192 protein-coding genes and 7 tRNA genes (2 of these 199 cut by a window edge) are annotated in these 230686 nt (G+C 56.0%); 114 read left to right on the forward strand and 85 right to left on the reverse strand.

What is annotated here, in order from left to right:
- Nucleotides 1–573, forward strand: the 3' portion of a protein-coding gene (locus Poly21_RS01285) for an endonuclease/exonuclease/phosphatase family protein (protein ID WP_146405198.1). It extends 210 nt beyond the left edge of the window; 573 of the gene's 783 nt are visible here — the last part of the coding sequence; its start codon lies off the left edge, out of view; the stop codon is at nt 571–573.
- Between the two features lie 552 nt (nt 574–1125).
- On the opposite strand, the gene Poly21_RS01290 is transcribed toward Poly21_RS01285, so the two are convergent.
- The 4 genes from Poly21_RS01290 to thrC all read right to left on the reverse strand — a co-directional run bounded on the left by Poly21_RS01290 (nt 1126) and on the right by thrC (nt 5686).
- A complete protein-coding gene (locus Poly21_RS01290) occupies nt 1126–1611 on the reverse strand; it encodes a carboxypeptidase-like regulatory domain-containing protein (protein WP_146405200.1) in 486 nt (161 codons plus the stop codon).
- 105 nt (nt 1612–1716) lie between these two features.
- Complete coding sequence (locus Poly21_RS01295; protein WP_146405202.1) at nt 1717–2808, reverse strand: DUF1559 domain-containing protein; 1092 nt, start codon at nt 2806–2808, stop codon at nt 1717–1719.
- A gap of 64 nt (nt 2809–2872) precedes the next feature.
- Entirely contained in the window at nt 2873–3721 is an 849-nt protein-coding gene (locus Poly21_RS01300) for an HAD-IIA family hydrolase (RefSeq protein ID WP_146405204.1), read from the reverse strand.
- A 537-nt stretch (nt 3722–4258) separates the two neighbouring features.
- Nucleotides 4259–5686: a threonine synthase gene (gene thrC / locus Poly21_RS01305; RefSeq protein ID WP_146405206.1), complete on the reverse strand. Its 1428-nt coding sequence runs from the start codon at nt 5684–5686 to the stop codon at nt 4259–4261.
- Between the two features lie 260 nt (nt 5687–5946).
- On the opposite strand from thrC, the gene Poly21_RS01310 reads away from it, so the two are divergent.
- The 3 genes from Poly21_RS01310 (at nt 5947) to Poly21_RS01320 (ending at nt 9257) form a co-directional block, all read left to right on the forward strand.
- Nucleotides 5947–6519 carry a hypothetical protein gene (locus Poly21_RS01310; protein WP_146405208.1) on the forward strand — a complete coding sequence of 191 codons (573 nt, stop codon included), beginning with the start codon at nt 5947–5949 and terminating at the stop codon, nt 6517–6519.
- A 324-nt stretch (nt 6520–6843) separates the two neighbouring features.
- Nucleotides 6844–7881, forward strand: coding sequence for a DUF1559 family PulG-like putative transporter (locus Poly21_RS01315; protein ID WP_146405209.1), 1038 nt, complete (start codon nt 6844–6846; stop codon nt 7879–7881).
- Between the two features lie 44 nt (nt 7882–7925).
- Entirely contained in the window at nt 7926–9257 is a 1332-nt protein-coding gene (locus Poly21_RS01320; RefSeq protein ID WP_146405211.1) for an outer membrane protein assembly factor BamB family protein, read from the forward strand.
- Nucleotides 9258–9290: 33 nt separating this feature from the next.
- Here Poly21_RS01320 and Poly21_RS01325 read toward each other — a convergent pair whose 3' ends face one another.
- The 5 genes from Poly21_RS01325 to ppdK form a co-directional block, all read right to left on the reverse strand.
- Entirely contained in the window at nt 9291–11540 is a 2250-nt protein-coding gene (locus Poly21_RS01325; protein ID WP_146405213.1) for a WD40 repeat domain-containing serine/threonine protein kinase, read from the reverse strand.
- Between the two features lie 9 nt (nt 11541–11549).
- Nucleotides 11550–12155 carry an RNA polymerase sigma factor gene (locus Poly21_RS01330; RefSeq protein ID WP_146405215.1) on the reverse strand — a complete coding sequence of 202 codons (606 nt, stop codon included), beginning with the start codon at nt 12153–12155 and terminating at the stop codon, nt 11550–11552.
- A 74-nt stretch (nt 12156–12229) separates the two neighbouring features.
- On the reverse strand, nt 12230–12979 hold the full coding sequence (locus Poly21_RS01335) for an SDR family oxidoreductase (protein WP_146405217.1): 750 nt from the start codon (nt 12977–12979) through the stop codon (nt 12230–12232).
- 309 nt (nt 12980–13288) lie between these two features.
- The gene (locus Poly21_RS01340) at nt 13289–13624 is read right to left on the reverse strand and encodes a tetratricopeptide repeat protein (RefSeq protein ID WP_146405219.1); all 336 of its coding nucleotides are present in this window, start codon (nt 13622–13624) and stop codon (nt 13289–13291) included.
- 154 nt (nt 13625–13778) lie between these two features.
- Complete coding sequence (gene ppdK, locus Poly21_RS01345; RefSeq protein ID WP_146405221.1) at nt 13779–16469, reverse strand: pyruvate, phosphate dikinase; 2691 nt, start codon at nt 16467–16469, stop codon at nt 13779–13781.
- Between the two features lie 323 nt (nt 16470–16792).
- Here ppdK and Poly21_RS01350 point away from each other — a divergent pair, with 323 nt between their 5' ends.
- The 4 genes from Poly21_RS01350 (at nt 16793) to Poly21_RS01365 (ending at nt 22752) form a co-directional block, all read left to right on the forward strand.
- A complete protein-coding gene (locus Poly21_RS01350) occupies nt 16793–18844 on the forward strand; it encodes a sensor histidine kinase (RefSeq protein ID WP_146405223.1) in 2052 nt (683 codons plus the stop codon).
- A gap of 207 nt (nt 18845–19051) precedes the next feature.
- Entirely contained in the window at nt 19052–20398 is a 1347-nt protein-coding gene (locus Poly21_RS01355) for a sigma-54-dependent transcriptional regulator (RefSeq protein ID WP_146406754.1), read from the forward strand.
- A gap of 256 nt (nt 20399–20654) precedes the next feature.
- On the forward strand, nt 20655–21806 hold the full coding sequence (gene ribD, locus Poly21_RS01360) for a bifunctional diaminohydroxyphosphoribosylaminopyrimidine deaminase/5-amino-6-(5-phosphoribosylamino)uracil reductase RibD (protein WP_146405225.1): 1152 nt from the start codon (nt 20655–20657) through the stop codon (nt 21804–21806).
- Between the two features lie 79 nt (nt 21807–21885).
- Nucleotides 21886–22752, forward strand: coding sequence for a carboxylesterase family protein (locus tag Poly21_RS01365; RefSeq protein ID WP_146405227.1), 867 nt, complete (start codon nt 21886–21888; stop codon nt 22750–22752).
- 17 nt (nt 22753–22769) lie between these two features.
- On the opposite strand, the gene Poly21_RS01370 is transcribed toward Poly21_RS01365, so the two are convergent.
- Both Poly21_RS01370 and Poly21_RS01375 read right to left on the reverse strand, forming a co-directional pair.
- The gene (locus Poly21_RS01370; protein WP_146405229.1) at nt 22770–23645 is read right to left on the reverse strand and encodes a hypothetical protein; all 876 of its coding nucleotides are present in this window, start codon (nt 23643–23645) and stop codon (nt 22770–22772) included.
- 138 nt (nt 23646–23783) lie between these two features.
- Nucleotides 23784–25061: a hypothetical protein gene (locus tag Poly21_RS01375; RefSeq protein WP_302117156.1), complete on the reverse strand. Its 1278-nt coding sequence runs from the start codon at nt 25059–25061 to the stop codon at nt 23784–23786.
- A 381-nt stretch (nt 25062–25442) separates the two neighbouring features.
- Between Poly21_RS01375 and Poly21_RS01380 the strand changes: the two genes are divergently transcribed.
- The 7 genes from Poly21_RS01380 to Poly21_RS01410 all read left to right on the forward strand — a co-directional run bounded on the left by Poly21_RS01380 (nt 25443) and on the right by Poly21_RS01410 (nt 33772).
- Nucleotides 25443–26627 (forward strand): glycoside hydrolase family 76 protein, encoded by a 1185-nt coding sequence (locus Poly21_RS01380; protein WP_146405231.1) that lies wholly within the window; start codon nt 25443–25445, stop codon nt 26625–26627.
- A complete protein-coding gene (locus Poly21_RS01385) occupies nt 26624–27988 on the forward strand; it encodes a sigma-54-dependent transcriptional regulator (protein WP_146405233.1) in 1365 nt (454 codons plus the stop codon). Before Poly21_RS01380 ends, Poly21_RS01385 begins: the two co-directional genes overlap by 4 nt.
- Nucleotides 27989–28503: 515 nt before the next feature.
- Complete coding sequence (locus Poly21_RS01390; protein WP_146406756.1) at nt 28504–29910, forward strand: CmpA/NrtA family ABC transporter substrate-binding protein; 1407 nt, start codon at nt 28504–28506, stop codon at nt 29908–29910.
- On the forward strand, nt 29907–31022 hold the full coding sequence (locus tag Poly21_RS01395; RefSeq protein ID WP_146405235.1) for an ABC transporter permease: 1116 nt from the start codon (nt 29907–29909) through the stop codon (nt 31020–31022). The genes Poly21_RS01390 and Poly21_RS01395 overlap by 4 nt, the downstream gene beginning before the upstream one ends.
- A 205-nt stretch (nt 31023–31227) precedes the next feature.
- Nucleotides 31228–32160: an ABC transporter ATP-binding protein gene (locus tag Poly21_RS01400; protein WP_146405237.1), complete on the forward strand. Its 933-nt coding sequence runs from the start codon at nt 31228–31230 to the stop codon at nt 32158–32160.
- Nucleotides 32161–32198: 38 nt separating this feature from the next.
- The gene (locus tag Poly21_RS01405) at nt 32199–33050 is read left to right on the forward strand and encodes an ABC transporter ATP-binding protein (RefSeq protein ID WP_302117161.1); all 852 of its coding nucleotides are present in this window, start codon (nt 32199–32201) and stop codon (nt 33048–33050) included.
- Nucleotides 33051–33289: 239 nt separating this feature from the next.
- On the forward strand, nt 33290–33772 hold the full coding sequence (locus tag Poly21_RS01410) for a hypothetical protein (protein ID WP_146405239.1): 483 nt from the start codon (nt 33290–33292) through the stop codon (nt 33770–33772).
- On the opposite strand, the gene Poly21_RS26890 is transcribed toward Poly21_RS01410, so the two are convergent.
- Nucleotides 33769–34056, reverse strand: a complete 288-nt coding sequence (locus Poly21_RS26890) for a hypothetical protein (RefSeq protein WP_302117163.1) — start codon at nt 34054–34056, stop codon at nt 33769–33771. The two genes, Poly21_RS01410 and Poly21_RS26890, sit on opposite strands and share 4 nt — an antisense overlap.
- A 156-nt stretch (nt 34057–34212) precedes the next feature.
- Here Poly21_RS26890 and Poly21_RS01415 point away from each other — a divergent pair, with 156 nt between their 5' ends.
- The 4 genes from Poly21_RS01415 to Poly21_RS28185 all read left to right on the forward strand — a co-directional run bounded on the left by Poly21_RS01415 (nt 34213) and on the right by Poly21_RS28185 (nt 38883).
- Nucleotides 34213–35205 carry a DUF4261 domain-containing protein gene (locus Poly21_RS01415; protein ID WP_146405240.1) on the forward strand — a complete coding sequence of 331 codons (993 nt, stop codon included), beginning with the start codon at nt 34213–34215 and terminating at the stop codon, nt 35203–35205.
- Nucleotides 35202–35891: a DUF2461 domain-containing protein gene (locus Poly21_RS01420; RefSeq protein WP_146405242.1), complete on the forward strand. Its 690-nt coding sequence runs from the start codon at nt 35202–35204 to the stop codon at nt 35889–35891. The genes Poly21_RS01415 and Poly21_RS01420 overlap by 4 nt, the downstream gene beginning before the upstream one ends.
- A gap of 118 nt (nt 35892–36009) precedes the next feature.
- Nucleotides 36010–36996 (forward strand): SMP-30/gluconolactonase/LRE family protein, encoded by a 987-nt coding sequence (locus Poly21_RS01425; protein ID WP_146405244.1) that lies wholly within the window; start codon nt 36010–36012, stop codon nt 36994–36996.
- Between the two features lie 111 nt (nt 36997–37107).
- Complete coding sequence (locus Poly21_RS28185) at nt 37108–38883, forward strand: ThuA domain-containing protein (RefSeq protein WP_367302516.1); 1776 nt, start codon at nt 37108–37110, stop codon at nt 38881–38883.
- A gap of 247 nt (nt 38884–39130) precedes the next feature.
- On the opposite strand, the gene Poly21_RS01435 is transcribed toward Poly21_RS28185, so the two are convergent.
- The 3 genes from Poly21_RS01435 to Poly21_RS01445 are packed head-to-tail and all read right to left on the reverse strand — an operon-like array spanning nt 39131 to nt 43436.
- Nucleotides 39131–39838, reverse strand: a complete 708-nt coding sequence (locus Poly21_RS01435; protein ID WP_146405248.1) for a response regulator transcription factor — start codon at nt 39836–39838, stop codon at nt 39131–39133.
- Nucleotides 39835–41913 carry a sensor histidine kinase gene (locus Poly21_RS01440; RefSeq protein ID WP_146405250.1) on the reverse strand — a complete coding sequence of 693 codons (2079 nt, stop codon included), beginning with the start codon at nt 41911–41913 and terminating at the stop codon, nt 39835–39837. Before Poly21_RS01440 ends, Poly21_RS01435 begins: the two co-directional genes overlap by 4 nt.
- An 11-nt stretch (nt 41914–41924) precedes the next feature.
- Nucleotides 41925–43436 carry a DUF3108 domain-containing protein gene (locus Poly21_RS01445; protein ID WP_302117168.1) on the reverse strand — a complete coding sequence of 504 codons (1512 nt, stop codon included), beginning with the start codon at nt 43434–43436 and terminating at the stop codon, nt 41925–41927.
- 315 nt (nt 43437–43751) lie between these two features.
- On the opposite strand from Poly21_RS01445, the gene Poly21_RS01450 reads away from it, so the two are divergent.
- From Poly21_RS01450 to Poly21_RS01460, 3 genes are all read left to right on the forward strand, one after another.
- A complete protein-coding gene (locus Poly21_RS01450; RefSeq protein WP_302117169.1) occupies nt 43752–46079 on the forward strand; it encodes a peroxiredoxin family protein in 2328 nt (775 codons plus the stop codon).
- Nucleotides 46080–46137: 58 nt separating this feature from the next.
- Nucleotides 46138–48192: an alpha/beta hydrolase fold domain-containing protein gene (locus Poly21_RS01455; protein WP_146405256.1), complete on the forward strand. Its 2055-nt coding sequence runs from the start codon at nt 46138–46140 to the stop codon at nt 48190–48192.
- A 297-nt stretch (nt 48193–48489) separates the two neighbouring features.
- A complete protein-coding gene (locus tag Poly21_RS01460) occupies nt 48490–49725 on the forward strand; it encodes a pyridoxal phosphate-dependent aminotransferase (RefSeq protein ID WP_302117172.1) in 1236 nt (411 codons plus the stop codon).
- Between the two features lie 47 nt (nt 49726–49772).
- On the opposite strand, the gene Poly21_RS01465 is transcribed toward Poly21_RS01460, so the two are convergent.
- From Poly21_RS01465 to hemW, 4 genes are all read right to left on the reverse strand, one after another.
- Nucleotides 49773–50810 carry a galactitol-1-phosphate 5-dehydrogenase gene (locus Poly21_RS01465; protein ID WP_146405258.1) on the reverse strand — a complete coding sequence of 346 codons (1038 nt, stop codon included), beginning with the start codon at nt 50808–50810 and terminating at the stop codon, nt 49773–49775.
- A gap of 33 nt (nt 50811–50843) precedes the next feature.
- Nucleotides 50844–51581, reverse strand: coding sequence for a hypothetical protein (locus Poly21_RS01470; RefSeq protein WP_146405259.1), 738 nt, complete (start codon nt 51579–51581; stop codon nt 50844–50846).
- A 119-nt stretch (nt 51582–51700) separates the two neighbouring features.
- Nucleotides 51701–53746: a methionine--tRNA ligase gene (metG, locus tag Poly21_RS01475; protein WP_146405261.1), complete on the reverse strand. Its 2046-nt coding sequence runs from the start codon at nt 53744–53746 to the stop codon at nt 51701–51703.
- A 92-nt stretch (nt 53747–53838) separates the two neighbouring features.
- A complete protein-coding gene (hemW, locus tag Poly21_RS01480; protein ID WP_146405263.1) occupies nt 53839–55095 on the reverse strand; it encodes a radical SAM family heme chaperone HemW in 1257 nt (418 codons plus the stop codon).
- Between the two features lie 137 nt (nt 55096–55232).
- Here hemW and Poly21_RS01485 point away from each other — a divergent pair, with 137 nt between their 5' ends.
- The 4 genes from Poly21_RS01485 (at nt 55233) to Poly21_RS01500 (ending at nt 61346) form a co-directional block, all read left to right on the forward strand.
- A complete protein-coding gene (locus tag Poly21_RS01485) occupies nt 55233–55769 on the forward strand; it encodes a hypothetical protein (RefSeq protein WP_146405265.1) in 537 nt (178 codons plus the stop codon).
- Nucleotides 55770–55986: 217 nt separating this feature from the next.
- Nucleotides 55987–57486 (forward strand): efflux RND transporter periplasmic adaptor subunit, encoded by a 1500-nt coding sequence (locus Poly21_RS01490; RefSeq protein WP_146405267.1) that lies wholly within the window; start codon nt 55987–55989, stop codon nt 57484–57486.
- Complete coding sequence (locus Poly21_RS01495; RefSeq protein WP_146405269.1) at nt 57486–60689, forward strand: efflux RND transporter permease subunit; 3204 nt, start codon at nt 57486–57488, stop codon at nt 60687–60689. The genes Poly21_RS01490 and Poly21_RS01495 overlap by 1 nt, the downstream gene beginning before the upstream one ends.
- A gap of 138 nt (nt 60690–60827) precedes the next feature.
- Nucleotides 60828–61346, forward strand: a complete 519-nt coding sequence (locus tag Poly21_RS01500) for a hypothetical protein (RefSeq protein ID WP_146405271.1) — start codon at nt 60828–60830, stop codon at nt 61344–61346.
- Nucleotides 61347–61405: 59 nt separating this feature from the next.
- Here Poly21_RS01500 and Poly21_RS01505 read toward each other — a convergent pair whose 3' ends face one another.
- Together Poly21_RS01505 and Poly21_RS01510 are read right to left on the reverse strand one after the other, a co-directional pair.
- The gene (locus Poly21_RS01505; RefSeq protein ID WP_146405273.1) at nt 61406–62470 is read right to left on the reverse strand and encodes an agmatine deiminase family protein; all 1065 of its coding nucleotides are present in this window, start codon (nt 62468–62470) and stop codon (nt 61406–61408) included.
- Nucleotides 62467–62757, reverse strand: coding sequence for a hypothetical protein (locus Poly21_RS01510; RefSeq protein WP_146405275.1), 291 nt, complete (start codon nt 62755–62757; stop codon nt 62467–62469). The genes Poly21_RS01505 and Poly21_RS01510 overlap by 4 nt, the downstream gene beginning before the upstream one ends.
- Before the next feature lie 356 nt (nt 62758–63113).
- Here Poly21_RS01510 and hpf point away from each other — a divergent pair, with 356 nt between their 5' ends.
- From hpf to Poly21_RS01545, 7 genes are all read left to right on the forward strand, one after another.
- Nucleotides 63114–63461, forward strand: coding sequence for a ribosome hibernation-promoting factor, HPF/YfiA family (gene hpf, locus Poly21_RS01515; protein ID WP_146405277.1), 348 nt, complete (start codon nt 63114–63116; stop codon nt 63459–63461).
- A gap of 68 nt (nt 63462–63529) precedes the next feature.
- Nucleotides 63530–64009, forward strand: coding sequence for a PTS sugar transporter subunit IIA (locus Poly21_RS01520; RefSeq protein ID WP_146405279.1), 480 nt, complete (start codon nt 63530–63532; stop codon nt 64007–64009).
- A 73-nt stretch (nt 64010–64082) separates the two neighbouring features.
- Complete coding sequence (locus Poly21_RS01525) at nt 64083–64394, forward strand: HPr family phosphocarrier protein (RefSeq protein ID WP_146405281.1); 312 nt, start codon at nt 64083–64085, stop codon at nt 64392–64394.
- A 380-nt stretch (nt 64395–64774) separates the two neighbouring features.
- Nucleotides 64775–66520: a phosphoenolpyruvate--protein phosphotransferase gene (gene ptsP / locus Poly21_RS01530; RefSeq protein WP_146406757.1), complete on the forward strand. Its 1746-nt coding sequence runs from the start codon at nt 64775–64777 to the stop codon at nt 66518–66520.
- The gene (locus tag Poly21_RS01535) at nt 66517–67239 is read left to right on the forward strand and encodes a TIGR03936 family radical SAM-associated protein (protein ID WP_146405283.1); all 723 of its coding nucleotides are present in this window, start codon (nt 66517–66519) and stop codon (nt 67237–67239) included. Before ptsP ends, Poly21_RS01535 begins: the two co-directional genes overlap by 4 nt.
- A gap of 80 nt (nt 67240–67319) precedes the next feature.
- Nucleotides 67320–68924 (forward strand): Rne/Rng family ribonuclease, encoded by a 1605-nt coding sequence (locus Poly21_RS01540; RefSeq protein ID WP_146405285.1) that lies wholly within the window; start codon nt 67320–67322, stop codon nt 68922–68924.
- Nucleotides 68925–69279: 355 nt separating this feature from the next.
- Nucleotides 69280–69501 (forward strand): hypothetical protein, encoded by a 222-nt coding sequence (locus tag Poly21_RS01545; protein ID WP_302117183.1) that lies wholly within the window; start codon nt 69280–69282, stop codon nt 69499–69501.
- A 10-nt stretch (nt 69502–69511) separates the two neighbouring features.
- Here the strand turns inward: Poly21_RS01545 and Poly21_RS01550 are convergent, their stop codons facing one another.
- On the reverse strand, nt 69512–70693 hold the full coding sequence (locus Poly21_RS01550; RefSeq protein WP_302117185.1) for an AAA family ATPase: 1182 nt from the start codon (nt 70691–70693) through the stop codon (nt 69512–69514).
- Between the two features lie 73 nt (nt 70694–70766).
- Between Poly21_RS01550 and Poly21_RS01555 the strand changes: the two genes are divergently transcribed.
- Nucleotides 70767–72017: a linear amide C-N hydrolase gene (locus Poly21_RS01555; RefSeq protein WP_302117187.1), complete on the forward strand. Its 1251-nt coding sequence runs from the start codon at nt 70767–70769 to the stop codon at nt 72015–72017.
- On the opposite strand, the gene coaE is transcribed toward Poly21_RS01555, so the two are convergent.
- Together coaE and hrpA are read right to left on the reverse strand one after the other, a co-directional pair.
- Nucleotides 71977–72615 carry a dephospho-CoA kinase gene (gene coaE, locus Poly21_RS01560; RefSeq protein ID WP_146405291.1) on the reverse strand — a complete coding sequence of 213 codons (639 nt, stop codon included), beginning with the start codon at nt 72613–72615 and terminating at the stop codon, nt 71977–71979. The two genes, Poly21_RS01555 and coaE, sit on opposite strands and share 41 nt — an antisense overlap.
- Nucleotides 72612–76724: an ATP-dependent RNA helicase HrpA gene (gene hrpA, locus Poly21_RS01565; RefSeq protein ID WP_436967465.1), complete on the reverse strand. Its 4113-nt coding sequence runs from the start codon at nt 76722–76724 to the stop codon at nt 72612–72614. Before hrpA ends, coaE begins: the two co-directional genes overlap by 4 nt.
- A gap of 396 nt (nt 76725–77120) precedes the next feature.
- Between hrpA and Poly21_RS01570 the strand changes: the two genes are divergently transcribed.
- The 9 genes from Poly21_RS01570 (at nt 77121) to Poly21_RS01605 (ending at nt 85605) form a co-directional block, all read left to right on the forward strand.
- The gene (locus Poly21_RS01570; protein ID WP_146405294.1) at nt 77121–77816 is read left to right on the forward strand and encodes a hypothetical protein; all 696 of its coding nucleotides are present in this window, start codon (nt 77121–77123) and stop codon (nt 77814–77816) included.
- A gap of 189 nt (nt 77817–78005) precedes the next feature.
- Nucleotides 78006–78380, forward strand: a complete 375-nt coding sequence (locus Poly21_RS01575) for a hypothetical protein (RefSeq protein WP_146406759.1) — start codon at nt 78006–78008, stop codon at nt 78378–78380.
- Complete coding sequence (locus Poly21_RS01580) at nt 78373–79953, forward strand: HEAT repeat domain-containing protein (protein WP_146405296.1); 1581 nt, start codon at nt 78373–78375, stop codon at nt 79951–79953. The genes Poly21_RS01575 and Poly21_RS01580 overlap by 8 nt, the downstream gene beginning before the upstream one ends.
- Before the next feature lie 7 nt (nt 79954–79960).
- Entirely contained in the window at nt 79961–80215 is a 255-nt protein-coding gene (locus tag Poly21_RS01585; RefSeq protein ID WP_146406760.1) for a hypothetical protein, read from the forward strand.
- 208 nt (nt 80216–80423) lie between these two features.
- Nucleotides 80424–80600, forward strand: coding sequence for a hypothetical protein (locus tag Poly21_RS26905; RefSeq protein WP_302117188.1), 177 nt, complete (start codon nt 80424–80426; stop codon nt 80598–80600).
- Between the two features lie 3 nt (nt 80601–80603).
- Nucleotides 80604–81188, forward strand: coding sequence for a hypothetical protein (locus tag Poly21_RS01590; RefSeq protein ID WP_302117190.1), 585 nt, complete (start codon nt 80604–80606; stop codon nt 81186–81188).
- A gap of 104 nt (nt 81189–81292) precedes the next feature.
- On the forward strand, nt 81293–82369 hold the full coding sequence (locus Poly21_RS01595) for a BPSS1187 family protein (protein ID WP_302117191.1): 1077 nt from the start codon (nt 81293–81295) through the stop codon (nt 82367–82369).
- A gap of 177 nt (nt 82370–82546) precedes the next feature.
- The gene (glpK, locus tag Poly21_RS01600; RefSeq protein WP_146405298.1) at nt 82547–84037 is read left to right on the forward strand and encodes a glycerol kinase GlpK; all 1491 of its coding nucleotides are present in this window, start codon (nt 82547–82549) and stop codon (nt 84035–84037) included.
- Nucleotides 84034–85605, forward strand: a complete 1572-nt coding sequence (locus Poly21_RS01605; protein WP_146405299.1) for a glycerol-3-phosphate dehydrogenase/oxidase — start codon at nt 84034–84036, stop codon at nt 85603–85605. The genes glpK and Poly21_RS01605 overlap by 4 nt, the downstream gene beginning before the upstream one ends.
- A gap of 183 nt (nt 85606–85788) precedes the next feature.
- On the opposite strand, the gene Poly21_RS01610 is transcribed toward Poly21_RS01605, so the two are convergent.
- Nucleotides 85789–87333 carry a sulfatase-like hydrolase/transferase gene (locus Poly21_RS01610; RefSeq protein WP_302117193.1) on the reverse strand — a complete coding sequence of 515 codons (1545 nt, stop codon included), beginning with the start codon at nt 87331–87333 and terminating at the stop codon, nt 85789–85791.
- A 275-nt stretch (nt 87334–87608) separates the two neighbouring features.
- Nucleotides 87609–88394 carry an outer membrane protein gene (locus Poly21_RS01615; protein ID WP_146405301.1) on the reverse strand — a complete coding sequence of 262 codons (786 nt, stop codon included), beginning with the start codon at nt 88392–88394 and terminating at the stop codon, nt 87609–87611.
- A 377-nt stretch (nt 88395–88771) separates the two neighbouring features.
- On the opposite strand from Poly21_RS01615, the gene Poly21_RS01620 reads away from it, so the two are divergent.
- The 6 genes from Poly21_RS01620 (at nt 88772) to Poly21_RS01645 (ending at nt 96372) form a co-directional block, all read left to right on the forward strand.
- Nucleotides 88772–92275 carry an FtsX-like permease family protein gene (locus Poly21_RS01620; protein ID WP_146405303.1) on the forward strand — a complete coding sequence of 1168 codons (3504 nt, stop codon included), beginning with the start codon at nt 88772–88774 and terminating at the stop codon, nt 92273–92275.
- Complete coding sequence (locus Poly21_RS01625) at nt 92256–93017, forward strand: lipoate--protein ligase family protein (protein ID WP_146405305.1); 762 nt, start codon at nt 92256–92258, stop codon at nt 93015–93017. The genes Poly21_RS01620 and Poly21_RS01625 overlap by 20 nt, the downstream gene beginning before the upstream one ends.
- Nucleotides 93018–93151: 134 nt before the next feature.
- Nucleotides 93152–93433, forward strand: coding sequence for a DNA-directed RNA polymerase subunit alpha C-terminal domain-containing protein (locus tag Poly21_RS01630; protein ID WP_146405307.1), 282 nt, complete (start codon nt 93152–93154; stop codon nt 93431–93433).
- A gap of 14 nt (nt 93434–93447) precedes the next feature.
- Entirely contained in the window at nt 93448–94638 is a 1191-nt protein-coding gene (locus tag Poly21_RS01635; RefSeq protein WP_302117196.1) for a hypothetical protein, read from the forward strand.
- Nucleotides 94635–95138: a hypothetical protein gene (locus tag Poly21_RS01640; RefSeq protein WP_146405308.1), complete on the forward strand. Its 504-nt coding sequence runs from the start codon at nt 94635–94637 to the stop codon at nt 95136–95138. The genes Poly21_RS01635 and Poly21_RS01640 overlap by 4 nt, the downstream gene beginning before the upstream one ends.
- Before the next feature lie 130 nt (nt 95139–95268).
- Nucleotides 95269–96372: a redoxin domain-containing protein gene (locus tag Poly21_RS01645; protein ID WP_146405310.1), complete on the forward strand. Its 1104-nt coding sequence runs from the start codon at nt 95269–95271 to the stop codon at nt 96370–96372.
- A 33-nt stretch (nt 96373–96405) separates the two neighbouring features.
- Here Poly21_RS01645 and Poly21_RS01650 read toward each other — a convergent pair whose 3' ends face one another.
- On the reverse strand, nt 96406–97650 hold the full coding sequence (locus tag Poly21_RS01650; RefSeq protein WP_302117199.1) for a HEAT repeat domain-containing protein: 1245 nt from the start codon (nt 97648–97650) through the stop codon (nt 96406–96408).
- Between the two features lie 401 nt (nt 97651–98051).
- On the opposite strand from Poly21_RS01650, the gene Poly21_RS01655 reads away from it, so the two are divergent.
- Both Poly21_RS01655 and Poly21_RS01660 read left to right on the forward strand, forming a co-directional pair.
- The gene (locus Poly21_RS01655) at nt 98052–98810 is read left to right on the forward strand and encodes a phosphoadenylyl-sulfate reductase (RefSeq protein WP_302117201.1); all 759 of its coding nucleotides are present in this window, start codon (nt 98052–98054) and stop codon (nt 98808–98810) included.
- 9 nt (nt 98811–98819) lie between these two features.
- Complete coding sequence (locus Poly21_RS01660; protein ID WP_146405312.1) at nt 98820–100079, forward strand: CCA tRNA nucleotidyltransferase; 1260 nt, start codon at nt 98820–98822, stop codon at nt 100077–100079.
- Nucleotides 100080–100140: 61 nt separating this feature from the next.
- Here Poly21_RS01660 and Poly21_RS01665 read toward each other — a convergent pair whose 3' ends face one another.
- From Poly21_RS01665 to Poly21_RS01710, 10 genes are all read right to left on the reverse strand, one after another.
- Nucleotides 100141–103929, reverse strand: coding sequence for an FG-GAP-like repeat-containing protein (locus tag Poly21_RS01665; protein ID WP_146405313.1), 3789 nt, complete (start codon nt 103927–103929; stop codon nt 100141–100143).
- 147 nt (nt 103930–104076) lie between these two features.
- Nucleotides 104077–105081: an AAA family ATPase gene (locus tag Poly21_RS01670; RefSeq protein WP_146405315.1), complete on the reverse strand. Its 1005-nt coding sequence runs from the start codon at nt 105079–105081 to the stop codon at nt 104077–104079.
- Nucleotides 105082–105189: 108 nt separating this feature from the next.
- Entirely contained in the window at nt 105190–106140 is a 951-nt protein-coding gene (locus Poly21_RS01675; RefSeq protein ID WP_146405317.1) for a lipase family protein, read from the reverse strand.
- Nucleotides 106141–106302: 162 nt separating this feature from the next.
- On the reverse strand, nt 106303–106671 hold the full coding sequence (locus Poly21_RS01680) for a DUF971 domain-containing protein (RefSeq protein WP_146405319.1): 369 nt from the start codon (nt 106669–106671) through the stop codon (nt 106303–106305).
- A 5-nt stretch (nt 106672–106676) separates the two neighbouring features.
- A complete protein-coding gene (locus tag Poly21_RS01685) occupies nt 106677–108674 on the reverse strand; it encodes a YjhG/YagF family D-xylonate dehydratase (RefSeq protein WP_302117202.1) in 1998 nt (665 codons plus the stop codon).
- Complete coding sequence (locus tag Poly21_RS01690) at nt 108667–109335, reverse strand: zinc metallopeptidase (RefSeq protein WP_302117203.1); 669 nt, start codon at nt 109333–109335, stop codon at nt 108667–108669. Before Poly21_RS01690 ends, Poly21_RS01685 begins: the two co-directional genes overlap by 8 nt.
- Before the next feature lie 195 nt (nt 109336–109530).
- The gene (locus tag Poly21_RS01695; protein WP_302117204.1) at nt 109531–112131 is read right to left on the reverse strand and encodes an alpha/beta hydrolase; all 2601 of its coding nucleotides are present in this window, start codon (nt 112129–112131) and stop codon (nt 109531–109533) included.
- 5 nt (nt 112132–112136) lie between these two features.
- Nucleotides 112137–113339 carry an RNA polymerase sigma factor gene (locus Poly21_RS01700; protein ID WP_146405320.1) on the reverse strand — a complete coding sequence of 401 codons (1203 nt, stop codon included), beginning with the start codon at nt 113337–113339 and terminating at the stop codon, nt 112137–112139.
- 141 nt (nt 113340–113480) lie between these two features.
- Entirely contained in the window at nt 113481–114224 is a 744-nt protein-coding gene (locus tag Poly21_RS01705) for an FHA domain-containing protein (protein ID WP_146405321.1), read from the reverse strand.
- A gap of 574 nt (nt 114225–114798) precedes the next feature.
- Nucleotides 114799–115050 carry a hypothetical protein gene (locus Poly21_RS01710; RefSeq protein ID WP_146405322.1) on the reverse strand — a complete coding sequence of 84 codons (252 nt, stop codon included), beginning with the start codon at nt 115048–115050 and terminating at the stop codon, nt 114799–114801.
- Between the two features lie 279 nt (nt 115051–115329).
- Between Poly21_RS01710 and Poly21_RS01715 the strand changes: the two genes are divergently transcribed.
- Nucleotides 115330–117126 carry a 30S ribosomal protein S1 gene (locus tag Poly21_RS01715; protein ID WP_146405323.1) on the forward strand — a complete coding sequence of 599 codons (1797 nt, stop codon included), beginning with the start codon at nt 115330–115332 and terminating at the stop codon, nt 117124–117126.
- Nucleotides 117127–117386: 260 nt separating this feature from the next.
- Here Poly21_RS01715 and Poly21_RS01720 read toward each other — a convergent pair whose 3' ends face one another.
- Complete coding sequence (locus tag Poly21_RS01720) at nt 117387–118730, reverse strand: tetratricopeptide repeat protein (protein WP_302117205.1); 1344 nt, start codon at nt 118728–118730, stop codon at nt 117387–117389.
- Nucleotides 118731–119046: 316 nt separating this feature from the next.
- Between Poly21_RS01720 and Poly21_RS01725 the strand changes: the two genes are divergently transcribed.
- From Poly21_RS01725 to Poly21_RS01800, 16 genes are all read left to right on the forward strand, one after another.
- Entirely contained in the window at nt 119047–119886 is an 840-nt protein-coding gene (locus tag Poly21_RS01725) for an MBL fold metallo-hydrolase (protein WP_146405324.1), read from the forward strand.
- Nucleotides 119887–120083: 197 nt separating this feature from the next.
- A complete protein-coding gene (locus tag Poly21_RS01730; RefSeq protein ID WP_302117206.1) occupies nt 120084–121886 on the forward strand; it encodes a sensor histidine kinase in 1803 nt (600 codons plus the stop codon).
- Between the two features lie 127 nt (nt 121887–122013).
- On the forward strand, nt 122014–123126 hold the full coding sequence (locus Poly21_RS01735) for a PstS family phosphate ABC transporter substrate-binding protein (RefSeq protein WP_146405326.1): 1113 nt from the start codon (nt 122014–122016) through the stop codon (nt 123124–123126).
- A 9-nt stretch (nt 123127–123135) separates the two neighbouring features.
- On the forward strand, nt 123136–124083 hold the full coding sequence (gene pstC / locus Poly21_RS01740; protein WP_146406770.1) for a phosphate ABC transporter permease subunit PstC: 948 nt from the start codon (nt 123136–123138) through the stop codon (nt 124081–124083).
- On the forward strand, nt 124080–125324 hold the full coding sequence (locus Poly21_RS01745; RefSeq protein ID WP_146405327.1) for a PstA family ABC transporter permease: 1245 nt from the start codon (nt 124080–124082) through the stop codon (nt 125322–125324). Before pstC ends, Poly21_RS01745 begins: the two co-directional genes overlap by 4 nt.
- Nucleotides 125321–126214 (forward strand): phosphate ABC transporter ATP-binding protein PstB, encoded by an 894-nt coding sequence (gene pstB / locus Poly21_RS01750; protein WP_436967466.1) that lies wholly within the window; start codon nt 125321–125323, stop codon nt 126212–126214. Before Poly21_RS01745 ends, pstB begins: the two co-directional genes overlap by 4 nt.
- A gap of 6 nt (nt 126215–126220) precedes the next feature.
- Nucleotides 126221–126871 (forward strand): phosphate signaling complex protein PhoU, encoded by a 651-nt coding sequence (phoU, locus tag Poly21_RS01755; RefSeq protein ID WP_146405328.1) that lies wholly within the window; start codon nt 126221–126223, stop codon nt 126869–126871.
- Between the two features lie 72 nt (nt 126872–126943).
- Entirely contained in the window at nt 126944–127690 is a 747-nt protein-coding gene (locus tag Poly21_RS01760; RefSeq protein WP_146405329.1) for a response regulator, read from the forward strand.
- A 515-nt stretch (nt 127691–128205) separates the two neighbouring features.
- A complete protein-coding gene (locus tag Poly21_RS01765) occupies nt 128206–129333 on the forward strand; it encodes a DUF1559 family PulG-like putative transporter (RefSeq protein ID WP_146405330.1) in 1128 nt (375 codons plus the stop codon).
- Nucleotides 129334–129389: 56 nt separating this feature from the next.
- The gene (locus tag Poly21_RS01770) at nt 129390–129800 is read left to right on the forward strand and encodes a hypothetical protein (protein ID WP_146405331.1); all 411 of its coding nucleotides are present in this window, start codon (nt 129390–129392) and stop codon (nt 129798–129800) included.
- A complete protein-coding gene (locus Poly21_RS01775; protein ID WP_302117207.1) occupies nt 129770–131146 on the forward strand; it encodes a multiheme c-type cytochrome in 1377 nt (458 codons plus the stop codon). The genes Poly21_RS01770 and Poly21_RS01775 overlap by 31 nt, the downstream gene beginning before the upstream one ends.
- Complete coding sequence (locus Poly21_RS01780) at nt 131146–132303, forward strand: hypothetical protein (RefSeq protein WP_302117208.1); 1158 nt, start codon at nt 131146–131148, stop codon at nt 132301–132303. Before Poly21_RS01775 ends, Poly21_RS01780 begins: the two co-directional genes overlap by 1 nt.
- Nucleotides 132300–133490, forward strand: coding sequence for a tetratricopeptide repeat protein (locus Poly21_RS01785; protein WP_146405332.1), 1191 nt, complete (start codon nt 132300–132302; stop codon nt 133488–133490). The genes Poly21_RS01780 and Poly21_RS01785 overlap by 4 nt, the downstream gene beginning before the upstream one ends.
- Nucleotides 133491–133921: 431 nt before the next feature.
- Nucleotides 133922–135049 carry a DUF1559 domain-containing protein gene (locus Poly21_RS01790; protein ID WP_146405333.1) on the forward strand — a complete coding sequence of 376 codons (1128 nt, stop codon included), beginning with the start codon at nt 133922–133924 and terminating at the stop codon, nt 135047–135049.
- Between the two features lie 131 nt (nt 135050–135180).
- Nucleotides 135181–136560 carry a DUF5690 family protein gene (locus Poly21_RS01795; protein WP_302117209.1) on the forward strand — a complete coding sequence of 460 codons (1380 nt, stop codon included), beginning with the start codon at nt 135181–135183 and terminating at the stop codon, nt 136558–136560.
- A gap of 122 nt (nt 136561–136682) precedes the next feature.
- Complete coding sequence (locus tag Poly21_RS01800; RefSeq protein ID WP_302117210.1) at nt 136683–137921, forward strand: TIGR03364 family FAD-dependent oxidoreductase; 1239 nt, start codon at nt 136683–136685, stop codon at nt 137919–137921.
- A 21-nt stretch (nt 137922–137942) separates the two neighbouring features.
- Here Poly21_RS01800 and Poly21_RS01805 read toward each other — a convergent pair whose 3' ends face one another.
- The 6 genes from Poly21_RS01805 to Poly21_RS01830 form a co-directional block, all read right to left on the reverse strand.
- Nucleotides 137943–139511, reverse strand: a complete 1569-nt coding sequence (locus tag Poly21_RS01805) for a serine/threonine-protein kinase (protein WP_146405334.1) — start codon at nt 139509–139511, stop codon at nt 137943–137945.
- Complete coding sequence (gene larE, locus Poly21_RS01810) at nt 139508–140365, reverse strand: ATP-dependent sacrificial sulfur transferase LarE (protein WP_146405335.1); 858 nt, start codon at nt 140363–140365, stop codon at nt 139508–139510. The genes Poly21_RS01805 and larE overlap by 4 nt, the downstream gene beginning before the upstream one ends.
- A gap of 29 nt (nt 140366–140394) precedes the next feature.
- Nucleotides 140395–141399: a Gfo/Idh/MocA family protein gene (locus tag Poly21_RS01815; protein WP_146405336.1), complete on the reverse strand. Its 1005-nt coding sequence runs from the start codon at nt 141397–141399 to the stop codon at nt 140395–140397.
- Nucleotides 141399–142100: a class I SAM-dependent methyltransferase gene (locus tag Poly21_RS01820; RefSeq protein WP_146405337.1), complete on the reverse strand. Its 702-nt coding sequence runs from the start codon at nt 142098–142100 to the stop codon at nt 141399–141401. Before Poly21_RS01820 ends, Poly21_RS01815 begins: the two co-directional genes overlap by 1 nt.
- Nucleotides 142097–143059 carry a porphobilinogen synthase gene (gene hemB / locus Poly21_RS01825; protein WP_146406775.1) on the reverse strand — a complete coding sequence of 321 codons (963 nt, stop codon included), beginning with the start codon at nt 143057–143059 and terminating at the stop codon, nt 142097–142099. Before hemB ends, Poly21_RS01820 begins: the two co-directional genes overlap by 4 nt.
- Before the next feature lie 108 nt (nt 143060–143167).
- The gene (locus Poly21_RS01830; RefSeq protein ID WP_302117214.1) at nt 143168–143857 is read right to left on the reverse strand and encodes a hypothetical protein; all 690 of its coding nucleotides are present in this window, start codon (nt 143855–143857) and stop codon (nt 143168–143170) included.
- 111 nt (nt 143858–143968) lie between these two features.
- Here Poly21_RS01830 and Poly21_RS01835 point away from each other — a divergent pair, with 111 nt between their 5' ends.
- Nucleotides 143969–144334, forward strand: a complete 366-nt coding sequence (locus tag Poly21_RS01835; RefSeq protein ID WP_302117216.1) for a hypothetical protein — start codon at nt 143969–143971, stop codon at nt 144332–144334.
- A gap of 370 nt (nt 144335–144704) precedes the next feature.
- On the opposite strand, the gene Poly21_RS01840 is transcribed toward Poly21_RS01835, so the two are convergent.
- Nucleotides 144705–144905, reverse strand: coding sequence for a small basic protein (locus tag Poly21_RS01840; protein WP_146405338.1), 201 nt, complete (start codon nt 144903–144905; stop codon nt 144705–144707).
- 552 nt (nt 144906–145457) lie between these two features.
- On the opposite strand from Poly21_RS01840, the gene Poly21_RS01845 reads away from it, so the two are divergent.
- Nucleotides 145458–146771 carry a DcaP family trimeric outer membrane transporter gene (locus Poly21_RS01845; RefSeq protein WP_146405339.1) on the forward strand — a complete coding sequence of 438 codons (1314 nt, stop codon included), beginning with the start codon at nt 145458–145460 and terminating at the stop codon, nt 146769–146771.
- Nucleotides 146772–146982: 211 nt separating this feature from the next.
- Here Poly21_RS01845 and Poly21_RS01850 read toward each other — a convergent pair whose 3' ends face one another.
- From Poly21_RS01850 to Poly21_RS01870, 5 genes are all read right to left on the reverse strand, one after another.
- A complete protein-coding gene (locus Poly21_RS01850) occupies nt 146983–148194 on the reverse strand; it encodes a PhoPQ-activated pathogenicity-related family protein (RefSeq protein ID WP_302117221.1) in 1212 nt (403 codons plus the stop codon).
- A gap of 198 nt (nt 148195–148392) precedes the next feature.
- Entirely contained in the window at nt 148393–148632 is a 240-nt protein-coding gene (locus Poly21_RS01855; RefSeq protein WP_146405341.1) for a hypothetical protein, read from the reverse strand.
- A 297-nt stretch (nt 148633–148929) separates the two neighbouring features.
- Entirely contained in the window at nt 148930–150594 is a 1665-nt protein-coding gene (locus Poly21_RS01860; protein ID WP_436967483.1) for a DUF6798 domain-containing protein, read from the reverse strand.
- Nucleotides 150595–150665: 71 nt separating this feature from the next.
- On the reverse strand, nt 150666–151718 hold the full coding sequence (pdxA, locus tag Poly21_RS01865) for a 4-hydroxythreonine-4-phosphate dehydrogenase PdxA (RefSeq protein WP_146405342.1): 1053 nt from the start codon (nt 151716–151718) through the stop codon (nt 150666–150668).
- On the reverse strand, nt 151711–151968 hold the full coding sequence (locus Poly21_RS01870) for a putative signal transducing protein (RefSeq protein WP_146405343.1): 258 nt from the start codon (nt 151966–151968) through the stop codon (nt 151711–151713). The genes pdxA and Poly21_RS01870 overlap by 8 nt, the downstream gene beginning before the upstream one ends.
- 85 nt (nt 151969–152053) lie before the next feature.
- Here Poly21_RS01870 and Poly21_RS01875 point away from each other — a divergent pair, with 85 nt between their 5' ends.
- From Poly21_RS01875 to Poly21_RS26910, 7 genes are all read left to right on the forward strand, one after another.
- The gene (locus Poly21_RS01875) at nt 152054–153034 is read left to right on the forward strand and encodes a serine/threonine-protein kinase (RefSeq protein ID WP_146405344.1); all 981 of its coding nucleotides are present in this window, start codon (nt 152054–152056) and stop codon (nt 153032–153034) included.
- The gene (locus tag Poly21_RS01880; protein WP_146405345.1) at nt 153031–153768 is read left to right on the forward strand and encodes a toprim domain-containing protein; all 738 of its coding nucleotides are present in this window, start codon (nt 153031–153033) and stop codon (nt 153766–153768) included. Before Poly21_RS01875 ends, Poly21_RS01880 begins: the two co-directional genes overlap by 4 nt.
- Before the next feature lie 478 nt (nt 153769–154246).
- A complete protein-coding gene (locus tag Poly21_RS01885) occupies nt 154247–156163 on the forward strand; it encodes a Xaa-Pro dipeptidyl-peptidase (protein ID WP_146405346.1) in 1917 nt (638 codons plus the stop codon).
- A gap of 183 nt (nt 156164–156346) precedes the next feature.
- A complete protein-coding gene (locus Poly21_RS01890; RefSeq protein ID WP_146405347.1) occupies nt 156347–157039 on the forward strand; it encodes a hypothetical protein in 693 nt (230 codons plus the stop codon).
- A 606-nt stretch (nt 157040–157645) separates the two neighbouring features.
- Nucleotides 157646–158254 carry a hypothetical protein gene (locus tag Poly21_RS01895; protein WP_146405348.1) on the forward strand — a complete coding sequence of 203 codons (609 nt, stop codon included), beginning with the start codon at nt 157646–157648 and terminating at the stop codon, nt 158252–158254.
- A gap of 111 nt (nt 158255–158365) precedes the next feature.
- A complete protein-coding gene (locus Poly21_RS01900) occupies nt 158366–159502 on the forward strand; it encodes a hypothetical protein (RefSeq protein WP_146405349.1) in 1137 nt (378 codons plus the stop codon).
- A gap of 34 nt (nt 159503–159536) precedes the next feature.
- Nucleotides 159537–159665, forward strand: a complete 129-nt coding sequence (locus Poly21_RS26910; RefSeq protein WP_302117228.1) for a hypothetical protein — start codon at nt 159537–159539, stop codon at nt 159663–159665.
- 474 nt (nt 159666–160139) lie between these two features.
- Here Poly21_RS26910 and Poly21_RS01905 read toward each other — a convergent pair whose 3' ends face one another.
- From Poly21_RS01905 to Poly21_RS26915, 5 genes are all read right to left on the reverse strand, one after another.
- Nucleotides 160140–160499 (reverse strand): hypothetical protein, encoded by a 360-nt coding sequence (locus tag Poly21_RS01905; protein WP_302117230.1) that lies wholly within the window; start codon nt 160497–160499, stop codon nt 160140–160142.
- A 186-nt stretch (nt 160500–160685) separates the two neighbouring features.
- Nucleotides 160686–161792, reverse strand: coding sequence for a hypothetical protein (locus Poly21_RS01910; RefSeq protein ID WP_146406778.1), 1107 nt, complete (start codon nt 161790–161792; stop codon nt 160686–160688).
- 212 nt (nt 161793–162004) lie between these two features.
- Nucleotides 162005–162883 (reverse strand): IS3 family transposase, encoded by an 879-nt coding sequence (locus tag Poly21_RS01915; RefSeq protein ID WP_302117232.1) that lies wholly within the window; start codon nt 162881–162883, stop codon nt 162005–162007.
- The gene (locus tag Poly21_RS01920) at nt 162880–163179 is read right to left on the reverse strand and encodes a transposase (protein WP_302117234.1); all 300 of its coding nucleotides are present in this window, start codon (nt 163177–163179) and stop codon (nt 162880–162882) included. Before Poly21_RS01920 ends, Poly21_RS01915 begins: the two co-directional genes overlap by 4 nt.
- Before the next feature lie 54 nt (nt 163180–163233).
- Complete coding sequence (locus tag Poly21_RS26915) at nt 163234–163386, reverse strand: hypothetical protein (protein WP_302117236.1); 153 nt, start codon at nt 163384–163386, stop codon at nt 163234–163236.
- Nucleotides 163387–163565: 179 nt separating this feature from the next.
- Between Poly21_RS26915 and Poly21_RS01925 the strand changes: the two genes are divergently transcribed.
- A complete protein-coding gene (locus Poly21_RS01925) occupies nt 163566–165140 on the forward strand; it encodes a hypothetical protein (RefSeq protein ID WP_302117237.1) in 1575 nt (524 codons plus the stop codon).
- Here the strand turns inward: Poly21_RS01925 and Poly21_RS26920 are convergent.
- The 13 genes from Poly21_RS26920 to Poly21_RS01985 all read right to left on the reverse strand — a co-directional run bounded on the left by Poly21_RS26920 (nt 165042) and on the right by Poly21_RS01985 (nt 173765).
- Nucleotides 165042–165563 carry an L-histidine N(alpha)-methyltransferase gene (locus Poly21_RS26920; RefSeq protein WP_367302540.1) on the reverse strand — a complete coding sequence of 174 codons (522 nt, stop codon included), beginning with the start codon at nt 165561–165563 and terminating at the stop codon, nt 165042–165044. The genes Poly21_RS01925 and Poly21_RS26920 overlap by 99 nt on opposite strands.
- A gap of 52 nt (nt 165564–165615) precedes the next feature.
- Entirely contained in the window at nt 165616–166479 is an 864-nt protein-coding gene (locus Poly21_RS01930) for an SDR family oxidoreductase (protein WP_146405352.1), read from the reverse strand.
- A 177-nt stretch (nt 166480–166656) separates the two neighbouring features.
- Nucleotides 166657–166944 (reverse strand): hypothetical protein, encoded by a 288-nt coding sequence (locus Poly21_RS01935; protein ID WP_146405353.1) that lies wholly within the window; start codon nt 166942–166944, stop codon nt 166657–166659.
- The gene (locus Poly21_RS01940; RefSeq protein ID WP_011123288.1) at nt 166944–167489 is read right to left on the reverse strand and encodes a DUF4405 domain-containing protein; all 546 of its coding nucleotides are present in this window, start codon (nt 167487–167489) and stop codon (nt 166944–166946) included. Before Poly21_RS01940 ends, Poly21_RS01935 begins: the two co-directional genes overlap by 1 nt.
- 36 nt (nt 167490–167525) lie before the next feature.
- Nucleotides 167526–168278 carry a siderophore-interacting protein gene (locus Poly21_RS01945; protein WP_011123287.1) on the reverse strand — a complete coding sequence of 251 codons (753 nt, stop codon included), beginning with the start codon at nt 168276–168278 and terminating at the stop codon, nt 167526–167528.
- 78 nt (nt 168279–168356) lie between these two features.
- The gene (locus Poly21_RS01950) at nt 168357–169097 is read right to left on the reverse strand and encodes an SDR family oxidoreductase (protein ID WP_146405354.1); all 741 of its coding nucleotides are present in this window, start codon (nt 169095–169097) and stop codon (nt 168357–168359) included.
- A 60-nt stretch (nt 169098–169157) separates the two neighbouring features.
- Nucleotides 169158–169583, reverse strand: coding sequence for a DoxX family protein (locus Poly21_RS01955; protein ID WP_011123285.1), 426 nt, complete (start codon nt 169581–169583; stop codon nt 169158–169160).
- A 74-nt stretch (nt 169584–169657) separates the two neighbouring features.
- Entirely contained in the window at nt 169658–170326 is a 669-nt protein-coding gene (locus Poly21_RS26925; protein ID WP_302117243.1) for a YciI family protein, read from the reverse strand.
- Nucleotides 170327–170436: 110 nt separating this feature from the next.
- Nucleotides 170437–171813 (reverse strand): alkyl/aryl-sulfatase, encoded by a 1377-nt coding sequence (locus Poly21_RS01965; protein WP_146405355.1) that lies wholly within the window; start codon nt 171811–171813, stop codon nt 170437–170439.
- Nucleotides 171814–171817: 4 nt separating this feature from the next.
- Nucleotides 171818–172270 (reverse strand): MarR family winged helix-turn-helix transcriptional regulator, encoded by a 453-nt coding sequence (locus tag Poly21_RS01970; protein WP_146405356.1) that lies wholly within the window; start codon nt 172268–172270, stop codon nt 171818–171820.
- A complete protein-coding gene (locus Poly21_RS01975; RefSeq protein ID WP_146405357.1) occupies nt 172254–172721 on the reverse strand; it encodes a hypothetical protein in 468 nt (155 codons plus the stop codon). The genes Poly21_RS01970 and Poly21_RS01975 overlap by 17 nt, the downstream gene beginning before the upstream one ends.
- Before the next feature lie 94 nt (nt 172722–172815).
- A complete protein-coding gene (locus tag Poly21_RS01980) occupies nt 172816–173376 on the reverse strand; it encodes a GNAT family N-acetyltransferase (protein WP_146405358.1) in 561 nt (186 codons plus the stop codon).
- Entirely contained in the window at nt 173373–173765 is a 393-nt protein-coding gene (locus tag Poly21_RS01985) for a CoA-binding protein (protein ID WP_146405359.1), read from the reverse strand. Before Poly21_RS01985 ends, Poly21_RS01980 begins: the two co-directional genes overlap by 4 nt.
- 87 nt (nt 173766–173852) lie before the next feature.
- On the opposite strand from Poly21_RS01985, the gene Poly21_RS01990 reads away from it, so the two are divergent.
- The 16 genes from Poly21_RS01990 (at nt 173853) to Poly21_RS02045 (ending at nt 189811) form a co-directional block, all read left to right on the forward strand.
- Nucleotides 173853–174311, forward strand: a complete 459-nt coding sequence (locus Poly21_RS01990) for a DUF1569 domain-containing protein (RefSeq protein ID WP_146405360.1) — start codon at nt 173853–173855, stop codon at nt 174309–174311.
- A gap of 156 nt (nt 174312–174467) precedes the next feature.
- Complete coding sequence (locus tag Poly21_RS26930; protein ID WP_302117245.1) at nt 174468–174611, forward strand: hypothetical protein; 144 nt, start codon at nt 174468–174470, stop codon at nt 174609–174611.
- A 177-nt stretch (nt 174612–174788) separates the two neighbouring features.
- Nucleotides 174789–174859 (forward strand) — tRNA-Ala (locus tag Poly21_RS01995).
- Nucleotides 174860–174864: 5 nt separating this feature from the next.
- Nucleotides 174865–174938: transfer RNA gene (locus Poly21_RS02000), tRNA-Leu, on the forward strand.
- Between the two features lie 96 nt (nt 174939–175034).
- Nucleotides 175035–175106 (forward strand) — tRNA-Arg (locus Poly21_RS02005).
- Between the two features lie 138 nt (nt 175107–175244).
- Nucleotides 175245–175316: transfer RNA gene (locus Poly21_RS26935), tRNA-Arg, on the forward strand.
- Nucleotides 175317–175324: 8 nt separating this feature from the next.
- A tRNA-Arg gene (locus Poly21_RS26940) sits at nt 175325–175397 on the forward strand.
- Between the two features lie 137 nt (nt 175398–175534).
- A complete protein-coding gene (locus tag Poly21_RS02010; RefSeq protein WP_146405361.1) occupies nt 175535–175732 on the forward strand; it encodes an SEC-C metal-binding domain-containing protein in 198 nt (65 codons plus the stop codon).
- A gap of 75 nt (nt 175733–175807) precedes the next feature.
- Nucleotides 175808–175878: transfer RNA gene (locus Poly21_RS26945), tRNA-Cys, on the forward strand.
- Between the two features lie 539 nt (nt 175879–176417).
- Complete coding sequence (locus Poly21_RS02015) at nt 176418–176996, forward strand: hypothetical protein (RefSeq protein ID WP_146405362.1); 579 nt, start codon at nt 176418–176420, stop codon at nt 176994–176996.
- A gap of 195 nt (nt 176997–177191) precedes the next feature.
- Entirely contained in the window at nt 177192–178481 is a 1290-nt protein-coding gene (locus Poly21_RS02020) for a DUF2130 domain-containing protein (protein ID WP_302117250.1), read from the forward strand.
- A 194-nt stretch (nt 178482–178675) separates the two neighbouring features.
- The gene (gene proA / locus Poly21_RS02025) at nt 178676–184510 is read left to right on the forward strand and encodes an anti-phage protein ProA (protein WP_146405364.1); all 5835 of its coding nucleotides are present in this window, start codon (nt 178676–178678) and stop codon (nt 184508–184510) included.
- Between the two features lie 62 nt (nt 184511–184572).
- Nucleotides 184573–184944, forward strand: a complete 372-nt coding sequence (locus Poly21_RS02030; RefSeq protein ID WP_146405365.1) for a hypothetical protein — start codon at nt 184573–184575, stop codon at nt 184942–184944.
- Nucleotides 184945–184981: 37 nt separating this feature from the next.
- The gene (locus tag Poly21_RS02035; protein ID WP_146405366.1) at nt 184982–185614 is read left to right on the forward strand and encodes an SGNH/GDSL hydrolase family protein; all 633 of its coding nucleotides are present in this window, start codon (nt 184982–184984) and stop codon (nt 185612–185614) included.
- A 70-nt stretch (nt 185615–185684) separates the two neighbouring features.
- A complete protein-coding gene (locus Poly21_RS02040) occupies nt 185685–189134 on the forward strand; it encodes a TM0106 family RecB-like putative nuclease (protein ID WP_146405367.1) in 3450 nt (1149 codons plus the stop codon).
- A 125-nt stretch (nt 189135–189259) separates the two neighbouring features.
- Nucleotides 189260–189811 (forward strand): AlkZ-related protein, encoded by a 552-nt coding sequence (locus tag Poly21_RS02045; RefSeq protein WP_146405368.1) that lies wholly within the window; start codon nt 189260–189262, stop codon nt 189809–189811.
- Nucleotides 189812–189854: 43 nt separating this feature from the next.
- Here Poly21_RS02045 and Poly21_RS02050 read toward each other — a convergent pair whose 3' ends face one another.
- Together Poly21_RS02050 and Poly21_RS02055 are read right to left on the reverse strand one after the other, a co-directional pair.
- Entirely contained in the window at nt 189855–190682 is an 828-nt protein-coding gene (locus tag Poly21_RS02050; protein WP_436967484.1) for a nucleotidyltransferase domain-containing protein, read from the reverse strand.
- Nucleotides 190630–191574 (reverse strand): nucleotidyltransferase domain-containing protein, encoded by a 945-nt coding sequence (locus tag Poly21_RS02055; RefSeq protein WP_146405370.1) that lies wholly within the window; start codon nt 191572–191574, stop codon nt 190630–190632. The genes Poly21_RS02050 and Poly21_RS02055 overlap by 53 nt, the downstream gene beginning before the upstream one ends.
- A 119-nt stretch (nt 191575–191693) precedes the next feature.
- On the opposite strand from Poly21_RS02055, the gene Poly21_RS02060 reads away from it, so the two are divergent.
- The 8 genes from Poly21_RS02060 (at nt 191694) to Poly21_RS02090 (ending at nt 200292) form a co-directional block, all read left to right on the forward strand.
- On the forward strand, nt 191694–192674 hold the full coding sequence (locus Poly21_RS02060; RefSeq protein ID WP_146405371.1) for an epimerase: 981 nt from the start codon (nt 191694–191696) through the stop codon (nt 192672–192674).
- A gap of 211 nt (nt 192675–192885) precedes the next feature.
- The gene (locus tag Poly21_RS26950) at nt 192886–193062 is read left to right on the forward strand and encodes a hypothetical protein (RefSeq protein WP_302117256.1); all 177 of its coding nucleotides are present in this window, start codon (nt 192886–192888) and stop codon (nt 193060–193062) included.
- A gap of 73 nt (nt 193063–193135) precedes the next feature.
- Nucleotides 193136–193594: a hypothetical protein gene (locus tag Poly21_RS02065; RefSeq protein WP_302117257.1), complete on the forward strand. Its 459-nt coding sequence runs from the start codon at nt 193136–193138 to the stop codon at nt 193592–193594.
- Nucleotides 193595–193741: 147 nt separating this feature from the next.
- Nucleotides 193742–195295, forward strand: a complete 1554-nt coding sequence (locus tag Poly21_RS02070) for a recombinase family protein (RefSeq protein ID WP_146405372.1) — start codon at nt 193742–193744, stop codon at nt 195293–195295.
- Entirely contained in the window at nt 195292–196179 is an 888-nt protein-coding gene (locus Poly21_RS02075) for a plasmid partitioning protein RepB C-terminal domain-containing protein (protein WP_146405373.1), read from the forward strand. Before Poly21_RS02070 ends, Poly21_RS02075 begins: the two co-directional genes overlap by 4 nt.
- On the forward strand, nt 196176–197120 hold the full coding sequence (locus tag Poly21_RS02080) for a plasmid partitioning protein RepB C-terminal domain-containing protein (RefSeq protein ID WP_146405374.1): 945 nt from the start codon (nt 196176–196178) through the stop codon (nt 197118–197120). Before Poly21_RS02075 ends, Poly21_RS02080 begins: the two co-directional genes overlap by 4 nt.
- Before the next feature lie 355 nt (nt 197121–197475).
- Nucleotides 197476–198615, forward strand: coding sequence for a hypothetical protein (locus tag Poly21_RS02085; protein ID WP_146405375.1), 1140 nt, complete (start codon nt 197476–197478; stop codon nt 198613–198615).
- Between the two features lie 438 nt (nt 198616–199053).
- Entirely contained in the window at nt 199054–200292 is a 1239-nt protein-coding gene (locus tag Poly21_RS02090) for a tyrosine-type recombinase/integrase (RefSeq protein ID WP_146405376.1), read from the forward strand.
- Between the two features lie 135 nt (nt 200293–200427).
- Here the strand turns inward: Poly21_RS02090 and Poly21_RS02095 are convergent.
- Nucleotides 200428–200510: transfer RNA gene (locus Poly21_RS02095), tRNA-Ser, on the reverse strand.
- A gap of 74 nt (nt 200511–200584) precedes the next feature.
- Nucleotides 200585–201808, reverse strand: coding sequence for an ATP-binding cassette domain-containing protein (locus tag Poly21_RS02100; RefSeq protein ID WP_302117260.1), 1224 nt, complete (start codon nt 201806–201808; stop codon nt 200585–200587).
- Between the two features lie 275 nt (nt 201809–202083).
- Here Poly21_RS02100 and Poly21_RS02105 point away from each other — a divergent pair, with 275 nt between their 5' ends.
- Nucleotides 202084–203415 carry an HlyD family efflux transporter periplasmic adaptor subunit gene (locus tag Poly21_RS02105; protein WP_302117263.1) on the forward strand — a complete coding sequence of 444 codons (1332 nt, stop codon included), beginning with the start codon at nt 202084–202086 and terminating at the stop codon, nt 203413–203415.
- Nucleotides 203412–204683: an FtsX-like permease family protein gene (locus Poly21_RS02110; protein ID WP_146405377.1), complete on the forward strand. Its 1272-nt coding sequence runs from the start codon at nt 203412–203414 to the stop codon at nt 204681–204683. The genes Poly21_RS02105 and Poly21_RS02110 overlap by 4 nt, the downstream gene beginning before the upstream one ends.
- A 38-nt stretch (nt 204684–204721) precedes the next feature.
- Here Poly21_RS02110 and Poly21_RS02115 read toward each other — a convergent pair whose 3' ends face one another.
- From Poly21_RS02115 to epmB, 6 genes are all read right to left on the reverse strand, one after another.
- A complete protein-coding gene (locus Poly21_RS02115) occupies nt 204722–205234 on the reverse strand; it encodes a FixH family protein (RefSeq protein WP_146405378.1) in 513 nt (170 codons plus the stop codon).
- A 15-nt stretch (nt 205235–205249) separates the two neighbouring features.
- Nucleotides 205250–205735 carry an AAA-type ATPase lid domain-containing protein gene (locus Poly21_RS02120; protein WP_146405379.1) on the reverse strand — a complete coding sequence of 162 codons (486 nt, stop codon included), beginning with the start codon at nt 205733–205735 and terminating at the stop codon, nt 205250–205252.
- Between the two features lie 10 nt (nt 205736–205745).
- A complete protein-coding gene (locus Poly21_RS02125; RefSeq protein ID WP_302117266.1) occupies nt 205746–206459 on the reverse strand; it encodes a sigma-54 factor interaction domain-containing protein in 714 nt (237 codons plus the stop codon).
- A 124-nt stretch (nt 206460–206583) separates the two neighbouring features.
- The gene (locus Poly21_RS02130) at nt 206584–207396 is read right to left on the reverse strand and encodes a hypothetical protein (RefSeq protein WP_146405381.1); all 813 of its coding nucleotides are present in this window, start codon (nt 207394–207396) and stop codon (nt 206584–206586) included.
- Between the two features lie 26 nt (nt 207397–207422).
- On the reverse strand, nt 207423–209093 hold the full coding sequence (locus Poly21_RS02135; RefSeq protein ID WP_436967485.1) for an ABC transporter permease subunit: 1671 nt from the start codon (nt 209091–209093) through the stop codon (nt 207423–207425).
- A 46-nt stretch (nt 209094–209139) separates the two neighbouring features.
- Nucleotides 209140–210192, reverse strand: a complete 1053-nt coding sequence (gene epmB, locus Poly21_RS02140) for an EF-P beta-lysylation protein EpmB (RefSeq protein ID WP_146405383.1) — start codon at nt 210190–210192, stop codon at nt 209140–209142.
- 109 nt (nt 210193–210301) lie between these two features.
- Here epmB and efp point away from each other — a divergent pair, with 109 nt between their 5' ends.
- From efp to Poly21_RS02155, 3 genes are read left to right on the forward strand one after another with little or no spacing between them, the layout of a single operon-like run.
- Nucleotides 210302–210871: an elongation factor P gene (efp, locus tag Poly21_RS02145; RefSeq protein WP_302117270.1), complete on the forward strand. Its 570-nt coding sequence runs from the start codon at nt 210302–210304 to the stop codon at nt 210869–210871.
- Between the two features lie 15 nt (nt 210872–210886).
- Complete coding sequence (locus Poly21_RS02150) at nt 210887–212221, forward strand: B12-binding domain-containing radical SAM protein (RefSeq protein ID WP_302117272.1); 1335 nt, start codon at nt 210887–210889, stop codon at nt 212219–212221.
- Nucleotides 212218–213534 (forward strand): hypothetical protein, encoded by a 1317-nt coding sequence (locus Poly21_RS02155; RefSeq protein ID WP_146405385.1) that lies wholly within the window; start codon nt 212218–212220, stop codon nt 213532–213534. The genes Poly21_RS02150 and Poly21_RS02155 overlap by 4 nt, the downstream gene beginning before the upstream one ends.
- Before the next feature lie 38 nt (nt 213535–213572).
- Here Poly21_RS02155 and Poly21_RS02160 read toward each other — a convergent pair whose 3' ends face one another.
- Both Poly21_RS02160 and Poly21_RS02165 read right to left on the reverse strand, forming a co-directional pair.
- A complete protein-coding gene (locus tag Poly21_RS02160; protein WP_436967467.1) occupies nt 213573–214544 on the reverse strand; it encodes a sugar phosphate isomerase/epimerase family protein in 972 nt (323 codons plus the stop codon).
- Between the two features lie 70 nt (nt 214545–214614).
- Nucleotides 214615–215946, reverse strand: coding sequence for an Nramp family divalent metal transporter (locus Poly21_RS02165; RefSeq protein WP_146405387.1), 1332 nt, complete (start codon nt 215944–215946; stop codon nt 214615–214617).
- A 212-nt stretch (nt 215947–216158) separates the two neighbouring features.
- Here Poly21_RS02165 and Poly21_RS02170 point away from each other — a divergent pair, with 212 nt between their 5' ends.
- The 3 genes from Poly21_RS02170 (at nt 216159) to Poly21_RS02180 (ending at nt 220006) form a co-directional block, all read left to right on the forward strand.
- Nucleotides 216159–217184, forward strand: a complete 1026-nt coding sequence (locus tag Poly21_RS02170) for an NAD-dependent epimerase/dehydratase family protein (protein WP_302117275.1) — start codon at nt 216159–216161, stop codon at nt 217182–217184.
- Nucleotides 217168–218262: a dihydrodipicolinate synthase family protein gene (locus tag Poly21_RS02175; protein WP_302117277.1), complete on the forward strand. Its 1095-nt coding sequence runs from the start codon at nt 217168–217170 to the stop codon at nt 218260–218262. The genes Poly21_RS02170 and Poly21_RS02175 overlap by 17 nt, the downstream gene beginning before the upstream one ends.
- Nucleotides 218263–218674: 412 nt before the next feature.
- Complete coding sequence (locus tag Poly21_RS02180; RefSeq protein WP_146405389.1) at nt 218675–220006, forward strand: DUF2314 domain-containing protein; 1332 nt, start codon at nt 218675–218677, stop codon at nt 220004–220006.
- A gap of 49 nt (nt 220007–220055) precedes the next feature.
- On the opposite strand, the gene Poly21_RS02185 is transcribed toward Poly21_RS02180, so the two are convergent.
- From Poly21_RS02185 to Poly21_RS02195, 3 genes are all read right to left on the reverse strand, one after another.
- Entirely contained in the window at nt 220056–220973 is a 918-nt protein-coding gene (locus Poly21_RS02185; RefSeq protein WP_146405390.1) for a PIG-L deacetylase family protein, read from the reverse strand.
- Nucleotides 220974–221056: 83 nt separating this feature from the next.
- The gene (locus Poly21_RS02190) at nt 221057–221257 is read right to left on the reverse strand and encodes a Gfo/Idh/MocA family oxidoreductase (protein WP_146406787.1); all 201 of its coding nucleotides are present in this window, start codon (nt 221255–221257) and stop codon (nt 221057–221059) included.
- Between the two features lie 93 nt (nt 221258–221350).
- Complete coding sequence (locus tag Poly21_RS02195) at nt 221351–222823, reverse strand: right-handed parallel beta-helix repeat-containing protein (protein ID WP_146405391.1); 1473 nt, start codon at nt 222821–222823, stop codon at nt 221351–221353.
- 498 nt (nt 222824–223321) lie between these two features.
- Here Poly21_RS02195 and Poly21_RS02200 point away from each other — a divergent pair, with 498 nt between their 5' ends.
- The 3 genes from Poly21_RS02200 to Poly21_RS02210 all read left to right on the forward strand — a co-directional run bounded on the left by Poly21_RS02200 (nt 223322) and on the right by Poly21_RS02210 (nt 227256).
- Complete coding sequence (locus Poly21_RS02200; RefSeq protein WP_146405392.1) at nt 223322–224047, forward strand: ribonuclease H family protein; 726 nt, start codon at nt 223322–223324, stop codon at nt 224045–224047.
- A gap of 72 nt (nt 224048–224119) precedes the next feature.
- A complete protein-coding gene (gene glgB, locus Poly21_RS02205) occupies nt 224120–226324 on the forward strand; it encodes a 1,4-alpha-glucan branching protein GlgB (protein WP_146405393.1) in 2205 nt (734 codons plus the stop codon).
- Between the two features lie 5 nt (nt 226325–226329).
- Nucleotides 226330–227256, forward strand: a complete 927-nt coding sequence (locus Poly21_RS02210) for a hypothetical protein (protein WP_146405394.1) — start codon at nt 226330–226332, stop codon at nt 227254–227256.
- A gap of 145 nt (nt 227257–227401) precedes the next feature.
- Here Poly21_RS02210 and Poly21_RS02215 read toward each other — a convergent pair whose 3' ends face one another.
- Both Poly21_RS02215 and Poly21_RS02220 read right to left on the reverse strand, forming a co-directional pair.
- Nucleotides 227402–229732, reverse strand: coding sequence for an exo-beta-N-acetylmuramidase NamZ domain-containing protein (locus Poly21_RS02215; RefSeq protein ID WP_146405395.1), 2331 nt, complete (start codon nt 229730–229732; stop codon nt 227402–227404).
- Entirely contained in the window at nt 229729–230475 is a 747-nt protein-coding gene (locus Poly21_RS02220; protein WP_146405396.1) for a cysteine hydrolase family protein, read from the reverse strand. The genes Poly21_RS02215 and Poly21_RS02220 overlap by 4 nt, the downstream gene beginning before the upstream one ends.
- 72 nt (nt 230476–230547) lie before the next feature.
- On the opposite strand from Poly21_RS02220, the gene Poly21_RS26955 reads away from it, so the two are divergent.
- Nucleotides 230548–230686, forward strand: the 5' portion of a protein-coding gene (locus Poly21_RS26955; protein ID WP_302117281.1) for a hypothetical protein. The gene runs 92 nt beyond the window's last position; the window shows 139 of its 231 coding nt (coding positions 1–139); it begins with the start codon at nt 230548–230550; its stop codon lies off the right edge, out of view.

The raw sequence follows: 230686 nt of genomic DNA on the forward strand, positions 1-230686 counted from the left end.
CGATCCGGTGACGTCGACCAACCTGCCGAGCTAGCAAGATTGACTGACATGCATGTGGTGTTTGGCGGCAACATCGAACTGCAAGGCGGTCACTACGGCAACGCGATTCTTTCGAGATTCCCCATCACAAAATTCAGCAATCATCCCCTGCCGAACGTAGACGAGGGTGAGCCGCGAGGTGTGATGATGGCGACGATCTCGGCACCCAAACTCGACTCATCGCTGCGCCTCTTGGCGACTCATCTAGACCATCGGCGTAGTGATGTCGCCCGCGTGCAATCTGCCAAGTTTATCAATGGTTTGGTCAAGTCGGATTCATCCCCGGCGGTCTTGATGGGAGACATGAATGACGTCATTGGCAGCGCCACAATCTCTCGCTTCGATCAAGTTTGGAAACGAACGAACGAGAAACCAATGCCGACGATTCCAGTGGGGCAACCAACCCGGCAAATTGATTTCATTTTGTTTCATCCTGCAGAACGTTGGCAGGTGGTGGAAACCCAGGTGCTCGACGAAGCCGTCGCGTCCGACCACCGAGCCATTTTCAGCGTACTCGAACTCCGCAGCGAATGAAGGCAGCGAGCAAACGACGGCATGCTCCCCCGAAACGCGTTGCTTGGACTACCGACTCCATTGTCCTGGGAAATCCAGTACCGGTGACAGGATCTCTTGCCCAGCAGGGCCTCTTGTACAACAAGGCCTCGCGACCAGCAGGACCTCGCGACCAGCAGGACCTCGCGACCAGCAGGTCCTCGTGACCAGCAGGTCCTCGCGCCTAGCTGGCATTCTTGGCAGAGCGGTCAATGGGTGCGGATGCAACGAGCATGCGTTCCGAGTGCGGACCGCGGGGGCGATGGCAGACACGGGCACTCAGATCCTTCCGTGAGCGCATGATACGAATGTAGAAATGCCCGCCGAGACACTCATCAGGTGGCCCATGAATCGAGCCCCTCAACGAAAACGGCAGCCCAGGGCTGCCGTTTCGACCTCAAACTTGTTCGGTGCGTGATATGGAGTTCATCCTCTTTCGTTCTACCGCCCCGCCGCTCGTCGTTGACACTGACAACCGGAAGACGGCGACGACTCGTTAAACCGTTCGGATACACTCCCTTCCACGGCCGGTCATTATAACTTGGGCAACTGCTTTTTCACCGCTGCACCAACATCAACAATTTTGACCGAATCGTCTTCGGCGGTGACAGAGATGGTACTTGGAGTCTTTTGCTGAGACTGATAGGCCAGGTCGACCAATTGAAACGTTTTCCCTTCGACAGCACCGGATGGATCGTCGCTGGCGGTGGCCGGAGTATCGGATTGCAACTTGCTGACGGTAACCCTGTACTCGCCCAGCGGTGCTCCGCTGTATTTCCCATTGGTTTGAATGGCAGCCTCACCGTTGTCGTCAGTGGTACCACCTAGGGCCCAAGGATTCGTGGCGTCGTTCGGTATCAAGCGGACACTGGCGCCGGCCAACGGGCTTCCGGACTGCAACACTTTGACGACCAAGGGCTGCAGGTCGGGCAACCCTTCAGGACGGTCGTCTGTCGAACAGCCAGACGTTATGCATAGGAGCAGGGTGAGGTAAGAGAATAAACGAAACGAGACGGACATGTTCATGGATGTTAGGAGGATGTATTGAGAGTTTGAGTTTTAAGATGAGAGGCTTGATCGCGTTGGTCCAACCAACGCGACCAAGCCGAGCGACTGGCCGCAGGTCTACAAAGAAGACGTCGTCTCGCTGCCTTGCGGCGAGCCCATCGCGCCCCAAATACCATATGGGCTTGTACCCGATCTTACTTGAGCGGCATTCGCGTTCCCCGCGTCAATTGAATCAGTAATGAACTGCACAGACCCGTCGAGCATGAGAGCTTGAACACCGCCCTGATGGTAGCTCGTGGGGGCAAAAGTTCCCCAGGCATAATTGCTGTCAGAGTAGGCACACGACGGCGAGTTGGGTGAGAGTGTCGTTGTAAACCGATTATTAACGGCTCGTCCATCGCCAAGAATCAGCCCGCGCCAACAATCAATTCCAGTCTGGTACTGGATGCGGTCTTCGGTAAGTGCAACAGTGAGACATGCTGCCGGGATCGCGGTTGAACCGTTATAGAGCGCACTCGCACGACCAACATCACCCTTCACAAGTGCTTGTTCGCGGGGGGCCCCGGTAACCTCGCTCATCGCAATCGTATTGCTCAGACCGTCGGTACAATCCCGGAAGGCTCGCCGACTACTACGCATCGAGGCCTCCAATGCATTGACAAACATGCTGCGTGAGTCAATTTTTGAAGTCGAACCACCTTCCTGAGCGTCGGTGCGGTTGTTGTGCCACATTGCATCCCCAGTCGAGAATACATAGAGACATTTTGAAACGGTGCTGTACTCGCTGTTGGTAGCGTTGGGCGCCGAAGGACAGAGGAATGCACCCTGGGGGCCGGCATTTTGAAGGGTCGGTGAACTCCAGATCGACGATCCTGGCGCGGCATTCTTCGCATCCCGTTCAATCCCTTGATAGAGATTGCCCATTTCGAGGAAAGGCAGCAGGAAGATTGCAGCGCTGACATGCGGGTAGTCCGGGTAAGGACCACTGTAGCCTTGAAAATGAGTGGCCCCTACGGGCAATTGATCATAGGCGCTGTGGTAGTTGTGGATTGCCAGTCCGAGCTGCTTCATATTGTTGGAGCACTGCATCCGGCGTGCAGCCTCTCGCGCTGCCTGGACCGCGGGCAGCAGCAATCCCACCAACACACCGATAATGGCAATAACGACCAACAACTCAACTAAAGTGAAACCGGATCGAAAGTTCTTCATTGATAACTCTTACAGGATGTAAACGACTTGAAGTGAAGTGAAACGAGGTAAAACGAGGTGAGAACTAAGCGTTAGCTAACGCCCATTCCCTAAAATTGTGAATTGTGTCGTCGTCACGGTTGCCAACGGGAAGGCTACTCTGCACAAAACTATTGATATCGCAAAGTTCGGCAACCGATTCGACAATCACATCGGGACCATAGGCAAACTGCTCGAGATCTTCGCGGCGGGTCCCGCCCGTCAGGGTCAGCACCGTGCGATATCCCATTTGCACCCCGCCGAGGATATCGGTGTCCATGGTGTCGCCGATCATGACGGTTTGCGACGTAGCCAGATTCAATTCCTTTCTCGCCGCTCGCATCATGATTGGACTCGGTTTCCCAACGCTAAACGCTTTGCGGCCGGTGACGGCTTCGAGATAGGCGACCGTTGCCCCGCAGCCCGGACGGGTTCCCGATTGAGTAGGGCAACTTGGGTCCATATTGGTCGCGATCAGTTTGGCTCCACCCAGAATCATATTGACGGCCGATTCGAGTGCGTCCAGAGTGACTGTCCGCCCTTCTCCGACCACGACGAAATCGGGCGCATGATCGACGATCGAGAAACCGTTCTGATGCATTGCCTGTAGCAGGCCGCCCTCACCAATGATGTAAGCTGTGCCGTTGGGCTTCAGTTTGGCGAGGTAGCGAGCGGTGGCGATGGCGCAGGTGAATACGTGCGACTCCTCGACATGTATGCCCATCCGTTGCAGTTTTGTCTGAACATCCCGACGGGTGCGTTGGCTGTTGTTTGTCAAGAACAGAAACGGGATGTCGTTGCGGAGTAAGACGTCGATGAAGTGATCTGCTCCTGGGATCAATTGGCTGCCACGGTAGATCACACCGTCCATGTCGATCAGAAATCCGGTTCTCATTAATATTGCTCAAGTGTGGGTGACGATCGCCGTCTGTCTTATTGGACGCGCGAAAAAGTCTGATGGCATTGAGCAGAATGCACGTCCCATGCCGATTCTAAGAAGGGGACACGCGATGCCGTTACAGCAACCCAGTGTTCAGTCGCCAAATCTGGCGGGGGTCACGCTATCAATTTGCGCAGCGGCTCGCTGAGAAGCGCGGCAACGCTGCATGGGTTTTGCGCACCGGGATCGATCCCCCCGAACTGGCTCAACCAGCGGGGGCTCCTCATGCGCATCAACATCGTGCACTGGAGAAAATGGGTCATACACGCCCAACAGAAACAGCATCAATGACGCAATGTCATCGTGCCGCTCGGGACATTCGTGATCGCCACGAGTTGTGTTGATTCGTCCGTTCAGTCGAGTCCACATCCGCTCATCCCTTTGAGTGAGTTGCTAATTTTCATTTCCTGCGATGCGGAAAAGATTAGAGCGACTGCGCGTGGGATTCGCGTTTGCGGATTGTGAAGAATGCTTGAAGATGGATTAGGTGACTCAGCCGTGCTGCTGAATCGCTTCAATGATGGCGTGGAGGTCGTTAGCGACCGGTACGGCGCGGTTCGCAAATCCGGCTTCGGTAACACCACGGCTACCCAAAGTTTTGTCAAAGAGCTCTTTGTCAGAAGTATGATACGCGACCGTCGCGGTCGGATCTTTGAGCTCATGGCCCGTCAAGATGCAAACCACCCGGTCGCTCGGCGCGATGACACCTTCACTGCGAAGCAGCTTCGTGCCCGCGACGCTAGCCGCAGACGCCGGCTCACAGCCGAACCCCCCGGCACCAACCTGGGCTTTTGCGTCGAGTATCTGCTGGTCGTCGACTTCGCGAACGACCCCGTCCATGACTTCGAGAGCTCGCAAACATTTATTTAGGTTCACGGGTCGATTGATCTCGATAGCGCTCGCGATCGTATCAGCCCGCTTGCCATCGCGGTCCATGGCATCGTTGTACTGCGTAATCGATGTCATGCTCACATCGCCGCCGTTCCAGCGAACACCGTGGTTCTGCACGAGTTCATACAGCGTGTTGGCACCGCGGGCGTTGATCACAGCCAGTCGTGGGATGCGATCGATCAGTCCGTGCTGATACAGCTCACTGAACGCCTTTCCAAATGCGCTGCTGTTGCCCAGGTTTCCGCCCGGCACAACAATCCAGTCAGGAACTTCCCAGCGGAGGGCCTCGAGCACCCGGAACATGATGGTTTTTTGGCCTTCCAAACGAAATGGATTGACGCTGTTGACCAAGTAGATACCGAGCTCCTTGGCGATTTCTTTGACGCGGATCATGGCATCGTCAAAGTCGCCAGCGATCTGGATTGTCAAGGCGCCGTAGTCCAACGCTTGGCTGAGTTTACCGTAGCTGATTTTACCACTGCCGATGAAGATGACTGCCTTCATGGCACGGGTGGCGCTGCAGTAGAGTGCCAACGATGCGCTCGTGTTTCCAGTGCTCGCGCAGGCTGCACGCTTCGCTTCCATCATCCCTGCGTGCGTAACGGCAGCGCACATCCCATTGTCCTTAAAACTGCCCGAGGGGTTCATGCCTTCGTACTGCAGATGCAATTGGCCCGGGTTCACGCCGACGTATTTTGCCACTTCATCAGCCTGCTGCAGGAGTGTTTGTCCCTCCCCAACTGTCACGATCTTGTCGTGGGGGGCGAAGGGCAGCAATTCATGAAACCGCCACACCCCTGAAAAACGCATGGGAACGTTGCGTTGACTCCACATCGCTTCAAAGTCGCTTAAACGAGTGGGCACGCCTGCGCGGTCCCAATCGTAAGCGATATCCAGCAAATCGCCGCAGCGGTCGCACGACGTGCGAATGCTCATCGTCTCGTAGGTGGCGGCGCAGCTCGGATTGATGCAGCGCTGAAAGGCAATGTCAGTTTGAGCAGCGTTATGCTTGGCGGCAGTCGAGAGCATTCGTCAGCGGTCACAGAGGGGATGAAGGGTAGCTGGGTTCGTCGCCATCATACCCGTCCGGGCGGATGGAGGCGAGGACGTTAGCACCCTGCGAGAGAGTGGACTCAAGTCTCAACCTCGCTATCCTGCGACACGGCGGCACGGCGACACTGTGCCCCTTTATGGGCCCCGAGACTTGGAGTAGTGTAGGTAGGGTGAGGAGCGGACCTGTTGCGAGTGTTCGTCATTGTTTGGGTTCTCGATTGTTCGGTTTCAATCCATTGAGCCAATTCGCCAGCTCGGTTTGGCGACGCCTGATCTGTAGCGTCTTGCTACTGGTGTTGCTGCTTGGATTGACCGGAGTTCCGCTCACCCGCAAGGTACCCGCCAAGGAGGGGCGATTCCCCTGCGAGAATTGCCCCTGTGGCTGTGTGGATGCCGATTTCTGCTGGGATCGCTGCTGTTGCCACTCCGATGCCGATAAACTGCAGTGGGCCAGCGAAAACGATGTCACACCGCCCGCGTTTCTCGTCGCGAGAGTGACTCAGTCGGCGCGACTTGCCGGAACGCCATCATCTCGTCGGAGTAGTTGCTGCAGTCACTGCACGACTGCCACGCCGAGTCCAGCGAGTAAATCTCCTGCTGAGACCCCGCAAGTTCATCGCCTCGTGATTCTTGAGAGTGCAGCCAAGTGCCGAGGCATTGAGCTGGTTTGGTCACTGCTGTCGTGCGTGATCATCAACGCACGCCCCCCGATGCTAACCCGACCAGATCCCCCCTTCTTGTATCAGTTACCGATTATCAATGACCGGTCGCCATCGGTCTCGACCAGTCTCGATCCGCCGGTGCCCTAGTCAGGCCGATTGACTCCTCTGCTGGTTCTTCACTGGCCGTACCTGGTCACTTGGCGACGACTGCGCGCGCTCAATTATTCGCGGCCGCCCGCCAAGATTGAATTCTGCAACCAGCATCGAAACAGGTCAACGATCGGGCGTTGGAGCCCCATCCTGCCGCGCGAGGCTGCACGGACGGACGGGGAAACGCTGCGTGCTGATCTTACCGCTCCCCGTCTATATTCCGAGGTTCGCCCGTCACACCAGCGTGGTCTGCCGCGATCGGCACGGGTGTTTCCCTCGATAGCTACCATTCACTCATTCAAACCACCCAAACATACTCCCATGATCATTCACCGTTATGTCGCCCATGCTGTGCGGAATCGCTCCGCCTGGGGGCGGAATGGATTTACACTTGTCGAGCTGCTTGTCGTGATAGCCATTATCGGCGTTCTAGTAGGCTTGCTCTTGCCGGCCGTGCAAGCGGCCCGCGAAGCCGCACGGCGGATGTCGTGTAGCAATAATCTGAAACAGCTTGGCCTCGGGCTGCATATGCATCACGACGCACTTAACCATTTCCCATCACAACGACTACAAGCAATCGCACCTGTCCCAGCATCGCAACAATCGTTCTACCGCTGGGGGCCGCTGGCACTGCTCACCCCGTATCTTGAACAATCGGCGATCTATGGGGCCATTGACCTTCAGAAACCACTCTTCATTTTTTCGATGGGGCCACCCCCCGCAGTGGTGACGCATCCAGATCTCGGTGGCGCCGTCGCCACGCAGGTGCCCACGTTCCTGTGTCCAAGTGATGTCAATCAACGCGTCAGCGAAGAATGGGGCGCATGCAATTATCACGCGAACAACGGCACCGCGCAGGATGGTGGGGTTTACGAGAATTGCGATGGGTTGTTCTATATTGACTCCCGCAAGCGATTTCGAGACATCCTCGATGGCAGTTCCAATACTGCTGCATTCTGCGAAACGCTCGTGGGATCAGGCCTGCCCGACAGCACGCGTGGCGTCGCCAACTCAGGTGCCGAACGGGTAACAGCCTCGGTGTGGGACGCGGCGGCTCCAACTATCGAAGACTCCTGGTGTTTGAACGATGCCAGCCCAGTGATCTTTAGCCGTGGAGAAAAATGGGCAGATGGCTCAGTCAATGATTCAGCGTACCACCATCACCGCGGCCCCAACGCTCTTGAGAACGATTGCTACTCGCGCTACGCAGCGATCATGAGCGGTCGCAGTCGTCACGTGGGTGGCGTGATGGTAGTATTCGCGGATGGTTCAGTCCATTTCATCACCGATTCAATTGACCTGAAACCCTGGCGTTTGCTCGGTTCGATTGCCGACCAGGAAGTGATTCCAGCGTACTGACTCAAGCCCCTACTTTCATTCATTTTCAACATTGAGACATCAAGATGACTTCGATTTTCATGCTGTTCCTTGCAGCGATGACCAGCAATGGCAGCGTCTGGCCAGCCTTTCTAGGCGCCGGAGCAAAACATAAGTCCGCGCAGTCCGTGCCGCTGAACTGGTCGCCGACTGAGAATGTGGCGTGGCAGGTTGAGCTGCCAGGGTACGGTCAATCCAGCCCGGTGATCTGGGACAGTCACATCTTCGCCACCAGCGTGGAGGGGCCGAACAAGGACACTTATCACACCGTCTGCATAGACTCAGCAAGCGGCAAAGAAAAATGGCGGAAGAGCATTGCAAACTCGTTCCCGGTGAAAAACTCACACTACGTCAGCCGCGCCGCACCGACGCCGGTTGTCGATGCGAATCGCGTGGTTTCGTTCTTCGAGAGCGGCGACTGCATCGCATACTCTCACGATGGCGACGAACTATGGCGGCGAAACCTGGGCAAAGATGACGGCCCTTTGACAGCGGAATTTGGCCTGGGCGCCTCACCATGTCAAACAGAGTCACACGTATATGTCTTGCTTGAACACGATGGCCCGAGCTGCTTGCTGGCGATCGACAAGGCGACCGGCGCGACTAATTGGAAGGCTGAGCGAACACCTCGCCGTAGCTGGAGCTCGCCAGCGGTAATGGAGATTGATGGCACCACGCAAATCGTCGTCAGCTCAGCGGGCAGTGTCGATGGTTATGACGCCGCATCCGGTGATCTGCTGTGGACGTTCACGGACATTGGTGGCAATACGGGAACAACTCCGATCGAATCTGGAAATGGGCGTTTCTTGATTGGTGCCTCGGCAGGTCGCAACGGTGAGGACGCTGGCTCAGCGGCGGATTCCAACTGCCTGCTGCAAGTATCCCGAGAAAATGATGAATGGACAGTCAAACGCGAATGGATTGCTGAAAAAGCATCCCCGAGCTGGGCGTCGCCGATCATTCACGAGGGACTCGCTTATTGGATCAACCGGGCGGGGGTCGTGTATTGCTTCGACGCCGAAAGCGGCGAGCAAGTTTACGCCAACCGCATCAAACAATCTTCTTGGGCGACGCCTCTTGCTGTCGGAGGTCGAATTTATTTCTTTGGCCAGCAAGGGCTCGTAACGGTGCTCGCGGCAGGCCGCGATTTCGAGATTTTGGCCGAGAATGAATCCTGGACGGAAGACACACTCCCGGCCCAAACACCTCTTGCCGAAGAGACCACGGAGGAACGTCGCAGCGCCGCAGCGATGTTCAGCAAACCCACGCTCTACGGGGTGGCCGTCGCCGACGGATCATTGATCCTCCGTGTCGGGAACTGCTTAATCGCCATCGGCGAACCGTCGTCGGACAAATAGCTGTCGAGGCGATTTAACCGCCCGGCATCCGCGTTACTTTGGCACCACGCAGCTCATGTCCCACACACGGACAGTCCCGTCGCGACTGCTGGTGGCGATGCGGTGGGCGGTCGGGTCGAGGGAAACATTGTGGACAGCCGAGGCGTGGCCGCGGAGCGTTGTGATCGCGTCACCGTTGGAGAGATCCCAGACGCGAGCGGCGCCTCCCTGTTCACCGGTGACAAGATGCGTGCCGTCGCCGCAGAAGGAGACCCCCCAGATGTCTCCTTCACTGCCGACGAGATTCATCACTTCGGCGCCAGTCTCGGTATTCCAAACACGAACGTTCTTGTTCCATCCTACGGATGCCAATAGCGGGCCATCGGGAGCAAACTTGACGCTATAAATCGGGCCGTCGTGGCCCGCGAGCGTATTGCGCTCGTCGAGCGTCTCAGCATCGAACACTCTCACCACTTTATCGCTGCCGACACTCGCGATGAGTTTGCCATCACTGGAGTAATCGATACCAAGAATGGAGCCCGGTTGGTTTTTGCGGGCGAGCTGTTCGCCAGTATCGATGTCATACACATGGATGGTGCCTTCGACATCACCAGCGACGACACGATGGCCGTCCGGTGAGAATGCAACGCTACGGACCGCATTGTCTGCTTTCCATTCACTGACCAATTCGTAGTGATCGGAGTCCCATAGTTTGATCGATGAGTCATCCCCGCTGGTCATCAAGAGCGGGCGGGTAGGATGATAGGCAACCATCCACACAATCCCCCGGTGGGCGTTAAAACTCTTTAATAACTGTTGATTGCCAATATCCCAAATTCGGACGCTGCCATCTTCGATCGCCGCCGCCAACCGCTCTCCGTCAGGTGCGAAGTCGACCGACCAAACGGTACCGGGGTTATCGGGCAAGATGACCGAGGGGAAATCATCGCCAGTGTCGGTACGCGACATTACGAATCCGGCCGTTAGCAGGCAAACCAAGCCGAATGCAGCGGCCCCCCATGCCGCCATCACCCAGCGACGCTCCAAACGCCGGTAACTTCCCGAGAGTTTTTTAACTTCCTTCGCGGCGACGCTGGGTACTTGAAGAGGCGAAATCGGGCCGTATCCATTGACGATCGATGCCAAGGCCGTGGCCACCGCGCTAGCAGACTCAGGCCGGTCCTCGGGTTTCTTCGCTAGCAGCGACAGGATCAGATCGGAAAGCGGACGTGGGATTGCCGCATTTAACTTGTGAGGTGCTTCGGGCGTCAGATGCATGATGTTTTGCATTACTCCGAGCGCCGAGGGAGCTTGAAACGGAGCCACGCCGGTCGCCATCTCATACATCACCGCCCCCAGCGAAAAGAGATCGCTCTGTTCATTGGCCGTCTCGCCCAGTGTTTGCTCGGGCGACATGTACAGGGGCGTGCCGGTGACCATGCCGGTTTTGGTGAGCTTGACATCATCGGTGGCTCGAGCGAGCCCAAAGTCGGTTAGCTTGACTCGACCGGTCTCCGCTTCGATCATGATGTTCGCCGGTTTGATATCACGGTGAACCATTTCTCGCTTGTGCGCCGCCGACAGCCCCGCGGCAATTTGCATACTGATCCGCGCGACGTCATTGGGTGGCAACGGACTGCGATCACTTAATCGGCGTTCGAGCGTATCGCCCTCAATCAGTTGCATCACCAGATAAGCAACTTCACCCTCATGCGCCTTGGCCACGTGGTACATCGGCACGACATGCTCGTGCGAGATCGCCGCGGCAGCGCGACCTTCACGACAGAATCGTTGGCGGGCAACATCGTTGGCTTGATACTGCGGATTGAGCACCTTGATCGCCACGCTACGATGCAAATGAGGATCAAAAGCCTCCACGACAATCCCCATGCCGCCACGTCCGATCACGCGGGCGATCTGGAAGTGGTGCAACTTGCCGAGGTAGGCTGGGTCGTCCGACGGATCCAGGAAATCCAGCTCGCCGGCGGGATCCTTCGTTTGCGCCAACTCGCCATTGGCGCTAGGATCCGTGGTGCGGTTCTCATGAATGCCACTGGGATGTTCCTGCTCGATGCGAGCCATTGCATGCCAATAGTTCGATTCTTTGCCCGGATTCCATTTCTTCACACCCGACACAAGATCGTCAATCGGCAGTTCACCGGTCGCGTCAGCCTGCAGAGCTCCTTGACAGGTTACGCACGTTTCAATGTGGTCAGTGAAACGAATATTGTCGTCAACGGACAAGGAACCTCGAATCAGACCACTGAGTTGTTCAGGCGTCGGGCATGCGGATGTAACATTCATAATTCGTTGTTAAGCCTTTTCTTCGGCGAGCAGTCGTTCAATCTCAATCCGCAGCTTCGCCGTCACTCGACTCCGGGCGACGTAGACGGCGCCCTTCGACATTCCAATCTGGTCGCCAGCCTCCTCTGCAGATAGCCCCTTCATCGCAGTAAGTTCAAAGGCCATCCATGTCTTTGTTTCCGTTTTTAGCTTCACCGACTCCATGGCGATTGCCGCGAGTTGCCGTTGAAACTCAAGCTCCCACTGCTGCTCGAGATCACCGTCGTCGCCGCTCACTTGTCCGAGCAATTTGTACTGACCGGAATCATTACCGATCGGCCCGAGCCGATTGCGTTTCTCAAAATAGGTCGAGAGCTTATTTCGAGTGATGGTGAACAACCACGCCCGAAATCCACCCTTCTCTTTTTCGTATTCAAGTCGGTTGATCGCCATCGCAACACTTCGCATCACGTCCTGAACCAAATCGGAGGCGTCGGCGTCTTGCAAGCCACGACGACGCACGAAGCGATAGATCATGGGCCCATAGTCACGCAGAAACTCTCGCCAGGCATCGCCATCACCATGATTTCGCAACCGCAGCAATAACGTTGCTCGTGTTGGCGGCGATTCGGACATGCGGCGTCTCCAGCAGGGCGACAATGGTTTCAATTCATTGTATCGCCCGGTAGTTGCTGGAGAAGACGACGCGATCACGCTGGACTCTCCTCCATGTCCGCGTCGACGACATTCTCAGCAAAACTTTGATAGGCGGCACCGATCTGCTTCGCCATCGAATCGGGCCAAACGTGAAACCGGCCCTCCGCAAGGGCATCAAAGATTGCCATCGCGACCACCGACGGTGGCTCGGCATTCTCCTCCAGCCCAGCCGCTGTTGCCATATCGGTTTGAATCGGGCCGGGATGAACGCTAACCACCTGCGTGTTCTGATCTCGGAGCGAATCACGCAGCCCCTGCGTAATCGCATAACTGGCCGCTTTGGATGCTGAGTAGGTGGCCACATCTGCAAACGTCTTGACCGAAACAACACTGTTGAGCTGCACCAAGGCACCGCCACCACTGGACTTAAGCACAGGTGCGAACGCTTGGGCAACACGCATCAGCCCGTAAACATTCACGTTCATCTCATACTGAAGCGAATCAATCGCGTTGGGGTCTATCGCGCTAGCGGATTTCAAGACACCAGCGTTATTGACGACAACTTCGGTGTCCGCTGCTAATTTCGCCGCAGCAACAATTGACGCGGGATCCTCCAAATCAAATGCTATGGCAACCACTCGATCACCATGTTCGGCGATCAAGGGGCTCGCCGAGTCAACATCACGCACCGCGGCGTAGACTTTCGTCGCACCGCGCTGCAACGCTTCCTCGAGGATTGCTTTTCCGATACCGCGGTTCGCACCGGTCACCAATACGGTCTTATTCTTGACGTCGAATGCCATTTAATCACCCTTCAGTTGGACATGGTTCCGTGCACCACAATCGTGGCTCACAAGAGTGTCTACCGTTGGAATCGGGTGGCCTTACAGCAATTGCAAAATTTTTTTCCGACCTCCCGGAAGGAAGGCGGACTTTCTCCTCCTCCGCTCCGGAAGTTTTCCACCATCGAGAACACGAGCGAAACACTGAGCGAACATCCGCTGAGCGAACATCGCAAGCGTCGCACTGAGCCGATTTTTCTCGGCCCAAGTGACTGCATCAGGCGGGATTGCCGCGCTCCGCGAGTCGTACTCAACAGTCGAGACAGATTTTCAGCGAGCGTTGAGCTGCTGAGCGCGAGCCATCGCGTCTTCTGCTTTGCGAATGTACTCTTGATTCTGTGTACCGGCCCAGGCCCGCTGATAGGTGACACTCATTGCCGTGAAGTTGAATGCGTCCTCAGGTTCGAGCTCACAAACGCGTTCACCATGCTGAATCGCTAGGTCGTGCTGGTCGGTCTTCGTGTATGCCCGCGAGAGGGCGAGATGAGCCAATACGAAGGTGTCGTCTTCGGCCACGATTGCCTCCAGCGCAGGAATTGCTTCGTCGTACTTGTCTTCGTCGATCAGCTTTTCGACTTCGTTGTACTTAGCGTGAATATCGGACATGGTTCGGGGCTTTGAAAGTGGTTCGGGCAAGTATCCGTAGCTTGGGACCATTGTCCCGAGCGAGCACATCGATCTCGAGCGGGACCAGAGGTCCCATCCTACGAACGAAGCCTGGGGCTCACACCCCAGGCTTCGATCTATTGTCGGTTAGCGACTATTTCTGTTGCTCTAGAGCAGCTTGGGCTGCAGCCAGACGGGCGATTGGCACGCGGAATGGGCTGCACGAAACGTAGTCGAGACCGACCTTGTTGCAGAATCCAATCGAGGCCGGATCGCCACCGTGTTCGCCACAGATACCAATCTTCAGCTTGGTTTTCTCGCTGCGGCCCTTCGTGACACCCATCTCCACCAATTGCCCCACACCCGCTTGATCGAGCGATTGGAACGGGTCAACGGGCAGAATCTTTGAATCAAGATAATCGGGCAAGAATCCGCCGATATCATCGCGGCTGTAGCCGAATGTCATCTGAGTCAAGTCATTCGTACCAAAGCTGAAGAAGTCAGCGTACTGAGCAACTTCGTCGGCCGTCAAACATGCTCGTGGGATTTCGATCATGGTTCCGATCAGAATATGCAACTCGCCTTCGAACTTCTTGGCGGTCTTGGTTTTTTCGATCGTCGCCTCGACTTGTTCACGCAAGATGCGCAGCTCGGCAGCGGTGCCCACCAACGGGATCATAATTTCTGCAATCGCGTCGATATTCTTCTTGGAGCAATTGATCGCGGCTTCCACGATTGCTTGCACCTGCATCTCGAGAATTTCGGGATAGGTGATGCTGAGTCGGCAACCACGGTGGCCGAGCATCGGGTTGGCTTCGTGCAACGCTTCGCCACGTTTCTTGATGTCGGCTGGCTTGACGCCCAACTCGTCAGCCATTTGCTTTTGGCTGGCAGCATCGTGAGGCAGGAATTCGTGCAGTGGTGGATCGAGCAAGCGAACGGTGACGGGCAATCCGGCCATTGCTTTGAAAATGCCTTCGAAATCTTTCCGTTGGAACGGCAGCAACTTCTTCAACGCAGCCCGACGATCGTCGTCGGTATCAGCGAGAATCATGGCCCGCATGTGGATAATGCGATCGGCTTCAAAGAACATGTGCTCGGTGCGGCACAGCCCGATGCCTTCAGCACCGAAGTCACGAGCGCGTTTGCTATCCGCTGGAGAATCGGCATTGGTGCGAATCTTCAGTGTGCGATACTTGTCGGCCCATTCCATCAATTGTGCAAAGTCGCCCGAAAGCTTCGGTTCTTGCGTTTCGACTTCGCCGGCCATGACATCACCGGTCGCCCCGTCGAGGCTGATGGTGTCCTTAGCACCGAAGGTACGAGTTTGGCCTTCGGCGTTCACAACTGTGATCTTCTTGGCCTTCTCGTTGATCGTGACGTCGCTAGCACCAGCGACACAGCACTTGCCCCAACCGCGAGCAACCACCGCGGCGTGACTGGTCGCACCACCCGTGCTGGTCAAGATCCCGTCGGCAGCAGACATGCCTTCGACGTCTTCTGGACTGGTTTCGCGACGGACAAGGATGACCTTTTCGCCCGCTTCGTGGCGTTCACGAGCTTCTTGAGCGGTGAAGGCGAGCTTACCAACGGCGGCCCCTGGCGAGGCGTTGAGACCGCGGCAGAGCAAATCGGCGGCGTTGCGAGCAGTTGGCTTAAACGACGGCAACAGGCAGTGGGTCAAGTCCGAGGCGGGCACCCGCATGACGGCTTCCTTCTCAGTGATCAAGCCTTCCTTGACCATGTCACAAGCGATCTTGACGGCTGCGATGCCGTTTCGCTTGCCGGTCCGAGTCTGCAGCATGAACAGCTTGCCCTTCTCGATCGTGAACTCGATATCCTGCATTTCCGAGTAGTGATCTTCGAGCTTCTTCTTGATCTCCATCAATTCCTTGTGAGCCGCTTTATCCCACTTGCCCATTTCGGCAACCGGCTGTGGGGTACGGATACCAGCGACAACGTCTTCGCCTTGAGCGTTGATCAAGAACTCACCGTAGAACTTATTTTGTCCGGTGTTCGGGTCGCGAGTAAAACCAACACCCGTGCCGGAATCGTCGCCCATATTGCCGTATACCATCGCTTGTACGTTGACGGCCGTTCCGATCAGATTGGCGATCAGCGAGTTACCCTTGGCAGCTTCGATGCGGCGATAGGAGATCGCGCGGTCTGCGTTCCACGATCCGAACACGGCCTCGATGGCGAGCTGGAGCTGCTTGATGGGATCCTGCGGAAAATCTTCGCCTGCTTGTTTCTTGTAAACCGCTTTGTATGCGTCACAGAGTTCACGCAAGCCTTCGGCGGGGACATCGGTGTCCTCGGTGACCTTGTATTTCTTTTTGACCTTATCAAAGGCTTCTTCGAAGCTGTGGTGGGACAAACCCATCACAACGTCGCCGTACATATTGATCAAACGACGGTAGGCATCGTAAGCGAATCGTTCGTTCTTAGTGGACTTGGCAAGTCCCTCGGTGGCCGTGTCGTTGAGGCCGAGATTGAGGATGGTATTCATCATGCCCGGCATGGAGACGGCCGCACCGCTGCGGACGCTGACAAGCAGCGGGTTATCATTGTCGCCGAACTTCTTGCCGAGCTCATCTTCGAGTTCGCTGACCGCTTCATTGACTTCGTCCATCAACCCGGCGGGCAATTGCTTGCCGTGAGTGTAATAATCTCCGCAGACTTCCGTAGTAATGGTGAAGCCGGGAGGCACGGGCAACCCGATGGAGGTCATTTCAGCGAGATTGAGTCCTTTGCCGCCCAGGAGGGCTTTGGGGTGACCCTTGCCTTCGGTTTTCTTTTTGCCGAAGTAGTAAACCATTTTGGCTGCGTCAGATTTCTTTGCCATCGTCGCTAACTGTCCCTATGGGGGTTTTTGGATCCAAACCGGCCCAAACCATCAGATCAGAAGCATCTGGCCGCCTCATGGCGCGCGAATCGCGATTGGTTTAGTACCGTCAATGAGCGGGAAAGCGTATTTGCAGGATGGCATTTGGTCAATCGTGTGGCGGGGGTTTCAGCGTTAAAATGCGTGCATTTTAACGATTCTCACTCATACACCCGTGCCTTTTTGCCGCCATTTCGATCTTGATATCGCACCCGCTCCCCGATACGCTCGTCGAGCCGTTACATGGATGTTTCACGCGAGTCATGGGCCTGGGAGGCCGACCGATGCGCAATTCCCAAAGTTTTTGGCGTTTTCTGGAACGCCTGCTGTTCACAGACAACTCCAGGAAAGCCGCCCGAGCATCTCGATTTCGGCGTTCCCATACCAGTTCGGATAAGCAAGTAGCGGAAACGAATCTGGCCGTCGCGGGGGCAGACGCAGACTCGATGACGTCGCACGCGTCGCGAGAGAGCGAATGGGACTCGTTCGAAAACAGTACGGTCGACCTCGATTGCACCGACGGCCCAGCGGCCTCTGATTCCGGGATCTGGAAGCGAGGGACTCCAGTCACCGGGTTACTGCAACGCCACTCAATTCGCACCAAACTGCTCTTTGGCGTCATTACGCTGACGCTCACCATTGTGTCATTGACGATCGTTGGGCTGATTGGCTTCTATCGGTATCGGGCACTTGCCGATGCCATCAGCACGCGAGCTAGAGAACTGCCGATGGCGACCGACTTGAGCGAGCGGGCGACGGCCGCCCGCGACAGCAATACGCGAATTTGCCTGATGAAGTCGCATGAGGGAATGATCGATTCGTTCGGGTCGTCAGAGTCCTCCTTGTTCGCACAAAATGACCTGCAATTTGAGCGTGGCAATTTCAATCAAGTGATGTTCGACTTGACGATGGCGCTGGATCTATACGCCAATGCGATCGGGGTCGAGTGTCCGTCAGATGAGTGCGAGGTCTGCGATCAATCGCCGCCCGTCGAGGAGGGAGACTTGGCCGCCACCCTGATCGACACTCAAGAGCAGCGTGCATCGGTCAAGGCAATCGCCAGACGGATTCAAGAAATCGATCGCATGCGACAAGACCCTCGCTCGCTCGTGGTTTATTCTCAGAAAGGATGCAACGACCTCTCGGGAAAACTCGCCGCATTGGTTACCGAAACGCACGACCACCTCGCGTTGATCCACAGCCAAATGGCGAGTTTCAGCAACCATGTCAAAATGCAACATCGCGCGGGGATTGCGATTGCCTGGATCGCACTGGGGTGCGCCGCTCTGATCACGATGGCCATGGTATGGTTCTTTCAAATGATGGTCATCGGACCATTCAGCAACCTTGTGATGGGTGCCCGCTTAGTCGCGCGCGGCGAGTATCGCCACCGCATCGAAATGGGGAGCGATGACGAGATTGGCGAGCTCGGCGAAATCCTCAACGAAGTCACCGATCGCTTTCAAAAGAGCCTCCTGCACATCCAAAGCATCTGCCACGACAAAGATGAAGAAGTGAAAATCCGATCTCGCGAAGTGATCCGCAACGAACAACTCGCCGGCATCGGATTTCTCGCGGCGGGCTTCGCTCACGAAATCAACAACCCCATGGCCGCGATTGCCTGGAGTGCTGAATCCCTCGAGTCGCGGGTCAACGACCTCATCATGCTCCCCGAAGAAGACCGTTTGGTGGACGAAGAGTTGATGGAAACGCTCCAGGAGAACCTGCAGCGAATTCAAGGCGAAGCCTATCGCTGCAAGTCAATTACCGAACGGATGCTGAGCTTTAGCCGCGTCGGACACGTCGAACGTGAACACGTCGACGTCAGCCCGTTGGTCAATGATGTCGTCGAGATGATCGGCACACTCGGCCAGTACAAATGCAAGCACATTCATGTCGACGTCGTCGAACCGGTCGCCGCCTATGCCAACTCACAGGAAATTCGCCAAGTCATCCTGAACCTCGTTACCAACGCGATGGAAAGTGTTGATAGTGACGGCCGCGTCGATATCATCCTGCGCAACGAAGGCGACTTTGCCAGCATCCGAGTTCGCGATAGTGGATGCGGGATGACCGCAGAGGTGATGCAGCACCTATTTGAGCCATTTTACACACGTCGCCGTGACGGCAATGGCACAGGACTGGGACTGAGCATCTCGTATCGCATCGTGTCCCAACACGGTGGGCAGTTGATTCCTCGCAGCGAAGGTGAGGGATTCGGCTCGGAATTCGAATTACGGTTGCCCATTGATAAAGTCGCCAGTCGCAGCAATTCCTCCAAACCGCACCTCCATGCGGCGAGACATTGGCAGAATGCCGAACCTCAAGCCGCGTAAACCGTCGCTTGGGACTGGGTCTCAACCGAACCCTCGGGAGCAGGCTCACCAAATGGACGCCTCCGACGGGACGGTGCCGGTCTCCTGTCGCACTCGCCTCTTCAACATTCCCCTCGTTTCATCACCTCCTCCGATCAAACCATGACTGACAAGCGAAAAACGACCGCCAAAGCAAGCGCCGCTGCCGCTGAGAACGCTCAGTCAAGCATGCATATTTTGTTCGCCGACGATGAGAAACCACTTCAAGAATTAATGCGGAAGGAGCTTCCGCGGATGGGTTACCGCGTGACGGTTTGCCCGGATGGGGTGACGGCGGTGGAAACGATTAAGCGTGAACGCATCGACTGCTTACTGGTCGACCTCAACATGCCGGGTTTCAATGGCATCGAAGTGATTGCTCAGGCACGCGAGATTCGACCTGAGATCGAGGCGATCATCATGACAGCGAATCCGTCGACCGAGACGGCGATCGACGCGATCAAGCACGGCACGTTCGACTACCTCACCAAACCGACGCGCCTGGCGGATATCGCCACCTTGCTTGGCCGAGTCAGTGAACGGCGTGAAGGTAAACGCTTGCTTTCGGCTCTCATGCATCGGCTCCAACGCGCCGAGGGCCACAGCGACCTGATCGGCGGCCATGCGTCGATGGAAGCTGTCCGCAAATTAATTGGACGGGTCGCGCCCACTGACTCTACGGTATTGATCCGGGGAGAGACCGGCTGCGGGAAAGAACTGGTAGCTCGCGCGATCCACAGCCAAAGCCTACGTGCTGAAAAACCATTTGTCGCCGTCAACTGCGGTGCGCTGCCAGAGAACCTTATCGAGAGTGAACTCTTTGGGCACACAAAAGGCTCCTTCACCGGCGCCGATACGTCACGAGTTGGACTGTTTGAGGTCGCCAATGGCGGCACCCTGTTTCTCGATGAGATTGGAGAGCTACCGCTCGCGGTGCAAGCCAAGCTGTTGCGGGTGCTAGAGACCGGCGACATCCGTCGGCTCGGCGACAACGAGAGTCTGCATGTCGACGTGCGAATTGTCTGCGCCACACACCGCGACCTGGAGAAAATGGTGGGGGAACAGACATTCCGCGAAGACTTGATGTTCCGCATCAATACGTTCGAACTTCGCGTACCCCCACTGCGTGAGCGGATCGAAGATCTCGTTACGCTCGCGTCGCATCTACTGCGTCGCCATCGCCGGGATGGCGCTGACGATCAGCTCTTCACTCCCGAGGCGATCGCTGAACTTCAGGGTCACCAGTGGCCAGGCAACGTGCGTGAACTCGCCAATGTGATCGAGCACGCATCCGTCCTCTGTGATGCATTGCCGATCGGAGTAGAACACCTACCGGCTCATTTTTCGCAGCGAAAATTGCGGGATGATCTCGTCGGCACCGCTCCAATGTCCCTCAAAGAGCTGGAGCAACTTGCGATCGACCGCAGCATGAAGCGGCACGACGGAAACAAAAAGGCGGTGGCTGAGGAACTCGGCGTCAGCTTAAAAACACTCTACAATCGCCTCAACGTAACTGCGGAAGCGGAAGCCGCTTAAGTAACCGTTGGCGATCCGTAGCATCTTCCGATGTTTCGCTAACAATCCACCTGGAACGTGAGCATCCGAAGCATCATCGAGCGAACCTTCTGCTGGAGAGGCAAGTTTTAATAAATCTTGCGTGGGCGAGCTTCGCGATCACACTCCGAGCGATCACATTCCAAGCTACGGACGCTGCCCCCCTTCCCTCCGTGTCAACACCATCAAGCAACATCGCCCCGCGAGGCGATGTTGCGTTCCTCACCCAATGGACGCCATGGTTGATCCTGCCGTTGACGAAACGCACATGGCCGCGGCTGTCGAATTGGCGTGGGCTGGCCTCGGGTCAGTTGAGCCCAACCCCATGGTCGGCTGCGTGATCGTCCGCGCTGGCCAAGTGATCGGGCGTGGGTGCCACGAACGATTCGGCGAGGCGCATGCCGAAGTTAACGCGTTGCATGACTGTTTACAAAATGGGCATGACGCGAAGGGCGCGACCGCCTACGTCACTCTCGAACCGTGCTGCCACCACGGTAAGACCCCACCCTGCGCCGATGCCCTGATCGCTGCCGGGCTTGCCCGCGTCGTGATCGCGGTCGTCGACCCCTTTGAGCAAGTCTCCGGGGGCGGTGTCGCGAGATTGAAAGACGCCGGGATCGAAGTCGACACGGGGGTCGCAGTTGAACTCGCCACCAACCAACTCGCTGCATATCTGAAACGAGTGCGGACGGGTCGTCCGTGGGTGATTGCCAAATGGGCGATGAGCATGGACGGGCGGATTGCGACGGCCACCGGGCAAAGCCAGTGGATCACAGGCGAATCGGCCCGCCGCGAGGTACATGCCTTACGCGGCCGGATCGATGGGATCGCTGTCGGCATGGGCACCGTCCTGGCGGACGACCCGCTCCTGACCGCCCGGCCAAGTGGGCCCCGCACTCTCAATCGCACTCTCAATCGCATCGTCTTCGCACAAACGCGAGTGCCTCCTCTGGATCGTCAACTTGTAAAAACTGCAACTAAAACGCCGCTGTGGCTGATCGCTGGGCCGCTGGTTCGAGACGCAGATTTGGCCGCGCTGAGCGGCCATGGCGCCAGGGTGATCCGCTGTCAAAATCCAGATCCTATCGCCATGATTGATGAGGCGCTGCTGCGACTTGGCGGGCGTGATAATCCCGGCGGCACCCCCCTCACAAACCTGATGGTTGAAGGCGGCGGGCGGCTGCTGGGCAGCTTCGCTGCAGCTGAGCAAATTGACGAAGCGCATGTTTACATTGGCAGCAAATTGATCGGTGGCCAGGCGGCTCCCGGTCCGGTGGGCGATCCAGGAATTTCCCAGCTCAATCGATCCATCTCACTCCGCGTTGGCTCGGTCGACCGATTCGACGATGACGTGCGGATCATTTATCGAAAAGCCTCCCAGCACCGTTGAGCAGCTATAATAAGCGACAACCAAGTGCTTTCCAACTTCGGCAAACCGCTCGCACTCTCTCTCACTTTTGCTGCTCACCATGACTCGAAATCGTCTGCTTGCCTGCATCATTTTGATCGCATCGGCCTCGCTCCTAATGCTGACACCAACCATTGGCGAAGAAACAACTAATACTCAGGATATGTTCAAAAAAGAAACCTACGTCAGCTCAGGTGGCGGCGAACTGAAGTATCGCATCCACATTCCGCAATCCGCCAGCACCGATGCCAAACTACCGTTGGTATTGTTTCTGCACGGTGCGGGCGAGCGTGGCAACGATAACGAAGCGCAGCTCAAGCATGGCGCGACCGAGTTCCTCAAAAACGGGCGTGACGAGCAATTCCCGGCGATTATCGTTGCCCCGCAATGCCCTCGCGACATGAAATGGGTTGATGCCGATTGGTCTCAATCCGAGGGCGAGGGTACGTTCATGTCCACCCCCTCACCAACGATGAACCTCGTCTTTCAACTACTCGACGAGGTCATTGCCCAAGGCAACGTGGACACCTCGCGATTGTACGTCACCGGTCTCTCCATGGGCGGCTATGGAAGCTGGTACGCGGCAGCGGAGTACCGCACCATGGCGAGCCACGAGGTTGCCGACGCAGCAAGGGACTCAGGCCGTGCCGCGACCAGTGGCTTCGCCGCCATGATCGCTGTCTGCGGCGGTGGCGATTCCAGCTGGGCCGATCGCTACGACCCTGTTAGCGTTTGGGCCGTTCACGGCGACGCTGACACTGCTGTGCCCGTCATTCGCAGTCGTGCCATGATCGCCGCCTTGGTCAACGGAGGCCATCCAGGGGAAATTCGCTATACCGAACGCGCCGGTGTCGACCATGACAGTTGGACCCAGACGTACGCCGATGATGAAACCTACGATTGGCTATTCTCGCAATCGCGCCAGTAAAGCTGCGGGATTAACGTTTATCTGTCATCGGCGATAACCGACCATGGGATGTTAAAGTAAACCCCGTTGGGATCGCTGATCTTGGGGCCTTGAAAGGGTGGCGCGATCGACGGAGCGTCCCACACCCTGTCGTCGCCGCGAGAGAGCTGCAAGCGGCGGTGATTCTGTCGTACAGGCGCGCAATACCAAGACCGCCTCTCGCCTTCGACGCGTGCTTCCACCATCAGCAGTAGTTCTGGATCGGTGCCATCGACAAAAGCAAAAAGGGCTCCGTTTTCGACATGGTTCGGCTCGCTCTGATACTGATACAAAGGGGCTGTTAGCAATCGCAGTTCACGGAACCTATCTTCGTGAGCAACCTCCTGAATTCGACCGCGGAACTGCCGAGCGAGACGTAATATCTCCAGGCGTCGCACCGAGTTTTTTTGACTTGGCGACGGAACATCCGCCAGCTTAAAAAACTGAATGCCAGGCTCAGTCGGATGCCATACCGCCACATTGTTCAGAGTTGCAGTGAGCGGATCGGACGACAGCGATTGAAAGGTGAGCCGACGGGCAGCGACAGGTCCATCCACTCTGGCGTAGATACTCAGAAAGGCGGCCGGGCGCTCATGATCCGTCCACAGGTACGAGTCGCCGTATACGCTTCCGTCGATCGCGTTGGACCAGCGCAGCAACGAGTTTTCTTTCCGGGTCAGTTCTCGGCTGGACGCATCGTTGCTGATTTTTAGATCCCGAACGACACTCGCGGCCCACCCACTAATCTGTGCACTCACCGATGACTCGGCGGCGGGCGTGGGCTCCTGACCGCGAGCCTGATGCAGGCTAAATGAGAGGGGCAGAATGGCGGTCAAGCCCAGGAGGCTTACGCGCCAGAAAAACGATTGTGCCATGATTTGTCGTCGCCACGAAGTGAATGTGCTCGATCTTCGCAGTATATCCTCGTGCGACGGTCGCAGCATATCCTCGTGCGACGGTCGCTGCCCTAACGCTTATGATTCACCCTCGTTGTTTTTTGGCAACCCACCCGGTCATTCTGCCGTGTCAGCGGTGAAATCTGGGTGCGTCTCAGATAGGATACCGAGCACATTGGCGCGATCGGTTGCGGACAGGTGATCATGGCCGGTGCTAGGGTGATCCCCCGCGAGCACCGCTTTGATCTGGCGAACGATCTCGGCTTTTAAACTCGGTTCCAAAGTTGTGAATGCGTCGGAGTAAATGAGATAGCTACACGGATATTGGAACAAACGTGTTCGGAGATCGAAATCTCGTAACGAGCGGCCCTGAGAATCATGAGGGCCGCGCGACTGAAAGTCCTCGGCGAATACCACAGACCCCCTAATGTGCGCAGTTAACTTCGCCTCGTCACGAAACAGCATCCGATCGACAACTTCCTTCGCAATCATCCCCAGTTGTACTTGCATCTCGGCTTCATCGACTTGACCCACGTCAAGTGTGTCAGCATCGTAGCGGATTTGGCGGGTAAAAAAGTTCGCCCGTGACATCGCGTTGTGCATTTGCGTTTGATGCTCAAGCACCATCAAAGCTGTGATATCGCTATACGGCGACAGATAGTTTGAGGTGTCGAACTCATCACGCAAATTCATCCGATTGCCCGTACCGTTGGTGTCGAGCTGGCCACCTCGAATGAAAGCGTTGCCCATGTGCTGCATGTCACCATGGATTCCCGTGACGTACCAACCACCCCAACGTTGGGAAAGCGGGCTCGTGTCACTTGTGATGAACGATTCCAACTGCGGGTCCAGGCTGCCGTCGTAGGCTGGCATCACACTGCGAACGGTATGGCCGGGCATTCCTTGGGTCAACGACGTCGCATGGCAAGCTAAGCAGTCATAGTTTTGGCGTTCCACTTTCGCTCGCCACGGCGCCATGTCAACGGTATAGAACGCGGCGCCGAGCAGCGGATCTGCCGTTGAGATCCCGACCAATGAACTGCCATTTACCCACGCGAGATAGGTGTCGTCGTTGAAGTACACTGCGCGCGGATTGCGACGCGAGATGTAGCGGACCTGCATGCTCGTTTTCGAAAACACGAGGGTTTGCGAGGATGCGGGTATCTCCAGGGCTGCGAGCAGCGACTCCAGATAGCCCCGCTCACGAGTGTACTGAAGTTCGATCTCTTTGTTCTTGAGCCGGTTGAGCAACCGAGTCACACGATTCTCGCCAGCCGTCTCGCTGTACAAAAAGGGTGCCTCCTCGATGTCGATTTCAGCCGTGAACTGACCAGCGACAGGCGTCGTCGTGAAAGCGAAAAGCAGCAGCGACGCAAGAAATACGGGGCATTTCATGACGGAAACTCGGCGAATGTTAATACCAAACCAAATCTCGCGAGGAAGCGAGACATTTGTTGATTGGTGGGGTTAGACAGGCGGGGGATTCCGTAGAGGGGTCTTCGACTGGGTGTGAACGCGCCTCTACATCTCGCCTGAACCGCAATATATACACCTGAGTGTATAGCTTCGCGGTGAGGATGTCAATGTGTAGCGGGATCGCCGCTCGCAAGTCGCTCCCACGATCAAAACACGCGTCGTTGCAGGTGGTGTGCGTCCCCGCACCTGCCAGTTTTCCTCCATTGATAATCATTCTGCCGTCCCCGGGTTCCTGCGTTCGTGAACTACCGAACGCAGAAGCTCCTTCGCCGTGTGCCTTTCCTCGTGCCTGCCTCACTCATGAAATTGCTGAATGCATCGCGACGCTTTCGTTTCTGCACCATGCTAGTTTGCTGGGTCGTCTTGGCCGAGACATGCCACTCAGACACGTTCACTCCAGTCGCTACTACGGCGGAGACCGGCGAGGCTTGCTTTGATCAATGGGGAACTGAAACCCTCCGCCTGATTCGGGATCGATTTTGGTCGCAAAAATACGGCTTATACACCGAACACGCCTTGATGCCAGACGGTCGCCATTGGCGAGGCAGTCATCCATCGTTCATGTGGGGCGTAGGGGTGCAGTTAAGTGCCTTGAATGCCGCTGCACGCGTTGATCCTAAGCGGTATGTGAACCAAGCGATGGCGTATGCCGACGCGATTGAGGTGTACTGGCTGGACGCAAACGGCGTGGCTGGCTTTGATGTGCAGCCAGGCCCCAAGGAGGCCGATCGCTACTACGACGACAACGCATGGTTGGTATTGGCCCTGTTAGAGCTGTTCGAAATCAGCCATGAGCGGAAATACCTTGATCGTGCCGTCGCCACCTTTGATTTCGTGATGAGTGGTAAGGATGACAAACTCGGTGGTGGGTTATATTGGCGTGAACAGGAAAAAAAAACCAAGAACACATGCACCAACGCGCCGGCGATCGTGTCAGCCTTACGTCTGCATCAGCTCACCCATGAGAAAAGCTATCTCGATACAGCCAAGCAGCTCTACTTGTGGACGGGTCAGCACCTGCAGGACACCGACGGTCTCTTCTGGGACAACATCGACCTTGAGGGAAAGATTGACCGCCGCAAATACAGCTACAATTCCGCGTTAATGATCCGCGCCAATTTGCTGTTCCACGAACTCAGCGGTGCCGACAACTATCTCACTGAAGCCGAGCGAATCGCCAACTCGGCGCGGGCGGCATGGATCCGTGACGAGGGGGCGGTCGACGACAGCGGTCGCTTTGCTCACTTGCTACTCGAGGCGTTTTTAGCGCTCGACGAGCATCACCAAGACGGAAGTTGGGGACAAGTCGTCGTGCGAAGTGTGATCTACCTGCACGATCAAGTCCGCGATGCGGATGGGATCTATGGCAGTCACTGGATCGCGTCTCAGCGTCGGTCTCCCAGGAAAATTTCGCTCCTCGACCAGGCCAGCGCGGCGCGCATCTATTGGCTGGCGGCGGCACATTTCAGCTCGGAAGCTCCATGACCACCCCATCGTCTACTCGCCAGATCATGATCGTCGATGACGAACGCAATATGTGCGAGCTCATCGAAACCGACTTGCGGCTGCGCGGCATTGCCAGCCGCTGGTACACATCGGCGACAGAAGCCCTCGCAGCAATTCACAAACACGATTTCGACGTTGTTTTGACCGATGTGCGGATGCCAGGTACGACCGGACTGCAGCTCTGTCAGCAGTTATCGCGAACACGACCTGATATTCCAGTCGTAGTGATGACCGCATTTGGAACGCTCGAAACTGCAATCAGTGCCATGCGGTCAGGGGCTTACGACTTCATCACCAAGCCGATCGAGATGGATTTGCTTTCGATCACGCTGCAACGCGCAATTGAACACCGCCGGCTGACCGCACAGGTCAGTTTGCTCGAATCGACCTATGACGCAGCGATCCCATTCGGAGAACTTCTAGGCCAGAGTCCCACAATGCGAAATCTGTACGAACATCTGAAACAAGTTGCCGCATCCGACGCGGCAGTGCTCATCACCGGCGAGAGCGGTACCGGAAAGGAGCTTGTCGCTCGCTCGATTCACTCAGGCAGCCGGCGTGCGAACGCGCCATTCGTTGCTGTGAACTGCGCCGCCCTGACAGAAACCCTGTTAGAGAGCGAGCTTTTTGGTCACGTCAAAGGCGCTTTCACCGACGCGCGAGGAGAACGCAAAGGATTGTTCCTCGAAGCGAATGGTGGCACCCTGCTACTCGACGAGATGGGCGAGATGCCCATGTCAATGCAAGTTCGACTGCTACGTGCGCTCGAGGAACGTCGTGTCCGGCCGGTCGGCAGCGACAAAGAGTATTCGTTTGATGTGCGCGTATTAACCGCAACCAATCGAGACCTGGAAACTGCCGTTGCGGAAGGCCGTTTCCGCGAAGATCTCTATTACCGGATTAACGTCATCGGAATTGAACTGCCGCCCCTGCGGGCACGCGGTACCGACATTCTTCGACTCGCAGAGCATTTCCAAGAACAATTCGCCGCGAGCGAAGGCAAATCGGTATCGGGATTCGGTGAGGGCGTTGCCGAAAGATTGCTCAGTTATGCATGGCCTGGCAACGTCCGCGAACTGCGAAACGTGATGGAACGTGCTGTCGCACTGACGCGATACGACACTATCACCCTAGAAGACCTGCCTGACAAAATTCGCAGCTTCCATGAAGGAGAAATGTTCATCGGCGGTCTCGACCCGAGCGAATTGGTGCCGATGGAAGAGATCGAACGACGCTACATTCACCACGTTTTGGACGCTGTCGGTGGCAATCAGAGCCAAGCTGCACGCATCCTCGGTCTCGACCGCAAGACGATCTACCGCAAACTGAAATCCGTGTAGCGGATTTCAAATCTGGACGGTGCACCGATTCAATGGGCGACTATTTCTCGCACGGTACGGCATCCATCATCCCGCACAGTGCCGCTACCGACCGTACTGCTCTCACGTTGCTTGGAGCGTGGTAGGTGGCTCCCGTATCTCTGCCTCCATTCACAGCGTGCATGCGTAAAACACCAGCACATCCTGTTGAAACCCGCGACTCTCCCGCGACGAGTGCGGACGACACCCCCGCTGGCAACTGCACCGCCTAGGAGGCAATGCGCACCGCAACACAGCCGGTAAGACGCCTTATTCCTCGCGGCTCCCCACAACAGGTTCCCATCGCTGAATTGGCGCACTGAATGCAACGCTCTGACAAGCGTTACTCATTTCTAGCAGCGTTTGCCCATCGTTTGTGCACCGCCAAGCTAGTTTCGCTCAGTAAAGGCGTTGTTTCTGTGTCGAATCGTGTTCCCCCGGGGCGTTCTCAAAGCGTAGGTCGCTTTGCCGCGTGGTGGTTACTGCTGTTAGTGCCCATGGGCTTGATCGGTTGTTCGTCCGGCAAAGTGACGCTGGCGGATCTACAGGCTGCCGCTGCCAAGATTGATATTTCCGACATCGTCATTGACGAAACCGACGTCGCTCCAGCGGCAATGTTGAATTTGGAGTCAAGCGATCTCAAATTTGGTTTCATCAAACTCACAGACTGCGCCCCGCTGGTGATCGCTAAAGAAAAAGGCTTCTTTGACGACGAGGGTCTGAATGTCACACTCGAGCCTCAATCGAACTGGAAAATCCTGCTCGACAATGTGATCAATGGACAACTCGATGGTGCGCATATGTTGGCTGGGCAGCCCATTGGCGCGACCATTGGGATTGGCACACAGTCACCGATCGTGACCGCCTATAGCATGGACTACAACGGCAATGCGATCACGGTTAGCAACGACGTCTGGGCGCAGATGCAAGAGCATGAGCCTTCGCTCAAGAGTCCCACGCCACCGCACCCCATTTCTGCAGACAGTCTCAAACCGGTCGTACTCGAATACTTAGCCGATCAAGGCCAACCCTTCCCAATGGGCATGGTATTTCCTGTCAGCACACATAACTATGAAATTCGCTACTGGCTGGCCGCTGCTGGGATTCATCCCGGCATGTACACCACCAGTGACCTAAACGGATTTCAAGACGCGCAGGTCCAACTCTCAACAGTTGCGCCACCGCAAATGCCTCAGAATCTCGAAGCAGATATTGTCAAAGGATACTGCGTCGGCGAACCGTGGAATCAAAAAGCGGTGTCGACGGGCATTGGGGTTCCGGTCGCTACCAACAGCGAAATATGGAAAAACAATCCCGAGAAAGTATTCGGTGTTGCCAAGTCGTGGGCTGATGAGAATCCCAGCACGCATCTCGCAGTCATCAAGGCCTTGATCCGGGCTGGAAAATGGCTTGATGCCAAAGACGATACCGGCAAACTGGTTAACCGCCCCGAAGCCGCCAAGATCCTCAGCGGGAAAGACTATGTAGGGGCCGAAGAGGCGGTGATCGCACAGTCCATGACTGGCACGTTCACCTTTCAAGCAACCGATGTCCTGGACATGCCGGACTTTAATGTCTTCTTTCAAGGCTATGCCAGCTACCCACACTACAGTGATTGCATTTGGTTCCTGACGCAGATGCGCCGCTGGGGGCAGATTACAGAACCCAAGCCCGCTGCGTGGTACGCCGAGACGGCCCAGGAAATATACAAACCGGAAATCTATCGCCAAGCAGCTGAATTGCTGATCAGCGAAGGCAGGCTGGAGCCTGATGAATTACCAGCCATTGACTATGACGGTTATCGACCAGTCACGACCGAATTCATTGACGGAAAAGCTTACGACGGTCGCGATCCCATTGGTTACATCAACAGCTTTGAAATCGGAACGAAGGAAGAGTCATGAATTGGCGAGGAAATCTACTGCGTGCATGCGAGGTCGCCGGTTTACCGATTCTGGAACCGTTCGTGCGATTGGCGGCAGGGGAAGACAAGGGAGATCAATTGAAGGGGATCGCGAAGTACGTACTGCTACCGATGGTCGCCATCGCTCTATTTCTAGTGATGTGGAACGCTGCGGCAAAGACTGTCGTCACTGACAGCGCAAAGCTCCCCAGCCCTGCGGCAACATGGGATGCGGGTCGGCAATTGATTGCCATGCACTTTGAGCAAAAGCAGGTAGATCGACTGGCCAAGCAAGAAAAGCTCAGCGAGGCGGTGTATATGGTCGCCGAAGCAAATGCATACGACGCTGCCGCGGCGAGATCCACTGGCGCTAAGCAGGACGCACTCACAGCCAAAGCGGCGACATTGAAGACGCGAGCTTTGGCAGCGGCGAATTACCGAGCATCGAGTGCACCGACGTTTATCGACCAGATTTGGACGAGTGTCAGCACGGTGTTCTTTGGCTTTTTGCTAGCCACCATCGTGGCCGTGCCGTTGGGTGTTTTGTGTGGCATGAGCCCGTGGTGCAACGCCGCGCTGACTCCGTTCATTCAGATCTTTAAACCCGTCAGCCCGCTGGCGTGGTTGCCTTTAGCGTTCATTGTCATCATGTGGTACTACGCCGGCTACGCATCAGGCGAAACCTATTTTGATAAAGCCTTTCTGATTTCTGCCACAACCGTTTGCTTATGTTCGCTCTGGCCGACGCTCGTCAATACCACCCTCGGTGTCGCGAGTGTTGACAAAGACTTTATTAATGTTGCTGACGTGCTCCGTTTGTCCTGGATGCAGCGACTCTTCAAAATCATTTTGCCTGCAAGCCTTCCCTTGATGTTCGCGGGGATGCGAATCAGTCTGGGGGTTGGGTGGATGGTCCTGATCGCCGCCGACATGCTTGCCCAAAACCCTGGGTTGGGAAAATTTGTCTGGGACGAATTCCAGAACGGCAGCGAGTTGACTTACGCACGTATCGCCTTCAGCGTGATCGTGATCGGCATGATCGGGCTCGTGCTCGATCGCTTCATGATCTTTCTCCGCAATCTCGTCAGTTTCGGAAACCCTGCCACCGCGTGACGGTAAGGTTTCTTTTCGTTCCGCAGTCGGTGGTGTGTGGGGACACATACCGACTGCGGGACGTTCTCCTCATTCTAGCGACCGCGAATCATTCCACCGAATTATGACGTCCGCCTGGACATCGATCCCAAAGTCTCGCGTCGGCGTTTGCGAGTGATTCGAAAGCTAACGTTTTTCGCCTTCTCTTGATATTGAAGATTTGCACATGAGTGTTCTACTGCACCGCGAACCGAGCGTTCTCAAGCTGCCCAACGTTGCGGTCCCCTCGCCGATACTGCAAATGGAAAACGTCTGCAAAGGTTATGGGAGCGGTGTGACACGCAACGAGGTATTGAGCAACATCAATCTCGATATCCGCGAGGGTGAATTCCTTGCGGTAGTTGGTTTCAGTGGCAGTGGAAAAACGACCTTCACCCAATTGGCGGCTGGATTGATTCAGCCTGATCAAGGGACGATCACCATGGACGGACAGCTCATCACGGGGCCTTCGGCCGATCGGGGCTTGGTATTCCAGAACTACTCGCTGCTTCCATGGCTGACTGTCCGTGGCAATATTGCGCTGTCAGTCAACACGGTGTTTCGAAATTGGTCCCGGGCCGAACGACGTGATCACGTCGAACGATTCATTGAGATGGTGGGATTGAGTCACGCTGCACATCGCCGCCCCCACGAATTGTCCGGCGGTATGCGCCAACGCACGTCGTTGGCTCGGACGCTTGCGATGAAACCAAAAATGCTGCTGCTCGACGAGCCCCTTTCCGCTCTTGACGCGTTGACGCGGTCCCAGCTGGGTGACGAGATTCTGAAGATTTGGCAAGAGGAGCGTCAGACCTGTTTGATGATCACCAACGACGTTGACGAAGCGATCCTGGTGGCTGACCGGATCGTGCCGCTCACGCCCGGGCCCGAGGCGACGCTCGGCCCGATTTTCGACGTGGACATTGAGCGTCCCCGCAACCGCGCCGAACTCAATGACAGCGAGCATTTCAAAAGTCTTCGCAATGCGGTTACGAACTACCTAGTCGATGTGCGTCAACAGGCTCGCGACAAGGAAATGGCGGCCAGCAAGCATCTCTCGTTTCGCCTTCCTGATATCCGCCCTCAAGACCTAACGCGTAAGGGACGCATCATAGGTTAGGCCTTATTCCCCACACCTAACTCCTAGGACATCACGCCATGCGTGGCTACGTAGAACTTTTCCGACTCGGCAAAACATACGACACCCATAACGGGCCTCTCGTGATTGTCGAAGACTTTGATCTGAATCTTGCTCAAGGCGAATACGTTTCACTGCTGGGTCATTCAGGCTGCGGTAAGAGCACGGTGCTCACTATGATTGCTGGCTTGAACTCGATCACGACGGGTGGCGTTGTGATTGACGGTCGCGAGATCGATGGCCCCGGCCCCGATCGCGGAGTCGTGTTCCAATCGCCGTGCTTAATGCCTTGGATGACCGCATTAGATAACGTGATGCTGGGTGTTAATCAGGTCTATCGAAATGCCACCAAACGTGATCGGATTGATCTGGCCAGCTATTACCTCAATCTTGTTGGACTGGGAAGTATCTTGCATAAGCGTGCCAAGGATCTCAGCCAAGGGATGCAGCAACGCGTGGGCATTGCCAGAGCGTTCGCACTCAAACCCAAAATGCTGTTGCTTGATGAACCATTTGGGATGTTGGATTCGTTGACCCGCCTGGAGCTGCAAGAAATCTTGCTGGAGATTCTAGTGCGAGACAAGGTCACCACCGTCATGGTGACCCATGATGTGGATGAGGCGTTGTTCATGAGCGACCGGGTGGTAATGATGACCAACGGACCTCGCGCCCGCGTAGGGGCTATCTTCAGCCTGCCGTTCGACCGCCCCCGACAGCGTGCCGACGTGCTGGAGCATCCTGAGTACTACGAGTATCGTCGCAAGATGATTGAGTTTCTCGAAGGCCAAGATCACGCCAAAATAAAAAACACCCGTGAACGCGACGAGTCCAAGACATCTGAACCCGCTGATCTGTCACTGAGCAGTCCCTGACCCATCGGCATCTGTGATGCCTGCGTACATCCAATGGGAGCAGCCGGAGCTTCCTTCGGGAGAATGCGTCGCGGTGTGCCAAAATCATTCTGTAGCCAAAATCAAGAAAATACACAAAAAAGAGGGTTTGCTCAGAAATCTCCGTAAGACGCAGCGATTATCTCATCGAATGCCCTGCTCATTCCGATGTTCGAACTATGACGGCGCGATTCATCCTTTCCACTACAAAGTGCCCTATCATGAACGCAGGCTCCTCTGTCGATCAACCGAACACCGTGGCTTGGCGAGAGCGAGTTGCCTCTTATCTCTTAGAGGCGACTGACATTGCGAACTCGATCGATTTGATTCTAGACGAAACCCGAATGGGTGCCCCGAACCTCGGCGGCGACGATGCTGAAAGCACGGTCCCGCACCTGGCGACAGCGGTTGCTGAGTTGGAGCGGATTGTGGAAAAACGCGATGTACTACTGCGTGCCTCCGATGCACCTCCTTTCGGCCTGAGTCTCTCAGCAAAGTTGCTCTCGACCCGGAAAATCGATGACGCTCGACTAGCTAAGTGCTGCGGCGAGCTGGCCGATTTGGTTGCCCAGACTCATCAGCGGGCTACTGCGTTGTTTATCTGCCAACATTATTTGTCGGGGCTCCCCAGCGATCTCATCGCCCGTCTTTCCGCAGTCGGCCAGCCGCAATCTCACAGCGGTCGCTTCAACGAAGCCGCCTAGGCAAGCCCCCCGGCAGACTGGTTTTGCTGCGAAATGAGGTTCGGTATCCCATCCGCAGCCGCCCTCAGATGGCTGTCGCAGTAAGTCCAGGTAACAAACCGGCCCGGAAACCCCCACTGAAACGGCCATGAAGGAAACCTCAGCACCATCGCAGCGACAATGCTGAGGACGCTGATTGTCGTTAAAATCGCCAGGCAGGCAGACCAACCCACCTGAGGCGAAGGTAAGCTGACATCCCGGCGAACCTCTCTCTCCGACTGCAGCGGTGCGGGGGAGGCCAACATGGGCTACGAGCGAGCGGCGACCTGGATGGCGGCAGCAATCTAGACCGGTTTCTCTCGCATGAATCACCCCCTAAACTGCTCTGTTCTCGATCAAGCCCCGCAAAGCCCCCGTTTGTACTAAACGGACTTGTCAAATACCCCATCGAAAGATTTCCAATGGCTAAGGGACTTTTTACCCAAGGCATCGTAGTTCTACTGCGCCAAAGCGTGAGTATCGAAGAGGTCGCTGCTGCGATCGACGATTTCCATCCCTCCGACCCCATCGAAGCGTCCGAAGACTGGACATTTCTCGGCCCGGCCGTGCTGATGAATATGGACGAGGATGGCAGCGGCAAGGTGGTGGTCGACGTGGTCGATCATCCCTGGCCCGATGCGATGGGCGGAACGCAAGGTGACTCAGCCGCTTCGGAGGACAGCCAGATTGTCGACGCTTGGGCGTTGGGCAACTTCGGCCCCCACAACTACCCGGGGTCTCTGCAGCGTGCCCGCGAGCAATCATGGGTGTGGGAAGACGGACGCGAACTTGCGGAGCAACCCACCGCATTTATTCGAGTGCGCAGCTCGTACGTCCTGGGCGAAGAGGATGATGCCCCGGTCCTACCCGAAGGTTACGAGCCCTTCGACGAGCTCGCCCTGGTCACCGAGATCGCAGCGGCGATTACGGAGTTGCCCCAAGCCATCTGCTATTTCAATCCTAACGGCGAAGTCCTACGCGACCTTAAAACGCTCAACGAGAGCTTTGAGTACGCCGAAGAAAATGATTTCCCGCCGCTGGACCTGTGGTCGAACGTTCGCTTGTTCCGTCTGGAGAACGAATGGGCAGTGATGGATACGGTCGGGAATTCGCAGCTCGACTTGCTCGATATCGAAGCATGCTTTCATGCTGAATCATATGACTTTACCGAAGTCGAGAGTTTCCTCCGATTGGTGACCTGTTTTCTCGAAGAGGCGGAAGAGCCAATCGAAGATGGTGACTCCGTGGAAGGTCCGGGGGACGTGATTTGGAGAGTCTGGCGGATGGACGACGGCATCGCCGCGCCTCCGCGACCTGTGCTCCGCTGCTTGCCTCAAGATAACCGCGACGTGCCCGAGCAGTATCGGGTACCGGGAATGGAACAGCCATCGGATGAGCCGGAACCCGCTTCATGACGCAGGCGTCGCCCATCGGCCCCGAACTTTTTGAGTTCTTGGACGACCTAACACGTCACAACGATCGCGATTGGTTTCATGCCAACAAACAACGCTACGAGTGTGACGTGCGTGAGCCCGCACTCGCCCTGATCGAGCAACTCGGGCCGCCCCTGCGGCGGTCAGCCCCCATGCTGAGCGCTATCGTCAAACGCAGCGGCGGGTCACTGATGCGGATCCATCGTGACACGCGGTTTTCCAAGGACAAGACTCCTTACAAAACGAACGTAGGCATTTCCATTCGGCATCAAGCCGACGATAACATTCACGCTCCCGGCGTTTATATCCACCTCGCCTGCGACGAGTGCTTGGTCGCCGCCGGGTGCTGGCGACCGCACCGCGAAACACTCGCGGCAATCCGACGTGCGATCGACGACGACCCAACGGCATGGCGACGGGCGCGGGATCAAAAGAAATTTCGTCAGTCGTTCCATCTCTCGGGTGAATCGCTCAAGACCTCCCCGCGTGACTACTCGATCGATCATCCCCAGATTGAAGACCTCCGCCGGATTGATTTTATCGCTGTCGCGAACTTAACGCAGCAGGAGATTACCAGCGCCGGGGCGGCGGCAAAAATGGTAGGCCTGATTCGCGACGCCAAACCTCTCATGCAGTTTTTGTGCAGCGCCATCGATGTGCCTTACTAAATGTCGACCGACGCCTCCGCCCGTCGCGAGAGAGACGCTCGCATTCGCCGCGACAGATTGTTGAAGCCCTATTCGGCTCAGACCAGCGACGTGGTCTGGCTAACACTGAGGAAATCAAATGACTTTACCTTCAGCTCCGCTCGTGATTGATGCGACCGCCCTGCCGACTCCCCATACGGCACAGCTTCGCTTTTTACCCGAGGGGCCCATTCCCCTTGAGGCAGCGGGCTGCCTGTCGTGGGTGGGGATTCAACATGGACCGCAGGCGAGTTACGGCTCCATCAATTTGCTTAATCTAGCCACCGGTGAGAATCAGTCGTTCGATTTGCCGGGGCGTCCAGGATTCGCGTTCGCCTGCTCGGGGACCGAGACTCGTTTTGTGGCCGGCGTGGAACGGTCACTTGGCATTTTTGATATCAGCGATTCCTCGTGGACTCCGTTCTGCGAGGGTATCGATGCGGACGTCGACAACACGATCATCAATGATGGAGTCGCCTATGGCGATAACCTGATCTTTGGTACCAAAGATCTTGAGTTCTCCGAGCGAAAAGCTGGCCTGTATCTTTTTCGCGGACGTGACCGAGTCTTGATTCGCCTGCGAGATGACCAGATTTGCAGCAACGGCAAAATGATCCGGACGGATGATGCCGGGCAACTGAAATTAATCGACATTGATTCACCGACGAAGAAAATTGTGCAACACGACCTTGATATTGACGCCGGCACGATCGGTGCGGAGCACGTCTTGGTGGATTTAACCAACGACCCCGGTGTTCCCGATGGTGCTATTTTAACTCCCGATGGCAACGGCATCATTGTCTCGATCTATTTGCCCGACTTGGCGGACTATGGCGAAACACGCCAATATGATCGCGAGACGGGGCGATTACAGTGTGTCTGGCGAACGCCGGGATCCCCCCAAAACACCTGCCCAGCGTTGGTAGTCGATCAGGGCCGTGTGCGATTGGTAATCACGACTGCTGTCGAAAACATGAGTGATGAAAATCGTGAGAAATGCCCGAATGCTGGCCAGTTGTTCATTGCTGAGACCGATTTCCAAGACCCCGCAATGATCGTTCCGCCAGTTTTCTCATGGGGACAGTGAGCCGACTGCCGTGACGCACCGGGAAGCCCAGTTGAATAGGGGATGCCCGGTCGCGCACGGGAAGCCCGGTTGCATATGCGTCGCGGCTCACTCTCTGATATCATCAGACGCATGAAAACTCTCCTTTCCATTGCGTTATTGCTTTCGCTCGTCACGGCCGTACCTGCCGCCGAGCCCTCGATCCCCGTCATTTTTGATACCGACATTGATACCGATTGTGACGATATCGGTGCGGTGGCGTGCTTGCACGCGATGGCGGATACCGGGGAGATCGAGATCCTAGCGACGACGGTCAGTTCCAACTTCGCGTACTCAGCTCCTTGCCTGGATGCATTGAATCGCTATTACGGTCGTCCCACCCTGCCGCTGGGCGTTCCCAAACGCGAGGGTGCCAGCGTCGAGCGTGGCTCCAAGTACGCGAGACAACTCGCCGAACGTTTTCCGAGCCGTTTCACTACCAACGACGATGCGCCACCTGCGGTGACCGTGCTACGCACCGCACTTGCGGCAGCAGATGACAATTCGGTGCGATTGGTCACGGTCGGTTATTTGACTAACGTCGCTGACCTGCTGCGATCACCCGCCGACGAAGCCAGCCCACTGTCGGGAATGGACCTTGTCGAGCAGAAGATCTCGCACTTTGTCGTCATGGGTGGCCGCTATCCCGAACACCTCGATCCGGGCAAGTTCGGCAATTTCAAACCAGACCCCGAGTCGGCGGTTTACGTCGCGAACAACTGGCCGGGTACGATTCACTTCAGTGGTCTCGGTGAAGACGTCGGTACCGGACGCGATCGCAGCAAACTTGATGCAGGAAATCCACTGCGTGTCGGATATGACTTGTTCTTGGGTGACCAGCCGACGCGATCGAGCTGGGATCAGGTTGCCCTGCTATACACCGTTCGTCCAGACGCCCCGTACTGGATTGTAGAAACGAAAGGAGGCAATCACCTCTTTCCCAACGGCACCAACCGGTGGGTCGACGAAGACAAGCACGACCATCGTTTGATTTCATTTGCGGACGGCCAGCGAAGCGAGGTTCAAGCGGAGATTGAACGCTTGATGACGGCGGAAGCCCGGTCAAAGCATATTCTGATCGTGATCGGCCCAAGTACCCACCCGCCCGGCTCGCACGAAGTCGCTGCAGGCGGACGATTGATGGCTCATTGCCTTGAGCACGCCGACAACCTGAACGGAATCAAGGCGACCGTAGTCCAGGGCTGGCCCGACGATGATGAATTATTGGCCGGTGCCGACTCGATCGTTTTTATTGGTGATACGTTCCCTCCCCACCGTCTGCCGGAGACGCAACAGATCCTTGCCCGCATCGAGCGGATGATGCAGCGTGGCTGTGGAATCGTGTGTGTGCATTACGCGACGGCTCTGTTGGGGCACGACGTCGCTCCCGATGGTGCTCATCCGCTGCTGGAATGGATGGGCGGTTACTTTGCCAACAAGACCTGTCCTCACCACCCTGGCATCGCCCGCGTCTATCAAGCGGCTACGATTGAACGAGCGGCACCACAACACCCGATCTCTCGCGGTTGGTCGGAATTCACACTCCACGACGAACCGTATATCAACAACTACTTCGGTAAAAATAACAATCAACTCGCTGCCAATGTGACGGCGTTAGCAACGTCAATGCTACCACCGGAAGAACCCCAGGAAGAAATCGTCGCATGGTGTGTCCAACGCGAGCACGGCCGCGGGTTTGGAATCGTAATGCCGCACTTCTATCGAAACTGGAGCAACGACGATTTACGTCGTTTCATCCTCAACGGCATCGTCTGGACTGCCAACGGTGAAGTGCCTGCAGCAGGCGTTTCCACAACTCCTCCCGACCTAGCAACGTTCAAACCTGCCGCGGTGCAACCGCGCCAGTAATCACGGCGTCCGCGAACTCGATGCATCTTGTTCCCAGGCTATCCCTAACGCCGTAAACGATTTCTCTGAATGGAGGATGGGACCAATGTCTCGTCCGCGACCTTTCTGCTGCAGGAGTGGCCTGTACGGTCCGATGAGCCACATTCGTGAGACGATGTTGTAAATGTGCCCCCGTAAGCTGCTCCATTTTCGCGGCCAACGGAGCGTCGGATTCAAGTTCGATCAGGTCGCTTTTGGAACGGAGCCTTCACTGGATTGGCCCGATTTCAGGTGACCGTTCGTCGGTAAACCGGTACCCAATGTCGCGGACAGTCTGAATCCACGTTGGCCGCTGCGCGTCAGGTTCAATCTTATGCCTCAGCGTTGTGACACAGCGATCGACGCTGCGACCGCTGACGATGAATGGATCTCCCCAAACTCGCTCGAGGATCTGCTGCCGCGTTCTCGCCTGTCCGCGAAACTGCAGGAGATGTTTTAGCAGCCCAAATTCCTTGCTGGTCAGTGCGATCTCGCGATCGTCGCGAGTCAATTGGCAGGCGTCTAGATTCAAATTGAATCGCCCAAAACAAAACTGATCGACTTCCGCTGCCCGACGGCGTTGAATCAACCGATCGGCACGGGCCATCAACTCACGGATGCTGAACGGCTTGGTCATGTAATCATCTGCACCGATCTCCAATCCTCGCACGATGTCGTCTTCTTGCCCCTTGGCTGTCAACATAATCACATGGCAGTCCAAACCCTTGCGACGAATTTCTCGGCAGACATGGTAGCCATTCATCTCCGGCAACATGATGTCTAGCACAACAAGATCTGGCGCAGAGGCAACGGCCAATTGCAATCCAACCTCGCCGTCCAAGGCTGCCTGAACGCGGTAGCCGGCGTCGGTAAAATTGTCCTGCAACCCGCGTTGGAGAGCTCGGTCGTCTTCGATGATCAACACGGACAGGCTCATGGACGGATGATCTCCGAGAGAGAATCGGCGGCGGTCTGGCACTCATCTGACTCTGACGTTACCGATGGTTCCGGAGAGCATCCTGCGGTCTGTTCGGCAGGGAACCATACCGTGAACGTGGTTCCTTTGCCGAGTTCACTCTCCAAACAAACTCGGCCGCCATGATGGTCGACAATCGTGCGCACAATGCTCAAACCTAAACCGCATCCTCGATCGGAGCGATGCAATGTTTGATCTACTTGATAAAACCGATCGAACAGCTTTCGCTGATCAATTCGACTAATTCCGATGCCATGATCAGAAACAGACACAGAGACACCGTTGTCGCGTGCAACCGCACACACCAGTATCGCCTGCGAGCTATCGCCAGAGTATTTGATGGCATTGTCAATTAGATTAATCAGCACCGTGATTAAACCGCCCTCATCACCGCAAATGGCAGGGACGCCTGGGGCGATCTGCACCGTGAGCGACAACGGTTTGCTCTCGATTCTCGGACGACAAACGTCGACAGCGGCACAAATCAACCTCTCCACCGGCACCAGGGTGAAGTTCTCCGATTGAACAGTGGCCTCGTATCGAGAGAAGGTCAAGAAATTTTCGATCAATCGACTGAGACGTTCATTCTCGTTCCGGATCAAATGAAGATACTCCCAAGTTCTCTGCGGATCCAGCTTGGCCCCGTCGCTCAGTGATCCGCCAATCAAGGTGTCCACAAGCAGCCGGATCGAACTCAGCGGCGTGCGGAGTTCGTGGGAGACGGTCCCCAGTAAATCGTTTTTGAGACGAGTAAGTTTAACGCGATTGTGGAAATTCCGAACCACAAGGGAACCACCCACCACAGTCAATGCTACCACCAAACCACAGACGCCAATCATGACTAAATTACGGCGGCGGGCGACCTTCGAGAAGGAATTTGCATCGCGCAACCGGAGTGACAATTGCCAACCTGGCAGCAGCGAGGACGCCGCTACTTCGTAGTTCGTTACCGACTGTTGGTGTGGTCGACGACTGCGGTGCTGCACTGACACCACGACATCCCTGGGCAGTTCAACCGCCGCGATCGCGTCATCAATCAGCCGGGTTAGCGATTGCGTTGTCATCAATAACTCGATTCCGCTTGACTGAATCTCCCACCGCCACAAGTCATCGATTCCAGTCGGCTGCACCGAAGAACGAGCGGGCGTTTCACTCGTGGAATCGAACGCACTCGTTTCGAGCCGCCCGTGGGAATGAACCAAGTAAAGAGCTGCCAGTTCCTCGGCGCGAATTTGCTTCTGGTCAATCGTGCCTGGCGCGAGTATCTCTAGTTGTCGCATTAGGAACAGCCGCTGGTCAGACGACAGTGAATTGGAGTCATAGCGAACAATTCTGTCTGCCAACCTTTTTAGTGTCGTTTCACGTTGCATACCGTCGAAGATCGATTCGCAGGCGAGCAATTCCAAGTTGGCAAGTAATGATTCGTAGTATCCTCCATGAGATTCTCGACTGACTTGATGGTCAAAGAAATCCTCTAGAATGCGATGGACCGCTGCCCGATCACCATTTCTCAGTCGGCACCGAACCTCGGATTGGATTGCCGTGATGTGCTGTGTGGGGTTTTGCGCCGCCTCGGAGATGGCATGAAAGGCGCTCGCCGCCAGATCGCAATCGCCCACGTCTTCATGTGCGGTTGCTGCTTTCCAATCCGGGTCCTTTCGAAACGCCAGCAATTCTGCTCTGTCGTTATCATGCGTGTCTATCGTCCCCGGGTATCGGTCCGCGCGATCGATCCCCCTACACACCGCCGAATCGACACCATCGATGGCGGTGGCGGCAGCGAATCGTTCTGCGCCACCACTCAGGTCGAGGATCTCTTTGGTCCTCAAACGAATTCCGTTGAGTTGTCTTTCGACCTGGCCTTGCATGTTCGCCAAATGACTACGGTAGGCTTCACCGAGCAATTGCTGGGTCGCGAGCTGTTGATTCGTAATCGCCACGGCAACGAACCCGATTGCCGCGACGATGGGCAGCAGCACAACCCCGCACAGAGCCACGGTCGAAATCCATGGCGATGCAGATGCCAGCTTCTTCATAAGATCGACATTCAGAACTGAACCGAGGATGTGACCGCATGAAAGGTCGCGGCGGCTGCCTCGAACTCATCCGCGAGCGTCGTGTGGTGCACTTCGACGGCATTGTCGCCGATGAATGCGAAAGTCGTCGTTCGTTTCATCGTATACGGTCCCGACACAAACGTTGCTGATGCCGAAACCGCAGGAGCGTCCCCGATTGTAGCTGGAGCAATATCGCCGACGGGTGCAAAATCTTTGAGTGCTTTGGCAGCCTTCTGCAAACGCAGCTTCATCCATGCGTCTGCACTCGGCTGAGCATCCTCGGCGAGAGACGATTGTTTTTGTACGCGAATCATTGACGATGCCATTCCTGTTGACGCCATCAGAAATCCGTTGGACTCATCTTCCTGGTCGGTCGGCATTGGCATCGAGAACCAGCCCTGCGGCAATCGGCACTGAAAACCATAGTGTGCATTCTTGAGAACTTCCTCGGCACCATCTGCTCGCACGTCACTCAGTTTAGCGACGACGCCGCCACCGTCGAAGGCGACCAATAGTCGCTCTGGCGAATCGGCGATCCAGAAGACTTGGCCGATATTGGTGTCCACACGAAAACATTCGAACTTACCAACGGAGGTCTCGACGGTCTCTTTCTTTTCGACACTCACTTCTAACCCAATCTCATTACCGCCGGTGAAGGCAACACGAATCGGAAGTGTCGCTTTGTATCCAATCCGTAGCGGCAATTGGCGAAATCCGAAGAACCATTGATCGTTACAATAGGCGTCGGTGGTGAGCTCGATCGTTTTGGTTTGTGAATTGCCGCTCGCATCACGCATCTTGATATCAAGCTCGCCGTCCGTCCAAATGGCCGAGGAGTCGCCCAACAGCGTGTGTTGAAATGTCGTTTTGAGTGGTTTGAACGTGGCCGCATCGATTACCATCGTGCTGGCGCCTTCGTTCATTGTGGGATTGATCATGCGGCGAACAAACATTCGCCAGACGCTCTTGCCTTCAAACTCGCCCGAGTCAACGCCAACGCCGATGAAACCGATAACTTGACCACCAGCCAGGGTCATCGTCAGTGTCTGGCGTTGGCCTGACTGATACGGTGCGGGTAATAGCGTCAGAGCTTTGCCGACCATCTCATTGGCTTTCTTAACCCAGTCTGTTTGGTTTGGGAACTCCTTGATCAGAGCGTCGAATGCTGCCGTGGCAGCATCCTGGTCGCCTTCTTTCAGCAGGCACTGGCCCAACCGGTATTGGGCCTCGGCGGCCAACTTCGCTGACTCCTTCGCTTTCTCGACGACCCTGCGGTACATCTTCTTCGCAGTCGCGAGATCACCTGCGGTCTCTTCTTGATAGATACCGAGTTGCAACATTTCCGCAGCAGTCGCCGTCTCCGAATTCGACGAGGTGGTGCCGCTCTCAGGACCTTTGCCACCGACATCTGTCGATTGCGCGAACAGGTCTGATGTCAACAGCAATGACGCGGTGGCGACGACGATGCGAAAGCTTGCCGGGAAATTCAGAACAGAGAGCATGATTTGCCTCATCAAAAAGAGGAACGGCGAACGGTTCCCTCGTCCACGAACGAGAGCACGATTGGATTGCTTCCAAATGTAGAGGTGAAATGTGACGGTGGTGTGACGCATGGGTAATGACGGTCAAGAAAAGTCTGGAAGAAAAAATAGGGGCCGAAGAATGCCGATCTAGTATTGTTACCAAGTGCCCCAACTCCTAAGCGAGTAAACTGCTATATTTTCTCGTTCCCTCCTCCTTCCTCAACAGTTTTGTGACGGCGCGTCTCGATCGCGATGCCGGCCCAAACCCCACCGTACTCCCCCCGCGTCCCCACCATGCTGCACCGAATTTTCGTGTTGTTCGCTTTTGCGATAATTGCGCCTCTGCCGTCCAGCCTGCCGGCAATCGAACCGACGGCAGACGCTGCGATGGAAGAGAGTGCTCTCGACGAGGGGCACAGTTTCCACGGGGAAGCGTTTAATGAAGGCCCACGTCAAGCGGCGGTGCTCGTTCCCGGTCTCGCCAAGATCCAATTTCCCACCTCGACCAAGAGTGATCAGGCTCAGCAGTTTTTTGAGCAGGGTGTCGCGTTGCTACATGCATTTGCGTATCTCGAGGCCGAACGCTCGTTCCGTCAGTCACTCAAACACGACCCCGAACTTGCGATCGCGTACTGGGGCATGGCGATGGCCAACGCGAGCAATCCCAAACGGGCGCGCGGGATGATTGATAAAGCCAAGCCGCTTGTCAGCCAGCATGCCGACCAACGAGAAAAACTGTATATCGATGCTCTCGATCACTACTTGCCCACTTTCGATGAGAACGCCCCGAAGGACGATGCGGAGGCGAAATCGAAACGCGCCGCGCGTTTCATTTCAGATATGGAGAAAATTCTTTACGATTTCCCCGATGACATCGAAGCGAAGGCGTTTCTGGTGTTGCGCATTTGGCTCGGTGATCGCGAGGGAGTCAAGCTAACGAGCCGTTTTGCGGTAGACGCGTTGATGAGTGAAATCTTCGCGATCGATCCGATGCATCCAGCACATCACTATCGCATCCATTTGTGGGATCCGGCCCATGCAGAATTGGGGCTTGATTCAGCGGCCAAGTGCGGGCCGTCAATGCCGGGAGTGGCGCACATGTGGCACATGCCCGGACATATATACTCCAAACTAAACCGATATGCCGATGCAGCATGGCAACAGGAAGCATCGGCTCGAGTCGACCACGCTCACATGATGCGAGCACGGTTGATGCCCGACCAAATTCACAACTTTGCTCACAATAACGAGTGGCTGATTCGTAACTTATTGTTTGTTGGACGGGTCAACGACGCGATCGAACAAGGCCAAAACCTTGTTTCGCTTCCTCAGCATCCAAAGTACAACTCCATGGATAAGAAGGGGAGCTACAAGCACGGGCGGGAGCGATTGCTTCAAACCTACAGTGAGTATGGGTTATGGGGCAGGCTTATCAACGAGTCCAACGGCAACCTGCTGCCGCCGATCGCCAACATGGATGCTCATGAGGAATGGCTCGCATGGGTCGCGGTAGCCCATTTCCAAACCGGCAACGCGTCAGAGGGCGCCCGCACGTTACGTTCGCTTCAACGGCGACGACTGGCACTGGAGGGGACCCTGCTCGATCTCGCAGACGAAGCCGCCAAAGAGACGGATGCCAGTGCGAAGGACGCCGATGTTGCAACGCCAGAGGACGCGGCAGACGCCAAGCAGAAAAGGACGCCGGATGAAGTGCGTAAGCATCTCGAAAAACTACGCCGTTTGATCGCGCGAGCCGCCGCGGCCGCAGCGGCACATCGCAAAGATGCAAAGAGCGTTAAAGAATTTGCGAAGAAAGCGAATCTCGATAATCTGATCCAAGCTCAATTTCTAGCGGACGCAGGTGACCTGAAGTCCGCCCTGGAAATCGCCCAGCAAGAAGTCAAGAAACGTCAGGGCCAGGTGCGTCCACAAGCGATCCTCGTCGATCTGCTTTGGAGGAACGGCGACCACGAAGAGGCAAAGAAGCAGTTTGAAACGCTTCGTGCTCTTGCCTGCGATGCCGATTTGGATACGCCACTCCTTCAACGAGTCTCCGTAGTAGCAACCGCACTCAACATGGAAGAAGACTGGCGAATTAAGAGGGAGCCGGCAAACGACTTAGGCGAGCGTCCGGCACTGGACTCCCTCGGTCCGTTTCGATGGCAGCCCTATGATGCTCCGGCGTGGGAGGCGATGTCCGCCGACGGCACACCCTGGAGTGCTGGGCAATTCAGTGGTCGCCCCAGGCTAGTTGTGTTCTACCTGGGATTTGGATGTTTGCACTGCATGGAACAACTGCATGCTTTCGCACCCAAACTCGAGGCATTTCGTGAGGCAGGAATTGAGGTTGTCGCGATCAGTACCGAAAATGTCGAAACGCTCGCCAGCGGCATTGCAGCGTTTGACGAGCAGATTTCGATCCCGCTGTTTGCGGATGGCGACCAAACTGCATTTAAGTCATTTCGCTGCTGGGATGATTTCGAAGGCCAACCCCTGCACGGGACGTTCTTAATCGACGCGCAAGACCGCGTTCGATGGCAGGACATCGGCTTTGAGCCCTTCATGGACCCCGACTTTCTGCTCGAAGAATCCAAGCGTCTGTTGAAGCTTAAGGACAATTAGATGGCCTCTAGACTTTAGTGATTCTTGCGATTACTCCCCTGTATGTATACCGAGAACTATGTATCGAATCTGCAGCCTGCTGGCACTGAGTTTCCTGTCCTTGCCCGTGTTCGCCCAACCGGCCGCCTATCCCCCCGCTTTCGACGATGCTCGAGAGGAGACCTACAAAACAATCGGTGATGTCGAGCTGAAGGTATGGATCTTTGATCCGCCTGATCACCAGGCCGGTGATTCACGACCGGCGATTGTGTTTTTCTTTGGCGGTGGATGGAAAGCGGGCAATCCAGCTCAGTTTGAGCACCATTGCCGGTACCTTGCATCGCAGGGGATGGTCGCGATGACCGCTGATTATCGCGTCAGTTCACGCCACGAAACCTTAGCGAACAAATCGCTCGAAGACGCTGAATCCGCGATTCGCTGGGTTCGGGAGCACGCCCATCGGCTAGGCGTGGATCCTAATCGTATTGCCGCTGGCGGAGGCTCAGCTGGCGGTCACCTGGCCGCCTGTCTCGGCGTGGTTCCCCCACTGAGCTGCTCGAAACCCAACGAATCTGCGACAATCGAAGTCAGTAGCCTTCCCAACGCATTGGTGCTGTTCAACCCCGCCGTGCTATTGGCGCCTTTCGAGGCTATCAGCTTAGGAAAAAGCGATGAGGGAATTGACAAGTTCATTGACATCGCCAAGCGTACCGGAGTGCCAGCGCAACGGATCTCTCCGATTCACCACATTCATCCGGGACTCCCACCGACGTTGATCCTGCACGGCGAGGCCGATACGACTGTTCCTTTTGTAACCGCAAAACGCTTCGCGGAACTCGCCACTGCGGCCGGCAACCGCTGTGAGTTGGCCAGCTACGCGCACGCCACCCATGGTTTCTTCAACTACGGCCGCGGTGGCGAGCCGGGGGAATACTATCCGTTGACGTTGGCGCGAACACATACCTTTCTCGAATCTTTAGGCTACTTAGAGAATCCTCCTGCAGTTACATTGCCCCATTCCAAAAACGTGCATTATCGAAGCCACTTCGATCACTCTCGACACGCCTTCGAGAACGACAAGCGGGGCACCGTAGCATTTCTCGGTGGATCGATCACCGAAATGAACGGCTACCGCGCGATGGTCCAGGCCGACCTGCAAGCCCGCTTTCCGGAAACACAGTTCACATTCATTAACGCTGGGATCGGCTCTACCTGTTCCACCACGGGCGCTTTCCGGCTGGAGGAGGATGTTTTGTCTGCGCAGCCGGATCTGTTGTTCGTCGAGTTCGCCGTGAACGACGATCAAGATGCCTCTCACGCTTCGCGTGAATGCGTTCGCGGTATGGAAGGCATCCTCAGACATGCGCGATCAACGTTTCCCAAACTGGATATCGTAGTAACTCATTTCGTGAACCCATCAATGCTGGGACAACTGCAGCATGGCCTCACGCCAACGAGCAGCGGTTCACATGAACGCGTGGCATCGCACTATGGAATCTCGACGATTGATCTCGCTCGCGAAGTGGCCGAGCGGATCTCGGCGGGCACACTCACATGGAAGCAATACGGCGGCACGCATCCCAAAGAACCAGGCAACCGAATTGCGGCAGACCTGATCGCGGACTTGCTCGACACAGCATGGTCAAATCCAATTGTCAACCACCCCCGCAGCGCATCGCACAGGTCTGCGAAAACAATCGACGAGAACAGCTACAGCCGCGGAAAGATGGTGGCTCCCTCGGCAGCGAAGTTGGGCAAAGGCTGGAAAGTCCGACGCCCCGACTGGGCGAGTTTGCCTGGATCGAAGCGAGATCGGTTTAGCGACATGGGACTTTTGTGCAGCACCGAGGTAGGCTCGGAATGCTCGCTCGAGTTTGCCGGTACGGGAATCGGCCTATTTGTCCTCGCCGGTCCTGACGCCGGAGTGGTAGAGTACTCGATCGACGACGGCGACACGCGAGCACTGGATCTCTATCACCGCTACAGTAAAGGATTGCACTACCCGCGCACTGTGATGCTCGACGCGGACCTCGAGCGTGGCAAGCACAAGATCAAAATTCGTGTGGCAAATACGAAGAATGAAACCAGCCTCGGTCACGCCATTCGAATTATCAAGTTCGCCGTGAACCAGTAGCGTTTGAATTCTAGCACTGGGACCCACTCGTAAGAACACGAGGCAGAAAAAGGGCTCATTATTGTTACTGGAGACGACGCCTGCTCAATTTGTCCGTCCATGGGGTTTCTACTTTATGGCAGCGGATACGAAATGAGTGCGTCACGCTCAGCGGTCGCCAACGGCTTTCGCCCCCCGGCAGTGGCGTCACCAACGAGCGAAACTCTCGTGCGGGCAGTTCACCTACCGAAAAGGGATCGGAGCGATTAGATTCTTTCTCACCCCGAATGTGTTATCCCGCGAAGCCAAGCATCGACCATGAGTACTGAACTACACGCTTTCCGTACCGTTCCCAAGACGGGTGTCATCTACGTGATGACTGAGGCCACTAAGCGCGGGTACCTTCAGAATCGTGCGAATTGGGCAAACCTTGGTCAGGGAGCACCTGAGATCAATGAAATTCCCAATGGGCCTCCACGGATCACCAATATTCCTGTCAGTGAAGACTCGTACGAATACGCCCCTGTCGGCGGGACCATCGAGCTACGAGAAGCCGTAGCGAGACTGTACAACGAGCGTTATCGGCAGGGCAAGAAGAGCCAGTACACCGCCGAAAACGTAGCCATCGGCAGCGGTGGGCGCCTGGCACTTACGCGTTTGGTTTCAACTCTAGGACCAAGCCACATCGGCCACTTTTTGCCTGACTACACGGCATACGAAGAGCTGCTCGGGAGTTTCGGTACCTTCATACCGATCCCCATCACGCTGTCTTCGAGTGAACAATACGACTTCTCGGTAGACGAACTTCGCAAAGAAATCCTAGGCAAAGGACTCTCCACCATCCTTCTGTCAAACCCTTCCAATCCAACCGGAAAGGTGATCAGCGGTGAGAAACTTAAAGCTTGGATTGAGGTTTCGCGAGAACTGGAGTGCGCCCTGCTATTTGACGAATTCTACAGCCACTACGTGTACGACTCCGATATCCTGTCGCTTTCAGCCGCAGAGTATATTGACGACGTCAATGCTGACCCAGTGATTGTGTTTGACGGATTGACCAAGAACTGGAGATATCCAGGCTTTCGAATTTCTTGGACACTGGGCCCGAGAGACGTGATTGAAGGAATCACGTCAGCGGGGAGTTTTCTGGATGGGGGTGCATCACATCCAATCCAGAATGCAGCGACCAAGATCGTCACTCTAGAACACGCCAATCAAGAGGCCGCGTCGATCAAAGCCCATTTCCGTACCAAAGCTCAATACCTCCAAGCAGAACTTGAGAAGTTGGGAATCAAAACTGAAATCCCTCAAGGGTCCTTTTATTGTTGGGGAGACCTCAGCGAACTTCCCGGCGACCTTCGGTCTGGGTTTGCGTTGTTTCTCAAAGGAATCGAAAACAACCTTATCGTGGTTCCCGGAATCTACTTTGATATCAATCCTGGCAAACGACGTCCGAAAAACCTGTCAACATTCGAAAGTTTCGCAAGGTTCTCGTTTGGCCCCAGCTTAGAGGAACTGGAGCTTGGGATATCGATCTTGAAGAAGATCATTAACTAACCCGGCCAGTAGTCAGCCAGCCGAGTCGTTGAACGGACTTGCGCATTTCACTCGTTGGGGCAAATCACAACTTTCATTTGCTCGGGGTCGCCCGCGTACAAGCGTTCGAACCACTGGGGACCGTCGGCAAGTGAGATCTTAGCAGTGATCAGGGGCTCCACATTGATGACGCCACGGTTGATCAAGTCGATGCACTGGGGGTATTCGCCATTGCAACCGCACGTGCCTTGGAGGCGAATCTCACGGGTGACGACGGACTGCAAGGGCAGTTCAATTGTGGGTGCCACGTTACCGACCAAGGTTACCGCACCGCCTTTACGCACCGACTCGATCGCAGTCTTGATTGTTGGCGTCGCACCGACCACCTCGAAGGCCACGTCAGCTCCACGTCCACTCGTCATGTCGCGAATGGCTGCGGGCACATCGACTTGATCGCCGCGGAGAATATCCGTCGCACCGAGCTGGCGGGCGGTCTCGAGGCGTTTGTCGTTGAGGTCGACCGCGATCACACGCGTTGCTCCAGCAGCCCGAGCGGCTTGCAGGGTCAACAGACCGATCATGCCAGCGCCGACGACGACAGCTGTATCGCCGAGCCGAATCGGTGTAACCGCCGCCGCATGGACCGCAACGCTGACGGCCTCCACCAATGCCGCATGCTCGAAAGGCAGCGTTTCCGGTAACTCATAGACAATCCGTCGCGGTACGGCAATTCGCTGCGCAAAGGCACCGTGACGCCGGTACTCGCCACAGGACACGCCAAGCACCATGCGATTGTCGCACAGGTTCTGGTGGCCGTCCCGGCAGAAATGGCATTGACCGCACGAAACCATCGAATCGAAGGTCACCCGTGTCCCGGCGGGCAAATCGCTCACGTTGCTGCCGCACTCGACCACCGTGCCTGCCGCCTCATGCCCCATGACCAACGGCGGGATCCGCCGGCCTGTACTGCCATCGTAACCGTGAATATCGCTGCCGCAGATTCCGCAAGCCTCGACATGGATCAACACGTCATCGTCACCGACGACCGGTTCGTCCACATCGGTATGCTGCATCTTTTTGTATTCGGTAAGCAGGAGTGCTTTCATGATTCATCTCGAATGGAGTGGGGAGACTTAGATTCAATCGGGGGCATGCAGAGCGTCATTCACAGCAGCTTCGCGACTCGCTGAATCGCCCGGCGGACACCCCACGATGCTGGCGCCCTCCGGTAGGGAAGGGGCCAGAGTAACAAACCGGCGAGGCGGATCTTGGTCCGTGGCAACTGGGCAGATGTACGCGATGTTCCCGTGGACAGGGTAGCGGATCGCGTCGAGCGTCGACGCCCGCGTGGCGCCAGTCTGGGCGAGCAAATGCCGGATGTTCACTGGATCTTGATCGGCATCGAGATCGTGAATCTGCAGTAACAATCGCCATCCACTGTTGGCAAGATGGGAGACAACAAACGGAACGGCGGCATTCTTACCGAGACTCGCGTTGTGCCAATGAATAAGGGAGTTGTCAGGCAGCAGCCCCGCCCGCCGCAATGCTGCGTCGACGCGTTCATAGAGGTCTCGGCCCGCCAGTGACGCCTGCCCCGTGGCTGCCCGACGAAATCCCTTGAATCGGTCGTCCGGCAAGCTCGGCGTTGATGGATCGCTGGGGTCATGATCGAGATCGCGGATCTGGATGGTCTCGGCTTGATCGAAAATCGGATCGTCGAGGCCCGCGACACGATTCCCTGAAAGCAGCACAATTTTACGATCCCTACCGTCACCTCGATCACGCACGCGTGCGACGTGATGACGCACGGCATCGGTTACGTCACCAGGTTCAAAGTGGCTATGGACGATCGCGAGATGAGTGGGCGTGACGTTCACGTACGTTTCGGGGTGGGGTGGGGTGGTTGTTGCTCCGCGGAAGACAGGCGGCCAGCCTGCCGCGGGTAAGAGCAGGCTGGAAGCCTAAACTAGGTGTCGGCTCAAAGAGCCGAGGCACATCAGTGCACCCGTTGCCCGGGCAACGCACCTTCATCGACGCCGAGCACAAACACTTCAGCGCCTCCCGGTCCGGCGGCGGCGACCATTCCTTCACTCAAGCCAAACCGCATTTTGCGTGGCTTGAGATTGGCAACCATCACCACCATGCGGCCTACGAGCTGGTCGGGTTCATAAGCGGCTTTGATGCCCGCAAACACCTGGCGGGTTTCATCGCCACCAAGACCCAAGGTTAGCTTGAGTAGTTTGTTGGCTTCGGGTACCTGCTCAGCGGCGAGCACCCGCGCGACTCGCAAGTCGACCTTCATGAAATCTTCGATCGTGATTTCATCGGCGAGTGGTTCGTCCTTGAGCGGTTGATCGCTGTCGTTGAACGTGGCCGCCGGTGCATCGGCGACATCCATTTCTGCTGCCGCTTCGGCTTTACTTTCGTCAATCATCTTTTCTAAATCCTCAGTTTGAACACGGTCCATCATACGAGTGAATTTGCCGACGGCTGAACCGACCAGTGGTGTTTGGCTCTGATCCCAGGAAACGATTTGGTCACCCAGCAATTCACCACAGGCTTCGGCCAATGACGGCAGCACAGGCGCGAGGTACACGGCGAGTTGGCGGAACAGGTTCAGAGCCACCGTGCAAACGTCACGCAGCTCGTCCTGCCGATCGGCATCTTTGTTCATCTCCCATGGCCGGGCATGCTCGACGAAGGGGTTGGCAGCATCGGCCAGTTCCATAATCAAACGCATTGCTTTGGCGTACTCGCATTGCTCATAGGCCGCAGCAATGACTTCGCCCTGAGCGGCCGCGTTAGCGAACAGTCCACCGTCATCAGGATAGGATTCCGATAACCCGGTGCGATTTGCGAACTTGCCCACCCGACTCGCGAGATTGACAACCTTGCCGACGAGATCTGAGTTGACCTTGTCAACGAATTCGGAGATCGACAGATCGAGATCTTCGACGCGCGAGGAGAGTTTCGAAGCGTAGAAGTAACGCAGTGCTTTGGGGTCGATGTGCTTTAGGAACGTCTCCGCCTTGATCAGCGTCCCATCACGCTTGGACATCTTCATGCCGTTGACGTTTAGGAACCCGTGGATATGCACCTTGGTCGGCAGCGCGTAGCCGGCCGTCTTGAGCATGCCTGGCCAGAACAACGTGTGAAAATACGTAATGTCTTTGCCGATGAAGTGATGAATTTCGCAGTCGTCGCTCTTCCACCAATCGGCGAGTTTTTCGCCGTGACGATCGCACCACTGCTGCGTACTGGCAATATACCCAATTGGCGCGTCAAACCACACGTACCAGTAGTTACCCGGCGAATCGGGGATTTCGAAACCGAAGTAAGGAGCGGGTCGGCTGACATCCCAATCCCGCAGTTCATCGGCAAGAAAGTGTCCCTGCAGGTAGTTCGCGGTCTCGCTTTGCAGTGCTCCCGAGGTGGCCACCCAATCTTTGAGAAACGCGTGCAGTTTTTCCAGCTGCACGAACAGGTGTGCGGACTCTTTGAGCACAGGGGTGGCGCCGCTGAGCGTGCTGACGGGATCGATCAAATCGGTCGGAGCGTAAGTGTGACCGCAGGTACAATTGTCTCCGGCCTGGTCCTTCCGGCCGCACTTGGGACAGGTGCCACGGACGAATCGATCGGCCAGAAACGTTTCGGCTTCGGGATCAAAGAGCTGCTCGACGGTTTTTTCGGTAACCAAGTCCTGAGACCGCAGTGCTTGCCAGAACTCTCCGCAGATGGTTCGGTTCTCGTCGCTGTGGGTGCTGCCGTAGTTATCGAACTCGATTCCAAAGCCAGCGAAATCACGCTGGTGCGACTCGCTCATCTCGGCGATCAAGTCGAGTTCACTGCGTCCTTCCTTACGTGCCCGGATCATGATCGCGGTGCCGTGCGTATCATCGGCACAGATATACAGGCAGCGGTGACCCCGGAGTTTTTGAAACCGAACCCACATATCGGTTTGCAAGTACTCGACGAGATGCCCGATGTGAATGGGGCCGTTGGCATAGGGCAACGCAGCGGTAACGAGTAGGCGACGCGACATGGGCGGTAACGCAGTCTCAGCAAAACAGGGCAATTGAAAATAACGGAGGACATTCTTGCAAAGTCGCTGCAGATCGACCAGGACGGGCAAAATCAGCCTAGTATTTGCGACTCGACCATGTCGGCGAATAACAACCCGTACTCCGTTAAGCGGATGTGGTCGCCCCGCCGAACGAGCGTGTCCGTCTGAACGAATCGCTCGATAACATCCTGGATTGTGACCGCGAAATCGTAGCCAACTCGCTGGTTGATCAGCTGCAAATCGATCCCTTCAATTTGGCGAATGCCAAACGCGGCCAACTCGCGGGCGTGCTGGTCGAGCGAAATGGTTTCCCGATCGGCAATGGCGTTTCCGTCTGCAAGCACCTGTTTCAGGTACGTGGTGGGACTGCGATGATTCACATCGCGTCGACCACCGACAAAACGGGCCGCCGAGGGGCCAACGGCGTACCATCCGTAGCCGTTCCAGTACACCGAGTTATGGCGACTTCGAGCTCCCGGTTTCGCAAAACTGCTGATCTCATAATGCTGAAAACCTGCCCCGGCGAGCATGTGACGCGTCGCACTGTACATTTCGATGTCCGTCTCTTCGCTGACCGGCTGCAAAGTCCCGCGTCGCCGCCGTGACCAAAACTCCGTTCCTTTTTCGTACGTCAGCGAATAGGTGGAGAGATGCTCAATGGGCAATTTGATCGCGGTCTCCAGATCTTGCTGCCAGTCCGCAAGTGTCTCGCCGGGCGCAGCGAAAATTAAATCAATCGAAATGTTCTCGATCACGCTACTCGCACGCCTCACTGCTGCGATCGCTTGGTCTCCTGCGTGACTGCGCTGCAGCATCTTCAGTTTCGCGTCATGGAAGGATTGCACGCCCAGACTGAGTCGGTTCACACCGCCAACGGCCAGTTGGGCAAGCGTCTCGGTCGTGAGGTCCTCCGGATTGGCTTCGCAGGTGAACTCCGCATCGCTGGAGAGCAAAACACGCTCGGACAAGATTGAAAATAATCGCTCCAGCCGTGGCGGAGTGAGTTCAGTCGGTGTGCCGCCGCCCAAATAAAGCGTGTCGAGCCTAATCGGTCCTGTAGTCGACCGACGGCTCCAGCGGTCGCCAGAAACCGTCTTGCCCGCTCCCGCCGTCCCATTTGAACTGGAACGCTGAATCTCGGCCAGCTCGATCTCGATGGCGTCAAGGAAGCGATCTTGCAGGTCGTCTCGACCGGCCAACACGCTGAAATTGCAGTATCCGCACCGGTGCCGGCAGAAGGGGACATGCAGATAGAGCGACCGCGGCACCGGCCAGCCGCCGGGCGGGAAATCGGTATTCGGGGCAGTGGGGGCACAAGGTGGATCCATCGCGGCAGATTGGTTCCTCTGGAATTTGCTGTCAAGATGCAGGGGGAATCGGTTAAGAAATGTTTCCACTTGACCCGATTGAAGGAATTGGGAACGATGAATAGCTCCACAGACCCGCTTGCAAGGATATTGACTCGGTGATCGCCCGGTTCCTCCAACGATTGACGCTCATTGCGTTCACCGTGCACGCGGTGTTGGGTTGCTGTTGGCATCACTCGCATGCGGTTGCCGAACAGGGGTGCCATCACCTTCATCAACGAGCTGGGTTGGATGAGTCCGTCGGCTGCTGTGCCGACGGTTCCGGCGAATGCCATGACTCCGCCGCACGCCATACGGCCACGGCAAGCCATGAGTGCCATGACGATCAAGGGCATTCCGGCGAGACATCTCAAGCAGCGATGCCGCCCTCGATAGTGGTGTGCTCGGTCGCCAGCGGTCCATGCGAGCATTCTTCGCACCAATGTGACGAGGCGAGCTGCAGTTACGTCCCGCGGGATATTAGCTCACACGACGGATTCTTGAGCATTCCTGTCAGGCACTTGATGCCAGAGGACGGCATGCTTTGCCTGTCGACAGGCAACGGTATTCGGCTGGATGGTGCTGAGACAGCATTCGCTCCGCCTTTGGTATCGTCACAGCAGCGCTGCGCCATTCTGCAATCTTGGCAGATCTGAGCCTCTTTCGCGCTAATCTCTCTACCACAGCGAACCTCCCCGGCTGACTGATACGCCGTATCGGATGATTCTGCGTCCACTCTTACCCCGCACGTGATCTGCGGCCAGGAGCACGCACACATGGTTCGCAATCAAGCTATTCACTGCGCTGTGAATGCCTTCACGTTCGTGCAGAAGATTCTTCATTCCGCTGTTTTATTTCAACTGAGTTGATGCGATGAATCCGAACCCATCAAGAATCCCATGGCCGGCGATCGGTATCGCTGGTGGACTGGCAGGGGTCCTAATTGCGATTGCGACATTCTCGATCTGGTGGCCAAGTCTATCGAATTGGGTCGACGCCACTCTTGCTTCGCAGCGTAGTGGCGGCGCGGCCGCTGCTCAGGGTCACGATGACCACGCCGGCCACGACCATGGCGCCGAGGACACAGCCGGAGCCTCTCTGGTGCTCTCCCCTCAAGCGCGCCGAAACCTGGGGCTCACTGACGAGTTTTTGCGGCCGGTGGAATTATCCACCTATCGCCGATCCATCACCGTGCCGGCGATCGTGGTCCCCAAACCCGGCCGTTCATCGATTATTGTTTCATCGCCACTCAACGGTGTGATCACGCATGTCCATGCCGTGACCGGGGAAGCGGTGATGCCAGGGGACCTGCTATTCGAGGTTCGGCTGACCTACGAGGATTTGGTTGAAACACAGACCGCATACTTGAAGACGATCAGCGAGATCGAAGTTGAAAACCGTGAGATCGCGAGACTCGAAGACGTCACCCGCTCGGGAGCTGTGTCCGGCAAGTTACTGCTAGAGCGCCGCTACGCAAAAGAGAAACTTGAGGCGTTTGCCAAGTCCCAGCGAGAAGCCTTGCGGATGCACGGTCTCAACGAACGCCAAGTTGAAGAGATTGGCGAAAACGGAAAGCTGCTGCACCACCTCAAGATTGTCGCACCCGATGTGGATACGCACGAACACGATGACGAGTTGCAACTGACGCAGGTATCCACTCGGTCGGCGTCATTCTCTCAGTTACCGCCACTGGCAACGCCGCGTCCTGGCCAACACGAGACCGGCCATGACCCGCTCGTGATTGACGACCTCCTTATTCACAAGGGTCAAGCCATCGTCGCCGGTGAACGGCTCTGTTCCCTGTCAGACTACAGCCAACTATTCATCGAGGGTAAGGCGTTCGAGAACGATGTCGCTGCTATCTCAGAGGCGGCCAAACGAGGGTGGCGTGTGGACGCCGTGTTTAGCAATTCCTCGGGTCAGACGATGGTTAACGGACTGGAACTCGCCTACGTCTCGAACTCAATTGATTTGCAATCGCGTACGCTATCGCTGTTTGTTGAGCTGCCCAATGAGATTATCCGCGACGAGTCCAATGACGATGGGCAACGGTTCCTCACGTGGAAGTATCGTGTCGGCCAGCGATTGGAACTACGCGTGCCCGTAGAGCAATGGGATCAACAGATTGTGTTACCCGTTGACGCCGTCGTCGAGTCGGGCGCGGATTGGTTCGTGTTCGTCCAGAACGGGCGCAACTTCTCTCGCGTTCCAGTCCACGTTCGCTATCGCGACCAGAACTCCGTCGTCATCGCCAACGATGGATCGATTTATCCCGGCGACGTTGTCGCCATGAAATCCGCGCATCGAATGCAGATGGCCATCTCGAACAAATCCGGCGGCGCCGTTGACCCTCACGCGGGACACAATCACTGATGCTTAATGCTATTATCCGATTTTCGCTGCATCAACGCTTGCTGGTGATTGCCGTCGCCCTATTCCTAGTGGGTGCCGGGACCTGGCAGGCGATGGTAATGCCGATTGACGTCTTCCCTGACCTGAACCGCCCCCGCGTTGTGATCATGACCGAAGCGCCGGGAATGGCCCCGGAGGAAGTCGAGTCATTGATCACCTTCCCGATCGAAACCGCAATGAACGGTGCCAACGGGGTTGAAGCGGTTCGCAGCTCCTCTGGCGTGGGCATCTCGGTGATTTACGTCGAGTTTGAATACGGCACCGATGTTTATACCGACCGGCAAATTGTGGCCGAACGAATGCAGATGGTTCAGGACCGAATTCCTGAAGGCATCACTCCTCAACTGGCGCCGATCTCATCGATCATGGGCCAGATCCTGATGCTGGGCATGTGGAGTGATGCCCCCGCCGTCAGTCCCATGGAAATCCGCACCGCTGCCGATTGGGTGGTGCGGCAACGACTGCTAACCATCCCAGGTGTCTCCCAAGTCTTCACAATGGGCGGCGAGCGCAAACAATTTCAAGTCCTGGTCGATCCCGATGCCATGCTGCGGTTCGGTGTCACGCTGGAGGAGATTGATACCGCCGTCACCGGTAGTAATGAAAACGGGACGGGGGGCTATCTCGATCGCCAGGGACCCAATGAATTGCTCGTCCGTGCGCTCGGGCGAATCCGGACCATTGATGACCTCAAAAAAGTCCCTGTCACGATTCGTGACGGCCGCCCCGTGTTGCTCGCGCAGGTGGCCAGCGTCGTCGAAGGTGCTCAAGTCAAACGCGGCGACAGTTCCGCATTTGTCCGCATTGACTCCCCATCTCCCGACTCCCCAACTTCTAACTCCCCAACTTCAAACTCCAGTTGGACGGGCGGCCCCGCCGTGGTGTTGACAATCAACAAGCAGCCGGGCGCGGACACACGGGCGGTCACAGACGCCGTCTTGCAGGCCATCGAAGAGCTGCGTCCCACGCTGCCGCCGGGAACGCAATTATCGACTGTCTATTCTCAAAAGTCGTTCATCGATCGAGCGATTGAAAACGTGGTCGAGGCGCTGCGTGACGGTGGTATTCTCGTGGTCATCGTATTGTTCCTATTTCTGCTGAATTTACGAACCACGTTCATCACGCTGACGGCGATCCCACTTTCTTTAGTAATGACATCGATCGTCTTCGCCGTATTCGGCCTGTCGATCAACACCATGACACTCGGCGGAATCGCCGTTGCCATGGGGGAACTGGTCGACGATGCGATCGTAGATGTGGAGAATATATTTCGACGACTGAAAGAGAATCGTGCGGCCAGCAGTCCGCTAAACCCGCTGCTGGTGGTTTATCGCGCCAGTACCGAGGTGCGTCGCTCGATCGTATTCGGAACCATGATCGTGATCCTCGCATTCCTGCCACTGTTTGCCCTGGGGGGGATGGAAGGGAAACTGTTCGCGCCGCTCGGAGTCGCGTACATCGTCTCGATTCTTTCATCACTGCTCGTTTCGCTGACCGTCACACCGGTGCTGTCATATTGGCTGCTCGGTTTAAGCAAAGGCAGTGCGCACGAACAAGATGGAATGGTGCTGCGTGGTTTGAAATGGATCGCGGACAAGATCATTCGTTTCAGCCTCGCGTTCCCCCGCTTCAACCTCGGGATGACCCTGTTGATGGTGGCCATTGCCGCCGTTTTTGCATCCCGACTGGAGAAAGATTTCTTGCCTCCGTTCAACGAAGGCACGATCCAGCTCAACGTTGTCCTGCCTCCAGGCACATCGCTGGCCGAGTCCGATCGGATCGCAGGAACGGTGGAAGAGTCACTCATGCAAATTGAGGACGTGCAGCGGTTTGCACGGCGCACCGGGCGGGCGGAGCTGGACGAACACGCCGAGGGTGTGAATATGTCGGAAATGATCATCGAGCTCGACCCCGACTCACCGCGTTCACGAGAGCAGCAACTCGCCGAAATCCGCGAGGCCATGAGCGAAATACCTGACATCGTGACGGCGGTCGAGCAACCCATTGCCCACTTGATCTCGCACATGCTCTCAGGCGTCAAGGCACAGGTCGGCATCAAAATCTATGGCGACGACCTCGATTTGCTGCGTCAGAGGGCGGAACAGATCATCGCCAAAATGCGGCAGGTTCCCGGAGTGACCGACGCGTTGCTGGAGCCACAGGCACTCGTGCCCCAGCTTCGCATCGAGTGGGATCGTGACCGACTGCTCCGTCACGGACTAAGCACATCGACGTTGAACGAGTACGTACAAACGGCGATGAACGGTCGCGTCGTCTCGCAAGTCCTCGACGGCATGCGCACATTCGATTTGGTCGTCCGGATGAAAGAGAACTACCGAGAGGATATTGAGGAGCTGAAGCGATTGTCGATTCAACTGCCCGAAGGTGGCACACTGCCGCTCGCAGGACTGGCCAAGGTCTACCAAGCCAGCGGTCCCAACACGGTCAAACGCGAAAATGTCCGACGCCGTGTCGTGATCCAGTGCAACGTGGCTGATCGGGGCGTGGTCGACGTCGTGAAGGACATCCAAGCAGCTATCCAGCCGATCGTTGCCGCGCTTCCCTCGGGCTACTTTGTTGAGTATGGCGGCCAATTTCAAAGTCAGAAGTCGGCCAGCCGCGTGATTTCAGCTCTGTTCGCGGTCGCGATGCTGGGCGTATTCTTGGTTCTGTTCACACTCTTTCGTAGCGTGAACTTGTCGCTCCAAGTCATGGCCGCATTGCCGATGGCGTTCATCGGTTCGGTGGCGGCATTGGTACTCACCGGGCAAACGTTGACGATCGCAGCCATGGTCGGCTTCATCTCACTCGCCGGGATCGCATCCCGGAACGGCATCTTGTTGCTCCAGCACTACCTGCATCTGGTGCAGCACGAAGGCGAGCAGTTCACGACCTCGATGATCGTTCGGGCCGGCTTGGAACGACTCGCTCCGGTGCTGATGACCGCGCTCACCTCCGGCATCGGGCTAGTGCCGCTGGTTCTCGCCTCGGGCGAAGCGGGCAAGGAAATCCTCTATCCCGTCGCCACCGTCATCTTGGGCGGCCTGATCAGCTCGACGGCTCTCGATTTCTTTGTGCACCCGGCACTGTTCTACCTCTTCGGGATGAAATCCGCTGCAGGTGTCGTCAACGATTCGACCAGCGAAATCGAGTTGAGCGAGTGAACAGGCCGATCTCCCCATTTTCTAATTTCCATTTGCTACTTAACCCATGAGAAATCGAATGATCACGTAAGTCAGTTTGCGATTAGCTACACCTCTTTCTTCAACTCGATACACCCCCATCCACTCACGAGAAAACCCATGCGCACTTTCCAACATTCATTGATCGCCGGTCTTGCCGCCTGCTCCTTGGCCTTAACAGGGTGCGGTCCCCGACCCGCTACCGATACAGCGATCGCCCCATCCGCAGCAGGCGGTGACGCCCACGACCATGATCACCCACATGAAGGACCGCACCACGGAACGCTCGTGGAACTCGGCGATGAAGAATATCATGCGGAAGTCGTTCATGACGCCAGTTCCGTCACGGTGTATATGCTGGGCTCCAATGGTAAAGACCTTGTTCCGATCGACGCCGAAAGCCTGACGATCAACCTCATACAAGCCGCAGTTCCCAAGCAATTCACGCTCACGGCCAGCCCTGAAGAGACTGACCCAGCGGGCAAGTCATCGCGATTTACCACCAAAGATGCCGAATTGGTCGGACACCTCGATGATGCGTCCGCAGCGGCCAAACTGAGTGTGACCATCGCGGGGACGTCCTTTCAAGGCGAAATTGCGCACGATCACGACCATGCTGGACACGACCACGCTCATTAGTCCACTTCTCCAGTGCATGGTAGTGAACCCATGCTAGCACGTAGGGTCCGGAGCGGTACTCAAACGTGGCGATTGCCATCGGGCGGTGCCGGCTGATGGCAACTCGCGCAGTGGAGGGCTCCGAGACCCCAGGCGATTTTCTCACAGGGCACGCCCTGGATCTCCACGCCAGGGCAGAGATCCGAGAGGATCTCAATGGCCTTGGTGTCGCTGGAGGGGTGAGCGAAGGTCGGCACCAGGATGCGGTCAGCGCCCAGCCTCAGAAAATTGCAGTAACTCTGCGGGACAGGGTGGCCATCGATCGTTCGCGGCGGCGGAACCGGCAATCGATGGATCTGCACATTCGGGCTGGTCTGCCGCCCCCACAGCTGAAGTTGACGGAAGTTGGCCTGCAGAGCCGCAGCGCAGGGATCATTAGCGTCGGCGGCCACCGCGGCAACGATGTTCTCGCGGTCGACGAACCTTGCTAATTGATCGATGTGTCCATCGGTGTCATCCCCAGGAATCAGTCCGCCGTCAATCCAGGCAATTTCGTGAACGCCAAGATACTGATTGAACCGCTGAGCGGCTTGCTGCTGGGTCAACCCCGGATTGCGAGCATCATCCAGGACACAAGCTGAATGCACCAGCAGGCGGCCCGCCCCATCGGTTTCCAATGCCCCCCCTTCCAGGGTCAGACCCGCATGCAGGCAACGCACGCCGGCGGCTAGCGCGATTTCCCGCCCAGCAGCCTGGTCCAGATCATGCGGAGCGTATTTCCCACCCCATGCGTTGAAGTGCCAGTTCACCGCGAGCAGGCCGTCGCCCTCATGGACAAAGGTGGGGCCGAAATCGCGGATCCAACAGTCGTTCGTCGGGATTTCGACGATTTCGATCGGGCGGAGCGTGCCACTGCGAGGATGCTCACTAACGGCCGGCAATATGATTCGCTGACAAGACTCGCGCAGACTATCGCTGGCGAGTATTCGTACTGGCGTCGATTCCGCAATCGCCACCGCAAAGGCAGCGAATGCCTCGGGGATACCCTTAAAATGACCTGGCCACGTCTCAAGGTTATGCGGCCAGGCCAGCCATACCGCGTCGCACGGCTCCCATTGAGCGGGAAAACGTCGCGGGAGGCTCACTCAGGCTTGATCTCTTCTTTGACTTTTTGAATAAAGTGCGGAGATTTCCCGCCTTTACTGAGTTCCTCGGCACGCTTGGCGGCTTCGTCGCGTTGGTCGAACTCATACACGGCGACCCGCTTGAGATTCTGACTAAACACGCCCCAATAGAGCCGCAACCGCATGTCGGCGGCGGCTTTCTTTGTTTTGCGTTTGGAGGTTTTCTTGCGCTTAACCTCGGCTGCCAGCTTTTCAGCAGCATCTGCTTCGGCTGCTTTTTCCTGCCGATTGACGACCTTCCGAGCCATAAATCTCAGCTGTAGGGGTTAGAGGGGGTGTGGTTTTGCGAAAAAATCACAGGGCCGGGATAAAAATTGGTCAGATTAGGTTATCGCGTTGGCTGGGTTCTGTCATGGGGACGCAGTCCAGAAAAGTGACCCAGCCGGCAGAACGTCCCCGGAGAAAGGTCAGTTTTTGTCTCGTCCGAAAAAAATGAGTCAAAGGATCGCTATTCGGCAGCGTACGATTCAGCTAGGCTGTACACTCCCCGTCGCGGTGAGTGGTATACTCAGTTTGTCAGCGCGGCCGGCTAGCGGGAACGGCTACCGGAAACACTTACCCGAAACCACGACGAGCGGCTTCTCTCCCTAATACGAGTTTGAACATGCAAGTGAATGTTTCAGCCCGCCATGGCACTCTTCAGCCTGGTGACCAGGAACTGATTGAGGAAAAGGCAATCAAACTTCGGCGACTCTACGACCGGATCAATGCGATCGAGGTCACAATTGATTTGAAACAATTGGACAAACCCGTCGTCGAAATCAACGTTTCCGCTGAGCATGCTGAAGACTGCATCGCACGCGCCGAGGCGAGTAACGTGATCGCCGCCTTGGATAATGCGATCCCCAAGGTTGAGCAGCAGTTACGGCGTCTCAAAGATCGAAAGACTGGAAACCGCTCAGCGGCTCATAAACACGTCGAGTCCGCTCCCCTGAGTGACGACGACGAGTGAGGCTGGACAGCCAGTTCGGCTCACTTTTTTAAGCATTTTTTACCACCCATTTCAGACATACCGTTGCTATGAAGTTTTCTGACTTTGTCAAGAAAGGCGCAATTCGCGCCAACCTGCAGTCCACTACGAAAGAGGCTGTGATCAATGAACTCGTCGAATCGCTGTTGGAGGCGGGGGAAATTGCCGCCGACCAGCGTGACGACATCATCGCGGCGATCATGAAGCGTGAGGAACTTGGCAGCACCGGCATCGGCCGCGGCGTAGCGGTTCCCCACACGAAGCACCCCAGCGTTTCAGAGCTGGTTGGCACCGTGGGAGTCAGCGAAGCGGGTGTTGATTTTGATTCACTCGACGGCGAACGGGTCCAGCTCTTCTTTTTGCTGATCAGCCCCCCGGAGCGTCCTGGCGATCACCTTCGAGCCCTGGAGAACATTTCGCGGCAATTGCGTGACGAGTCGTTCTGTCGGTTCCTCAAACAGAGCAAGACCGCTGACGACATTCAACAACTCCTCCAAGAAGCCGACGATAATCAGTTTGCCGCCGGCTAAGCCCCGCCGGTACAATCTGCGTAGACACCCCCGGTGCACTCCTCCCGAAACGTGCACCCATGAACGAAAGCCAATGAACCAGCCGCCGCTCAATAACCCGCCTCTGCTCGAACGTACTGTGTGCGTTGTCAACCCACAGGGCTTGCATGCCCGCCCGGCTGATTTGCTAGTGCGTTGCGCGGATGGATTTGAGTCGACGATCATGATCCAAAAAGGGGCTGAACAAGTCGACTGCCGCAGTATTTTGTCTTTACTGACGCTCGGGGCGACCGAGGGAACGGAACTGAAACTCACCGCTCAAGGACAGGACGCTGAGCACGCACTGGCAGCGATCTGCGAACTGTTCGACCAGGGATTTCACGAAAATGGCCAGCCGTCCTCGTAAGACCTCCGAGACTCGAAGACCACTTAAACTCTGGCAGCCGCAAGAACACAACCACACCAATTCTCTCTGAGCGCCCCGAGCAGATGTGCCGGGATGAGATGGAGAGCCTATTCGCTGCGTTGCAGCGGTCCACACCAACTTATTTTTCAAGAGATCAGATGATGCTGTTTGTTTCCTCATGCAACAGGACCGTTCGCGGGGACAGCCTCCGCCCACCGCTGCGTTGATGTCGATGAGTGTGACGAAGCGTCACGCTATCGATGTGCGTACGAAGCCATTAAACGGATGACTCGTTGTCGATGACATCGCCGCGGCTGCTCTTTGAGGGGGGCCGGTTTGGCGACACACATCAGGATGGAAATGGACATGCATCCACCGCGATGCTGGAACTACAAGGCATTCCCGTTTCACCGGGCGTGGCCATTGCGTCGGCCCTCGTGCTCGACCCTGATGGCTATCGAATCCCACGGTGTATCGTCCCGGCCGCTGATGTCGAGGGCGAGTTCGCGCGTCTGCACGCTGCAGTGGACGTCGTCTCCCAGCGGCTCGAGCAGAGCCGACTCGATACCACCGCGACCGCCGGCAGCCAAACCGGAGATATCTTCGCCGCCCAGCTCCAGATGCTGCACGACCCGCGGCTGCACAGCGAACTGCAGAAACGCATTCGCGAAGATCATCAATCTGCGGCATTTGCCGTCAGTGCTGTGCTGCATAACTACGCCACGGCCCTCCAAAAACTCGAAAATCCGTTCCTCGCCGATCGGGCTCAAGACGTACTCGATATCGAACGGCAACTGCTCATGCAGCTCGGGGCCGTCACGCAGCAACCGCTGATGGAGCTGACAGAGCCGGTTATCGTGCTCTCGCGAATGCTCACACCGAGTGAAACGGCCTCGCTTAATCGCGAGTTCGTAAAAGGGTTCTGCACCGAGATCGGTGGCCCCGGAGGGCACACGGCCATTGTGGCAAAAGGCCTCGAGATACCTGCGGTTGTAGGTATCGGCGAATTTCTGCCCGTGATCGCTGGGGCTGGATGCGTGATTGTCGATGGCGATCGCGGTCGCTTGATCATCGACCCCACGGACGAAGTTCTAGAGAGCTATCGCCAGCGGGCCGAGGACCGCCGCACACTCGCCCTGCGGCTGGCCGAGCAAAGCCAACTGCCGGCTGAAACCAGCGATGGTGTCCGCATCTCACTCAACGCCAACATCGAGTTCCCCCACGAGACCGGTTCGTGCTTGCAGCGAGGTGCCGATGGCATCGGGCTTTATAGGACCGAGTTTTTATATTTGTCTTCCGAGGAAGAACCCACCGAAGAAGACCACTACGCCGCCTATGCCGAAGTCATTTCGCAGATGGGTGGTCGTCCCGTGGTGATTCGCACGCTCGATTTGGGCGCCGACAAAATGGGACACGGCAAGCGTGCTCATGCCGAGAACAACCCCTTCTTGGGGCTGCGCAGTATCCGACTATCACTTCGCAATCTCGATCTTTTCCGGCCCCAACTCCGTGCCGTCCTGCGGGCGGCCGTGCTAGGCGATGTGCGGGTGATGTTCCCGCTCGTGACGACCATCGGTGAGCTTCGTCAAGCGCGAATGCTGCTCAACGTGGTCGCCGAAGATTTAAAAGAATCCGGGGTTCCCTACCGCAGCGATCTGCCGGTAGGCATGATGGTGGAGGTGCCAGCGGCCGTCATCACACTCGAACGCTTTGCCGCCGAAGTCGACTTTTTCAGCATCGGTACCAACGACCTGGCCCAATACACACTGGCAGTCGATCGCTCCAATGAGTCCGTCGCGGATCTCTACCAATCGAGTGATCCCGCCGTGCTGCGACTGATCCAAGCCAGCATTGACATTGCCGGTGATACACAAACACCGATCAGCGTTTGCGGTGAAATGAGCAGCAACCCCGCTCGAGCCCTCCTGTTGCTCGGCATGGGTGTGCGTAACTTGAGCGTTCCACCCTCGGCACTCCCACGGGTCAAGAAAGCAATCCGCAGCGTTTCGATCACGCAGTGCCAAGGGTTCGCCGAACGCGTCGCCAAGTTGGAATCTGCCCGCGATGTGGATTTGTATCTGATGGATCGGCTTGCCGACCTGGTGCCGGAATTGGTGATGCAATGAACCGCGGACGGCGAAATCCCAGAACCAGCAGTAACGTCTCGCCCAACCTGCAACCCGCAGGGACACCGCGGTTTCGCTACCGAGTGCGATTCGCCAAGACCGGTTTACTGCGGTGGATCAGCCATCGTGATTTAGCGACATTGTGGGAACGGATCGGACGCCGAGCTGAACTGCCCTTCTCGATGACGGAAGGTTTCAATCCTAAACCGCGAATGCAGTTTCCGTCCGCACTCTCTCTCGGCGTCGAAAGTCTCGACGAAGTACTCGATCTCGAGCTTAGTGAAGATTGGGCCGCCGAGAAATTGTTGCAGCGATTGCAAATTGACGACCAACCCGGACTGCGAATCAACAGCGTCGAGCAAGTCGACTTGGCCGATGGCAAAGCACAACTCGCGGCAATGGACTATCTCGTCACATTGCCCGATGACTTTGATGATGCCGAGGCCACCCGCACCACCGCCGCGATTGAGCGGATGCGGCTACAAGACACCGTTTCGATCGAGCGGAAGGGGAAGCCTGTCGTCGCTCACGTGGCGACCGATATCCCCGTTCTCGATCTCCAACCCAATCAACTCGTCGCTCGCATCGTGACCGGACCGGGGGCGTCTTTGAAGATTCAAGACATCCTCGATCTGCTCGGTTTGAGTGATTGGCCCGAAAGAGGTGCGACGTTGATTCGCACCGGTATGACTCTCAAGGGCGAAACAGAACATTCGTAACTTCGGCGTCCATGCGGTCTCCCTCGGAGGGATCGTCCGCATTCAGCCGATTTTTAAAATCCCATTTTTGGTGAAATATCATGAAGCGTGAAATGCTAATCAATGTGCTCCAGCCTGAAGAATGCCGCATTGCGGTGGTGGAGGACAAGGTGCTCGAGGAACTTTACGTCGAACGCAAGAGCGTCGAGGCATATGCAGGGAATATCTACCGCGGGAAGATCGTTAATCTCGAACCAAGTATCCAAGCTGCCTTTGTCGACTTTGGTGTCGGACGCAATGGGTTCCTGCACATCAGCGACGTTGAGCCTCAGTACTTTCGCCAAGGCGGCTACGATCCCGAAGAGATCATGCGGGAATCCGACGAGATGGCTGCCGCCTCGGCGGCCCGAAACCGTGAAAGTGGACGTGGTAACTCGCGTGTCTACAAAGGCGGTCGCCCTCGCATCAAACCACCGATTCAAGAAATCTTTAAACGTGGCGACGAGGTTCTCGTCCAAGTCATCAAGGAAGGCATTGGTAACAAAGGGCCAACACTCTCAACCTACATTTCTATCCCAGGTCGCTATCTCGTGCTGATGCCCGCGCTCTCACGCGTCGGTGTTAGCCGGAAGATCGAAGACGAAGATGATCGCAAGCGACTCAAAAAAGCCCTCCACGCCTGCAATCCTCCCAAGGGACTCGGGTTCATCGTTCGCACTGCCGGTGCGGGACGCAGTGAAGACGAACTGCACCGCGACATGGATTATCTACTGCGATTATGGAAAGCGATCGCCCGCCGAATCGAAACCACTACTGAACCAGGCGAGATCTACGAAGAGAGCGATCTGATCATTCGCACCATCCGCGACATCTACAGCGATGACATCGATCACATCCTGATCGATGAGGAAGAGTCCTACAACAAAGCTCGTGACTTTCTCAAAAGCGTGATGCCGCGCGTTGTGGATCGTTTGAAGCTCTATGACGGCGAAGTGCCATTGTTCCACAAATACAATCTCGAAGAAGAGATTGTTAAGATCAACCAGCGTCAGGTCCAACTCAAGGACGGCGGCTCGATCGTCATCGACCCCACCGAAGCACTCGTGGCCATCGACGTCAACAGCGGTAACTTCCGCGGCAAGGCGTCCGCTGATGAAAATGCGTTTCGCCTAAACCTGTCTGCGGCCAAGGAAATCGCGCGACAACTTCGCCTGCGTGACCTCGGCGGTGTGATCGTCAATGACTTCATCGACATGCGGAAGGAAAGCTACCGCCGCAAAGTCGAACGAGTTCTACGCGACGCCATGGCGAAGGATCGTGCCCGTACCAAAATTCTGCGTACGAGCCCGTTCGGCCTCATCGAAATGACACGGCAACGGATTCGCCCAAGTCTGAAACGGAGCATCTATCAAGACTGCCCGTGCTGCAAGGGTCGCGGGCTCGTTAAAACACCCGAGAGCATGTCAATCGAAGTCGTTCGTACGCTCGCCCTCGCGGTCAAGAACAAACACATCGTCCGTGTCACCGTCCGTGTCAACGACGCTGTGGCCGCGTTCTTGAATAACAAGAAACGCCGCGCGATGTCTGACATGGAGGACTCGGGTAACATGACCGTCCAAATCCTCGGCAGCGAAGGCCTGTTCCCCGAACACCTCGAAGTCGATTGTCGCGACACGCACGGCGAACGCGTCGAAATCGACTCGTGATTTGAAGTCGAGAATTTCATTTTCGGAAATTCAGTTCAGACGGCTCTATCACACGCGTCTGATTTTTACGCTTCCGCCCGGCTCGTCCGGGCGGACGGGCGTCTCGTTGGCCAGAACAACCTTCAGCGATACTGGTTCGAAGCTGGATAGGCAATGGTCCGCAAGCCGGTTCAAGCTAGCGGCGCCGATAAAGCCGAAAGCGATCTACACAGGCAATGGAACATTTAAGCCGTGCGACGAAATAACGACGGCTCGTAGCGACTTCTTATTCTCGCAAGAGCGTTTCTAGGAACGGGCAGTCCGAAAACAAACTCGCTTGGCTATTGCGATATCAACGCAGAGGGATCGCACGTCGTTGATCGTCAGGCCATTTTCAGGAAACGCTTTCCCCGCCCACACGATTTATATCACGGACATGATCGGCTACGACCAACCGACTTTTCAGTCGATGCGGCGAATTGACCAAGCTCGTCGTACCACCCGTTATCAATTTCGCATCACGGGAATCTCTGCCGACGAGGATGTGGTCCGCCTGAGCGGGACCGATGACGGTGTCGCCCTCTCCTTCGACGAATGAAACTATTTTTTCATTCGCTATGCACCGTGCTTTCTAGCGCGTCCTCAAGGCGAGCTGGGTCGACGGTCAGCAATTCACCGGGTTCAGTCAATTGATTATCCAACGCCTCTCGCTGCTCCATTGCCAGTTCTCCGATTTGAGTAAAGAAACCTTCCTTCTCAACTACCTGGATTTGATCCGCGTCGAATCTGTCGAGCAATTCAGGGCTGTGCGTCGTCAGGATCACCTGTCCGCGGCCGTCCTCCGGTGCTGCCAAAAAATCGTCGACAAGCAGCGATAACGCACTCGGGTGCACGCCCTCCTCGGGATGCTCAAAAAACATCGCCAATTTCGATGGCTGCTGGTTCAGTGCCAACAGGTGTGCGAAAAAGCGTCGGAATCCTTCTGACTCTTGAGAGAGTTTCAGCTCAAGCGTTAGGCGATTGAAAAGATGCCCCACAACAGCATACTGAGGTTGACGGAGGTCATTCAGCTCAACTGACGAGACACCATGGATGACACGCTGCAACGACGACAAGATCCGTTGCCGAGCCGATGAGTCTTGGAAATTACTGACGATCTTCCTCATCGTTTGCAGGTAATTGGAGCCCGCATCCTGAAAGCCGAATTGTCCTGCTTCACTCTTCGCTCCATCGAGCATGACACTACGAGGAAACGAGTAACAACCGATGCCTTCGGTCAATGCCACGTATGCTACGACCACCTCCGACAACGACGGCATTCGGCCAAGTGCGACCCCGCCTGGTGCTGGCACCTCGACAAGTCGCGGCTCCACTTTCCAGATTGCCTGATTGTTCGCATCGACGGATTGGTGAAACAGAACGTTTTCACCTAAACACAATTTTTCCTCGCCTATTCCCCCTTCCACTGGCGTTTTCCCAAGATCCAACAAATAGCGATATTTTTTCTTCTCGCTCCGAACTGAAAAGAATATTTCGAACCGAGTTGGTGCGTTCGTCTTGGGAAGCGGACGTATCGTTTCGACGCTGGAGAGCACTCCGCTCCCCATCCCTGCGACGCCACCACCCATCCCGTTCCAATCCGCACCGAGCAGATCTCTTAAGTACCGTATCGCTTCGATGAAGTTGGATTTGCCCGTACCGCTGCGGCCGATCAAGACCGTCACGGGTGTGAACTCGACCGTCACATTTCGGATACTTTTGAAGTTCTGAATCCGGATTTCATGAATCATGGTTTGATACCGTTTCGGTTGATGAGCCTTTCGCACGTGACCGTCGCATTCAATCATTCTACTTCATATCTCCGTGCCGAAACTCGCTAAGAGTTTCGGCACCATCCAACAAACTGCTGCGGTTTCAATACTCGTCGTCGTAAAAACCCGGTATCTCTCACTGAAAGAAAGAGCTGGAAGCGACCTCGCAGAACCGGTATGCTCGAGCATTGGTTTGGTAGGGTTGACAGGTACCAAGCATTCACAGGATGAGCGGGAAATGATGATAAACAAGCGAACTATGATGTCGGCGCTGGTCAGCGTGGTTCTTGTTGGCTTCGTTTTAAAGCCGATTGTTGCCTGCACCGTGATGCAGTTGCAGCGGGGCACGCAAGTCATCGTGGCGCGCAATCACGATTGGGGGACAGGAGGCGGTTTACTGATCGTCAATCCGCGAGGCATCAAAAAAACTGCGATCACGCCAGTGAATCCAAAGCAATGGGTATCCCAGTATGGCAATGTGTCGTTCGCTCAATTTGGGCGAGAACTGTCCTTCGCGGGAATGAACGAGCAGGGACTCACTGTTGACCTATTGCAGTTGCGCGCGGCCGTTTTCCCCGCCGTCGATCCGGAAAAACCGTCGGTCAATGTCGTGCAGTGGGTACAGTATCAACTCGACATGTCGGCCACGGTTGCCGATGTGATCGCCAGCCTCGACGAGATCAATCCGACGCCGTTTTTGACTAAGCTTGAAAAAGTGCATTACTTCGTCACCGACACCAGTGGCGACATTGCCGTGATCGAGTACCTCGATGGCAAGCCCCATGTTCATCGTGGTAATAACGTCGTCTGTGCCCTTGCCAACTCGACATGGCCGGACTCCACCCGAGCTATCACGGATAACCATGCTGGCAACTCTAGCGAGCAACGCTTCATGCTCGCCTCAAGCTTCGCCGCCAACGCGGGCAATCAAAGTCCGAATGTTGATCTTGTCCAATACGCCTTCGCTGCCCTCCACCGCGTCGCCCAGGATCACACGCAGTGGAGCTTGGTTTACGAGCCCACCTCGCTGCGAATCAATTTTGCCACGCAGGTCGCCCCACAGCGACGTTGGATCGATTTTTCGGACGTCGATTTTACGGAAGGGGCGCAAGTCCTGTGCCTTGACATAAACCAAGACCTTGCCGGAGACGTGCGAGAGCATCTTGAACCGTTCACACGGGATGCCAATCGGCGGATCATCGACGATGCCTTTGATGCCGGCCCCGCTGGGTTTCTAAAAGAGACCGTCAAAGGCATGGTACTCAGCTACGGTGAGTCGTTGGCGCCGGTCGGGATTGATTGAGCATTCGGACTACTTTTTCTCGCAGGTCATCAACGCTGCCGTCGTTCTGGATCACCCACGTGCTGCGGCGGCGTTTTTCTGCCCAGGGCAGCTGCCGCTGCTCGCGACGAGCAAGTTCGGTTTCGCTCCAGCCACGAGCGGCGAGTAGCTGCCGGTGTCTCGCGGGCTCGATCTGCATGCACCAGATCTGATCACACTGGCTCTCCCATCCGCTCTCTAGCAAGAGCGGAACATCGAGAATGATATAGAGTGCCCCGCGTGCGGTAGCGGTGTCCAATCGTGATTGAATAATCCGGTGCGTGCGTGGATGGATGATGGACTCCAGTTTCTTCAATCGCCGATGCGATTCATCGTCATCACCGAAAACCAGGTCCGCGATCTGGGCCCGGGACACTGAACCGTCGCTGGCAAGAATAGCGATGCCGAAGGACTCCACAAGGTCTGCAATCACCTCGGCGTCACTGAGCTGCTCTTTCGCAATCGCATCGGCATCGATCCAAACACCACCGCGTGATTCGACCACGCGCGCGACCGTGGATTTGCCGCTGCACGGGGGACCAATGATGCCGATCACTAAGGTGGTATTTCGCTCGGTCATTCAAGTAATTTCTCACATCGTTTAGGTGATACCTTCACAGCGGTACCGAGCGGCTGGGCAAACTGGCTAACCCGGAGTTCCTCGATCATCCACCGAAACTCAGAGTCCGCATGATTTTTCGGCTCGCGATCATCCTCTCGTTTGGTAGCGAGCCAACGGCTCCAGAGCATCGCGATGACCTGTCGCGATTCCGCATCACGTTGCTCGGCACCCGCCTTCAGTTTATCGAGCCGATACGCGATCGCTTGCAAATAGCGCGGAAAATGTTGGAGATGTTGCCACGGTGTCCACAACAGAAATCGATCGCTAAAGAGCCACGCGAGCTGTTCATCGACATCGGCGAGCACGGCCGGAAACTTCGCCGGCGAAGTTTCCTCGCGGGCGTACCTCATCGCATGGTAGGCGGCCGTTAATTTCGGCAGCCAGCCGGCGACATCTTGAGTGGCTTCCCCGATCCGCGCCGGGGCTTCGGCCAATCTCGCAGCATATTCGTCAGACGTGCGGATCATCGGACGCTTCTCAACAACAGCAAGCCGTACCAATAGGTCTGCCAGCGACGATTCCAGCACGCTCGCCGGTAAAATTGCCCCGAGTTTAAGTTTCGCATCAGCGATGGCTGGCAGATGGCGTATTTGAGCTCGCAAGTCCTTCCGGCATGCTAGCGAGAACAGCCGAGTCAGTCCCATCCGACTGCTCGTTTCGGCGGCCGAGGGTTCAGCAAACAACTGTGTCGAGACGAAATCACTATGAGCAATCAATCCAGGATACTGCGCCACCTGCACACCTCCGCGCCGCCGGATCACCTCCGCAGGGAATCGATCGATATCCCACGCCGTCATCCGCTCACGCGACCAATCCTCGGCTTCGAAGGAGTTGTCCGGTGTGTCGTCAGCTCCATGAGTTACGGCGCCGAGCGATTGCTTAATTGCATCGACACTGCGGTCGGTCGCCAGCGTTTTGCCTTCGTCGTCGACCACGCGAATGAGAAAACGCAAATTGGATTCGAGTTTATCGTTTTGGAAATCATCGGCAGTGATCCGAGTTTCGGCATGCCGCGTCAACGACTCGCAGAGCGCTTGCATGAACGGTGTTTCGCCGCGCTGCGCACGGATCTCTTGAGTCACCCGTTGCGCCACATCGGCGGCCGGGACGAGCAACCGGCGTAGCCGCTTAGGCAATGATTTAATCAACGCGGTCACTTTCGCCTCGAGTTGCCCCGGAACCAACCATTCGAGCGCGCCATCGCTGACCTGCGGCAGCGCCGCGGGATGGATGGTCAGATGAATCCCATCCTCTTCGGTTCCTGGCCGAAAGTGATATTCGAGTGGTAGTCGCGTGGCACCGGCAACGAGTTCGTCGGGAAAGTCCTCCTGCTCAATTCGGGCCGCTGAGGTTTCAAGCAGATCGTCGGGACGTAAGTACGGGGTCTCGACGCCGTTCTCCGGTGCATCAGAATCCGCCTGAGAATCACGTTCATCCTCGAGGGACGGTGGATCAGCCAACCAAGCAGCAAGGTCGACTTCGTCTCGCATGCGACCGGCCCACGGCGGCGGATCGCATTGTCGGTCAAACTTCTCGAGCCGCGCACGATCACATACCCAATCCGGCAGGCGCGAGTGATAGAATGCTTGCAGCGCATAGTCATCAACAACCAAATCTCGCCGCCGTGTTTTCGCAGCGAGTTTTTCAATGGACTCGAGCAAACGGCGGTTGTGTCGGACAAACTTCGCGGTTGTCGGCAGCTCACCACCGATCAATCCATTGCCAATCATCAGATTACGAGCTTCGATGGCATCGATTGGAGCCAGCGGCACGCGACGGCGGACGACGACGGGCAATCCAAATAAAGAACGCCGTTGGTAGCAAAACGCGCCGCTCGCCTTGCGGCTCCAATGCGGGTCACTGAACGATGACTTGAGCACATGGTCGCCGACAGCCTCGATCCAAGCGGGCTGGATCTTGGCTACCGTGCGTGCGTAGGGCCGTGTGGTTTCGACGAGTTCTGCCGCTACGATCCATTTTGGTTTTGCTTCAAAAACGCCGCTGCCCGGCCACAGGTAAAGTTTCAGTCCGCCCGCACCGGTGTACTCGTTTTTCTCGCCCGCCATCGCGACACCGGATAACAATCCTGTCAGCAATGCTTGATGAATCGATGCGTAGCGATCCGCGTCGACAATCGGCGCAATCGTATCGGCTTGCTCCGCAACCGCGTCGCTGTATCGAATCGGTCCGATCGCGATTCGGCTCCTATTACGCTGCTGGATTTTACTGGCCTTCGGGGCGCTTGCCCCGGCTTTAACATTGCGATCCCGAGAACCGTGGCTAGCGCCAAAACGGCTAATAGAGCGGGTACCGAGATTGCTCGCCGCTAACTCTTTGAGTTGACGATAGACGTCCGACCATTCACGCATACGATTGGGCGATAAGAAATTCTGACGGAGCACGCGGGTCATTTTGCCGCGCCCGTACTTGGAGCTCATCTCGTCGTAGAACCGCCACATTCGTAGCAGGCTGAGGAAGTCACTTTCAGGGTCGGCAAATTGCGCGTGTGCCTGATCCGCCGCGGCGCGCTTCTCCGGGGGGCGATCGCGTGGATCAGGGATTTCCATCGCCGCCGCGATGGGGAGGACCTCCGGCAGCACACCATATTCGGCAGCACCGATCAAAATTCGGCCCACGCGCGGATCGACCGGCATCCGTCCGAGCTGCCAGCCAATTTCCGTCAGTTCGCCATCGTCGTCGACGGCACCGAGTTCTCGCAGGGTGCGGAATCCCTCGCGAATTGCCTCGATGCGGGGCGGGTCGATTAGCGGAAACTCTTCGAGTTTTCCCAAACCCAAGACTTTGCTTTGCAGAACCACGCTTGCCAGATTCGTGCGGCGAATCTCGGGCGTGGTGAATGCGTCGCGGCTCTCAAAATCATCGACATCGTACAATCGCACCGCGATCCCCGGCCCGACGCGACCGCATCGTCCACTGCGTTGATTCGCGCTCGCACGGCTAACCGGCTCAACCGGCAGTCGTTGGACTTTGCTGCGGACGCTATAGCGACTGATCCGCGCGGTCCCTGAATCGATGACATACCGAATCCCTGGCACCGTCAATGAGGATTCGGCCACGTTGGTGGCGAAGATAATCCGTTGTTTCCCGCCGCTGGGATGAAAAATCGCTTGCTGAGCCGATTGAGGCAATCGGGCGTAGAGAGGGAGCAGTTCCACACGGTTTTCGATCCCTAATCGCTTAAAGTGCCCTCCCACTTGGTGCGAAACATCACGAATATCACGCTCGGTCGGCAGGAACACGAGTGTGTCACCCGAGCCGTCGCGTCGCAGTGAGTCAATTGCCGCGATCACGTGGGCGGCCAAGTCATAACCACGGGTAGGGCTTCCGGCGACGTCGTCCCACGGCAAATATCGCAACTCAACCGGATAGCCTCGGCCCTCGACTCGCAAAATGGGCGCCGGGATCACCTCGCCGGTTTCGACGTCCACAGAACCAAAATGTTCGGCGAATCGATCTGCATCGATGGTGGCCGAGGTGATGACGATCCGCAATTCGGGACGACGGTCCATGATCCGTCGCAGCAACCCCAACAGAAAGTCGATGTTCAACGAACGCTCGTGAGCCTCATCGATGATGATCACATCGTAGGCGCGCAGATCAGGATCCGAGCCGGTTTCGGCCAGCAGGATCCCGTCGGTCATCAATTTGATCCGGGTACGATCACTCGTCTTGTCACCAAAGCGAACGTGATAGCCGATCTCGTTACCGAGCACCGTCGAGGTTTCCTCCGCCAAGCGGGCCGCGATCGAGCGTGCCGCCAGTCGGCGAGGCTGGGTGTGGCCGATCAGCCGCTCGCGTCCAAAGCCAGCCTCCAAACACATTTTCGGTAGCTGGGTGCTTTTGCCGCTGCCTGTTTCGCCGCACAGCACGATCACTTGGTGCTCGCCGAGCAGGGACACGATGTCCTCACGGTGCTCCGATATCGGTAGATCGACAGGAAACTCAAGTTTGATCTGGTCAAGATCAATTTGGTTGTTCGCAGCCCGCAATTGCGGTAGCGACTCGAGTGGCGATGTGAGTTCGGGGCTACGGGGTTTCTGATTCAAAACGATCTGCTGACTCTCGGAGAAAAAGACGGGCCACCGGCGGTCTGTTGATTCTTACTAACCTGACGCGCCAGCTTGACGTTGCGTCTTTCTGAGTGACGTCGGGCACCGCAGCACATAGCCTGCCGCCACTACTGTGGCTAAAGGCCTAACTTCAAAACGCGGCAGCGAGGCGGTTGATTTCACCCCATGACTAGCGCATCGGGTTCGTACTGGCACGTCGTGGCATCGAAATCGACCTAATCAACAGTCTGCTGGGGAGGTATTCTAGGCCATCGATCGATTTTCTGGCTAGGTCTGCGTTGGATTCCCTGCGGGTTGGCTTGCCGCATCGGAAAGTGCTACTTTGTAAGCGAAATGATTCATTCGCGACCGTCTCCATTGACACTTCCATTCATGGCAAACTCCCGCTCCTCCGGCAAGCAGAAATCGACAGTCGCCGGGGTCGCGATTGCGATCTTGATCGCGTTGTACAGCTTGGTGCGTCCCAGCATCAACGACGCGACCGGATGGAATTTGCCGGCCATCGCCCAGTCCCAACCGAGGTCGGAGCGAGCAACCAACTCGCCCGAGTCGTCTCCAGAGCGAGAAAGCCCCCACCCAACGTCCGCCCCAGTCGAACCGACTCCCAAGAGCGGCACGCTCGCTGATGGGGTATCGAGTTCCCAAGCGAGCGAGGCGACACCCGCTGCAGACGCCTCACTCAAATACGGATTGCTGCGGGAGGTGGGGCGAGAACGGTACATGTCCCCGGCTGGACTACTGTACACACCCGGCAGTGCCGAGGGGCACCGGCTCGAACATCTCCGCCGGCACACCGAAGACCAGCCCAGCCGGCCAGGGAAACATGGCGTCTTTGAGGGAGGAATGGAGGGTGCATTGAAAACGATTGACCAAGCCTACGAGAATGCCAAGATCGGCAAGCGCACGACCAAACACAGCGACGATGGTCGCACGATTTATACCGTCGATATTGGCCACCGGATCGGTTATGTCGGCGGACGTGAAGGCAACCAAAGACACAAACCCATGGCCCGTCGCGTACAACTCGTACTGGAGGGCAACCGCGTCATCACCGCATTCCCCCTATGAGTAGCCGAGTCTCTCCGAGACTCGGATGTGTACCTCGGAAAGTCTCGGATGCGAGTCTCGGCTGCGAGTCTCGGAGAGACTCGACTACTCAATCTTAATTTCAAACCAGCCACGCTCTCCATCGCGTGGAGCCCACCGTCTGGCGACATCGCTACGCCTGCCACTTCATCACTTCAGGATCCTACCCACGTGACACGTCTTGAACCTGACTCCGACGAGCCCTCGCAACAAAAGAGCGAGGACGTTCGATTCTGCGTGGGGGAATGCCCGCTCTGCAAGGGTGGCCTGTGTACCGTACGTGCCTACCTCAACGATCAAGCTCAGTTGTCGTACGGACTGATCCTGTGCGATGAATGCGAAGCGATCTGGTTGCAGCCTGACACCAATGGAGTCCACCTTTACTCCGATCCTGAGCGTCCACTCAGCCCCGTCAGTGGCCAACCTCTATTCGATTCCGCACATAGCCGCTGGGCAAACCACGACGACATCAACGCGTTGGGATGGTCCGGCAAGATCGACCCCACATTGACTCACTCACCTCACTACGATTGCACCGATGCCTGATCCTCATTCGCTAGACGAACCTGACGAACTCCTCGAATTGATGCTCGCTCAAAACGTAGATCCGGTGGAAGCCGGGCTGGCGCTGAAGAAGCTCGCCGAAAACGAACAAGTTAACGGCAATGGTTTGGTAGCGATGCTGGTAAATGCCGCCGGACGCCTGCCCGATGCCGACCCCGCCGTGATCGGCGGGCTATTGCGATTGGTACACACCCGTGTGCTGCACGCGCAAGCGGCGGGTGATGAGCAGGCTCTGCACGGCTTGCCGGTCGAGAGCTTGGCTAAAATCCTGACCGCGCTGTCACCCGAGGTTGCCAATCGCCATTTGTTATTGCAATTGCTCGCGATGATGCGGACACCCGAATCATTAGCCGCTCTCGTGCAGGGATTGTCTGATTCACCGCCTCGCGGGTGGATGGCAGCCGGACAGATATTGAGCCCGCTGATGCAATACGACGACTGGCCTATCGATCGTGTGTTCCCCGCCTTGCTCGATTGTTTAGGAGAACCGTCCCTGGCGGCGCCGATTCTCGATCTTGCAGGGCATCTTGTTCGCAGCGGGCGGGTAGACGATCACGACCCAAAACATCCAGCGGCCGGCAGGGTGACAGCGTTAAATGCACTGCTCGGCCAAGTTGCCGATCGGCTGGCGAAGTTCGAAGAAGACCCGCGCAGCTTTGGTACCGATGTCGAACAGGTCCAGGCAATCTTGGGCGAAGCGGTCGCGTTGGCAGTCTCGCTGTGCGACGCGGTGGGTTTGATCGGCGATCCCAGTTCGATTGCCCCGCTCAATAAAGCTGCCCAGCTGCGACATCGTCGGGTCCAGTGCGAAGCCGCCGGAGCGCTTGCGCGTTTCGGGGACGCTGCTGGCATCGAACAGCTCATTTCCCTCGCTCAGGAACCATCGGCACGCCTACGTGCGATCGCCTACGCTGACGAACTCGGCATTGGCGACAAGATCGAAGAATCGCTCCGTTCGCCCGAGGCGACCGCCCAAGCTGAGATCGCGCTGTGGTTGTCCCAACCGCAGCAGATGGGCGTGCCGCCGACGTCCGTTGAGGTTGTCGATTCTCGACGCTTGCTGTGGCCGAGTTTCCACGATCCCGTCGACGCGTTCTTGGTCCGATATCAATATGATTTCGGCGACCGAAGTTACAGCAACATCGCCCTGGCGGGCCCGACCGTGTTCTCACTCTCGGCCGACGTCGCCGATCTACCGCCCGAAGATATCTATGCCATCTATGCCGGTTGGCATGCCGAACACGAAGACATCTTTACCGTACCGGCGAGTGACTTCAACGAAGCCCAACGGCGATTGGTTGAGCCGCTGCAGACGTACCTTGAGCGAAACGACTACGATGACGTCAAGCCCGCGCTGCTGGGGTTCTTTCTCGAAGAAACCGCCGCGGTCTTCACTGCCGCCCGCGGCGGCGTCGACTGCGTCGTCGTTACCGATGGACTCGAAACGATGGACCTTCCCACCGCAGGACGCCTACGGCCAGCCAGCCCAGCGGACCTTTTTCACCTTTACAAGGGCCGCAAGATGTTGCGGACCTTCAACCCGCAGGGAATCTAACGTGCCGATGAAACCTCTGCCGCTCGGACCGCTGCTGGATAGCCAAACAAGAATCCGCCATGATTTCCTGGATTTTGCGGAGCAGTGGCAGCGGACCCGCGCGGGATGGCGCGATGAGCCAGCACGCAACTTCGAGCAAGAATCGCTCAGCAACTTATCGCCGACCCTAACGCGAGTTGCAGCCGCCATGCAAGATTTTGCCGATGCGGCACGGCGCGCTGACCATTTACTCGCCGATCCCGACCACCCGGGGCACCTATGAAGCAGATCCCCACCTTAAGAGCCATCGAAGCGACTACCGCGAACGCTAAAGAAAAATAATCGGTATAATCGGACCGTAGTAAAGGCAATTTTGCGAACTACCGGCATTGGAATTGCGTTGGATTAAAAGAAGCGTCGACATCATTGTTGATGAGAAACGCTATTCATGTTCTACGCCAATTTCCCCACCTCCCAGCGAGACTTTTCCAATGTTCGCTCCCGCCGATATTCCGTCCTTCATTCAAACCGTCCACGGATTGGAATACAAAGTAACCCGCTCGTCGCGTCATGATGAAATCAAGCAGCCCAAACGCTCCCGGAAGACCGGTCGCACCACGACAAAGAAAAAATCGAGTAAACCGCAGGGCGCTGGTCAAGGCAGCTGATTGATGGCGAACGACGAACACGGGTGTGAACCTGAAAAGCCCGGATCGTTCTTCGCTGAATCAAAAATCGGCAGTAACCGCAGGGATGATCTCGTGCTACCGACCAGAAAGCTGTCCGACCGCGAGGACCTCCTTGCCGAGGGTGTGAACCTACCTGAGCGCGGTCGTATTACCGAACCGAATAAGGGGCGGGAGTGGATTGTGGGATGGCGAGACGGCACGGCTTTGTCTCTGTTTGATGGTGCGGATCGGGTGTTCCAGTTCAACACGTCTGGACAACTGCGACGAGTCTTTTTAGCCGGTCAAAAACTCGCCGCTCGGGATGGCGAACTGAGCCGCCTGACACGGCGGAGTGATGCGGCCGGTCGCATGGCATTCGACACCATCGCCCTCTCAACGCAGCGGCGAGATCAAGTACTGCAGTGCTTGCAGGTGAGTCTCTCTGAGCTCGCACAGATACTCGCTAGCGGAAATCCCCAGATCGAGACCATCGGGCTGCCCCCGAATGTCTTCAGCGGGCGACTGCAGCGGTGGCTTGATGACGTGAATCCGGTCGTGATTGCCCACGGGCCAGGTGTGGTGGGTTAAAGTAGACCCGCGAGTAGCCGCAATCGTGTCGTCCCCCTCTGGGAAGACCATTGATCGGCAGACTGCGACACAACCTCTCCCCACCCCGCCAGCAATCAACGAACATGATTTCCAGCACCAAAAGTTCTCTAGCGAGCCTGCTGTTCGCCGCCGCAACCTGTCTTTCACCATCCCTGGCAGGCGCCGAATCGCCCAGTCAAAGGACCGACGCCAAGGCACCCCGCGTTGAAGTGCAAGTCCGTGCTAGCGAAGTCGACCCACGTGTCAAATCCTATCCCGAGATTGGATTCGTGGTTGAGAACGCGGAGGGAAAGCCAGCCGACGTCGAGCATGCTTGGTTCGATCCAAACGTGCCCGATCGTGGACGCCTCGTCATTTGGCTGATGGCGCACAATCCGGCGTTGTTTGAACGGTTGACCAGCTATGGCCTGCACGCCATTGACGTACAGTACGCGCGGCAGTGGTTTTCCATCTGCTGTCAGGAGCGGCCCGTTGGCCCAGAGTGTCGTGGTAACATGCGGCTGGAAGCGACCACCGGCATTGATGCCACCGATGAAGTGGCAATCGCGATGCCCGATGCGATGAACGAGCGGGCTTTTCGGCTGGTCAAACACCTAGCTGATCAAAAAACGCCCGGTGACTGGGGTCAGTTTTTGAACGTCGATGGAACCGATTTGGATTGGGATAAAGTGATTGTGGCGGGGGCTTCCCACGGTAGTACCAGCGCAGCCCGGTTTGCCAAGCACCAAAAAGTTGCCCGTGTCGTCGCGCTCTGCGGTCCGCGGGACCAACACCAAACATGGCAGTCACTTCCCTCAGCCACCCCGGCGAATCGCTACTTCGGATTCTCGCACGTGCTCGATCAAGGCTGGGAAGAAGATCATTACTGTCGCAGTTGGGAAATGCTTGGTTTGAACGAGTTTGGTCCGATCGTCAATGTCGACCGCTCTTCTCCCCCGTACGAAAACACCCGCCGACTGATCACCGATGCCGACGTCGGCGATAATGCTGGTCGTGCTCACGGCAGCGTCCAACCTGGTCGCTCGGCGGTCAAAGACCCCATGACCGGCGACTTGATCCACGAAGCAGTTTGGAAATATCTCTTCACCCACGATGTCGACGCAGTCGGGTCACCCGTCCCTGTTGACCTCAACTGTGATCACGAGCAATTGAAGCAGTGAACCGCAATGGAAGCAGTGAACGTCGTGGATCGCTTCGCGCCCCATCGCTCGTCGAGTTTCAAAACACGATCACCAGTGACACAAGCTCACGCGAGCCCAGGGGCTGCGGGCGAATAACGCACGCCCCACCCGATGCTTCCGTCCACCTCACCCTAAACCATCCTTGGAGACTCTCCCTTGAAATACATTCTGGCACTTGACCAGGGCACGACGAGCTCTCGTGCGATTCTATTCGACCGAGCGGGGACAATCTGTGGAACCGAAGCCAAGGAGCTGACGCAGCACTACCCTCAATCGGGTTGGGTTGAGCACGACGCGGTCGAAATATGGAACTCTCAGCGTGATGTGGCTCGTCAAGTTTTGCAGAGTAACGAAATCTCAGCCGCCGAGATTGCCGCCATTGGGATCACGAACCAGCGTGAGACCGTCGTGCTGTGGGATCGTGAGACAGGCCAACCGCTGCACAACGCGATTGTCTGGCAAGATCGACGCACAGCCGATTTTTGTGATCAACTGCGCAGCGACGGCCGTGCCGAGATGATCTCGGAAAAGACAGGACTCGTGATCGATCCCTACTTTAGCGGCACGAAATTGCGATGGCTGCTCGACAATATCCCTGATGCTCGTCGTCGTGCGGACCGCGGCGAGTTAGCCTTCGGCACGATCGATACATGGTTGCTGTGGAACCTCAGCGGTGGACGAACTCATGTCACCGACGTCAGCAATGCCGCTCGGACGATGATGTTGAATCTTCTCACGCTTGATTGGGATGATTCGTTACTGAACCTGCTTGATATCCCCCGCTCGGTACTCCCCAAAGTTCGACCTTCGAGCTATCAGTTTGCTGAGTCCACGGACGACTTCCTGGGCCAGTCCATTCCGATCGCGGGCTGCGCGGGTGATCAACATGCAGCTTTGTTCGGACAGAACTGCACCGAAAACGCGATGGCAAAGTGCACCTACGGCACGGGTTGTTTCGTGCTGATGAATATCGGTCGGGAACCCATTCCATCGAAGTGCAAATTGCTGACAACAATCGCATGCACGCGAGAGGAGCGGCCTCAATTTGCTCTTGAGGGTAGTATTTTCATCGGCGGCGCAGTGGTGCAGTGGCTGCGGGACGAACTCCACATTGCGGACACGACCGTCGCGGTCGCGGAGCTCGCGTCGACTGTGCCGGATAGTGGCGATTGCTACCTTGTACCTGCGTTCGCGGGTCTTGGTGCACCACACTGGGATCCTTATGCACGAGGCACGATTGTCGGTATTTCACGCGGCACAACCTCTGCCCATCTGGCTCGCGCAGCGATCGAAAGCATCGCCTTTCAGGTCGCAGATGTGCTCGATGCAATGAACGCCGATACCGGAATTGCCGTTAAAGAACTACGCGTCGACGGTGGCGCAAGTGCCAATGATTTTCTGATGCAGTTCCAAGCCGATATTCTGCAGGTGCCCGTCGAGCGTCCCCGGGTAATTGAAACGACGGCACTCGGAGCAGCATTCCTAGCGGGGCTCGCGGTGGGATTTTGGAAGAACTTGGACGAAGTCGAAACCATTCGACAAAGTGAACGAGTTTTTGAACCATCGATGCCGAGCGCTGAAGTGGCAAAACGTCGCGCTCGGTGGCAACAGGCTGTCCAGCGAAGTATGGGCTGGCAAGAATCATGAACCGTGAAAAATTTCTAAACGAAGTTCATGACCGTCGAGAACCGTTTGACATTGTTGTTATCGGCGGCGGCGCCACCGGTGTCGGGGTGGCCTTGGATGCTGCCGTCCGCGGCCTCTCGGTACTCCTGCTCGAACAGAGCGACTTTGGCAAAGGCACATCGAGCCGCAGCACGAAGCTCATCCATGGTGGTGTTCGCTACCTTCAGCAAGGCAATATCTCCTTGGTGCGTGATTCGCTTCACGAGCGTTCGCGACTGCAGGCCAATGCACCGCATCTGGTTCATCCGCTGCCCTTTTTAGTTCCTTGCGAATCGTTATGGCAACGGTTCATGATGCGGACCGGATTTATCCTTTACGATCTGCTAGCAGGAAAAAGCAAATTCCCACGTGCCTATGGCGCGTCGTCCGAACGGGCAAAACAGATTGCCAGCACAATTCAGCCTCGGCGAGTTCGTTGGGGCGGTGTCGTCTATCACGATGGTCAGTTTGATGATGCGCGGTTGCTCATTCATATGGCAATGACCGCTGTGGACCATGGTGCGTGCGTTCTCAATGCTGCCAAGGTGACGGGTTTACGCCACGACGACGAGGGGCGTGTCTGCGGCGTGACTTTTGAGGACCAGCAAAATGGTTTGTCGAGGGATGTGGAAGCACGCTGCGTGATCAATGCTACCGGCCCATTCTGTGATGCCATCCGCCGCAGCGATGATGCGTCCGCCGAGCCCATTATCGCGCCGAGCCAAGGCGTGCATATTGTATTGCCGCGTGAGTTCCTGCCCGACGACACGGCGATCATTGTTCCCAAGACGTCCGACGGCCGGGTGTTATTTTTGATTCCTTGGCATGGCCACGTTGTCGTGGGAACCACCGACACCCCGATCGAACATGCCACGCTGGAACCAACGGCGCAAAGGGATGAAATTGAGTTTTTGCTCCGCACCGCGGGCGACTACTTAACGCGTGTTCCGAGCCGAGACGACTGCCTGAGTGTCTTCGTCGGCATCCGGCCTCTAGTGCGTCCGCCTAGTCGCGGCAGCGGAACCAAAGGCGATACAAAATCCCTGTCTCGAGACCATACCATTCTCGTTTCCAAAACCGGCTTGATCACGATTACCGGCGGCAAATGGACGACCGTCCGTCATATGGGCGAAGACTGCGTTGATCGCGCTGTCGAACTGGTTGGCCTGAAGACCAATGGTAAGTCCACCGTGCAACTCGCACTCCACGGCGCATCTGACGCGCCGAGCGACTGCGTCTACGGTACCGACGAGGCATTCATCGAGCAGTTGATCGCTGCCTCGCCAGAACTGGGCCGGCAACTCCACGAGGATCTCCCCATCCGCGCCGCTGAAGTTGTCTGGGCAGTCCGCCGCGAGATGGCTCTGACGGTCGAAGATGTCTTAGCACGGCGCACCCGAGCGATGTTCCTCAACATTCAGGCCGCCAAGTCGATTGCCCCCGACGTTGCCCGGCTAATGTCGATGGAACTCGGACACGATCAAGCTTGGCAAGATCAGCAGTTAGCCGATTTCCAAACTACCGCTGCACATTTCGAGCTAGCTCGATAATTTTTTTGAGAGGAATGAACTTGCAGCTCGATGATGAGCAAAAGGCAGCGTTCACCAGAACGTCATCGGGCGCGGTCCAGGGCCTCACTGGCAGTCATTAGGCGAGCGAGCGACTTGCGGCTGACACGGTGAGACGATAGCAACGCCGGTTAACGCTTGGCGGCTGGGATGAGTGGTTCTCCACTACTGTTGATCTTCGCCGTCTGGATAGGCCCCGACCAATACGTCCGGGGTGGATAGGTCAACGTGCCATTTTGGTGGTGGAACGAAACCTTTGCTTCCGACACCGTACGGAGGCACGGCGTCGCTCGGTTGCAGAGCGCGATATTCGATCAGCATGCGGCCAAGGCGTCCGACTTTGTCGGGATAGTCGGTTGCTAGGTTTTTGGTTTCATTGGGATCGGTGCTGAGATGGAATAGCTCGACTCCGGCCTTGGGCTCAGTCAGTTGCGACTCAGAGATCAACTGAGGGCCATTCACCTTCAATTTCCAGCCATCAACCAGCACGGCAAGATGCTCGTTTTCGTCGCCAGATTGACCGTGGTACGAGTACCAGGGGCGACCATCCGACTTAAATTGATCCGATGAAGTCAGACCGCTCAACAAGGAGATACCGTCAAGGGGAAGTTCGGGATCCGCTATGATCTCCCCCCCGGCGGCATCAACGATGGTGGGTAACACGTCAATGTATCCGCAGACATGCTCACTCTTAACACCGGCCGCCAGACGGTCTGGCCAGCGGATGCATGACGGAACTCGCACGCCACCTTCGTACACCGTCAATTTGCTGCCTCGCAGCGGTGAATTCAATCGCGGCAGCGAGCCGACGCCACCATTGTCGCTTAGAAACCAGACGATCGTATTGTTCGCCTCGCCTGAGTCTTCAATCGACTTGAGGATTCTCCCGACGCCTTCGTCCATCTCCCAAATCATCGCTTTGAGGATGGCGATGTTTCTCGCTTTACCTGGCTTGTTTCCCTTAGTCTTCGCAGAGTTTCTGTCGTCGAATCGAGCGATCGTCTCCTCCGGTGCTTGGAAAGGAGAATGAGGAGCGTTGAATGGAACGTAGCAGAAGTAGGGTGCCTCTGAAGCTGACGAGTCAGTGATCCATTTCGCCGCCGCATCCGCGATCAGATGGGTTGAGTAACCCTGCTCATCGGAAGGCTGCGCGTCCACATGCCAGTCTCGGACATCCTCACGAGTCAATTCAAAGTAGTCGATTGCGCCGTTGTAGTGCCCGTGAAAGTGAGTGAATCCTTGGTTCAATGGATGCCACTTGGAGCGGCGATGGCCCAAGTGCCATTTGCCAAACACTCCTCGATTAGCGTATCCAAGATCGGCCAAACGCTCGGGCAGAGTCACTTCGCTAACAGGCAGACCGAAATCTCGATAGGGCGGGATGACCGCGCGAGCGGCACCAAAGCGAATGGGGTAACGACCCGTCATCAATCCCGCTCGGGTCGGCGAGCACATCGGTGCGACGTAGAATTGGTTTAATTCAACCCCTTCGCGGACCAGCCGATCGATATTGGGTGTTGGGAAATTTTTGTTGTGGTATCCCACACTATTCCAACCGAGATCGTCGGCGAGAATCACCACAACGTTTGGTTTGTTCTCGTCCGCCTTAGCGATCGGTTCGCCGGATCGTCGTTCATCCGCGGCAACCTGCCCTGCGATTACAAAGGTCAGAGCGAGCAGGACGTAGAAACGAATACCGAGCCACATCATCAGGTTTGATCCAGAACAGGAAGAAATCTCAGCCCAGGATCGACCCTGGAACCAACAACACTGGCCATTATGCACGGTGCTGCGGTGCCATTCAATCAGATCGAGGACTCGGCGAGACTACCACAGAAGGCGGACGACACGTCTGGAACACTCGCTCCAGCGTCATCGTCCTCCCCAGCCGCGCAGAACGTGGACAGCCCTCCCCAAACGTTTGGAGAAGGACCGTCCCGCAACTGACGTCTCAGACCTTCCTGCAATTGCGATGGAGCAACCGCTTAGCGATTGAAACGCACACCGAAGAACACATTCTCGTATTCAGGTCTGGCCTGAGCCGCTGAGGCGCCGTTGATGTCCACGGTCACGTCAGTATTGCCCAGGTAGCGGTACTCGGCGAACAAATCGATGTTGCGATTGATGCGTTTAGCGGCACCAGCGATACCCTGGTACGCAAATGCAGCGTCATGAACATCGGAAGGCCCCAACGGTGTGCTGATGTCTGCATCAAACGCCGCGACGCCAATGCCGCCACCGATGTAGGGGGTCACGCCCGCAATTTCCAGGGCGCTGATGTCGTAGTACATATTGGCCATGGCAGTGTAAGCAAAAACATGCCCACTGTGGTCGAATGCACCGCCACCTGCGAAGACTTGATCGGCAGTATTGCTGCGGAAACCGGCTTCGAGTTCCCCACGCAGCCCGTGACCAAAGCGTCGCCCGACGGCACCTCCGATCGCCCACCCATCGCTGAACGTTGACGTGACGCCGCCTGGAAAGATATCACTGTTGTAGTCATGCAAGAAACTCCAACCGCCGAAGAGACTGACGTAGCAGCAGGATTCAGGGCAGCAGTCGTCGTTGCTTTTCCAAAGAGTTCGCAGCCGATCACCGTACCCGCCGTGTGAATCGCAGCCAGTATCGCAAGCAGGCCCTGCACACCCGTCGCTGCAAGCCGAATCACAACCATCGCCGAACATGGATCTCAACGGTCCGGATGCCTGAACGGTGGAAGAGCTGGACCAGGCGATCATCGTCGCCACCAAAAAGAAGATCGTTTTTTTCATTGTCTACGCCGCCTTGCGAGATAGAAGTATACGAATTGGATACCGAAAAAGCCGTCGCGAGCATTACCTGTAGGGGGATGCCCAGTGGCTCCAGTTAGCCCATTCGTCTTTTCTCTGCCGTTTGGGCGGAGAAAAATGAACTCGTCCATACAACGCGTACGAACGAACAATTCAATGCACGTTGCGAACGCGGCATGGTCGCTGCAACCCTTCTTGGATCGATAAGCACGAATCCTAATTGAATCCGGACATCCCAGACCCATTCTCAGCCGACGTCGCGGTGGGGCTGGTTGGACTTTGTCCTTTGCCACGTGACAGAGGCCGAGCGTCCACGGTATCCTGAAGATGAATCTCGATCCCAATCTTTAGGAACATTGATGGCCCATTCGTCTCGTGCGTTTTCCCTGCGCCGCGTAGTCTTTGCGACGCTACGACATCGACTCGCCGTCACGATTGCCGTTGCCCTGGGCGTTGCCACCGCCACCGCGGTGATCGCCGGTGCGCTATTGGTAGGAGATTCGATGCGAGCGAGTTTGCGGGCGTTAACGGTCGAGCGTCTCGGCCGGATCGAGTCGATTCTGGCACCGGGGCAGTTTTTTGCAATTGACAGCGTCCATGTCGAGGACGCCAACGACGGAGCGGCGGTCAGCCTCATCCTTTTTCCCGGCAGCAGCGTTGAAACGAAAATCAAATCGGAGGCCAGTTCACAACCTGGCGGTTCGGCAGCGGCGGACAATCTACCGCGTATTCGCCATGTGGGTGGCGTGCAAATCGTGGGGGCAGATGAATCGTTTTGGGACCTCGATGTTTCCGGTGTGCGGCCCGATACCATGCCGGGTGAGTACAGCGTCGTACTCAACCAATCCGCCGCTGACGCATTGGAAGTTAGCATTGGCGACGATGTTACGCTTCGCTTGCCAGTCGAAGGTGCCGTCCCTGCAGACAGTCCATTGGGCAAACGTGAACTCCTCGGCGAGGGACTGCCCCGCATGCAGGTGGCGGCAATCGTGCCCGATCGCGGCTTGGGACGATTTTCACTGACCGCCAGTCAGAGCGTTCCTAAAACCGTCTTTGTTTCACGCGCAGTGGTCGCCGACGTGCTCGACCGAACAGGCCAAGCGAATGTGATGCTATTCGACCACGCGTTGCCGGACGACGCCGTTTCGCTCAATCTCGATTCATTGGGCTGGAAACTACAGCGAGTGAGCAACGGCGAGGCAATCGACTACATCTCCCTCTCGAGTGATAGCCTACTGCTGCCTCAGGTTGCAGTGGATCGCATCATGGCGGCGATGCCCCCTGGTGATGCGACCCCGCTGATGACCTACCTAGCCAATGCCATCGACAAGGTCGATAAGGTGAAGGTCGATAACGTGTCCGACACCGTAAACAGCGTGCCTTATAGCACGATCTCAGCGATTGATTCGGGGCCGACGCTGCGTTTGGACTACGCCATTGCAGAAGGAGTTGACGCCGCTGGCCGAGTGCCAATTGTTCTCAACAGCTGGACCGCCGATCGCTTGGGTGTGAATGTGGGATCGCCACTGCGGGTCTTCTATTTCGAGCCGGAGGTGCAGCGAGGCAAGGAGATTGAACGCTCGTTCGACGCCGTGATCACGCAAGTTGTGCCGCTCACTCCACGCGCAGGACCCTATCGGCCGGGGCGGCCAGGAGTGTATGACGCACCCGTTACGGCGTACAACGATCCGGACATGACACCCGACGTTCCTGGGGTGACGGATCAAGATTCGATTGGCGACTGGGATCTCCCGTTTGCGCTGGAGAGAAAAATTGATCCCGAGGATGATCAGTACTGGAACGAGCATGGTTTGACGCCGAAAGCGTTCATCCCACTGGCAGCTGGACAGGAGCGTTTCGGAAGTCGATTTGGCAAAACCACCGGACTGCGGTTTGTGCCGGGATACGACCTCGATAACTTGGAAACGATGATCATCGCGGCAATCACCCCGGTGCAGGATGACCTGGGGTGGATTCCACGTTCGATTCGTAGTGAACAGCTCGCTGCATCCAAGGGCACGACACCTTTTGACGGATTGTTTTTGGCGCTGTCGATGTTCGTGATCTTAGCGGCGATGATGTTGATCGCACTGTTGCTGCGGCTGGGCATGCTCCAGCGGATCGACGAGTTCGGCACCCTACTCGCTGTCGGATTCTCGCCGCGGCGAGTGATGACGTTGGTACTGGGGGAGACCGCGATCACATCGACTGTGGGTGTGTTGATGGGGCTGGTCGGCGGAGTCGGCTACGCGGCGTTCGTGCTGTGGGCGTTGCGATCATGGTGGGTGGGGGCTGTTACGGTCCCGTTTCTGCAGTTTCATGCGACGCCGCTGTCGATAGTGCTTGGTGGGATCGGCGGATGGTTGGTCTGCATGGCAACGGCGGCATGGACGCTACGCTTTCTATTACGTCTTAACCCAGCTGCGCTCTTGGGTGGACGGCGAATGTCAGGTGCTGCCAAAGCGGGCGACCAGAAACGCCGATGGCTCGCCGGTCGCGGCCGGTTGATTGCCATCGGTCTGTTGGTGGTGCTGGCACTGGGCGCGGCGGTGGCAGGCTCACGAGGCAGTGCCCAGGCGGCGGCAGGTGGCTTCGTCGGCGGCGGGATGCTGCTGCTGGTCGCCTCGCTATTGTGGATCCATCGTTGGCTAGCGGAGCGGCGAATGATGCGTCCCTCCATGCGAACTCTAGCGACAGCCAATGCGCGGCGCAATCCCTTACGGAGCACACTGACGATCGGCTTAGTGGCAACTGCCGCGTTCTTGATCCTGTCGATTACGGCGTTTCGCATGTCGCCGACGCAAGAGGGCACGGGTGGGTTTGACCTTATTGCCGAAACGGGAGCACCGATTTCACTCGACCTCAATGACGAGGTGGTGCGGGAGGACTTGTTGGGTCGCGATGCTGAGCGACTGGCCGATGCCACGCTCGTCGCTTGTCGGATGCGCAGCGGTGAGGACGCCAGCTGCAACAACCTGTACCAAGCGACACGGCCCACCGTGCTCGGCATTCCCGAGCAACACGCCCTGGACCAATTCGGCTGGGCCGCGTCGGGGGCCAAGGGTGCTCAAACGCCATGGCAGTTACTCGATCGGCAAGCATCGGGCACGGCCGACGATCCGATCCCGGTTGTGATCGATCAGAACACGGCGATGTGGAGCTTGCAGATGACCGGAGGCATCGGGCAAACGAAGACATTTGACTACGGCGATGGCAAGGCACTGACATTCGAAGTCACCGGCCTGCTGGCAGGCTCTGTCCTGCAGGGCAAGTTGATGATTGGGGAACGGAATTTTGAGCGAGCGTTTCCCGAGCAGAGCGGCTATCGTTATTTTTTGATCCGCGCAGGCAACGAAGAATCCCCCGCTGCGATCTCCGATGTCCTCGAATCACGGCTGGTCGATGTCGGTATGGATGTCGAATCCGCCCCGCAAGTACTCAGCAGCATGCTCGCAGTTCAAAACACGTATTTGCGTACCTTCCAAAGCCTTGGAGCACTGGGGCTACTGCTGGGCACCATTGGGTTGGCAGTCTCCCAACTTCGCAGTGTCCTCGAACGCCGCAGCGAACTCGGTGTCCTGCAGGCGGTAGGATTCACCCGTGGGCGGCTAGCAACACTGGTCATGGGCGAGAACTTCGTGCTCCTCCTGCTGGGCATGGGCTGTGGCGTCATCACGGCGATCCTGGCGGTACTGCCCTATGCGTGGATGACGGGTAACTCGGTGCCGATCGCAGAACCTCTGTGGATTCTGTTGGGAATTTTAGTATTTGGAATGCTGGCGGGGTTGATCGCGGTGTGGCGGGTCGCGACATTGCCGCTTTTGGATTCGCTGCGAGCCGAGCATGCTGGAATTGAACTTTGAGAGCGCGAGTGCGCGACGCGAACTGGCGCGAGACGAGGCGATGTTGCAGTGGGCTGACGGTGTGGTTGAGCGCGGCCACGTTGATCCCGGCGGTGAACTCACCGATACCGCGTTGATGCGCGTGTGGCGATTCAACAAACCTACTGTGGTTTTAGGCCGCAGTTCAAAGATCGACGAAGAGGTCGACCGCGCGTGGTGCCAGGATCGAGGGCTTGACGTGTTGCGACGTTGCACCGGAGGGGCTTCGGTTGTCGGTGGGCCAGGATGTTTGATGTACAGCGTGGTCGTCGACGTGCCAGCCAACGGCGGGTTACGCAATATTGACGCAGCGCACGATTACGTCATGCAGCGTGTCCTCGCGGCAGTTCGGAGGCAACTCCCGGCGGCAGAACGATCCGGGATCTGCGACCTGACCTGGCAAGGTCGCAAATTTTCAGGCAACAGTCTACGAGTGGCTCGCCACCATCTGCTCTATCACGGCACCTTGCTACTCGCTGCGGATCTGGATTTGATTGCCAAGTGCCTCGCCTTCGCACCTCGCCAGCCGGAGTATCGGCGTGGTCGAGACCACCGAGATTTCATCTGCAACGTGGACCTCGACGAATCAATCTTGATCACTGCCTTCGCTGAGGAATTCGGCGTGCGAGGCAAGTCCTCCGATCGGGAAGATCAGATCGAGCACATGGCCAATGAGCTATTGGTCACCCGTTACAATCGTCACGACTGGCATGAGCGTCGTTAAACCTTCGTGAATTTCTTCCCATTGCCCAAAAAATTTGATACAGTTACGCTTGGTCGATCATGCCATGCTGCCGAATTGCCCCATGGGCGTTTTCGCATTGCTGCTCATTCTCATCATTATATGGAAGGAATCTTATGAAGACGCGAATCCCACTGAGCCAAGCCGAAGAGGACGCCCGCCTGCGCCGCGAGCGTTTGGACCTGAGTATTGCCGAGATGGGACTCTCGGTGCGGACGACCAATTGCCTCGAGGAAACCGGCATCTTGACGGTGCGAGATTTACTCAATGCGACCCCCCGCCGCCTCTTGAAAATCAGCAATTTCGGTGAAAAGACGCTCGACGAGGTATACGACGCCCTAGAACAACTCGGATTCTTTCGTCCGGGTCGTCAAGTCGTGACTGCCAAAGCTCATTAGAGCGGCGAGCATTGGTGCGACGGTCCCGAAAAGCTTGGCATTGGCGTCCTTGGAGCAAAAAGCTCGGACGCCGACTGCGCACTGGGCCGTTTCGAGGTGTCCTCGGCGAGCTCGCATTCTATCTGGGGTTGATCTTCGTCGGCGTGTTCATTTTCACGCTGGTGGTGGTGGCCTATTGGATGGTGCCGCAAATGGGAATGGAGCTGCCTGATGAGGCGCGTGTGGTGCTCGACTCGGACCTGGCGCGCGGCGGCGGTTCTCACTGGGGGCGATGGATTGTCGCCCTGATTTCGCTGGCTACGATCAGCTCGGGTACCTTTGGACTCGGCTACCGCTTGATGCACCTCGGTTTCAGTCAGGAGCGAATTTCGGCACAAAAAGGGCGAATTTCGGGCTGGGGGAGTTCTCCCTCATCCGACCGTGCAAATGATTCTGCCCAGGACGAGGGCGCCGGCGACGACGAAGCCCGGCCATTAACGGGGAAAGTGAGTCGCCGCGAGGAGTTTCCTCGACTGCCGACGGTGCCCCGGGGTCCAGCCCTCGATGAAAGTCCCGGCGAGCGACTGCGGTATCGCCTCGCCTCGGTCTCGACGGGCCGGTGGTCAGTATTTGGCTCCGCATCACTGGCATTGATGTGGAATTCGGTTTGCGTCGTGCTGCTCGCCGTGGCAATCTCAGGATGGTGGTACAGTAACCCTCGACCCGTGCTCGCCATGTTGCTGGTCCCCTTCACCGGCGTGGCGTTTTGGGCCCTGAAGTCATTTTTGCGTCAAGTTCGGCGGATCGCTGGCGTGGGGTCGACGGTGGTCGAGATCAGCGACCATCCACTGCAACCTGGCGGTACCTATCAATTATTTGTCATGCAAATGGGGCGAATGCGGCTGCGGAATTTGCGGGTTAGGTTAGTCTGTGAAGAGGAGTCGTTTTTTCGACAGGGAACTGACGTTCGGTCGGATCAACATGTTGCCCTTAGCAAAGATTTACTCTCGGAAAGCTCTGTGCGTGTTGACCCGATGGTGCCTTGGGAGCAACAATTGGAGTTCGAGCTGCCGCATAACGTTATGCATTCGTTTAGCGCGACGAATAATTCCGTGCGGTGGCGATTGATTGTTTCTGGAGAAGCCCGCCCTTGGCCATCGTTCTGCCGAAGTTTCCCGCTCGTCGTCCACCCACCGCTAATGGCTCCGCCAAACAGCCCGCGGTGAATGTATCGCTATGCCGTGACGATGCGACGTACACAGCAGGTGGTTTCCTGCGAGCGAGCTGGCGGGTTAGTCGCGTCAAGCTCGAGGAACTGAGTAGCGTGGAGGTCTCGGTGCTATGGTATACCGAGGGCAAGGGTGACGAGGACCTAAGTGTCCACTACTTTCGACGCTACGATTCCGCGAGCCTACGGGACCTTGGCATCGACGTCAGCCAGCCGATTCAGTGCCGCCTGCCCCCCTCACCGCTGAGCTATCGCGGTCACTTGCTGAAGATTCAGTGGGGGATTCGGGTGCGCGTGTTTGTCGAAGAGGGGCGTGAAGCGGTTGCAGAGCACCCTTTTTATTTGGTCGCTCGCAAGCCTGAAGCGGTGGTGCTCAACGATCATGTGAGTGTTGACCTGGCACGCGTAGATACCCCCGTCAAGCCACCACTGCATCGCCGATTGCCGGCCGTGATGAGACGTTGGCGCTCGCGCCAGTCAGGCTCGACGCGTCCGTAGGGTGGCACCGTTGCCCCGACGGCTGGTACCGTTGTCCCGGCCGTGTACTCGGCGACGGACAACTAATTGAACGCTGCAGACGGGACAATGGCCTCCAACCCAATCTCGATATCAACCACCAGGCAGGAACATGAATATCGCTTCTCTACGCGTCGCCAGCGTCCTACTGAGCATTGCGTTTAGCTGCCAAAACTGGTTACCAAGCTCGCGAGCGGATGATGCAGCGACCGCGACAAAGTCGCCACCGTACCTGCTTCAGATGATTCGCGACGATGCGGTACATCAGGAGTTAGGACTTAACGCAGCAACCATTGAACAGATAGATCAAGCCATTGCGGAAGTCGATCCGCGTTGGTGGGTGAGTCGCATTCTCCCAGCCGAAACGCAGGCCGCTGAAATCAATGAGCTCACCGAGCAGTTGCGAGCTAGCCTCATCGAAATCCTAAGTGACGATCAGCTGCAGCGGTTGAAGCAACTCGAACGACAAGCGGCTGGGACTCGCATGTTGCAAACTGCCGATGCTGTCGAGCGGTTGGCGATCACTGCCTCTCAGTCGGAGCAGCTAAAGCAGCGATTTGCGATGACCGATGAAGAGACCACCAAGATTCAGAAGCAGTTGATGGACAAGACGATTGATGCCGAGCAGGCTGGTCGCCAGACGGTGGCGGTCCAACAGGAGGAGAGACAAACGCTGCTCCAAGTCTTGTCTGAGGCTCAACGTGGCAAAATCGGCGCGATGGTGGGCGCCCCCTTCGACTTTGCTACCGTTAAACGCACCTATCCTCGCGGCCCCGAGTTTGTCACCGACGGGGCGACTTGGATTGACGGCGAAGCGGTGAATTTGGCCGACCTTCGTGGCAAAGTTGTCGTCATTTTTTTCTATGCGTTTCAGTGCATCAATTGCCAACGGAATTTCCCTCACTATCTTGCTTGGCATCGCGAGATGGCCGATGACGGGCTAGTAGTCATCGGGATTCAAAGCCCCGAGACTTCTGCAGAGCGGAACCTCGCTAAGGTGACGGCAGCCAGGATTAGCGATGGATTTGAGTTTCCAGTGCTGTTTGACCAAGCATCCAACAATTGGCGGGCGTGGGGAACGACGATGTGGCCGACGACCTATCTCATCGATAAAGACGGTTTCATTCGCCGCTGGTGGCAGGGGGAGATGAACTGGCAGGGCACCCCGGGGGAACAGCAGATGCGAGCGACCATTGAGGAGTTGCTCGCTGAGTGAGACAATAAAACCCAGCGGTGGTGGAGCGGCTGGCTACTCGTCTGCATCTCGCCGCATGTCCTCACGATATGGATTTCTCAGTGCGGCGAAATACTGCCGCCACGCCGTTTCGTCGTATCCGTAGTCGGCCCCTGGGGCGATGGCCTTCACCAGTTGCAGTGCGGCAGGGTGCTTAAAGGAGGATGTTTTCGTGAAAACGGAGGCTCCTTGGCTCATACCGGAGACGCCATTGTTTCCGAATCCCGCCTGAGTACCGCCACTACCGACTTGGACCTGCGACTGCTTTTCGGTCACCAGCGCGTCGACGTAGGCAAAGGCAAGTTCGGGGTCGACGAAAAAGGTCAACGCCCGCGCGGCGGCATCGACTTGTCCAGGAGAACTGGAACGGAGCAACGGCACGTAGGTTGCCACCGCTGAGGGCGCCCCAAACTCCGTAAGTTGACGCAAAGCCTCTTCGCGAATCAATTCGTCCGGTTCGTTTAGGCCCAGTTCCACCAACGCGGCAACGGTCCCTCCGTTTCGTAGGCGTCCCAATAAACGCACATAGATCATTCGCAGGCTGCGAAGGTTCGATTTGGCGTTTCGCGAGCGCAGCAGTTCGGCGGCAATTGCCTGGGTCGCCATGGGGTCGGCAATCGCTGTGATCTCAGCAATTGCTTCGCTGTCACCACGAACCGCATTGGCATGCAGTCGCCGAAACTTTTTGATCCAGAGTTTAGATTGTTTGTCCGCCTCGTCGGCTTGATTGCGAGCGGCCAACACCTCCGGTAGCACCCATCCCTTGCTCGAATGGATCAGGCCTTGGTCGCGACGGAGCGTCTCGGCGCTGATCCAGCCGCTCTCGTTATTGTGGCGAATATAGCCCAGTGCGGCGCGGGCCAGACGATGATCGGGATCCAATTCGATCGTGCGGGTCAGATGAAATCGATGCTGTGGCAGTAGGGTATTGAGTTTGCACCAGTGGGCCAATTGAAACTGCGATTCAGCATCTTGCCCGGCAGCGGCAGCACGGTCGCGATACTCTTCCAAGTCCTCCGCCACGACGGTGTAGCGAACGTGCGTGCCAGCGATAGCGACGGACAGGTCATCATCGATCTTCACCACCGCATGGGTCGTCGAACCGTCTGGTTTCTTGGCGGCTTTGACATCGCCTGTTAACTGGCCCCCGCCGGACAGTTCAATTTTACCTGCGCATACCCATCCGCCTACGTTACAGGCGGTCCCAGCGACCACGGCCACGAGAACTCGAAACATCATTTGAGGGCGAAGAACTAACATTCGAATCTCCATCGTCGCAGGGGGCAGATCTTCTCTACTTTAGCATGATTACACTAAATTTGTTCGTATTTTCCCGTGATCGTTGGGATCTGGAGGAGGCTGCGAGGCTGAATTTCATGGCCTGGCGGAGAACCTGAAAGCTCGCCAGCGGTCGTGCGTGTAATTCCACTCAAGCCCACTGCCCGCGGCGGCCGATGGAGATACTTGACCATTTAGGTCAGGATTGTATTCTGGTTGCATTCCAAAGTCGAAAATCGACTCATTTCAGCTATCCCCAAGCCGTTCCTTGTTTCCAGTTCTCTCATTTTCCGGGCCAGCCCATCGTGTCTCTTGATTCGCCATCGTCGAAATCGCTCTCTCACGAGGAATCGGCTGGAGCCGCACGAGCGGCCCGAACGGCGATGAAACTTGATGAGCAGGGCATTCCATTGGTGGGTGGAGCGAGGGTTGCTGATCCACCCCTGGAACCGACTCCAGAATTTTTGGCCGAGCTCTCGAAAGAAAGCGAATCTCTTGAGAACGAAACACCGCAAGCAATTTTGAAGTGGGCGGTGGATCGCTATGCTCCGAAATTTACCATGGCCACGGCATTCGGCCCCGAAGGCATGACGATCATTCACATGCTCGCCGAGATCGCCCCAGAAACACCCGTTTTCAACTTAGAGACGGGCTATCAGTTTGAAGAGACGCTGCAACTCCGCGAGCGAGTCCGCGAGCGGTATGGGATGACCGTCGAGTACAAGTATCCCAAGCTCACCGTGGAGGAGTTCGAGCGAGAGAACGGCGGGCCAATCTACGCAACCGACCCGAATCGCTGCTGCTTTGAACGGAAGCTACGCGTATTGCACGAGGCGGCACGTGGTTGGCATGCGTGGGCCAGCGCGATTCGGCGGGATCAGAGTGAAGATCGTGCCAAGGCGCCGATCGTCGGCTGGGACCGGAAATTTCAACTCGTCAAAATCAGTCCACTGGCCAATTGGACTAAGCAGCAGGTGTGGTCGTTGATTTCGAAGCAAGAAATCCCCTACAACCCCCTGCACGATCAGGGCTACCCCAGTATCGGTTGCCAACCATGCACCCGCTCAGTGATGGCGGGCGAAGACGAGCGGTCAGGCCGTTGGAGCGGATTTCAGAAGACAGAATGCGGGCTGCACAATTAGTTGTCCGCGATGCGATTCCCCCCAGCCGTCCTGCAATCGCCTGCTGCTCGTGAAGCGATTCGCATCATCGAGCGACTCCGAGACGGCGGCTACTTCGCCGTGCTGGCCGGGGGCTGTGTGCGGGACGCATTGCTCGGTCGGACACCCAAGGATTTCGACGTCGCCACCGACGCGACCCCGGAATCGGTCCAACGTGTCTTCGGGAAGCGACATACCATTGCGTTCGGTGCCTCGTTTGGCGTGATCGGAGTCTTGCCACCACGCCAGCGAGATGTCGAGCGAGAACGACTCGTACCCACCGAAGTTGCGACGTTTCGTGCCGATGGTACCTATAGCGACGGACGGCGTCCCGATCACGTCACCTACGGTACAGCCGAGGCAGATGCGACTCGGCGTGACTTCACCATCAATGGATTGTTCTATGATCCGACGAGTGACGAGATTCTAGATTATGTCGACGGGATCACCGACCTGCAGGCGATGCACCTGCGTACGATCGGCGATCCTGATCGTCGGTTTGACGAAGATAAGCTTCGCATGCTCCGGGCCGTTCGATTTGTCACCACATTGGGACTGAGCGTCGAGCCATCCACACTCGCCGCGATTCGCCAACACGCCGATTCCCTGGCCGTTGTCAGTGGTGAACGCATTGGCGCCGAGATGCGCCGCGTGATGTGTCAAGCCGATGCGGTACGGGGGCTACGTCTGCTAGTCGACACAGGCCTCTACCAACAGGTGTGGCCACAACTTGAATTAGCAAATTGGGCCAAGCTCCAATTTTGCTGGGAACGCTTGCAGTTGCAGTGCTTTGAAACTGCAATGGCGACGACCTTACTGGTCCTCCATCGCAACGCATCCGACGCCGTACGTGACCTAAAAAAACTGACGCAGCAGTGGAAGCTTTCGACGGCGGAGCAACGAGCAATTTCAGCGGCGATTGATCTTGCGCCAAAGATCATCGATTGTGCTGACATGCCCTGGTCAATGCTTCAGCCACTGTTGGTCAACCGAGACATTGAGGTGATTGTCGCCGCCGCCCAGGCGATTGCAGAGGACCGAGCAGGAATCGAACGGGCGCGAGTGGAGTTGCAACGTGAACCTGCGTTGCTCGATCCGCCGCCGCTGCTAAGTGGCGATGATTTGATTGGAATGGGCATCGCGCCCGGTCCACATTTTCGCTCATGGCTAGACCAAATTCGCTGTCTGCAACTCGATAATGAACTGCGCACACACGACGACGCGGTGGCCTGGGTGCGGCGTCAGGCGTAAGCATTTACATCCGCTGACCACTCATAGGCGAGTTTCGCCATGAGGCGACGTGAAAGACTGATCAGCGAGCCCAGAACTCGCGGAAAGATTGTTTCCGCTGCAAATGACTCGCATTGAGAGCCTGTCGTGTTTCGCTGGCAGCCGCCTCGTCGGGCCCGGGAGGATACGCCGTCATGGCGCGATATGGCAGCGGGCCAATCTGCTGGCCCGCGAGTGTATTGAGGTCAGCATCCTTATCCCAACCGACATTGTGCATCACGAAGTCGCGTACCCATCCTTCAGGGAGCGCAACAGCGGGCTCGGAAAACTTCAGCCGAATCTCATCGCCAGCACCAATCACCACCATCTTGTCGTCCCAAGTACGCAGCAGATCGAGGCAATCACCATGCTGCGTCAACAGGCCACGGAGCGGTGGCCATCGGGGTTGCAACGAGGCGTCATCGTATTGATAGGTTTCCGGATGGGTTGGGTCTTCCCGAACGGCCCGGGAGTAGCCATGAAACCCAACCGAGGCTGACATCAAAGCCAGCGGCTGTTCAGTGTACTCAGCTGCTGTTGTCGGCTGCACAACGAGTTCAGCGGCGTCCCAGTAAATCTGCGCAGACGTGCGGATTCGCAACCGGGCATCATTGCGAGCGATGACGTCGCTAACCTCCACGACGATCGTCTTGGTTTTCCCACCGGGGAAACCAATGAATGGGATGGCTTTACGCCATCCCTCTTCGGCCCCCGCGTCGGGAACCCACACCGAGGGAAACTCGATTGCCGGCAGATCTGGATTTTGATCAATTTGGATATTCAGCGACGTGTCCGTCGGCAGAATCCACCCGGTCAAAACCAGGTACACGCTCGCCCCAGATTGCTGGTTGGGAAGGCGGCGGGCGAGGTCGCCAAAATCGAGATCAATCCAGTGGGGCGGACACAATCCTTGACGCAGGCGACGATCGAAACCTTGCACAAAATTGCGGTCCACTGCGGCGAGTTTGTCGGTGATTTCGCGTGCTTTTGGATCAAATGCGCGTTGCGGCTTTAGGCGATCGGATTCCGCGAACGCAAAAATGGTCGGCGTGGCGATGTTGTCCGGGCCGACTTTCTCGTTGGTCCAAATCTCCACATCGGCGGGATGATCGACCGCGGTCAGTTTAACTTCGTCAAAGTAGGCGACCTCCCATAACTCTTCGGTCAGGCGAAACTCGTAGCTGCCGCCACGCGGTTGAATGTGGCGACCATCGATCTTGAGATACTCCCACGGTCGATCCTTGGCTACGATCCCATCGGCAACCTGCAATCCCAGCGGTGCAGCCCAGAGGCAGTCCGTCACGAATCGAAATTTCTCGCCATCAAACGCATAAAGATAGGGGCACGATCCCTTCAGTGTTTGCTCCTCTTCAACGAGCATGTCAACCGGCGGATTGCGAATCGTCTGTGTCAATCCGTTCGGCAGAATCGCGCGAATACTATCGGCTTGATCGAACCCATCGATGCCAAAATGAGTGGAGGGTGAGGTCACAATGCGGGCACGGTAGTGGGGTCCAAACCGGGCTTCGAGCACGCTACCGATGGCGAAGTGATTGACCCGTCCGCTGGCGTTGTCGTCAATGCCCTTGAAACGCACGTCGAGATAGTGATCCGTGTTCTCCACGCTATTTGTACAGACGATCGCTCGCGACCCGTTGATCACAGCCAAATCAATGGTCCCATCCCCGCTGAAGTCTCGCGTGAGGATCGCGGAAACCTCGGTTGGGCCAAGATCCGTTTGAATTGCCGTCCACGCGCCAAATCCCCACGGGCCAATCCGCGACATCGTCAGCTCGCCTGGTGAGCTCCGAATTAATTCCAGCCACGAGTCGTTGTCGATATCCGCGATCGCAATGGCCCGAGCAGGCGTCTCTTCATGGGCGGTTTCGATGTGATCAATCGTCCATGCACCAGCATCGGCTGTCTGTGAGAATACGATTGAATTGTCGGTAGGGCCGCTAACAATCAAGTCCCACGATACGTTGGCATCGACATCTTCAATTGCGACCAAGAAGGCTCCGGGCACGGGCGGGATCTCAGTTAGCGTGCGAGCGCGAAATTGAAGGTGCAACAGATTTTCGAGCATGCCCACCCGCCCCGACTTGGATTGCACCGTGACGATGTCCAAGTCCAGGTCGCGGTCAATGTCCCCGATCGCCATCGCGGAAACCGGATCGTCGCCTGCAAAACGATCCTCGCGACCGGGCAGCTCAAAAAACGTGCGGTTGCCACGGTTACAGAACATCCGCACGCCTTCGTGGGCGGTCGCCAGCACCAGATCCAAATCTCCATCTGCCTCCAAGTCACCTGCGACCGCCGCGGTGACAGACCCCACGTTTTCTAAGCCGGTTTCCTCAGTCACGATGGCCAACCGGGACTCCTGGCTGTCGATGTCCGCTCGACCGTCGATCCGCACAATTCTCACTCCTGCCTCGCCGTAGACAAGCAGGTTCAAAAACGTATCGTGACGCCCGCCGGTCACTTGACCACTCCGCAGCCGCTGTGGGCTGCTGCTGTCGACGACAAATAGATCTGCGGAGATCATTCCCGCCACCGGTATATCCAATGACAATTGACCTGCGGCCCGCCAGGAATCATCGCCATCGTTCTCCCACAGTCGCATCAATCCAGATGGGCTGAGCGTCACGATGTCATCGTCCAGATCGAGATCAAAGTCGACGACTTGGATGAGCGATGCTGCTTCGGTCGCGGCCAATTCATGCGCCGCAAAACGAACGGGTTCGGTGCCCTCTGCAATCGGGGAGGTCATCTCAAGTTCCGCCGAGACTCGCCGCAGGGCGTCAAAACTGAGTCGATCAAGCGGATGCGGGGCAGCGCGGCGGCGGTCTGTTTTAACCAGTTCGGTTCCGTTGAGGACGTTGAACCACTGCATCATGGTCGCATCGGCATCACTCCACTGCCCGCTGGCGATCGCGGCTGTGATTGTTTCCACGAGTTGCTCGGGGGTCACGCCGAGAGCCCGAATATCCCGCGCTAAGGAAGGCTCGATCGCGCGGGTTAAGTCAGCGCTTCGCCGCACATATTTCGCCGCATCCTCGTTCTCAGCTTCAATGTTCAATCGCCCCGCCCGAAGAGCGAAAAAGAGGTTATCGGGATGCTGATCCGAAAGCATGCCGAGCGTACTGCTGGCAGTGGTGCGGAGGTCATGGGGCAAGCCATCAATGGGATCCTCCATTTGCAAAAGCACCTCGATGAGCGATCCACCTAACACCATGCTGCGAGGGTCTTTTGCAAGGTCTCCCTGAATTGCGGTAACCAAACGCTGCGCGATTTCACGACGCAGGCTTTTGGTCATCGAAACCGGAAGCAATGCGGCTTCATGCATGTCCACGCGAGTTCTCAGCCATAGCGGCGTGACCTGGTCGGTGGCGACGAGGGCGGCATCATCAATGCCAGCCCGAGCCGCTGCGATCGCTGCGGGTAATTGCGATCGGACCGCCTTTTTCGCATCCGCATCCAGTGCAGGATTGTTGGCTTGAGCTGCCAAGTCATCGACCAGCAGCACGCGATTGATCGCGCGATCGAGTGCCACCGATGCATCATCGGGCAGTTGCTCATGGAGGGCCGACCAGGACTTCTCGGCCGCCCGCATGTCGAGGTTTTCAGTCGCAGCGAGCGCCGATCGGAGCAGTTCTAGCTGTGCATGTGCGACGGGCGAATCGTGGGAGATCGCCGGCCCACCACCGCGTCCCCAAAGCAGCCACAACCCAACCGCGGCGAGTGCTGCGGCCACTACAGCAATCGCGAACAGAGTTTTGCGTGAACTGGGTTTCGCGGATTGATTCGTGTCACTCGGGGAGGGCGCGTTCATGAATTCCAGAGAACAGACGGTGGAGGTGAGGCAATGCGAAGTCTGGTGGCGCCAGTTTGTCAGTTATATACAAACCAGCCTTCACTCCGCAGGCATTTCAGGCGATTGGTGATGCAGTCAATTCGACGCCCAGCCACTCAACTGGCGTCAAAAATCCTCGTCGTCATCATCGTCGTCCCGGCGGTCGGGATGGAGGGGATCGTCGGGGTCAAAAAACAGATCAGCCAGACCGAGCGGGACGGCATCGCCGCCAAGAGTTCGGCTGCGCCGTTCGGCGAGCCGCTCCAAGTCGACCGCATCCTCTCCTAAGCACTTTTCCAAGGCCTCCTGCCAAGCGACGTCACGTGCGACCGGATGATCTGGATCCTGGGCCATTCGCTTGATCGCGAAACGCAATAGATTCAATCCATCGCGAGGCGAGAAATCTAGCTTCAACGCGTGCGAATGTTGTAAGAAATCGACCGTCAGGGCGAGCATTTCTGGCTCGGCAAACGGCAGATGGTACTGCAAGATCGCCATCTCATCCTGCTTGTTGGGAAACCCAACTTGGAGCGTGGGTTGCAATCGACTGAGAATGTAATCTGGGATCTCAAATGTAGATTCATCCTGGTTCATGGTCACGGCCGCTCGAAAGTTCGGCGACGCGGGAATGGTGATCCCCGCCACAATCGACTCCACGTACCGCCGGCTATCGAACAGCGGCGCCAACGAGGCCCATGACTTTTCGTTCATCCGGTTGCCTTCATCGAGCACGCAGACACCGCCACGAATCATCGCGCTAACGAGCGGCGAGGCATGATAGGAAATCTCCCCACCCCGGCTGAGCACGGGAGTGATCAACAAATCTTCAGGCCGTGTATCAGCGGTGCACTGGTAGATATACAGCGGCACGCCCTGTTGCTTCGCTGCGGCGATCGCCAACTGAGTCTTGCCAACCCCAGGCGAACCGAGCAAGCGAGGCGTTAAGGGTAGGTCGCTGGAGTCAACCGTGATCCAACAGGCCAACAACTGCCTGAGAATCTCGTTCTGGCCGATCCAGTCGCCAGGCGCGTCATACGGATGGGCCAATTTCAAGTCGACACCATCAACACTGACGACCGTATCCGCGTCAGAGGCGGGCGAATTGAATTGGGGTGATTCAGAGGAACTCATGCGGAATCCAGGAGGAATGAAAAATAGTCGCCTCTCGCTATGCGAAAGTTGCGATTTCCCTTGATTGCCAGTGTGCGAACGGCAACGGTTTCTTCTTCAATAGGTAGCTCAGCGAGTCAATTCGGCAGCCTCAACCGCATCGTCACCACGGGCCAATTCGACCTGCTCGCGACGCGCCGCCTCGAGAATCGGCCCGAGGTATTGATGCAAGGGATGATCCGAAAAATGATCGATTCGAAATCGCCGAATGCCCTTGAGGAATCCACGCCAGCGGTCGTGACGTTTCTGCAACGCATCGAGATGTCCGATGTGGCCATCACGGTCAATGTAAACTTCCGTGCCACAATGGCGGTACCCCATCCAAGCCGGTGGGGTGCGAGTCACGATATCGTTGTTGTTGACGAATCGATAGTGATCGAGTCTGACAAAGTTAATGTAGCGTTTATCACCCACGCGAGGGCTGCCGTAGGTGAACAACGCACTCGGGATGCTTTGGATATGCGACAGAAAACACCGGCCCGCACAAATGGTTGCCATCGCACCGCCCAGAGAGTGACCACAGAACCACACCGGAAGATCGTTACCGATCAGCGCCGTCTCGAGCATCGGCCATAAGTCGTCAACCTCCGTCTTGAATCCGCGATGGACCTTACCCGCCGTTTCAGCCAATACGGCAGCAGCATTGGCATCGGCGCGAATGTCGTTCCACTCATTGGGCTCGGTTCCTCGGCAAGCGATCACACAGTCGTCATCATTTCGGAACCGATAGGCCTGCGAACCATCATGCTCAAAAAAAGTGACGTCAGGAAACCCCACGAAACGCGCGGCCTCGGCGGCTTCACGCTCATCGTTGTACGAAACCATTGCCAGTTCCGCGAACAACAACGATCGCTGCAAGAAAGTCATCTCAGCGATCGGGCCACGAGCGCGGCTGTAGACGACCACGGGCACTTCGTTCTTGTCGTGAACCACCCCAGAAGGCTCTTTTAAATCGCCGATTGGACTCTGCTGCGGAGAAGCTCCCGGCGCGTTTCCTGACGTGGGTTCTGAATCGATCATGGAACGTTCCTCCGAGGTGAATGCGGGTACCTGCACCCCATTGTGCCATATCATCGCGGACAGCGGGGCCTGCTCCGCCTCCCTTGGGCGTTCACAACCTGAGAGAACTGTTAAGCGGGCCGATGCATGCCGTGAACATCGGCAACAGATTCCTGACCCATGCTATTCTTCATCGCGGCGTAACCTTGCAAACGTAAATAATCCCGAGTGATGACCGTCACTGAACGCGATATTGTAGGCGTAGGTGCCGACCGGCTGCATACCCTCGATACGCGTCGGTTGCGCCTCGGCTGCACTGAGTACGGGCAGCCCGAGCGGTCGGCTGGGTGGTGTCTTCGCACTGGCATCTGACGTCGCATCGCCGTGCAATTTGCCACGTTTCTCTCGGCAGGTGGCACAGGGGCAGACGTCGCGGAGTTGCTGCGCCGTCCACTGTGTGGTTTGGCCGTCACTCCAGAGAATGCGAATACCCGTGTCACCGATACGTTCGATCGCGGTGGGTGTGTGCGTAACAGGATCGTCAAGATTCATGCTATCTATCTCGGTTGTTCACTGAGTGCTTGTTTGCCCGCTTCGAGAGTAGCCAAAATCGCGTCAACATCGTACACACAACCGCCCCATGTACCCCCACCGATCTGTTGCAGCGCCGCCCACAAGCGGGTGTCGTCGGGAATTGCCGGGTCGACTTTCAGGTCGGGATGGGGTCCGCGTGAAGCAATCGCATGGTCAGGACTGCCGCCATCGTACGGTGCGACCAGATCAACGTGCCCTTCCAAAGTTGTGCGGTCGACTTCGATTTCGATTAGGTCACCATCGCGAACGCGTGAAATGGGGCCACCCGCCAACGCTTCGGGACCGATATGTCCGATGCATGCTCCTGTGCTGACTCCAGAAAATCTCGCGTCGGTAATCAGCGCCACCTCTTTACCAAACGACAAATACTTCAGTGCCGAGGTGATCTGATACGTCTCTTCCATACCGCAACCAATGGGGCCGCGACCAATCAGGACGATCACCTCCCCAGATGCGATCGGTTGATCAGTCTGCCCCTTTACAGCGGCGATCGCATCTCGCTCACTAGTGAAGACACGGGCGCGACCGCGTTTGCGATAAACCCCGTCGCTATCAATCACCGTCGGGTCGATCGAGGTCGCCTTGATCACCGAGCCTTCCGGACACAGATTGCCTTTGGGGAAGCACACGGTGCTGGTGAGTCCCGCAGCTTTGGCTCGGGCCGGCGACATGATCACGTCATCGGGGTCCACGCCGTCAGCGAGCTGCAGTCGCTCGCGACACACGGCGCGGCGTGGCGAGGCTTCCCAGGCATCGAGTAGCTCGTCCCAGGTCATCCCTGTTACTGTTTTAGCGTCGCCATTCCACATCCCACTGCGGCGTAGATGCAGGGCAACTTCGGGCACTCCACCTGCTAGGAACAGTCGTACCGTTGGATGACCGACGGGACCATTGGGCAAGCAATCGACAAATCGAGGTACCTGCTGGTTGGCGCGTGAGAAATCATCAACAGTTGGCCGGCGAACGCCTGCCGCGGCAGCAATTGCGGGGATGTGCAACAGCAGATTCGTGCTGCCTCCGACAGCGGCGTGCATTCGCATCGCATTTTCAAACGCGGCGGGCGTCAACACATCGCGCATCGACATCCCTAGCGCGTGCATACTGGCAGCTGCCGAGGCGGAATCGCGAGCCATACGGGTCCAAATCGGCTGGCCACTCGGTGCCAAAGCCGCGTGGGGGACCGTCATCCCCAAGGCCTCGGCAATGACTTGGCTGGTCGCTGCCGTACCGAGAAATTGGCAGCCACCACCGGGGGTACCACAAGCCCGACAACCGGCCTCGGAGGCTTCCTCAAGAGACATCTCACCTCGCGAGTACCGCGCACCGATCGTTTGAACTTTGCCCGCATCTTCGCCCACAGTGGGGGGCAGTGTTACGCCGCCGGGTACGAGCACATTGGCCAGGTGACCAGTGCCCGCCAACGCCATCATCATCGCCGGCAGTCCCTTGTCGCACGTCGCGATCCCAATCACGCCCTTTCGCTGGGGCAGGGAACGGATCAACCGCCGCATCACGATCGCGGCGTCATTGCGATATGGCAGTGAGTCAAACATGCCATGGGTGCCCTGCGTGCGACCATCGCAGGGATCGCTGACAAAGGCTGCAAACGGTACACCGCCGTGCGTTTCGATCTGCTCTGCGGCTGCGCGAACGAGAATACCGACTTCCCAATGCCCGGTGTGGTACCCCAGGGCCGCCGGTGTGCCATCCGGATTGCGGACGCCGCCCTGCGTACTCAACACCAGATACTGATCACCGAGCACACGCCGGGGGTCGAACCCCATACCGACACTCTGTGTCAGGCCGAACAGATCGCCACTGGTCCATTGACGCAGGATCTCGTCACTCAGTGGGAGCTTACCCGTAGGTCCGTCCGCCGAGGTCTGGAGTGACTCCGGCGGATCGAGGGCAGAAAAATAGTCGACAGGGCTCGTAGGCGGGACCAGTTCAGGTTCAGTCACGACGACCTAGCAGGATAAAGAGGTAGTAGGCTAACGTCATGATCGACTGCAACGTCGCAGCAACATACGTCAGCGCCGCAGCATTGAGCACCTTGGCAACATAAGGCTCTTCCTGCGCGGTGATCAAGCCGCCGCTGACCAGATGCTCCCGAGCTCGATTAGAAGCATCAAACTCCACAGGCAAATTCACGAGTTGGAAAAATACCACAGCGGAAAAACCGATCACACCGATCCACATCAATGGTTTCAAGGCAAAGATAGCGCCGACAAACAATAACGTCGCGCCAATACCACTGCCAAAACTCGCTGCGGGCACCGCCATATTGCGAATCACTAACGGAGCATAACCTTGAGCGTCCTGAAACGCATGCCCAGCTTCGTGGCAAGCCACACCGAGCGAAGCCATCGAGTGACCGTTAAAGACATCCGAACTCAGCCGCAGCACTTTGGCCCGTGGGTCGTAGTGATCCGACAGTTTTCCGGGCACCTGCTCAATCGCGACCGATTGCAAACCGGAAGAATCGAGCATCCTTCGAGCCGCGGTTGCTCCCGACATCCGCGCAGGGACTTCGCTCATCGCGGCAAACGCCGATTTCACCTTCCACTGAGCATACAGCCCCAACAGAAACGGCGGAATCACGAATAGCAAGTAGATCATCATCGCAGTGCTCTAGCGAAAATTAGGGAAAGTCAGGTCGAGTGAGCTCGAAACCGCCATTTCGACAGTCCGCAGCCCGCACACCGTATCATACGCAAACTTTGGGCCAACGTTCAGTCGAGTGTAGGAAAGACATCCCGCCCGTGGGTACACCAACCAAGGAATCCGGAGCTGACTGACAGCCTGCCCGACATTCGTTCACGGGATCGTCACTCGTCCCCAAAATGGGCGTTTGCGATCGGCGCGAACGCGGACGTCATCCAGCATCGTCTGAAACTCGCCGGTAAAGCGGAAATCACGGCGTTGGCCCCGGTACCGCACCGCGAGCTGCGTCCCAAAATCGAGGGGCATCTGCGGCGAAAGCCAGATCGTGAAGGCGGTCGCAGGTGCCTGAGACACTCGGATCTCGTTGTTGGCACCGATCGTAGCAGATACCTTCGCCGCCTTGATACGCGTCGCCTCCTCCCACAGAATTGGATTGATGACGGTATCGGGCAGCGATTCATCCCACTCCAACCACCAAAAAAAACGATCGCCCTGACGCATCGAGACCACGTCGATCTCTTGCGGAAACTTCCCCCGAGCATGTTCGGGGGTCATCATCCAGTCGTATATGCGTTTGCTCTCTTCATAAAAAAACTCCTTGCCGCGTCCACGATACATGACCACCATCGCGTCGTGCTGATAGGACATGTAGTCATCGTAGACGGCGCCGTTACGTTTCAGCGGGCGACCATCTTTCTCACCCATCACGATGTAGGTCGGCACGTAAACCGCATTGGCATCATAATGCAAAAGAGTTTTACGAGGCTCTGCACCAATCGCGATCATCCCGGCCCAGATATCAGGGTGGGAGAGGGCGATGTCCCAGGCAGCGGCGCCACCAGCGCCATGGCCGCCAATAAACACGCGATCGGAATCGATGGAAAATCGACGCATCGCCCCCCGCACACTTCGCAACACAGCGTCGTGCTCCCGCATCGTATACTCGTAATCTTGCTGGCCACTGCGCGTCCACCGGGGCGTCACGACGATGAATCCGTTTTGCGCGGCGTGACCGAGACGCATGGACTGCTTCAGTGGTGCCACCTGAGGATCACTGGATGCATCGCTGCTTGGCGGCATCGAGGCATCATCTCGCCGCACGCTCTCCGTCGACGCGTTGCTCGTGTCGACGGGACTGAGAAAACGATCCGTTGGCACGCCCGCCCACCAATTCAGCTGAGTTTCTGCCGGGGCACCGGCTGCATGCAGAGCGACGATGCACGGATACTGGCGCAGCGGATCGTATTCTGGCGGCAACTGAACGAGGTAGGCCGCTTCGGGGACCGCCATGGGGTCCGCGGCCTGGGCGGCTTCAAAGCTTTGTTGGTCGGGACCGATGTGATACATGCCGAGCACCGAGTCATCGGGTACGGCGTCCATGGGCACGTGAAAGGATCGCTTCGTCGCCGCCTCTGCCGAGTCGCCCTGGCCACCATAGATTGCAACCGCCTGGTCACTCGCCAGCGGCGGAGGCAGCAACGGCAGCATCTTGGCAATCGCCTCAGCACTGGCTCCTTCGAGCACTTTCAGGTTTTCCATCAGCACACTACGCACCTTCGGATCGGGATGGGCGAGGTACTGCGCAACGAGATCGCGAACCTCAACCTGCGAGATCACGATCACAAGATTCTGTTCGCCCGAACCACTGCCGAGCATCCACCCCGCGATGGCAAGGGCAACACGCTGTTGCACCGGAATAGCATCATTGCCTCCCAGCCGAATGAAGTCACTCAGGCGATTGAGCGTATTGGGCGACAGGTGCTGATCGATCTCGTCAACGATCTTCGCCAATGCATCCCGATCGGCTGGGGCAAGGTCACCGACAAGCTTGCGTAAGTTCGCGACGGTTTCATCACGCTGCGTTTCTAGTTTTTGGATCTGGCCGAGTTCGTCCTCTACACGAAGCCGCGTGACGCGACTGACACGAGCGAGCGGAAACTTCTCGAGAATCGCCTTGGCTAGAGAGGGCTGCCCCGATGCTCGCCGGAGTTGAGCCTGATCGAACAACTGCATAGCGTGTCGCTCGACCAGGGCGGTCAACTGGGGCTTGAGTTCCTGTTGCTCGGGAAATTTGCGGAGAATCGCCTGCAACTCGTGCAGGGCGTCTCCATACCGTTCCGCCTCAATGAAAAACCGGACTTCCTCTAGCCGCGCGTCGGGATCGTCTTGGTCGAGCAACTTGCCAAAAATTCGTTGCAGCGAAGGAGTATCGATGGAATCGGTCGCCACGCGCATGTCCAGCCGCATGGGTGAATCCGACTTGAGCGCCTCAAGTTTCGCGTATCGCGATGTCAGTTCCGTCAATCCTTGATAAATGATCGTCGGCGAGCCGTCTGTGCCGCGGACGGACATCTGCCGCCGACCATATTCGTTCAGTGGCGTCACGCCCAGTATCTGCCCGAGCGAGCCGACCTCGTTGGCGCCCGCAGGTACGGGTTGAGGGAACTCCATCCGGAGACTCAGGTCAGGAACCTCTACCGGTTCGTTGTTGACCATGCCTCGGCGATGCACATAGGTACGACGAAGACCATCGTCGATCGACCAGATCGACGGCGTTCGTATCCCTCCATCTGCACCGACTGAAAATGAATTCTCATTGAGTGTCGGGATTTCGATATAGACGCCCCGCAGCGTGACGCCGTTGCGGAGCGTGATGAGTTGCTCGGCAGCGGACTGAGCTGCCTGTCCCGCCATCGAGACGAACGCGGCCAATGCGAGGCAACCGCTACGAAGGCATGCTGTGGAAGTCGCCATGTCTTTCATGAAATCGAACCCAGCGACGGAGACATTAACGCCGCAGAGGTTCCTCGCTCTTCGCGCAGAGCGGCGTTGGTGGCGGAGTGATCCTCGGTAGCGTTGTCGAGCTGCGAAGGCCCTCTGGTCAAAGGCGCCGGTGAATCGATCTGGGCCAACTCGCACTGGAACAACTCGGCAACCCGGTGCAGGGTCGATTCGAGCGGTTTGATGGTCGAACGCAGTTGGTCCAGTGTGGGAGTTGTCTGCAGCATCCACTGGCCCAGTGGCAAGGCCTCGACATCATTCACATCCAAACGGGCGCGTAGAAAAGCGTTCAGCGAGACCCATTGCCAATCGGTTTCCGATAGATCGCCTGGCTGATCCAGTCTCTCGGGCGCATGATCGGGGGCGGCAAAGACGGTCGTCGGATTACTCCCTGGGAAACCATCATTGGCAACGGTCGCAGATATCTCAGGCTCGCTGCGGCCCGCAATGCCTAAAAACCCGACCACCACGACAGAAGCGACGAGTGCTGCGGCACCTTTCCGGAGGCCCATCGAGCGTCGCGTCGCAGCCTCCTCGCCAGCGTTTGCCGCGACGGGCGGTGTATCGTTAGAACACGTCGCGTTCGTTGGAGCGGGGGCGCCGGAGTCATCCGCCGCCAACAGCGTGTCCTGCATGCCAAGTTTCGCGCGGCGAACCCATGTTTTCACAGTCCCCAACGGACGTCCCATCGCTCGCGCCGCTTCGGGATAAGAGAGTTCCTGTTGGTGGACGAGTTCGAAGGCTCGACGCTGATCAGCAGGCAAGCGGTCGAGCGCCAGATCAAGCTGCTCGCTCAAAGACAGCTGTCGCGCGCTGTCGGGCTCATCACCGCAGGGCACACTGACGTCGTGGAGTGAATTCACGCGGCGATTGTGTTGGTTACGAGATAGAAAACTGCGGCAACGATTGGCGGCGATCGTCACCAACCACGGCTCGAGAGGCCGCTGCGAATCCACGCTTGGCATCGCGATCGCCGCTCGCCGGAATGTTTCCTGAGTGATGTCTTCGGCGTCGTGATGGTGGCCTACATACCGCAGGCAAACTCGGTAAATCATATGCCGGTGACGCTCAAAAACCTCCGTAAAGGCTGATTCGTCAAGCTGCCGCGGGCGGTGGATGATCGCCGCACTGGACCCCGGCACATTGGGCAGGACTGCGAAAGTTTCGGATGACAGGCTCATGACGTAATTTGCCGGAAGGGGGAGCGGGCGATTGAGTGAGCCGAGACGCGTAATCGACTAAGCCGGCGACGTTGCTCGGTAACCTGACGGCACTCGGCTCAACGGTGCATCATCACCCAAGCTGATTGAGTCAACAGTCGCCTAGCGTCCACTGAAAAAACGCTTGAGAGCATCATCTGCGGCATCCCGCGACGTGTCGGTCATCTCTTTCTTGAGCCCTTGGGGCAGTTTACCTGGCTTTTGCTTCTCCGGCCGTTTGAACTTCTTGCCCTTCTCGCCACTCCCACTGGCGTCGTCCACCTTCCCATCGGTCTGCTTCTTACTTCCCGTATTGTCCGAGACGATGGTCGCATTGACCGACAGCTCACTGCTGTCTGTATCGGGATCATCCTGCTGTTCTTGCAGGGTGAGGTGACGCGTATCTGGGTCGTTCATTTTCCGCACGCGATCAATCGCATCGGCTTCGTCGAGCCAAGAACTGACATCGACTTCTTCGAACCGACTGTCTGAGGAGCCTTCGGCGTGGGTACGTGCGGCTGCCTCAGCAATGCTTTTCACCTCGGGTTTTTTCGCCGCATGCAAGCCGTGCTCGATAACGACGCCGAAGCTGAGCTTGCCCACTCGCAGCAAATCACCATCCTTGAGGACCTTGGCCTTATCGGGCGGCAGACGCTTTTCGTTGACGAATGTTCCGTTGCGACTTTTCAAGTCCTGGACCAGAACTCGACCCTCCTGAACCGCAATGATGCAATGCTTGCGGCTGACGGACTCGCTCTTAGGACGCAACTGACACGAATCGCTACGGCCGATCAGAAACTTCTCTTGGCCTACTTCGATTTCCTTGCCAGCATGGCTGCCTGATTGGACACTGAGTCTAATTTTCATGTTTCCCCTTCGCGAGCAACGAAGAATCCGGTAACGGTCATTCCTCACCCATCATAGTCAACGCCGTAGCGTCGCGTTGTGGCTGGATGATGCGTAGCGTAGGCAATTTTCGCTTTGGGTACCACAGCGACCTCTTTGCATAACACGAAAGGGCGGACAACGTTTCGGTGGCGTGCCATGACCACGAAAATGAGTGCCTCATTCTTACGCTGAGGGTGGCGATGCCGTTCACGAGCGAACTTGCCCGATCTATTTTGATCTCACCAGCAAACGAGCATACTTGCGGGTCAACCCCCCGCTCGGTGATCGGGTTTACGCGGCAAAGTACGTTTTTGTCGTAAAATCACTTCTCCCTCGGGCACCCGCCTGGGAACGCACCGGCTTGGAGACCCCTGTCTTCCCATCATCCTCAACAGGCAGTGCGATGCGATTCCAGGCTTCCGCCCTCATTTATCCGACGCAACTTCATCTCCCATCCCGATCGGGACGGGAGATGAGTAGCCAGTGGTTCGAGCGTAGCGAGCACCGCCGGGAACCCATTCGTCATGAGCCCTATCTGAATCGCTCCAACGCCTTATTTGGCCGGAGGATTGAGTTCTTGCAGTGATTTGCCGAGACGTTTCTGGGTAGTCCCCTTACGAGTGACACGTTTCCGCTTGGTGGCCGTCCCCCCCGAACTACTGGCGTCTCCAAACAGGGCGGCGACTTCCGGGTTGATCTCCGATGCGTTATCGGGAGTGCCGATCTGCTCGACAGCATCGCTCACACCGAGGAGGACGGATTGACGAACGCCGTCACGGAGCCAGTCAAAAAAGTTGAATTCCATGGTTTTCTCTTTGCGAAACAGTAGCGGTTGGATCTACGAACCTCCCGCTTTTAGGAAAGCCGGAGGGACGCTGTCTAGAGCGCAAAACCGCGAATCTCTGGCGACTTTCCACGACAACGCCGTTGTGACGCTATTACTTGTTTGGTAGCCTACCCCACTAGGCTGTATCGCCCAAAACTGGTCCCCCTTCTAACAACTCCCTTCAACCCCATCGGGGTGAGCCTCCGCGAGCCACTCGGACCAATGCTCGCTAGTTCGTTTCACCCCTGGTATTGATTCATGGTCAACCGCAACCTCATCCGTTCACTTGAAGACGACGATATCCTGGCAGATTTGGCCCTCATGGCTCCGGAGGATGAGGTCGAAGAATGGATGATCGAGAATTTTGCTGCTGAAGAGCAAGATTACAATTCAGGAAATATCGTCGAAGGCCGGATCGTTGAACTCAACGACGAATGGGCGTTAGTCGACGTCGGCTTCAAGAGCGAAGGCACCGTTGGCCTGGACGAATGGGGCCCCGAAGAAGATCCACCGAAGGTCGGTGATGTGGTCAAGGTCCTCATCGAAGAGATGGAGGACGAACTCGGAGCCGCCGACGATCCTTACGGCATGATCTCGCTGAGCAAGCGAAAAGCTGAAAAGATCATCGAGTGGGAAGAGATGATGGAAACCGTTGCCGAGGGCCAAGTGGTCACCGGTACCGTCATCCGCAAGATCAAGGGCGGTTTACTCGTCGATATCGGCGTCAACGTCTTCCTGCCGGGCAGCCAAGTCGATATCCGCCGCCCCGGCGACATTGGCGATTTCATCGGCCGGGTCGTGCAAGCCGAAGTGCTCAAGATTGACGACACCCGTCGCAATATTGTCATCAGCCGCCGTAGCCTGATTGAGCGTCAACGCGAAGAAGATCGCACCTACCTGATGCAGGAACTCGAAGTCGGCCAAATCCGCACCGGGATCGTCAAGAACATTGCCGACTTCGGAGCGTTCGTCGACCTTGGCGGCATCGATGGCTTGCTGCATATCACCGATATGGCGTGGGAACGCATCGGCCACCCCACCGAAATGGTTTCGATCGATCAAGAAATCGAAGTCAAGGTGCTCCACATCGATCGCGAGAAACAAAAAATCGCCTTGGGTCTGAAGCAAAAAGATCGCAACCCGTGGGAAAACATCGAAGGCAAGTACCCTGTCGAATCACGACATCCGGGCGAAGTTGTCAACGTGATGAGCTACGGTGCGTTCGTCAAACTCGAACCAGGCATCGAAGGCTTGGTCCACATCAGCGAAATGAGCTGGACCAAACGCGTCAACCACCCCAGCGAATTGGTTAACATCGGTGACCAAATCGAGGTCATGATTCTCGGTGTCGACCCCGAAGGCCAACAGCTGTCGCTCGGCATGAAGCAGACCCTGAAGAACCCATGGGACGACGTGCTCGAGAAATATCCCGAAGGCAAGGACGTCACCGGCAAGGTGCGAAACCTCACCAACTACGGGGCATTTATCGAACTCGAGGAAGGCATCGACGGCTTGCTGCACGTCAGCGACATGTCGTGGACCCGCAAGATCGCTCACCCCAGCGAAGTTCTGGAGAAGGGCCAGGAAATCGAGTGCCGTATCCTTAGCGTCGATGAACAGCGTCGTCGTATCGCCTTGGGTCTGAAACAACTCGATAACGATCCGTGGGATGGCGACATTCCTGACAAGTACCAGCCCGGCCAATTGGTGAAGGGCGAAGTCACCAAGATCACCAACTTTGGCGTCTTTATCGGCCTCGAAGATGGCCTCGAAGGACTGCTCCACGTTAGCGAATTGGCTGACCACAAGGTGGAAGACCCCGAAGAAGTGGTCAAGGTTGGCGATTCGATCGAGGTCAAAGTGCTTCGCGTTGATACCGACGAACGCAAGATCGGCCTGTCGCTCAAGCGAGTCGGCTGGAGCGAAGAACAAGAGAAGTCAGCCGCAGCCGCGGAAGCAGCTGAGTCCGGCGTCCCCGCAACGCTCGACGAAGGTAGCCTCAAGGGTGGACTCGGCAGTGCCGGGCCTCTCTTCCCGACCGGCGAAGAATCCTAGGTCTGAATTTGTAGCTTGAGGGCCGGCTTGTCGCTTGGGGCCGCTTGTAGCTTGGGGCGAGCGGTCAACTGAGTCTCTACGCAGTCGGCGTGGCTCTCTGAGACACACACCCAAGCTACAGGGGACTCGACCCTTCACCATCAAGATGTTCTTGGCTGTCATTCGCCCAGCGAAAGATGGCTTTATAACACTGCCAAACAAAAAGGCCCGATCGGATTTCCGATCGGGCCTTTTTCGTAGTCCTCAACTGCTCGCAAAGCTTATGTGCCTGGGAACTGAAAGCCGCCCGGGAGTGCGAAACCGGTGCTGGCTGGGGCGGCCTCTGCGTTGGACGCGGGAGTCTTTTCGGGCTCCGAGCTGGCTGGCGCTGTCGGTCCAGGCGAACTTGGTGCTGGAGTCGCTGCCGGCTGGGCAGCCGGACTCGCGGCACCACCGTCGGCAGGCAACTGCGGCGACATATAGCTGCGTGGATCCTGATAGCTGACCGCCGTCGTCGGAATGCTGGGTTTCGCCTGCGGCGCCATCTGTCCAAGCACTTGAGGTGCCTGGCTCGAGCGGTGAGCCGGGGCCGCAGCGATGACCGCCGATGGCCCTGCTGCAGGTCCGATCTCCCGAGGAAGATCAGCAGGCTGCGTCGGCGCGGTTCCACTCATGTCCAGCTGTGCCAGCATCTCACGTGATCGATCGATCGCACGTTTGGTCGCGGGATCCGACGACGCTTCGTTCTCGTAAACCAGTGACTCGCTTAGCTGCACCTTCGCCTGGTCCGTCTGGCCCTTCTTGTAGTACAGGAAGGCCATATTGAAGTGAGCGACGGCAGCTTTGTTATTCGCTTTGAGAACCTCAAGTGCCTCGTCCGCCTTCCCGGATTCAAAATACACGCTGGCTAGATTATTGGCATATCGCGAGGTCCCTGGCGCCAACTCGAGCGCTCTGGTTAGCGTTTGAGCAGCCATTTCATGCTGGTTCAATTTGCTCAGGGTGAGACCCAGATCGTTGTACAATGCCGCATCTTCGGGACTTTGGGCGATCGCTTTTTGGAAGTACTCCGCCGACTCCGGGTAACGGCCCTCGCGGAAATGCAGTCGCGCGATACTCGTCAGAGCGGCCCCGTTTTTAGGATCGCTTTCGAGTGCCTGGGCGTAACTTTCCATCGCTTTGGTAAGATTCCCAGTGGATTCCCAGAGCTGACCGTTGGCGACGAAGACATCGGGCTGGAGCTCCTCAGGATCGCCATCGAGCGTCAATGGATCCGCTTCACTCGTCGTCTCACTGTCCCGACCAAACCAGCTACCGATTTTGCTCGACGTCTTCGAGACGAGGCTTCTCGACGCCGTCACGGTGTCTGTCGCCATCTTGCTGGTTGTGGAAACGAGCTTGTTGGGTGTCTTCTCCTCTGTTTCAGCCACTGCATCAGGTTTGCCCTGAAATGGATTCATCGAGGCCAATGACATCGAACGGCCAGCACACCCGGTCGATGACAGGCTCACCGCCCCGCCAATCAGTAGCGTCGCGAGGAGTTGCCGACGAGTATCGCGGCGTGAACCTTGAGAGTGGTGGCGCGGTGACCGCGCTACATGCTGAGGGGTGCGTGCATCGTCCATGTTTCACACTTCGTTGAAAACGAGTTATTGTCGATCGATTGAATCGCTCTACCACCCTCCCAATCGGCAGACACCACCGTAGACCTTGATCGACTTCGACGTTTTTTCTGTTTTTTATCGAAATTCCGGCCTCTTGATTCTCTGTACTGCTGGACCGTTCATGCTGCCACAACCCTTGCAATCGCAATTCGGCGTGCCTGCCCGCGACAATCAGTGCGCCAGCATTACGCCATCACCACTGACCGGTTAAGTTATTTCTTCCCCTGCCTGCTCCTGCCCGCTTAGGAAGCGCCCACTAGCTGACCTGCACTCACATATGACTGAGAATGTTCCCCTCCTCTCGCACCTCCATGATGGCCTGACCATCGAAGGGTACTCGCGCGCCGCCGTGCAGACATGTTGGCGAGTCAATGAATTAAAGCTGCTATTCGATGCCGGAGTCCAACCATGGGACTTCATGGGCACTCCCACAATGTTTATCTCCCATGCCCATTTGGATCATATCGCCGCGTTACCTGCCTATGTATCGCGTCGCAGAATGATGAAGATGGACCCGCCGGTAATCTATCTTCCCGACTGCGCCGTCGATCCCACGTGGAAGATGTTGCAGCATTTCCGCTCGCTCGACCGCGGTGCCATGCCCTGCGAACTGATCGGATTGATTGGTGGAGATGAAACACCCATCGGTCGTGAAATCATCGTCAAGAGCGTGGCGGTTAAGCACACGATCGAGGCACTCGGGTTCATTGTCTATCAACGTCGACACAAACTGAAACCCGAGTTTCTCGGCCTGCCTGGAGATGAGATTCGCAACCTGCGTCAGGCCGGAACTGAAATCACGACCGAACTTCGAGTGCCCCTGTTTGCGTACACCGGCGATACGGCACCGCAGGGACTCGACGACAACCCCGAATTCTACGATGCAAAGATCCTCATCAGCGAGTTGACGTTTGCTGCGCCGGAGCACCGCCGCGACAAAATCCACAAGCACGGGCATATGCATGTGGACGACTACCGCGAGCGGCAACATGAATTCAACAACGAACTGGTGATTGGCGCTCACCTTTCGACCCGCTGCACCGATACCCAGATTAAGCGATTCGTTAAAAAGGCGCTGCCAGACATGCTCAACGACCGCTTGAAACTATGGCTGTGAACCTAGTCTGGCGTTACCACCCTCACCGGCTGCAATCGAGTCGTTTAATAATCCGAACGCGCCGAAAGGTCTTCTGAAAATCAGGTGTCTCCGTGCTGATCGTCGATTGTCCCAACTCCACTGCGTTGACAATTTTATCGCCTTGACCTGCGTTGCCGTCCACCGCTGGCGTGCCGGCGCACCGTGCCTCTCTCTGAATGTTTGATAAATCGATGTGGTCTTCACGGCTCTTCTGGAAACTCTTTGCGGTAAACGTGGGGCTCAGCCTCGCGTTGGCGACGGCATTGCTCTACGTCGTCAATTCATCGCAACGCTCTGAGTTGAATCGCCAAACCGAGCAGCGCCTGTTTGAAACTGCTGTCGTGCTCAGCAGCCATGTTCGCGATTCGCTTGCCGCGAGCGTCCAAGATGATGTTCTGCCACTGAGTCAACCTGATCTGCAGCGACTTGTCCAGCGACTCGCCGACCAAACAGAGTTACGGATCACAATCGTCAATTCCATCGGCGTGGTGCTGGCTGATTCGGACCGAAGTCCACTCTCGATGCTAGATCATGCCAACCGCCCCGAACTGATTCAGGCTGCGAAAGAGGGCGTGGGCACCGCTACTCGAGAGAGCCCCACCCTACGAATCGAAATGTTTTATCTGGCACTGCGTGTCCAGCTCAGTCCCGATCGGTATGCCTTCGTTCGGATCGCGACCCGCACCGACGCAATCAGCCAACGCATGGCCGATACTAGACGATACCTGCTGACCTTCACACTCATGTTTGGTTTGATCGCGACCGTCCTTACCAATATGGTAATCGGCCGCATCATTCATCCCTTGGCGCTGCTAACAAGGAACGTCCAGGCGATCACCGAGGGCAAGTCTCAGGGGCTCGAGCGAGTGCACAGCAGTGACGAAGTCGGGACATTATCAACGGCCTTCATTCAGATGCAGAGCGAGCTTGCTATCCGCTTTGGCCAACTCCGCGAACGCAACCAGCAATTGTCCACAGTACTGGGCAACTTGCTCGAAGGGATCATTGCTGTCGACGCCGACGAAAACATGGTGATGGCCAATGACGCCAGTCGCCGGATGCTGGGCATGTCCGACGCAGTGGGCCGACCGCTGTTGGAGCTGGCGCGTTGTCGGCCACTGCACGATGCCGTGATGAAATGCTTGCGGACCGGCGGCACGGTAAAAACAGAATTCGTATCCGAGGGCGCTGTCAGACGTGACCTCGCCGTTCGCGCCACAAGCCTCCCCGGCCATCCGTCGCCAGGCGTGCTCGTTGTTCTCCACGACATCTCCGAGTTACGGAGGCTGGAAAGCTTGCGTCATCAATTCGTCGCCAACGTCTCCCACGAACTCAAGACGCCTTTGGCCTCGATCAAAGCCTACGCCGAAACGCTCCGCGGGGGTGCGATCAATGACCAAGAGAATAATCTTCGCTTCGTCAGCCGGATCGAGGAGCAAGCCGAACGTCTCAATCAGCTGATTGTGGACATGCTGCATATCGCCCGGGTAGAAGCAGGCGAGGAGGCATTCGACATCACGCAGGTTGGGTTGCGTAGTGTCGTGGATTCGAGCGTAACCCAGTATGCTCAGTCTGCAAAGCAAAAGCGAATTCAACTTGTTGTCGAACCGCCTAGCCATCGCGCTATCGTTGTCGCGGATGAGGACGGCTTGAGGACGGTACTCGATAACCTGCTCAGCAACGCGGTCAAATACACCCCCGAGGACGGTACCGTTACGATTCGTTGGCGCAGCGATGCAGGACGGTGCATTTTGGAGGTCCAAGACACCGGGATTGGAATAGCGGAGGAACATCAAACCCGGATTTTTGAACGTTTCTACCGCGTTGATGAAGCTCGCTCGCGCGATCTGGGAGGGACCGGGTTGGGATTGTCGATTGTGAAGCATCTTTGCCTGGCGTTCGATGGAACTGTCGAACTCGAAAGCGTCCGGGGACAAGGCACGACCTTTCGTGTGTACCTGCCCGCCGCCGTGAGCTGATCGCGGCCCCAACCTCAGGCCTAGTTTTCACCGCCCGCACACATTTTCTTAACACGATCTTAATCATCCTGCCCTAGTATCTCGCTCCCACACACATGGTACAGCAACACTGACAGGAGATATTTCGATGGCGCTGAGGAACTCTGCTCGACAACGGTTTCATTTCCCGCCCGTTCTCCTATGCATGATTGGGTTTTCCCTCATATTTGCTGCGGCAGGCTGTCGCGACCACACAGGTTCCGACGTCACGCCGGAGGCCACCGGAATCGATGATTTCAGCAGCGAGGTCCAGGATATCGAAGGTGCCATCAGTATCGACGGGTCCAGTACGGTCGCACCAATCAGCACCGCGGCGGCAGAATCCTTCGAGAAGGACTTTCAAAATGTCCGCGTCACGGTCGCGATCTCTGGCACGGGTGGCGGCTTCGGACGCTTTGCTCTTGGTGAAACCGATATTTCTGATGCCTCACGCCCGATCAAGGCCGACGAACTGGCGGAATGCCAGAAACATGGCGTTGGGTTTGTGGAACTGCCGGTTGCCTATGATGGACTATCCATTGTCGTCAACAAGGAAAATGACTTCATCGAATCACTAACGGTAGACCAACTGAAAGCAATTTTCCTGAAAGAGGGAGGCGCGACAACCTGGCAAGACGTCAATGCAGACTGGCCTGACACAGAGATTAAGATCTACGCACCGGGAACGGACTCAGGGACATTTGACTATTTCTTCGGCGATGTGGTGGCCAAGAATAAGGACATCGAACATCCGCGTGACGACATGTCAGTCAGCGAAGATGACAATAATTTGGTCAATGGCGTTGCCGGCGAAAAAGGCGCAATCGGCTTCTTCGGTGCGTCCTACTACTTTGCCAACCAAGACAAAATCAAAGCTGTCAAAATCGTCAATCCTGAAACGGGATTGGCTGTTGGCCCCACCGCGGAAACCATTGAGGACGGCACCTACGCGCCCTTCGGCCGTCCATTGTTCTTGTATGTCAATGTTAAATCCCTCAAGCGGCCCGAGGTCAAACAGTTCATCAAGTACTACTTACAAAATGCCGGGACTCTTGCTGAGCAAGTGAATTATGTTGCTCTGCCAGCAGCGATCTACGAGCGGGCGACCGAACATTTTGAAAACCGCCTGTCCGGCACCCACTTTCTCAACTCCGAAATGAAGAAGCAGTCTGGCACCTTGGCGGAGCTGTACCTGGCCGACCGCTTGGTCGGTGCGGAGTAAGCTGTGTCAATGGACCTTTCCGCGAGCGATATCTCGCAACTAGTTCATCATCCATCGCGACGTCGGTCTCGCACCGCAGCCAGGCTGCGTGACCGCTGCGTTCGTGGCCTGTTGCTGGCATGTTCAGCCTTGTCGGTATTCATTACGTTCACGATCATCGTCGTCCTCCTGCGAGAGTCGATTCGATTCTTTGGACTTGACAGTGTTCGTTTCGCTGATTTTGTGGGTGGAACCAAGTGGTCGCCACTGATCGGCGGTGAAATCGGGGTATGGCCGCTAGTCTGTGGCACGCTATTGGTGACAGGGGTGGCCATGGTCGTCGCTCTGCCACTCGGGATGGTGACGGCGATCTACCTCAGTGAATACGCCTCTCGCCGACTACGCTCGATCCTGAAGCCTACGCTCGAGGTCTTAGCGGGCATTCCGACCGTTGTGTATGGTTATTTTGCGCTGATGGTAATCACGCCGGGGCTGAAGTTTCTGCACGAAGGGTTCAACATCTACAATGCCCTCAGTGCCGGGATAGCTGTCGGTATCCTGTGCTTGCCGACGGTTTGCTCACTAGCGGAAGATGCCCTCCGCGCGGTCCCCCGCAGCCTTCGCGACGCCGCCTATGGCCTGGGAGCAACTCGGTTTGACGTCGCAACGACCGTTGTTGTCCCTGCGGCGCTTTCGGGAATTGTATCGGCCTGTTTACTATCAATCTCTCGCGCAATCGGTGAGACAATGATTGTTGCACTCGCAGCGGGAGCGACGGCACGCATGACATTGGATCCTCGCCAAGAGGTACAGACCATGACCGGTTGGATCGTGCAGATGTGTTTGGGTGACGCGAGTCATCAAGGCATGGGATATTTCTCAATGTACGCCGTTGCTGCAGTTTTGTTTCTGATCACGTTCTCGCTAACCGTGATCGGGACCCTGGTTCGAAATCGATTCCGCGAGGAGTATCAGTGAACATCGATCTTGAAGGCCAACTACCATCGCTGGCTCCTAACGAACTGATTCCGCAGCCTCCTCGCGTGGGCGATTCACACCGTCGCTCGCTAAAAAATCGCCACCGGGTGGACCGCTTCTTTGTGCGTTTTTGCATGCTGACCGCGTTCGCTTCGATTGTGATTCTGGCCGTCCTGCTAGGCTCAATCTTGTATGCGGGATTGCCAGGAATGAATTGGCACTTCATTCGGTCGGCACCAAGTTCAGTACCATCGGAAGCGGGGATCCAACCCGCCATGTTCGGATCCATTTGGGTATGTAGTGTCTGTGCTTTATTCGCATTGCCGATTGGCGTCGCGACCGCCATCTTTTTGGAGGAATTCCCCGCCCGCAGCAAATTTGCCAAGATGTTCCAGAGCTTTGTACAGCTCAACATTAGCAATCTAGCCAGCGTCCCATCGGTCGTCTACGGAATGATTGGCTTGACCGTATTCGCAGGAATGTTCGGGCTCTTGGGAAGTTCCCGAGCACCTGCTGTCGAAGTTGGAGTTAATTATTTCCATCAATTCCTCAGCGAAGGCGATCGCATCCTGCGAGTCCCAGTCAAAAATCAGCAGGCATCCGCTACCGTTGTAGCGAGCCCAATGACGGCACTGACGAGCTCCGGAACTCTGGTTCAGGTCAACGTCATTGGAGCTCGAGATCCGCTGCCCAAATCCCCTGAACTGCGGGCGGTGACGCTTCGCAGCGATGCCGAATCGGGAATCATTAGCGACAAGGCTTGGTACTATTTTCGATTCCCGTTCGGTCGAGGTGTTCTGACCGGCGGTCTGACGTTGATGCTCGTTATCCTGCCGGTCGTGATCATTGCCTCGCAAGAAGCCTTGCGAGGCGTCCCTGAATCGCTGCGTGAGGCTTCGTTCGGAATCGGAGCGACGCGTTGGCAGACCGTTCAGAACGTCACGTTACCGTGTGCAATTCCGGGGATCATGACGGGGTCAATCCTCGCCATGAGCCGAGCCATTGGCGAAGCTGCGCCGATCTTGATTATCTGTGGCATAATCTATGTGGGAGCGAGCCCCGCGAATCTCATGGATGATTTCTCTGTGATGCCGTTGCAGATATTCAATTGGGCGTCGCAGCCCCAACAAGAGTTTCACGCCGTCGCTGCCCAGGGAATCATTGTGCTTTTGGTGATTCTCCTGTCGTTCAACGCCATCGCCGTGTTCATCCGTCAAACCGCACAAAAGTCACTCTCATGACAACAACAAAAGTTAATCCTAACCCGGCGGGCACACTGGATCTCGAACGCATGGAATCCCTCGGGTCACCTGACATGCGTAAACAAATGGGCAGTGCCCCCGCTACGGAGGATTCCGCTGGCACGAAGTCGCCGACTGAAATTGCGATTTCATTTGATAACTTCAATGCCTATTACGGTGAATTCCAAGCGATTAAGAATATCAGCTTGCAGATTCCGGCAAAGCAAGTCACCGGGTTCATTGGGCCAAGCGGTTGCGGCAAGACAACTCTTCTGCGGTGGATCAATCGCATGAACGACATCGTTCCCACCGCGCGGGCAACCGGCCAATTGCACCTACACGACTTGGATGTTTTGGCATCGAGTACGGACGTGGTGGAATTGCGTCGGCAAGTCGGAATTGTGTTTCAAAAGCCCAATCCATTCCCCAAGTCTATCTACGATAACGTCGCCTATGGGGCGCGATTGCATCTCAAACTTTCGCGATCCGAACTCGATGATTTAGTCGAGTGGTCTCTGCGTAAAGCAGCGGTTTGGAGCGAAGTCAAAGACCGTCTTCGCAAGCCCGCGCTCGGCCTCAGTGGCGGACAACAACAGCGAGTGTGCATCGCGCGAACCATTGCGACGGGGCCCGAAGTGCTGCTGATGGATGAACCTTGCTCGGCCCTCGACCCCATTTCCACCAGCGCGATCGAGGATCTGATCTTCGAACTGAGACAACAGTTCACGATCGTCATTGTGACACACAACATGCAGCAAGCATCTCGGGTTTCCGACATGACCGCATTTTTCTATCAAGGTAAGGTGGTTGAGTTTGGTACCACCGATCAGGTCTTTACCCGGCCGGCCATGAGACAAACGGAAGACTACGTCACCGGCAAATTCGGGTAACATAATATGACCAAGCATCTCGATCGAGATATGGATCGATTGCACCGCGATATCCTTTCGCTGTGCACGATCGTAGAGGACATGATTGGCATGGCCGCCATGGCCCTGCGTGACGGCAGGCTGGAATTGTGCGATCAGGTGACAGCCGAGGACGATACCGTCGACCGTTATGAGGTTGCAATCGAGGAGGAGTGCTTAAAAATGTTGGCATTGCATCACCCCGTTGCCATGGATCTTCGGCGGATTGCGACAGTTGTCAAAGTGAACAATGACCTGGAGCGGATTGCTGACTTGGCAGTGAATATCGCTGACCGTGCGAGAGGTGTTCGTGAGTACCCCGAGTTCCCCATCCCCAAAGGCGTTGAGCCGATGGTAGCGCACGTGCGAAGTATGGTGCGGGGTGCCCTCGATGCGTTCGTGCACCTGGATACCGCCGCGGCCCGCGAAGTCATTCAGAGAGACAATATCGTCGATGAACTTAACGAGCACTTAATTGAACTGTTGCAGCAAACGATGCAGGCCAAAAGTGCTTTCGTCATCCCCGCACTTCATTGCTTTTCAGCAATACGACACCTCGCGAGAATTGGCGACCACGCAACGAACATTGCTGAAGATGCGATCTATCTGGTCGACGGCGAAATCATCCGACATCGGTAGCCGCCGAAATTTGAAGCGGCATAGCCAATTGAACTCCTCACTCATTCACCTGTAATTGTATCGTACAAGACAATGGCGAAACCAACCGTTTTATTGATTGAAGACGACCATTCTCTAGCCGAGATTGTCGCTTACAACCTACAGCGTGAAGGGTACGAAGTGCTGCTCGCTACCGACGGCGAAGATGGACTTCGACAAGCCAAGTTGAAGCTTCCTGGTGTGGTGATCCTCGACCTGATGCTACCGGTTCTCGATGGACTTGAGGTGTGCCGGCGACTACGGGCAGACCCCGCGACAGCAAAAGTTCGTGTGTTGATGCTGACGGCCAAAGCCGAAGAGACCGATCAACTGATTGGCTTTTCATTGGGTGCTGACGATTACGTCACCAAGCCATTCAGCGTCAAAGTGCTGATGGAGCGTGTCAAGTCATTGTGCCGGCGTGAAACTCAGCCTCCGGGCGAATCCTTGGTCGAGAACCAGGGCATTCGCATCGACCCGGTTCGGCATAGCGTGACCATCCACGGCGAGCCTGTCCGGCTCACACGCAGCGAGTTCCGTCTACTGGAATCGCTCATCCGCCAACCCGGCCGTGTGTTTAGCCGGTTCGAGCTCATCGATGCAGCACTCGGTGATGATACTCTCGTGCTCGAACGTACCATTGATGTTCACGTACGCTCTCTGCGTAAAAAGATGGGTGAGAACGCCCATCTGATCGAAACGGTCCGCGGCGTGGGATATAACTTTCGCGACTCCGCGAAAGCCTCGTCTTGGAATGATGATCAACTTGATTCCAGTTGTGCGAAATCAACCGAGTCCTGAGTAATCTGTCGACCTAATCTCGCTCGCGGTTCTCATTGGTCCATCCTGGTTTATCGTGGGTTTCGCAGCTGTGAGCCAGGTGTGCTGGATTTACCCACGACACCCCCGAATAGACCTTCTCATTCACTACGCTCAATCCGAAGCGTATCTCTCTCGCGGCATTGCTAACCGCAGCTTATCCAGCCAAAGCGTGTAGTTTGTCCACGATGCCCGTTTGCGAGCAATGATGCCAACGCCTGATGACCCTGGCGGGCACTCGGTTTCCCTGGGCCTCTCATGAATACGCGTTTGCCGAATCAGCCCACATATTCGCAAGTTTCTTTTGCGCATTTCCTCGCTGAGCGGGGCTGGCTCCTCCATAGTGAATGCTCATGGTTCCGTTAGGACGCATTGGTTTACACCATGCGCCTCTTCATGCTTTCTTCACGCATTCCAAACCCAAAATCAATATGAAGTTGTTTTAATCTCGCCCGACACAAGTCAAACAAATCAAAACTCAACCAAGGATTTCACAAATGCGGCGGATTCAACATCAATCCCAGGCGGTTCCGCATCGCCTCCAACCAGGTTTTACGCTCGTCGAATTGTTGGTGGTCATTGCCATCATCGGCGTGTTAGTGGGGCTACTGCTACCGGCTGTCCAAGCAGCCCGTGAAGCGGCCCGTCGAATGCAGTGCCAGAACAACATGAAACAATTCGGCTTGGCCATGCACAATCATATGTCTGCCTTCAATGCGTTTCCCCCAGGAAGCGTGAACTATGACGAAGCGGGCAACCGCTATAAAACCGGCGGTTGGCAGCATGGTCAGAATGAAATGGGCTGGCACTGGCTCGTGATGCTGTTTCCCTACATGGAACAACCTGCCATGTGGCAACTCGTTCAGCAGTGCGAAGAAACTCGCGCGACAGAGCATACGTCGAATCCCTGCGACCACTGCGAGTCCATCGATCTCATTGGGAACCTGGGACGCGAACAACTGCCGTCTTTTGATCAATGTCCTTCGGCCCCTGCCGTGCGGACGCAGTTTTCCGACGGTAGCTATGGACTCGAAGCGCTCGGCAAGGGCAATAACTACGCTGCATGTTGGGGTTCGGGCGACATGCTGTCGTGGGAGCACACCGAAACACGGGGTGCGTTCGGTACGCATTTTGTTAACCAAGAACAGATCATCACGACAGCCAACGGGCAGACCTCTGCGGGAGATCGCTTCCAAAATGGCAAGGGCATGCAAAGCCGCGACTTCACCGATGGCTTGAGCAATACGATGGCGATGAGCGAGATTCTTGCGGCTGACTCAAAAACTGACATCCGTGGAGTTTGGATGTCTCCTGCCATGGGCGCCACGATTTTCTCCGCGTTCGAAAACCCCAACACAAATGTCAAAGACATCCTGGCGGCGTGTGGTGATGAACTTACCGATGCGTCAACGACCACGACGATCAATGCCGCCGACCGGTTGGAATGCCTCGAGCAACGCGATACCGCCGAGATCTACGCAGCCGCTCGCAGCCACCATACCGGCGGCGTGAATGTTCTAATGGCTGACGGAAGTGTTCGATTCATCAGTGACTCGGTCGATAATTTGAAAATCTGGCGACCATTGAGCACCGCACAGAACAATGAAGTACTTGAAGAACTATAGTCCGCCACAACTTAGTCCTTACCAATTCAAATCTCTACATATATAAGAATTAGGAAATGAAGAAACGACATCTATTGGGTCTCTTACTCGCGTTGCACTTATGCATTGCCACAGGCTGTGGATCCTCGGGAGCTATCCAGCCAACGGACGAGCAAAACGTGTTTGCAAGCGTGGAAGGCTTGGGCGATCTCGCCGGCGACGACCAAATGTTTGCCAGTGCTTTCGTCACTGGTGCCGTGCCGGATGATCGCAAAGCATACGGCACCCGCGGATACCAAGTGACTGGAGAAGCGACTTACGACGGAGATACCGTGACCGTTCCTGTCAAAATATTCGGCGGCGTTCACGCAACCTCATCGGGTGAATCTCGTAGCAGTCGAGCCAGCAACGTTGCAGAAACAGAGCAAACCTGGACACTGCAACGAGTCGATGGCCAGTGGAAGCTAAAGGATGCTCCGCTGGGCTAACGCTCGCCATCGCGATGGGAAATCGAGAAGCAATCAGTAAAGAATCGATCCCCGTGGATCACCGAGAGCAAAGGCACATTGTGTTGCGAACGCTCCTGCGTGGCGATCTGCTGGCATTGATCCTGATTGCCACGGGCACGGCTTGGTTGATTACTAGCTGGGCCGGAGGGCAGTGGCTTTCCACCAGTTCCTCTCGCAGTTCACTCCCTCCACAATCCGAGCAGAGTCCTGATGATGTTTCTCGTCGTGTGCTAGCGAGGCTCCCCCCTCACGTCCAACAGCAGGTGCGAGGCTGGAACAGCCTGATCGCGACAAACTTTGCCGGAGACCAGGCCTGCGCGGAATGCCATCAGAGTGAATACGAAGCGCATCAGCGATCGGGACACTCACACACCGCATTGCTGATGAGCCAATCGCCCCTCGCAAAAAAGCTGGCAAAGAGTGATAGCTATCCTGACCCTCGCCGCGATCAAGTCTTTGAATTCAGCCAGGCCGATGGCCAGTTCATGGTCCGCGAACAAACACGAAAGGAAATTTTGGTCCCCGTGACGTGGTTGCTTGGCTCAGGCAGCCACGCCCAGACCCCCATTGCCGTCGATGAGGCAACTCAGCGGGGTGTCGAGCTTCGGTGGAGCTACTTCCCCGAAGATGATCGCGTCGGCGTCACACCTGACCACGAACGTTTTGACGCCTTCGCAAACGATTCTCTTGAATGCTTTGGACGCCCCATGGATGATGCTGACATACGCGCGTGCTTGGGCTGTCACAGTACATCGATGCCGCCTCGAAGTCTGCCGATCATTAACTCGCTGGTTGTCGAAAATGTGGGTTGTGAGCGGTGTCACGGCCCTCGCAAAAAGCATGTCGAACTGGCTCACCAAGGGCGGGCTGAAGAGGCCAAACCGATGCTGCAATATGAAACAGCGGCCGACTACATGTCCGCATGTGCGTCATGCCATCGTGACGCATCTTCGGTCACGCCCGATATGGAGCCGCATGACCTGGCTCGTTTTCAGCCCTACGGAATTCAGCGCAGTCGCTGCTACTTGGAAACCCCTGGTAATTTGACTTGCTCAACCTGCCATGACCCTCACGATTCGGTCTCTCACGACCGTGCCCGCTCGGTCGATCAATGCAGGCAGTGCCATGCGGAGGGCTCACTGAGCGAGGCTGCCCATAGCGGCAACGATGACTGCATCGAGTGTCACATGCCGCTCGTACCTTGGAGCTCAGGAATCTCGTTCCACGATCACTGGATTCGAATTCCCGAGAAGCATTCCAGTGCAAAGAGCAGTCCTCTGCAATCCACTAACGCATGGAGTGCCGATCGGCACGCGGGTAAATAATGTCCACTTTGGTTCGCCCCCAATCGAACTCATCTGCTCCCTCACGTGAGCCGCAGCGAGCGAATGGTCGCATTCGCAGAACCAGCGATTCCGGTGTGATCGCCTCCGACGGCGACTCAAAACCAAACTCGACAGAGAGCTCACAGGCCAGAGGAGGTTTTCTATTCTCACCAGCAATTGACCTGTTTTTCGTTGCCAATGCATTTTGGCCGTTGCTTTTAATGGTGGATTGTTTTGGCGGACTGACGACGCACCAGAGCCTCCTGTTCTGGCAAATCTATTTTGTAACCGCCCCCCATCGCTGGATCACGCTGGTATTGGTCAGCGTGGATCACCATAAGGGTCGAGATCGCCGCCGACAGTTCCTAGCATTCGGGACAGCGATTCTGATCGGGTGTCTCTGTCTGAAGTTGGGAACGGGCTCGCTACTATGCCTAGGTGTGATTGACTATGTATGGAATGCGTGGCACTTCGCCTCGCAACACCACGGCGTCTTTCGTATTTATCAGCGCAAATCCAACACAGGCCGAGCCATACCTCCCGCCGCACCAAGCCGACTGGCCGTGGGGTTCGAGAAAGCACTTTTCCGAGGCTTCATGCTTTACACGATTGCTCGGGTGGCAGGTTGGGGATGGACAGAGGGTCCGTTCGAAGGCTTCCAATGGGTCTCGACAGTCGACTGGTTTGCCTTGGCCATCCCCGCTGGACTCGTTATTCGGCAGCTCATCCAATGTTTTGTCACGCACGACACATCGCTCGCCAGCGTGATGTACTTGAGCAGCGTCATGACGTTATTTGCTTCGCTCTTGCTCGCGTCGCATTATGAAAACAGTCAGTATGTTGTAGCACTTGCGCTGGCTTCAGCCATTTTCCACTCATTGGAATATATGTCGATCGTGACCTGGTCCATGAGTGGGCCCCAGACCTCAGGCAAAACGAATCCGCTGGTTCGACTCTCGCAAATGTGGCTTTTATTCTTAGTCATGTTTGTCGTGGTTATCGGACTGGGTAACTACGCTCTGTCGCGAGGTTATTTTGAACTATGGGTATTCATCAATATCGTAGTCGCGTTTTGGCACTATTGTTTTGATGGCATGATCTGGAAATCTCGCAAGTCTTCCGCCAAGACGGCACATCGGGCACCTGTCGCAACATGAATACCGCCTCGTCTGCTATTTCCTTTGCATGGCTCGTCCTGATCGGTGCTGTGCTCGCTGCCGTGTTTCTAGCAAGCAGAGCATTCGGGTCTACCGACGGCGTCATTCCGTTATTCGGTCGCTGGGATGTCGTCGCCTGCTGTTTGATTGCAACTCTTCCGCTTTCACTGTTCGCTGTTGACCTACTACGCAACACACGCGGCATCGTGAAACTTTGCATCGCCTGCGGATTGCTCGCACTGGCAATCATCATGGTTGCCGTTGCACAATCAATCAATCTGGCGGGAGGACTCGGAATGGGTTCGCTCACGCTCGTCCGCGGTACAGTGGCCACGATATCGATGATAATTCTGTTGTTGGTGTGTCGTGTTCTGGGGGCGGAAATCCAATTGCCCGCGTACCTGACCAGTTCTTGGCGTCCCAAGGCGATGCTGATCGCCATTGCTTTTCTAATTCCGGCTGCCTATGCGGATGCGGTCGCCGATGGGATCCGCATCGATCTAGAGAACAGTTTGGATTCCCGTCGCTTTGCAACCGCCGAGCGACACGCACGAACAATGGCGGAGATCGTGCCAGGTGGCATCGTCCATGATAAAGCACTGCTGTCGCTGATCCCGGAGCTCCAGCGGACGGTCGAGCAGATGGAAGAGGAGGTTCGACGACCGCTTCGGACACAACCGCCGATTGCCGAGGTCGGACGAAGGATCACGTTGCTGATGCATTTGGATCGTCTCGACGACGCCCTGCAGTTACTCAGTCCTCTGCGCCGCGATCCACGATTTCGTCCCACCTGCTTGGACTACCAGGGACTTTGCTGGCAGCGACAGGAACACTTCTCAAAAAGTCTTGCTGCCTATCAGAGTGCGGTCGCCTATTGGCAGACACAGCCGGAGAGTGATCGCAAGCAGCTCAGCTTGGCTAGCGCATGGAAGGGAGTCGGATTCGCGGCACGACGTTTGGGCAAACGCACGTTGGAGGAGCACGCCTACCAGACGCTCGTTGACCTATCGCCCACTGCAGAAAGTCATTTGCTGTTGGCTCAATGTTATAGCGAGCACCAAAAGACCAAATTGGCCGGGCAGCATGCGGCGCTCGCTGTCGAGTTGGATCCAAACCTGCAAGCTCAATCGGCATCCATGCTGACATCCATGTCGAGAGACCATTTCGGCTGCTTACAACTTCCCTGACGCACCTGAAAATCGCGGCGACGGCAAAAGCAACCACCGGATTTCGCATCCCCTGCGAGGAGACCGCAAAGCTCGATAGGGAAAGACCTCGTGGATCGACGGTTCTGTGTGTCGTAACACAGGCGTCGGGTGTTTCGCCCGGGCTGGCTGAATAGTTCTCCGGTTCTCCTCCGTAAAGGATGCCTTACGCATCGTTTACGAGAATCAATGAAGACGCAGGTTTCAGACGATTCGATTTCCATCGACTCTGTGAGACGAAGCATTGCACACGCTCCCTAGAACCCCCTAACGGGGATTCCCACCGCGTTCGCTATTGTGGGGCCCGTCTTCAAGCGATCTTCATCATTCCCACACTTAAACGCAACACGCACCTGTTTTAATCCCCCGCGACACACATCAATTGTTTTAGAACTCGACTTAGGAATTATCGAATGCATCGTCGACCGCACAGAACTCAGGTACCCACGGCGCTCAGACAACGTGGCTTTACACTCGTTGAGTTGTTAGTCGTCATTGCCATCATTGGCGTCCTCGTGGGACTGTTACTGCCAGCCGTTCAAGCGGCGCGTGAAGCCGCCCGCCGGATGCAATGCCAGAACAACATGAAACAACTCGGCCTGGGCATGCACAACCACATGTCGGCCTTCAATGCTTTTCCACCTGGCAATGTCAACTACGACGAGTCGGGCAACCGATTCAAAACGGGAGGTTGGCAGCACGGACAGAACGAGTTGGGATGGCACTGGCTCGTGATGCTGTTTCCATATATGGAACAACCCGCGATGTGGGAACGGGTGAAGATCTGTGAGGAATCTCGTTCGGATAGCCACACCTCCAACCCTTGCGACGATTGCGAATACCACGAATTTACTGGGCACCTGGGGCGAGAGCAACTCGCTTCGTTCGACCATTGCCCGTCCGCTCCCGCGATTCGGACTCAATTCTCCGACGGCAGCTATGGGCTCGAAGCGCTCGCAAAGGGCAATAACTATGCAGCGTGCTGGGGCTCAGGAGATATGCTGTCTTGGGAGAAGCCTGAGACACGCGGCGCCTTTGGCACTCATTACGCCCATCAAGACCAAATCCTCAACATCACCCCCGACGGCACCTTTGCCGGGGATCGCTTTCAAAACAGCAACGGCATGCAGAGCCGAGATTTTACTGATGGTTTGAGTAACACGATCGCCATGAGTGAAATCATCGCCGCTGACTCGCGAACCGACATTCGTGGAGTCTGGATGTCTCCAGCAATGGGCGCCACGATCTTCTCGGCCTTCCGGAACCCCAACTCAAACGAGAAAGATGTATTAGCAGCCTGCGGTGATGAGATCAACGATCCGTCTACAACCACGACCATCGATAGCAAGGACCGCTTGGAATGCTTAGAAGTACGCGACACCGCTGAAGTCTACGCAGCAGCACGCAGCTATCACACCGGTGGGGTAAACGTATTGATGGCCGATGGCGGCGTCCGCTTCGTCACCGACTCCGTTGATAATCTGAAAATCTGGCAGCCGATGAGTACTGCTCAGAATAACGAGGTCGTCGTCGAGCAGTAAACGAGCCAACACAAATCTTTTTGTGCTGACGTCGATCGTCAACATCGCACAAACGACAGCAATTCTCCTGGCACGGGTGATCTCTGTGATCACCCGTGCTTGCTGCCAATCTCTTTGTCAAATGGGCACCCATGGCAACCATCGCTGGAGACGCTCGCTACGACAATTCGAACACTGAGATAGACCGAGGTGTGACGCGTTGGCTGTCCAACACTCATCCCACCGTGTTCTCCATCTACTGCGTTATTGCTGCGTTTGGAACGTACTTTTGTATGTACGCTTTCCGAAAGCCGTTCACGGCTGCGACCTATGAAGGACTAGTGTTCTATGGGATTGGATTCAAAACCATCCTCATCTCATCACAAGTTGCCGGATACACGCTTTCGAAATTCATCGGTATCAAAGTGGTATCGGAAATGCCCGCCGCCTATCGCGCAACAGGGATCTTAGTCCTGATCGGTATCGCCGAGATTGCGTTGGTACTGTTTGCCGTCACCCCGGTTCCATGGAATTTTGTATGGCTTTTTGTCAATGGGTTGCCGCTGGGGATGGTATTTGGATTGGTGCTCGGTTTCTTAGAGGGTCGAGCAGTTACAGAGGCCCTGTCCGCAGGCGTGTGCGCAAGTTTCATCGTGTCTTCGGGATTTGTAAAATCAGTGGGACGGAGTTTGATTTCGTCTCATGGCATCGACACTTTTTGGATGCCTTGCTTGACCGGATTCATATTTGTAGTCCCGCTATTATTTTTCGTGTGGATGCTGTCTCAGATCCCACCTCCTTCGCCAACGGATGAAGCGCTGCGCTGCAAACGGTCCCCGATGGACCGTCGACAGAGACGCCAATTTTGGCGCCGACACGCTGGGGGCCTCACGGGCTTACTATCCATCTATGTCTTGCTCACACTCGTCAGGAGTTTAAGAGACGACTTTGCGGTCGAGATTTGGACGGAATTGGGCGTGCGAGACAATCCAGCGGTATTCGCTCGATCGGAATTTTGGGTGATGCTCGGCGTCATCACCATCGCTGGCTTCACCAGCCTTGTACGTGATAATCGAACCGCCTTCCTGCTGTCGATCGGCGTTCTCGCGGTCGGATTCTTAGTCGTGTTCGGCGCGGTGATGGGCCAGGTGTTTGGAAAACTTTCTCCGATGACGTTTATGGTGCTACTGGGTCTGGGGCTGTATCTGCCCTACGTCGCGTTTCATACGACGGTCTTCGAACGATTAATCGCCGCCTTTCGAGAAACCGGTACAATCGGCTATCTCATGTATTTAGCCGACGCCTTTGGTTATCTGAGCTACGTAGCCGTGATGATCTTTCGAAACACTTTCACCGGAGAGAATCGTTTCCTGCCGCTATTGACCTGGGGTGCATTGGCGATCACGGTGGTGTCGTCGGTCTTAACCCTGTTTGTGTTCCTCTATTTTTCATACAGAATCCCGGGTCTCGAAGAAGAGGATACGCGTGATATCTCTCTCGCCGGAACGCTTGAGCATCAACCAGCGAGTTAGAACAGCAGGCCAACCGGTTCTCAACCGATTTCGCTGTGATCGACGTTGCGGTGCGTCAGCGAAGTGGAGTGATAGCGTATGCCGGTGTATCCCTGCCAAGTTGCTCAAAACGAGAGATGCCGATGGACCTTCCTAAGCCCGACGCCAAAATGCACTCCGCCACTTCGCATGGATCCGATTTGCTAATCATTGGCGCAGGCGTCGTGGGGAGCTTCTACGCATACCACGCGTTGCAGCGTGGCTTGAAGGTAACGCTTCTCGAACGCCATGGAACACCCACCGGTGCAACCGTTCGCAATTTTGGACAGGTAGTGCCTTCCGGCCTGGATCAGGATTGGCAGCGTCATGGTCGAGAAAGCCTGCGAATCTACCGCGAGATTCAGTCACACTGCGACATCACAGTTCGCCAACATGGCAGCCTCTACATTGCATCGAATGAGCAAGAGTGCACGCTGATTGAGGAGTTGCGACGCATCAATGCGGCAACGGGGTACGCCTCGGAACTTTGGACGCGAGAACAATGCTGCGAGCGGTACCCGCACCTGCGCGCCGACTACTGCCAAGGCGGACTGTTCTTCCCTGGCGAAGTATCGGTCAATCCGCGTCAAATGATCCACAGGTTGCACCAATACCTAGGCAGTTTCCGTCGCTTTCGAATCCACTACCAAACGCTCGTTCAGAATCTGGAATCATCCAACAGCGGCGTCATCGCAGAGACATCCAGTGGCGAGAGACTGACCGCTTCCCAGGCGATTCTATGTTGCGGGAGCGAGTTCCAGACTCTTTTCCCAGCTCACTTTCAACAGAGTGAGATGCAACTATGCAAACTGCAAATGTTACGACTGCGCCCGTGCCCTGGCGTCACACTGCCCGGGAACATTTTAACCGGTCGATCGATTCGCCGTTATGAGAGTTTTTCGCAGTGTCCGTCTTGGAACGAAATTAAGAGCAACGAATCCACGACAAATGAGCTGGTGGACGATCCCATGGGGCGATGGGGCATCCATATTCTGTTCAAGCAAGATTCCGATGGTGGAATCATTCTGGGAGACTCACACGAATACGCTCCCGCCAGTCAGCCCGACCAACTGGATTTTGAACTGAAAGCGGAAATTAATGACTGCATGGTCGCCGAGGCCCAACGCATCATGGGTTTTCCGCACTGGGATATTGAGACGTCATGGTCGGGAATCTACAGCCAAACGGCAGACCCAACGGGAGTCTACTGCAAAAACCCGATGCCCAATGTGTACATCACAACGGGAATCGGTGGCAAAGGGATGACCAGCAGCGCGGGCTTCACCAAACATCACCTTGACGAACTGCTGGGCGAGATCCCCACCAGCTGCTCCGGAGATTGAGCCTCAGGATGACGTCACTGGTCAACTCACGTCCTCAACGAGCCCCAGGTTAAGCCGTTCAGGCTTTGGGACCAAACGGCGAAATTGTTCCGCCGCGGCAGGGTTAGCATCATCCAGTTCTCGAAGGCTCTCGCGAATCTCAGTCTTCAATCGAGAGGCGTCCCGAGGTTTATCGGTAGCCATCGCAATGGTATGACGTTCGACCATCGCGAGTATTAAGTACAGCCGCTTCACGGTTGTGGATTGTTGTAACTCATCGAGCAATTGAGACGCTCTCGCGTACTCACCCTGCTCGATCAACAAGCGGGTCAACTGCAGTTTCGCCTTGTCGTGGTAATCCGCTTGGGGAGACTCCGGCGCTACGGGAAACTCTAAAACCGCATGCCATGCAGGGATGTCATTGCGAGTCAGGGCAGTTAAATATTGCTGCTCAATCGAATCGGCAACAGCGACAATGGGTCCGCGAAGTTCACTTGCGATGGAGATTGGGCGAGATGCCTGCGCTGCCATCCAGCCACCGATGCCACCCACGACACTTGCGAGAACGAGTGCCGCAACGGCGACTCGCTGTCGTGAGACACGACGGGCTTGGGTCGCCCGTGCTAGGTCGGTGACACGCTGCAATTGGATCGTCGCTGAGCTGACAGCTGAACTCGACAGTGTGTTCGCCGGAGGTCCCTGGGCACGCTCTCCGGCTTTGAGCGGTTCCTGCAAGCCAGTGGCCGGCAACTCGACACTGGTCGCGTTTTCAGGAGCGTGCGTCTGGACGATTTGCAGCAATTCACTGGCGGACTGGATACGTGCGGAGGGTGCCTTTTGCAAGCAGCGCATGACCAGGGAAACCAGCCACGCGGGCAGGTCGGCTCGACCGCGAACATGATCGATAGGACGAGGCGTCTCGTGAAGATGCTTGACCGCTAACGCCAACGCCTCATCCCCATCAAACGGGGCCGAACCGGTCAGTAGGTGATACATCGTCACACCGAGTGAATACAAATCGCTGCGTGCATCAACCGTCCCCCCTTGGATTTGTTCCGGGCTCATGTACCGGGGCGTGCCTAAGGTCAAGCCTGCACGCGTCAGATTCGCGGTGCTCGAGTCGGCCTGCGTTAACATCCGCGCCAGCCCAAAATCGGTAACCTTGATCAAATCATTGGCGCCCCGCATGATGTTTTCGGGTTTGATATCACGATGGGTAACGCCACTTTCATGGGCCACCTGCAGCGCACTGGCAACACTGCGCACGACCGTCACTGCTTTGTCTGCGGAAAAGGGCCCCTCTCGATCCAAGGCCTGTTTGAGATTGATCCCGTCAACGAGTTCTTGAGCGATGAAGTGCACGCCGTCGACCTCGCCGAACTCGTAGATTTGCACGATCGCAGGATGATTCAATCTCGCCGCCGCCTGAGCTTCACGCCGAAATCGCTTGAGGTGATCATCATCACTCTGGGCCACCGAACGCAGTACTTTGAGAGCTACGTCACGACCAAGGCCGAGCTGGCGGGCGGCATAGACATCGGCCATCCCCCCACTACCGAGCCGACGTAGCACCTGAAAATCACCGATCCGGCATCCGACTAAATCACTCATGGCTGGACATTCGACAGAGTAACGAGTGATTCGTTCATGCTTCCGCTCCGCAGTCCGCGTAGATCCAAAGTGACATTTCGAAATCCCATGGCAGTGAACGCGGCGGCGAGTGACGCATTGTGCTGCAGATCAACGACGTTTCTCATCTGGTCAGCGATGACTTCGATGCAGGCCAATTCCCCAGCGAGCAGTCGCACACGCAGATCACCAATCCCGCGCTCACGCAACCAGGATTCCGCGGCATCGATCCGGGCTAAACGCTCTCGCGTCACCTCAACATCATACGCAATTCGGCTCGATAGACAGGGTGATGCCGGCAGATCAGCATTGCTGAGCCCAAACCACTCGGCAATTTCTCGAACGGCGCCCTTCGTGAATCCCAAATCGGCCAGAGGCGTATGCACGTTAGCTTGGCGGCCTGCGATCAACCCCGGGCGGTGATCGCCCAGGTCGTCCGCATTTGTTCCCGAAACGATCACGGCATCGCGTTGCTTGGCGATCGGTTGCAGGAATTCGTAGAGGGTTTGTTTGCAATAGAAACAGCGATCAGAGCGATTTCGCACGTACCCCTCACGATCGATCTCATCGGTGGCCACAAATTCATGCTCGATCCCCATCTCGCTGGACACACGAAGTGCCAACTCCGCCTGCCAACTCGCCAAGGACGGAGATTGGGCGGTCACGGCAATGCAGTTCGACTGGCCTCGCTGTGCAGCGTGCACCGCTGCTGCGGCCACCACACTACTGTCGACGCCGCCCGAGAACGCAACCACCACATTTCCCAGCGAGGCGACTGCGTCGATTAACCGCTGAGCGGCCTTCGCTTCGTTCAATAGGGGGCTGCCGTCATTCATAAGGATTGGGTACCGATGCTTCTGCCACTCTAGTTCTGCATCTGCATTTCGCAGATCTTGATCGCATCACTGGCCAACTCTGGATCGAGCACAGGAGGCAGCGGGGCACCGGCAACGACGGAGGCGGCCAGCTCAATCTCGGTGACAAACGCATCGATCGGATCCCCACCACCGAGTTCAGGTCGCTCGAGACTGCCGTCATTGTGCATGATTACCGGCGGAATCGAATCGGTCGTGCCATCGGAGTACGCAGCAAACTCAAATCGCACGGTAGCCTGTTCGAAAGAGACCTCATACCCATGTGTGAACGGGCGAGCGGGCGAGTCGATCACGCCACCGCCAACACTGACCACCGCGTCCTCGTAGGCGAGCACCGTTTCGTAGCGTTTCGGGACACCGTCGAGTTTATGGGAGGCCGTGTGCACCGACTGTGGCATGCCGAACAGCAATCGAATGAAGTGAGCATCGTGTACTTGCAAATCGAGCAGCGGTCCGCCCACCCGGCTCAAATCGTAAAAATCGGGAATCCAGTCGGGAGGTCCGATCGTGCGCTGAAACCGACCGCTGATGACACGCCCAAATCGACCGTCTGCTTTCATCCGAGCGAGTAGTGAGAACTCAGGCATCAATGGCAAAATATGACCAACCATCAATTGGCCCGGGGACGCCAGGGATGTTAAGCGTTCCGCTTCGGCGGATGTTAGCGCCAACGGCTTTTCACAGAGCACACGCTTACCCGCGGCGAGGGAGGCGGTAACCGCATCGACATGCAGATGTGGCGGCAAGCAGATATCGATCAGGTCGATCGAATCGTCGGCAAGCAATCCATCAAGATGCTCGCAAACATTCATATCCGAGACATCAAATTGCTCGCCCGGTGGTCCAAAATTACCTTGGATGCCCCGCCAATCCCCTGATCGCTTCGTCGCACTGCGACTGGCAAAGCCCGCCATCTCCGCAGTATTACTACGACGATACGCCAGAGCGTGAATCCAGCCCATAAAACCGACACCAACGACCGCTGCACGTATCATTAAGCTCTCCTGCTCAAACACATAATTCGAATGGGATGTTCCGGGTCATCTTCGAGAACGACTGTCTCCTCGCGATAATCCCATGTCGTACCTTCCTTGCCGAGCCACTCGCGAAACTCATTGCCGATGACCCGCTTGGGATCACTGAGCAACAGCTGACCGCCATCAGCCAAATGCTGCTCTGCGGTGATCAGCAGCGCCGGCCACAGCTCACGAAGATACGTGACGTCACTTCCTAGAATGAATGGAAACTGCTCGATGCCGCCGTCCTTACCGTTGCTCGCAAGGATTTGATCTTCACCTAAACGCAGCACTCGAACGTCCGCCTTGAGCCCCAATCGTGATAAACTCAGACGCACCAAGTGCAGCGGATCGTCCACGCCGTCGGTCATCGTCACATGAGCACCACGCAGGATCGCAGCAATCCCCGCATGCCCTGTTCCACAACCGACTTCAAGGACACGCTGACCGTTGATATCGACACGGTCAAGATAGCGATCCAGCCCGGAGGCCGCTCGCCATGTCGTCGCCCAAAACGGATCGATGACGCCCTGCTCACCTTCGTCCTGCCGGCGGCAAGCGTCCAGCAACATTCCATCGGGATCCGAGGCAGCCGCGAGGGGCCGCATACGACCGGCAATCAGCGTATCTTCCCAGTGCCATGGAAACCCCAGTGGCGTGGTTGTGGTGTCGGTCGTCATTGTAAGCGCTCCGCAGCAGCCTCAGCAAAGTACGTTAAAATTCCGTCAGCACCGGCGCGTTTGAAAGCGAGTAGACTCTCCATCATCACCGCATCGCGGTCCAGCCACCCCGCATCGGCCGCCGCTCGCAACATCGCGTATTCGCCACTGACCTGATAGGCAAACGTGGGTACGCCGAAGGTCTGCTTGACCCTGGCCACAATATCCAAATAAGGCATGCCCGGTTTCACCATCACGCTGTCAGCACCCTCGGCCAAATCCAGCGCCACCTCGTGAATGGCTTCATTGGATTGCGATGGTGACTGCTGGTAGGTTTTCTTGTCAGCCGCGCCGAGACTCGCCGCCGACCCCACCGCATCGCGGAAGGGACCATAGAAAGCGCTGGCATACTTGGCCGCGTAAGACATGATCTGTACCTCCGCATGCCCCGCCGCGTCGAGAGCCTGGCGAATACTGCCGATCCGTCCGTCCATCATGTCACTCGGGGCGATCACGTCGCAACCTGCAGCTGCCTGGACGACACTCTGTCGGCACAGCACCTCGACGGTTTCGTCGTTGACCACCTGCCCATCGCGGACCAATCCATCCTGCCCGTGACTACTGTAGGGATCCAACGCAACATCGAGGATCACCCCCAAGGCGTCACCAACGGCCGCTTTGATCTCACGTGTAACACGACAAACAAGATTGTCCGCGTTGAATGCCTCCCGAGCGTCCTCGGTTTTCAGACTTGGGTCCGTGGCGGGAAACAACGCGATCGCGGGAATCCCCAAATCCACCGCACGCCGAGCCGCCTCGACCGCCTGAGTGATGCCAAGACGCGATACCCCCGGCAGACTCGGTACCGGTTGGGTTCCCGAACCGTCGAAGACAAACAATGGCCAAATCAAATCACTGACGCTGAGCGAACTTTCACTCGTCAAGCGGCGGGCCCAATCGTGTGCCCGCACCCGTCGCAGGCGAGTGGCGGGGAACGGTGCGCGAGGTGGGAATGTCACAGAGAGAGGGGGAGTGTGGGAGAGGGAGAGTGCGGGAGGTGGGAGCGGAGGATTTGGAACCGTGTGTTCTTATTTCGCTCGTACGACGACATCGTCAAACTCGTTCATATCGTCGAACGAACCAATCCCAATCCGCCCACTTTGGAAGCGTTTGTCCGTGGTCTGCATGAGCGGCGTGGTCATGTCGTCAAAAAAGACGTCGATGCTGCCACTCTCCGCGTCACGGACGAGACGTACTTGGTGCCACGCGTCATCCCAGGGCGTACGCTTTTCATTTTTCGTCAGCGCCAACCTCGGGGCTTCGTCAACGACCATGATCTGACCACTATGAGGGTCCGGTTGCGCCCCCAAATGGACGTAGTAAAAGTGCTGGTCGTCCTGATAATCAAAAAACACGCAACAGTCGCGATGATTGCCAGTATCCTTCGTGCTGCGAACCCGGAATGAAATCTCAAAATCTTCCAGCTCGAGGTCTTTGATCAGAGCAACGTGGAGAGGACTTCGCACGGGAGGGGCGTAGGCCGACTCACGAGCGGTAATCTCGAGCGTATGATTTCCATCTTTTTCTGCCATTCTCCACGTCGCAGGATCGAGAATCTCCCAGCGGTCATGTCCCGATTCAAAATCGTCTGCGAAGACAGCCTTCGACTGAGCATCAGGATTGGTACCCTCTTGCTCTTCGGCGTGACCCAGACCCAGGGACTGCACGACGGCCGCTACGCAACCCCAGATCATCAAACGGCGGAAATTCGTAGGCATGGTTGATGCAATTCTCATGGTGCGTGGCGTGCGGAAATACGGCCAGTATTGTAACCTATCGCGAGTCAATGAGAATCACCGCTGACGTCCGCTCCTCTCGCACATCTTGTCATGGCCAAAAAGACACGTATCCCGCACAAGTTTCAACCTTGGATCGAGGCGCGAAAAAAATTCCATCTGTCGCACGCCCATATCCAGATGGCGAGAGAACTCGGACTCAGCCCCAAAAAGTTTGGCAGCTACGCCAATCGCGATAAACAGCCCTGGAAGCTGCCGTTGGTCGAATTCATCGAGTTTCTCTACGAGCGTCAGTTCGACAAAAAGATGCCCGACGAGGTACGAACAATGGAACAAATGGCGGCCGAGCATGTTGCCAAGCGTGCCCAGAAGAAGGCGGACAAACTCGCTGCAGAGGACCATTCAGCTGAACAACAGACCTCGGCAGACCAGCCAGGACCTGACGCCGCATCTCTGTGAATCCCCTTCGCATTACTTCACGCCAACCGCTGCTTTCTTCGCGTCCGCCGAAGAAGACCGATCGTGCGTTCTAGCGAAGGAGCCCACATGGCTTCTAAATGCTTTTCCGCCGTGACCTGCTTCACCTGCCCAGCGAAACGGGACGGCTGACACCGCATCAACGCTTGCCAATAAACGGCTGGCGAACGTCGCCATGGCACGGTGGCTGACGCGAGTCCAAATGGCCGGCTCAGGCAACGCAACAATCCACGCTGTCATCCCACACCAATTGCCAGCCACGGCCGCACCGCGCACGAAGAACGGCCAGCGACTGAAATGGCTGGCCGTTGCGATATTGAAACGAGTTCGAAGGAATCCCAACAGAGCGGGATTATTTCTCTTCGGCTTTCTTGACTTTCTTTTTCTTCTTCAGCGAGATCTTTTGGACCCGCGTCTTAGCCATACCGATGATGTCGGCGCTCTCGTCAAATCGATCGAGTTCCTTCAGACGTGCAACCCGTTCGGCACGGGTCAGTACGTTGCGACTTTTAATGGCCCCGGCTTGCACCTTGAGGCTACGATCCATGGTCATGGCAGCGAATCTGAAACAGAGTTGGAAGGAAATGGTGGTGGTGATGCATTTGGCAAGTGGAGTAGTGTAACGAACCGCCCGCGGTCTGACAACCTCAACGCATTCGCGAAATAGGGGAGCTCAGCCACGAAATAGAGGAGCTCGACCAATCGAACGCTGCACAGGTGAGTTTCCAAGCACCGTCCTCGCCAGACCCCCCCAGCCTGGGCAGAGGCGCCCCTGCCCCGCGGGCGGAAAACCCCCTGCGATCGGCACAATCGTTAAATCTTGCCATCGTTTTGGCCGATTTCTATCGAAAGGGCGACCGTTGCCGCCAATGCAACGTCAACGGCACCGGGCAGATCGTTCAACACTTGCTCCGAGACTTCTAATTTTTGTCGGTCACTATTTGTGCTGGGGGTGATGTGTTCGGGAGAGCACAATTCAGATTCGGGTTGATATCTATCAGCATTCTCATGCTCTCAGAGATTGCTGCGCAGTCACCCGTTCGGCTCCCCCCCCACCGAACCCGAGCCACACCGTGAAGCTCACACGGATTCCTTGGAAAGCCTGATGCAGCGAGTTAACTGGCAATCAACTCCTGACCTGCCGCTGGATCTTGTCGACAGCGGGCACAGCAGCAGCCTCTCGCTGGAGTCCCTCGAGCCGGTCATGGTGGCCGACCCGGTGACAAATTCATACGCCGCCGAGGACGGATTCGTTATCTCACTGAACTCCGACACGGTTTCCCGGAGCTTCCGCACTGTTCCGTACGACCGCGAGTCACTCGGCAGCATGAGCAACAACTTTGTCGCCCAACCAGACTTCGTCGGCGGAATCACGATCGTTAACGACGACATTGCGATGAAGATTGGCGGATATGTCAAAGCCGATTTGATTCAAAGTTTCAATCCTATTGGGTCTACTGATTCATTCGTCACGACCACCATCCCCACCGATGGCAGCACCGGCGAGGACGCACGCTTTCACGCCCGGCAAACCCGGCTGAGCGCTGACACGCGTTGGCGTATCAACGGAAAAGTCGCTCGTGCTTACGTTGAAGGCGATTTTTTTAGTGGCATCCCCGACATCACCAGTACATTCCGGCTGCGTCAAGCCTACGGCAACATCGGTCGTTTTACGGCGGGGCAGACCTGGACAACTTTCACTAATCCATCGGCAGTGCCGCAAACACTGGACTTTGAAGGTGGTGCGTCAAACGTGAATCGCCGTCAGGGTCTCGTCCGCTGGGACCAACCCGTCGGCGACGGGTGGAAGATTGCCGTAGCTGTGGAGGATCCACAGGTAGATATCATCACGCCCGTACTCGCAACAGGCGAAGCCCGAACAGAGACTCCCGATTTTATTGCGTGGCTACGTTATGAACAGGACAATGCTGACTTTCAGATCGCGTACCTCGTCCGTGAGCTTGGCTTTCAACCAGACAATGCGCCCCTGTTGAAAAGAACCGCGTCGGGATTCAACTTTGCAGGCGCCGCGATGATATTCAAGGAAACCAAGATTTATTCGCAGATCCTCTTTGGCGACGGCATCGGCAGCTATCGCGGCTCGCCGGACGTTGTTGCGACAGGTCCCACCACCGCATCGCTACTGCCTGTGTTCGGATGGATGATTGGGGCCAAACAACAATGGTCTCCCAAGTGGACATCAAACGTGACCTACAGCGCATTGAGCTTGGACGATGTGCCTGGCCAAGCCTCGACGAACCTGCGTGACACGACGTATTTTGCTGTCAATCTCATCGCCAATCCGTACGAGCGCGTGTTCGGTAGTATCGAGTATCTCTATGGCACCCGCACCGATGTCAGCGGCCAGTCAGGCCAGGCCAACCGAGTACAAATATCGTTTGGGTTCTTCTTGCCCTGATCTACTCGGTTCTCTTGCCCCTTCCCGAATCCCTTGACGAGATTGGCAGAACGTCACGCGGTGCACAGAGTGTCGGAGCAGCTCATGCGAACAAAACTTCAGCTCGACGTTCCATGTTCGCAAACAACTCTATCTCCCAAGCACCGGGATCGCTCAACGCATCGAGTATGGAGCTCGCCTCTGCCTACCATGATTTCTGCGAGTCTCGCGTTTACTGGCAATAAACGAGTGTCGCCAGCGAGTACAGCATGCCGTTGGCGCTGAATGTCAATTCAGCAAACGCGGCATGATGGCCTGTCTCGCGTTGGCTGATGCCGACCCAATCCCCGTCCTTCGGCGTCATCGAGGTGGGCTGCCAAACGCTATCGCGAAAGTCGAGCGAATCTGAGAACGCCTCCCACAGGGTTGCCTTGACTGGGGTGGTATCACTGCTCACCGTGAGACGAACTTCCTCGTCCGTGGTGGATGCTCGCCATGTGAGCACAGGGAGCTGTTGACCGGTCGCCACCGCTTGGAAGAATACCGCCAATGTCTTCAGTGCTGGCATTCGACCGCCACCTAAATTGTGGCCCGCGTTGGGAACGCGATGGATATACTTGTCGCCTTCAAGCCGATCCCAATAGAGATTCATTGCATCGGTTGCCCAATAACGATCATTGGCACCGACGACCAGCAACTTAGGCATCTGCAGCCGCTGACGATACTGTATCGGGTCCATCATTTGCCACAGCTTGGTCACACGCTGAGAGCGTGGCTGCCCATCCGAGGGAACTAAACCTTTACTGGTGTAGGCGTGGATCTGCTCGCTATGGGTGCCCCACATTTCAAGCTGATGCTTCATCTGGGCGGGGAAGTCGAGCAGGTCGATCACAATCGGCGCGGTCGCGATGATTCGCGAATCAGTCGCCGCCGTCAACCAACTCGTCCACCCTCGCTTGGACGCACCTGCGATGACAAAGCCATCTGGCCGCGGCCAGCCCTGTTCGACAGAAAACTGTTCGAGCGCATCCATCGCCTTGGTGGCACTCTTGACCATCGGAAACAATAACGGCCACGAGGTATCGCCGGTTTCCAAGTACTTCAGCCAGGTTTCCGAGATCAACTCATCTTCGCGCCGACCGTCGAGCAGTGGTTGGTTGGGCACTTGATGTAGCATCGCGACGCGTGCTCCACACAAATTTGCCAACGCCGCACCGATGGCCCTGTCTCCAATGCCGGGAGCCTTGCCCGTGCTGCCGCCGGTGACAAACAATAGCATCTTGTCCTGATGGACAACGTGTTGCGGTTGATAGACCACCAGAGAATGCGTCCAAACCCCTCCTTGCCAGCGTTGACTGGTGAGCTGGAGTTCGACCACTCGCGAGTTTTCGATCTCGATATCACTAACGGTTTCCCACGCAAAGTCGGGTTCGTCTCGCGCCAAGAATGCATCGATTTCGCGAGTTGCCGAAGTCGCAGGACTCGCCCCATCTTCTGCGAACGCCGCGTGTACACCGCTGACAAGCGTTACGGAAACGAGCGAGCAACAGACGACACCTCTGAGCGATAAGTTGAAACGGAAAATGTTCAGCGCCTTATAAAAGAGTGAATAACGAGCGGGGTAATCACCGCGACACCGCGTTCAGTCCTGGTTCTTCTTCTTGGTGCGGCGTTCCAGGTACTGACCGGCCCACATCACCCAGAAAATCATGCCAAACACAACCCCACCCACCAACAAGGCGCGCAGGACATCGTGGGATTTAAAGAGGACGAAGCCAAACACGATTGCGCCCAATAACCCACCACCGGCCACCGGCGACATTTGCTTGTTTAGTGGCGACTCGCTTTGATCGCTTTCCAGTTTCTGTTCGTCTTCGGTCATTGATTGCTAACGAGATAGGGGTCTAACGGGATAGGGGTATTGTGAGCCGAGACGTGTCAGCGGCCGGACTCCGCACGCCACCCGGTGCAACGATGCCTGCTGCCTGCTGCCCAGTATCATACTGCCCGGTGCGGTAAGGCACTCGGCTCAGACATGCGGCTCCACGGTCAATTCAATCAACGGCCTGCCACGGCCGGGTGTCGTTTAAGTGAGAAAATAAATTAATAGTGGCGCTGCCGTCTGGCAATCTACGACTGTGCTCAATCGTCCCAAGTCAATTCGTATTCCGGCGTGGCGTTATTTTGTCGAGATCGAAGGCAAACGATAAATCGCATAGGTGGAATTGCGTTCGTTGCCGTTCGGATACACCTGCACGAGCGGCAACTGTGGTCCAACAACACGACGGTCCACCACCATCCAGTTAACACCGTATTTGCGACGAAACTCTCGCAATCGATCATAGCGGATTGTCACACGCATGGTGGATAGCTCTATCGGATAGATCTCGACAAATCGTCTTGCCCACTCTCGTAAACTCACCACGTCTTGCGGAATGTCTTTCCAATTGACCACCTCGGCCCGCTCAGCGTACCACTTGAACGACTGCTGATGCCGAGGAGTTAATAACACTGCGTCCTCCGGTGTGTTGGCACGAACGAAGCGGCAGACGTTGATCCAGTCCTGCATCGTCTGACGTTGCTCAGCGTAATCCGCATTGCGACGCAGTCCGAGCAGACTGTTGCTGTGGGAAATGGGCACGCCCCCGCTCATCCAACGCCACGTCGACCAACCCGCTAAACCGCATGCACTCAAAAAGATCGCAGCGCTCGCTAGAAATACCACGCTCCTGGCATCGACACGGAGTGACCCCCAGGGTCGCCTCCGAAACGATAACCGACTGACAGCGTCGGGTACGTGGGTGACGTATAGCACTTTCGCGACACTGCATCCGAGTGCCAGCGGCGTGATCACATCAGCAAGTCGACACCAATAAAATCGCAGCAGTTTCGCAGCCAAATCCGGTGCAACAGCTGGCAGCATCCCGATGAACAAACCACAAATGCTGATGAGCATCGCGCCGATGGTAAACGCCGTCAGAGCGGTGAAGGCATCACGCTGGGGCAGGGAAGCAAGCTCATCTCGTCGGTACAGCCAACGCTGGCCAACAAGAAAGCCCAGCGTAACGAGCGTCAGCATACTATGCCGGACGTACCAGTCGCGATGAAACGCGGAAGGCAGAAGGTGGTGTGAAAGACGGAAGTACGTGTACACGCGGGCTGCCGAGGTGGATTCAGCTGCCGAGGCTCCCCACGACATCGAAACGGCCGGAATCAAGCCCAGCAGTGAGATCGCGCCCCCAGCAAACAATGCGGGCGTGAAAAAACGAGCCTGCGAGTGCGCTCGGTCTCGCCGCACGCGTTCGAGCCACACGAACGCGATCGCACCGGCCACCACCGCCCACCCGCCCGTCAGAACATGGAAAGCCGCGGCGGTGCCGAACAATAGCCACACCCGACTCCACCGGCGATGCAGTAATTCGGCGATCCCAAACAAGACGAGTCCGAATGCGGGGACCTTGGCTTCGATGCCACCGACAACCCACTCACCGGCGAGATTCCCCTGCTCGATTCCCGCGACCCAAATCACCGCCACGACAGCCGCCAGGATTGCTGGCAAACGCAGGGCTGAACACAACCGGATCAAGCCCGCGGCAAGCATTCCCCAGCCAACAATGCGTCCCATCCAAGCCGTCGTTGACAGCGACCACCACTTCGTCGGCCATCCGAACACCCAGTAAAACACCCAATGAGCTTTTCCTGAGGTGACAAAGAGATCCTGTTGGCACCACGCTGGATTCCAAAAGTTCTTTGCCTTGGCGAGGTAGTGCGCCTCGTTCACGCTCGGCGGCGCGTCGCCTGCGTAGACGAAGAATAATCCCATCAAGGCGAACCACGCCATCATGACGTCGATTCGTCGCCCTGGCCGCGACGCCGAAGCCGACGGCGTCCCCGTTTCAATGGGTCCGGTCGAGCTCACGGCGCCGACTCTACCAGTTCAGCGGCAAAACGAATGGCAGCAACCATGCTTTCGCACGACGCAGTGCCTTGCCATGCCAAGTCCATGGCGGTGCCATGGTCAACGCTGGTGCGCACAATCGGCAACCCCAGCGTGACGTTGACGGCATCGTCAAATGACAACGCCTTCAAGGGAATCAAGCCCTGATCGTGGTACAAGCAGACGTAGACATCGATGCGTGCTCGCATGGCGGGGGTGAACGCGGTATCAGGCGGCAGCGGCCCCACGACGTCCCAGCCCGCGCGGCGGGCAGCATCAATCGCCGGGACGACAACCCGTTCCTCTTCCCCGTGACTGAACATCCCATGCTCGCCCGCGTGCGGATTCAAACCACAAACGCCAATCCGTGGCGGCAGCAGACTGCCCCGGTGAACATTTCGCTTCGTGATCGCGTCGCCCGCCATCGCGATCGTTCTCGCCAGGGATACCGGATCGAGCATGCCGGGCACATCTGCCAAGGGCACATGGATGGTCTCGAGCACGCAGGCGATCGTGTCGCTGGCCAACATCATGCGGACGTCCGCAGGTCCGCCGCCTTGCGATGGGAGATCGCCTGGGCAGGCCACTCGGGCGGCCAGCAATTCGGTATGACCAGGAAAGTCGATTCCGGCTTGCATCCACGCTTCCTTTTGAATCGGGCCCGTGATGATCGCATCGACGTCGCCACGGAGGGCCGCATCGATCGCCGTGCACACCGTTTCATACGAAGCTCGCCCAGTCGCAGCGGAATACCGACCTGGCGTGACATCATCCGCATTCACATTACCACAGTCCACGATGTATCCGGCGGCGTGGGCAGCGACCGTCGCAATCTGATCCAGGGCGATGGTAGGCGGCAGCGGGAGACCGAGAGCCTTCGCGACCCGCGCGAATACCGCTGCATCCCCCATCAACAAGGGCACGCCAGAGGCGCGAACCTCGGGCCGTTGCCACACGCGCAGGGCAACCTCAGGGCCGATGCCACCCGCATCGCCCATCGTGATCGCCAGTTTGGTCCCAGGGTCACTCATTAGCCGGGCGGATCTCAGCGATAATCTCCTTGGCACGCTCGGCGTCGCGTTGGAAAACCTTCACCTGCACCCATCCAGGTGCTTCCGCACGAAACCCTGCCGTGAATCCACCCACGGCGGTCGCTCGGATGCCAGCATCGGCCAGAACATTGACGATCACACCGGCAGCAATCTCGCTGGACCGCTCGGCTACCGAGACCAAGTGGGCCTCGTTAAGATCGTCGTTGCTTTCATCGACAGGTGTGTTCATGTTTTCTACTTGTGGTGATATTGAACGCGTAGCGAAAAACGTGTCCTCGCATGAGCTTGCTCCGACACGGTACAATGAGGATACCATGAACGAACCTACCATTATCCTATCAGGCACCGATCCTGATCTGCCCAAGCCGGTCCCGCCGGGGCTGAAACGATACACCGGATTGCGTGAGATGGCGCGGGGGGCTACCGCGGTATTGCAGTCCGCCTTCGATCCAGTGACCGGTCGGACCGTCGCGATCAAAAAATTGCTCCCCGAGAAGAAGTTCGATCGAATCGAACGACGTCGCTTGTTGCGGGAAGCCCGTGTGACAGCGCAACTCCAGCACCCCAATACTGTCCCCGTCTACGATATCGGCGACGACGATGTGGACGGCATCTATTTCACGATGAAGCGGATTTCGGGTGAAAACCTGTTCGAGATTCTCAAACGCATCGCCCGCGGTGACGCTGCCGCAATCGAAGCCTACCCGATTTCCTGGCGGTTGGAGATCGTCGAGGGCGCCTGCCAAGCCCTGGCCTACGCCCATGCCCGCGGGCTGATTCACCGCGACGTCAAACCGGAGAATATTTGGGTTGGAAACTTTGGCGAGGTGATCTTACTGGACTGGGGTGTCGCGAAGGTCTGGGGACACCCGGACGACAACCATCCCCTACAACAGAGTTCTCTGGCGATTCGGCCCGAAGCGGTGCGGGAGGAGATGGACTCCCCCCAAATGCAAACGCTCACCGCCGGCGGGCAGCGGCCTGGCACACCTCTGTACATGTCACCCGAACAAATTGTCGGCAATCGCACCATCGATGAACGCAGCGATGTCTTCAGCGTGGGTGTCGTGTTGTACGAAGTCATGGCGATCCGCGAACCCTTCCGCGGTAAAACGATCGATGAAACCTTTGACAACATCCGCCATCGCGAGATCGAACCACCGAGCGAACGCTCGCCCCAATACAACATCCCCAAAGCCGTTGATGACATCGTCGCCAAAGCCCTGCAAAAGCGACCGGAAAAACGCTACCAATCGATGCGCGAACTGATCTCCGATCTAAAAGATCTCGTGTGATCGCGTACGGAAAACAGCCGGTTCACTATCCATGTGCCGCTGTCGGTGAGATTCACACAGACATCCCCGGGCAGCCCCGGATCAGCGTGCCCGGGACGGAGTGCTTGATCGTCGAAGGCGATAGTGCCGCAAAGTCGGTCGATCAGGTCCGATGCACGCAACAGCAAGCGATTTTGGCCCTGCAGGGAAAACCACTCAATGCGGCCAAAGCCTCACGAGCGACCGCGATCAACAACGAAATTTTCCAGCGGATCTTTGAAACCCTGCTCGGCCGTCGACGCGGCGGCACAATGGACGCCGGCGAACTCTACCGGCAACTAGCCGACCCCGCAGCGTGCGTCTACGAAAAACTGGTCTTGCTGATGGACCCCGACGCCGACGGCATTCACTGTGGCGTCTTGATGATGGCATTTTTTCGGCGTTTCGCACCCGACTTAATTCGCGCAGGTCGAGTGATTGTCGTCCGGCCGCCAATGTTTGTATTTCGCCTCCCAGATCAACCTCAGCTCGACGTGCCGCAGTGGCCGGTTGCCTCCAGCCCCGAACATGCCGCCGCCATCGAGCAGACGCTTCGCGAGCACAACATCGATCGCTTTGAAAAAACGCGGCACCGAGGCCTGGGTAGTCTCGACAGCTGCCTACTACGACACTCCAGCGTCGATCCAACATCACGCCGCGAGCATCGCCTCACCGTCCCGGAAGTCGACACCGCTATCACCATGTTTGGCGGCTGATCTGTCGTCTTTCGCGCCGGGAAAGAAACGTTTCTCGCAACTTTGCCAACAGACGTCGATTCCATCACTGATCGTGTTTAACTCGCTGGTCCCATCCCCAGCCTCCTGCCCAGCGCCGAGAACGATTCGAACGAACGTAGGATGGGACCATCGTCCCGTCCGGCCCCTTTCTTCGGCACGCTCGGGACGACCATCCCCTGCTAGGGATCCAACAAAACACTGCCTAAAATAAAAATATCGCCAACAATTGTTCACCACACCAGGCCCCTGCCTGGGGACGCAGTGGCACCGCAGACGCCGCCTGCTGAGCACGAGGGGGAGGCGGCGCGCCCCAGGTGGTGTATCCCCACGCGTACCAAGACTGTCCTCATGCCAAAGCACCTCCCGAGGCTGCCGAAGTGAGTTATCATTGGGTGAAATCGTCAGCCACGGTTGACTTGTAAAACTATCACACGGATATCACCTGCGATTGGCCTCCATGCGAACACCTGCCCACCACCGCCTCGTCGTTCTCGCTCTGCTCTCCTGCGGTTTCGCCGGTTCACCACTCGTGGCTGCCGATGCATCCAACAAAGAGAAAACGCCAGCGAAACCGAAATTTGTCGATGGCGAGGCTGCCAAAGTCCCTGGGTTCTCCGACTCGGATTATTGGATTCGGCATGACCTGTGGGTGGAGACCGAGTTTGACTCTGACGAGGACGGCAAACCCGATCGCATGCACGTCGATGTCACCCGGCCCCGGCAAACCGACTCGGAGGGACTGAAGCTGCCGGTGATCTATGAAACCAGCCCCTACTTTGCCGGCACCGCACCCGATTCCGACGACTCGATGTGGTCGCCCAGACAAGAACTTGGCGCAACACCAACCCCCAGACCCACGATCGGCCCCTTCGAACGCTCGGGAGTCCGTCCGATCATCTCGAAAGACCTCGTCGCTGAGTGGGTGCCGCGTGGGTTCGTCGTCGTCCACTCATCTTCGCCGGGAACGGGCTTGTCCGAAGGGTGCCCGACGGTGGGAGGAGAAAATGAAGCGCTCGCTCCCAAGGCCGTCATCGATTGGCTTTGCGGCCGAGCAAAGGGATTCACGACGCCCGATGGCGATGAACCAGTGACCGCCTATTGGTCGACCGGCAAAGTCGGCATGACGGGCACGTCGTACAACGGCACCTTGCCGCTGGCGGCCGCCACGACAGGAGTCGAGGGACTCGAAGCGATCATCCCCGTTGCTCCCAACACATCTTACTATCACTATTACCGTTCGAACGGTTTGGTCCGCCATCCGGGCGGCTATTTAGGCGAAGACATCGACGTGCTCTACGATTTCATTCACAGCGGCAATCCCGAACTTCGCGAACACTGTGATTGCATCATCCGCGAAAAAACGATGTTAGCCAACATTGATCGCGAGTCCGGCGACTACAACGACTTCTGGGCGGGCCGTGACTATCTGAATCAACTCGATCATGTGCATGCCGCCACACTGATGTCGCATGGCTTCAACGATTGGAACGTGGTCCCCGAGCACAGCTACCGAATTTCAGCGGCGCTCAAAAAACAGGGCGTGCCCGTCCAGATTTACTATCATCAAGACGGACACGGCGGACCGCCACCCATGAAGATGATGAATCGTTGGTTCACGCACTATCTCTTCGGTGTGGATAACGGTGTCGAGAAAGATCCGAAATCCTGGATCGTCCGCGAGGGCAAGAAGCACGATGAGCCAACGTCTTATGCGGATTATCCAAATCCCGATGCAGCCCCGGTGGATCTGCACCTCGCTGGCGGTGCTCCGCAGCAGGGCAAGTTGTCGTTGGCGGAGGACGAGTCGCATGGCCGCGAGACACTCGTCGACAATTTCTCGTTTGACGGTGAGGCATTGGCCAAAGCGGATTGGACGGAACATCGGCTGATCTATGTCTCACCTGAACTATCGAAACCGGTGCATCTGTCAGGAACCGCCTCGATCCAGATTCGGCTGGCGTGCGATCGACCGGCCACCAATTTGTCGGTATGGCTGGTGTCGCTACCGTGGACAGACCGCGCCCGTGGCGGCCATATCAACGACAACCTGATCACGCGTGGGTGGGCGGATCCTCAGAACGCAGAGTCCATCCGGGAAAGCAAACCGCTCGTTCCGGGTGAATTCGTCGACATCAAGTTCGACTTGCAGCCCGATGATCAAATCATTCCCGCCGGTCAAAAAATCGGTCTGCTGATCATGGCGAGTGACCGTGACTTCACCCTGTGGCCCGATCCCGGCACCAAACTGACGGTCGATCTGCCCGCCACCAACTTGACGCTGCCTGTCGTCGGCGGCCCAGCGGCATTGGAAGAGGCATTCACCCCCAAGCCAACTCCCGAGCCGAATGCGGACAAAGGGAAGTCGAAGGAGTGACGGCGGGGAATCAAGAGGTCCACCGCCCTCATCCACGACCGTTTTTGATGCCAGTCACGCGTGTTCCCAGCGCGGGCTCTGACCTGCCCACCGTACCGCATCACGCCCGCATTTCCGAGCTGATTCTTCGTAGGTTGACGCACCAGGTCCGTTCTCTGGCCGAGAATTTGCACAAACTTTTGCTTGACCCAGCAATCCGGTCCCCAGATACTCGACAGACGCCAACCGGCGACAACATTCCCTCGAACCGGCGATAACGCCCCACTAGTCACCGAGGGAACCGAAGGTCCAACCGGCGATAACACCCGACGATCTACTTATCGCCGCATCGCCGCCGCACCAACCGACGATAATTACCTCGTTCTGGGATACAACGGACTCACGGTCATGGACATGAAATCGCTCAATCCGCTCAGTCTTCTTGAGAAGCTCATCAATGAGCATGGTTCGGCTGCGATTCGCGGCGATCAAATCGCGCTGCTCCGAGATCAATTGATTGCAACGACGAAGCGCCGTTCTGAGCTTGAAGCGGAGAACACAAATCTGCACGAAGAAACAAAGGTGCTCAGCCAACGAATCGAGGATCTTGAAACCAGGCTCAAAGAACTTGACCATTTGACATTCTCCGAAGATCACATACGAATTCTTGAGTTCCTGTCCACACACAACTTGGCGATTGATACTGACATTGCAAACTCAACTGACTTGCCGATTCTTACCGTTCAACATCACATCGACGAACTGCGTGAAAACAAATGCGTCTCTGGCGACTCCTGCCAGCATGTTGCGGACATGGCAGCAGGGCGACGCACTCCTACGCGATGGTCAGTTGAACCTCGCGGAAGGTCGGTTCTGTTTGAACATCAACAACAATAAATCCCAGAACAAACAAATGCACCCGAGTTGCGGATCGGGCGTTTCCTGAAATCAAAGTCTCTTGGCCGCAACCGGGTGATTTTACGCGTTCTCTCAACTATTGGCTACAAGTCTGGAAGGCAATGACCGACCCCAAGAGCACCCAACGCATCAGTCAGCTCCTGATCCTCTTGCCGGGTGTTACGAACGCCAGGTTGCGGCGATCTGATGCTTCGGCTGCGATCAACGCCGTCGTTGGTTGCGAATCGCTCGTTGGTTTTGATGCGATCGCCAGGTGTGCCGCTGGAGCCAACGTAATAGCTTCTCTAGGTCGTTCCGAATCGACGAGCTTCCGAAAGTTAGAACCTGTCCCGTTTTGGAATTGCGAAGTCCGTTTCGATGACGCAAAGGTAGAAAGTCCGTCGGTGTGCGAGCGTTTTGGTTTCTATGTCGCTTCATTTCTGTATAATGAGGCGATCATCGACGACACCTGCTTAGATGAGTTGGAGATGGCATGGTCCGTGCATTTTTCGAGAGAACCATGAAATGGACGGGAGTCGCGTTTTTTGGTCTGCTTGCACATCGTGCGCCCGTCCCGCGTGATGTCCGCCGTTATCCGATCGAGCTATGGACTTTTCTCGCCTGCTAAAACAATCTGATCGCCGATCTCAAGCGACTGCTGCCACATTCCTCGCTGGTACGGGTGGCGACGGAATGCCTTACGTTGAATTGACACTTCAGCGTTGCAAAGAACTTGACCTGACATCTGATCTCGACATGTGGGAGGATCGATTGTTTCAAGGTGGAACGCGAGGACTAGGCACTGTATTGAATGCCGCTGGATTCGACGACTCCGATCCATTGCACCGCGATGTACTCAATTGGATTGTTGGTGTAACGCGGATCCCGGTCGCCAAGATTCGAGCAATTGGCACTTGGGGGCTCGCAGACATCGGCATTCCGCCACAGGCTGTGATGGATCGCTTGATCGAGCTGTTGGCCGAAGAGCCACCAAGCGACGATGTTAACGTCGCGACCTGTCGTGGAACGGCGTATCGTATGCTAGTGCGTCTCGACTGGACTGTCGCTTCTTCGTTTATCGGACACGCTGCGTGCAATGATCATTTGTCTGCGCTCCGATCTTGGCGTTCAGCGATGCTTGACAATCCTAGCCCTGACACTCGTCGCATATCCGAGATTGACTTTGAATTGATGCGAATTGAGAATTTCGGATAACCATGGCATTCACACGGAGCGGCGCTTGCGGCCGAAGTTGGAATGGACAACTTTACCCTCCCCGCTCGGTGATGCCGGACGTTATTTGATTTTCGTCCGGCGTAGTTGACGATGGAGCTTACTGCCAGAAACTCGACCCTACATTCAATGTTAAAACGCTCTTCTTTGCTTCAATTGTCATTCGTGGTATCGATCGCCGCGATCGCGTTTGCTCTCGCCGCTTGGCAGCACCGCGAACCAGTTTTCCCGATCATGACTGTAGTCCACCCTGTTGCTTCGCCGTCAGGCGACAAGGTCGCTTTTGTGGCCATCCGCGGCGGACAAGGCGCAGGAGCGTCATCAGGAGTTGACTCTGATACGATCAGCTGCCAGTTGTCGGTACTATCGCGTACGAATGGTAGGATCAAGCACACGCAAGCTGAAGTCGGCTTCGACCCATATCCAATGACCTGGGGATCAAGCGAATCGAACTTGATCTTCGTTTCCAAAGCTGAACGTGACCGATTTCCTGGGCTCTTTGGTTCTTTGAAATCACTTAATTTGCGTTCATCCCAAGCGGCACAAATTTCACCAGGATATGTCGACAGGCCACGAGCTAGTCCTGAGCTTCAGTACATCGGATATATCTTTTCCAACACGACGACGGGCGGCAGTTCACTGAAAATCCAGCACCTGCAGACAGCGCAAGAAACGGAAGTGCATCCCGAAATAAATGCGTATCACTGGTGCTGGGGTCCTAACAGTAACTGTATCTATTACCTCAAGGACAGCGGAAATGGCGGGCTTGCGATTGCACGGTATGATTTGAACTCAATGATTGAAATGATCCTGTTTTCCGCAATCGAAACCGACATTCACTATCCATCGCACTTGATCGTATCACCAGATGATTTACACCTTGGCTTCCAGTACGGCGACAACTTTCGTCTTTTCGAGATCGAATCTGGAGCTACCGCTCGGGGCTTTAAGTGCGACTACTACTTCCAAGACTTTGTAAACTTTGATTGGAACAAAGCTGGCATCTGCTATCTTGACTCCGTCGCAGGAAAACGCGAAAAAGGCCCAGTACGCCTGATGGTGTACAATCCAGACACTCGGATTTCATCACTGATTGCGACTGAAGCATTTGCATATCCAAGTTGGCTTGATGAACGGACCATTTTGGTTCGCAAGGGCGATAACGAGCTCTGGGCCTACGATGCACTGAACGGCAAGTGTTCCATGCTTTATCGTCCGGCATGCAAATAACCAGTAAGCCTTTGACATCGCGAGGTACGAGCCGATGTTCAAGGGCTTTGTTCGGTCCATCCGGGTTTATCGTGGGTTTCGCAGCGGTGAGCCAGGTGTGCGGGATTTTCAAGGCATGTCGGTGGCGTCCGAAATCTTTGTCATGCTGATGCAGCTGTGGTAGGATCGTTTCGCCGGCAGAAGCGGAAGCAAACTCGAATGGCGTGGACTTAGGGCTTTTCTTCCGGTTTCACGGGCTCGACCGTGATCCGCTTGGCTCGGCTGGGGCGAGGTTTTTTCATCTTGGGATATTTTGATTGATTTCGGCGTTTGAGCTCGCGAGGCTCTTCGCGACCGGGTCGATCTCGGACCAACCGGGAAGTTGCCGACAGCACGATCCACATCAGATCGTGGGACGTTTCAAGTTCATCGCCGAAAGCTCGGGGACACCGAAAGCTCGGGGACACAGCACTTTGTCAGGCTAGCCGCCGTTGCCCCACATGAGCTCGATCGCAATTTGGGATGACTGCTGTGCCATTGGGGCCGGCCCGTGACAGCTTGAGCCAGGACTTTGTCTCAGCAAAGCGACATCGGTGCGCACCCCATCTTCATCGGTTCCTGCAACCGGATATGTGCACACCAATGTCAGCAAGATTCGCTACCCGCTCGTCGTCAGCAGCTCGCGAGCCCGGCGACGAAGGTGGTAGCGGCGGTCGGTCCGGTGACAGCGCATCGAGTCCACACACTCAGGACGACCCGCCACGCTGCAGAACAACCGTCCGAAGTCCTTCACCAGTTCACACCAAGTCGCCCTGTCCAGGCCAAGCCGCACCAGAATGGGCGGCACACCCGCAGCGGTGCGATGCTTACCAGGGACGGTTTGCCGGGCCGTCCAGTCTAGAAGCTCCAAGTAATCCGCAGCCCGCATGGCCAAGAATCCTTTGTCGCTACAGCGTTTTCCCGATGCACTCTCACACGGGCCCACCTGATCGGACGGCGAAGCTCGGGGACACAGCACTTTGTCAGGCTAGCCGCCGTTGCCCCACATGAACTCGATCGCAATTTGGGATGACTGCTGTGCCATTGGGGCCGGCCCGTGACAGCTTGAGCCAGGACTTTGTCTCAGCAAAGCGACATCGGTGCGCACCCCATCTTCATCGGTTCCTGCAACCGGATATGTGCACACCAATGTCAGCAAGATTCGCTACCCGCTCGTCGTCAGTAACTCGCGGGCCCGGCGACGAAGGTGGTAGCGGCGGTGGGTCCGGTGACAGCGCATCGAGTCCACACACCCAGGACGACCCGCCACGCTGCAGAACAACCGTCCGAAGTCCTTGACCAGTTCACACCAAGTCGCCCTGTCCAGGCCAAGCCGCACCAGAATGGGCGGCACACCCGTAGCGGTGCGATGCTTACCGGGGACGGTTTGCCGGGCCGTCCAGTCTAATAGCTCCAGGTAATCCGCTGCCCGCATGGCCAAGAACCCTTTGTCGCTACAGCGTTTTCCCGATGCACTCTCACACGGCCCCACCGGGTCGAACTGCTCGTCAATCGATACTGGCGAAAGAAACGCATCGCCACGAATTGTCGACCGGCGGCTCCGCGCGTCATCAGCCTCCCCGCCGTTTGCCTCACTGCAAGGCTCCCTAGCAACAGCGGCTTCCTCTACCAACGCTTCGATCCTGCGTTGTACCGAGGTGTGATCGCTCTGCTCCAGCGTTTCCGCAATCGCTGCACGGATTGGATTGAGATCCACGTACGCCGCACAGGCCAGCAGCGAGGCTTCATCGGCCAATCGTGTAGCGTGGTATCGATCTTGGAAAAATCGGCCGGTCTGCTCGTCCTCGCGATTTGCCCGTGTCGCCACCCGTTGGCACAGCAACCGCATCCACCAACTGAAACTACTCAGACGCTGGCGGATTTCCGCGCGTTTGACAGGACACCCGGCGATGGACTTGATCTCGGGATCAGCCGGTGTCATCGGTGAACCATCAGCTGTGCGGCGGTGGGGGCACAGCATCAACCACCGCCGTGCCACTTCCTCATCACTCCACGTTGCGACGACGTCGGGGCGCGAGCGCAAGATAAGATGAAAATGGTCTGACAAAATCGAAAAGCCAAGCAAGTCGATCCCAAAAAAGGAAGCGAATTGTCGCAAATGCTCCTCGATCCAGACCTTTCTGTGGTCGAAGTTCTTACCGGAGAACGGATCGTCTCCCAACAGAAAGCACCTCCGACACACGCGAGTGTACACATGGGCGATGGCCACCTCATCGGGATCAAAGATTTCACAGCGTGCCATTCGGGACATCACCCACCTCGCATTCTCAAGAACTTTGCCGCCAGCCTTCAGAATCAGCCTATCCCCCTGCATGGATGGAGTCAAATTCTTCGCAAAAGTGCTGTGTCCCTCTTGTGGTGTCGTGTCCCTCTTGTGGTGTCGTTGCTTGGTGAGCTGCAGCATCGCACCGATGCCGCCCGCTGCGATTGAGGTGGTGACCTGATCCCGGGCGCGCTCAGGGCTTATTCTCGACCTGGGTGAGTGGATTCAAACTGGTTGGGTGTTTGGTAACCAAGGCTCGAGTGCTTCCGATCTTGGTTGTAATAGCTGAAGTAACTTCCGAGTTCGCACTCGCCTTCAGCTACAGTCTCGTATTCGGTCATCTCGAGTTCAGTCTTGATTGTTCCAAAGCAACTTTTCATGACTGCGTTGTCATAGCAGTCGCCAGCGCGACTCATGCTCTGTCGAATCGATGACCGCTTGAGGATTTGGCGAAAGCGGATGCTGGCGTACTGGCCACCGCGATCGCTATGGTGGATCAATTCACCGCCAGGCTGTCGAATCATAATCGCATCCTTCAGACTTCCAATGACCAGTTGCTCGGTCATTGTTACATCCATTTTCCATCCGATGAGTCGTCTTGAAAATCGATCCATGATCATGGACAAGTAGGCGAAGCGGCGATCTGCGAGTGGGACGTGCGTAATGTCAGCGACCCACAGTCTGTTGACCGCGTTGAGTTCGAAAGAATCCAGGAGTAAGTTTGGGCTGTACCCCAGCCGGTGCCGACTGTCAGTGGTCTTTGGCTGAAACGACTTGGGCTGAATCGCCTTTAAATTCTGCATTTTCATCGATTCCGCAACCGTTCTTCGGCAAACGATGATGCCGCGGTCAGCTAATTCACTGGTGATACGTCGGGATCCATAGCGTCGCCGATGCTTCCAGAAGATGTCGATGATTATCGGGCAAAGCTCTTCTGCTCGCGTTGATTCATCTAGTTCAGTCGCCTTTTGGAATCCGTAAAACGAGCTTCGTGAGAGCGACAGAACCTGACAGACCTCGGTGGCTGATGCATTCGTCGAATCAATCACTTCTGCCGCCGCGACAAGTCGATCATTCAATCGCTTCGGCTGAAAATAGATAAGGCTTTTTTTAAAATGTCACGTTCTCGCTCGACTCTCTTCAGCTCGGTTTCAAGGTCTCTCACTCGGCTGTCGAGCGACGAAGCAACTGGACCGCTTTGCCGCAACTGCTCTCGCTTCCATCGGTACAACAAGTTTGTACCTGTCAGGCCGAGCCGTTCGACGATTGAACTCGCGGTATGACCGTCGAGCAACATCTGAACCGCATCGTTCTTAAATTGAACGGTGAACTGACGTCGTGACTTGATGGTGTCTTTGAGGGGCTTCTTGCTCATTCTGACAATCTCCTAGAGCGGCCATCCTAAGCTCTGAGCGCGCCTGGGATCAGGTCACCACCTCAGATCTTGCTGCTTGTCGGCGAGTTCGTAACTGATGGCAGGCGGTGTGATCATTGGCGACGACCAAGGCCCCTCGAACTTAACGATTCGACGTCGCATTTTTCGCTTGCGTTCTTTGGCTTTTCGTCGTAGCTTAGCGTTCACTCGAAACCCTCGTTTGCGTGCGTGGAGGGTGCATTCCCATTCTACGGACATGTTTGCTAGCAAATTGCATTCGTCTTTGCCCCGTTTTCGCCTGATTTCCCGAGGTTAGAATTGATCGCTTTGATGGATCAATTCTAACTCGTGGCAAGGATGCTGGTGACCTAATGGAGGGAATGACCGTGGATGGATCGCATGGCAAATTGATCGAATCAAATCAAGAAATGATTCTTCGCTTTACTTCTCAGATCAGTGTCGACGCAGTGCAATGGACACAGCAACTGATCAACTGCCCAGGCGACCTGGAATCCATCGAACGCAGGGTGCATCGGGCGTACGCTCGCGGAGCCGACTTGCTGGTTGCTGGCTTGATGGCGGCGACTATCAAAGAGGGCAAGGTTTTGGAGGCGGCTGAACAAACCAGGAGAGAATTTTCTCGTCCGCTTCAGAAGGGTCGCGAGCGCTCCGTCGCCGTTCAACTACTCGGGGGCATGATCGTTTGGGCGGTCACCTTGTACTGCGCTCCCAAGAAGAAACGCTTTCGTAAAGACGACGCGCCGCGGGTCGGGCTAGACATTACTTTATCGCAGTTCGGATTTGGCAAAGGCGTCTCGCCCGGGTTGCAAAGCAAGGTGGCCCGTCAAATGGCGTTGTGTCCTTCGATCGCGTTTGCTCACAAGGAGCTAACTCGTGAGGGGATTGATCTCGACATCAAGACAGTCAAGCGAATCACCTATCAGTGCGGTGCAGGATTATTGGCATTGCGACGACACCGCATTGCACTGTTGCGGAGCAAGCAACTCAAAGCGTCCGGCGAACTATCGGGCAAACGCGTGTCGGTGCAAATCGACGGCGGGCGAATGAAAATTCGTGGCGAAATGAAGCTAAAATCCACTGTCATTGAACCAACCGATGAAAACGGCTTGCTGACTGGTAACGCACCAGGACGTTCCAAGAGCACGCCACGTCGAACGTTTTCGGCGGATTGGCGTGAGCCGAAGCTGATGACGATCTTCATCCATGACGAGCATGGCAAGATGGTCAAGAAAACCAAAGCAACCATCGACGGGACGCTGCTTGGTCCTGATGCGATCGCCGAGGTGGTGGCAATGCATCTTCATCGGCTTGGTGCGGCGGAAGCCCTCAGTGTGACGTTCGTCGCCGATGGTGCTCCCTGGATCTGGGATCGTATCGACCGCATCATCCAGCTTGCCGGACTGAAGGATGTCCCGACCTATGAAGTCTTGGATTGCTGCCATGCAGTGCATCACATTTCGCAGGCACTGGCTTCATTGGGCCTAAGCGTCGAGGAACGAAACCCGTTGTATCGTCACCTCCGCAGCCAGCTTCGAAACGGCCAATGGCAACAGGTCGTTGACGACTTGAATGAACTACAAGGCACCGACAAACCGAACGTAGCACTTGCGACTGAGATTTCTTATCTTCATCGTCACGGCGAAGCGGGGCGTTTGAAGTATGTACGCTTCAAACAACTTGGTCTTCCTTGCGGAAGCGGTGCGATCGAGAGCGGTATCCGTCGAGTGATCAATCTACGGCTCAAAAGCAATGCGATGTTCTGGAAGAGTGAACATGCCGAGTCGATGCTTCAAGTACGCAGCCAAGTGGTTCCTGATCAATGGGATCAAGCAATGTCGGACCTATCGGAGTTCCGTCGCACCGAAGCCCATGACAGCTGGGACTGGGAACCGGAAAACATGAGCATCAAAATTGAAGACTCTCCTGCCTTGGCGACCTAATCCCGTAAATCGCTTGTCTTCAGCGTCCTTTTTAGGGGAATGCACCCTTCCAGGATAGCTTGAACGCAAGTCGTCGGCTGTCATCAAAAGATGTTCTTCTGAAACGTCGACTGGCACGTAGGCCACCGGATCAATCAGTGCATCCAGCAGAATTCGAGTCTTGATCGAACTGCCGCTGCCGAATTCAATCAGCATAACACGCCGATCAATTTGGTGTGCGATCGCGTCTGCGTTTTCACTCGTGATGGCGAGTTCCGTTCGCGTCAGATAGTACTCGTCGAGTTCGCAGATCTCATCAAACAGTCTTGATCCGGCACCATCATAGAAGTATTTGCAAGGCAGCGTTTTTTTCGGTTTCTGAAGTCCTTCGATGACGTCGGCAAAGAAGTTCTCGCTGGCATGATTTTGTTCGAGCGTATTGATAGTGTCGGTCCCGTTAAATCAATGTTGAGAAAATACCCAGGCACGGACGGTGCTACTCTTGTGCTGAGTTAGCCTTGAGTCGGTCAAAGTATGCTTTCCAGCCTTGGTGCTTGCGACCAGCAGCAAGGCAAAAATGGCTTTCGTTATTCACGGCTCCGTTGCGGATGCCTTCATAGATGCCCGCAATTACCGTGCCGAGGAACTCGCCGAGTTCTGCAATGCGGTCTTCGCGATACTCGCCAACTGTCATGGTGCGATATTTCAGCTCCGTACCATACGCGTCGTTCAAGTACTCGGCCAACTTTCGCTGTGTGATCGCTTCGCCGTGCAGATTGTACGTCTGGCCGTCGTGCTTCGATTCCGTCAACATGCGGGCGTAGGCAAAGGCCAGTTCGCCGCGAGTTGTGTAGCCGCACTTTGCGTCACCAGCGCAGTTTGCAATCTCACCACGTTGTTTGTAGGTCTCGATGTACTCGACATCTGGTTCAATATAGATACCGTTGCGACCGATCACCCACTGAAGGCCGCTGTCGCGAACGTCTTCTTCCGCCTGGCGATTACTTTGGACAACAGGTGAGAACGCAGTGCCTTCTTCTGCGCCTTGAATGCTGGTGTAGACAATCTTGCTAACACCCGCCTCCTTGGCAGCTTCGATGACGTTGCGATGTTGACCAATACGCTTCGTGGGAGCGTCCATTCCAGAAACGAGTAACAATGCGTCGATACCGCGAAGTGATTCCCGCAATTGATCGCGCAACGTGTAGTCGCCCTGGCGTACTTCGACACCGAGCGATTCGGCTTTGCTAGGAGTGCGTGCAAGTCCGATAACGTTCTCTTTGCCGACGATTTCAACGGCGGCGTGGACAATTGATCCGCCCAAGTTTCCGCTGGCGGCAGTGACGGCAATTTTTGTCATTGAATTCTTCCTACTCATAGATTTGTGCGTGGTCGACGAGGGTAAGCTACCAACTGATCGCTGCCCGTTGGCTTGGGCTTGTCCAATTCAACATCGAGCAACGACTTCGGATCGTCGATTGGCAAGTATCGAGTGAGTGCAACAGCTCTCATCTTATTCTGCTGTGTGAGGATTCCATTACTGCTGAGTTGCTCTTCGAAAAAATCGGCGGATCAATCGTCGGATTCCAAGCGTCACCAGAGCCGGCACGCCCATTAAAATCGCAATTTTCAGCAGGGGACCAATGAACCGGATTGCCCCACTGGGATCACTTCCTTTCACCCCCTCGCCAACATCGGACGCGGCCCCCGCCCTCATTCCCGCCGCCCACTGAGTCTGATAGAGTGGTGCGATTAGTAACACGACGATGGAAGCAGCGACCACGATGAACAGGATTGGCCGAATGGTCTCGCGTAACGCTGGCATTACGGATCAACTCCTTCCGCGGCGCTAGATTGTCTAAGTCGGTGCAAAACATACTTTTTGACATTGGTCGCAATCCATTTCCAGTGCATCGCTAAATGGATTCCAATCACGAGCATCAGAAGGTTGGCACTGATGTCATGGATAGCGGACCAAAATGGGTCAATCGTGAAACGAATTCCCAGTGCTGGCAACGCCGCTTCCGAAATGACCACTCCTGAAAAAGTCGCCGTCACAAACAGGAAAAACAGCATCCAGTCCAGCACATAATTGAAACGAGCGTGACCGGGAGTCGGATTGAAAAAGCGTCGAGTCGTGTTGACAATCCACTGCCAAGCGAAGATTAGATGCAGGAAAAATGGAATGATGATCAGGAAGCTCGCCCACTCATGGACCGTGATTCCAGTCGCCTGCGGCGCGAGCACCAGTACCATGCCGACAAACATGCAGAGATCGAGCCAAACGCGTACTCGCGCGGCGTTCGCCTTTCCTTTCTGAGTGGTTTCTTGTTTCGTCGCGTAAATCTCACTGGTCCCTTTATGACGCATCGCTTAATTGAAGACTGGCTCGGCAAGTCGTTGGCCCTACCTGGTTCCGCCAACTTGTTCGCTGTCTAGTCGTTTGGCCTTTTTGTGACCCTCATCGGATTGACCAAGCTTCCAATAGCTCGATAGATAGAGGTGTGTTTTCGGAAGATTGTTATGCTCTTGCAAGAAGGTCCTCAGCACACGCATGCTATTGAATTCACAGGCGGCCCAGACGGCGGGTTGTCCTTCCAACCAGGGCAATGCTCGAATCTTGGAAGCAAGGAACAAACCATCGACCTTGGGGCGTGAGTTGATCTCCCAGTGCAGTTCAATGTTTCGCGGATGCGTCAGTTTTTGGATGTCGGCACGACTGGGAACTTCAATTACAGCGTAGCCGACAGCGTCCTCCGGCAGTTGACTGAGGTGGACGCTGATCGCGGGAAGTGCGGTCATGTCTCCCGCCAGCAGAAACCAATCGGCGGAATGGTTGATTAGTTTTTTAGGCCCCGGTCCGGCGACTGTAATGCGGTCTCCTGGCTGAGCGTCGATCGCCCAGGTTGACGCCGGACCCGGCGAGTCATGCAAGACGAAGTCGATATCAATCTCGGTTGGTCGCTGATGCCTTACCGTATAGGTTCTCAGAAGTGGCTTCTGGCCATCGCGTTGAGGAATTAGCAGCTTCAAATAGGCGCTTTCCTGGTCAACGGGGAATGCCGAAAGGGCATCGCCACCTAACGTGACGCGCAGCATATGCTCGGTGATCGGTGCGGAACGAATCACTTCCAGTTCCATCGTGGTGCGACTAGCCATGGGTTGAATCTCTGCTTCTGGAGGTATCGGATGGATTCAAGTTTTCACTCAAACCGGGGGCATCTTGAACGATCGCACTCAGACCATGCCGCCATTGGCGCGCAGGGTCTGACCGTTGACCCAAGCTCCATCCGGCCCAGCGAGAAAGGCCACAACATTGGCAATGTCTTCGGGAGTCCCCAATCGTTCAAGCGGCGACGCTTTCGACAACTTCTCGACTAACTCATCGGACTTGCCTTCTAGGAACAATGCGGTGCCCGTCGGTCCGGGAGCGACTGCGTTGACCGTGATGTTTCGTCCGCGCATTTCCTTCGCCATGATCGCCGTCATCGTTTCGATGGCGGCTTTGATGCCCGCATACACGCCGTATGTTTCAAACTTCATCCCGACGACCGTGGTGGAGAAATTGATGATCCGCCCGCCATCCCGCAGGCGAATTCCAGCCTCGCGCATGCCGTTGAATGTGCCTCGAAAGTTCACAGCAACCTGAGCGTCAAAGATCGCGTCGTCGCAGTCCGCGATCGAAGCCAGTTTCATGATGCCGGCGTTATTCACCAGCACATCGACACCACCGTAAGCTGCCTCGGCGCTGTCGAACATCCGTTTGACCGCGGCGGAATCGGAAACGTCCGCCTGGACTGCGATGGCATGACCGCCTTCGGTCTCGATTGTGTTCACGACCTCGCTCGCGGGATCCTTACTGCCAGAATAATTGACGAGGACGTTGAACCCATCTCTGGCCAGACGCTTGGCGACGGCTGCCCCGATCCCACGCGACGAACCGGTGACGATTGCAGTTTTTTTGGTTGTTTCATTCATGTCAGTCGACCGTTGGTGTGTGCAGAATAGGGTTGTATCAGGTGTAGATGATGCCACCCATCAAACAGCATCGGACTCCTGCGTTCCAAAGAGCTTCTGATCCAGCGAGAACTCACCGGGCCCTGTGACAAAGATCACGGCATACACAGCGAGGTAGACCGCTGCCAGTTCTTTTACCTTCCATGGGTCACTGCCGTGAACCAAGAAGAGTGCAACACACATTGTGAACGCAAGGTTCAAAACGGCGAATCGTGTGCCAAGTCCAAGGATCAATAGTACCGAGCAACCGACTTCGGCACCGATGGCGCAGAGAAGGCTTAGCTGATGTCCCATTCCTAGCGGATCAGGGAAGCTTTCAGCCATCGCCGTAAAGCCCATCAACTTTTGAATGCCATGGACAAGCATGAAGCAGCCAAAGGCAATGCGTAAGCCAAGCATGCCGAGTGAAACTTGTTGGGGGGTTCCAAGTAATAGTCGTTGTTTCATTATCTTGTTCCGGATGATGTTTTCGTTTTAGTTTCGCGAATCGTAGCGGACGACATTCAATCGTCGTGTGTTGCTTAGTTCAGTTCAGCTTTGCGAGACGACAGATTCCAATGGATCGTTAGACGTCCCTCGTTCAGCAACCATGGTCGCACGACATACGACCGCGCTCCCTTCGCGTGCATCGGATCGGCATCAGCAATTTTTCGGGCCTCCGTAGTATCGTCTGCGCGCACGATGATCATTTCCTCGCCTTCGCAAAACTTTTCGTCCGATGTCCAGAACGGGCCCGCACCAAAAAGTATCCCGTTCTTTTCGATCTTTCTCTGGTAGTCGAGGTGTTCCTCCAGAACGTCCATCATGGGAGCAATCCCATTGGTCAACGTGGTGAAGATTGCATAGAGCTGCAATTGCATCATGCTGGTCGTTGCGTTCAACGATTTTTCTTTTGGAAACGACTCTTTGACCTTTGCGGAACTTGCTTCCTGGCCCAACGAAACTTTTGCGTTTCCCGAGTTTGTCGACACCTTGGTTGCTCGACCGGCATTGGAACCAGCAGGCAATTCATTGAGCCCGCTTTGCTCCTGTTCCGCTGCTGGTTTCGGCTCCTCACGAACTTCGCGAGCGACGGTGAGGGAATAGTTGCGTGCGGTTGCGTTGACCAGCTTTCGAGTCGCGGCGTTGTCTTGTGCGAACAGCGGGGTTGTTAGAAGCAGAAGTGTGATTGAAAAGTATCGTTGAATCATCTTGGATTCTTTCAGGGGAAGGGGGAAGATCGAACGTGGCGGGGGCTTCCAGCGGTAGCATTCACTGGGAACTGCGACTGGAAGCCCCAGTCACTTTGAACAAAGAGTGACTAAAACCACAACTCGCTCAACTGTCCGGATTCAAGCTCGTTGGCATAGCTCAAATAGTAGTTTCGGTTAGGCGCGTTGTACTCGCGTGCCGCCAATTCTCGCAGCGCCTCGATTTTCACCGTGCGGGCCAGCTTTCGATCTCCATCATCCAGCCATTTCAAATGTTCCGAAAGCTCAAGTGCCCATTGGTAATCTTGATTCGCCAGTGCGGCGTTCATCTGTTCGGTTAGCTTATTTATGCCACCCGCCAGCTTGGCAATCTTTTGCGCCTTGACCTTGGGTTCCAACGGATTCAACGGATTCAACGTCGTCGGATTGCCGTCGTACCATCCAAGCAGCCCCGCATAGATCGCTCGCACTGCATGAGGAACCGATCCATAGAACTCGATGAGGTACGGTTTGTCTTTCAAATGCTCTGGCAACTTGACTTCGTGAGCGAGTTGGTCGGGACCTTTGCCGGCGTTGATGCCTCGCACCGTTTGGTCGTACACACTGCGAATCGCTTCGCTGTAATCCTTCAGTGCCGTCGTCGCCGCTTCCTGTCCTTGGATCGGCATCGTGTGGCCAGGAACGACAACGTGTGGTTTCAGCGCGGCCATCTTCCCAACGCTTTCGGACCAATTCAGCACGTCGCGATAGGCCGTGCCCCGAATCGCGTACAGGTTTGGAAAGGAGCTGTAGAAATTGTCGCCCGCCAGCAACACCTTCTCCTTCGGGAGCCAGATAAACATCGCATCGTCGGTTTCCCCTGGGCCGATGTGGAATTCGATTTCGACACCCGCGATCGTCGTTTTGAGTCCGCTGCTGGGAACGGTAACGGTCGGTGGAAGGAATCCTTTGCCGCGGTCGCCATCGTCGGTACCCGCCGGTGCAACACCGCGGTTGGTAATCTCCGACGACGAGAGCTTCCGTCCGAACTGGCGAATATTTCGCTTCTGCGTTACCGGATCAACCGCTTTGTTGACGCCCTCGGCCGAACCAAAGGTCTCCGTGCCATAGATGTCCGGTTTCTCATCGCCGACAAAAGCACTGGCTCCACCAATGTGATCGCCATGGCTGTGAGTGTAGATGATCGCCTTGACCGGCTTGTCGCTGTATTGCCGAAAAGCTTCAGCCGCTTTGGACGCACTGGTTGGACCGAAAAGAGTATCGACGATAATCACGCCGTCCGTTCCGACGATCATTGAGGTGTTCGCTCCGTGGAACCCAACCGCGGTGTAAACGTTGTCCGCAACTCTGACAACTCCCTTCTCGAACTGTTGCTGCTGAGCATTGAGCATCCGAAGTGCCGTGTCGGGCTCGACCTGCGTTTGTCCGCTGGCAACACCAGCGACCGTTACCATCAAGAGGCAGAGAGTAGCGAAAAGCTTTTTCATAAGACTATTCCTTTGAAATGTGTTTAGTTAAGTTTTTCTGCATCTTTCGCAGAACGTTTTGCGTTGCTTTCAGCTCCGACTTCGAGATGCCCTTCAATGTGGTTTTTCGCAAGTCGTCTAACAGCGGCAGGACGGTTTGAAGTTTTTGCTCGCCTCGGCGAGTTAAGCCGACCATCACGATCCGAGCGTCTTCACTCGATTCGGTCCGCTCGACAAACTTCTGTTCAACGAGTCGATCCAACTGGCGTTTCACGGTCGTTGGATCACGAATCATTAGTGACGCCAGCTCGTTCATGCTCAGCGGCTGGCCGGCATCCAACAAAGTGATCAATGTTTGCGTTTCCTCTGGCGAAAACGGCCAACCAGCACTCTTCAGCACCGCAGCCATTCCCGAACGAATCAAATAGGCGACACGCCCGATCGCGAATCCGGGCGAGGATTCAGAATCGAAGTGCATGGTCGCCTCCGGAAGAATCCTGGATCGGGCCGGTCGTAGGCCCAGCAAAGATCGGCCGATACCAGTCGAAGTAGCAGTAAATCAGCAGAGCACAGGCTCCGAAATCGGGAAGCCCGACGACAAGGTATTGATGAGCAAAGAAAATGACGTACAGCAAGATATTGAACGCATAGGGAAGCGCCATCAGGATCGCGAGTGGCGTTGTCCGCGGGAAGAACATCAGCCCGCCAGCGACCGTTTTGAGCAAGCCAACCCAAAAAATCAGGTAGCCAGTTTTCTCAAGCGCGAGCATGAATTGATCGAGCTCAGTTGGCGGATCGCCCACCGGGTACCCATTCATGCCGAAACCCATCGTCATGATCCCGGTTCCGACAAGGAACAACGCGAAGAGTATCCGCACGACGAAGGCGAGACGCGGGAGTCGAACGCTGCGTTTTTCTAAAGTGGGCATATCACTCGATTCAGTCGCGGACGGGGCATGTAGCTGTATAGTACAGCTATATGCCTGCGAGTCAATGCTTATGGAGGAAAAAACAGACGCCCGATCACTCAATCCAGTATTTCGGATGGTCCAAGGCTTTTGAGCAGCGAACGGTTCCCCCGCAATTTTCGATCGTTCCGGGCGTCAGCTCCGTCACCATCCACGCGTCTGCGTTTTGAGGTGCGATTGGGTAAGCTGCTTGGACACCCTGGACACCTGCGGGCAGGAACCCGAATCGGGAATAGTAGTCGGGATAGCCCAGAACGAAGACGAGGTCGACGCCAGATTCCTCCAACAGGCGTAACCCGGTTTCGATCAAACGACCGCCAATCCCCTGACGTTGTCGATTTTGCACAATCGCCAGCGGTGCGAGAATCCTTGCACTGACTTGGCCATGCTCCGGTTCGATACTCGCGGACGTAAAGAGTAGGTGCCCAACAACTTCGCCGTCCGTTTCAGCGATGAGCGATAGCATCGGCTCGCCGGAATCGTCATCGAGCATCTCATCGACGAGCTTGGCGATCACTTCTCCATCGCCCGCGCCAAAGGCATTCATGTGGATCGCTAGAATCGAATCGCGATCCTGCTCCATGGCGTTGCGAATCTTCACTTCGGCTTGCGTCACGACTGGCGGGCCAATAGCACGAGAATGCAACTGCCGTCGTCGATGACGTTGATGCCGGCTTCACGTGCCGATTCACTGGCCTGCTCGTGTTCCGCCCCTGGCTGCATCCAGATGTGCTTCACGCCGGCTGCGATCGCATCGGCAATGACTTGACGTGTGACTTCTGGTGGCGTGATGATCGACAGTGCTTCGGGGACGATGGGAAGATCAGCGATTTTCGGATATGCCTTGTGGCCTTCGATTTCTTCCGTGATCGGGTTCAGCGGATACGTCTCGCGGCCGGCGGCAAGGAGGGCCTTGAAGACCTTGTAACCGTACTTGTGTGTGCGGGCCGAGGCGCCGGCGACGGCGTAGGTTTTCGCGGCGAGAAACTTTTCGATTGAGTTCATAACGAGTTTCGAATCGAGGGTTGGCTCTGCATCAACAAAGCTTGCAACTACGGTTTCAACAATGCTCTATCGCGTTAAACTAACCGCATGGAACAACTGCGTGAACTACACTTCGATGATCTGAACGCGGCGGTTGACGAGGCGAGGTCTCTTCTGAGGAGCGGCTACAACCGCAGTGGCAATTGGTCGCTCGGGCAAATCTGCCGCCATCTGGTACTCGTGCAAGATCCGAGCGTAGATGGTTATCCGAAGTGGATGTCGCTGTTTGCGTTTTTGCGCCCTGTGATGCGACGGATTCTCTTGCCGAAAGTTCTTAGCGGTGATTCACCTCGCGGAATTCGTACAGCTTCGATGTTCGTTCCGCCGGCGGAACTGGATGACGTTCGAGAAGTTGAGGCTTTTGCTGCGAGCGTGGCTCGGTTCTACGCTCACTTTGGTGCCTATGCTCCGCATCCAGCGTTTGGGCGATTACCGCGTGAGAGGATTGAGCAAATTCACTCAGCACATGCAGCTCATCACTTGCGTTTCCTAGCACCTCGCGACTGATGTTTTTTCGCGTCCAATGAGTACTTTCGAGCCTGAGCGGTGTTTCATGTTCGTGCGAGGCATCGTCGGCCAAAATGTTTTTTGCGGAAGCTGACATTTTTGGCGAACCAGCTGGCCACGAGAGAGTCTATTTCTCCGAACACACAAGTCACATTCATGGACAAGCGAGTAACGAGCTTTCTGATGTTTTTACAATTGAATATTCAATCCAGTCGACTCGAACAGATACACGAAGGCAATGCGTTCGGCGGGCAACCGTTGAATATTAATAATGCCCCGGCGTATCCGCGTCTGATGTGACACTCGCTTTCATTAGCGAACGACTTCTTCATGAAGGCTCGGTGTCACGCAGACACCTGAGCCTTTTTTCGTGTCTGCATTGCAGCGGGCAACCCCACAACGAACCCAATTTGGGCTGGTAGCCACGGTAGTGAACCATTTTCACTATTCACCCTTCACTCTTTTAACTTCATTCATGGGGCGCTCGTCCAACGGGAAGACGTCTGCTTTGCAAGCAGAAAATCGGGGTTCGATTCCCCGGTGCTCCACTGACGGCTCGGTAGGCAATTGGCAGACCACCTTGGCTTAGAACCAGGGATGCTGTGGGATCGAGTCCCACCTGAGCTACTGACAACGGCGCGGTACGCAAACCGGCAAAGCGGCGAATTTCAAACGGTCGTGATTTTTAAGGTTCGACTCCCTCACCTTCCGCTTGTTTGAAATGGCTCGATGGTGAAACGGACATCATCTCTGGCTTCTAACCAGAAGTTCCGGGTTCGATTCCTGGTCGGGCTACTGATGCGACAACGCCAGCCGACGTGGCTCGATGTAGAAAGGCACCGCTCTTGGCTGTAATCCTTTTTGGGCGTGCCCCATGCTGGTGCGAACCCAGTCGTCGGCTCTTGTGACTATGAATGAAGAAAACAACCAAATGACTCGCGGGTGTGCTGGACAGCATGGCAGTCTTCGAAACTGTCGGACCAGGTTCGATTCCTGGGCGGGTTACTCAAAATGTTCTCGGAGTGTGCCGGAATAGCACGCGACTTTGCGAAGGTCGTAGACCAGGTTCGATTCCTGGCGAGAGCACTGACTGATCGACTGCAGACTCGGATTACATCTTGAAAATGTGAACCATCTGAGTTGTACCTTCGCCGATTGGTCTTTACCCACATCAACACCTTCACACTCAAACCGGAGCAGAACGATGCGATACGAACATCTGTATGACGACGACAACGCCCAATGCTTTCGAGCCGATGAGCAAACGTCGTAAAGGCTACCCGTCGGAAACGAAAGTCAAACGCGGAGTCCGAATCATCCAAGGCAAGCAACTCAAGGAAAAGCTCGGTCGCAACGACCTATGCCCATGTGGCAGCGGTCAGCGATTCAAACGCTGCTGCCTACGATCGGGGCGTCTGTGATGGCGTCAATCGCGACGACTACTTTTAGGGACGACGACTGAAAGAACACGCTCGCGGCAAACCCGCGAGCGACAAAACGCTGGAGCCAGATGGCTAGGCGGCCGGCTGCAACCCGGTTTAAGTGGGTTCGACTCCCACCAGCGTTTCTTGATCGACCAACTGACGAATCGGAATACATCTTTGCAAAAGAACCGTCTGATTCAAAACCTTCGTTGGCCGATCACAACAAAAGGTTCAACTGCCTGCTGGGAATACATGAGGAGCCTAAGGTAGCGATGTCGGGCGACCGGCTAGTGAACGGCGCCGGAGTCTCTTGTAGACGAAGGGGCCAGTCAACGATCAGCAACCGCTGAAACGGACGTTCTTACCCTCTCAACAACAACTTCGTTGGACTTTTACAAAACATGGCGACTGCCGGCTTGGAATCCATCCACCAATGATTGCGTCCAGTGAGTCTGGAGATCGTGAAAACACGATCGGTAGGTTCGATTCCTACACGTTAGTGATCTGAGTCATTACCTCGTCGCCATTAACAAAACACGACTGACTGCCGATTTGGAGTACATGGGCTTCTGTGGCCTACGGGCCTTGCGGGTTCGAGTCCCGCCAGCGATCGCAAGATTGTTGTGGTGGAATTGGAAGACACGCAGGATAGATTCTCTGGTCAAAACTTCGTCAGTCGTTTTTGATCCAGCTACTCGCCGAGTTTGACCACCTGATTGATCTACACGAGACTGCGTCATGGCAGGAGACGAAAGAGCGAGTTTTTACCAAGATCGCGACTACCAATCTTCGACGCGCAAGATCAGACTTGGCTGCCCCTATCAAGGCGGCAACCACAGACCGAGTCTGGGCAGTGATCTCAAAATTTGCGGTTGAGCTGATTTGTTGTACGACGGAAGGCTTGGATTTCAAAAAAGAGATATTCTCCGAGAAGGTCCGACTGGACCTCGAACGCATGGGAGAAAAGCCATGCCGTAAAACAGCCCATCTTCAGATCTACCACGAGATGGGAGATGACAAAGAGGTAATCGAAGTCCTTTTTCTACTGCGAAATCATGGCGCACATGGAGAAGATCCCAAACGCAAACAAGATTGGACGCGAATCGAGAGATTCGTGGCCGCGATACTTGGAAAGCGGTATGGAAAGAATTCGCGGCACAAGAAGCCACTCCAACTGACGGAGTATGAAGGCAGCGAAGTGAAGCTCAAGATCCTGCAACAACTCTGCGATGCAATTGGGAAGCTGAATACGTCGCGTTGACGACGCATGTTGCAACACGTTGTTTGATTAATCCAAACCCGAACCCGTGAGCGAGGGGTCTTTTGGAGCCAGCGGACAATCCGACACTTTCGCTTTCGGGTTGCGGGAAACCGACTGCCTTTTCCGGACGGATTTCCATTATGCCCGTTACTGGTTGACATGAACACTTCATCTCATTCAAACGGAAAAAGAATTTTGAATAACAGCCTCGCTTGCCCCAACTGCAATCACGAGATCGAACTCACCGAATTGATGCGGACGCAGGTCGCCTCTCAGATCCGTGGCGAACTGGATGTCGAAACTACGAAACTTCGGCGACAACTCGAAGATCAGCAGAACGAGGTTGCCCTGCAGCGTGAGTCGCTGGAGAAACAGCGAGACACGCTGGCTGAACAGATCCGTCAGCGTGTCGACGAGCAGCGACTCTCGTTGCTGGCCGAGGCAAATCAAAAGGCTGCTGCGGCCGTCGCGGTCGAGATGGCTGATCGCGACGCACAACTGAAGGAGCTGGCAGAAACCCTCAACACTGCTCGTACGAACGAGTTAGAGCTGCGTAAACAACAGCGCCAGCTTCAGTCGGAAAAGGAAGCGTTGACGCTGGAAGTAGCTCGCCAATTGGATGCCGAGCGAAACAAAATCGTTGAAGAGACCAAGTTGCAATCGGACGAAGAGCATCAGCTGAAGCAAGCCGAGAAAGACAAAACGATTTCAGAGATGGCAGTAAAACTGAAGGAACTGCAACGCAAAACCGAGCAGGGATCACAGCAACTTCAAGGTGAAGTTCAGGAACTCGCGCTGGAGGATCTGTTGCGTACGTTGTTTCCGGTGGATTCGATTGATCCGGTTGCAAAGGGCGTTCATGGCGGCGACGCAACTCAAAGGGTCTACGATACAAGTGGCTTGTGCTGCGGCGAGATGCTTTGGGAGTCAAAACGCACCAAGAATTGGAGCAATGCTTGGCTTGCCAAAGCACGTGACGACCAACGGGCAGCACGTGCAGGATGCGTCGTGATCGTCACTGAGGTTTTACCGCCGGGCATCCGCAGCTTCGGCTTGATCGACGGAGTTTGGGTTTGCAATTGGTCCTCCGTTGCCGGACTCGCTACCGCGCTCCGTGTTGGGCTCGTTGAGCTCGGAAAGAGCAAGCTGGCTGTACAAGGGCAAAACGAGAAGATGGAGCTTGTCTACAACTACCTAGCAGGACGAGAGTTCCAGCAACGCGTGGAGGGTGTGGTCGAGGCGTTCGTGACCATGCAGACCGACTTGGAATCTGAACGGCGATCCATGCAACGGATTTGGTCGAAGCGTGAAAAGCAACTGCAAAGGGCGTTGCTGAACACTGCCGGACTCTATGGCGATCTGCAAGGCATCATCGGTACGTCGATGCCGACGATCGAAGGACTTGCAGCTCCGGCTATCGAGTACTCGGAGGTTTCGGTTCATCAGGCCAGTGCCAAGCCGCTGACCAATCCGCCGTTGGTGTAAGACAGGCTACGAACTGGACTTAAAGGTGGAGGAATTGTCCGTCGCGCCAACACTGAAAAGTCATCCTGATCGCTACCTTCGATCTTTTTGGATTGCCGTTCCCGATTTGACGGCTCTGGTGTGGTGTTGATCGTGTCCCGGCAACCTATACTCGCAGCTTGTGAATAACGAAAACCAGGGCCAGAAATAATACTATGACCGACCAACTGAACCCGGAAATGCTGGGAACCATTTCCATTCATCCGGACATCGCTGATTGCTTGAACTACGCGTCCTGGCAGAATTCTGTCCCGCTGCTGAAATCGCTGCATGTTCAAAACGACACCGGTGAAGCGATTCAAAATTTGCGGTTGTCGGTCGCGTCTTCGCCAGCGTTTATTCGGCCCAAACAGTGGGTCTTGGATCGGGTGGATGCGAAATCAGCGAGTTTGCCACGCGATCGTGATTTGCAATTGGACGCTGATTACTTGAACGGACTGAACGAAGCCGAACGCGGCATTCTGACGTTCACCCTCACCTGCGGTGATGCGGTGGTCGCGACGGCCGAGAAAGAACTGCGCGTGCTGGCGAGAGACGAGTGGGGTGGTTTAAATTCGGGTGGCGAGTTGTTGGCCGCGTTCGTGATGCCGAACGATCCGGCGATTGCGAAAGTACTGAAAATCGCGAGCGAAGTGTTGGCGAAGCACGGCCACGACTCGGCATTGGATGGTTACCAAAGCCGTGACCCGCGTCGTGCGTACATGTTGGTCGCGGCGCTGTGGTCCGCCGTGGCTTCACGTTCATTAACCTACGCAAACCCACCATCAAGCTTTGAGTTGGTGGGCCAGAAGACACGTCGGCCGGCCACCGTGCTGGCGGATGGATTGGCAACTTGCTTGGACAGCACATTATTGTTTGCCGCTGCGATCGAAGCCGTTGGACTTAACCCCGTCGTGGTGATGGTCGAAGGCCACTGTTTTGCTGGCGCGTGGCTGGTTCAAAAGACTTTCGGACAAATGATCGAACGAGACAGCAGCGAGATTCGCAAAGCGATCGCGGCAAAAGAACTTATCACGTTTGAGACGACTCTTGTCACGGGGCAGACGCCGGCACGGTTTGAAGACGCGGTGAAAGCCGCCGCTGCATCGACGAGCGAAGCCAAAGAAAACGAATACCAAGCGACGATCGACATTGGCCGGGCGAGGACCGCTCAGATCCGACCACTCGCTTCGCATCAAGCCGCATCGCAATCTACCGACGAGTCGCAAGAAGAGCGGGGGCCGCTTCCGTTGCCAGCAGCACCAGCGATCAATGACATAGAGTTAGAGGAATCCGATGACAAACCTGTGACACCGGAAGGTCGCATCGACCGCTGGCAACGAAAATTGCTGGACCTTTCGCTTCGCAATCGTTTGTTGAACTTCAAGCCGAACAAACAATGCGTTCCCATTCTTTGCCCAGATATTTCACTGCTCGAAGATCGTTTGGCAGCAGGCAAAAAACTACGATTGATCTCACTGCCGCAGCACAATCCGCTTGGTGAACGAGACGCGGAAACGCACCGGCAACGAACTAACCAAGATCTTGATACGGAGTTCGCACGCGGGGCATTAAATGACGATGAAATTTCGTGTGTGCTTTCTGAGCAAGAATTGTCGGGGCGATTAACCACGATCTATCGAAACGTCAAAAATGACCTGGCCGAAGGTGGATCAAACACTTTGTTTCTCGCGGTCGGCTTTTTGAAGTGGAAGCAAAAGCCGGATGACGCCAAATCCTATCGAGCCCCGTTGCTGCTGGTCCCGGTCAAACTGACTCGCAAGAGTGCATTGTCGCCATTCCACCTGACGCTGCATGAGGACGATGTTCGGTTCAACGCAACGCTGATCCAACTGCTCAAAAAGGACTTTGATCGCGACCTGTCCTTCTTTGAGTCGGATCTTCCGTGCGATGAAAGCGGTGTCGATGTCCCGCAAATCCTAGAGAGAATGAGACGTGAGGTCCGCGACATCCCTGGCTTCGAAGTTGTTGACGAATCGGCGATTGGAACGTTTTCGTTTGCAAAATATCTGATGTGGAAAGACCTCGTCGATCGCATCGGCCAATTGAAAGAGAACCGAGTTGTCCGTCACTTGATCGACAATCCAGAAAAACCGTTTGAATCGGCAAGTGGCTCGATTCCGAACCCGCAGCAGATAGACGCCCAATTTGAACCCAAAGATATTTATCACCCACTACCCGCAGATTCCTCTCAGTTAGCAGCCGTCATGGCCGCATCGGAAGGGCAAGATTTTGTGCTGGTCGGGCCGCCAGGGACGGGCAAAAGCCAAACGATTGCGAATATGATTTCGCAGTGCTTGGCGATCGGAAAGACAGTCTTGTTTGTCGCAGAAAAAACGGCGGCCTTGGACGTTGTTTACCGGCGACTAAAAGAACACGGTCTTGGTGATTGCTGTTTGGAACTGCACAGCAATAAAGCCGAGCGTCGAAAGTTCCTCGGTCAGTTAGATTCTGCGTGGCAAAACAATCGACGAGCCAGCCAGAACGACTGGCTCAACATCAGCGAACGACTGAAAATTCGCCGTGACGAATTGAACGCCTACGTGGTTTCGATCCACCGCTCGCATCCCAACGGATGGACCGCCTTTGAAGCAATGGGCACCTGCGTCAAAGGAGGCGACCAGCCCACGCCCCACTTCGAGTGGGCTAGTACCGCCCAGCATGACAGCGATGCCTATCAAAATCTCGCTCGCACCGTCGACAAACTTTCACTCACTTATGGCGAAATTGACCTGACGTTAACGCTGCCGATGGTGAAGCAAACTCAATGGTCCGCCTCGTGGGAACAATCGCTGCTGGCCCAGTGTGGACAGCTGAAAACTGTGGCGACAAACTTTCGCAATGCAATGGGATCATTCGCGAAGGCAATCGGCATCGGTCAGCGGCCGGATTGCTCGATTGCCGAAATGGATGGACTCAATCGGCTCGCCAAGGCATTGATCGATTGCGCTGGCGAGGATGTTCGGATTCTGTTTCACAAGCAGTTTGCAAAATTCCCAGCCGCAAAATCTGAATTAACGCATGCGATCGATGCGTACAACGGCGCGGTGGGAACCATGAACGCCGACTATGCAGATTCGATTGACGCGATTCCGCTAGACGAAATCGATAGCGGTTGGCGGCGGGCGGTTTCGTCTTTCTTTCCGATGTCGTGGTTTGCGAAGCGGAAGATGACTCGCCTATTGCAGACATACGCGTCCAATGGTGTTGCGAATCCGGCTACCGATATTGCGAAAATCCGTAGCATTCGGGAACAATTGGCAACCATTGCGGCCAGTCCGTTGGCGGGCCAAACGTCTCACTGGGATGCGACGAAGACAGACACACGTAAGGTCGCCGTGCAATTGGCCAAAGCTAGCGAACTACGCAGCGCGATCGTCGCGGCAGGTACATTGCTGGGCAGGACGAACGAAATCTCTAAAGCGGTTCACCCACACATCAATGGGAAGAACGTCGAATCGCTGGTTTTTGTTACCGCCGCCGAGTTCCTCAAGGCGACCCAGGCGTTCTCGGTCGGTGCGAAGGCGTTCGCGGAAGTCTCCGGAAAGATGCCGTTGACAACAGAGACTCAGGAGATCATCGAGACCTGCATTGCCACAGCACGCCAGATCGAAACGAATCGAGGCAGCCTGCAGCGATGGACGTCTTGGTGTGAAGTGAAAAAGGCGGCTAAGACCGCTGGACTGAATCAGTTTGTAAAAGAGTTGGAAGCTGGCGGACTCGAAGCAAAAGATTTGGCCGATCGTTTTCGCCTCGCATACGCGCGGTGGTGGATTTGCGGAGTCATTGATCGCGACGATGTGCTTCGTTCGTTCCAACGTTTCAAACACGAGGATGCAATTGTCGATTTCCAATCGCTCGATCAACAGGCTCGCGCGGCAGCGTCATCGCGGGCCAAGCAATCCATTGCTCACAACTTACCTGTCGACGGCATCCCAAAGAAGAGTGAACTCGGTTTACTACGGCACCAAATCGGGTTGACCCGTCCCAGTAAGTCGATTCGTGAAGTGATCGGCTCGATGCCCGAGTCGTTCGGGAAGCTGGCCCCCTGTCTGCTAATGTCACCGCTTTCGATCGCTCAGTACCTGCCCGCAGACCAAGCGTTGTTTGATGTCGTGATCTTTGACGAGGCGTCGCAGATCACGACCTGGGATGCTGTCGGTGCCATTGCTCGCGGTCGCCAAACGATCATCGTTGGCGACCCCAAACAATTGCCACCCACCAATTTCTTTGGTCGCACGGATGACGACGAAACGAATGATGGGATCGAAGATCACGACAAAGACTTGGAAAGCATTCTCGACGAGGCGAAAGCATCTGGTCTGCCGACGTTGCAACTAAATTGGCATTATCGTAGTCGCCATGAATCGTTGATCGCATTTTCAAACTGGAACTACTACGGCAATGAACTCGTGACGTTTCCTGCGGCGGAATCTGAAGACCGCGGTGTGTCGTTCGTCTATCTTCCCGATGCGATCTACGACCGCGGGAAGAGTCGAACGAATCGCAAGGAGGCTGAAGCGATTGTTCGCGATGCAGTCGCACGAATGATACGCAATCTCGAGTTGCCGGAGAAAGAGCGACTGACGTTTGGCGTGATCACATTCAACAGTCAACAGCAGTCGTTGATACAGGATTTGTTCGACCAAGCACAACGTGATTCACCTGAGCTTGATTGGTACTTTGCCGATGAACGCATCGAGCCAACCGTGGTGAAGAACCTGGAGAATGTTCAGGGCGATGAGCGAGACGTTATGTTGTTTTCGATAACGTTCGGAAGGGATATTTCAGGCAAGACCATTCCACTAACTTTCGGGGCATTGAACCGCGACGGAGGTGAGCGGCGCTTAAATGTTGCCATTACTCGAGCACGCCAAGAGCTGATCGTGTTCTCTTCGTTCAAGGCAGATGAGTTGAATGCAGAACGTTCCAAAGCTCGCGGTGTCGGTGATCTGAAAGCTTTTCTCGATTACGCGGAGAATGGTCCCGCAGCTATCGCGGCGAGGAGCGAAGGAAGCGTTGGCGGTTTCGATTCGCCATTTGAGGAAGCCGTGGCCGAAGCTCTGGAATGCAAGGGCTGGCAAGTGGTTCCGCAAGTTGGCGTGTCCGGCTTCCGCGTTGACCTGGGGATCCGACATCCGGACAAACCGGGTGCGTTCCTCGCAGGCGTTGAATGCGATGGAGCAACCTACCACCGCAGTGCCGTTGCCCGCGACCGTGATAAGACGCGGCAAATGGTATTGGAAAATCTCGGCTGGAACATTGTGCGAGTGTGGTCGCCCGACTGGTGGTACGACGCCAAATCAGCCACCGAGCGAATTGACCAACAGCTCACGTTGTTGCTGGAAGATGCAAGAGCTATTCCGCAATCGGTTGAAGTGGATACAGACAAAGCGGGCGATCAAGAACCTGCTCTCAGCATAACTGAAGAGTCAAAATCTCCGATTGAAAATTTCATGCCGGTCTCCACTTCCGAGCCTGATTCGAAGGTCTACTACGCACGGATCACCCTTGCTGATGCGGTCGGCAATCAAGATCGTTTTTATGACTCGTCGTATGATGAGGACCTGAAACGAATGGCGATGGAGGTGCTGCGAAATGAAGCACCGATCCGTGACGACGTGCTCGCCAAACAAGTCGCCCGTGCTCACGGATTTTCTCGAACGCACGCCAATATTCGTTCCCGGATTCTTGAACTGCTCGGCGATGTCGTATCGACGGACGAATCGACCGGCCGATTTCTGTGGGCCAGCGAAGAACCACAGTCAGTAGTGAACTTCCGACCTGCCAAATCAGACGACGATCGACGCAGCGTCGATGAAATCTCGATCGCAGAGTTAACGGGACTTATCCGGCAACGGCGACAACTTCTCGCCGAAGACGATCCAGCAGTTTCTCTCGCTCGAAGCATTGGGCTCGCACGCCTATCACAATCAGCCCGAGAGCGAATTGAAGAGGCGATTCGGTCAACGGACCCAATCGAAGGCTGATCCAGTTAAGTAGGCGTAACCGTTTGCCCAGATGCGAAATGCGGGAAGATGGCGTACCGACCATGAGTTTGAACAAACAACCGCAAATTGACATGTGGTGGGACAACGGTTCGCGAATCGTTGCGTTCCCTCATCGTCCTGGCGAACCGGATCGGGCGACCGGATTGTGCGACAGCGATGACGCGCACAACGACCTCTGTCCGGATGCGGCGATGCAGTTGGGTCTAACTGACTTTGAAGAATACTTCAGCGTGCTACGTGGCTGCGTGCTCTGGTCGCCGACGAAGAAGACCAGCATCATCTATCACGGCAACGCGACCACGCCCCAGCGACTCCAAAAGATGGGCGCTGAGTTCTCGCTCAACGACTGGAAATCGCGTACCGACACCCACTACATGATGGGCGATGCGAACGATGACCTGTTCGAAGATTGATCGAACTCCGTATTCCGCATTCACGATCTACTAAAGCATGAGCACAAGCAAGCACATCTGTCTGTTGGGTGATTCGATCTTTGACAACAAGATCTACGTTCCCGACGGCAACAGCGTCCACGAGCACTTGCTCGCGAATTTGACATCGCCCGACACAGCTTCGCTGATTGCCGTCGACGGGGCTGTTGTTGATTCAGTTTTCAGGCAAATCGAACGAATTCCTGAAGCGGCGACCGACTTGGTGATCAGCGTCGGCGGCAACGACGCTTTGTACTTGCAATCGTCGGTGATGGGAGAAATAAGTGACAGCGTGTACTCGGCGTTGGGGAGAATGAAGGCGGCGATTGCAACGTTCGAGCGTGAGTATCAGCAGGTGATTGGCAAACTGCTTCAGTTCAAACTGCCCCTCACTGTTTGCACGATTTACGACTGTGTGCCGGGACTCGACGATCCCTCGCTAGCCGGCCTAGCGATCATCAATGACATCATCACCCGGACGGCGTTCAAAAATAGCCTCGACCTAATCGACCTGCGTTTGCTCTGCAACGATCCGACGGATTACTCGCCAATCTCACCCATTGAACCATCGCACGAAGGTGGTGCTAAAATCGCAGCGGCGATCGTGCGAGCGGTTACCGGAAATTCAGTGTCGACCAAAGTTTTCTGTTAGGTCCCGTTGAGATGTGGACTTAATCGGGCGAAGAAGCAAACCGCCATCACGCACCAATCCCAGGGCAAGCATGAAAAAGATCAACAACGACTACATCTACTCTGCCACAGATCTTTCCAATTTTCTGGCTTGTAGGCATGCGACATCGCTCGACATGCGACGTGCTGACGGCGAGATCGAAGTTCCGTTTCGTCACAACGCTCGACTCGAACGACTTGCTGAAAAGGGACTGGCTCACGAAGCCGCCTACTTAGCGATGCTCGATCGGCAAGGTTTGAATGTCGTCGAACTTCGTGACTTTGACGATGCGAAGCAAATCGAAACGACGGCTGATTTGATGCATCAGGGTGTGGATGTCATCTTCCAGGGATCGCTGGCCAAAGACTCCTTCGCGGGACGCAGTGATTTTCTGATTCGAGTAGATGAGCCGAGCAAATTGGGTGATTGGTCGTACGAAGTCGCGGACACCAAACTTTCGCAAGATACGAAGGCGGGTACGATTCTTCAGTTGTGCCTTTACTCGGACTGCGTGGCCGCGATTCAAGAACGGCGTCCCAAGATCGCTCGAGTTGTGAAGCCCGCTGCATTGGATTCAGAACTGGAATTCGAGCAAGAGACGTTTTGTCTCGATGGTTATTGGTCGTACTTTGATCTCGTCAAACGACAACTCGCCCGAGCAACTCTGGACGACCGGCTTCATGAACTTTACCCTGAACCGTGCAATCACTGTGACGTTTGTCGATGGTTCCCGCACTGTGACACTCGCCGCCGGAGTGATGATCATTTGTCGTTTGTTGCTGGCATCCAAACCAGCCAAATCGCGGAAGTTTGCCGACAAGGCAACAATACACTTCGGTCGTTTGCCGAGTCGGCCGACCCGATACCTGAACGTCCCAAGGCGGGTTCGCGCGAGTCGATCATGAAGGTGCATCGACAAGCCAACACTCAGTTGCGGGGACGCGATACCGGTGAACGGATTGTCGAATTCCTGCCGATTGACACAAGTTCCAACGACGAGGAAAGTGCAGCCAAGCCCATCGGTTTTTTGCGATTGCCCGAACCCGATCCCGGAGACGTCTACTTGGACTTTGAAGGTGATCCTCACGCAACCGACGGCGTACTTGAGTACCTGTTTGGTTACGTTTCCCGCGAGAGAGAACATTTGACCTACCACTCCGACTGGTGCCTTCGTCGATCAGAAGAACGAACCGCGTTCTCGAAACTCATGCGGTTTTTGCTCAGTCGACGCGATGGATTTCCCGACTTCCACGTCTACCACTTCGCACCCTATGAACCAGCCGCAATGAAGCGGATGGCCATGCGTCATCAACTCTACGAGGCGGAACTCGACGAGTTGCTTCGTTCAGAAACGTTTGTTGATCTCTATGCGGTCGTTCGGCAAAGTATGGTGTTGAGCGTGGAAAGCTATTCAATCAAGAAGCTGGAAGCATTCTACGACTTTGAACGGCAAGCGGATCTGCGGGAAGTCCGACAGGCGTTGAACGAAGTTGAACACGCGATCGAAATGAACGGCACCTCGATGTTGTCCGAAGAAGCGATGGCGCTCGTGCAGGCGTATAACGAGGACGATTGTAATTCTACTTGGGGATTGCATCGGTGGGTCGAGTGTCAGCGCACGCTCCAGATCGCCAATGGGCTTGAGGTGCCTCGCCCTGCGAAGAAGTCGGGTGACGCCAGTGAAACCGTCAGTGATCGAAATATCGAGTTTGGAGCGGTGCGTGACGCATTGGAAACGTTAGCCGGTGATGATCGACAAACCGATGTCGAGCAATCTCGCTGGCTGATGGCTCACTTGCTTGAATACTTCTTTCGAGAAGACAAAACCGCTTACTGGGAATTGTTCCGGCACATGGATCTCGAAGATGACGATTTGCTATACGAGAATGCTGCCATTTCAGGACTGGAGTTCATCGAACAGCGACCACCTATCGGCAGAGGCACGATTCCGAGTTCGGTTTATCGATACCCACCACAGGAGCACACCGTCCGTACCAAAAACAATATGCAGCATCGAGATGGGCAGAAAGTTGGCGAGATCGTCGGCGTGAATCATGCCAATCGGACGGTTGAGATTAGGAAGACAAGAAAAACCGTGGACTTTCACCCCTCGTCGGTGTTTGTGCACGACATGATCGGTGCCGAGCCGATGCCAATGACACTGTTGGAACTTGGTCGTGAGATCGCCGAGGAATACTGGGATCCAAAGTTCATGCCATCGGCGCGTTATGACCTACTGGCTCGACGACCGCCAAGGTTGATTTCGCTGACGCTTCCTCTTGCGGGTGACGATGTCGACGTCGCCATCGCACTTGCCGCGGACATGGACCACAGCGTTCTTCCCATTCAGGGTCCGCCCGGTTCAGGAAAGACACATGTAGGCGGACATATGATCGTGGAACTCGCTCGTCGTGGTTTCAAGATTGGTGTCACGGCGGTCAGTCATAAAGTGATCACGAATTTGTTGGTTCGTGCCGCATCCTTCGATAACGCGGGTGAAGTCTCATTTGCCCAGAAAACAACGGCGATCAACCAGGAAGGATCTGAACACATTCAACTCCTCAATTCGAATCCGGCTGCCGTGGCTGCTGTTGCCACTGGTACCGTTGTTGGAGGAACTGCGTGGCTTTGGTCTCGTGAAGAAATGAACCAGAAACTCGATTACTTGTTCATCGACGAAGCGGGACAAATGTCGCTAGCACAATCGCTCGCTGCCATGCGTGCCGCTAAGAATGTAATCCTTCTTGGCGACCCCCAGCAGCTGGAGCAACCCCAGCGAGCGGCTCATCCCGCAGGTTCGGATGTCGCCGTCTTGGGGCATTTGATCGGCGACGAAGCCACTATCCCGAATGACCGTGGACTGTTCTTGGCTCAAACTCGCAGGTTGCATCCCAAGGTTTGCGTGTTTACGTCGGAACAATTCTACGATGGTCGATTGACCAGTCACGCAGATTGTTTTGAAAACGAGATATTGGGCGACCATGAATTCTCCGGCAGTGGATTACGATTGGTGGCTGTCGACCATGAAAACAATCAGAACCGAAGCGAAGAAGAAGTTGAGGTCGTCCAGGCGATCGTCGAGGGACTTTACGCATCATCGGCGTCGTGGAAACGAATCGACGGTGTCCAACGCCGAATCACATCCGAAGACATCTTGATAGTCGCCCCCTACAACGCACAGGTCGATGCAATTTCGGCAGCCGTCGGCGATCGCGCAAGAGTGGGGACCGTCGACAAGTTCCAGGGCCAAGAGGCTCCGATTGTGTTTTACAGTACAGCAAGTTCATCCGCGGCTGACGCACCGCGTGGGATGGAGTTCTTGTACGACCCGCACCGGCTCAATGTGGCGACCAGTCGGTCGAAGTGCATGACAATCATGGTCGCGTCACCGAAGTTGTTTCATCCTCAGTGCAAAACGCCAAGGCAAATGAAACTCGCCAACGCATTTTGCCGATTTGCGGAGTTGGCCGAAGTTGTTTCGATCACTCCGGCACGGGTTTAACAGCACGGTACGATGTTGATTCGTCAGTTCCAGAGATCCGGTCGGATGCCGGTCCGTTCATTGAACGACTCCGACAGAGCTTGTCGGGACCGGACAAATGACTTGACCAAGGTTAGAATGGTCGCATGCAACCAAGACAACTCAAGACATTTGATGATGCTTACCGATTCGTGCTTGAACAGAAAATCTGCACGGTCTTCGGGAGCAAAGGATCACCTTACCCACCATTGTGGGACAATACTGGTTTGTCCGAAGCGAAACCCGAAGCGGGTGGATGGAGCCCGAAGGTCACTGCGGTTTGGGATTGGAAAACTCGCATCCCTCAGACCTACCCCGACGATGTGTTCTATGGCAAAGTCATCGGGGGCGATGCAGTGCTGATGAAAATGCAGCACTTTCGTAATGAACACTATCCACAGTTCCATAGGCCGGTTGATCATCTGGGGCAACTTGAACAACAGATCTTTGAACTCATTCGGTTAGAACAGGCGTACACAGGCGAGCTTCGCAAGCGAGCAATGAACCGCCTTTCCTGTACTAAAAGCCAATTTGAAACGGCCCTGAAAAAGCTGCAAATCAGTCTAAACATTGTCCGCTCGAACGACCCTCGCTATAAGAACGACTTCTGGTTCCCCATGAGCGAAGTTCATTTAGAGCTTGTGAAAGAGCAACCGTAGCCTTCGACAAACAGTCGTTCGCGTTCGGCGATGGGTGTTCAACTCATCGCTTGGAACGCAGACGCAGTCGAACAAGGAGATCGTTGAGCGCGGGTCGGGCTGAGGGCATCTCGGGGAGGGTCGATTGCTCGTGAGCTGTTTCGAGCTCTTTTGTGAGACGTTCATACTCGGCCTCGTGGAACTTCAAATCGGCAGCGCTAAGCGTTCCCTTTTCCGGACCGGTTTGCTTTTGGGCAATGAGGTCATCGAGGTAAGTGAGCTTGGCGTTCTCGTTCAGCGTGACCAGGTTGGCCTCGACAACGCCGGTTCGCATCAGGTGGATGCCGGTCAGCAAGACGCGATACACGTAGAGCAGCGGTTTGACTCGCGGTGGTGATTCTTTATTGAACAGTTTCCACTGGGTTGCAGCGAAACCGAGGTAGTGATGGGAATGGTGCCGGGTGATGCAATCAGTCGCAATCTGCTTAAGTTCTTGGTGTTCTGACGTGGTGAACACGACCAGTGGCGAGAAGATCTGTTCGAGAACGTAGCCGCTGCGGCGCAGCATCATCGCGAAGAACTTTGCAGCGTCGTGGGTAACGAGATCGATTTCGAGGCCATCGTAGATGCCCTCCTTCTCGACCGCTTGTTTTCCCCCTTTCTCATTGGAACCGTCAAGACCCACCACGGTTTCCAATGGCAATAGATGCACGCCGCGCAGATCGAAGTCGGAATCGGGTGAGGGGAAACCATACAAGTGGGCTCCGCTGATCGTGGCGAACATGAGCGGAAACGGATGCGATTCGACATGCTGCATCATTCTGTCTTGGTCGCGTCGGTCATGGCAGTTCGCTGTGGATGGCTCGCCGACGAGCCTCGACCAAAAACGTATTGATGCGTTCGTAATCGGAGCGATCGGGCAATTGGGTGGTTTGGAATGCGGACTCGAAGTCACGCTGCAACTTTATTCGCCAAGCATCGGCCTCTGCAAATGGCATCTCACCTCGCTTGATCGTGAGCAGCCTCTCGCGGTGATCGCCGACATGGACGCAGACGGTACCTTCATGTAAGACGTTCGTGCCGGAAAGCAACAATCGAATCAGGTGCATGACGTGCTTCCACTTCACGCGGCCTTGATTGCGGATGTCGGTTTGCATTTTCTTGAATTGCGAGGCGACGTATCCCGAATAGGTTTGAAACACAAGCTTCGACAGAAATGCGTCTCGCATGGCAAGCAGTTCTTCGCCGAGTGATGTGACGTCTTCAACGATCGGAGAATAGAGGCACTCCAGCACGTTCGGGTTCGCCTTGAGCGCCAGAACGATGAACTTCTGTAGCTCCCAATAGACTTCCTGGGTTTCGTCATTTTCGAGTTGCTCGGGCACGCCGTATAACGACCACTGCAGTTCGGCTGGCGGCAAGTAGATGCCTCGTCGATCCGTGTCGGACGCATCATCCTCCAATCCGTACGCTCGCGAGCCGATGACACAGCGATAAATCACACGTTCGTACAAACCGGCACTCATCAGCGGTGAGTCGTTGACGCGAATTTGATCGCTTTTGAAATCGGCAAGACGCGTTAGTTGGTCGTGATGAATCGGTGCTTCAAAACCATCACTGAACTTGACCCTGTAAGCGTGCGAACGATCGACAGGCGATTTCACGATCACACCAACGGCCCCCGCCGGATGAGCAATCCGATCATTCGCCGCCATCACTTCTTTGCGTGCGACGACCTGAGTGCCGGTGCAGTAGATCAGTGGTAGGGTGTCGTGATGGTTCATACTCGGGCGATCGCGAACTCCGGATTTGATCTTCCATTGTAATGCTTGGACGGCGTTTGATTCTCCGTGGTTCGGAGGCGGTGACAATATGGCTCGGTTTGCGGTTACACCAGTATTCAATGACACGTGAACAAATTTTGGAATATCCAGTGGATGTACAATTAACAGGCAAACGAATCGTGATCGCAGGAGGCAGCGGTTTTTTGGGACTTTCGATGGCCGAAGCGTTTGCCGGCGAGGGTGCGGAGGTTTCGATTCTGTCGCGAACAAAGCCGAAGGCCAGTGGTCGCTGGTCGCATCTCTTATGGGACGGCCGAACGCTTGGTGATTGGACAGCGGCGTTAAACGGCGTCGATGCGGTGGTGAACCTGGCGGGCCGGACGGTGAACTGCATCAAAACGCCGAACCACAAGGATGAGATTTTGCGTTCGCGTGTCGAGTCGACTCGGCTGCTTGGCAAAGCGATGCGGGCTGTCGAGTTACCGCCGCCAGTCTGGGTGCAGATGAGCACCGCTCACATTTATGGCGATCCGCCGTCAGCCTTTTGTACCGAAGAGTCGGCAGAAGGAATTGGGTTGGCGCCGACGGTCGCTCGGGCGTGGGAGGCCGCGTTCGCCGAAAGTAAGCTGCCACAGCAGCGTGGCGTGGTCCTGCGCCCGAGCTTTGTGGTCGGCCGCGATCGTGGTGCCGGCGGAGGAGCACTTGGGACACTGAGTCTGATCACGAAATTGGGACTCGGCGGCAAGGTGGCTAGCGGCACGCAAGGAAGGTCGTGGATTCATGAAGACGACATCAACACAATCTTCATTCGAGCGATCGTCGACGAGTCGATGTCGGGAGCTTACATCGTGTCGTCGCCAATCCCAGAGAGCCAAGCGAACTTCATGCGGACCCTCCGCAAAGTCTTGGGAGTGCCAATCGGCTTACCGGCGTTTCAGTGGATGGTTCGCATTGGTGCACCCTTGTTCTTGCGGACGGATCCGGAACTAGTGCTGTATGGTCGCTATGTGATTCCGAAGCGTTTGATGGATGACGGTTTTGAATTTCGGTATCCTGAACTCGAGCCAGCGTTGAGAAATTTGCATGATCGAAAGAGCTGATCGAAACTGGCCGGTGCCAAAGCAGCCTATACTCATGCGAACGTCGCGGTCATATTTGCTTTTCGCCCACTGGCCGGTCGAACCAGAGAAAGCTACTCGTTGCTTCCCAATCGAGTGACGCTTGATAGTGGTGGCAACGCTTGGATCGATTCCTGAAAGTGGACTGTTTGGCAATGGGATTCGCTGGTGAGTTTTTTTCGTGAACAGCGCGGTGACTCAGTTCGTCTGGGTGCGAGCGTTGTTCTTTGACCAACCGCGGGATCGGACTTGGGCGTCGGCTTGGCACAAAGACATATCCATCTCTGTGAAAGACAATTCCATTGCCTCAGGTGGGCGGCCGCACAAAAGCGAGCATGTTGCTGCATCACTTCCCAATGCTTCCAACTAGCGTGGAGGTTGGCGAGTTCAAAATCCGGCAAGGAATCTCGTGTTCAAATATCAGGATGGGCGGGAATATCACCGTGCAAATTGAAAGAAAGCGAGCGATCAGGGAGGCTCTTACCACACTCGCATCAAGCCACGCGATCGTGGCTCAGCAAATCGAACTGGCGATCGAGCTTCTCAATCAGGAAATCCAGTCCGACGAAGAGTCGTTGCCATTCCGTGTCGTTCAACGATTTGGAATCTTGCACAATTCGCTCGTTGACGTGGACTCCCAATCGGTGATTTGGAAAGGCCAGAGTTGCTTTCTCGGAAACCGGCTACTCTTTCGATTCTTTGAACGGATCTCACGCTATCCAAATCAATTCATCTCTTACGACGTGCTGCTCGACGACGTTTGGGGAGGGCCACGGGAAAACTCAAGTATCCGCGGCGTCGCAAAGCGTCTTCGAGATCGACTCGCGCTGGGAGGCATGGCGGAGTTGGCCAGTGCGATCGATGGCTCTAATGCTGGGTTCTATCGTTTGATTCTAGTTTGACCACTGCTTAAAAATCAAACGCAAATCAAACACAGAATCATGGATAATCAAACCGAAATCAAACAGCGATGGGACATACTGGGTGTGACGTCACGGCCTATCTGCCGCATCTCACCCAACTTGCCAAAGGCACGGAGATCCATTTCCATGTACGCAAACACAAATCAAACGGACGCGAAACCAGTCCGAGCCGCACAGTATGTGCGGATGTCGACCGAACACCAGCAGTACTCGACGGCCAATCAGGATGACATCATTCAGGCGTATGCAGAAAAGCGAAACTTCGAGATCGTAAAAACGTACGCCGACGAAGGAAAGAGCGGTTTGAGCATCGCCGGGCGTCGTTCCCTCCAGACGCTGATCGCTGACGTACAGAGCGGCGTGGCGGATTACAAAGCAATACTTGTCTACGACATCAGTCGCTGGGGGCGGTTCCAAGACGCCGACGAAAGCGCCTATTACGAGTACCTCTGTAAGCGAGCCGGCATCTCGGTGCACTACTGCGCCGAACAATTCGAGAATGACAGCGGCCCAACGTCGACGATCATCAAGAGTGTCAAACGCGCGATGGCAGGCGAATACAGTCGTGAACTGTCGACGAAGGTCTTTCAAGGTCAGTGCCGCCTGATCGAACTCGGCTACCGACAGGGCGGCCCGGCGGGGTTCGGACTTCGCCGAATGCTAATCGATCAAACGGGCAAAGAAAAAGCACAACTTGCTCGCGGCGAATGCAAGAGCTTGCAAACCGACCGAGTGATTCTGGTGATGGGGCCAGAGCAAGAAATCGAAATTGTGAATCGTGTCTACCGCATGTTCGTCGTCGAAGGACAGCGTGAGCTACAGATTGCAGAGCAATTGAACTCTGAGGGTATCACCACGGACCTCGACCGACTTTGGAATCGAGGTACGATTCGCCAATTGCTCACGAACGAGAAATACATAGGCAACAATGTTTACAACCGAACGTCGTTCAAGTTGAAACAGCGTCGAGTTTGCAACGAGCCAGACATCTGGATTCGGAAAGACGCCGCTTTCGAGGCGGTCGTTAGCCAGGAACTGTTCTATACCGCCCAAGGGATTATCCGTGAGCGAGCTAAATGCTACAGCAACGAAGAGATGATCACCTGCCTGCGAATGTTGATGGAACAGAGCCCGACTTTGTCAGCAGGCCTAATTGACGCCGCGGACAACGTTCCGACTTCGTCGACCTATCGGACACGGTTCGGGAGCTTGATCCGCGCGTATCGACTGGCAGGCTACGAACCTGAACGCAACTACGAGTACATCGAAATCAATCAAAAGCTCCGCGAGATGTATCCCGAATTGATCGGCGATGTGATGGCGCGTTTGGGGGCCGCTGGCGCGTCCGTAACTCAAGATGTGGACACCGATCTGCTCATGATTAATGGGGAATACAGCGCATCGATGGTGCTGTCGAGGTGTCGGCAGACCAAGGCCGGGTCACTGCGGTGGCTGATTAATGTTGAACAGAAGGTGGCCCCGGATATCACCATCCTCGTGCGGATGGATTCTGCCAATGAGAACGTCGCCGACTACTACCTGCTTCCGATCATGGACATACAAACGCCACGATTGCTGTTGTGCGAGTCCAACGGCGTTTACCTTGACACATATCAGTTCGCCAGCCTTGACTACTTTACGTCGTTGTCTGAGCGTCGAAAGTTCGAGGTGGCAGCATGAACATTCCTGACGCACGAGAAATTCGAATGATCCCCCTCGATAAAATAACGGTGGTCAATCCCCGTGTTCGAGGGCAAAAGAAATTTCGCCAAATCGCGAACAACATCGCCAATATCGGTCTGAAGAAGCCTATCACCGTCACGCCCAAACCGGGTACTGACGACGAGTATCTGTTGGTCTGCGGCCAAGGACGATATGAAGCCTACGAAACATTGGGACAGAAAGAGATTCCCGCGATCGTCATCGAAGTTTCGGAGGATAAGCTGTTGTTAATGAGCTTGGTGGAGAACCTGGCTCGAAGAAATCCATCGTGTGTGGAGATGGTCCATGAAATCGGAGCGTTAAAGGAACGCGGGTACTCGTTCGCCGACATTGCCCGGAAGACCGATCTGGCAGTCTCGTACATTCGCGGCATCGTTAAGTTGATTGAGCGAGGTGAAGAGCGACTGGTGATGGCCGTGGAGCGGGGGCAGATCCCGGTTAGCGTCGCCGTCACAATCGCGGTCGCCGACGATCACGATATTCAGCGGGCGCTGACGGAGGCTTACGAGTCAAACGACCTTCGAGGGAAAAAGTTGCTTGCCACACGCCGGTTGATCGAGAAGCGGCAAACCGATGGGAAGTCGTTACGCAGTGGGCCACGACGCGCTGTATCTCCCGTGTCGGGAAAGAAACTTTTGGAGACTTACCAAGCCGAGTCCGCAAAGCAGCGTCTGGTCGTCCAGAAGTCGAAATTATGTGAGACACGCTTGCTGTTCGTTGTCTCCGCCATCCGACAGCTGGTGGAAGACAAAGTCTTTGTCGACCTACTACGAACGGAAAATCTGGACACCATGCCCGCCTATTTGGTGAACGAACTCACGAAAGTGACGCGACTCGTATGAACACCAAAGTACAACTCGCATGCGAGTCCTTGGTTCGCGAAATACCGCTGGCAAGCATTCTTCCCATGCGAAAGATTGCAAAGAGTGTCAAAAACACGGTGAAGTACCGGCAGATCCTGGCGTCGATCAGACAGATTGGGCTGATTGAGCCGCTGGTTGTTCATCCTCAGAAGGGGAGCGGAGGGCAGTTCATGCTGTTGGATGGCACCGTTCGATACGAGGCCTTGATGGATCTGCAAATCAAATCGGTAAAATGCTTAGTCGCTCTCGATGATGAGGCGTTTACGTATAACCACAAGGTGAATCGGCTAACCGCCATCCAAGAACATTTTATGATCATGAAGGCTGTGAAGGGTGGCGTCGCCGAAAGCCAGATCGCAGATGTCCTGGACATCGACGTTGCCTTGATCCGTAAGAAGCGGGACCTGTTGGTTGGGATCTGCGCCGAGGCCGTGGAATTGTTGAAAGGGAAGAACGCGACGAGTGCAACGTTCATTCAGTTGCGAAAGGTCGTTCCCATGCGGCAGATTGAGATGGCCGAACTGATGTGTGCGACAAGCAACTTTTCGGACAGCTACTCGAAATGCCTAATTGCGGCCACGCCCGCCGATCTGTTGGTTGACAAAGCTGCCTCACGGGAGGTCGGCGGGCTGTCGTCAATTGACATGGCTCGTATGGAGCGAGAAATGGATTCACTGGCCAGGGACTTTAAACAGATCGACGAGGTCCACGGGAAGAACGTTTTAAACCTGGTCATTTCAGTCGGGTATCTCAGGGCCCTTTTGGACAACGCACGCGTAGTCCGCTATCTGGCTGCCAACTATCCCGAGATATTGACGGAGTTGCAGAAAGTAGCGGACTCGCGCATGCTCGAAGGTGAGACCAAGCAGAACTCACCGGAAAATGATACGCCACCGGCGGATGACGCGGAATCGTCTTAGGCTCGATGGCGTTACTGCCAGCCACCGATCTATCGCGTGGGGATCAGCGGTTGCGTAGGTGCACGGATGACAACAAAATCAACGATTCATGCGCGCCCGCAGATGTGGGCGCCGACCACTCTTTGATATCGTTTTCACGTGTTTTGCGGGGTGAAAGCGCGATTCCCCCGGGGGCGAGAGCCTTTTTGACGGCGATTTTGCTAAATTGGAAGCAAAAACTGGCCTGGGTGGTGATGCCCGATTGATAAAGATCGCCTCGTGGTTGATGGATGGAAATGCACCCGAATTTCGGTCGAATCGGTGTCATCATTACTTGAGAGACCACTTAGCTCTTAGAACTCGAACCAATTACTGAATGATGCCCAAAACCCGCGACGAAGACCACGACGATCATCCGATGCTTCTCCGATCTGAATCGCACCTTGATGCATTGTCAGTCGAAATGAAGTGGGAGACGACCCGTCGTCAACCACTTTACTTTGTGCTTTGGAATACGTGGAGGGCTCTCCAGAAAAATCATGAAAGCGAAGCTGAGTCACTGTTCCTGAATTCCCCTCTCTGCCATGGTGCCGGGATTATGCTCGGCATCAACGGAATCCCTTCCGATCCAGCTTTGGAACCCAAAGAACTGTTCGATACCGACACAAATTTACTTTGGCTGAAGCGTTCTGCTAGGCCGGTAACCTTTGGATTGCTCGCAAGAATGCTGGGAACGAAACTCAGTTCAAGTGACTTGAAGACTCTATCAGGCATGCTTTTGGACGCAGCAGAAAGCGAAGCGGGATCGATGGAACGAGATCAGAAACTGTCGAGTTTTACTGGCCTCAAATGCCCGGATCTCGACGTGTTGGTCGACTTGCCACTTCTTCTGTACAACCCCTCGGCCCCAAGTAAGGAGTTCGTCTCAGACATTACAAATTTACGCAGCGCAATGCGGAGCAAACTCGGTATCGAGGATTCCCGTACGAGCGAAACAAAAATGCGATCGTACCTGGCGGCATGGGACACACGAGAAGGGTGGCGCGATGGCGTGTACGATCGCTTGGCTCCGATGACTCTCAAAGATGTCGCCCGCGAACTAGGCACCTCTGATCGAAATGCCAAGTATGCCTATCAGCAGGGATTTCAGCTTATCTCCGGGCATCCGTTTTCATTCAGTAATTGGATGCGGCTGATGGGGGTGCTTCACCTTTCCGGCTATCTTGGCCGCGATGTCAACTCGGTATCGCTTTCTCGACTTCGACATGCCTCATCGGTTCGAGGAACCGACGATACCACCTTGTCGTCGAGTCAACAAAATCCTGGGACAAGTGTTCTGGAGAACTTCCCCAGCAACGAAGACGGATTCAATGTGACAAGTGCGATTGAGCAAATCCGAGATATGATCCGATCAGGACGCGAAAACGATCAGATCCTTGCTGAGCTCGAATTGGAGGAGGACGCAGAACCGGCGATCAACGAACTGCGGTCAATCATCGAGATGGAAGGCGGCTGAGTATCCGCCTCCGAAATAGCGTTGCCGCTATTTCACCCTCCGGAAAAGTGGAAACATATCTTCGTTTCTGCTATCGGTCACGGCATGAGTGACTCTGCGTTTCGTTCTCCTAGTGCCATGCGCAATCCCGACTGTTCCGTCAATTCTGATGAACGCGGATTATCACCCAACGAGTTTGCCAGCCGTAGCGGCCTGAGCCTCTCCACAGTCCATCGGCGATTGAAGGCGGGCCTAATCCAAAAATGGCAAAGCGGTGGCACGAACTGCCGCATCGTGATCCCACCGTGGGAACTCTACCGCGTGAACTCGACCGCTTCAACCCAAGCGTCTGCAGATCCACATGAAGACAAATCGACCGAGGAGCGACCACCGAGGCAGCTAGCTGGACCCAAACCAAAATGGTCGAAGCGTGCCAGAAAATAACAAAAGGAGGCTCCAATGCCCAAGAAACCGAAGTACCAAACGGTCCGCTGCCAGTTCTATGAATGGCGATTGATCCAGCGGAAAGAAAACGGCGTCTGGTACGCCGACGCCCGAACGACCTCGAAGAATCGCGGGCGCCATTCCCTCGGGACCCGCGATAAGGAAGAAGCGCTGGAGCAGCTGGCCCACCTCGATCGCGTTGTTGCGGAGGAACGTGGTTTAGTTGAGCCCAGCGACCAACATGATCAGCACTCACCGCTAGCAATCGCGGATGGTCGCAAACTGTTTGATGATTACAACGGCCGTCCCGTTGGACTGGGCGGAACGAAGAAGTCGACGCAAAAACGCTATCGAGCGATTCTAGACAAGTTTGAAGTGTTCGCCGCTGCCAAAGGAATCGAAGATTGGCAAAGCGTGAAAAAAGCTGTGCTGATCGCGTACGCGAAACATCTCGAAAAGAACGGCTATGCTCGAAAAACGATTCTCGGCGAGATCACGTTGCTCAAGACAGCGGTCAAGTGGCTAATTGAAGAGGGGCATCTTTCGGCTGATCTCATTAAACTGCCAATGAAGAAAGCAGATTGCGAACGGGCTTACTGCTACACGTCTGAAGAGGTGATCGCGATTCTTGAACATTGCAAGCGGTCGCCAAATCTTCGCTGGCTTCTGAACGCGATTATCGGGTTGGCATGTACTGGAATGCGAATCAACGAACTCTGCACTTTGAAGTGGTCAGACATCAGGTTCGATCGGCAAATGCTGACGGTGGCAGATGAAAGCGGATTTGCCAACCAGAGTGATAGCCATCGCTCCAACAAGAGCAGTCAGACTCGACACTTGCCCCTTCGTGCTGAGTTGCTTGCCGTTCTTGAATCACTCCCGAGGACCGACCAATACATATTCCATGGGCCTCGCGGCGGTCGCTTGAAATCTGACACCGTGCGCAACGTTCTTGTGCGTGAGGTTATCACACCACTGATGAAGCAATTCCCAAAACAGTTCGAGAACGAGCGAGGTTTTGAAGATGGCCGGCTTCACAGCTTTCGACATTACTTTTGCAGCGTGTGTGCCAACACAGGAATCCCTGAGCGGATCACCATGAACTGGCTTGGCCACGCGGACAGTGAGATGGTGCGGCACTACTACCACCTCAACGATGCGGAGTCTCGCCGCAAGATGGATCAACTGAACCTGCTCGGGGGAAGTGACGGGTGTTCCGCCACCGACGATGAGCAACCTATGAACGAGGAGTGATGCCAAGCCGATAGCCAAGTGGTCAAAGACATTGACCGGTGAGACACACGATTTTGTCCCAGTTTTGGCCCAGTTGACTGGGCCAATAAAAAACACCGCCTAAAACCATGGTTTCAGACGGTGTTTTTTGAAAAGCGGAGGACACGGGACTCGAACCCGCAACTCCTTACGGAGCAATTGATTTCGAATCAACCTGCTTGCCAATTCGCTTATCCTCCTGGTTCGGAAACCAATTTTGGTTTCTGACTGGGCCCTATTCTGACGTTCTCAGCGGGATCGTCAAGCCGGGTGGCTACTCCGAAAAGACGGTGCTTCGAACTTCTTCTTCGAGGGATTTCTGGCCTGCGATGACTTCGTTGAACGTTTGGGCATCGAGACTGTATGTGATTGTGTCAGTGAGGGCGTCGACGTGGGCGTTGCGGGTTTGACCGGTCAATAAGGCGGTCTCGCCGAAGAAATCGCCCTCTTTTAGCCGGGCAACTTCGCGGAACTCATGGCGGTCAGCATCCCGGGGCTGGCTGACGACGACCTCTCCCTCGCGGATCATGTAAAACCGGTCTCCAACGTCTCCGTAAGTGACGATCCGGTCACCTGGCGCATGTTCGTCTCGCTTCATTTTGCGCGCGATGGTGGTGAGGGTACTGACGGACACCTGCGAAAATACTTCGCAGCGTTTCAGCATCTTGCCAAGTAGCGCCGCTTCGTCCAGGTTCGTGTCTTGAGCGATATTTCCGAAATCCATCTTCACGATTCGGTCAGCGACGTCGAGGATGCGGTTGTCGTGGGTGACAATGACAATCGCCGTTCCCCGTTCTTGAGCCTCCCGCTGGAAGAGCTCGACGACCTGCCGCACAGAATCTTTGTCCAGCGCGGCGGTGGGTTCGTCGGCGAGCACAATTTCGGGTTGATGGACGAGTCCGCGGGCGACGGCGACGCGTTGTTTCTGACCTCCCGAGAGACTTTTGGGTTTATAGTTGATGCGTTCGCCCAGCCCCACCGCGGTGAGCATCTCGGAGCAGCGTTGATTCTGTGCACTACGAGAAGCTTTCGCTGGCTGCAGTTCCAACGCCATCCGGACGTTCTGCAACGCCGTTAGTGAGCCGAACAAATTGTGGGCTTGGAAGATGAATCCGAGTCGCTTGCGGACGGCATTGATCTCGTGGGGACGGGCATCTCGGAGGGGTTGGCCGAGGATATGAATTTCGCCTTGCTGGATCTGGCGGATTGTACCGATCAGTGTAAGCAGCGTGGTTTTTCCCGACCCGCTTTGGCCGGTCATGATCACGATCTCGCCGGGCTGGACCTGCAGATTGTTGTCGTAGAGCACTTGTTTTCGCGCATCACCTGTACCGAAGTAATGGTTGATGCCGCAGACGTCGATCAACGCCGACCCGTCAAAGCTGCGATCAGCTTCGACACTCTTGGATTTAAAACGCCGAAACAACTTGTCGGTCGCCGACCTGCTGGCGTCGGCGTCGTGGGCGTGCACATTCGTTTGGGCGTTTTCGTGACTCACGCTTACTTTCGCGCAGTAAGGAGATGGAAACGGCGTTACACTGAGATCATTCCCGGTTGGCCGGGTCGAGGAGGGCTCCTGGACTCACCCATTCTACGGTCTGACCGTGAATGACTCCATCGGGAGCGGATCGGTAAGTATTTTACGGTTGGCGGTTGGGTTAGATGCGTTTGAGAGGGGGCTTCCCGAGGATGTGTCTGAGGGGGGCGTTCGAGTTTCGGAGAGACTCGGCTACTCATTTTGTTGTTCATTTTCTTATTAAACACGATTTTTCGATGCGGTTTCGATTCATCCACGCCCCACTGCGGACTCTCTCATGTGCGACTGGGAAATTTCGGGTCAGCGTGTTCGTTGGCGTTGCGAGCGTGACGATGATGGCGGTGATCGGTTGCGATGGTGGGATCGCCGGTTTCTTTTCTGGTCAGCCACCGCGAGATCGACAGGCGACCAGTGCCGATGAACCCGGCCTGACCTTCGTCGGTGCGCAGGGACAGCTCGCGCCGCAGGAGGGTGTGTTGGCGGTGATGGGGCCACCGGGCGATCGTGTGGCGAAGATCGCCGTGGCGGAGGGAGACATGGTCGCTGCGGGGGACTTGCTGATCGAACTAGAAAGTTTGCGTGCGAAGAAGATTGAACTTGATGTTGCGGAAACGAAACTGGAAGAAGGACGCGCCCAATTTCAGGCTGAGCAGGCATCGGCCACTGCTCGTTTGCAGGTTGCCCAGGCCAAGTTGAAGCAGGCTCGGACCCAGGTTGAGCAGTCGCGTGGGAAACTGAAAATTGCGGAAGGGCCTGGCGGCAGTCTCGATCTACTCCGGCGGGCCGCTGAACTGGGGCAACGTAAACTAGATCAGCTGCGTTCGGCTTCGAACGACCCTAAAACAGCACGGTTGGTGTCGGAAAACAAGCTCGACGAAGAGTCTCTAAGAATCAGCGAGACGCGTGCTCAATACGAAGCTGCCAAGGTGGATGCCCAGGACGCCATTGAAACGGCGGAGTTATCGGTTGCTGCTGCCGAGCAAGAGATCATCGCTGCGGAGAAGTCGATGTTGGCGGCCAAGGCCTCCGGCTCGCTAGCGTCGCTGGAGAAACAAATTGAATTGCTGCGTCTCTACGTCAAAGCGGCCCAGTTGGTCAGCCCTACCGCGGGGCGCATCTTGTCGATCGATACCATGCCAGGCCAAGCCACCACGACGATGCCACTGATGCATTTAGCGGACACGAGCAAGATGGTCTGCATCGCTGAGATAAACGTGGCAGATCTGGGACGCATCGAGCGTGGCCAGACCGCTGAGATCGAGAGCCCGGGACTCGCCCGTACTCTGCATGGCACTGTCCGGCGAATCGAACCCATGATCGCGACGCCCGCCATGCCCAGTCCATTCCCGTTGGCCCCGGTCGATCGTTATACGGCGAAGGTGATCATCGAGATCGCTCCACCCGACACCGCCACGGCGGCCGAGCGGATTGAAATGCAAGTAAATGTGCGGATTTTTATGGATGCCGACAATCACGCTGCTAGGGATTTACCTGCTGGGGGCTCATCGAATCCCCGCAGTATGGATCCAGATGAGCATCAACCCATTGATGGTGCGCGGTCGACATGAATGCCGTGACGTCTCGGCCAGAGGAGAACATCACACCTACGAAAACCGATACGGATGATTCGGCGGGGGCACCCGGGCCTGTACCGCCGTCACGACGGACTCACTTGGCATGGCGAAATCTTGCCGATACCCCGATCCGCACCATCGTCTCGCTGGGTGGAATCGGATTTGCGATTCTGCTCATGTTCATGCAACTTGGCTTTCTCGGCAGCGTAGGTGACACCGCGACGGTAGTGTATGACCGGCTGCGTTGCGATGTGATTGTGCGGTCTCCAGACTACCTCAGTATTTATGACCCCGCTTCCCTCAGAGGGGAATTGCCGAAGTGGCTCGCTGGGCTGCCGGAGGTTCGCCGTGTGATTCCGCTGGATATCGGCGTCACTCAGTGGCAGAATCCCCAGGATCATTCATTTCGAGCCATTGCACTGATGGGAATCGACCTGGATGAACCCGCATTCGTTCTGCCGGAGTTGAGTGCGGGCACGCGTGCATCGCTGCGACCTGTCGGAGCGGTGCTGATCGACGATGCCAGCGGTGCGGATTTTGGTCCGCAGCAGGGGGGCCGGTTTGGTCGCGATGATATCGGCGTGACGACCGACGTAGCGGGCAGTGAAGCGACGATCCAGGGGACATTTGCGATGGGGACGGGGTTGGCAGCCAATGGAGCATTGCTGTCGTCCCGCGATACATTTCAAAAATTGACTCCAGGGGGACACAAAAACCGTGTCTCACTGGTCTTGATCCAGCTCGCTGATTCCGAGCGGATCGATGCTGGATTGCAGGCCATCAATCGACGTTTGCAATCTCTCGGCGGCACATCGGCCTATGCGGTTGCCATCACGCTTGACCAAGCCAAGTCCAGTGAACAACAGATGTGGTATACGCAAACGCCGATCGGCATGATCTTCGCCATCGGTGTGGCATTGGCAGTACTGGTCGGGGGCGTGATCAGTTACATGATCCTGGCGGCAGACGTCACGGCGCACCTGAGCGAATACGCGACGCTCAAAGCGATCGGGTACAGCAACCGGTTTCTGATCAAGACTTTGCTGACGCAGTCGTCGCTACTCGCGGTGCTCGCGTTTCCACCTGCCTTGATATTGTCGCTCGTTCTCTACTATGTGACGTCAATTGCCTCAGGCATTGCGATCGACATGACTTGGTTGCGAGTTGCCTTGGTGCTGACACTTTCGCTGCTGATGTGCAATGCCGCGGGCGTGTTCGCATTGCGGAAACTATTGAAGGCCGAACCGGCGAGTTTGTTCTGAGACGAACAGTAGCCTGTGTAGAGTTATGAGCTATCTGCTTAAAACTCATACGTCTGAGAGAGCGTCATGGGCGTCCCCGCGTTTTCGATGTCGAGCTCGAGTTGCCACAGTCCCGGGCGGCGCATTGGTGGCATCGCGAGATAGCGGCCTGCTCCCACATTTTTCATCTCAAATCGTTCGACTTGATTGGCGTCGGCATGATGGTAGACGCTGCCATGAATTTTGAGGTCAGCGATCGGCTGGTTGTTGTGATCACGCATCACTACATCGACTGCTCGCAATCCATGACCGTCGGCCACGTCGGACACATCAACTCGCGTTTTCCAGCCCATTTTTTCAGCGGCTCCCGCAGCGGCATGGGTCGAGTCCCAGTCAAGCGCGGCTTGATGGTAGTCGGGGACGACCGCGAGGGCGGGGTCCCCGATCGCCAGTGATAGAGCTGTGCCGAGGATCGTGAACTGAATCGCGAAGAGCAGCAGCACCAAACCGATATAAAATCGTTTGGCTTTGCGTTCGGCCGTCACTTCGTTTGCTGATTTATTTGACATCATTGGTTTCTGTGATCGTTATCGAAGCGGGCGGGATTTTTCATGGGACATCCCGAGCGACTCTAGGCGGGCGCGGAGCGTGGTTCGTGTGATGCCCAGGTGTCGGGCGGCTTGAGTCATGTTATTGCTAGTCGCTTTGAGGACTTCGGCAAAAATCTCTTTCTCTGCCATGCTAACCAATTTCCGATGGATATCCTCGCTTCCCGATGCGAGTAGCTCGCGCGTGAGAGCAGGAAGATCGAGTCCGCGGTCATCTGCCTTGTTGTCATGTGTCGCCGTTGTGGTGCGATGCGGCGTGTAGTCTTGCACACTTACAGGTGGGTGAGCCGGTAAGATGACGGGACCGGTGGCTTCGAGCAAGGCATATTTTACCACAGATTGCAGTTCTCTGACGTTCCCGGGCCAGCGATACTGCGAGATCAGCTCCATCGTTTCAGCTGCGTAACCGGTCACGTCTTTGCCAAGCTCTGCGGCAAAACGACGCAGAAAGTATTTGGCCAGCATCAGGATGTCGTCACCACGATGGCGCAGTGGCGGAAGCTCGATTGCGTAGACATTGAGACGATAGAACGAGACGATAGAACAGATCGCTGCGGAACTCCTTTAGCTCGATCGCCTGCTCGAGGTCGCGATTAGTCGCAGCGATGATCCTCGCATTGGTGTGAATAATTTCGGTACCACCGACTCGCTCGAAGGACTGATCCTGCAATACCCGCAGAATCTTCGTCTGCATCAGGGGCGTCGTGTCGCCGATCTCATCGAGGAACAAGGTACCGTCGTTGCATAGTTCAAACTTGCCAACCTTTTTCCGATCTGCGCCCGTGAACGAACCTTTTTCGTGTGCGAACAATTCACTCTCGAGCAGGGTCTCCGGGATGGCGGCGCAATTGATGGCGAGAAAGCGTCCCGAGGCTCGTTCGCTGTATTGGTAGATCGCGCGCGCAATCACTTCTTTTCCAGTCCCGCTTTCGCCCAGAATCAAGGCCGTCACGTTCTGCCGTGCCACCCTTCCGACCGACCGATAAGCCTCTTGCATCGCCGCACAGTCTCCGATCAGAAGATCGGTAGACGCATCCTCTACTTGGTCTTCGCCAGGTTGATCGGGCACGATGGCTGAGGTTCTTGCCATCCGGCTCGTTTCCGCCGCATCCTCGTTTAACGGGATCAAGGTATCGGGATACGCGATTCGGCTGGCCAGAATGAAGCGGTGGTTGGTGCACGATGCCACAGTGTCGTGAGTGAGGCCACTCGACCGGTGATCTTAAATCATGATTCCATGACTCAGCCGAACCCGATCGGGTGACCAGAATGCAACCGCAACGGACAAAGATTGTTCGCTGTTAAAAGATTGTTCACGGTTCCTCCCGAGGGGCGAGCAATTGACTCAGTGGACCATCCTCGGGCACGGGGTGCCGCCCATGGTCCGTTATCTGGTCGAGCTCCTGGTAGCGTATTTCGACGAGCTCCACCGTTCGATCGAACTCCGCTTGTAGTTGCTCATCTACCCACTGCTGTGCATCGTCGGAATCGAGCACATCCAGAATGGAGCGATACCGTCGTCCCTGCGTTTCGTAACGCTTCTTGGCAGAATCGAGCAGGAGTGTGGTCTGATCGCGGGTCAGTTCGATGCGACCTCGTTTTTTGACCGCCGTGACGAAGCGAGTCGTTAACCGTGGATCGCTCGAAAGTCGCAGGTGATCGAGTTCGTGGCGGACTAAAGGCGACTCCCAGAAAGTGTCGCGGTTGGGCATTTGCCGCAACCAGATTTGATGTTCGGTGTTCAACTCGATCTTGTCGTACCGGACCCCGATCGCCAGTCGCTGCGAGCGAGATGTGTCTGCCCATGCCCACCGGCAGCGGCTCTTATAAGTGAAACTCATGTGGTAGCGAGTCTCGGCGTCGAAACGCCTCTGGACATCTCTTGTCGGACGGCTTGGATTGGCCACTGAGGGCCGTTGGCCGCCAATCAAAAACGTCACGTTGCCTCGATGCAGTAAACTTTTGAATTCGTCGGGTGGTGCGGGGAGGTCGTCTAGCCCTAATTCACGTTGGCCGTGCGCGTTAACAGTGTCCGTTGCCCCGCGTGCTGGCGTCCACGAGGGGATCACCGTGACGATCGTTACCGTCAGTGCCGATGTTAGGAATGTTAGTCCATGCGAGTTCATGCAAGATCCACTCAGGCCGTTGACGTTCACTCCCGGTGGCCACCCAAACGCTTCATTTTAGCAGCAATTAAGATCAGTGAGACGACGATGATTGCGACACTGCAGGCGAAGTAACCGAGGACCAATACATAGTTTCCCGGGTAGGCTTGGGAAACCTCATCAACCCGCAACAGATGATGATCCATGGGCAACGCGAATAGAGCTCGAAATGGACTGCTCACGCCAATCAAATCCACAACTCGCTGGGTTGTTGCCGGCAGATTCAGAGTCGTGACGAGCGTATTCAAACCTGCTGGGACGACGTACAGCATGAGCAATACGACATAGGTCGTCATCAACGCCATCGACGTCCGGACCTGATAAAGTGATGCGGTGATCGCCACGAATGCATTGACGATTGCCACCATGACTGGGATCGCGAACATGCCGGCAACTAATCCCCAATTGGAATAGAAATCCGGATTCAGGAGCAGACCAAGCAACATCGGCCAAACCAGAAAACTGGTGAGGACAAACGCGACGCGGAACCCAACTACAAACTTTCCCCAAAAGATCCGCCAGGGTGAAAGTGTCGTCGTTAGCAGCATGTCGAGCGTCTGCCGCTCGCGTTCGCTCGTGAACGCGCCAGCCAAGAAGACGGGCCCGACGAGCAGGTTAAAAACGATCACGTAGACGGCGAACCAGGGAGCCAGGGGCGTTTTCCAGAACAGCAGTACACCCATCAGCGGAATTGCGAGCAAGATGCTGATCTGGATGACCAGTCGTAGCATCAAGGTGCCTTGGCTGAAGATTTCGCCGTGGATTTCTTTGTCGTACACCGGATTGGCCCCATCCTCCATCAATGAATCGCGGCGTGGCGGAGCAAACAAGCGGTCGGGGAATTGGTCGGGCTGGATCACCAAGCCAACTGCTTGGGCGGCTTCCTGTTCCAAATCCACAATCTCCTTGCCTTCGCTACCGACATCGGGAGGATAGAGCAACCGACTGGCCGTCGCCGCACACATCAAGATCACTGCTGAGATGGCAAAGGCGGGGACGACAAATACGATCACCTTCAATCGTAGCAAGCCGTCTGCCGCGAGGGCTTGCCACATCAGCACACCGCCGATCACCAAGGGCAGAATGATGAGGTAGCTGACGACGAGCGAATTGCTAGTACGAGAAAAATAGCTGCTGCAAAATACGCCAATCGATCCAAACAAAATTACCGAGACGAACAGTCCCAGGTATGCCGCGGCGACCTCGTACACGCTCACACCGCCGAGCGGTAGGAAGAGCACAATGATCGGCAGGGAGGCCACAATGAGTAATGCCAGATGGGTGAGCGCCGCCACCAGTTTTCCGATCACGATGGCACCTGGACGGAGGGGACTTGCCAGCAGCATCTCGTAGGTCTGACGCTCCTTCTCTCCCGAGATGGTGCCCGCCGCGAAACTGGGGGCGATCAACGAGGCGATGACATACTGACCCAGGAAAAACAGATCGACCAAGCGGCGGGCCGACGGCGGATTCTGAGTCAAGTCCAAGTGATCATCAGACGGCCACGCAACCCACGTGACCGCTGCGAGCAGGATCTGGTAGACCGCCAACAGGATGAACGCGCGGTTCGTCCGCAGATTCACCAGCAGTTCTCGCTGCAACACAGGGTTGTTTTTCAGTCCCCAGCCGGCGAGAAAATTCCAACGTGTTGGCTGCAGGGATCGGGACGCGTGCGTATTCACGGACTTCTCATGATGGTGGTGTCTACAACCGCGTTTTGGATTTCTCGCCGGCAATTTCGCTGACATAGCGGGGCACTGCGAACCCAGGCAACCTCGATTCTAGCTGTTCAATCAGCTCCCGACCACGCGCTGGAGATACTTCGAAGTGGGCGGCACCGGCAACGCGGTCGAGCTGATGCAGATAGTAGGGTATCACGCGGCAATCGATGAGCGCTCGCGAGAGCGATTCCAAGTCTTCTACGGAGTCGTTGACGCCTCGCAGCAGCACGGATTGATTGAGGACCGGAATCCCAGCATCCACCATCCGCTGTAGTGCGGCAGCGGTTTCACCATCGATCTCTGCGGCGTGATTGCTGTGAACGACCATCCATACCGTCAAGCGGGAGGCACGCAGACGCTCGATCAGCGATCGATTTACCCGCGACGGGATTACGATCGGCATTCGCGAGTGAATTCGCAGTCGCCCAATGTGCTCGATGCCTTCGATTTTTGAGATCAAGGCGTCCAAGGCGGCATCGGTCATTGTCAGCGGATCGCCACCGCTCAAGATGACCTCCTCGAGGTCGCGTCGCTCCCGTAGGTATGCCAAGGAGGGCTCGTACGCTTGGCTGCGTGATCCAGATTCCTGGTAGGGGAATGCTCTGCGAAAGCAGTATCGGCAGTGCACTCCGCAGGCTCCGGTCGTGATCACGAGCGCTCGAGCAGCGTATTTGTGCAGCACCCCTGGCGCGACGTTGGCTTGTAGATCGCCGACAGGATCCGCATGGAACCCAGCCACCTCGACCCCCTCGGCGTGGGTTGGCATGACCTGCATCAGCAAGGGATCCGTCTCGTCGCCCGGCCGCATGCGAGCGGCGAATTCTCGCGGAACGAAGACAGGGAAACCGTGGTTTTCGTCGTCAATCGATGTCTCAGCGGGCGTGGAGTCTGGCCCCCCTGCGATCGTTGTTGCCAGTCCCAGCATGCGTCGCAGCTCAGTGGTTGAGCGGATCGCCAGACGCATGGAATCGAGCCAGTCATCATCGGCGGGTGGAACCTGCTGCCCAGCGGGATCGGCGAGGTCCATTGAAGACATAAAATCTTTGTCCGCATGGGGTGGGACAACCTGACCCTCGCTCGTTAAACTCTTTGCCTTCCGATTCACAATCACTGACTTTCTTTTCCGTTTGGGAGTGGAGCCGCCCGTGGCAAGTTACAATACAAGCGATTTTCGCAAAGGCCTGAAGATCCAAATCGATGGCGAACCGTATTTGATGACCGAGATGATGTTCGTCAAACCCGGGAAAGGCAACGCCATGTACAAGTGCAAGATGAAAAATCTGATCCGTGGCACCACCCTTGACCGGACCTACAAAGGCGGTGACTCGCTCGAATCCGCAGACGTTGAAACCACCACCGTCCAGTTCCTGTATCGTCAGGGCGAAGACTACGTTTTCATGGATGGGGAAACATTCGAGCAGTACGAGGTCACCTCCGACGTCGCTGGCGACATCTGGAAATACCTGAAAGACGGCATGGAATGTTCCATGACGCTCTACAATGGCCAGGCGATCATTGTCGAAGCACCCCAGCATGTGCAGCTTGAAGTCGTGGAAACGGCTCCTGGTACCAAGGGCGACACGGCCACGAACGTGACCAAGCCGGCCAAAATGGAAACAGGTGCGGAGTTTCTGGTGCCTGGTTTCATCAAGGAAGGCAATGTCATCAAGATCAGTACGATCACCGGCGAATACGTCGAACGCGTTAGCAACTAGCAAAAACAATCCTTCGTGATCAACAAACGGCACCGGCTGACCCTCGTTTCGATGAGCTGTCTGCGGGTGGGTCACGACGAGTTGCTCGCCCGCGGAATGAGCCTGCCGGGACTCGCCCGGCGGGCCTCCGCACTTGCTCAGCTGCCACCGCTGGGATTGCTGACAATCGCAGCGACCGCGCCAGCGGATTGGGACATCGACTTGGTGAGCGACGATGGCAGGGACGATGAGGCGGATATCGTGGATCGGATCCTGCATCATCGACCCGATGTCGTTGCATTCTCATGCCTGACACCCGCAGTGGACCGTGCGGCGCGGATCAGTGCGCTGGTTCGCAGGCAGCGTGTCAGCGAAAAGCGAATCGTCACGGTTGTTGGTGGTCTACACGCAACGGCGGCACCCTCGCACTGTGAGCCACATTTCGATGTTGTCACCAGCGGCGACGGCGAAGTGACGCTGCCAAGGTTACTGTCCGACATCGTCGCGGGCCAGATGCAACTTCGCTACTCCGCCAATGGGAGCTACTGCCTAGCGAAATCGCCCACACCACGCTGGGATTTAATTGGGCCAGATGCACCGCCCCGCTATACCTTGCAGACGATGCGAGGCTGTCCGTGGGCATGTTCATTTTGCGCCGCCAGCCGCCTGCTGGGGCTACCACGGACGAAGTCCAATGATCAAATTGAACGCGAACTTGCCGCCATCACCGCGATGCGCCAGCGTCCGTGGATCGAGCTGGCCGATGACAACACATTCGCCAGCGACCGGGATCATGGGCCGATGCTCGACGCACTTCGCCAATGTGGTGCCCGGTGGTTCACCGAATCGGATTGGCGAATTGCCGAACGCCCCGATCTGCTGCGCCAGATTGCGGCCAGCGGATGTCGACAAATTTTGATCGGTTTGGAGTCGAGTGTCTTTCGCTATCGAGGAATGGGCGCCAAAACGGCGGCTTGGCAGCGTATGATCGATGCCGTCGACGTCATTCAAGCCGCTGGAATTATAGTCAATGCGTGTTTCATTGTCGGTGCCGATGGTGAAACGCCTGAGTCGATCGAGAGGCTCGGAGATTATTTGGAAACCGCCTCGATGGGAGAAGTCCAATTGACGCTGCAAACCCCGTTTCCCGGCACCAGCCTCTATGATTCCCTCAAGGCCGCCGGTCGACTTCTGCCCGGCGACTTCTCTCGCTACACGTTGTTCGATGTTGTCTATCAACCCGATCAGATGACGGCCGAGCAGTTGCAGAACGCATTTCACGATCTCGTGTCCCGAGTATTTCGCGACGATGTGCAGCGAAGACGCGACAAGATTCAAAAATCCATTCGAGCGATTGCGAGGACACGATGACCACCCTGAGACTCCGAGATCCACTGCTGTTCCTATTCGGCGTCCGATCGTCGATCCAGCGCGTGCTGCGTTGCCCGAAGGCAATCTGGCTGGCACTCACGTTGGTAGCGACTGCCGCTATCGCGCGAGAATATGACGCGGTGAGTTGGCTGCATGACCCGCGGGATCTCGTAGCGCCCTTTGCTGCCTCGCTATTGATTGGTTCCATCGTTTTTCTGTTCGTGATGATTGGCCTCGTTTCCATCGGTCGGAACAGCCCAAGCGTGTGGCGAGACTATCGTGTGTTCATGACGGGTTACTGGATGACCGCGCCGCTGGCGTGGTTATATGCGATCCCGATAGAGAGCATGGCTGATGAAGTAACGGCATTGAAGTTCAACCTGACGATGCTTTCGGTTGTTTCGATCTGGCGTGTCCTGTTATTCAGCCGCGTCGTTGCCATTCAGTTCGGTGTCCCGATGCTCGCCGTGATGTCATGGGTGCTTTTGCCGTGCATGATGATTGCGTTTGTGGCACTGTTGGCGGCAAATCTATCCATGGTTTCCATCATGGGCGGGATCCGCTTGACGCAGGCACAGCAGATTTTGGTGGACTACCAGGGCGGCGTCGCGATGATCTGTTACTACGGTGTGATCCCGACGCTTGTTATCGGCTTGGTGGCCATCGGTGTCCTCCGTGGGAAGCATGCTCCTGGAAATGAACTGCCTGCGCTCAACGGTCGGATGCGTCGTCGCGTGTGGTGGCTACCAATCACAGCGTCCTCTTTATTGTTGGCAAGTGCTGTCGTGTTCCAGCCGCGTTTGTACCGGGCTACCGAGGTTGATACGCTGCTCCGTGGTGGGCACGTCGTCGAGGCAATCGATAAAATGCAGAAAGGCGGTGAGCAAGTGTTTCCAATTGTTTGGGACCCGCCGCCTCGATTCCCTGACCGAGACAGTCAATCACCCACGATCGCCCAACTCATCGCTGGGATCGAAAACACCCAGTGTCCACGTTGGATCGTCGATAGATTGTTGGTGCAAGCTGACGAGATCGCCTTGCGGCAAGAGGGTTGGTATCAGGGAACCCGCGAACAGGGCTACCTTCAGAGGCATTTTCCTCAGCATGATCCAGAACAAGTCATGCACGCAATCGAGTCGCTACAAGAACTGCAGCGGCTGGACATCGGTGATGCGGCCACGATCGCCCATCGCGCAACTTTACTCCAGACACTCGCAGAGGTGCGCAAGCAAGCGGAATTCAATGCTGCCGAATCAGGCCCCCGCTCCGATAAGAACGAGGACCAGACACCTATCCAAGCCGACGATGACTGAGCAGACGGGAAAACCGTTCGCCGGTAGAACCAGACTGACTACGCGAATGCTTTGCGAAGCATGGCGAGACTTTTGGGGACTGCGGTTTTGTAAGATTCACCGCCTTCAAATTCGAGCGAAATATAACCGCGGTAATCAACATCACGCAAGATCTTGGCGACACGATCGTAGTCGATGTCGAGTGAATACCACGTACCGCCACCGTAGTACGTTTTCGCTTGAACGAAGACCGCTTCGGGTGCGAGCTGTGCGTATTGCTCGTACTGGTTCTCCAAAAAATTGCCAGTGTCCAGTGTGGCACGCAGCCACGGTGAATTGACCTTGCCCAGCACCCTCAGAACACCCGCGGCGGTCCGACCGAGCCCCCAGTGATTCTCCAGCCCGAGTACGACGCCGCACTTCTCAGCCGTTGGCAAACATTTCTCGAATCCCTCGCGAACCCAAGCGAATCCATCGTCATCGGTATAACCCTCCAGTTGCGGTTCGATGCCCTTGTTCGCCATCAATTCATCGAAGTCGCCCGATGTGCCCCAGCGGCCGGTATTGACGCGAATGGTTGGAATCCCCATCGCGTAAGCCAGCTCGATGCAACGAATCGTGTGCTGGACGTTCTCCTGACGCTGCACAGGATCGGGCGTCACGAATGATTGGTGTGTTGAAAGCCCACACAAACTCAAGCCCAGTCGGAAGGCGCGTTGCTTGATTCGCTGCAATGTCCCTGGCGATTCGTCTTCCATCTGGACATGCAGGATTTCGACGGCATCGAACCCTGCATCTCCCGCCAGATTCACACACTCCTCAATCGATAATTTGCTGTTGTCTTGATACCGCCAATATGAATAGGTCGAGACCGCAATCGGATTGGGGTGCCGCTTTCTCGCATCGGCCAATTCGGGTTCGCTGGCATTGGCGACCTGTGGCTGGCTGAGAGAACTAGGCAGCATCGACGCGGTCGCCAAGGCGGCGGTCGCGCTAGCGAGTTGTCGTCGCGTGAGATGTAAATCGTTCATCGGTGAATTTCCTGCAAGGCCGCGATAAAAGTTCATAGGACGAGCAAGTGTATTGTACCGATCGTCCCGGCTAGCGTTGGTCGGTTTCCAGGATTTGGGATGTTGCTGGTGCCGCTTGCATCGTAGTCTTGCTCAGCGTTTCACGGTACTGTCGGACCTTGCTCGGTATTGACACCAATGCTGTGTTTGCGGCCATTGCTAGCAGTACAACCAGGCCGATTCCTGCGATGGTCTTTGTGACCGGACCGTTGACCTGATCTCCCATCACATCCTTACTGCTTGCCAACCAGAGCAAGACGATTGCCACCAGGGGAGCCCCCACGACGGTCACCGCTTGCGCCATGATGATCGTCGGAGTCCGGTCAAAGTCGAGTACTAACGCAGCCAGAGACACAGTCATTCCGCTTAGCAAGACGAGAGTGGTCATGATGCGTGGCCAGCGGTCATGACTACCGCTGCCGAGACCCAAACCGTCCGACGCGATGAAGCCGCCCACCATCGAATTCACGAGAAATGATGAATAGGCTGCACAGAACAAGCCCAGGCAAAAGATGACCTTGCAGCTGGTTCCGAAGGTGGGTTCGAGCGCCTCGGCAACTGCCACTGGGTCAGCCAGCGTAACGGGCGAGCCCGTGTACAGTCCGGCGGCAGCGGTTGACATCAAAATGATCGTAATCAAGGCCATAATGACAGCACCCACTCTCGCATCGAGAATGCCAGTCCTCACCTGCTGCACGTCCCAGCCTTTTTGCTGGACCAAATATGCTTGGTAAAACGCCCCAGCAATTACAAACGTGGTTCCGATCAATGCCAGCAATGCCAAGTCGATCGTGCCGGCGCTCGGTATGAAACCCTTCGCCATCGCGACCGGGTCGGGGCGGAGTACCAATAAATTAATCGCGAAGCTGATCAGCATCACAGCGACGAAAAACATCATCAGCCGCTCCATCACCTTGTACAGGTTCTTAAACAAGAACAAGAACATGATCGCGATCGCATTGAAGGTCACCACAAGCGCCACGACCAACGGCTTGGAATCAACAAATGCCTCGAAAGCTGCGACAACCCCGGTATTGTTACTTGACTGAAATGCCGAACAGATGAAGAAAACGATGAAGCCAACCAAGATTGCCAGCGGGCGGCCTGCTTTGCGGCGGATCAGGTCGCATGGTGAAACACTCGATACCGCCCCCAGTTTGGCTGCCATCGTCATGTAGACGAGCATGAAAGTAACGGAAACGACGACGACCCACAGCATCGAGTAGCGGTAGTTCGCGCCCACGGTGGAACTGGTCATGATGCTGCCCGGACCAATCACCACGCATGCTGTGATCAAGCCCGGACCAATTCGTCGATACCAGGCTACGGGATGATCGGCGACAGCTTTAGAATTTTCGGACATGCAGATTCATTCGGCAAATGGCGGGGGCGGGCGGCACAGTTCGGCCGTGGACGGTTAGGATAGTGTTTGAAACAGCTGCCAACAAATAGGTGCGTGACATTGGCGTGAAATATCTTCCATTCAAGCCAACGATGATGTCGTTCAAGTTGCCGCGGTGATGTAGGATCGACGGCGTGATTCAAAACTATCTCCTTCCAAGAAAGCCTCTGATTTTGCATGACTTAATCGAAACCGAATCGCAGCTGGATGCGTTACTTTCCCAGCCGACCGATGAACTGGTTGAGTTTATGCGTAATCTCGACGGCGACATCATCATCTTGGGGATCGCCGGCAAGATGGGCGTCAGTCTGGGCCAGTTGGCTGCCGCAGCGATTGAAAAAGCAGCTGTTCCGAAGTGTATCTACGGCGTCGCTCGATTTTCCGATGCTGGCACGCGAGAGCGCTTGGAGTCCGCCGGAGTCAGGACAATTCAGTGCGATTTGCTGGACCGAGTTGAGATCGCAAAACTTCCTCGGGTACGCAACGTTTTGTTCATGGCGGGGCGTAAGTTTGGAACGGCAGGCGACGAACCGCTGACCTGGGCCGTCAATACGTTGGCACCTGCGAATATTGCCGACCACTATCGCGATGCCAACATCGTCGCGTTCTCGACCGGTTGTGTCTACCCACTCGCTCGCGCCGACAGCATGCCCGATGAACGCGTTGCACCGGCGCCAGTCGGCGAGTACGCTCAGTCGTGTTTGGGCCGCGAACGAGTGTTTCAGTACGCCAGCAACGTGTGGGGAACGCCGGTTTGTCTGTATCGCTTGAATTACGCGATCGACTTGCGTTACGGTGTGTTGCACGATATCGCGACGCGGATCTGGCATGATCAGCCTGTCGACAATTCCTCCCCAGCCTTCAATATCATTTGGCAGGGCGATGCCAATCAACAAGCATTGCGCTGTTTATCACACTGCACGACCCCGGCAAACATTCTCAACGTGACCGGGCCTGAGACCCTCTTCACCGAGGACGTTGCTCGTCAACTGGGTGAGTTGCTCAAAAAACCGGTCCGATTTTCATCAACGCCGGGCGAAACTTCGTACCTAAGCGACAGCTCTCAAGCGGTGAAACTGTTTGGACGTCCATCGGTCACTGCCGAACAACTCATCCGCTGGCAAGCTCACTGGATTAAGTCGGGTGGTCGTTCGCTGGGCAAACCAACTCACTTTGAAGTTAGTGACGGAGCATATTGAAACAATGAATGTTAGCGACCTGCCCGCCGCCATTCGTGCTGCCGTTCGCAGTGGACTGGTTATTCCAGCACAGCCTTTGGCATTGAATGCAGATCGACAGTTCGACCCAAGGCATCAGACCGCGTTGACGCGCTACTACATCGATGCGGGGGCTGGTGGTATCGCGGTGGGAGTCCATTCGACCCAATTCGCCATCCGTGATCGGGCGATCGGATTGTTTGAGCCGGTACTGCGACTCGCATCCGAAGTCATGGACGAGTATGCCGGCTCCCAAGACCGAGAACTGTTCAAGGTCGCTGGCGTCTGCGGGAACACCTCTCAGGCGATCGGCGAAGCAGAGTTTGCAGTGTCGCAGCGATATCACGCTTGCTTGTTGAGTCTGGCGGCGCAGGCAGATAGCAGCATCGACGAGCTGCTGACCCATTGCCAGGAAGTGGCTGAGGTCATGCCGCTGATTGGTTTCTATTTACAACCCGCCGTTGGCGGTCGCGTGTTGCCGTATGATTTCTGGCGTGAGTTCGCAGAAATTGACAACGTGATCGCGATTAAAATGGCTCCCTTCAATCGTTATCAGACGCTGGATGTCGTGCGAGCGGTTTGCGATGCGGGCCGTGACGAATCCATCACTCTCTACACCGGGAATGACGATAACATCGTCGTGGATCTATTGACTCCATACCGCATCGTCACTCCGCAGGGAATCAAGTCCGTTCGTATTCGCGGTGGTCTACTCGGGCACTGGAGCGTATGGACTCGTGCGGCAGTCAAGTTGCTCGATGAGATTCATGGCGTGCTCGATCGCGGTGAAGGCATTCCGCAGGAGTTGTTGTGCCGTAGTATCGAAGTGACCGATTGCAACGCAGCCTTCTTTGATGCTGCCAACGATTTTGCTGGTTGTATCCCCGGAATTCACGAAGTTCTGAGGCGGCAAGGATTGTTGCCGGGGACGTGGTGTTTGAATCCTGCAGAAGTGCTCTCACCAGGCCAGTCTGCAGAAATCGATCGAGTGATTGCCGCGTACCCTCATCTGAGCGACGACTCGTTTGTGCGTGAGAATTTAAACCACTGGTTACACTAAGCAGGGACAGCAACACACGGCTTCGTGCCTTCTCTTTCTACCCCAGTCTACTCAGCAGCGGTTGTGTTTTAGACTGTCGGTCGACGTAACAGTCTTTGGCCAGAACGAATGGGATTTGCCAGTCGATTGCACGGAGTAGTTTGGGGCATTGGATGCCGCCTATCGATCGGGGCGGACGCTCGACAGGTGTCGTTGTCCATCAAAATTTCTAAGCGATAGGTTTCGTCATCGAGTTTGCCCCTGGACACTTAAGATCTGTTACGACTGCGCGCTGAAATGTGAGCGAAACGTCAAACGCAGCATCGGATAGCCCTTGGGGAGAGGCGGTTCGTTATAACTATGCCTCTGCTCGGATGTGCAAACGGTCCGCGGTTCCACCCAATCTGTTCCCATTTTCGAAAAGGCTGATTCTATGAAACCTCCTTTGCAAAAACCTCGATTTGGGTTGGCTTGGACCAGCCTGTGGGCCGTAGTGATCGGCGGACTGTTGCTCGGCGTCGGCGTGATTAGCGGCACCGAACCGACGCTCATCGTGATCGGAAGCCTCTTCCTACTGATCGGAATCTTAATTTGGCAGGAGGTCAGCATTGGCCTGTGGGCGGGGTTCCTGGCTTTTGGCGTCATGGCCGTGCTACACGCCACTCGTATGTTGGGTGATTTTCACTGGCGTTTTCTCGTCTACTGTTTGGCATTCGCCCAACTTAGCTATGAATCCTTTCAGGGGCTTAGGCAACTGCGAGATGCCGAAACGTCTGGTCACGCATACTCACGATCGAAGACCCCATTGAATGCGGACAATGACGATCCCGAGAAAGACGAGCCAATGATCTCGCTGGTGTTGCTGCAGCGAAAACAGAAGTATCTGGAAGACATCATCTTAGCAAAACTTGTCGAAGCGGCTTGGGGAGGCGACTACTCCGGTGCAAGTGGTTCGGAGGCAGGCGATCCCGAAAACGAGGAGAGTCCGTCAGGCGATGGATTTGTGGTCGGCGAGAGTCCATTGTTCATAATCAAATCGCCAACTGGCATGTATTTGGTCCACAATATGGATGCGGACTACTGGGAGCATAAGGCGGAGGTGGTCGAAGCAATCGGCGAACTCCGATTGCGCAAAGCGGTGGCAGACCACCATGCCTGGCTATCCGTCGATTTACTGACTCCAGGCGATGAACGCCCTGATATGAACGCGGCGTATTTAACGGTAGCCCGCCTGCTCGTGGCGCTGGCCGACGAAGACACTCTGGCCGTCGTCCGGCCTGAATCGATGGACATCAACGTATGGTCAGACGAGATGGCCGACCGATTGCTGACGCCAGGCGCATATGAAGAACTCTCGCAACAAGACAACGCGCCAGTGATTCCGATTGCCGACGATGATCCTGCGATGCAAGCGGCGGTCGCGACAGCACGACACCGATGGCCTGAGTTTGTTGCCGCGTTTCAACGGAGTGGAGGATCACCGACTGTAGAAGATGATTCAAAATTCGTGGTCAAAGCACGTATCACCGAGGGAGGCTCAACCGAATTCATTTGGGTCAATGTGATTGGGCTCGAACCCAAGTACGTGCACGGCAGGCTCGCTAACGACCCCATCGACCTCGGTGATCTTGAACTCGGCAGCCAAGTCGAATTTCCAATCGCAGATGTTTGCGATTGGTGTTACTTCGACAACGACGAGCCCGTCGGCTTGTTCAGCCTCGAGGCGATTCGCCTGAGTCAGCAAGCCGACGAGGCGACGAATTGAAGCCAATTGAATTGCGATCTGTCGTTCTGCCGTACCGTCCGCCTCTCCGCTATTTCGAATGAGCTTGAGAGAAGAATGGGAAGAGGCGTTTGATGTCTTCCTCAGTCGGCTGGTGACCATATTCGCAAATCTCGAACACTTCAGCATACTTGACCGCGTTTCCGTCTTCTTCCCCATACCAACGGACGAGCGCATTGCGATACGAATCCGCTTCGTTTCCGGACCGAGCTTGCCACGTTTTTGTCACTTCAGCCAGCCGCAAGTCTCTCATTCGAGCCGGCGGAGCTTCGGCTGCGATTTCTGCGTTGCCAAGTGCACCGCCGTCAAACACTTGTGACTCCAGTTCAGCGATCGCGTTGACTTTCGTTTCGAACACGGCGTCAATCGAGACCGCAATATCGGGCGTGAATGGGTATGGCTTTTTAAACCGGTCGCTTGCATACAGGAAGACTGGATTCTTCTTCAGAGGCGGTGTGTCGGGACAGAAGAAAGGAACGGTGACCATAAACGAAGCATCCTGCACCAGGACGCCGACGTAGCGATGGTCGGGATGGTAATCCCACGGTCGGTGAGCAATCACTACATCAGCATTCCATTCACGGATTAGTCGCGTGATCGCGCGACGGTTCTCCAGCGTCGGCATCAACTCGCCGTCGTGGATGTCCATGACCTCCGATGTCGTCCCCAGAATCTCAGAGGCCTTGCGAACTTCTTCCGCACGACGTTTCGCAAGTGCGCCCCCGGACATCGCCCAATGGCCGATGTCCCCATTGGTTACTGAAACCAATTTCACATGATGGCCAAGTTTTGACCACATCGCACCGCAGCCACCCGCACGATATTCGGCATCGTCAGGATGTGCACCGAATACAATGATTCGCAATTTACCGTCATCTGCGGCATTGTCGCCAGCGACGACGGAGGCAACGAGCGTGAGGGCTGTGACGACCACGAGTAGAAAACGCATACTGAATCTCTCCTGAAAGGGAATTGAGTCTGTCGGTGAGTTGTGCTGCTTTTAGTGGGGTGTTCCGCTGGTCCACCACTGGATCAGCGGGAGGATCGGCGACTTTTTCGCGAGCGCTGCGCACCAGCGACCGGCTTGTCGATGAAAATGGGCATGCCTGCTTTCAACACGGCTAAGACCTGTTCGAGGTGCGGTCGGTCGTCGTTGGTCTTCAGCAAAACCATTTCGACGCGCTCGAGAAGTGTATCCATTGAATCAGTTATCTCGACACCAAGTTCGTTCATCTCCGCAGTGTATTCCGAACAGCGAAAAGTGAATTTCAAGATCCGCTCGATCCGTCCTCGCGACACCGCAATTGTTGGAGGTGGCGAGCAAGATCAGTCAGCCGTGACATTTGTTGTAACGTCAGATATTTGGAGATCGTATCCCAACAGGTTATTCGCGAGTTGGTTTTCTTGCCCGCCCACAACGCGGATCGATGCAGCATGTTCGGCCTCCTCGTCAAGGTGGCCAATGAGGCAATCGGAGACACGACTTCGGGACACGTTGTCTAGCAAGATGCCACAGTTCCCACAGTCGAGGATCGTACAGTTGGCGATATTAAAGTGACGGCTGTTCCGGATCACCATTGCCGCCGCTCCGGTTCCGACACCATCGATATGGTTTGCGCTGATGGTGCAGCCATCACATCGTTCAAACGTGATCGCGAGTTTTGCCGAGGAAGCATCTCCATACAAGTAGCGTGGATTGCGATCGAAGACATTACCTGACATCACGATACTTCGCGAGTCGGCCACCTGCACATTCGCTGTGTACCCTTTCCAGATGGTGTTTCCAGTTATCGCTACGCCACGCGCGTTTTTAATATCAATGTTGTACTGCACATCGGACAGAATATTATTGGCGATGGTGATGTTGCCGTGGCGACGCTCTGGTGTGAATTCCTGCGGATTTGAATTCGCGTCGATGCGAATATTTGCAGAATTGGGAGCGTCGTGGGTGTGTTGGATCGTGCACCCGACAATGGCAACTTCACCGATTGAGCCTTCCCCGGAGACCAATAGCACGTTGGCGGCCGGCTGCGATCCTTGGCCGCCCATGTTGCCTTCGATGTCACAGGTACCGATGTGGACGTTCCGGACATCGCCTCCGCGAATCACGACTCCGCCCTGTTCGTTGTAACTGATATGGCATCCGACGATATTGGATTGATGCAAGTTGACGTTGTCATAGAACACACCCACGCCACGATTCTCGTAGAGATGGCAGTCTGATAGCACGACGTTGCGGTTGCGATTGACGAGATGGATGCCATGCAATGCTCTCCGGACAACCACGCGAGATACCGTCAATTGCATTGTGCCGTCGGCTTCGATCCCACAGGCATGCTCGTGCGCACCGACAATCTCAATTCCGTCAATCATCGGGGTGCGCTGGTTTTCCCAAACGTTGTCTTGGACAGTGTGGGGCGCTGCGGTACCGCCGTGGGTACCGACGATTCGAAAGGCCGGTCCCGCGCCCGCCATGATGACCTGCGGCGTTCCATCGCCGACCAGTGAGGTTGGCCCGACAAGCTCAAGATCAACGACAACCGGCCGCGTGATGCGATACTTTCCTTTGGGAAAATGGATTGAACCGACCCGTGAATCAACAGCACGTTGGATCGCAGCAGTGTCGTCAGCCACGCCGTCGCCGATGGCACCGAAACCACGAACGGTCTGTTTATCTGAAGGGCGTTCTTGCTGGGCAGGTTGTTGAGCGTTCGCAACACCCCCGAGGTTCACCTGGAGCATTGCGAAGACGAGCAAGAGTAACGATCGATCTCGCAATGTTGTCCGTATATTGATCATGCAATCGTTTCGATTTCGATGAAGAGCGTCAATCTGAACTTGGTTGAGCGGAGGTAACCTTTACCCAGCGCACCGTTTTGACCCAGTGACGGAATTGTACATCGATCGTCGGTGGTCGGTGGGAACCGCCGTTGGGTCAGCGAACGCTGACAAAGGTTGGCGGTCGTGCGGACTGTGCCGGTTGTTTGGCCCGGTGGCAAGCTAGTGCGACATTTTCGGGCAAGCTGACTTTGGGGAAGCGGCCGAGTTTGACGAAACCTTCTTGTGTCGAGGCAGTGGTGGCACCAAGCCGCTGCCCGACGAGTCGCGTCCGAGTTGTGTATCCCTCCCGCACAGTCGGCAACGCACGTGCCATGATCCGTCGGTCGACGGATCGCTGGCGGCGGCCTGAGTCTCGAGTTCACCCCCCTCCGAGCTGACTCAGGCCGCCGCCGACATTTTGAGCACACTGACGGTCCCTTTGCATGCACACCGCCGACGGGCGGATGGAAACTAACTATGGCTCAGCACTCCATTAACATCGCGTCCGATTCGTTAGCATTCGATCGTCTGCAGTTCGCCGAGCGAGCGGTTGCTCGGGCGCTGCAGCCTGATCTCGATACTGCCTCGGCACCGGCGCCGAATTTGTCTTCATTGCTGCTGGTCGTCTCTGCCCAGAGCAGTAATTTAGATGATGGACGCTGGCAGTTCGCCATCGAGACCGCGGGCGGCGAGCCTATTTTGGAGGCAGAGGACTACGAGCGGGGCGATCTCAACCGCTTAACCCTATTAGCGGCAGTTCGCGGTCTGGAGGCCATTGACGGACCTTCGGGTGTCACGTTACTGAGTCACAATCGCTACCTGATCCGCTCCCTGACAGATTCATTGCCGCGTTGGCGGCGGAGTGATTTCGTGTGGGATCATTTTGGGCGGCGGGTGGAGGTGCAGCATGCTGATTTGTGGCGACGGATCGACTCTGCCCTCTGTATCCATGAAGTTCAAGCTTGTTTGCTTACGGCGAGAATGGTCAGCCGTCCGGACGCGGTCGCCCCGCAGAACAGTCTAACCGTCGCGTCGCCGGGGTCGCTTGCCGGTGGCCGAGTACCCCATCGAATCGATTCGCCTCATGAAGCGCCACCGGCACCGCACAGCGGCAATCGTCTGCGTGACTGGCTCTTGCAGTCAGCGGTCGATACCAGTCACCGGGCGCATCGAATCGCCATGATCGGTCAATCGGGACCCTAGCCTCATTTTTTTATTCGATATCAATTCCAAACCAATTCCGGTCACCCATCACTTTCGGTTCGCACGCTCGTTATGAATACGCAACTCACTCTCTCGAGTATCCAATCGCTCCTAGACGGTAGCATCGGCGATCCCAGCAGTTTGCTTGGTAGGCACTCGGTCGACTATCGTGGTACTCCCGCGACCGCGATTCGCATGTTTCAGCCCGAAGCCCATTCGATCTTCTTGATTGACTCGGCTTCTGGAATGAAGCGTCCCATGCGGCGTTTGCACCCCGAGGGCGTGTTCGAGGCCATCTTAGATGAAACTCCTGAGAGCAACTACAAAGTCGAAATGATTGACAGACAAGGCAATACGACCGAAACAGCCGACCCGTACGCAACAGCGAGTTTGTTGAGCGATTTCGATCGGTACCTCATCGGCCAAGGGCGGCACCATCGGATCTATGAACGTCTGGGAGCCCAATTGCGCACCGTTAACGGCGTGCCCGGTGTGAACTTCGCGGTGTGGGCACCGAACGCCCGAGCCGTGCAGGTGGTCGGAGACTTTAATGGCTGGGATGGGCGTCAGCATGCCGCGCGCCAGCTGCCCCATCTCGGGATTTGGGAAATCTTTGTGCCCGCCGCCCGCGTGGGCCAGCGATATAAGTTTCGTATCCACAATCAGCACGGTCACTGGATGGATAAATGCGATCCCATGGCATTTGCCTCGGAACTACCGCCGCTGACCGCAAATATCATTACAGATATCAACTCGTATCAGTGGAGCGACAGTGATTGGATGAACCGTCGCAGTCACTTCGAACCGCTGCACGCGCCCATGAACGTCTACGAAGTTCATTTGGGTAGCTGGCAGAAAGGTGCTGGTCGTACGAATGGATGGTTGGACTACCGTGATCTGGCGCGACGATTGGCGGATTACTGCATCCGGATGAACTTCACTCACGTCGAGTTGATGCCGATCAGCGAGCATCCCTACTCAGGCTCATGGGGCTATCAAAGCGTGGGTTACTATGCTCCGACAAGTCGTCATGGAAAACCCGAAGACTTCATGTTTTTCGTAGATCATTTGCATCAACATGGCATTGGCGTCATCGTCGATTGGGTGCCGGCGCACTTTCCCAAAGACGATCATGGGCTGCGTCGGTTTGATGGCTCGCCTCTGTATGAGCACGCCGACCCGCGTCAAGGCGAGCATCCCGACTGGGGGACGATGATCTTTAACTTCGGTCGCAACGAGGTCAAGAACTTCCTCATTGCGAACGCGGTTTTCTGGCTCGATAAGTATCACATCGATGGGCTCCGTGTCGATGCGGTGGCGTCGATGTTGTACCTCGACTATAGCCGTAATGACGGCGAGTGGGTGCCCAATCGCTACGGCGGACGCGAGAACCTCGAGTCAATCGATTTTCTGCGTGAGTTCAATGATGCTGTGCACGAAAACTTCCCAGGCGTGGTAACCGCGGCAGAGGAATCGACTGCTTGGCCAGGCGTTTCCAAGCCGACCAGCGATGGCGGGTTAGGGTTCACGTACAAGTGGAACATGGGATGGATGAACGACACGCTCCGGTACATGCGCAACGAGCCGATCCATCGCCAGTATCACCAGAACGAGCTCACCTTTAGCTTGATCTATGCGTTCACAGAAAACTTCATGTTGCCGCTCTCACACGATGAAGTGGTGCATGGCAAGGGTTCGTTGATCAGCCAAATGCCCGGTGATATCTGGCAGAAATTCGCCAACTTGCGTTTGCTCTATTCGTACATGTGGACGCATCCTGGCAAGAAACTCTTGTTCATGGGCGGCGAATTGGCGCAGTGGAACGAGTGGAACGAAGACGATGGACCGCAGTGGCTGTTATTGGATTTCGCGACCCACCGAGGCATCCAGCAGCTCATCTCGGATCTGAATCTTCTCGTGAACGAGAACCCTGCTCTGCACCATTTCGATTTTGGTCCAGAAGGATTCGAGTGGGTCGATTGCCAGAACGCGAAGGACAGTACGCTGGTCTATCTGCGCAAAGGCGACGCCGGTCATGCCCCGCTGCTGGTTTGCTGTAATTTCACACCAGTCGTCCGAGAAGGTTATCCTGTTGGGGTGCCTGAGTCGGGGTTCTGGAAAGAGGTTTTCAATAGTGATAGCGAAGCATACGGTGGCAGTAACGTGGGCAACTATCCCGGTTGCCAGACCCGCGGGATCGGACATCACGAACGCCCCGATAGCATTGCCGTCACATTACCGCCACTGGGCACGACGATCTTCCGACTTGAACAGTGAGCCTCATGCTCGATAACGCTGAATACGTCGAACAGGCCTACCTCTTCGACCTCGTGCGTGAACGCATCGCGGTCGGGACACCAATGCAGGAACTGCTCGCTCAACTCAGGCACGAGTTGCTCGCCACGACGCGGTTACCGATGGCGATCGAGTACATGCTGACGGAACTGCGGCACTCGGGCTTGATGGGCGACGCGATGTCACGGCTAGGGCATTATTTTTCCTCGTTTCAAACATTCCTGATTCGAGAATCAGAACGAGAAACCGGGCGTTTTTCGATCCATCTGGCGTTACAGGTGTTACAGGCCGACGCGAAATTGCGTGCTGACTACACCGCGCGGCTCGAGTCCATTGACACGGCTGGCAATTTAGGGGAGTCGTTCCAGGTTGTACCTCGTGGTGGAGTACTGACAGCGGATGGTATGGCGCAGCGCGCTCGCAGCGGCTTTTTCTTTTTCCAGTTTGAAGTTCTGTCACGCAATCGCCTCGGCTATGACGCCGGACTCACCGCGATGAGCAGTGACCCTATTTACAATGCGGACTGGGCGAAATGGTTGCTGAACCTTCGCGCCAATGTGGGGCTGGTCGACTTGGCTGACCTGCTGTTCTTGGCCAGCGATGAGTATCGACGCCGGCTCAGCGCCGAAGGGTTAGACCTTGAGGGCAAAGGCCCGTTTCTGTTCGGTGAGAAGGAGGGGCGGATCGCGTTGGCGAACCGCCGCAAGGATCCCGTCTACCTGTTTGGTGCGATGCAGCGGCATTTGGGGTATCCGCCGGTTCCACGTCCCGTGCATGTCGAAACGGATCGCGACACGATCCCCGCAATGCTCCGGCGCATCGAACGGCTGGAATCACGGATCAAGCTCATGGAACAGGAACAGCGTCAAGAATTCGACTTGAGCAAGTTCTACAAGAAACCTGACATGGATTGAGCCGCGGTGAGTCAGCATCGTTTTCTGTCTTGCCATCGTCGCCAGACGGTAAAAGGAACGCGGGCGACTTTCAATTCCACGCTCGGGCGAGCTTCGCGACCAGGGCGAGTCAACTACCATCGACATCGAGCAAGCTATCGAGGTTCTATTCGTAAAGTAAGTATTCCTGCCGTGAGGCTCGAAACGCTGAGACACCGTCGAGTGATTTCATCCACGTCGTCATGCCATCGTTGCCACTGGTGATGCTGTGGAAAACGGCGTCGTTGCCGAGCAGGCGATTGAGATTTTTAGTCTGCCAATCATGCGGGAAAAGGTCTTGGAGACTCGTCGCGATTTCGATCCCCACGCGAACCGATTCAAGTTGCTGGAGGTTCGTTACGACGATGTTCACACCCTCACAAGCCTGACCGCTGTATCGGCTGGAGTCGGGTGTGAACTCGATGGGTACAAATCTTACACCTGGGAGCTCGCGACCATTGAGCTGGCGTGCGAGTTCGCGTCCATCGATCCAGGGGGCTCCCACGACTTCAAAGGGTGTGTCCGTTCCTCGACCCACCGAGAGATTGGTCATCTCCAGCAGCCCGATACCGGGATACAGGAAGGCTGCGACGAGACTGCGCATGTTGGGTGAGGGATTGATCCATGTCAGGTTCGTTCGATCCCAGCTGTCGTTCCGCCGCCAACCCTGGCAGCGGATCACTTCTAGATCGAGCTCGAGGTTCTGTTCCGCCTTGATCAGCTGAGCGATCTCGCCGATCGTCATACCGTGCCGAACAGGCAGACGAAGGTACCCAACGAACGACTCTTTGCCTGGATCGAGCATGGGCCCGGTGACCACCAGGCCGCCCAGTGGATTGGGGCGATCGAGAACAACAAACCGCTTGTTGGCCTCACTAGCCGCCTGCATCGCTTCACCCATGGTCGAAATGTAGGTATAGAACCGGGTCCCAATGTCCTGGATATCGAAGACGAGCGTATCGATCTCCGCGAGCATCGCGGGTGTCGGACGGCGAGTGGACCCGTAGAGACTAAACACCTGCAGGCCAGTCTCCGCGTCGCGGGTATCTGCGATCTTCGATTGGTCGAGCTTTCCAGCAATTCCATGTTCGGGACTGAATAATGCTGTCAGCGAGACGCCGGGAGCCGATTGCAGGATTGCCGTGGTGCTCTCGCCATCGGTACTGCAACCTGTGTGATTGGTGATCAGACCGACACGTTGATCAGCCAGTGCTCGGAAACCTTCTGAGCGGAGCACATCGATCCCCAGACGTACTTCGTGTGTCACCGGTCGAGGTTCGTCGACAATCGAGCTTGCCACGACGTTCAAAATATGACCGGCGAGATGGTTCACGCTTCCGTTTCCGTCGGGATGAACACGGTTGCTGAGAAAGATAAAAAACAGGTCGAGTTCTGGATCGATCCAGAGAACGGTACCAGTGAATCCGCCGTGCCCGTAGGCACTCATCGAGAGCAGGTCACCGCGGTTGCTGGAGTAGGGTGTTTGTTTGTCCCAACCGAGTCCGCGTGTACCCGACGAGACGCGGTATGCAGCGGTCATCTTTCGAACGGTGGCAGGTGCCAGGACGCGGATTTTCTTGTCTTCGAAATGAAGTGTTCCCTGTCCTAACATCATTTGCGAATAGCTAGCGAGATCCTTGGCAGTCGAAAAAAGTCCCGCATGTCCTGCAACGCCGTTGAGCGCGTACGCTCGCGGGTCGTGAACCTCCCCTCGCATCCAATCTCCGTCACGCTGCTGCGTTGGTGCGGTACGGAGTTTAATATCGTCCGAGGGGTTGTAGCCGGTTTCGTCCATTAATAACGGGGCAAACGTTGTCGCGCGCGAAAACTCGTGGATGTTTTTGCCGGTAACTTCCTCAACTAATTTCGCTAGGACGATGAAGTTGACGTCTGAATAGCGAAAACGCTTGCCAACTGGACCGGTTAACTTGAGTTGACAAATGCGCTCCCACGCCGTGTCAGGACCATCCAGGTAGTCAGCGAGCGCATTGTCGGGAATCAATCCACTCTGGTGCAGTAACAGATCCTGGATCGTGATCTCGTCTTTGCCGTGCGGGGCGAACTCCGGAAGGAAACGGGTAACTCGATCGTTGAGCAAAAAGTGCCCGTCTTCGACAAGTTTCATGATAGCTGTCGCCGTCGATACCGGTTTGGTCAATGATGCCAGATCAAAGACAGTGTCGACAGTCATCTTTTCAGGATCATCGCCGACGAATCGATGCCCAAACGCCTCGAGATACGCGATCTTTCCATGGCGGCCAACACATACGACGCCGCCGGGCAGGTTGCCGCGCTCAATCCCGGCAATCATCAGCGGTTGAATCTCTGCTAAACGATCCGCTCGCATACCTACCGATTCCGGTTTGGCGATGGGCAGGTGTTCGGCAATCACGCGATTGATGGGCGACATCAAACCAAAAACGAGAACCAAAGTTGCTACTTTCTTCATCTGCATCATGTTGCCTCTGTAACTGGAATCAAACGCTCGACGGTGCCGATTGTATCGCGTAGTGTCATCACGCGCGCGTATCGATCGCGCAGCGTCGCCAATGAGGCCTCGTGGAGTTCGGGGGTAACGGTCGCGCAACAGTCTTCGACCAAAGTCACCAGATAACCCAGGTCGCACGCATCACGCACGGTAGTTTCGACGCACTCGTTCGTGTAGACCCCCACAATGTACAGAGCCTCGATCCCCATATTGTTGAGGACGTAATGCAAGTTGGTTGATGAAAACACCCCGCTGGCCGTCTTGTTGATCACAATTTCGTCCCGCTGCGGTTTGGGAGCTACTTGTTCTAGAAAGTCGGCATCACGCGATCCGGGGGCGGCCAGCAGGTTCAGACGCTTATGCCCTTTGCTGCGGTCACGTCCATCCTGCGTCAAAGCCTGGATGCGCGTGTGGATGACTTCTAAGTCATGTGAGCGAAAGACGTCTTGCAGTTCGCGCACGCCCGGAAGAACTGTTTTCTCAAGTCGATCGAAATAGTAGGCTTGCCCCTCTGCCGATACGCCGCCTTGATCGGGGGTCGCGAATACTCCATGTCCTGGTGCCGCATCGAGGTACTGCAGGTCGATGCACAACAGAGCGGCGTTGCGGGAGATCAGCAGTTCGCGATGTTGGGCGATGTCAATCACAGAATCGTGATAAACATTGCGTAATGGATCGATCGAGTTGCTTGTGGGGGGATTGGATTGGATCATGGGTGACGCCTGCTTGAATGAGTAGTCTGATCGAGGGGCAATCTTTGCCGCGCGCCGCTGATGAACAGCCGCTTGAATCAACCAAGAACTGCAACCGGTCAGTCGGGCGTCCAATTGCCAAAGACGCCGCACGCCATCGGCACGATTACCGAACGCGAACGTATTGCCCTCACGCGGATTCAACCGTCAGCGGCAGACGCCGACCTGTTCG

It is taken from the genome of Allorhodopirellula heiligendammensis (assembly GCF_007860105.1).
Taxonomy (GTDB): Bacteria; Planctomycetota; Planctomycetia; order Pirellulales; family Pirellulaceae; genus Rhodopirellula; species Rhodopirellula heiligendammensis.

Bases quoted from the DNA above. Each gene is read 5' to 3' on its own strand.
- Poly21_RS01290 (WP_146405200.1), bottom strand. From the start codon at position 1,611: ATGTCCGTCTCGTTTCGTTTATTCTCTTACCTCACCCTGCTCCTATGC.
- Poly21_RS01295 (WP_146405202.1), bottom strand. From the start codon at position 2,808: ATGAAGAACTTTCGATCCGGTTTCACTTTAGTTGAGTTGTTGGTCGTT.
- Poly21_RS01300 (WP_146405204.1), bottom strand. From the start codon at position 3,721: ATGAGAACCGGATTTCTGATCGACATGGACGGTGTGATCTACCGTGGC.
- thrC (WP_146405206.1), bottom strand. From the start codon at position 5,686: ATGCTCTCGACTGCCGCCAAGCATAACGCTGCTCAAACTGACATTGCC.
- Poly21_RS01315 (WP_146405209.1), top strand. From the start codon at position 6,844: ATGATCATTCACCGTTATGTCGCCCATGCTGTGCGGAATCGCTCCGCC.
- Poly21_RS01320 (WP_146405211.1), top strand. From the start codon at position 7,926: ATGACTTCGATTTTCATGCTGTTCCTTGCAGCGATGACCAGCAATGGC.
- Poly21_RS01325 (WP_146405213.1), bottom strand. From the start codon at position 11,540: ATGAATGTTACATCCGCATGCCCGACGCCTGAACAACTCAGTGGTCTG.
- Poly21_RS01330 (WP_146405215.1), bottom strand. From the start codon at position 12,155: ATGTCCGAATCGCCGCCAACACGAGCAACGTTATTGCTGCGGTTGCGA.
- Poly21_RS01335 (WP_146405217.1), bottom strand. From the start codon at position 12,979: ATGGCATTCGACGTCAAGAATAAGACCGTATTGGTGACCGGTGCGAAC.
- Poly21_RS01340 (WP_146405219.1), bottom strand. From the start codon at position 13,624: ATGTCCGATATTCACGCTAAGTACAACGAAGTCGAAAAGCTGATCGAC.
- ppdK (WP_146405221.1), bottom strand. From the start codon at position 16,469: ATGGCAAAGAAATCTGACGCAGCCAAAATGGTTTACTACTTCGGCAAA.
- Poly21_RS01350 (WP_146405223.1), top strand. From the start codon at position 16,793: ATGCGCAATTCCCAAAGTTTTTGGCGTTTTCTGGAACGCCTGCTGTTC.
- Poly21_RS01355 (WP_146406754.1), top strand. From the start codon at position 19,052: ATGCATATTTTGTTCGCCGACGATGAGAAACCACTTCAAGAATTAATG.
- ribD (WP_146405225.1), top strand. From the start codon at position 20,655: ATGGTTGATCCTGCCGTTGACGAAACGCACATGGCCGCGGCTGTCGAA.
- Poly21_RS01365 (WP_146405227.1), top strand. From the start codon at position 21,886: ATGACTCGAAATCGTCTGCTTGCCTGCATCATTTTGATCGCATCGGCC.
- Poly21_RS01370 (WP_146405229.1), bottom strand. From the start codon at position 23,645: ATGGCACAATCGTTTTTCTGGCGCGTAAGCCTCCTGGGCTTGACCGCC.
- Poly21_RS01375 (WP_302117156.1), bottom strand. From the start codon at position 25,061: ATGAAATGCCCCGTATTTCTTGCGTCGCTGCTGCTTTTCGCTTTCACG.
- Poly21_RS01380 (WP_146405231.1), top strand. From the start codon at position 25,443: ATGAAATTGCTGAATGCATCGCGACGCTTTCGTTTCTGCACCATGCTA.
- Poly21_RS01385 (WP_146405233.1), top strand. From the start codon at position 26,624: ATGACCACCCCATCGTCTACTCGCCAGATCATGATCGTCGATGACGAA.
- Poly21_RS01390 (WP_146406756.1), top strand. From the start codon at position 28,504: ATGGGCTTGATCGGTTGTTCGTCCGGCAAAGTGACGCTGGCGGATCTA.
- Poly21_RS01395 (WP_146405235.1), top strand. From the start codon at position 29,907: ATGAATTGGCGAGGAAATCTACTGCGTGCATGCGAGGTCGCCGGTTTA.
- Poly21_RS01400 (WP_146405237.1), top strand. From the start codon at position 31,228: ATGAGTGTTCTACTGCACCGCGAACCGAGCGTTCTCAAGCTGCCCAAC.
- Poly21_RS01405 (WP_302117161.1), top strand. From the start codon at position 32,199: ATGCGTGGCTACGTAGAACTTTTCCGACTCGGCAAAACATACGACACC.
- Poly21_RS01410 (WP_146405239.1), top strand. From the start codon at position 33,290: ATGAACGCAGGCTCCTCTGTCGATCAACCGAACACCGTGGCTTGGCGA.
- Poly21_RS26890 (WP_302117163.1), bottom strand. From the start codon at position 34,056: ATGTTGGCCTCCCCCGCACCGCTGCAGTCGGAGAGAGAGGTTCGCCGG.
- Poly21_RS01415 (WP_146405240.1), top strand. From the start codon at position 34,213: ATGGCTAAGGGACTTTTTACCCAAGGCATCGTAGTTCTACTGCGCCAA.
- Poly21_RS01420 (WP_146405242.1), top strand. From the start codon at position 35,202: ATGACGCAGGCGTCGCCCATCGGCCCCGAACTTTTTGAGTTCTTGGAC.
- Poly21_RS01425 (WP_146405244.1), top strand. From the start codon at position 36,010: ATGACTTTACCTTCAGCTCCGCTCGTGATTGATGCGACCGCCCTGCCG.
- Poly21_RS28185 (WP_367302516.1), top strand. From the start codon at position 37,108: ATGAAAACTCTCCTTTCCATTGCGTTATTGCTTTCGCTCGTCACGGCC.
- Poly21_RS01435 (WP_146405248.1), bottom strand. From the start codon at position 39,838: ATGAGCCTGTCCGTGTTGATCATCGAAGACGACCGAGCTCTCCAACGC.
- Poly21_RS01440 (WP_146405250.1), bottom strand. From the start codon at position 41,913: ATGAAGAAGCTGGCATCTGCATCGCCATGGATTTCGACCGTGGCTCTG.
- Poly21_RS01445 (WP_302117168.1), bottom strand. From the start codon at position 43,436: ATGCTCTCTGTTCTGAATTTCCCGGCAAGCTTTCGCATCGTCGTCGCC.
- Poly21_RS01450 (WP_302117169.1), top strand. From the start codon at position 43,752: ATGCTGCACCGAATTTTCGTGTTGTTCGCTTTTGCGATAATTGCGCCT.
- Poly21_RS01455 (WP_146405256.1), top strand. From the start codon at position 46,138: ATGTATCGAATCTGCAGCCTGCTGGCACTGAGTTTCCTGTCCTTGCCC.
- Poly21_RS01460 (WP_302117172.1), top strand. From the start codon at position 48,490: ATGAGTACTGAACTACACGCTTTCCGTACCGTTCCCAAGACGGGTGTC.
- Poly21_RS01465 (WP_146405258.1), bottom strand. From the start codon at position 50,810: ATGAAAGCACTCCTGCTTACCGAATACAAAAAGATGCAGCATACCGAT.
- metG (WP_146405261.1), bottom strand. From the start codon at position 53,746: ATGTCGCGTCGCCTACTCGTTACCGCTGCGTTGCCCTATGCCAACGGC.
- hemW (WP_146405263.1), bottom strand. From the start codon at position 55,095: ATGGATCCACCTTGTGCCCCCACTGCCCCGAATACCGATTTCCCGCCC.
- Poly21_RS01490 (WP_146405267.1), top strand. From the start codon at position 55,987: ATGAATCCGAACCCATCAAGAATCCCATGGCCGGCGATCGGTATCGCT.
- Poly21_RS01495 (WP_146405269.1), top strand. From the start codon at position 57,486: ATGCTTAATGCTATTATCCGATTTTCGCTGCATCAACGCTTGCTGGTG.
- Poly21_RS01500 (WP_146405271.1), top strand. From the start codon at position 60,828: ATGCGCACTTTCCAACATTCATTGATCGCCGGTCTTGCCGCCTGCTCC.
- Poly21_RS01510 (WP_146405275.1), bottom strand. From the start codon at position 62,757: ATGGCTCGGAAGGTCGTCAATCGGCAGGAAAAAGCAGCCGAAGCAGAT.
- hpf (WP_146405277.1), top strand. From the start codon at position 63,114: ATGCAAGTGAATGTTTCAGCCCGCCATGGCACTCTTCAGCCTGGTGAC.
- Poly21_RS01520 (WP_146405279.1), top strand. From the start codon at position 63,530: ATGAAGTTTTCTGACTTTGTCAAGAAAGGCGCAATTCGCGCCAACCTG.
- Poly21_RS01525 (WP_146405281.1), top strand. From the start codon at position 64,083: ATGAACCAGCCGCCGCTCAATAACCCGCCTCTGCTCGAACGTACTGTG.
- ptsP (WP_146406757.1), top strand. From the start codon at position 64,775: ATGCTGGAACTACAAGGCATTCCCGTTTCACCGGGCGTGGCCATTGCG.
- Poly21_RS01535 (WP_146405283.1), top strand. From the start codon at position 66,517: ATGAACCGCGGACGGCGAAATCCCAGAACCAGCAGTAACGTCTCGCCC.
- Poly21_RS01540 (WP_146405285.1), top strand. From the start codon at position 67,320: ATGAAGCGTGAAATGCTAATCAATGTGCTCCAGCCTGAAGAATGCCGC.
- Poly21_RS01550 (WP_302117185.1), bottom strand. From the start codon at position 70,693: ATGATTCATGAAATCCGGATTCAGAACTTCAAAAGTATCCGAAATGTG.
- coaE (WP_146405291.1), bottom strand. From the start codon at position 72,615: ATGACCGAGCGAAATACCACCTTAGTGATCGGCATCATTGGTCCCCCG.
- Poly21_RS01570 (WP_146405294.1), top strand. From the start codon at position 77,121: ATGGCAAACTCCCGCTCCTCCGGCAAGCAGAAATCGACAGTCGCCGGG.
- Poly21_RS01580 (WP_146405296.1), top strand. From the start codon at position 78,373: ATGCCTGATCCTCATTCGCTAGACGAACCTGACGAACTCCTCGAATTG.
- Poly21_RS01585 (WP_146406760.1), top strand. From the start codon at position 79,961: ATGAAACCTCTGCCGCTCGGACCGCTGCTGGATAGCCAAACAAGAATC.
- Poly21_RS26905 (WP_302117188.1), top strand. From the start codon at position 80,424: ATGTTCGCTCCCGCCGATATTCCGTCCTTCATTCAAACCGTCCACGGA.
- Poly21_RS01590 (WP_302117190.1), top strand. From the start codon at position 80,604: ATGGCGAACGACGAACACGGGTGTGAACCTGAAAAGCCCGGATCGTTC.
- Poly21_RS01595 (WP_302117191.1), top strand. From the start codon at position 81,293: ATGATTTCCAGCACCAAAAGTTCTCTAGCGAGCCTGCTGTTCGCCGCC.
- Poly21_RS01605 (WP_146405299.1), top strand. From the start codon at position 84,034: ATGAACCGTGAAAAATTTCTAAACGAAGTTCATGACCGTCGAGAACCG.
- Poly21_RS01610 (WP_302117193.1), bottom strand. From the start codon at position 87,333: ATGATGTGGCTCGGTATTCGTTTCTACGTCCTGCTCGCTCTGACCTTT.
- Poly21_RS01615 (WP_146405301.1), bottom strand. From the start codon at position 88,394: ATGAAAAAAACGATCTTCTTTTTGGTGGCGACGATGATCGCCTGGTCC.
- Poly21_RS01620 (WP_146405303.1), top strand. From the start codon at position 88,772: ATGGCCCATTCGTCTCGTGCGTTTTCCCTGCGCCGCGTAGTCTTTGCG.
- Poly21_RS01625 (WP_146405305.1), top strand. From the start codon at position 92,256: ATGCTGGAATTGAACTTTGAGAGCGCGAGTGCGCGACGCGAACTGGCG.
- Poly21_RS01630 (WP_146405307.1), top strand. From the start codon at position 93,152: ATGAAGACGCGAATCCCACTGAGCCAAGCCGAAGAGGACGCCCGCCTG.
- Poly21_RS01645 (WP_146405310.1), top strand. From the start codon at position 95,269: ATGAATATCGCTTCTCTACGCGTCGCCAGCGTCCTACTGAGCATTGCG.
- Poly21_RS01650 (WP_302117199.1), bottom strand. From the start codon at position 97,650: ATGTTAGTTCTTCGCCCTCAAATGATGTTTCGAGTTCTCGTGGCCGTG.
- Poly21_RS01655 (WP_302117201.1), top strand. From the start codon at position 98,052: ATGAAACTTGATGAGCAGGGCATTCCATTGGTGGGTGGAGCGAGGGTT.
- Poly21_RS01660 (WP_146405312.1), top strand. From the start codon at position 98,820: ATGCGATTCCCCCCAGCCGTCCTGCAATCGCCTGCTGCTCGTGAAGCG.
- Poly21_RS01665 (WP_146405313.1), bottom strand. From the start codon at position 103,929: ATGAACGCGCCCTCCCCGAGTGACACGAATCAATCCGCGAAACCCAGT.
- Poly21_RS01670 (WP_146405315.1), bottom strand. From the start codon at position 105,081: ATGAGTTCCTCTGAATCACCCCAATTCAATTCGCCCGCCTCTGACGCG.
- Poly21_RS01675 (WP_146405317.1), bottom strand. From the start codon at position 106,140: ATGATCGATTCAGAACCCACGTCAGGAAACGCGCCGGGAGCTTCTCCG.
- Poly21_RS01680 (WP_146405319.1), bottom strand. From the start codon at position 106,671: ATGAATCTTGACGATCCTGTTACGCACACACCCACCGCGATCGAACGT.
- Poly21_RS01690 (WP_302117203.1), bottom strand. From the start codon at position 109,335: ATGATGATCTACTTGCTATTCGTGATTCCGCCGTTTCTGTTGGGGCTG.
- Poly21_RS01695 (WP_302117204.1), bottom strand. From the start codon at position 112,131: ATGGCGACTTCCACAGCATGCCTTCGTAGCGGTTGCCTCGCATTGGCC.
- Poly21_RS01700 (WP_146405320.1), bottom strand. From the start codon at position 113,339: ATGAGCCTGTCATCCGAAACTTTCGCAGTCCTGCCCAATGTGCCGGGG.
- Poly21_RS01705 (WP_146405321.1), bottom strand. From the start codon at position 114,224: ATGAAAATTAGACTCAGTGTCCAATCAGGCAGCCATGCTGGCAAGGAA.
- Poly21_RS01710 (WP_146405322.1), bottom strand. From the start codon at position 115,050: ATGGAATTCAACTTTTTTGACTGGCTCCGTGACGGCGTTCGTCAATCC.
- Poly21_RS01715 (WP_146405323.1), top strand. From the start codon at position 115,330: ATGGTCAACCGCAACCTCATCCGTTCACTTGAAGACGACGATATCCTG.
- Poly21_RS01720 (WP_302117205.1), bottom strand. From the start codon at position 118,730: ATGGACGATGCACGCACCCCTCAGCATGTAGCGCGGTCACCGCGCCAC.
- Poly21_RS01725 (WP_146405324.1), top strand. From the start codon at position 119,047: ATGACTGAGAATGTTCCCCTCCTCTCGCACCTCCATGATGGCCTGACC.
- Poly21_RS01730 (WP_302117206.1), top strand. From the start codon at position 120,084: ATGTTTGATAAATCGATGTGGTCTTCACGGCTCTTCTGGAAACTCTTT.
- Poly21_RS01735 (WP_146405326.1), top strand. From the start codon at position 122,014: ATGGCGCTGAGGAACTCTGCTCGACAACGGTTTCATTTCCCGCCCGTT.
- pstC (WP_146406770.1), top strand. From the start codon at position 123,136: ATGGACCTTTCCGCGAGCGATATCTCGCAACTAGTTCATCATCCATCG.
- pstB (WP_436967466.1), top strand. From the start codon at position 125,321: ATGACAACAACAAAAGTTAATCCTAACCCGGCGGGCACACTGGATCTC.
- phoU (WP_146405328.1), top strand. From the start codon at position 126,221: ATGACCAAGCATCTCGATCGAGATATGGATCGATTGCACCGCGATATC.
- Poly21_RS01760 (WP_146405329.1), top strand. From the start codon at position 126,944: ATGGCGAAACCAACCGTTTTATTGATTGAAGACGACCATTCTCTAGCC.
- Poly21_RS01765 (WP_146405330.1), top strand. From the start codon at position 128,206: ATGCGGCGGATTCAACATCAATCCCAGGCGGTTCCGCATCGCCTCCAA.
- Poly21_RS01770 (WP_146405331.1), top strand. From the start codon at position 129,390: ATGAAGAAACGACATCTATTGGGTCTCTTACTCGCGTTGCACTTATGC.
- Poly21_RS01780 (WP_302117208.1), top strand. From the start codon at position 131,146: ATGTCCACTTTGGTTCGCCCCCAATCGAACTCATCTGCTCCCTCACGT.
- Poly21_RS01785 (WP_146405332.1), top strand. From the start codon at position 132,300: ATGAATACCGCCTCGTCTGCTATTTCCTTTGCATGGCTCGTCCTGATC.
- Poly21_RS01790 (WP_146405333.1), top strand. From the start codon at position 133,922: ATGCATCGTCGACCGCACAGAACTCAGGTACCCACGGCGCTCAGACAA.
- Poly21_RS01795 (WP_302117209.1), top strand. From the start codon at position 135,181: ATGGCAACCATCGCTGGAGACGCTCGCTACGACAATTCGAACACTGAG.
- Poly21_RS01800 (WP_302117210.1), top strand. From the start codon at position 136,683: ATGGACCTTCCTAAGCCCGACGCCAAAATGCACTCCGCCACTTCGCAT.
- Poly21_RS01805 (WP_146405334.1), bottom strand. From the start codon at position 139,511: ATGAGTGATTTAGTCGGATGCCGGATCGGTGATTTTCAGGTGCTACGT.
- larE (WP_146405335.1), bottom strand. From the start codon at position 140,365: ATGAATGACGGCAGCCCCCTATTGAACGAAGCGAAGGCCGCTCAGCGG.
- Poly21_RS01815 (WP_146405336.1), bottom strand. From the start codon at position 141,399: ATGATACGTGCAGCGGTCGTTGGTGTCGGTTTTATGGGCTGGATTCAC.
- Poly21_RS01820 (WP_146405337.1), bottom strand. From the start codon at position 142,100: ATGACGACCGACACCACAACCACGCCACTGGGGTTTCCATGGCACTGG.
- Poly21_RS01830 (WP_302117214.1), bottom strand. From the start codon at position 143,857: ATGCCTACGAATTTCCGCCGTTTGATGATCTGGGGTTGCGTAGCGGCC.
- Poly21_RS01835 (WP_302117216.1), top strand. From the start codon at position 143,969: ATGGCCAAAAAGACACGTATCCCGCACAAGTTTCAACCTTGGATCGAG.
- Poly21_RS01840 (WP_146405338.1), bottom strand. From the start codon at position 144,905: ATGACCATGGATCGTAGCCTCAAGGTGCAAGCCGGGGCCATTAAAAGT.
- Poly21_RS01845 (WP_146405339.1), top strand. From the start codon at position 145,458: ATGCAGCGAGTTAACTGGCAATCAACTCCTGACCTGCCGCTGGATCTT.
- Poly21_RS01855 (WP_146405341.1), bottom strand. From the start codon at position 148,632: ATGACCGAAGACGAACAGAAACTGGAAAGCGATCAAAGCGAGTCGCCA.
- Poly21_RS01860 (WP_436967483.1), bottom strand. From the start codon at position 150,594: ATGATGGCGTGGTTCGCCTTGATGGGATTATTCTTCGTCTACGCAGGC.
- pdxA (WP_146405342.1), bottom strand. From the start codon at position 151,718: ATGAGTGACCCTGGGACCAAACTGGCGATCACGATGGGCGATGCGGGT.
- Poly21_RS01870 (WP_146405343.1), bottom strand. From the start codon at position 151,968: ATGAACACACCTGTCGATGAAAGCAACGACGATCTTAACGAGGCCCAC.
- Poly21_RS01875 (WP_146405344.1), top strand. From the start codon at position 152,054: ATGAACGAACCTACCATTATCCTATCAGGCACCGATCCTGATCTGCCC.
- Poly21_RS01885 (WP_146405346.1), top strand. From the start codon at position 154,247: ATGCGAACACCTGCCCACCACCGCCTCGTCGTTCTCGCTCTGCTCTCC.
- Poly21_RS01895 (WP_146405348.1), top strand. From the start codon at position 157,646: ATGGACTTTTCTCGCCTGCTAAAACAATCTGATCGCCGATCTCAAGCG.
- Poly21_RS01900 (WP_146405349.1), top strand. From the start codon at position 158,366: ATGGAGCTTACTGCCAGAAACTCGACCCTACATTCAATGTTAAAACGC.
- Poly21_RS26910 (WP_302117228.1), top strand. From the start codon at position 159,537: ATGTTCAAGGGCTTTGTTCGGTCCATCCGGGTTTATCGTGGGTTTCGC.
- Poly21_RS01910 (WP_146406778.1), bottom strand. From the start codon at position 161,792: ATGTCCCGAATGGCACGCTGTGAAATCTTTGATCCCGATGAGGTGGCC.
- Poly21_RS01920 (WP_302117234.1), bottom strand. From the start codon at position 163,179: ATGAGCAAGAAGCCCCTCAAAGACACCATCAAGTCACGACGTCAGTTC.
- Poly21_RS01930 (WP_146405352.1), bottom strand. From the start codon at position 166,479: ATGACAAAAATTGCCGTCACTGCCGCCAGCGGAAACTTGGGCGGATCA.
- Poly21_RS01935 (WP_146405353.1), bottom strand. From the start codon at position 166,944: ATGCCAGCGTTACGCGAGACCATTCGGCCAATCCTGTTCATCGTGGTC.
- Poly21_RS01940 (WP_011123288.1), bottom strand. From the start codon at position 167,489: ATGCGTCATAAAGGGACCAGTGAGATTTACGCGACGAAACAAGAAACC.
- Poly21_RS01945 (WP_011123287.1), bottom strand. From the start codon at position 168,278: ATGGCTAGTCGCACCACGATGGAACTGGAAGTGATTCGTTCCGCACCG.
- Poly21_RS01950 (WP_146405354.1), bottom strand. From the start codon at position 169,097: ATGAATGAAACAACCAAAAAAACTGCAATCGTCACCGGTTCGTCGCGT.
- Poly21_RS01955 (WP_011123285.1), bottom strand. From the start codon at position 169,583: ATGAAACAACGACTATTACTTGGAACCCCCCAACAAGTTTCACTCGGC.
- Poly21_RS26925 (WP_302117243.1), bottom strand. From the start codon at position 170,326: ATGATTCAACGATACTTTTCAATCACACTTCTGCTTCTAACAACCCCG.
- Poly21_RS01965 (WP_146405355.1), bottom strand. From the start codon at position 171,813: ATGAAAAAGCTTTTCGCTACTCTCTGCCTCTTGATGGTAACGGTCGCT.
- Poly21_RS01970 (WP_146405356.1), bottom strand. From the start codon at position 172,270: ATGCACTTCGATTCTGAATCCTCGCCCGGATTCGCGATCGGGCGTGTC.
- Poly21_RS01975 (WP_146405357.1), bottom strand. From the start codon at position 172,721: ATGCCCACTTTAGAAAAACGCAGCGTTCGACTCCCGCGTCTCGCCTTC.
- Poly21_RS01985 (WP_146405359.1), bottom strand. From the start codon at position 173,765: ATGAACTCAATCGAAAAGTTTCTCGCCGCGAAAACCTACGCCGTCGCC.
- Poly21_RS01990 (WP_146405360.1), top strand. From the start codon at position 173,853: ATGGAACAACTGCGTGAACTACACTTCGATGATCTGAACGCGGCGGTT.
- Poly21_RS26930 (WP_302117245.1), top strand. From the start codon at position 174,468: ATGGACAAGCGAGTAACGAGCTTTCTGATGTTTTTACAATTGAATATT.
- Poly21_RS02010 (WP_146405361.1), top strand. From the start codon at position 175,535: ATGACGACGACAACGCCCAATGCTTTCGAGCCGATGAGCAAACGTCGT.
- proA (WP_146405364.1), top strand. From the start codon at position 178,676: ATGACCGACCAACTGAACCCGGAAATGCTGGGAACCATTTCCATTCAT.
- Poly21_RS02030 (WP_146405365.1), top strand. From the start codon at position 184,573: ATGAGTTTGAACAAACAACCGCAAATTGACATGTGGTGGGACAACGGT.
- Poly21_RS02035 (WP_146405366.1), top strand. From the start codon at position 184,982: ATGAGCACAAGCAAGCACATCTGTCTGTTGGGTGATTCGATCTTTGAC.
- Poly21_RS02040 (WP_146405367.1), top strand. From the start codon at position 185,685: ATGAAAAAGATCAACAACGACTACATCTACTCTGCCACAGATCTTTCC.
- Poly21_RS02045 (WP_146405368.1), top strand. From the start codon at position 189,260: ATGCAACCAAGACAACTCAAGACATTTGATGATGCTTACCGATTCGTG.
- Poly21_RS02055 (WP_146405370.1), bottom strand. From the start codon at position 191,574: ATGAACCATCACGACACCCTACCACTGATCTACTGCACCGGCACTCAG.
- Poly21_RS02060 (WP_146405371.1), top strand. From the start codon at position 191,694: ATGACACGTGAACAAATTTTGGAATATCCAGTGGATGTACAATTAACA.
- Poly21_RS02070 (WP_146405372.1), top strand. From the start codon at position 193,742: ATGTACGCAAACACAAATCAAACGGACGCGAAACCAGTCCGAGCCGCA.
- Poly21_RS02075 (WP_146405373.1), top strand. From the start codon at position 195,292: ATGAACATTCCTGACGCACGAGAAATTCGAATGATCCCCCTCGATAAA.
- Poly21_RS02080 (WP_146405374.1), top strand. From the start codon at position 196,176: ATGAACACCAAAGTACAACTCGCATGCGAGTCCTTGGTTCGCGAAATA.
- Poly21_RS02085 (WP_146405375.1), top strand. From the start codon at position 197,476: ATGATGCCCAAAACCCGCGACGAAGACCACGACGATCATCCGATGCTT.
- Poly21_RS02090 (WP_146405376.1), top strand. From the start codon at position 199,054: ATGCCCAAGAAACCGAAGTACCAAACGGTCCGCTGCCAGTTCTATGAA.
- Poly21_RS02105 (WP_302117263.1), top strand. From the start codon at position 202,084: ATGCGGTTTCGATTCATCCACGCCCCACTGCGGACTCTCTCATGTGCG.
- Poly21_RS02110 (WP_146405377.1), top strand. From the start codon at position 203,412: ATGAATGCCGTGACGTCTCGGCCAGAGGAGAACATCACACCTACGAAA.
- Poly21_RS02115 (WP_146405378.1), bottom strand. From the start codon at position 205,234: ATGATGTCAAATAAATCAGCAAACGAAGTGACGGCCGAACGCAAAGCC.
- Poly21_RS02120 (WP_146405379.1), bottom strand. From the start codon at position 205,735: ATGCTGGCCAAATACTTTCTGCGTCGTTTTGCCGCAGAGCTTGGCAAA.
- Poly21_RS02130 (WP_146405381.1), bottom strand. From the start codon at position 207,396: ATGAACTCGCATGGACTAACATTCCTAACATCGGCACTGACGGTAACG.
- epmB (WP_146405383.1), bottom strand. From the start codon at position 210,192: ATGTCTTCAATGGACCTCGCCGATCCCGCTGGGCAGCAGGTTCCACCC.
- Poly21_RS02155 (WP_146405385.1), top strand. From the start codon at position 212,218: ATGACCACCCTGAGACTCCGAGATCCACTGCTGTTCCTATTCGGCGTC.
- Poly21_RS02160 (WP_436967467.1), bottom strand. From the start codon at position 214,544: ATGAACGATTTACATCTCACGCGACGACAACTCGCTAGCGCGACCGCC.
- Poly21_RS02165 (WP_146405387.1), bottom strand. From the start codon at position 215,946: ATGTCCGAAAATTCTAAAGCTGTCGCCGATCATCCCGTAGCCTGGTAT.
- Poly21_RS02180 (WP_146405389.1), top strand. From the start codon at position 218,675: ATGAAACCTCCTTTGCAAAAACCTCGATTTGGGTTGGCTTGGACCAGC.
- Poly21_RS02185 (WP_146405390.1), bottom strand. From the start codon at position 220,973: ATGCGTTTTCTACTCGTGGTCGTCACAGCCCTCACGCTCGTTGCCTCC.
- Poly21_RS02190 (WP_146406787.1), bottom strand. From the start codon at position 221,257: ATGAACGAACTTGGTGTCGAGATAACTGATTCAATGGATACACTTCTC.
- Poly21_RS02195 (WP_146405391.1), bottom strand. From the start codon at position 222,823: ATGATCAATATACGGACAACATTGCGAGATCGATCGTTACTCTTGCTC.
- Poly21_RS02200 (WP_146405392.1), top strand. From the start codon at position 223,322: ATGGCTCAGCACTCCATTAACATCGCGTCCGATTCGTTAGCATTCGAT.
- glgB (WP_146405393.1), top strand. From the start codon at position 224,120: ATGAATACGCAACTCACTCTCTCGAGTATCCAATCGCTCCTAGACGGT.
- Poly21_RS02210 (WP_146405394.1), top strand. From the start codon at position 226,330: ATGCTCGATAACGCTGAATACGTCGAACAGGCCTACCTCTTCGACCTC.
- Poly21_RS02215 (WP_146405395.1), bottom strand. From the start codon at position 229,732: ATGATGCAGATGAAGAAAGTAGCAACTTTGGTTCTCGTTTTTGGTTTG.
- Poly21_RS02220 (WP_146405396.1), bottom strand. From the start codon at position 230,475: ATGATCCAATCCAATCCCCCCACAAGCAACTCGATCGATCCATTACGC.